We start from the raw sequence: 230,686 nt of genomic DNA on the forward strand, positions 1-230,686 counted from the left end.
CTTTGGCGACGCCGAGCAACAAAGGGCGATGCTTATCCCAGGGGACATCCAGCTCAGCGAAAACGGCTTTCGCCTGGGCGAGCTGCCCTTTTCCGCCGTCGATCAGAATAACGTCCGGAATCTTACTTTCTTCTATGGCCTTGCCATAACGCCGACGTAGCACCTGATTCATCGCCGCGTAGTCATCACCCGGCGTGATGCCCGCGATATTATAACGACGATACTCGGCGCGTAACGGCCCGTTAGCGTCAAATACCACACAGGATGCGACCGTTTGCTCCCCCATGGTATGGCTGATGTCAAAACACTCCATCCGCTTGATAGCAGGAAGTTTTAATACCGCCGCCAGCGCAGTCAAACGCTGCGTGATGGTGGACTGCTGCGAAAGTTTTGTAATTAAGGCCGTTGCCGCGTTGGTCCGCGCCAGCTTGAGATAACGGGCGCGATCGCCGCGCGGTTTTGTCTGGACATGAATACGCCGTCCGGCAAGCTCCGACAACGAGTCGGCGAGCAGCGTTTTATCGCTAAGATTAAAATCGAGCAGTATCTCGCCCGGTAGCGTGCGCATCTGGCTACCCTGCAGGTAAAACTGCCCGACAAAGGTTTCCACCACTTCGCCCAGTTCCGTACCGCCAGGCACTTTTGGAAAATAGCTGCGGCTGCCCAGCACCTTACCCTGGCGAATAAACAGCACATGCACACAGGCCATACCCGCATCGAAAGCCACGCCGATAACGTCGAGATCGTCGCCCGCATTGGAGACAAACTGTCTCTCCGTGACCCGGCGTACCGCCTGGATCTGATCGCGAATACGCGCCGCCTCTTCAAATGCCAAATCCTGGCTGGCCTTTTCCATCCGGGCAATCAGCTGTGTTAAGACCTGGTCGTCCTTGCCGGACAAAAACAACCGGACATACTCCACCTGTTGCGTGTACTCCTCCTCGCTGACCAGTCCTGCAACGCAGGGGCCTAAGCAGCGGCCAATCTGGTATTGCAGGCAAGGACGCGAGCGGTTGCGATACACGCTGTTTTCGCACTGGCGGATAGGGAAAATTTTCTGTAACAGCGCCAGCGTTTCCCGCACGGCATAGCCGTTAGGAAATGGGCCGAAGTACTCGCCTTTCGCATGTTTAGCGCCACGGTGCATCGCCAGACGCGGATGGGTATCGCCGCTCAGAAAAATAAAAGGATAGGATTTATCATCACGCAACAACACGTTGTAACGCGGTTGATACAACTTGATGTAATTATGCTCAAGCAGCAGCGCTTCCGTTTCGGTATGCGTTACCGTGACATCAATGTGTTGAATTTGCGCAACTAGCGCTTCGGTTTTACGCGAAGCCAGGTTGCTGCGAAAGTAGCTGGAAAGACGCTTTTTCAGGTCTTTTGCTTTACCAACATAGATAACCGTACCGCCGGCGTCATACATACGATAGACACCGGGTTGGCTGGTAACGGTTTTCAAAAACGCCTTTGCGTCAAATATTTCACTCACTGGCTTGTTAACGTCTCCGCATTACACAGGCCATGGCGGATTGCCAGGTGAGTCAGCTCAACATCACCATGAATGTTTAATTTACTGAACATACGATAGCGATAGCTGTTCACCGTTTTAGGACTGAGATTCAGCTGTTCTGAAATCTCATTGACCTTCTGACCCTTGGTGATCATCAGCATAATCTGCAACTCGCGTTCAGACAAACTGGCGAACGGCGTTTCCGTTTTTGCAGGCTCGATCTGACTGAGCGCCATCTGCTGAGCGATATCGGAGGCGATATAACGTTGTCCGGAATACACCGAACGAATAGCGCTCACCACCTCCTGAGGCGCAGCGCCTTTGCTGAGATAGCCAGCTGCGCCAGCCTGCATCACTTTGGCGGGCAACGGGTTCTCCGTATGGACGGTCAGCATGATCACTTTGATATCCGCTGTCGATCGGGCAATTTTACGCGTTGCCTCAAGGCCGCCAATACCGGGCATGTTCATATCCATCAGCACGACGTCAACGGCGTTAGTACGGCACCATTTTACCGCATCCTCTCCGCAGCACGCTTCACCGACAACTTTAATGCCCTTTATATCTTCAAGAATGCGTCGTATCCCTGCGCGCACCAGTTCGTGGTCATCAACAAGAAGAACGTTGATCAAAGGAATATCTCCAGAATAGGGATAACGCTACTGATAGTTAATCGTCCTTATATTAGCTGGTTTTATCTCAACTTTGAAACGTAAAAAAACACCGGGTATTCGATTTTGCTCTCGTTTTTGGAAATTATGTTGTACGTCATGTGGCAACTGCCAACGTTGTAGCCCCTTCTGGCGGCGCTGTCCCGCGCTGCTATTTCATAATGGTGACAAAAATTTCACGTTCCGCTGTCTAAACACTAATTAGAGAATCAACTTTGTAACAATAATTAACGAGTGAAATACGCGTAATAAACAAAGAATGAAGAAAATATATGCATCACGCGGCAACGTTTATTTTGTGGGTAAACCTTCCCCTTTTTGATCAAAAAACAACCACTGCTATTTTTAGCGTAGCTTATGGTATACTCCGCCGCCTTAACATCTGCTATCGCACATTTTCACTGAAACATAACGAGGAAAATAAATGAGTACGCCTGATTTTTCCACCGCTGAGAATAATCAAGAACTGGCTACTGAAGTCAACTGCCTGAAAGCCATGTTAACGCTGATGCTGCAGGCGATGGGCCAGGCCGATGCAGGGCGCGTGATTCTTAAAATGGAAAAACAGATCGCGCAGATGGATGATGAAGCACAAGCGGCGGTATTTTCCAGTACGGTTAAGCAAATTAAACAAGCTTACCGCCAGTAGTAAAAAACCGGCTGTTAGCATCGCTTTCAGCCGGTTTCGCGTCTGGCGCGAAGCATCGTCAGCACGTCATATCAGACCTGTCGCCGCAGCGTAGCAGGCAATCTGTGTTTTATTTGGCGCATTGAATTTCTTCTGCATGTTTTTCTGATGGAAGTTAACGGTATTTTCAGAAATCGACAGAATAATGGCGATCTCTGATGAGGTCTTCCCTTCCGCCGTCCACTTCAGAATCTCTTTCTCACGTTTACTGAAACACATCTCAGGCGCCATCACCATGTCGTCTTCAAATCTTGTCAGCGCCGAAAGACTCTCCCGCGCCAGCAGTTGCAACCTCAGCTCCACTTCATCGTAGGTAAACGAGGAGCAGCGTAAACTGCTACGGGAGACAGATAAAAAGCCCAGCGCCAGGTTCGGCAACATCACACACTGGGTTACGCCTCTGCGTAATCCGAAACGCTGGGCGGCATCCCACATCGCCTGCGCTTCATGAAATAGCACGTCATCCCAATGTAAATGACCCTGCCTGAAATTTTCCGGCTTTAATACCGGATCGATCGCAAAATAGTTTTCGGACTGATAATGCGTTACCCACGCCGGAGGATAAGTGGTACGAAGCGATATTTTAGGCCGGGTAAAGGGAACGGGATGACGAACACACAGGGCATAATAATCAAATTCCAGCCGCTGTGTCTGATATTGCAATTCAGTATAAACATCCTCTGCTGCCGCCATCTCCTGAAAGCGTAACAACATTGCGCGTCGCCAGGTGAAGAAATCATTTTCCTGCATATTTTATGGTCACGCCTTTGATATTGATAATCATTATTATGAATGACTTAAATTAACACATAAATAGTGTTTATATATAAGAAATATCGGACGAGTCGTAGAATACTTGAGCGGCATTACAGTTTTTTGGCTTCCGCCTGAGAGCGAGGTTAATAATCTGGCAGAATGACTTCATAATTATTCATTGCGCTCGCCCGAGGCGCGGCTAATTCGGGCGAGCGTTGAAAAGGTATTATTTCACTAAAAATTTCTCAAGGAACTGGCGGGTACGCGGATGCTGAGGATCGGCGAACAAGGTTTTCGCCGGCCCCTGCTCGACGATTTGCCCCTGATCCATAAATATTGCCCGGTCAGCCACGTCACGCGCAAAGCCCATTTCGTGAGTGACGATCACCATCGTGCGCTTTTCCTGCGCCAGCTGGCGAATTGTATTAAGCACCTCGCCGACTAATTCAGGATCAAGCGCCGACGTGGGCTCATCAAACAGAATCACTTCCGGGCGCATCGCCAGCGCACGCGCAATCGCCACGCGCTGCTGTTGCCCGCCCGACAGGCGGCGCGGATAACGGGTCTCTTTACCGGCCAACCCGACTTTGGCTAACAGTTCCCGCGCCAACGCCGTCGCCTCGGCTTTCGGCTCTCCCTTTACAATCACCGGACCTTCAATGATATTTTCCAGCACGGTACGATGCGGGAACAGATTAAAACTCTGAAAGACAAAGCCGACATGCTGGCGTAGCTGGCGAATCAACCCTTTTTGCTGGCTGAATGGGCGGGCGGTATCGATGATAATATCGCCCACTTTAATGGTGCCCGCTTCCGGTTGCTCCAGCAGGTTAATGCAGCGTAATAACGTTGTTTTCCCTGAGCCGCTCGGGCCGATAATGGCGACGACTTCTCCGGGCTTCACCTCAAGGTCGATACCGTGCAGCACCGTTTGACCATGAAATTTTTTGACCAGGTTAGTGACTTCGATCGCACTCATTTTGGCTCTCTCTCCTGGCGGTTAAGCTGGTTTTCAAAATAGTTTTGCAGTGCCGATAAGACGGTCGCCATTACCCAGTAGATTAACGACGCGGCCAGATACATGGTAAACACCTCCAGCGTTCGCGAGGTAATTAACTGCGCCTGGCGGAACAACTCCGGCACCTGAATCGTCGCGGCGAGCGACGTATCTTTCACCAGGCTGATAAAGCTGTTGCTCAACGGCGGAAGCGCGACACGAGCCGCCTGCGGCAAAATAGCGCGACGTAGCGTTTGCCACGGCGTCATGCCAATGCTCGCCGCCGCTTCCCATTGTCCCTTGTCGATAGCCGAGATCGCCGCGCGCAGCGTCTCGGACGTGTAAGCCGCGGTATTGAGCGATAAACCAATCATCGCCGCCGGGATAGGGTCCAGCTCAATACCAAATTGCGGCAGGCCGTAATAGATCATAAATAACTGGGCGATAAGCGGCGTACCGCGAAAAATCGAGATATAAAAGCGCGCCAGCCAGCGAACCGGCCATAGCGGAGACATCCGCATCAGCGCCAGCACAAATCCCAGCAGCAGACCAAAAAACATACCGCCAATACTCAGTTGCAGGGTAAAGACGGCGCCTTTAAGCAAATACGGCAGCGATTCAATAACCAGTTGGATACTTTCTTGCATTCGCGTTGATTACCTGGAGGTTATACATGAGGATGGTAGGCAAACAGCGCAGGCGCCCCACCGGTGTGAATAAAGAGAATCGGCCCGTCATCGTTAAAGCGTTTCTGGCTGATGCCGTCTATCAGACCCGCCATCGCTTTACCGGTATATACCGGATCCAGCAGCACTCCCTCCAGGCTCGCCAGCAGTTTCACCGCCTCCATCCCCGCGTCATTTGGCACGCCGTAACCCGGGGCAAAATAGTCATCCCATAAATGGATATCCGCCGTCGCCGTCAGCGCCAGCTGACCGGCAATAGCCTGCTGCAAGGCAATCACTTTGGGTCTCTGCTCGGCGACAGAACGTGAAACGGTCACGCCAATCAGTTCGACATCCGGCATCAGATGTTCCAGCCCGACAGCTAACCCGGCGTGCGTTCCGGCGCTGCCGGAGGCCACCACTACCGAAGAGAGCCCGACAACTTCTTCACACTGCTGGGCGATTTCCAGGGCGCTCTCTACGTATCCCATTGCGCCCAGCGCGCTGGAGCCGCCGACCGGAATCACATAGGGCCTGAACCCTTGCGCTTCAATGCGCGTCGCCAGCGTTTGCAACTGCGCATCCGGATCGGTTAGCGCATCGCACATCTCAATTTGTGTATTAAATAAATCCAGTAACAGGCGATTACCATTCGTCAGGTAATTTTCCGCGGTGGTACCGATTGGATTTTCCAGCAAAGCGACGCAATGCAGCCCCAATTTGGCCGCGACTGCCGCCGTCTGACGGACATGGTTCGACTGAATCGCCCCTGCGGTTATCAGCGTATCCGCCCCTTCTCGCAGCGCGTCGGCCACCAGAAACTCCAGCTTACGCAGTTTATTGCCGCCCATTGCAATGGGCGTAACGTCATCGCGCTTAATGTAAATCTCACGGCCAAGATAATCAGACAATCGCGGCAGGTATTCGAGCGGGGTCGGCGCGCCGATAAGCTCCAGGCGAGGGAAGCGCGTTAAGTGATGTAGTGGCATTGAGCCTCCAGTAACGTTGTGGTGTGTTCTATTTATTATGCACGTTGATCTAACGGAAATAAAAAAGGCGCCGATTCACGCGCCTCCGTTTGCTAACATAGTATGAGGTTGATATTGCCCGGCGGCGCACTGCCTGCCGGGCAACGTAGAACATTATTGGGTCACGTCAGCGCCAAACCATTTTTCAGAGAGCGCTTTTAAGGTGCCATCTTTTTGCATTTCCGCAATGGCGTTATCTACCGCCTTCAGCAAGTCTTCGTTGCCTTTACGTAACGCAACGCCGGACTCCTGACGCGAAAACGCATCACCGGTGACGGCCAGCGTACCTTTGGTTTTTTTCACCAGATCCAGCGCCGCCAGACGGTCGACTAAAATCGCGTCAATACGGCCTACGCGCAGATCCTGGTATTTTGTAGGATCATCGTCATAAGTACGGATATCCACACCCTGAACATGTTGACGTAGCCACTCTTCATAGTTAGTCCCCAGCCCAACGCCAACTTTTTTGCCCTGCAGATCGGCCGCCGTTTTGATCGTGCCTTCATTGCCTTTTTTCACCAGCGCCTGAACGCCGGAGACAGTGTAAGGCGTAGAGAAATCATATTTTTTCTTGCGGACGTCTGAAATCGTGACCTGGTTTATCACCACATCAATGCGTTTAGCGTCCAGCGACGCCAGTATTCCGTCCCATTTGGTCGGCTTCAGCGACGCTTTAACGCCCAGATGTTTTGCCAACGCCTCGGCGAAATCGACTTCAAAACCGGTTAATTTGCCGTCTTCACCCTGAAAACTAAACGGCGGATAGGTACCTTCCAGCCCTACCAGCAGCGTGCCGCGTTCTTTAACTTTGTTCAGCAAACCCTCATCGGCAAAGCTCTTCGCGCTCATTCCCGCCACCAGCGCTACAGCCATTACTCCCATCAGTGCCTGACGTCCCAGCAGTGCTAATTTCATAGTAACCCCGAATATTGCCGTTAATGACCATAGACTGTGTCCCGCCATGGCGCATCGTCACGTCTCGCGAACCTTTGGGGGACTCAGCCTAATGTAGAAGGTTTGCCACGTTTCACCAACACGACTCTGCTACATCTTATGCTTTTTTAATATATATCAGAACTGGCGGTAAAGGGGGATTTCTGTCTGGGCGCAATCTGCTGATGCGCTTTATATTGCTGGTATTTACGCAGTGCGATACGGTAATTATTGGTGCTGGTTTCCGGCAACCATGGCGCCAGGCTTTCATCGAGAAAACCGTCCTGCAGCAGATCGTGGGAAATGTTTTGCTCGCTGAGGTAATTGCCAAGACGTCGTAAACGCACGACATATTCCCGCACCGTGCCATGGCTCATCTCGGTTTGTTCAAACAAATACTGCTTGAAACCGATAATATCGAAAAAATCACTCTGCTTTTTGCAGTGCAAATCGCCGCAAAAGCGACACAGCGCCACCCACTCCTTCTGCTCCCGCTGCCAGGCAGCGTCGTCAAGTAGCATATCCAGCTGTGAAATAGCGATTTTATTAACGATCTTGCCACGGCGAACCAGCGTAATGCGGTCGAGCAGTTTGTGACAATGCGCGCAATGCGTCTGGCTGTGTTTAAAGTCTTTAAGATAGCGGCTCAAGGGCCGCCTTTTAGGTTGCTGCACCGTCATGAGAACTCCTGGTAGTCTATACGTTGTGCGGCACTTTTCGGGTGCGACCATGCGCGACCTATAACTTACCCAGTTTGGTGCGTAATCGTTTGATGGCCTGACTATGCAACTGGCTGACCCGCGATTCGCCGACTTCCAGTACTGCGCCAATCTCTTTGAGATTGAGCTCTTCCTGGTAATACAGCGTTAACACCAGTTGCTCGCGTTCCGGCAGCGATTCAATCGCATCCATTACCCGCTGTCGCAGGTCTCCCTCCAGCAGTTGATGTAACGGGTTTTCCTGTTGATGTTCTTCAGTCACCAGTTCGATGCTATCGCCATGCTCTTCCCGCCACTCATCGTAAGAGAAAAGTTGGCTGTTGTTGGTATCGAGCAACATCTGACGATACTCCGCAACAGGGATGCCAAGACGTTCCGCCACTTCGGTTTCCGTCGCATTACGCCCCAGTTCCTGCTCCAGTTGTCCCATCGCCTGCGCCACTTCGCGGGCATTACGCCGGACGCTACGCGGCACCCAATCGCGGCTGCGTAATTCATCCAGCATCGCCCCACGAATACGCTGCACTGCGTAAGTGGTAAATGCCGTTCCTTGCAAAGCGTCATATCGGTCGACCGCATTTAATAACCCGATGCCGCCCGCTTGTAGCAGATCGTCCAGTTCCACGCTCGCCGGCAATCGCACCTGCAGGCGCAATGCTTCGTGACGCACCAGCGGTACATAACGCTGCCACAGCGAGTGTTTATCCATTACACCTTCAGCGGTATACAGTGAATTCACGATAAACAGCCCTGCGTTAAATGAGTTATCGGCATGATTATCCGTTTCTACAGAGGGTTCTATCGAAGGAATAAGGCTATAAAAGAAGGGTTATTTCACTTATGTAACCTGTAGCGCCTTTTTTGCGGCTCAAAGAGCAGAATAAAATCAGCCAGATAGGATAAACGGGATGCGCAAAAGCCCACCCCGAACAAAACTATGTCAGAAGATGAATCATCGACAGATCGTCGCCAGTACGCACCGTTTCTATATGGCGATGAAAATTCGCCGCCACCTCGCTGTTATGCTGGCTGCGGGAGTGAAAACTATACACAATATTGGTAACGTCATCCCACTCAAGACGCCCGCGCTCATGCACGCTGGCTGCCGTTAATAGCTTAATAAACGCATATTCCGCCACGATAATATACAGCGCGCGTAACGGGTCGACATTCGGCTGGTTGGGGAAATTATTTTCCCAAATTTTATAGAGAATTAAATTTCTGAAAGCCCAGTTCTTCTGCTGCTCATCCGCCTGTAAACAGCGCGCTAATGAGGACTCAATATCGCTCACCTTCTGCTCCATTGAAACGCCCTCTTCCGCCGTCAGCACCCGCAGAAGGCACTGGATGTAGTGATCGAGGATAACACTGCCACGACTAAGCGGGAACGAGCGGAAATAGTCCTGCATCTGCAATACCAGCGAGGTTTTTACCTTGCTATCCGGCGCGATATTCATTAACTCCTGCGCCAGCACGCCGGTCTGCAACTGCTCAAGTAGCGCAGCATACACCTGTTCCAGTTCACCCAGCGCCGCATCATCAATTTTGGCAAATTTCTGCGTATACATGACAAATTTTATTAACGCATAGAGCGCGGCTTCCGTACTGCTGTTGGCATGGTTGATCAAACTCAGGCAAAACAGATTGAGTAACTTTTGCTGCGCTGGGAATAACGGCGCAGTATTGAATGTCTGCTGAATGATAGTTTTTTCGCCGAGCGCCATCGCGTCAGGATCGTTTAAAATGCGGGACGTCACCTCCGGGCAGGCAAGACTCAGGGAGTTACGTACCTCATTTTTATAGGTATGGTGCGCCCGCGGGAAAGAGGAACAGGTATGACTTAATGCCTTTGCGCCTAACGTTTTTTGTACCCGGCACAGACGGTCCTCATCCAGATAGGGACAATTCCCCAGCGCCGAAGGCAGCTTAATTTCGCCCCAGTGGCTGTTGTTCTTTTTCAGCAGAATAATATTATCTTGCGCGATGGTACGAATCGTCGCGTCTTTACTGGCGAGATACTTTTTAACCGTCGTCTTATCCAGCGTGATTTTCCAGCCCTTACAACAGTGGTCGCGGCAGGCCGAGCCAGAACAGGAAAAGCGGGTGACAAAGGCAGGTTCAGTGACGGTGATTTCTTTCATTACACAGGCTCCGGAATTAAAAAAGGCAGCTTTCGCTGCCTTGATTGTGTACCACGTGTCGGTGAATCAATCGCCGGATTAACGCAGTAAAGAGAGGACGTTTTGCGGAACCTGGTTCGCCTGCGCCAGAACGGAGGTACCGGCCTGCTGCAGGATCTGCGCGCGAGACATGTTGGAAACTTCGGTCGCGTAGTCGGAATCTTCGATACGGCTACGGGCAGAAGACAGGTTATTTACGGTATTGCCCAGGTTGGTGATAGCGGAGTTGAAACGGTTCTGTACCGCACCCAGGTCAGAACGCAGCGCATCAACCTGCGCCAGCGCGGCATCAATTTTAGCCAGTGGGTTTTCGGTGGTTGTAGCAGCCGCTTCAGCCAGCTCTGGCTGTGCTTTGAAGTTGTGACCAGCAGCTTTGCTGGCATTATAGGTTTTACCGTCGATAGAAACGACTTCAGTTTTACCGTCTGCGCCACCCAGTTGGTTCAGTGCAGTTTTAGTGTTGCCGCCTTTATCGGTATATTCAGTGGTGTTAATGCTGAACGATCCATCTTTATTTTTTGTTGCAGCATAAATATTAGCCCCAACTTTAACACCGAAACCGCCATCAATAGTCTTACCGTTTTTATCCGTATAAGACATCGTAACTAATTGGCCTTTTGCAGCATCAGCAGCACTAATACCACTGTCGGTCAACTGATCTTTAACTGCTGTACTGAGGGCTACAGGTTTTGGCTGCGTTTCGGTTACTGCCGTCGCCGTGGCTGGCATGCCTCCTGTCACTTTCGTGGTTGTCGGCATTGTAACAGTGCCATCATCTGCAACACTAACTTCATAAACACCATTTTTAGTAGCGTCGCCAGCGGTTAAACCTTCTACTTCAATAAAATATTTATTATCAGTTGCATCGAAGAAGACTTTACCATCCTTAATTGCAGCAGTACCGTTTGTTGCACCACCAACACCCGTTTTAAGAGCTGCATCATTAAGACCAGTGGTATTGAGTGTTGCCCCACCGCCGCTTTTAACTGCTTCGCTCTTCACATCATATTTTTTCTGCACATTCAGCGTATCCAGACCCAGGGTCTGAGAGTTGATCTGCTTCAGATCGATATCGATAGTTTCACCGTCGTTGGCACCAACCTGGATGGTCAGGGTGTTGTCCTGCGCCAGGACTTTCACGCCGTTGAACTGAGTCTGGCCGGATACACGGTCGATTTCGTTCAGGCGCTGGGTGATTTCTGCCTGGATGGAGTCGAGGTCAGACTGGGAGTTGGTGCTGTTAGCAGACTGAACCGCCAGTTCACGCACACGCTGCAGGTTGTTGTTGATTTCGTTCAGCGCGCCTTCAGTGGTCTGCGCAATAGAAATACCGTCGTTAGCGTTACGGGAAGCCTGAGTCAGACCTTTGATGTTCGCGGTAAAACGGTTAGCAATCGCCTGACCTGCCGCATCGTCTTTCGCGCTGTTGATACGCAGACCGGAAGACAGACGCTCGATAGCGGTGCCCAGAGCAGACTGGGATTTGTTCAGGTTATTCTGGGTCAACAGCGACAGGCTGTTTGTATTAATGACTTGTGCCATGATCTTTTCCTTATCAATTACAACTTGATGTTATTGGGCTGTTGCCCACGGTTTCTCACCGTAACCCTTGTATCGGCACCTGAATTTCGAACTTTAGAAAATTTTTCACTTCCCCCGATCTTTTTCTTAGGCGGCGAAATAGCCGCTTTATGCATCATTATTCCGCGCATTATTTTTGCAAAATTATCATTAAACTTTGCCTCCAGATTGCCGATAACGCGCTTAACTACTGTTTGCAATCAAAAAGGAAGAAGGCATGGCTTCAATTTCATCATTAGGTGTGGGATCAAACTTACCGTTAGACCAGTTGTTGACAGACCTGACAAAGAACGAAAAAGGACGCTTAACGCCAATTACCAAACAGCAGAGCGCGAATTCGGCAAAGCTAACCGCCTATGGCACATTGAAAAGCGCATTAGAAAAATTCCAGACGGCAAATACCGCGTTAAATAAAGCGGATTTATTTAAGTCTACCGTGGCGTCCAGCACCACTGAAGATCTCAAAGTCAGTACTACCGCTGGCGCTGCCGCAGGGACTTATAAGATTAACGTAACCCAGCTTGCCGCCGCACAGTCGCTGGCGACAAAAACCACCTTCGCGACCACCAAAGAGCAGTTGGGCGATACGTCGGTCACGTCCCGGACAATTAAAATTGAACAGCCGGGACGTAAAGAGCCGCTGGAAATTAAGCTGGATAAAGGCGACACCTCCATGGAGGCGATCCGTGACGCCATCAATGACGCCGACAGCGGTATCGCCGCCAGTATCGTTAAGGTCAAAGAGAACGAATTCCAGTTGGTGCTTACCGCCAATAGCGGTACTGACAATACGATGAAGATCACGGTGGAAGGCGATACAAAACTTAACGATCTACTCGCTTATGACAGCACCACCAATACCGGCAATATGCAAGAGCTGGTGAAAGCAGAAAACGCGAAGCTGAACGTAAACGGCATCGACATTGAGCGTCAGAGCAATACCGTAACCGACGCCCCTCAGGGAATTACACTCACCCTGACCAAGAAAGTGACCGACGCGACCGTGACGGTAACGAAAGATGATACCAAGGCGAAAGAGGCGATTAAATCCTGGGTGGATGCCTATAACTCGCTGGTGGATACCTTTAGCTCGTTAACCAAATATACCGCCGTTGAGCCGGGCGAAGAAGCCAGCGATAAAAACGGCGCGCTGTTAGGCGATAGTGTGGTTCGTACTATCCAGACCGGGATTCGGGCACAATTTGCCAATAGCGGCAGTAATTCTGCGTTCAAAACAATGGCGGAAATTGGCATCACCCAGGATGGGACTTCCGGCAAACTGAAGATTGATGATGATAAGCTGACCAAAGTATTGAAAGATAATACAGCCGCAGCGCGTGAGCTGCTGGTGGGCGATGGTAAAGAAACGGGGATCACCACCAAAATTGCCACCGAAGTGAAAAGTTATCTGGCGGATGACGGCATTATTGATAATGCGCAGGACAACGTTAACGCCACGCTGAAAAGCCTGACAAAACAGTACCTGTCCGTTAGCAATAGCATCGATGAAACCGTTGCCCGTTACAAGGCCCAGTTTACCCAACTGGATACCATGATGAGTAAACTGAATAACACCAGTAGTTATTTGACCCAGCAATTTACAGCTATGAACAAGTCCTGATAACAGAGGTCACCATGTACACCGCGAGCGGTATCAAAGCTTATGCGCAAGTCAGCGTGGAAAGCGCCGTGATGAGCGCCAGCCCGCATCAGTTGATTGAAATGTTGTTTGATGGCGCGAATAGCGCTCTGGTGCGCGCTCGCCTGTTTTTAGAACAAGGCGATGTTGTCGCGAAAGGTGAAGCGTTAAGCAAAGCCATCAATATTATCGATAACGGGCTGAAAGCCGGCCTCGATCAGGAAAAAGGCGGTGAGATTGCGACGAATCTTTCCGAGCTATACGACTATATGATTCGCCGTTTACTGCAGGCTAATTTGCGTAACGACGCTCAGGCCATCGAAGAAGTGGAAGGGTTACTCAGCAATATTGCAGAAGCCTGGAAACAGATTTCACCGAAAGCATCTTTCCAGGAGTCTCGTTAATGACCTCAACCGTGGAGTTTATCAACCGTTGGCAGCGTATTGCGCTGCTCAGTCAATCGCTGCTTGAACTTGCGCAGCGAGGTGAATGGGATCTCTTATTGCAACAAGAGGTCTCCTATCTGCAAAGTATTGAAACGGTGATGGAAAAGCAAACTCCACCGGGCATTACGCGAAGTATTCAGGATATGGTCGCCGGATACATCAAACAAACGCTGGATAATGAGCAGCTCCTGAAAGGGCTGCTGCAACAGCGACTGGATGAACTCAGTAGTTTGATCGGACAATCCACCCGCCAAAAATCACTCAACAACGCTTATGGGCGTCTTTCCGGTATGTTACTCGTGCCAGATGCGCCTGGCGCCTCATAATATTTTCCCGTCTCGTATGAAAATTCTTCCATACTCCAGAGGTCGGCTAAACGACTTCTGGAGCACGGAAGATGAAAAACCCCACGTTATTGCAGTACTTCCACTGGTATTATCCCGACGGCGGTAAACTCTGGCCTGAGCTGGCGGAACGTGCTGATGGGCTGAATGATATCGGTATCAATATGGTCTGGCTACCGCCCGCCTGTAAAGGCGCCTCCGGCGGCTATTCCGTAGGCTATGATACCTACGACCTGTTTGACCTCGGCGAATTTGACCAAAAAGGAACTATCGCGACAAAGTACGGCGATAAACGCCAGTTACTGACGGCGATAGACGCGCTCAAAAAAAATAATATTGCGGTGCTGCTCGACGTCGTCGTGAACCACAAAATGGGGGCAGACGAAAAAGAACGTATTCGCGTTCAGCGCGTGAATCAGGATGACCGCACGCAAATCGATGACAACATCATTGAATGCGAAGGCTGGACGCGCTACACCTTCCCTGCCCGCGCGGGCCAGTATTCCAACTTTATTTGGGACTATCACTGTTTTAGCGGCATTGATCACATCGAGAATCCCGACGAAGACGGCATTTTTAAGATCGTCAATGACTATACCGGCGATGGCTGGAACGATCAGGTTGATGATGAGATGGGTAATTTTGACTATCTGATGGGGGAAAATATCGATTTTCGCAATCACGCGGTTACGGAAGAGATTAAATATTGGGCTCGTTGGGTCATGGAACAAACCCATTGTGACGGCTTTCGCCTGGACGCGGTAAAACATATACCCGCCTGGTTTTATAAAGAATGGATTGAGCATGTACAGGCGGTTGCACCAAAACCGCTGTTTATTGTCGCAGAATACTGGTCGCATGAAGTGGATAAACTGCAAACGTACATCGATCAGGTCGACGGGAAAACCATGCTGTTCGACGCGCCGTTGCAGATGAAATTTCATGAAGCCTCGCGCCAGGGCGCGGAGTATGACATGCGCCACATATTCACCGGCACGCTGGTAGAAGCCGACCCTTTTCATGCGGTGACGCTGGTCGCTAACCACGATACACAACCGTTACAGGCGCTGGAAGCGCCGGTAGAACCCTGGTTCAAACCATTGGCCTATGCGCTGATCCTGCTTCGTGAAAACGGCGTACCGTCGGTGTTTTATCCCGATTTATACGGCGCCAGCTATGAGGATAGCGGCGAAAATGGCGAGACCTGTCGGGTCGACATGCCGGTGATTAACCAACTGGATCGGCTGATCCTTGCTCGTCAGCGTTTTGCGCACGGTATACAAACTCTCTTTTTCGATCATCCTAACTGTATCGCCTTTAGTCGCAGCGGTACTGAAGAGAATCCGGGCTGTGTGGTTGTACTTTCCAATGGCGACGACGGTGAAAAAACCCTCCTGCTCGGCGACAATTACGCTAACAAGACCTGGCGTGATTTTCTGGGAAACCGCAGTGAGCATGTTGTAACCAATGATCAAGGCGAAGCGACGTTCTTCTGCAACGCAGGCAGCGTCAGCGTGTGGGTCATTGAGGACGTGTGATGAGCGTTCCCGGCGGCAGAGCGCTGCCGGGAAGCGAAATTACGGCAGCGGCGTCGGCAGCGGCGTTTTTTCTAACGCGGCGGCGCACTCCGGCGTCGGACGAGCGACCCGTTGCAGCGTCATGCCATCATATTCCAGAGTATTCCCGTCGCGCTCAATTTCATAGAGCTCACGCTTAACCGTAACATTGGTTAAGTCATCGGAGAGCATGGTCAGCTTGCCCGGCAGAGCAATAACGCGCTGCCACTGGCGGCAGTCCAGCGTATCGCCTTCTTTAGTCACTACCAGGCTGGCGATAGCTTCAGGGCTCACCAGCTTACGTTGTGGGCCTTTTGACTGCCAGTACCCTTCCAGACCGGCCGGCGCGGGCGTTTTCACCACATCATTATAGTTTTCCACCTCGGCGCATCCGGCCAGAACCAGCAATGCTCCAACGATCGCTACTTTTTTCATCATTCATCCTGCATCAGAAGAAAGAGGAATTGTGGCATTAAAGCCCTGACGCCGCCAGCCTTTCCAGGCGCTGACCGCAATTTGATCCAGTCGGTATTACCGCTTATTAGGTGTAGGCAAATTCTGTGATCGGTGTAGTATGCGCACTTCTTGTTTCACACCTTCTGAGTTCAGAGGCTAAACACATGTCATGGCAACACTTCAAGCAAACCTGGTTAATTAAATTCTGGGCGCCGGCCCCTGCGGTGATCGCAGCCGGTATTCTCTCTACCTACTATTTTGGCATCACCGGCACGTTCTGGGCCGTGACGGGCGAATTTACCCGCTGGGGCGGGCAAATTTTGCAGCTTTTTGGCGTTCATGCCGAACAGTGGGGCTACTACAAGCTGATTCATCTGGAAGGTACGCCGCTGACGCGTATCGACGGCATGATGATCCTCGGCATGTTCGGCGGCTGTTTCGCCGCGGCGCTGTGGGCCAACAACGTAAAACTGCGTATGCCGCGCAGCCGAATCCGTATCGTACAGGCGGTGGTCGGAGGCATGATCGCTGGCTTCGGCGCGCGTCTGGCGATGGGGTGTAACCTGGCCGCCTTTTTTACCGGGATCCCGCAGTTCTCCCTACACGCGTGGTTCTTTGCGCTGGCGACCGCTATCGGCTCCTGGTTCGGCGCCCGCTTTACGTTGCTGCCGATATTTCGCATACCGGTGAAAATGCAAAAGGTCTCCGCGGCTTCGCCACTGACGCAGAAACCAGATCAGGCAAGACGGCGTTTCAGGCTCGGTATGCTGGTCTTTATCGGCATGATTGGCTGGGCGTTATTAACGGCAATGCATCAGCCGAAACTGGGGCTGGCGATGCTGTTCGGCGTCGGGTTTGGGCTGCTGATCGAGCGCGCGCAAATCTGCTTTACCTCGGCCTTTCGCGATCTGTGGATCTCCGGACGCGCCCATATGGCGAAAGCGATTATTTTCGGCATGGCGGTCAGCGCCATTGGTATTTTCAGCTACGTGCAGTTGGGCGTTGCACCTAAAATTATGTGGGCTGGCCCGAATGCGATCATTGGCGGACTGCTGTTCGGTTTTGGCATCGTGCTGGCGGGCGGCTGCGAAACCGGCTGGATGTACCGCGCAGTAGAAGGCCAGGTGCATTACTGGTGGGTGGGCCTCGGCAATGTCATCGGTTCAACCATCCTGGCTTACTACTGGGATGATTTCGCGCCCGCGCTGGCGACCAGTTGGGATAAAGTTAACCTGCTGAATACCTTTGGTCCGCTGGGCGGTCTGCTGGTCACCTACCTGTTATTATTTGCCGCGCTGATGTTAATTATCGGCTGGGAAAAACGTTTTTTCCGCCGTGCGGGGCTGACGCCTGCTAAGGAATCTGTATGAAAAATATCGTCCCTGATTACCGTCTGGATATGGTTGGCGAACCTTGCCCGTACCCGGCGGTCGCCACTCTGGAAGCGATGCCGCAGCTAAAAAAAGGGGAGATCCTGGAAGTGGTGAGCGACTGTCCGCAATCCATTAATAATATTCCACTGGATGCACGCAATCACGGCTATACGGTGCTGGATATCCAGCAGGATGGCCCGACAATTCGTTATCTGATTCAAAAATAAACGCATGCTCCCGCTGTACGTTACGGCGGGAGACCTTTTACGGCGTAACCGGCAAAAATCTAAAACGCATAAAAGAAATCAGACAAGGTCGTCTTGTGCGCCGTGGCATAAATCTATTATATAACGTATACCGTTTTAATTTTGTCTGAGTCGATGAAAAACCCATGACTATTTTAAGCAAAACATAAAATAATTATTATTTTCCCTCTACGTCATAAAAGACTATCAGGTATTTATATTTTTACTCACTGACATTATCAGGTGATGATTTATTTATGCACAGCAGAAGCCAAAAAAATGATAAAAATTATTTTCATCTCCATTATTGGAGTCGTCTGTCTTGCCGCTGCCCGTTACTCACCCGTCACAGTGGTCAATGCACATCCGAGCGCCATTGCCCGCTGTCTCGCTGATAATCTGTCCCCGTATGGGTATATACTGGATCTCCATGAAACAGATATTCCAGGCATTAATAAAGAATTTACCGTGTATTATCGCAACGGCGCATATATTGCAGGAACATTCTGGATTGCAAACTCAATGACAATAGCGTCAGAACGAATAGTAGGAATGAATGGCGTCAGTAAACAGGCGTACCCTATTTTTAATAAGTCCCTGCAACAATGTGCAACCCGCTTATCAATAAAATGAGCGCGCCTCGCAAAAAACAAGCCCACATAATCACGCACTGGTTGCATGGGCGTCGCGTCCCCGTCGCTGACTTAGGTAAGCGCCCGGGAGTTCGCTGCGGATGGGTTGTCAGCCCTGGCTTAAACCTGCATGGACATGACTTCCTGATACGCGGCGACCAGCTTGTTGCGCACCTGAATCCCCATTTGCATGGAGACGGACGCTTTTTGCATATCAGCCATCACGTCATTAAGCGCAATGCCCGGCTCACCCAGAGTGAATTTTTCCGCCTGAACGCGCGCCGCCGTCTGTCTGTCGCTAATACGATCCAGCGCAGCATGTAGCTGGCCGGCAAAACTCACCGTCGACTGCGAGTGCGTGTCTTGCCCGCGCGCGGCCATCGCCGTCGCCTGCAACTGGCTAATAACCCCTTCAATCCCCTGTATTGCTGCCATGCTATTCCCCTGGATGATTTTTTACGCAGCAGAGATTACCAGTTTGTCAATAAGATAAAGGCGTTAAATAACGATAAAAAACCTCGGTTTTTAGCGCATAGAAAAATTCGAAACCACAAATAATGAGACCGTCAATTTTTCGAGTTTGCTGACCCGGGAGTGAGTCTTGTTCCACTTTGCAAAAAACGCCGTCCACGATCAGTCACGAGGTGCGAGATGAGTGCGACTGCATCGACTGCAACCCAACCTAAACCTCTCGAGTGGCTTAATCGCCTACGCGCGAATCCCCGAATTCCGTTAATTGTGGCGGGTTCCGCTGCCGTGGCGATCGTCGTTGCGATGGTGCTGTGGGCCAAAACGCCCGATTACCGCACGCTATTTAGCAACCTTTCCGATCAGGACGGCGGCGCGATCGTCGCGCAGTTGACCCAGATGAATATCCCCTATCGCTTTGCCAATGGCAGCGGCGCGATTGAAGTGCCCGCCGACAAAGTGCATGAACTGCGTCTGCGTCTGGCGCAGCAGGGGCTGCCTAAAGGCGGCGCGGTAGGCTTTGAACTGCTTGATCAGGAAAAATTCGGTATCAGTCAGTTCAGCGAGCAGGTGAATTATCAGCGCGCGCTGGAAGGTGAACTGGCCCGGACGATCGAGACGCTGGGTCCGGTAAAAAGCGCCCGTGTTCACCTGGCGATGCCAAAGCCGTCGCTATTTGTGCGGGAACAAAAATCCCCTTCCGCCTCCGTCACCGTCACACTGGAACCGGGACGGGCGCTGGATGAAGGACAAATTAGCGCCGTGGTACATCTGGTTTCCAGCGCTGTCGCCGGTTTGCCGCCAGGAAACGTCACTCTGGTCGATCAATCCGGTCATCTGCTCACGCAATCCAATACCAGCGGTCGCGACCTTAATGACGCGCAATTAAAATTTGCTAATGATGTGGAAAGCCGCATCCAACGCCGTATCGAAGCCATTCTGTCGCCTATCGTCGGGAACGGTAATGTTCACGCTCAGGTAACCGCCCAGTTGGATTTTGCCAATAAAGAACAGACGGAAGAGCACTACAGCCCGAACGGCGATGCGTCGAAGGCCACCCTGCGTTCACGTCAGTTGAATATTAGCGAACAGGTAGGCGCGGGCTATCCCGGCGGCGTGCCTGGCGCGCTGTCGAACCAACCAGCGCCGCCTAACGAGGCGCCGATCGCCACGCCGCCGACCAATCAACAAAACGCGCAGAATACGCCACAAACCAGCACCAGTACTAACAGTAACAGCGCTGGCCCGCGCAATACACAGCGTAATGAAACCAGTAACTACGAAGTGGACCGCACCATTCGTCACACCAAAATGAATGTGGGCGATATTGAGCGTCTCTCCGTGGCCGTCGTGGTGAATTACAAAACGCTGGCGGACGGCAAACCGCTGCCATTGACCGCCGATCAGATGAAACAGATCGAGGATTTAACCCGTGAAGCGATGGGTTTTTCTGATAAACGCGGCGATACGCTAAACGTGGTGAATTCACCGTTTAGCGCAGTGGATAACACCGGCGGCGAACTGCCCTTCTGGCAACAGCAGTCCTTTATCGATCAGTTGCTCGCGGCAGGTCGCTGGTTGCTGGTACTGGTGGTGGCCTGGATTCTGTGGCGCAAAGCGGTACGTCCGCAGTTGACGCGCCGTGTTGAAGAAGCGAAAGCGGCGCAGGAACAGGCGCAGGTTCGTCAGGAAACCGAAGAAGCCGTGGAAGTACGCCTTAGCAAAGACGAGCAGCTCCAGCAACGCCGGGCTAACCAGCGTCTGGGCGCTGAGGTGATGAGCCAGCGTATTCGCGAAATGTCAGACAACGATCCGCGCGTGGTGGCGCTGGTCATTCGCCAGTGGATGAGTAACGATCATGAGTAATCTTAGCGGTACCGATAAAAGCGTCATTTTGTTGATGACCATTGGCGAAGACCGGGCGGCAGAGGTGTTTAAACACCTCTCCACCCGCGAAGTGCAGGCGTTAAGTACGGCGATGGCTAACGTGCGTCAGATCTCCAACAAACAACTGACGGACGTACTATCAGAGTTTGAACAAGAAGCGGAGCAGTTCGCCGCGCTGAATATTAACGCCAACGAATACCTGCGCTCCGTACTGGTTAAAGCGCTGGGCGAAGAACGCGCCTCCAGCCTGCTGGAAGATATTCTGGAAACGCGCGATACCACCAGCGGTATCGAAACGCTCAACTTTATGGAACCGCAGAGTGCCGCCGACCTGATCCGCGATGAACACCCGCAGATTATCGCCACCATTCTGGTCCACCTCAAACGCAGTCAGGCCGCCGATATTCTGGCGCTGTTTGACGAACGTCTGCGTCATGATGTGATGCTGCGTATCGCGACATTTGGCGGCGTACAGCCGGCGGCACTGGCGGAGTTGACCGAAGTGCTGAATGGCCTGCTCGACGGTCAGAACCTGAAACGCAGCAAAATGGGCGGCGTAAGAACCGCGGCGGAAATTATCAACCTGATGAAAACGCAGCAGGAAGAAGCGGTTATTACCGCTGTGCGCGAATTCGACGGCGAACTGGCGCAGAAAATCATCGACGAGATGTTCCTGTTCGAAAATCTGGTGGATGTGGACGATCGCAGTATCCAGCGTCTGTTGCAGGAAGTGGATTCCGAATCGCTGCTGATCGCTCTGAAAGGCGCCGAACCGCCATTACGCGAGAAGTTCCTGCGCAATATGTCCCAGCGCGCCGCCGATATCCTGCGCGACGACCTTGCCAACCGTGGCCCGGTTCGTCTGTCTCAGGTGGAAAACGAGCAGAAAGCGATTCTGCTTATTGTGCGTCGTCTGGCGGAAACCGGCGAAATGGTGATTGGCAGCGGCGAGGATACCTATGTCTAATGAATTGCCTTGGCAAGTCTGGACCCCCGACGATCTCGCCCCGCCGCCGGAGACGTTTGTGCCGGTTGAGGCTGATAACGTGACCTTGACAGACGATACGCCGGAGCCCGAACTCACTGCCGAACAGCAGCTGGAGCAGGAGCTGGCGCAGTTAAAAATACAGGCCCATGAACAAGGTTATAACGCCGGACTGGCGGAGGGACGGCAAAAAGGACACGCGCAGGGATACCAGGAAGGGTTAGCGCAGGGGCTGGAGCAAGGACAAGCTCAGGCGCAGACGCAGCAGGCGCCGATTCATGCCCGTATGCAGCAGTTAGTGAGCGAGTTTCAGAACACGCTTGACGCGCTCGATAGCGTTATCGCCTCACGGCTGATGCAAATGGCCCTGGAGGCCGCACGTCAGGTCATCGGCCAAACGCCGGCGGTGGACAATTCGGCGCTGATTAAACAGATCCAACAACTGTTGCAGCAAGAGCCGCTCTTTAGCGGCAAGCCGCAGTTGCGCGTGCATCCGGACGACTTACAGCGGGTGGAAGAGATGCTGGGCGCCACGCTCAGTCTTCACGGATGGCGGTTGCGCGGCGATCCAACGTTGCATCACGGCGGATGTAAAGTCTCCGCCGATGAGGGCGATCTGGACGCCAGCGTCGCTACTCGCTGGCAAGAGTTGTGTCGCCTGGCGGCGCCGGGAGTGCTCTGATGACCACGCGTCTGACCCGCTGGCTTACCGCGCTCGACAACTTTGAAGCAAAAATGGCGTTATTGCCGGCGGTGCGTCGTTATGGACGTTTAACCCGCGCCACTGGCCTGGTACTGGAGGCCACCGGTCTCCAGCTTCCGCTGGGCGCCACCTGCATTATTGAGCGCCAGGACGGCCCTGAAACCAAAGAGGTGGAATCGGAAGTCGTCGGTTTTAACGGCCAGCGTCTGTTTTTAATGCCGCTGGAAGAGGTCGAAGGCATTCTGCCCGGTGCCCGCGTTTACGCCCGTAACGGGCATGGCGACGGTCTGCAAAGCGGCAAACAGCTACCGCTCGGCCCGGCCTTGCTTGGTCGGGTGCTGGATGGCGGCGGTAAACCGCTCGACGGACTGCCTGCGCCGGATACGCTGGAAACTGGCGCGTTAATCACGCCGCCGTTTAACCCGCTACAGCGAACGCCAATCGAACATGTGTTGGATACCGGCGTACGCGCTATCAACGCGTTGTTAACCGTAGGGCGCGGTCAGCGTATGGGACTCTTTGCCGGTTCCGGCGTCGGTAAGTCGGTTCTGCTTGGCATGATGGCGCGCTACACGCGGGCGGACGTGATTGTCGTGGGACTTATCGGCGAACGTGGCCGCGAAGTTAAAGATTTTATCGAAAATATTCTCGGCCCCGACGGTCGCGCGCGTTCGGTGGTGATTGCCGCCCCGGCGGATGTCTCGCCGCTGCTGCGAATGCAGGGCGCCGCCTATGCCACCCGCATCGCCGAAGACTTTCGCGATCGCGGACAGCATGTGTTGCTGATTATGGATTCGCTGACGCGCTATGCGATGGCACAGCGTGAAATTGCGCTGGCAATCGGCGAACCACCAGCCACCAAAGGTTATCCGCCCTCGGTGTTCGCAAAGCTGCCGGCGCTGGTCGAGCGTGCCGGTAATGGTATCCATGGCGGCGGCTCTATCACCGCGTTTTATACCGTGTTGACCGAGGGGGACGACCAACAAGATCCCATTGCCGACTCGGCACGCGCAATCCTCGACGGGCACATTGTCTTGTCCCGCCGTCTGGCGGAGGCCGGGCACTATCCGGCCATTGATATCGAGGCGTCAATCAGCCGGGCGATGACCGCGCTCATTACCGAGCAGCACTATGCGCGGGTACGGCTATTTAAACAGTTGCTTTCCAGTTTCCAGCGTAACCGCGATCTGGTCAGCGTCGGCGCCTATGCCAAAGGCAGCGATCCGATGCTCGATAAAGCCATTACCTTATGGCCGCAACTGGAAGCGTTTTTACAGCAAGGCATTTTTGAACGGGCCGACTGGGAAGACTCTCTGCAGGCGCTCGATTTAATTTTCCCGACGGTGTGATAAAGCAGGAGGGCGACGATCATGGCACAACATGGCGCTCTGGAAACACTCAAAGATCTGGCCGAAAAAGAGGTAGATGACGCGGCGCGTTTACTGGGCGAAATGCGTCGCGGCTGCCAACAGGCGGAAGAACAGCTCAAAATGCTGATCGATTATCAGAATGAGTATCGCAGTAATTTGAACACCGATATGGGCAACGGCATCGCCAGTAATCGCTGGATCAACTATCAGCAGTTTATTCAGACACTGGAAAAGGCGATAGAGCAGCATCGCCTCCAGCTTACGCAGTGGACGCAAAAAGTCGACCTGGCGCTGAAGAGCTGGCGTGAGAAAAAGCAGCGACTTCAGGCCTGGCAAACCTTACAGGACCGACAAACCGCGGCAGCGCTGTTAGCTGAAAACCGCATGGATCAGAAAAAGATGGATGAATTTGCTCAGCGTGCAGCAATGAGGAAACCCGAATGATCACCCTGCCCCAACTGATCACCACCGATACCGACATGACCGCGGGTCTGACGTCAGGAAAAACCACCGGTTCAGCCGAGGACTTTCTGGCGCTCCTGGCGGGCGCGTTAGGCGCAGACGGCGCACAGGGCAAAGACGCCCGCATCACGCTGGCCGATTTACAGGCGGCAGGCGGCAAATTATCGAAAGAGTTACTGACCCAACATGGCGAGCCGGGCCAGGCGGTGAAGCTTGCCGACCTGCTGGCGCAAAAAGCGAATGCGACGGATGAAACGCTTACCGATCTGACACAAGCGCAGCATCTACTGTCTACGCTAACGCCATCGTTGAAAACCAGCGCTCTGGCCGCATTGAGTAAAACGGCGCAGCATGATGAGAAAACGCCCGCGCTGAGCGATGAGGATCTTGCCAGTCTGAGCGCCTTATTCGCCATGCTGCCCGGACAACCTGTCGCGACGCCTGTCGCCGGAGAGACGCCGGCTGAAAATCACATCGCCTTGCCGTCACTGTTGCGCGGCGACATGCCATCGGCGCCGCAGGAAGAGACACATACGCTCTCTTTTAGCGAGCATGAAAAAGGGAAAACCGAGGCGTCGCTTGCGCGCGCCAGCGACGATCGCGCCACGGGTCCAGCACTGACGCCGCTGGTGGTCGCTGCCGCCGCGACCAGCGCGAAAGTGGAGGTGGATAGCCCGTCCGCGCCAGTAACGCATGGCGCGGCAATGCCGACGCTCAGCAGCGCCACGGCGCAACCGCAACCGCTACCTGTCGCCTCAGCCCCGGTACTCAGCGCGCCGTTAGGCAGCCATGAATGGCAGCAAACGTTCAGTCAGCAGGTCATGTTATTTACGCGTCAGGGACAGCAAAGCGCGCAGCTTCGATTGCATCCGGAAGAGTTAGGTCAGGTGCATATTTCGCTCAAGCTGGATGACAATCAGGCGCAGCTCCAGATGGTATCGCCGCACAGCCATGTCCGCGCCGCGCTGGAAGCCGCCCTGCCCATGTTGCGCACTCAGTTGGCGGAAAGCGGCATTCAGTTGGGACAAAGCAGTATCAGTAGCGAAAGCTTTGCCGGACAGCAGCAGTCTTCGTCGCAACAGCAGTCTGCCCGCGCCCAACACCCGGACGCGTTTGGCGCTGAAGATGACATAGCGTTAGCGGCGCCGGCCTCGCTTCAGGCCGCCGCGCGCGGCAATGGCGCAGTGGATATCTTCGCCTAACGCCAGAGGTAGCATGATTATCCGCGTCTTTTCCACGCTTTGTCGTGGACAGGACACGGGATAATCAGCCAATAAGCAGTACCGAAACAGGAAGCCCGTATCAGATGACTGACTCCGCGATTAACAAAAAGAGCAAACGCTCGATTTGGATACCTTTGCTGGTGTTGATTACCCTCGCCGCCTGCGCGACCGCCGGTTATAGCTACTGGCGTATGCAGCAGCAACCGACCACGAACGCTAAAGCAGAACCGGCTCCGCCGCCTGCGCCGGTATTTTTTGCGCTGGATACGTTTACCGTCAATCTGGGCGATGCGGATCGCGTGTTGTATATCGGCGTGACCCTGCGTCTGAAAGACGAAGCGACGCGCGCGCGATTAAATGAATATCTGCCGGAAGTGCGCAGCCGTCTGCTGTTGTTGTTTTCCCGCCAGAATGCCGCCGAGCTCTCAACAGAAGCTGGCAAACAAAAACTGATTGCCGCCATTAAAGAGACGCTGGCCGCGCCGCTCGTTGCCGGACAACCAAAACAGGTCGTCACTGACGTGCTTTATACAGCTTTTATTCTGCGGTAACGATATGGGCGATAGTATTCTTTCTCAGGCTGAAATCGATGCGCTGTTGAACGGCGACAGCGACACCAAAGACGAACCCACTCCCGGTATCGCAAGCGATAGCGATATTCGCCCTTACGATCCCAATACCCAGCGTCGCGTCGTGCGTGAACGCTTGCAGGCGCTGGAGATTATTAACGAGCGTTTCGCACGCCAGTTCCGGATGGGATTATTTAACCTGCTGCGCCGCAGCCCGGATATTACCGTGGGCGCCATACGTATTCAGCCGTATCACGAATTTGCGCGTAACCTGCCGGTACCGACCAACCTGAACCTGATCCACCTGAAGCCGCTACGCGGCACCGGGCTGGTGGTGTTCTCGCCGAGTCTGGTGTTTATTGCCGTCGATAACCTGTTCGGCGGCGACGGCCGTTTTCCGACCAAAGTCGAGGGCCGCGAGTTTACCCATACGGAACAGCGTGTCATCAACCGTATGCTGAAACTGGCGCTGGAAGGCTATAGCGACGCATGGAAAGCCATTAATCCGCTGGAAGTGGAGTATGTACGTTCCGAAATGCAGGTGAAATTTACCAATATCACCACCTCGCCGAACGATATCGTCGTCAATACGCCGTTTCATGTGGAGATCGGCAATCTGACCGGTGAATTTAACATCTGTCTGCCATTTAGCATGATCGAGCCGCTGCGTGAGCTGCTGGTGAATCCGCCGCTGGAAAACTCGCGCCATGAAGATCAGAACTGGCGTGATAACCTGGTGCGCCAGGTTCAGCACTCTGAACTGGAGCTGGTGGCCAATTTTGCCGATATTCCGTTACGTCTTTCCCAGATTTTGAAGCTGAAACCCGGCGATGTACTGCCGATTGAAAAACCCGACCGCATTATTGCTCATGTGGACGGCGTTCCGGTACTCACCAGCCAATATGGCACCGTAAACGGACAGTATGCGCTACGCGTAGAACATTTGATCAACCCAATTTTGAATTCGCTGAATGAGGAACAGCCCAAATGAGTGACATGAATAATCCGTCCGATGAGAATACTGGCGCATTGGATGATCTGTGGGCTGACGCGTTAAACGAGCAAAAAGCGACCACCAATAAAAGCGCCGCCGACGCGGTTTTCCAACAGCTTGGCGGCGGCGATGTCAGCGGTGCTATGCAGGATATCGATCTGATTATGGATATCCCGGTCAAACTGACCGTAGAGCTGGGCCGCACGCGAATGACCATTAAAGAACTGTTGCGTCTGACGCAGGGGTCGGTCGTCGCGCTGGACGGGCTGGCGGGCGAGCCGCTGGATATCCTGATTAATGGCTACCTGATTGCCCAGGGTGAAGTGGTCGTCGTGGCGGATAAATACGGCGTACGTATCACCGATATTATTACGCCATCCGAGCGTATGCGTCGTTTGAGTCGTTAATGATGAAGACAGAGGCCACGGTTTCTCAGCCCACCGCGCCAGCCGGATCGCCGCTCATGCAGGTGAGCGGCGCATTAATTGGCATTATTGCGCTCATTCTGGCGGCGGCCTGGGTGATTAAGCGTATGGGATTCGCGCCCAAAGGAAATAGCGTCCGGGGGCTCAAGGTGTCAGCCAGCGCCTCGCTTGGCCCGCGCGAACGCGTGGTGATTGTCGAGGTCGAAAATGCGCGTCTGGTACTGGGCGTGACCGCCTCGCAGATCAACCTGCTGCACACCCTCCCGCCCGCGGAGAATGGCACGGAAGCACCCGTTGCCCCACCAGCGGATTTCCAGAACATGATGAAGAGCTTACTCAAGCGTTCCGGGAGATCCTGATGCGCCGTTTGTTATTCCTTTCTCTGGCGGGTCTGTGGCTTTTTAGTCCCGCCGCTGCTGCGCAACTGCCGGGGCTTATCAGCCAACCATTAGCGGGCGGAGGCCAAAGCTGGTCATTATCCGTCCAGACGCTGGTTTTCATCACCTCGCTGACGTTTCTGCCGGCGATTTTACTGATGATGACGAGCTTCACGCGTATCATCATTGTTTTTGGCCTGTTGCGTAACGCGCTGGGCACGCCCTCGGCACCGCCAAACCAGGTGTTACTCGGACTGGCGTTGTTTTTGACCTTTTTTATTATGTCGCCCGTCATTGACAAGATTTACGTGGATGCTTACCAGCCGTTTAGCGAGCAGAAAATTTCTATGCAGGAAGCGCTGGACAAAGGCGCGCAACCGTTACGCGCGTTCATGCTGCGCCAAACCCGCGAAGCCGATCTGGCGCTGTTTGCCCGTCTGGCCAATAGCGGTCCGTTACAGGGACCGGAAGCAGTACCGATGCGTATCCTCCTGCCCGCTTATGTCACCAGCGAATTAAAGACGGCGTTTCAGATCGGTTTTACGATTTTCATCCCTTTTTTGATTATCGACCTGGTGATCGCCAGCGTATTGATGGCGTTAGGGATGATGATGGTGCCGCCAGCGACAATCGCCCTGCCGTTTAAGCTGATGCTGTTTGTGCTGGTCGATGGTTGGCAATTGCTTGTGGGGTCGCTGGCCCAAAGCTTTTACAGTTAGAGGCGCAAAATGACTCCTGAATCCGTCATGATGATGGGCACCGAGGCGATGAAAGTCGCTCTCGCCCTGGCTGCGCCGCTGTTACTCGTCGCGCTGATTACCGGCCTCATTATCAGCATCTTGCAGGCCGCGACTCAGATTAATGAAATGACGCTGTCGTTTATCCCTAAAATCGTCGCGGTATTCATCGCAATTATCGTTGCCGGCCCGTGGATGCTCAACCTGCTGCTGGATTACGTGCGCACTCTGTTCAGCAATTTACCTTATATCATCGGATAAACAGAACGATGATACAGGTTACAAGCGAGCAATGGCTATACTGGCTGCATCTCTATTTCTGGCCTTTGCTGCGCGTACTGGCGCTGATTTCAACGGCGCCAATTCTCAGCGAGCGCGCTATTCCCAAGCGGGTAAAACTGGGGTTGGGAATAATGATTACCCTTGTTATCGCGCCGTCGCTACCGGCAAACGATACGCCGCTTTTTTCTATTGCCGCCTTATGGCTGGCGATGCAACAAATTCTGATCGGTATTGCGCTGGGATTTACCATGCAATTCGCCTTTGCGGCGGTGCGTACCGCAGGTGAGTTTATCGGTCTGCAAATGGGGCTTTCCTTTGCCACCTTCGTCGACCCGGGCAGCCACCTGAATATGCCGGTTCTGGCGCGTATTATGGATATGCTCGCCATGCTACTGTTTCTCACCTTTAATGGCCATTTGTGGCTTATTTCGCTGCTGGTCGATACCTTCCACACTCTGCCCATCGGTAGTAACCCGGTGAACAGTAATGCATTTATGGCGCTCGCCAGGGCCGGTGGGCTCATTTTCTTAAACGGACTGATGCTGGCATTGCCGGTCATTACCCTCCTGCTTACGCTCAACCTGGCGCTGGGGCTATTAAACCGCATGGCGCCGCAGCTCTCGATATTTGTTATCGGTTTCCCGCTTACCCTCACCGTCGGCATTATGCTGATGGCCGCGCTAATGCCATTAATTGCGCCGTTTTGCGAACATTTATTCAGCGAAATTTTCAATTTGCTTGCTGATATTGTTAGCGAGATGCCGATAAATAATAACCCATAATTTTTATCCTGTTTTACTAAGGTTTATCCGAAAATAAATTTTAAAAAACATTCACCAGGATATATCCGCTGCCCCTTATTTGTTTTTACTTCACTCACATAACGCAACATTCACTTTACTTTAAGATGATTCCTGGCAAATTATATGTAACTTTACGGGATAGTAAGTTCGCCTGAAAAACCGCGTAAGCGTTGTCTAAGGTGACTATTCGTGTTCCGTCTGATTATGGTGAGTTATTCAGGTAAGGGGAATTATCGTTACGCATTGAGTGAGGGTATGCCATGTCAACGATTATTATGGATTTATGCAGTTACACCCGGCTAGGGTTAAGCGGGTATCTGGTCAGCAGAGGGGTGAAAAAAAGGGAAATCAACGACATCGAAACCGTTGACGAACTCGCTATCGCTTGTGGCGCGCATCAGCCTTCGGTGGTGTTTATTAATGAGGACTGTTTCATTCATACGCCTTCAGACAGTCAACAAATAAAGCAAATCATTAATCAACATCCTGACACTTTATTTATTGTTTTTATGGCAATTGCTAATGTGCATTTTGATGAATATTTATTAGTAAGAAAAAACTTATTGATTAGCTCAAAATCGATTAAACCTGACTCGCTGGATACCATTCTTGGCGATATTCTGAAAAAAGAGTCGGGTATTTCAGGAACCATAAATTTACCAACATTATCGTTAAGTCGAACTGAATCCAGCATGTTGCGAATGTGGATGGAAGGTCAGGGAACCATTCAGATTTCTGACAGAATGAATATTAAAGCAAAAACAGTATCCTCCCATAAGGGGAATATAAAAAGAAAGATAAAAACGCATAATAAACAAGTGATCTATCATGTAGTACGGCTGACAGATAACGTCACTAACGGCATTTTTGTTAACATGCGCTGAGACATCCGGACTGGCAATGTACCTCCAGTCCGGCTCAATTAGTCCTGCTCCGCCTTCTCGACAAAAATACCATCCTGGTGACCTGACTCATTGAAGAACCAGATGCCGAGCGGGTAATCCTCCAGCGAAACCAGGTACATTGTGCCTTCACTAAATTCTTCCACTGCCAGTACCACGCCCGGTCGGCGGGGACCGCCGTCCGTTTTAACGGTTACCCGATCATTCACCTTCATCATTTTCCTCCTGTCGCTTTGTGCCAGTGTAGAACAATTTTCTGCGTCTGACAGCGCCTTGCCGGCGTGTTTGCTGGTTTTCTCAACGGTCTATACTTAGGCTGTCAGGAACCCGTGAGGTAGTGAAGATGAAAACGGCAAAAGAGTACAGTGATACGGCCAAGCGCGAAGTGAGCGTCGATGTAGATGCGCTACTGGCGGCCATCAATGAAATCAGCGAAAGCGAGGTTCACCGTAGCCAGGAAGATCCTGAGCGGGTGAGCGTAGACGGACGGGAATATCATACATGGCATGAATTAGCTGAAGCATTCGAGCTGGATATTCATGATTTTAGTGTAACAGAAGTAAACCGTTAAAAATGGCCGAAAAAAATCCCGGCCCTACGGGTCGGGATCAAACTTGCTTATGCAAGAAGCACTTGAAAATTCGTTACACCAGGAAATCTGATGTGAGATTTACCTTATCTGCAATTTTTTTGCATGACAAGTAAATATTTTTTACATGAATGATTAAGCACGCTAATAGTTCGGTAGCAAAAGTGTGACAACGCATGTGCTGCCTGGAAGCGACGGGATCGGTTCCAGTTAGCGTTCGACTTCTTTCGGGTGTGCTTTAGGACTTTTCCTGGAAATAAGCCCGCCGTTGTAACGGAAAATGAGGAAAAAATGCTCTCAATCCATGACCCCTTGCTGATTTTTACCGATCTGGACGGCACATTGCTGAACAGCCACACTTTTGAGTGGCAGCCCGCGGCCCCCTGGCTTACTCGCCTGCATGAAAGCGGCGTGCCCGTGATCCTCTGTAGCAGTAAAACCGCGGCTGAAATGCTCCAGCTCCAGACGACGTTAAATCTACAGGGACTGCCGCTGATTGCGGAAAACGGCGCGGTGATCCAACTGGACGTTCATTGGGAAGACCATCCCAACTATCCCCGTCTGATAGCCGGTATTTCTCACAACGAAATCCGCCTCGTCCTGCATAAGTTGTGTGAAAAGGAACAGTTTAAGTTCACCACGTTTGATGACGTTGACGATCAGGTGATAAGCGAATGGACGGGCCTAAACCGGGCACAGTCTGCCCTAACCCGTCTGCATGAAGCGTCGGTGTCGCTGATCTGGCGCGATAGCGATGAACGCATGGCGCAGTTTGTCGCCCGTTTAAATGACCTGGGACTGCAATTTGTCCATGGCGCCCGTTTCTGGCATGTGCTGGACGCCTCCGCCGGTAAAGATCAGGCTGCCAACTGGCTGATTGAAGCATATCGTCGGCAGTGGCGCACGCGCCCTCTGACGTTGGGGCTAGGAGACGGCCCCAATGATGCGCCCTTACTGGATGTGATGGATTATGCGGTTGTCGTTAAAGGGCTAAACCGGGAGGGCGTACATTTGCGTAACGACGATCCTCAGCGCGTCTACCGTAGCCAGAACGAAGGGCCGGATGGCTGGCGCGAAGGAATGGACTATTTCTTTTCCCGCTCCTGAGTCGCGTCGCTGGCGCAAATACGGTTACGTCCGGACTGTTTGGCGTAATAAAGCCGTTTGTCGGCCAGCGACTGCAACTGCTCAAAATCATAGCCGCCGTATTCCTCCGCGCTACTGATCCCCATTGACGCGCTGATACGAAGCGTCGTGCTTTTCGTCACCAGAATCTCTTTGTCATTAATGCGCTGGCGTATGCGTTCGGCAATCTGCAGCGCCTGCGCTTTCGTCGCGCCGGGCAGCACGATACAAAACTCTTCGCCCCCTACCCGTCCGGCGATGTCGTGCGCTCGAATGGTGCTGCCAATGAGCCCAGCGGCATGGGACAACACGCGATCGCCTGCCTGATGACCAAAGCGATCGTTAACGCTTTTAAAATAATCTAAATCCAGCTGTATCACAGAAAATGGCTGGCGGGCTTCCCGGTAGCGCTTTGCCAGCCTGGACGCTTTTTCAAACAGCGCGCCACGGTTATATAGCCGGGTCAGCGGATCGTGCCATGCCTGCCATTGCAGCGAATTTTGCAGAACAAACATGTTTTTGACCATATGTCGAATAACGCCCCAGGAGATCAACAGCATCGCCGTAAAAAGCACCCATAACAGCGTCAGCGCGATACTAATACTGCCAAAATTCCCTTGTATGCCTTCACGTAATGTATGCACGCGCAGCAGGACGCCATCAAAATGATCCAGCCGCTCCCAGCTTACATAATGCGTTCCTAAACGCAGCCCACCTAGGGTATCTTTTTCTATTTCACGCGCCAGTAAGGCGCGCTCACGGTCATTTAACGTATTCGCGGTTTGTTGTTCCGGCGCGGAGTCCGTCAACAAACGGAGATGGTTATCATATAGCTGATATTCCCCTTCAATATCCTTTTCAGCCGCATCGCGCAGGAACCGCTGTAATGACGCGACGGGAATATCCATTGCCAGTACGCCATACCAGTAATTATCGTGATCCAGCGGTAGACTGGCTGTCACTTTTTTCTGCTCGTCAGCAACATAGGGCTGTGCGGAGGTAAACCACCGCACGCCGCGCTGTGGGTTACGCCGTTGGCTTTGCTCGATAAACCAGGGCTGGGTCACGTACTGATAGTAACGGGAGACAATATCACTACCGTACGCCGTAGGGAGAGTTGAGAGGTAAAACCCTGAGCGAGAAACATACATCGTCTCCAGCGTCAGCATGGCGGATGAGCGCGCCAGACGCGCCAGATACCCTAACTCCAGCGTGGCGGTTAATTCATTTGCCAGGTCACGACTCTCCCGCGAAAGAAGCGTCGTCCGGGCGACAAATTGATCGGAAACGCCATATAACGGCAATGTCCGCCGCTTATCCAGCTCCAGTTGCCAGAAATGTCTGACGCGTCGTTGCTCAAACTGCGTCACCGCGCTTTGCAATGCGGAAAAAGCCAGCGGCGCCACCAGCGCTTCATGCATACCGTTGCGTAAAAAGATCAACCTGTCCATGTTGAATTGCAGTTGGCGGTCAAGGACATTCGCGACGCTCCCCAGATGATTGCGCTGACTGGCGACATACGCGTCTTTCAGTATCATCACTTCCCGCCAGGTAAGTAGCGTCGAGAACAGCATCACGATCAGAAAACAGGTGTTGACGACATGACCGGGACCAAAACGCCGCGCCAGCTTTTTAAACCAGCCTTGATTATCTAACAGTGTTTCGTGCGGCACCCTGGTAACTCCTGGTTATTGATACAACGCCCCCTGATGGCTTACGGTAGCCAGACCTCATCAAGGGATACCACTCAATCCTGGCATAACCAGGTAGCAGCATGTCGCAGCGCGACGACTCTTTTTCTCCACAGCAAAACGCCCGGCATTAACCGGGCGTTTTGTCATCGGGCTTCGTCCCGCACGCGCCTTTCCTTGCCTGGCACGAGCTCATTCTCATGGAATGCCTCCCGCTTTACGCCAAAACCATCATACCAGCGACACTCTACCATTCCGCTGGAATAACCGGTGACGATCATCCGGGGCCCACCCTCTTTCACGGTAACTTCCTCACTGACAGAAAAGACCATACCTGCCTCCTGTATCAGATGAAACGTTTTCACCTTAGACGAGGATGGGCAATTTTGCATAATTCATTGTAGAAAATCAGTGCGAAACACCGCGAATTTTCGCCACACCTTTCACCAGCGCCACCACAATGGCGCCGATAATAAAGCCGAGCACCAGATTCAGCCCCGCAGGGATCGTATGCGCCATGAAAGCCCCCTGCTGCTGCGCAAAATGTTCAATGGCATGGTGTAGCGGCGCAATACCGTGTACGACAATCCCGCCGCCGACCAGAAACATCGCCAGCGTACCGACAATGGATAATGCTTTCATTAACCAGGGCGCGATAATCAGCAATCCTTTACCGACGCCCTGCGCCAGCACGCTACGCTTTTCCGCCAGCCAGTACCCCATATCATCCAGTTTGACAATAATACCCACCAGACCATACACGCCAATGGTCACAATCAACGCAATCCCCGCCAGTACCAACACCTGATTAAGCAGCGGCGCCTGCGCGACAATCCCCAGGGTAATTGCCACAATTTCAGCGGACAGAATGAAATCGGTACGGACCGCCCCTTTTACTTTATCTTTTTCAAAGGCCAAAGGATCTTGCGCAGCCAGCGCCTCAAGACGTTTTTGCCGCTCCGCCGGGTCTTCTTTGTGTTTTCGCGCCTCAAAGGTATGCAGGACTTTTTCTACCCCTTCAAAGCAGAGAAACGCGCCGCCTAACATTAATAAAGGCGTAATGGCCCACGGGATAAATGCGCTTATCAGCAGCGCCAACGGCACCAGAATAACCTTGTTGATTAATGATCCTTTCGCCACGCTCCATACCACTGGCAGCTCGCGATTAGCGCGAACGCCGGTCACCTGCTGTGCATTGAGCGACAGGTCGTCCCCCAGTACGCCCGCGGTTTTTTTCGCGGCCAATTTGCCCATTACCGAAATATCGTCCAGCAGCGTGGCGATATCGTCGAGTAATGTCAGTAAGCTACTTCCTGCCAAAATGATTTCCTCGGTCTTTTCTTCTAAGACGTTAAGTATGTAGCAAAACGCGCAATGCCGAAACCAGCGGCGCGGGTCAACGCCTTTTTATTCCAAAAGGACAATTATAATGCTCGCCAGCATAATAATTTTGACGTTTACTATATTCACCCTTTTTATTTCACCGTGAGTGATTATGCGTTTCCGGCAGTTATTACCTCTTTTTGGCGCGCTTTTTGCCTTGTACATCATTTGGGGGTCTACCTATTTTGTTATCCGCATAGGCGTTGAAAGCTGGCCGCCGCTGATGATGGCAGGCGTACGTTTTCTCTCGGCGGGGATGTTGCTCATGGCGTTTTTGCTGCTGCGCGGCGAAAAACTTCCGCCGCTACGCCAGACCATCAACGCCGCGCTGATTGGTCTACTGCTGCTGGCGGTGGGTAACGGTCTGGTGACGGTGGCGGAGCATCAAAACGTGCCATCAGGCATTGCTGCCGTCGTGGTCGCCACTGTCCCGCTATTTACGCTGTGCTTTAGCTACTTTTTTGGTATTAAAACGCGCAAATTAGAATGGGTGGGGATTGCCATTGGACTTGCCGGGATTATTCTGCTGAACAGCGGCGGCAATTTAAGCGGCAATCCGTGGGGCGCGATTTTGATCCTGATAGGTTCGATGAGCTGGGCATTTGGTTCCGTTTACGGCTCGCGCATCGCCCTCCCTGTGGGCATGATGGCGGGCGCGATTGAAATGTTGGCGGCGGGCGTGGTATTGCTTTGCGCGGCGTTTCTTTCCGGCGAAAAGCTCGCCACGCTGCCGGGCTTATCGGGGTTTATGGCCGTCGGCTACCTGGCGTTGTTCGGTTCTATTATCGCCATTAATGCCTATATGTACCTGATTCGCAACGTCAGTCCGGCGCTGGCGACCAGCTACGCCTACGTGAATCCGGTTGTCGCCGTGTTGCTTGGCACCGGCCTGGGTGGCGAGAGGTTATCGCCCGTTGAATGGGCCGCGCTGGGTGTGATTGTGTTTGCCGTAGTGCTGGTGACTCTGGGTAAGTACCTGTTTCCTGTCAAGGCGGTGGTCACGCCGTGTAAAACGGAAGATTCACGCCAGTAGATGAATCCCCTGGGTGTCAATCTGCGCGCTGGCGCCGCCGCCGCAGATCCACTCTTCCAGGCGCTCCGCCAACGCCGCGTCGCTCAATTTCGCTCGCCCGCGCAAGGCGCACTCCCAGACGATCAGTACCCGCCAGCCAAGCGCCTGTAAACGCTGAATATCGCGCTCATCGCGCTCAACGTTCTTACCGATTTTTTCCAGCCAGAAAGCCGTTCGCGTGGCCGGTACTTTGAACAGATAACAGTGGTGATGATGCCAAAAGCAGCCGTGAGTAAAAATCACACAATCATAGTCATTCACCACAAAGTCCGGCTTGCCTGGTAATGTCGCGTCCTGAGTATGAAACGTAATCCCCTGCGCGCTTAGCAGGCCGGCAAGACGTTTTTCAATAGCCGTATCGCGGGTCGCTATCGCGCGCATATTTTTACTGCGCGTGGCTTTATCGTGAACGTCCGCCATCTACCGTCTCTCTCTGACGCAGCGTCACCGCCTGGTGAATTTTGGGTTCCAGCAGCTTTGCTACCGCGGCAAATACCGGCACCACCACGGAATTGCCAAACTGGCGATAGGCCTGCGTATCCGAGACAGGTATCCTGAACTGGTACGTTTGCGGCGCCTCAAATCCCATTAAACGCGCGCACTCTCTCGGCGTGAGTCGGCGGGGACGATGTTGTTGGTTGCCAGCATCGTCGAAATTCACTTCGCCTTTCGCCATATCCCAACCACGATCGATCAGAATTTCGGCACCATCTTTGTAGTAGCGAGCAGATAACGTGCGCGCCACACTTTCCGGATTGTCAGGATAAACCATGCCATAGCCAAAACCGTTTCCCCGCGCCTGGTGCTTTTTCGCGTAGCGATATAAATATTTCCACAGCACCGGCGTCAGGATATATTTGGCTTCGACGACGGGCTCCAGCAGTTCTGCCAGCGTCGGACGGCGCGGTGGATAACAGCGGGCGATATTGCGTAACGTAAAATCGGTTTTCAGGTTTAAATCGCGACGGAATCCCACTAACACAATACGTTCCCGATGCTGAGGAAGAAAGTGCTGCCCGTCGATAATTTTCGGATCGTCCGGGCCATTGTCAGCGGCATCCGCCACGTCATATCCCAGTTCATCGAGCGTTTGCATAATAATGCGGAAGGTGTTGCCCTGGTCGTGACTTTTAAGGTTTTTCACGTTTTCCAGCACAAACAGCGCGGGGCGGCGAGCGTCGATAATTCTTACGACATCAAAAAATAACGTCCCCTGAGTCTCGCAGGCAAAGCCGTGGGCGCGGCCCAGCGCATTTTTCTTGGAAACGCCCGCCAGAGAAAATGGCTGACAGGGAAAGCCCGCCAGCAGGACATCATGTTGCGGAATATACTGGCGAATGTGTTCCGCCGCCTCATCATCGCTGACCCCTTCCCGGTGGCTCAACGTGATATCGCGGATATCTTCATTAAAGCGATGTTGCAGCGGATCGCAAAAATAGTTCGCTTTATATGTCCGTACCGCGTGCTTATTCCATTCGCTGGTAAACACGCACTGTCCGCCTATCGCTTCAAATCCGCGGCGAATGCCGCCGATGCCCGCGAAGAGATCGATAAAACGAAAGGCGTAATGCGGATGATGCGCTGGCGGCGTCGGCAACCCTGTTTTAAGACAGGTGAGTTCATTGTCGCTCAAGCGATGCCATGCCCCGTTCATCATTACGCGCTTGAAGATGGCCGGGCTCCAGTGCTGCTCGCCCAGGCCGTTAAGGTGCGCCACCAGCGTTTTAACATCGTAGATTTCCAGCAATTGACTCAGCATCGCCTGGATCTCGCTTCCGGCGTCGTCGGCGATGAGGTTCCGGGCGTGTGTTACTGAAATATTTTCCTGCATACATTTAACCGGCCAAAAATAATTGCCGACAGACTAACATAAAATGACGCGGTTTACGTTTCAGCGACAGGGGTTACTGATGCGTAGCAAACATCTGGATGACCGCCTCATCCCGTGTTTCATAGTCGCCTTTCAGCTCAGCGCTCAGTTTCGCCATGTACGACACCAGAAAATCCGCATTACGCTGCGCCAGGTACTTGCCCCGTTCGGTCTGCATCGTCAGCGGCAGTTTCAGCAGCTTGGTTTGAAAATGGTCGAGCGCGAATTGCTTATCGTTAAGAGGCCGTCTGTCGGCAAAGGGATCGTCGGCATCAAACAGCGCGACGCCCAGCGCGCCGGAGACCGCGAAGACCCGCGCCAGACCAATGGCGCCCAACGCCTCCAGCCTGTCTGCATCCTGCACGATTTTTGCCTCTGGCGTGGTAGGCACAATTTTTGCGCTGAAGCTATGCGCTTCGATAGCATGACAAATGCCCGCCAGTTTTTCTGCCGGAAAGTCAGGAAAATCCCGCAGAAAAATACGCAGGGTTTCTGCCGCCGCCAGAATGGAAGAGCGATGCCGCTGCGGATGATTTTTCGCCAGGCTGACGATGTCATGGAAATAACATGCCGATAGCACCACCAGCCAGTCGACAGGACTGTTTTCCCCCAGCGTTTGCGCGGTTGCCCAAACACGACGAAAATGGAAGATGTCATGGGCGGCATCCTGTTCCTGGTGGTGGTGACGTAGCCAGTCTTCAAACTGCGATTGCCAGTATCCTGAGTCCATACGCCCTCTCTTTATAGCAGACCATTTTTATTACATGCCTGAGCACAGGGTTCGCTATCCTGACATATCCGCCACCACTTTACATCCCTGCGTGCTTGCGCGTTTCTGGCTGAGTGTTGGCGGGATACCCCCTGTTTTTGCGAGGCCGGGTGTACCAGGCAATACTCCCCAGAATAAGCCAGACGACGCCCAGCGAAAGCGCGTTCAGCCATTTTTCCGTTGTGCTGCCAGGAGTGCTGATTGGGCCGAGAACCGGCTCGGTTTGTATGGCGGACATCAGCCACACGCAACGCGCCATCGCCCAGATGAAGTAGCCGCAAAAGGTATAAAAAACCCATAACGCTAATTTGCCGCCCATGCTACGGGTGGCGTTGTCCTCCCTGGTACTCAAACTTTACTCCGCTTTTGTGATGTAAGTCATATGACATTAATTACATTATAATGTGACATTAGTCACATTTCGACCATAAAATACCTTATCCACCTGTTCTGGTTATTCATTCCACAAATAGTTTATTCTCAGATAATGTTACGCCTGGCGCTGAACCTGCTGTTAAATAAGGGAATGGTGATTGAATCGCACTCTGATGCAGAATAACCCATAACCAGAACAACTTATTTTTACGCACCGCGATAGCGTTTTATTTTATTAGCATTAAGTGTCAGAATGATTCGGTTATTAGCCTTTTATCATTTATTTTATCATTACCCACATTACCGGCATTTATGCCGGTTTTTTTTATGTTTTTTCATAATCAAAGCATCAAATACATATAAAAAACAAATCATATTCACACCAACAACCATCAAATCAAAACACATAACCCATTGATAAAAAATGATAATTATAGAATATATATTCTTAGTTACTTATATGGTCTTTATTATAAAAAACCAAATAGAAACAAATTGAAATATTTTAAATACCTTTGTTACATGTTATTTTTTAAATTCCATGAACTTCATAGAATAGTATCAATTTGTAGTTTTGTTGAAGTGGCTACATATTCATATAAATTATTATCATAAGGGAATACATAATGAACAGAAAAGTTCTGGCACTGCTTGTCCCGGCGTTATTAGTGGCAGGCGCAGCAAATGCGGCTGAAATTTATAATAAAAATGGCAACAAACTCGACCTGTACGGCAAAGTTGATGGTCTGCGTTACTTCTCTGACGACGCAGGCAGCGACGGCGACCAGTCCTACGCCCGTATTGGCTTTAAAGGCGAAACGCAAATCAACGATATGCTGACCGGCTATGGTCAGTGGGAATACAACATTAAGGTGAACACCACCGAAGGCGAAGGTGCAAACTCCTGGACTCGTCTGGGCTTTGCCGGTCTGAAATTCGGCGAGTACGGCTCTTTCGATTATGGCCGTAACTATGGTGTTATCTACGACATTGAAGCCTGGACCGATGCGCTGCCGGAATTCGGCGGTGATACTTATACCCAGACCGATGTCTATATGCTGGGCAGAACCAACGGCGTTGCTACCTACCGTAATACCGACTTCTTCGGTCTGGTGGAAGGCCTGAACTTCGCGTTGCAGTACCAGGGTAATAATGAAGATCCTGGCGCAGGCGAAGGAACAACCAACGGCAGCGATGCAGATAGTGGTACTCGCAAACTGGCCCGTGAAAACGGCGACGGTTTCGGTATGTCTACCTCCTACGACTTTGACTTCGGGTTAAGCCTGGGTGCGGCCTACTCTTCCTCTGACCGTACGGACAATCAGGTTGCTAGTGGGCGTGGTGATGGCCATCATTACTATGGCAATAGCTATGCCGGCGGTGAAACTGCCGAAGCCTGGACCGTAGGTGCCAAATATGACGCCTACAATGTTTACCTGGCGGCCATGTACGCTGAAACCCGCAACATGACCTATTATGGCGGTGGCGATGGCGGTGGCGGCGGTATCGCTAACAAAACCCAGAACTTTGAAGTGGTTGCGCAGTATCAGTTCGATTTCGGTCTGCGTCCGTCCATCGCCTACTTGCAGTCTAAGGGCAAAGATTTAGGCGGCCAGGATATAGATAGCCGTGGTAACTATCGTTACACCGACAAAGATCTGGTTAAATATGTTGACGTCGGTATGACTTACTACTTCAACAAAAATATGTCCACCTACGTTGATTATAAAATCAACCTGCTGGACGAAGATGATGACTTCTACGCAAACAACGGTATTGCAACCGATGATATCGTAGGTGTTGGTCTGGTCTACCAGTTCTAAGACGCTTTATATTATTCAAGCCCGTGCTTAGCGCGGGCTTGTTATTATAGGACAAGAATTAAATAACGGATAACGGCGCAAAGACAGGTGACCTGGCTTCATCGGATAGATGAAGACAACGTCGCTCTTTTCAGGCGCTGTCTGCAAGAGAAATAACACCTTTGGGGAAAGGTAAATGCCACTATAGATGATGGATGTCAGCGTCTATAGATGATAATCATCGGGCATAAAAAAGCTCCGATACGGAGCTAATATGAATTATTTTCTAAAATCTAGCGGAACCTGCCCTGAGCGAATGTATAATCCAACATTATCAAAAGTGATCATGGTTGACTTACAAAAAATACATTTCGCGCCAAATGGGTTTTGCTCAGTAACATCGAATGTCGATGTTCTGTATTGTGAACCATGGCAACATGGACACCGGAAGTGAATTTTATTAGTAATATCAGTTGCCTTAAAGCGCCACAACGTTGACCGCTGATGGACCTTTTGGTCCCTGCTCTACTGAAAACTCCACTTCCTGATTTTCATTCAGAGTGCGGAATTCATTACTTTGAATGGCGGAAAAATGCACAAACACATCTTTGCTGCCATCTTTAGGCGTAATGAAACCAAAGCCCTTTTCAGGGTTAAACCATTTTACTAAACCAGTGATTTTCGTCGTCATAATATTGTTACCTTTTGAATGAGCCCTTGGGCAAAATGGCCTGAAGAAAATTATCAGAGAGAAAAAAACCTAAAGGAGATCTCAAGAGGAACAAATGATGAGAAATATTACAATCACTACTTCAGATAAGTTTGTATCAAACCGCACAACCATTAACGCATGGTTAACTGCACATAGCAAGCTTTAGTTTTGTTAAAAAAATATTAATTGTTTTTTAGCATTATCACGCTGATTGCCATACTCTTTTTATCCATGCCCGTCGCTACGGCTGAAACCTGGCGTAAATAAGTTACGTCTCCCAACGCCTACCTGGCAATAAACGCGCCACATTTCCTGATGTCGTAAACCAGGATACATGCGCATCATCGTGAGAGGTTCCTGTGATCTCGTGCGACCAAAACCGGTTAGAGAACGGGGATGATTTGGCAACTATCTCATGCATTGATCGCACAAGTTACTTAACACGCAGTAGATCAGAGTATCTTGTGGTGTACCGAGGCGAAAGCATTTCTCGCTTCATAGCCCACTGTTGCGACATCCCCTGCCCGGCGAAGTACAGTGTCCCCTTCCCGTCTTTTGCGTTAAGATGGTCCAGTACTTCCATCAGCTTCTCACTACCGGCGCGCGGCGCGTTATCGTCGAAAAGGTTGAGTTGCGCTACGCCCTGACTGAAGAAGTCACCCAGCATCACCCCCGCTTTCTGGTAGCAATGGCCGTCGCGCCAGATTTTATCCAGGCATTTCACAGCCGCATTGATGATGTCGCGTGAATCCTGCGTGGGGGTGAGAAGCGTCACCGCGGCGCTGTTACCGTAGTAGGGCTCGTTCAGGGCAAAGGGGGATGTTTTGACGAATGTTGAGATGAAACGGCAGTACTGGTGCTCGCCGCGGAGTTTTTCTGCCGCGCGCGCAGCGTAGCTGTAAATAGCCTGGCGCATTTCCTCATAGTCTGTGACCCGCTCGCCGAAAGAGCGGCTACAAACGATTTCCTGCTTTGCCGGCGCAAACTCTTCAAGCTCCAGACATGGCTCTCCGCGAAGCTCTCTCACGGTACGCTCCAGCACGACATTGAAGTGTTTCCTGATGATCCAGGTACTTTGTTCAGAGAGATCGAGAGCAGTCTTGATGCCCAGGGCATTGAGCTTCTTACTGATGCGTCTGCCGACACCCCAGACATCCTCTACGGGTATCAGGGCCAGCAGCCGACGCTGGCGATCGATGTTCGACAGGTCAACCACCCCGCCGGTCTGGCGCTGCCACTTTTTCGCAGCATGGTTAGCCAGCTTGGCAAGGGTTTTCGTCTGGGCAATGCCTACACCGACAGTCAGGTGCGTGCGCTTCAGGACCGTCGCTCTTATCTCGCGCCCGAAATCTGTCAGATCCCGGCAGTTTCGTACTCCCGTCAGATCACAAAAAGCCTCATCAATGCTGTAAATTTCTACCCGCGGCGCCATCTCCTCGAGTGTGGTCATTACCCGGTTCGACATATCAGCGTAAAGCTCGTAATTACTGCTGAAGCAAACAACACCGGATCGCCGGAAGCGTTCTTTCTGTTTGAAGAATGGCTCACCTGGTGCGATACCAAGCTGTTTCGCCTCGGCGCTACACGCGATAACGCAGCCATCATTGTTTGATAACACCACCACCGGTCGGCCACATAAATCAGGACGAAAGACCGTTTCGCAGGAGGCGTAAAAGCTATTAACATCGCAGAGCGCGAACATAATCAACTGACCGCTTTAATGATAAAGGTCACCACCCCGAATATGTCGAGCGTGTCTTCACTGCCGACAGGTATAGGTCGATAGGCGCCGTTCATGGGGATTAGCTGCACTGTCGGGCGCAACTGCAACCGTTTTACGGTGAACTCTCCTTCAATTGCCGCAATTACAATGTCACCGTGGTCAGCGTTCCGTGAGCTATCCACCACCAGCAGGTCGCCGTCGCTGATGCCTGCTTCAATCATTGAATCACCCGTGGCTTTGACAAAATATGTTGAGCTGGGATGAGAAACGAGCAACTCATTAAGATCGATACGCTGCTCAATGTAGTCCGCTGCGGGGCTGGGGAATCCACACGGCACTAAGTAACTGAAAAATGGGAGAGGAATAATTTCGCGCAACTCTGTAGGTCTGAAAAATTCCATAATCCATACCTCGAATACTGTTTTTATATACAGTAGTATTATTTAAACATGCGCGCAAGATACCGGAGTCACTACGGCTGTTTAAATCTTCGTCGCTTCGTTTGTAAGTTTCTCTCTCAGTTCAAATTATGGGTTTTGTAAATTTTCCGGTTGTATTGTCATGTGTGCATATTTAAGCCAGTCTGGAGGCCACATTTTCTGTACAGCGTCGACAGCCCCGCAGCGTAAGTTATCGCCACGCGCCAGCGCGTTTCCCTGACAGCAATTAATCTTTCGCCCTGCGCCCATGTCTACAGGGGAACATTTCGGGCAACAGGCCGGGTGCGACGATTACCGAGGACGACGGCGTTAAATCGCCGCTAGTGACATCAATATTAATCCAGATGGGGTACGGCGAAAGAGCGGGGGCAGAAAACCAGGAGTTGACTTATGATCGAAAAGTAAAAATAACACTATCCCTGGCCCCCTCTTCTGGCAGAAAAAGCACAAGATGGCGATACGTTTTTCACGTAATATTCTAAGTGTATTCTAAGTGTGAGACTGATCGCTGAAAGAAGACGAGCTAAGTGTTTGAATTGTGGCGGAGAGAGGGGGATTTGAACCCCCGGTAGAGTTGCCCCTACTCCGGTTTTCGAGACCGGTCCGTTCAGCCGCTCCGGCATCTCTCCGTATATTGCAATGATGCCAGGTAATTTGGCATTTTAACAGACCCTATTCGGGTAATTTTGTTCAAGTGACGAGTTTACGAGCAAAACGATGATTAAGTGGCCCTGGAAAGCACAAGAAATAACCCAGAACGAAGACTGGCCGTGGGATGATGCGCTGGCTATACCTCTTCTGGTAAACCTCACCGCGCAAGAACAGGCTCGGCTTATTGCGCTAGCCGAACGTTTTTTGCAGCAGAAAAGACTGGTAGCGCTACAGGGATTTGAGCTCGACTCGTTAAAAAGTGCACGTATTGCGTTAATTTTTTGCTTACCGATCCTGGAGCTCGGTATTGAGTGGCTTGATGGTTTTCATGAAGTGCTCATTTATCCCGCGCCCTTTGTGGTAGATGATGAATGGGAAGATGACATAGGTCTGGTGCACAGCCAGCGTGTCGTACAGTCGGGGCAAAGCTGGCAACAAGGGCCCATCATTCTGAACTGGCTGGATATCCAGGACTCGTTCGATGCTTCAGGTTTCAACCTCATTATTCATGAAGTCGCGCACAAACTGGATATGCGTAATGGCGATCGCGCCAGCGGCATCCCTTTCATCCCGTTGCGCGATGTGGCTGGCTGGGAACACGATCTCCACGCGGCAATGAATAATATTCAGGATGAAATCGATCTTGTTGGCGAAAGCGCTGCCAGTATAGATGCCTATGCCGCCACCGACCCTGCAGAATGTTTTGCCGTGTTGTCAGAGTATTTTTTCAGCGCGCCAGAACTGTTTGCTCCACGTTTCCCGGCGCTATGGCAGCGTTTTTGCCAGTTCTATCGCCAGGATCCTTCTCAGCGCTTACGGGTAAACGCTGCCGAAGGCGACTACGGCGAGGAATCCGAACATTAATTCCTCACTTTGTGGGTTAATTAACCAATTGAATTGGCGCGTTAATTTTACTGTTGACACGTTATAGCGGGCCCAGTATTATGCGCCTCGTTGAAACAATTCCTCTGTAGTTCAGTCGGTAGAACGGCGGACTGTTAATCCGTATGTCACTGGTTCGAGTCCAGTCAGAGGAGCCAAATTTAGGGAAGCAGACGTTCACTGACGTCTGCTTTCTGCATTTATATCAACTGGTTATCTCCTTCTTCAGGTTCACCCTCGTTCACTAAAAATCATTCGAAGCCATACCCTTTTGCTGGTAAAGCTGGTTCGATTTGCGTTTTATCGGTACGCCGAGGGAACCGTCATGTCACTGACTGATACCAAAGTAAAAAATGCCAGACCAGCGGAAAAGGCTGTCAAGCTCACTGACGGGTTTGGCCTCTATCGGTTCGAAATACTGGCTGTTGGGCTACCGCTATTATGGCAATCAGGAGGTGTTTTCCATTGGGGTTTACCCTGCTGTATCGCTTGCCGATGCCAGATAACGCCGTGACGAGGCTAAAAGGTAGCTGGCTCAGGGGATTGACCCGAACGCAAAAACAGGCTGATGAAAAAGTCCGTCAGGAGAATTTGACTTGTGTAATTACAGACAAAGTTGCGCCATGCCGGGGCAAAGCAGGGATTAGATCAAAACTTCAACGCTTTGTTGTTTTTGTCAGCAAACAAACGCGCAATCTTATTTCCCCCTTTGACAAGCCGATCGCACATCGTTACTATGCGCCCCGTTCACACGATTCCTCTGTAGTTCAGTCGGTAGAACGGCGGACTGTTAATCCGTATGTCACTGGTTCGAGTCCAGTCAGAGGAGCCAAATTCCTGTTTTCAGGCGTGCTTATAAGCCCCTATTCAATTAGGTTTCAATAAGTTAGCGTGAAAATCTTTCCCGATGCGTATCTGGTTTTCCCTGCGCATCCGGCGAAATTGGTGGTCTGATTTGGGGTCATTTCAGTTCGATAATGGAGTGACCACCATATGTCCCTGTCCGACGCGAAAATCCGCAGTATCAAGCCGTCTGATAAACCCTTTAAACTGACTGATTCACACGGTCTGTATCTGCTTGTCAATCCGGGCGGTTCACGCCTCTGGTATCTCAAATATCGCTTCAACCGAAAAGAATCCCGCATCGCGTTAGGCGCATACCCGCAGGTCTCGCTTTCCGACGCCCGCCAGCAGCGCGACGGTATCCGTAAACTGCTGACGCAGAATATCAATCCCGCACAACAACGCATGACTGAAAAAGCCGCCGCATCACCGGAAAAATGCTTTGAGGCTGTTGCGGTGGCATGGCACAAAACCAACAAAAAGTGGTCGGCTGACTATGCAGAGCGCATCCTTGCCAGTATGAAAAACCATATTTTCCCGGCAATCGGTCATCTGCCCGTCACAATGTTGAAAACGCAGCATTTCACGGCGTTGCTGAAAGTTATCGAGGATAAAGGCTTTCTGGAAGTCGCGTCCCGTACCCGGCAGCAACTCTGCAACATCATGCGTTACGCCGTTCAGCAGGGACTGACTGAAAACAATCCGGCGCTGCATCTGGAAGGCGTCACCGCGCCGCCGGTAAAAAAGCACTATCCCGCCCTGCCGCTGGAGCGGTTGCCCGAATTGTTTGAGCGCATTGGCGACTATCAGCAGGGACGGCAATTAACAAGGCTGGCAGTGGTGTTGACTCTCCACCTGTTTATTCGTTCCAGCGAACTGCGCTTTGCCCGCTGGAGCGAGATAGATTTCAGACATAAAATCTGGACCATTCCCGCCACACGGGAAACAATTGAGAAAGTCCGCTTCTCTGGCCGTGGCGCAAAAATGCGTACCCCGCATATTGTCCCGCTATCTCATCAGGCGATCACCATTCTAAAGCAGATAAAGGAAATCTCCGGGCATCTGGAACTGGTGTTCCCCGGCGACCATAACCCGTATAAGCCGATGAGCGAAAATACCATCAACCGGGCGCTGCGTCTGATGGGCTACGATACCAAAACCGACGTCTGCGGGCATGGCTTCCGGGCAATGGCCTGTAGCGCACTGGTGGAATCTGAACTCTGGTCGCAGGATGCCGTGGAGCGACAGATGAGCCATCAGGAGCGTAACAGCGTGCGGGCGGCTTACATTCACCGCGCCGAGCACCTCGACGCCCGTAAAGCCATGATGCAGTGGTGGTCGGACTATCTTGACGTAAGCCGCGAGGGGTACGTTGCACCCTATATCTATGCGCGGCGGCATAAAGCGGCCTGAGCCGGAGACGGCATAATTTATTAAAAATGAAAAAGCAGATCCTGATTGAATCTGGATCTGCTTTTTGTATTGAAAGGATTTAACTTCAATTTTTGGGTTGTTAATAGGAAAGCCTACAAAATTATTCTACGTAGAATATTTTTGCACGAAAATCTATCAATACTCCGCGAATTAATAGGTAAATATTGAAATTATTTAAGGTGAACAATTTCCAGGCAATAGCTGCCAGACAATCTGCCCCAGAAACCGATTTACCGATATGACATAATTGCACCAGTTCACTATTACAGTCTATCTGCACCAGCCTGTCATCGCCTGTATACGGCAGGGCTGTACCAGATATCTCCGTATATATCGATCTGCGCCAGCTTTATCCTTTTAAGCCCTTTGGCCTTTTCCGGTCTGGCGCTGTTACCCTTAGTCGCCCTTTACCTTTATCGGGCCTTTTTCCTTTTGCTGGCGCAATCATCAGCAAAAAGACCGTAATGCTGTACCAGAATCCTGTTAATAGGCTACACCGTTCGTAAGCACCGTTATTAAGAGGAAACCGTACAAAAATTTTCTACGTAGAAATTTTTTCGGTGAATAACGATGAATAACGAGTATTTTATAATGTGTTGGCTATCAAAAATCGACCACTAAAACATAACAAATTGATTTATCATGAACAGTCATGAATTTAATAGCCGATAATTATTGTCCTTGTCAGTATTGATAGGAAATCGTACAAAAAATTTTGGGGACAAAATTTTTTGTACGAAAACCGATGGATAACGCGATCTTTTCAAGGCAACAGCTATCAGTCAGTATACCTTCGCCCGTAAACCTGCGCCACATACCGCCCGCGCCCGTCGCCGTGGCCCAAATCCATCGCCGTCATTGCCAGTGCTTCTTTCTCACAAAATCCCTGCACCAGATAATGACAAATAGCATCCTGCGCCCACGCATAGCGCAACGAGTGCGGGGAATATTCCCCTGTTAAACCGAGACGTGCCGCCTGACTGTGCCAGTATTTCATCGCGTTTTTCAGATCCGGCTTATCTATCAGCCTGCCGTGGCGATCTTCCGCCACAACCAGCGCATTATCCAGCGCTTTTCTGACAGCGACAGCATCAAGAATAATCGTCTCACGGGGTCGCCCGCCTTTGGTACCAAACACCACGGTTAAGCGGGTGTCACCGCGCTCCAGCGCCTGTCGCCACGTTTTCAGCGACTGTACGCTCTGCACCGCCTCCTGCGAACGTAATCCCATCAGCCTTGAGAGTTCCAGCGCAGCCGCCAGTCCCGGATCTTTTACGCGGGCGTTTTCCAGTACATACCGGTAATGATCCGGCGTGATCGCCAGCTTCGTACCGTTGCGGGATGCGCCGGACAGACCAAGAGAACGGTTGTTCAGTCGCTCACTCTGCGCCAGCCTGTCGCGCCCGGCCTGTTTCAGAATGCAGCGCACCGCCGCCATTTCGTTTTGCAGGGAACGTTTTGTAATGCCCTGCGCGAGTCGCTCGCGGATATACCCCTCGATATGCCGCGCCTTAATCTGCTCCACCCGGCGGATTTGTACATTCTGCGCCAGTACCAGACGTTCACAAAACCGCTGCGTCAGCTTAATGCGGTCGTGAACGGTTTTATGGCTGCCGCCCGCCTGTTGTGCAAGCCGCTTCATTTCCTGCTCCAGAATCCCCATATTCTCCCCCTTTCATGATTGCCGCAAATTCGTCACCCAAAAACTGATACAGCTTTCCCCGGCGCACTGGCCGATAGCCCCTGTTTTTTTGTCGGGGCTGCGAACGATACCTGAGCGCCGGGGCGGCAGCCGTTGAGGTGTGGTGGGGCTTCGGTTGTGCTCTCAGAGCAGCCGCCCGCTTGCGCGGGTTATCCCCCGGATCGTCCAGATCCGCCTCGGTATCGGTTCATGTTCTCCTTATGGTCAGATAGCCTGAAAAGGCGGTGTCAGAATCCAGCCGTGAACTGGCGCAGTTGAGTTGTCTGGTGCCGGTCGAAAGGGCTGCGTGCGTCACTTTCCCGCTCTGCGCGGTTAAAGTGACGCACTGGACTGGTGCAGTGTCTGAAAATTTATCGTTGGTGCAGATTCAGACCCGCAGGCTGGCGCAGTAAAGGACGTATCGTGTTAAAACTCAGACCTCCGTCGCGATGTTCTGCGACCCGGTGTTTGCAGAGGTCTGCACCGGTAAACGGCTCAACCGTCCTGATAACAGGCGCTTCTTTCAGGTTGCGAAGCGTTGGGCGCTGTCAACGACAGCATGGAGCAGGAGGGAGACTATGCCAGTACCGCTGGCGCAGAAAGGAAAAACTGTTTTTGCGTCAAAAAGGATTTTTGCGAACCTGCACTGTCGCGCTTCGCTTGCCTTCTCCCGATCTTCTGACAGCAAAGCCATCAGAAGATCGGGAGAGACGATTTAGCCATTTTCAGGCTTGCGGTAGCGGGAAGGCCAGATTTGCTCTGGTGCAATACCCAATGCTTCGGCGATCAGCCTTTCGCCTTTGGGCCAGTGCCTTATCAGCGCATTTGCCAGCGTTGAGGATGCCAGCCCTGAGTTACGGGAAACGGCAGAAAGAGACGTTCCCTGCTTTTTCAGCGCCGCGATAATGTCGGCGGAGTGCCAGTCTGGTTGCATCATGCCGCCACCCCATCAATAAACTTCACGCCGTCGGCGGTACGCAGCCAGCGCGGGGCCGTGATTTCATCAGAGAAATAGTGGATCAGGTCGTACAACAGGCAACCAAGGTAATTCCGGGTTTCTGGTAACAACCCCTGCCCCGTCAGCACCTGCGTCAGGGCAAGGCAGTAGTGGCAAAGTTCCGTACATTCGGGATCGAAACGCGGTGAGCGGGTGGGGAGCGTGTCAACGGTCAGGCTGTCCATCATATGATCCGGGATCGGATCGAGCAGCGAGGGCTGGAGCAGTTGCAGACAGGCGTTAAGCCTGCCGCAAAGCGCCATTTTCAGCGTGGGATCGTCGTGTTCAACCAGGATTTCGGCGAACTGTTTGCAGTGCCCGGCCAGTACGGTGAAATCCGTAGCGGCGTTAAAGGAAACGGAAAGTAACGGGTGTGTCTGGGTGAGGGTAGTAGCCATAGGGCATCCTCCGATGAGCAGTATTTATCACCACCACCGGAGAGGCTAATCTCATGGTGGTGGAACCGGACGGGGTTAGCCTTACCGGCCTCATCGACACCGGCGCGCTTTGCAGCGCCCCCGCCCGGCCCACCATTGAGATGTGGCAGAACGCACGACACAAAAAAAGCGCAGACGCGCCTTTGTGTCGTCGATGAAGTCAATCAGGAGGCTAATCCCGGCACCTGATTTTGCAGGTACAGGTAAGACGATACCGCGACCGGTTAATACTGGCAAGGGGAAGTCACGGTTTTTTTAGGCAAGAAACGGAGCTTTTACTTCCTGACTGTTATGGTGACAAAAGGTTCGCGGAGCGGTTTGCCAATGAAACAGGTTCGTCCCAGCTATATAAAAAACAGACTAATAATAAGTATTGGGTATATATTGCTTTTAAGTAGTTTGACGACTTTTAGCCATTTCCTCTCTGGAAAAATTGGTTTTGTGGTTGACTTTTCGGGTGCTTCTGGCTTGAGGGTTGTATGTGTTATTTATTTTGTAATTAGTTCAATAATAATAGGCTCCAGAGGTTTTTTGGGGCTTATTACATCTGCCTTTAGAAAAATAAAATAACACTTATAATTTCAGTGTATGTGTTTTTTTATGACACGCGCATCCGAGTGTTAGGCCACTGCGGTAAGCGGATAGATGATCATTTACGACTTGCAGGATGGTTTAGGGTGGGGTTTAACAAATTGTTTTACAGGGAACCGTACCTAGCGGTCAAACCCAGAATTTGTTAACCTCTACTCAGATAAATGCTATAAAAATAGCCTTACCATCATCAGGACACAGCAGCATTCAAAACAACTCATTAGCACAACAACCACAGCAACGTGTAGAAAATGGGGTTCCGAAAAGGTGGTCATTCTGGTGGTCTTGACAACCCAACCTTTTAGGTTTAGCTTACCAATCAGCCAGTTAATGGCAAAAGCGATCCCAGTCAGAGGAGCCAAATTTTAGTTTTGGGACATCCTGGTGAGTCCGGAGACGTTAAAAAAAACAAGAGCTTATCTTTACCCGGTTGACCTGATAAGGTTTGCCGGGTTTTTTGACATCCATAGTTTTTGGGGGCTTAATCGGGGGCCTCACGGTTCGTTGGAAAAATGGAGCCCCCACGTATGGCATTAACCGATACCGCTATCCGCAAGATCAAGCCCGTATCAGTATGCTGACATATAGATGTGTTCGGTTCAAACGGAGCGATCACACAAGCTTGCCAGGTGATGCCCCTAGTGGGAATCGCGACCGTCTCTTTCATCTGATTTCAGATATTTCCCGTGATCTTGATCCGTTCTTTCCCAAATGATTGATTTCTTTCATTCGAAACAAGGCTGTACAATAAGTAAACCAAAATGGCAACTATAGAGTTTCTAATGGATACAGTATAAGAACTAAATGGAACATACTTCTATGCAGGAAAATCCAATCTGACTGCTGCCGAACTTCTGTTTATGATTTTTTGTGAGAATACCGCAAGCCAGTTTGGGATTGGTGTTGCAGATTTCGGGGCCGTTGTTGCTCTGGTATCAGGTCGTAATAATCTCTGGACAAGGGCGAAACCCGCTGGAGCGACTAAAGGCACATCATACGCGTCCAGGACTGCACGTGCAGTGTTTAAAAAGTCAAAATTTCCCTTTGGAATATCCCTTCCGACATGGTTAGGCGGTTACACCCCATGGACAGCCAGACGTGTTATGGTTCGTAACATTGCGCCGTTTGTTGGACGTTCCATTCCTTTGATCGGGGAAATTATCCTTGCCGCAGATGTGTCACAAATAACATATCGCACTATACGCGACTACAATACCATTGCTCGGGGCAATGATAAGTTATGGTAGACAATATTGAACAGCAAGTTTACGAGCTTGTACGGCCTTATGCTGGCACATATCTGTTCAACATTAAGCAAGTGGAATTAACACCAGAGATTGACCTTGATACTGATCTGAGCATTGATGAACTTGAAGCCGAAGATCTCATGAATAAATTCTTCGAGAAACTCAATGTCGAGCGAGGTAACTTCAGAATAGAAACCTATTTTCCTAATCACCCTTTTTCATGGCATCCGTTCAAGAAAACGGAGCCTGTACCCGTCCCAGATTTCACTATCAGCATGCTGATCGAGTCAGCAAAAGCCGGGAAATGGTTATATGACTAATTGTAATGAACTTAACAAATGGCTGTACCAGTACCCTTCTTTTTGAGCGATGATGGTGGCGCTAAGATAGTTCTCTTTTCTTTTTAAAGGGTTCATGTTTACTGCCGCCGCCCTTACGCTAACCCTTTTAGTTTCTTCCTTTGCTGTCATACTATCGAATGACGTGCCTCACCTGTGAACGCTAAGGAGAATAATATGGAAAATAAAGGCACAAACCTGACGCCCGAGCAGGCGCTGGATCGCCTGGAGGAGCTGTACGAGCAGTCGGTTAACGCGCTCCGTGAAGCCATCGCTGAGTATGTTGATAACGGCACGCTGCCCGATCCCCATGCCAGGCTTAACGGACTGTTTGTTTATCCTTCGCTGTCTGTAAGCTGGGATGGCGCGACACCGAACCCGCCTAAAACACGCGCTTTTGGACGCTTTACTCATCCCGGCTGTTATACCACTACCGTTACGCGGCCTGCGCTATTTCGCGCTTATCTTCTGGAACAGCTTAACCTCGTTTATCATGATTATGGCGCGCATATTGCGGTGGAGGCCTCGCACCATGAGATCCCGTATCCTTACGTGATTGACGGCTCAGCTCTGACGCTGGATCGTTCTATGAGCGCCGGGCTAACGCGCCATTTTCCTACCACAGAACTGGCGCAGATTGGCGATGAGACGGCAGACGGTCTGTTCCACCCCGGCGAATTCTATCCGTTATCGCACTTCGACGCGCGTCGTGTTGACTTCTCGTTGGCCCGGTTACGGCACTATACCGGTACGCCGGTTGAACATTTTCAGCCCTTCGTTTTGTTTACCAACTACACCCGCTATGTCGATGAGTTTGTGCGCTGGGGATGCAGCCAAATTCTTGATCCTGACAGCCCCTATATCGCGCTTTCCTGTGCCGGCGGAATTTGGATCACGGCAGAAACGGAAGCGCCGGAAGAGGCTATTTCCGATCTGGCCTGGAAGAAGCATCAGATGCCCGCCTGGCACCTGGTAACGGCAGATGGGCAGGGGATTACGCTGGTAAATATTGGTGTCGGCCCTTCAAATGCTAAAACGATTTGCGACCATTTGGCCGTGTTGCGGCCTGACGTCTGGCTTATGATTGGGCACTGTGGAGGGTTACGAGAAAGTCAGGCGATTGGCGATTATGTGCTGGCCCATGCCTACTTACGCGATGATCATGTGCTGGATGCCGTTCTACCGCCTGATATTCCTATTCCAAGCATTGCGGAAGTACAGCGTGCACTGTACGACGCTACCAAAGCGGTTAGCGGAATGCCCGGCGAAGAGGTGAAACAGCGACTGCGCACGGGAACAGTCGTCACCACGGATGATCGTAACTGGGAGCTTCGTTATTCCGCATCGGCGCTGCGATTCAACCTTAGCCGCGCGGTTGCGATTGATATGGAGAGCGCGACGATTGCAGCCCAGGGCTATCGCTTTCGTGTGCCTTACGGCACGTTGCTTTGTGTTTCTGACAAACCTTTACACGGTGAAATTAAACTGCCCGGGCAGGCAAACCGGTTTTATGAGGGGGCTATTTCAGAACATTTGCAAATTGGTATTCGTGCTATTGATTTGCTACGCGCAGAAGGTGATCGTTTGCACTCACGTAAATTACGCACGTTTAATGAGCCACCGTTTCGCTAACGAAATGAGCTGTCGCCTGCTGTTGGACAGGAGCGGAAGAGGCGTATTTATATGATATGGAAAGTGGCTGAATGAAGCCTTAGCGGGAGGCGATTCCGCATCCCGCTAAGGCCTTATTGTGCCGCGAGCTTCATCACCATCGCCGGAGACCTGTCGCCGATAATCACGTCTACGCCAGGAAACGCGCCGGAAGGCGAAAACATTGCGCCACACTTCACGCTCCTTGAGCGCCTGACCCACAAGCCCGGATTGACAAGCAGATACAATCGTGTGAATCGATCAGTTTAAAGGGGTTATCAAAAGGCTTGATACTGCGGATTTTCGTGTCGGACAGGAATATAGGGTGGTCACGCCATTATCGAACTGAAATGGCCCCAAATCAGACCACTAATTTCGCCGGATACGCAGGAAAAACCAGACACACATCGGGAAAGATTTTCACGCTAACTTATTGGAACCTAACTGAATAGTGACTTATAAGTACGCCTGAAAACAGGAATTTGGCTCCTCTGACTGGACTCGAACCAGTGACATACGGATTAACAGTCCGCCGTTCTACCGACTGAACTACAGAGGAATCGTGTGAACGGGGCGAATATTAACGAGGTGCCCCTGGCTTGTCAAAGCCTGTTTTCACAAAAAAAGTTCGTTTGCTGTTTTATTCCACACTTCGGTTAAAATTCACCGTTTCCTGATGATTTTCACAGCAAAAAGCGCTTACTCCCTCTTTACGCGCGGGTATCTCCACAGCCAGCGCCCGCTTACCAGACGCCAGTAAAACAGTGCGCCGCGCACGGCCCAGTCAAGAAACATCCCCAGCCAAACCCCTACAACCCCCATACCCAGCACAATACCAAGCGTATACCCTGCCACAACGCGACAGCCCCACATCCCCAGCATCGATACCCACATCGCAAATCGCACATCGCGCGCGCCTTTAAAACCCGACGGCAACACCCACGCGGCCGCCCAAATTGGCATAAAGGCGGCATTAAGCCAGAGCAGAACTTTCACTACCTCTTTTACGTCCTGCTCCTGGGTATAAAATGAGGCAAACAGACCCGCGAACGGCGCTGTCCCCCAGGCAATTGCCGTAAGTACGATAGTTGACATCCAGAATACATGGCGCAGTTGACGCTCTGCCTGACCAATTTGCCCGGTACCAAGACGCTTACCAGTGATAATAGTCGACGCCGAACCAAGGGCGTTACCCGGCAGGTTGATAAGCGCCGCCACGGAAAAGGCAATAAAGTTACCCGCAATAACGTTAGTGCCCATTCCGGCGACAAACATTTGTGTCAGTAGCTTGCCACCGTTGAACAGCACTGACTCAATGCTCGCCGGAATACCGATACCCATCACTTCCCAGATAATGCCGAAATTCAGCGGCTTCAGATAGCTTTTCAGCGGAATGCGCAGCGCCGGATTAAAACCAATCATCAGCACCCAAATAATCGCTACCGCGCCGATGTAGCGCGAAATGGTTAATCCCAGCCCCGCGCCGGCAAAACCCAGCCCTTGCCAGGAGAAAGCCCCGTAAATCAGGATGCTGCTGATGATAATATTGAGAATGTTCATCCCGCCGTTAATCATCAACGGGATTTTCGTATTCCCTGCCCCACGCAGCGCGCCGCTACCGATTAGCGCAATTGCCGCAGCCGGATAACTCAGCACCGTCAGTTCAAGGTACGTTAACGCCAGCCCCTTTACTTCTGGCGTCGCCTCGCCTGCGACAATATTAATAATTTCACTGCCGAAATAATGAATGACCACTGCCAGCACAACGGCAAATAGCGTCATAATCACCAGCGACTGGCGCGCCGCCGCCCTTGCCCGTCGCCTGTCGCGCTTGCCGAGGCTAAAGGCGACCACCACCGTAGTACCAAGATCGATAGCCGCAAAAAAAGCCATAATTACCATATTAAAACTGTCGGCAAGCCCCACGCCCGCCATTGCTTCCTTGCCCAGCCAACTGACGAGAAAAGTACTGAGCACGCCCATTAGCAAAACACAGGTATTTTCCAGAAAAATGGGGATAGCAAGTGGGGTGATTTCACGCCAGAACAACACCTTGTAACTCTTGCGTTTGGCATACCAGGGCGTACGGACGACAACCTGGCGTAAGGCAGTGGAGACGTTCAAAATGGACCTTAAAGAAGAGAGTTGAAACCACATTTCAATAATGAGCGAGAAATCGTAAGGCTGCAAAGCTTTTTGCAGAAAAAATGTCTGCAAATGCAACAAAGTGATGAGATAACCCGCAATCGAATCTGTAAGGGGTTAAATGGGGTTTGACAAAAATTTTTCCGCCGCTAATATACGACCCCACACGATTCCTCTGTAGTTCAGTCGGTAGAACGGCGGACTGTTAATCCGTATGTCACTGGTTCGAGTCCAGTCAGAGGAGCCAGATTTTAGTTTCGGGACATCCTGGTGAGTCCGGAGACGTTTAAAAAACAAGAACTTATCTTTACCCGGTTGACCTGATAAGGTTTGCCGGGTTTTTTGACACCCATAGTTTTTGGGGACTTAATCGGGGGCCTCACGGTTCGTTGAGAAAATGAAGCCCCTGCCATGACACTCACTACTAATACAGATACTCCAGCCCATGAAAACCAGCAATGTGGCAGGATATTTAAAGGCCAGACCTGCCCGCGCTAATGTTGACCGGCATTCCGGAACGGCGCTCCAGCACCTCATTAACCCGCGAAGTATCAACGTCAGCCCCTTTGATAAACGTGCGCAGCACTGGCGTAACGGGCAATGGAACTTTTTTGTCTGACTCAAATTCAGCACGGTTGCGAGAAAGCGGTTCGTGTACCTCCAGCCAACGACTGCCATCCGGCTCTACCGAAAATTTAACGGGCCTGTCGATAATCTGAACGCGGGTTCCTACAGGAACATGGTCGAATAAATATTTAATATCGTCATTGCGTAAACGGATACAGCCCTGACTGACGCGAAGGCCAATGCCAAAGTTAGCGTTAGTGCCATGGATGGCATATAACCTGCCGATATATATTGCGTATAGCCCCATAGGGTTATCCGGCCCCGCAGGCACCATCGCGGGCAGCGTTTTTCCCTCTTTAGCATATTCCCGACGCGTATTAGCCGTTGGCACCCAAACCGGGCCATCTTGTTTGCGTTCAACCGCAGTTACCCAGTTGCGCGGCGTTTCACGGCCAGCCTGACCAATACCAATGGGTAGCACCTCAACCGTATTCGTGCCTGCGGGATAATAATAAAGGCGCATCTCGGCGACGTTTACCACAATACCTTCACGAACGGTGTCAGGCAGAATCAACTGCTGCGGCACTACCAGTGTGGAACCAGACTGAGGTAAAAACACATCCACGCCGGGATTCGCTTCAAGCATATTACTCAGTCCCTGACCGTAGCGGGCGGCAAATGACTCTAAGGGCTGAGTATTGTTCTGCGGTACAGCGATTGTGACAGGCTGTCCTACCAGACGACTGCCTTCGGGCGGCAACGGATAGCTTATAGCCAGCGAGAAATGGCTTACCAACAAGACGAAAAACGGAAAAAAAGGTGTGGTACGACGCATTATATCCCTTCCTTTGTCGCGGCAGGTGTGCGTTAAGTATAGCTTTTTTCTCACATGGCTGGTGTTGTGCGCCCGGGTTATGTTGCGTTTGCGTTCCCCTCCGGCAGGACAATATTACTGGCCGCTAACTCCCCCATATTGTGGAACATGGCGCACGCGGCTTCCACGATCGGCATCGCCAGCGCCGCGCCGCTTCCTTCACCTAACCGCATCGCCATATGCAAATAGGGTTCCATAGACAAATGCGCGAGCGCGATGCGGGCACCCTTTTCCGCCGAAAAGTGCGACGGGATCAGATAAGGTCTCACGGCAGGCGCAATCTGACAGGCCGCCAGCGCTGCCGAGTAGGAAAGAAAGCCATCCAGCAATACGGGTAAGCCACACCTTGCCGCACCAAGCATCACGCCGGTCATCCCGACCAGATCAAAACCACCCACCTTCGACAACACATCAATGCCGTCGCGCGGATTGGGCTGATTAATCGCAATCGCCCGCCGCACGACGTCCACTTTATTATCGATGCGGGAAGGCGGAAGATTCGCGCCAATCCCCACCACCTCTTTTGCATCACTTCCTGTAAAAACGCTGACCATCGCGGCGGCTGGCGTGGTGTTCGCCATTCCCAGCTCCCCTACGCCAAATAAGGTCACGCCGCGTTGCGCCAGGTCGCAGGTGTAGCGGGAAACCTCCAGCAAAAGCTCCTCAGCCTGCGAGCGACTCATCGCCGGGCCAACGGCAATATTTCCGCAGCCGCGCGCGACGCGCATATTAACTACGCCAGGAATAGGTTCAGCATCAATACCAACATCAATGACATGCACCTTCGCACCGGCCTGAGCGGCAAGCACGCATACGCCGGTTGTTCCCCGCGTCATATTCGCCGCCTGAATCGCCGTCACGATTTTGGGCGAAACCGCTACGCCTTCATCCCAGACGCCATGGTCGGCGCACATCACCAGCATCGCCTTTTCACCTACCTGCGGCGTACCGTTAAGCCCCGGCATTCCCGCGAGCTGAACGGCTAAGGCTTCCAGTCTGCCCAGGCTGCCCGGCGGTTTGAGCAGGCCGTCAATATGTTGCTGCGCACGCGCCATCGCCTCGGCGTCCGGCGCAGGAATGTCACGGAGTAAAGCGTGTAGTGTCTGCATAAGATGTCTCGTCCGTAATAATCGGCTCATAACAGAGCCAGCAGAAAGATCAGTTCGCCAAGTTCGATCGCCGCGCCCAGCGTATCGCCGGTTTGACCGCCAAGCGTACGTTTAAGCAACTGGCCAAGGATGAAAATCGCCGCGAGTGTGACCACCATTGCGGCCAGTCCTTGCATACCAGGCAGTAATACCGTGGCGACGATTACCGCCAATCCCAGAGTAATGCAGGTTTGCCGTCCGCTGACTTTACCGATAAATACATTGCCGAGCCCCTCGTCACGGGCGTAGCGATGACGGTACATCAATAAAACGGCGCTGCCACGCCCAGCCGCACAGGCCGCCGCCAGCGCCGCCAACATTGGCGTTCCACGTAACGCCAGTTCGCTGACCACCAGAATTTTTGCCAGTAGCACAAAAATAAGCGCCAGCCCGCCATGGGTTCCCAGACGACTATCGCGCATAATCTCCAGCATTCGCTCACGGCGGCGCGCGGAAAAAATGCCATCGCAGGTATCGGCCAGCCCATCCAGGTGAAAACCACCGGTCAGCAGCGCCAGCGCCAGAATACAGAACAACGCCGCTAGCGGAATACCGCACCAGGATTGCAGGAGGATGAAAATCAGGCCGCTTACGCCCCCCAGAATCAACCCGATAAAGGGAAACATCACGATCCCACGCGAATACTGCTCGAAATCCAGTCCCTGCGACCAGCGTGATGGCACGGGCAAGCGGCTAATAAAAGCGAGCATGGCCCAAAACAGCTTACTCATTTAATTTTGACTCCAATACCTGAGACCACCAGCCAGACCTCATCCGCCGCTGCCGCCAGTCGTTGGTTGACCCGACCGGCAATATCACGAAAATGGCGCGCCAAACGATTTTCCGGGACGATCCCCATTCCCACCTCATTTGTCACCAGTACCACTTTCGCCGGGCAGCGCTGGCAGGCTGCAATTAAAATCTGAATTTCATCGTCAATGGCGCGCTCCATCGCCGCGTAATCCCACTGTTCGGGATCGTTTTCTCCTCCCAGCGCAAACAGCAGATTCGTCACCATGGTGGTAATACATTCCAGTAAAATCGCGTCGTCAGGGGCAAGATCCGCGGTAATCAACGTATCAAGATGCCGCCAGCATTCTGCGGTCCGCCAGTGTGCCGGCCTGCCATCTTTATGATGCTGAATTCTCGCCGCCATCTCGTCATCAAGAATGTGCGAGGTGGCGATATACAGTACCTGCGGCGCATCGCCAATTAAGGTTTCAGCATGACGGCTTTTACCACTACGCGCCCCGCCCGTCACCAGAATCATCATACCGGCTCCTGATGTTGTTGCATGATGGTATAAATTTTATCAATATCAATATGTTGCCGCATCGCTTCCGCCAGCAGATCAAATTGCCGCGCTTTATGCTCCGCATAACAAAAAGTCGTTTCCCACGGCGCAAGCCCTTTTCGTGCCCGTAACCCATTGACCACCGCACGGGTAAACGCATCGCTGTCAAACAGGCCGTGAAGGTAAGTGCCAAACGCCAGTCCGTCGGCGGTGACCGCACCATCCGCCACAGAGCATCCATTTTTCTGTAACGTCATGGCCGTACAGCATCCTTCCTGCAGCACCGTTTCCCCCATGTGAATTTCATAACCGCGTACCGGTAGCCCCGCTGCGGCAGCCAGCCAGCCGGGCAGCTCGTCTGACATTGTCGCGTTAACCTGCGTCGTGGTTTTATCCTGTGCAAAGCGAGTGATCGTATTAAGCAGCCCCAGGCCCGGCTGCGTACCCAGCCCCGACTCCACCTCATCCACAATGGTGTCGCCCAGCATCTGGTAGCCGCCGCAAATTCCCATCACCGGCACGCCCTGCCGATGTGTCTGCAATACCGCATCCGCCATCCCGCTTTCGCGCAGCCAGGCGAGGTCGCTCAGCGTATTCTTACTGCCCGGCAGGATCACCAGATCAACGTCAGTCAATGCTTCCGGGCGGCGAATATAGCGTATGCGCACATCCGGCTGCGCCGCCAGAGCGTTAAAATCCGTAAAGTTAGAAATATGTGGCAGTTGCACAATGGCAATAGTGATATCACGGGGGGCGTTACCGCGATATTTATCGTTTTGCAGCGCGACGCCATCCTCATCTTCCAGATCCACATCCAGCCACGGCATCACGCCCAGGACCGGGACGCCGGTAAGCGATTCGATTTGTTCGATACCGGAATAGAGTAGTGCCACGTCGCCGCGGAATTTGTTGATAATGACGCCCTTTACTCTGTCACGCTCCTGTTTATGCAACAGCGCCAGCGTGCCATAAATAGCGGCGAATACGCCGCCCCGGTCGATATCCGCCACCAGAATAACCGGACACTGGGCCATTTCCGCCATTCCCATATTGACGATATCACGATCGCGCAGATTGATTTCCGCCGGGCTTCCGGCGCCTTCCAGCACAATAACGTCATATTCCTGCGCCAGGCTGTTATAGACCGCAAGGATTTGCTCACGCAAACGCGGTTTATAGTCATGGTAACTAACCGCATCCATATTGGTCGCCACTTTCCCCATCAGCACGACCTGCGCCTGGCGATCGCTGGTCGGTTTGAGCAGCACCGGATTCATACGCACATCTGGCGTGATCCCCGCGGCTTCCGCCTGAAAAATCTGCGCCCGCCCCATCTCTTTGCCATCCGGCGTAATACCAGAATTAAGCGCCATATTTTGCGATTTAAACGGCGCGGTACGCAGACCATCCTGATAAAAAATGCGGCATAAACCCGCCGCCAGCACACTTTTGCCGACGTCGGATGCCGTCCCCTGCAACATAACTGCCTGTGTCATGACGCCTCCCTGAATGCGCACTTTTGCATTCGATGAAAAAACTCCGTTTCTGTTTTACACAGCGGCAGTCCCAGTTGAGTATGAAGTTTGACCAGCCAGGGCTGGGTTAGCCCCGCTTGTTCCATCGCTTCCGTACACGCGAAAACCTCGCCAGGCGTGCCATGCGTCAGGACCTGGCCCTGACGTAACACGTATACGGCATCGCTAATTTCATAAATAAGATCGATATCATGGCTGGAGATAATGACATGATTGCCCTGCGCCACAATCCGCCTGATGATAGCAAGCATCTGAGTGCGCCCTGCGGGATCGAGACCAGCAGTGGGTTCATCCAGCAATAGATAGCGCGCCTGTAGCACCAGCGCTCCGGCGATAGCCACACGTTTTTTTTGCCCATGACTCAAACACTGAATGGGCTGATGGCGAAAATGTTGGGCGTCAACCAGCGTTAGCGCCTCGTCGACGCGGCGCGTGATTTCCGCTTCCGGCACCCCCAAATTACGTAAACTAAACGCAATATCGCTATCGATATCAGTATAAAAAATCTGCTGTTCAGGGTCCTGAAAAACCGTCGCAACTTGCTGGCGCAGCGCCAGTAGTCCGCGCTTGCTGTAATCCAGCGGTTTTCCCTGCCACAACACGGCCCCTTTTTGCGGACGCAACAGGCCGCTCAGGTTCATAAAAAGCGTAGACTTCCCACAGCCGTTCGCACCCACCAAACCGGTAACAGGCGAAAGCGAAAAATCCAGATTTAACCCTTTAAGTACCGGCTCATCCTGATAACGAAACCACAGGTCTGAAGTGGCAAGCATAATAGTCCTTACAGGTGAAAATCACCCTGATACAGTTTGATATCCAGCGTGGTGGTCATTTGCTGATAACGCATTAACACCCGCGTAAACAGGAGTCCAGTCAGCATTGCCAGAGATCGATAGCCGTTCGGCAGGCTGCAATAACCAAAACGCAGCGTTTGCGCGCGACGAATTGCCGCCGCCTCATCCAGAAGAATAAAGAGAAAGCGCCACGTTAACAGGATTTGCTCAGTAAGCAGGCGTGGAATATGCGCGCGCTTAAGCAAGCTAATTAACTGCGGAAACGGTAGGTTCATCACCAGCCACAACGTCGCGGACAGCGCCGTCAGGCTACGCCAGAACGTTTCATTCGCCGTAACCACGCCCGCACGGGTAATCCCGATCCAGTACGGCCCGACAGAGATGCCAGCCAGCAGCATTTGCGGCTCGCGGCTGATGCTGAAGATAATCGTTATCACGCCGACCAACAAAAATCCAAAAGGTATCGCCATCCATCGACACCAGCGCCAGAGGGATATGCGCAATAGCCAACAGCTCAATCCGGCAATGATCAGCAGCTCAATGCCCTGCCCTACAGGCGGCAGAACAAACGCCAGTATCATCATCGCCAGCCACAGCAAAAACTTGCGCTGCGGCGCAACGTGTGCCCAGCGGCTTTGATAGCTGAGTCGATCAAGCCCGGTCATCACGGCGTTGTTTACCTTTGCAATACCCCAGGATATAAAAAATCACCGCCGCGCCAAGAGAGCCCTGAAGGGTAAACAGCAGGCTTTCAATTTCACCGCTGGCGGGTTCATATAACGGCTGAAACCAGGGTTTATACTGCGGCGCAATAGCCTGAATCTGGCTTTCCGCTTCGCCGTCTGAACCGCCATATTCACCGCCGTGGTTAATAAAAAACGGCAGAATCACCAGCGCCACCACCATCGCTAACAACATCAACGTTTTTTTCATTTTAATGTCCTTGTACGGTAATCACTTGCCGTTTGGTTAACTGGTCATAAATCATGACGGTTAATAAACCTTCGGCAATGGCGACAGGAATCTGTGTGAGGCAGAAAATCCCCATAAACTTCACAACAGACCCTGTCGCTCCGGCATGGGGATCGGGAAACGCAACGCCAAGCTGGACTGAAGTCACAAAATAGGTCGCCAAATCCGCCAGCATCGCACACAGAAAAACGGCGACATCGCGGCGCAGTCCGGCACGGCAGGCCATTTTCCACACCAGATAACCGACAACCGGGCCAATCACCGCCATCGACATTCCATTTGCGCCAAGCGTCGTCAGGCCGCCGTGCGCCAGCAATAGCGCCTGAAACAACAGCACAACCGCGCCGAGAATCGCCACCACCCCGGGCCCGAACAAGATAACCGCCAGACCAACGCCGGTCGGATGTGAACAACTCCCCGTTACCGACGGAATTTTGAGCGCGGACAGGACAAAAATAAACGCGCCGCACAGCGCCAGCAGTACCTTCTGATGATTATCCTCCTGCACAATACGCCGTAAGCGCACCAGCCCATACCACAAGCAGGGTAAAAACAGTAACCACCAGGCCAGCGCCCACACTGGCGGTAAAAAGCCCTCCATGATATGCATCGCAAACGCCTGTTGCGGGACAACCATCAGCAATAGCGCTGCAGCCAGTCCACTGAAAGACAACTGTCTAAGCTGCTGTTCAAGTTTCATTCTGCATACTCCCACTGTTTATTGACCAGAATGGTCGAAAAATAGGGCAACGGTCGATCATCGTTGACCTCGTGGAGATGGCGCCAGCACTGCTCGCCGGGCAGCGTGGCCTCGGACATCATTAAGGCGCACTCCAGCAGGCCAGCCTGCGCCAGCAACGCTTTAATACGGGCGAATCGGCCATACACTTTCATCAACACCAGGCTATCATGCTGTTGTAGCGCCTGGGCTATTTCCGCTTCCGGCGCGGTACAAGAAATAACCGCCAGCGATTGCCGTTCTATGGCAAGCGGCATTTTCGCGCGGGCGGCTATCGCGGCGAAGGACGTGACGCCGGGGACAATCTCCAGCCACTCCGGGCAGCCGATTCGCTGGAGTAAAAAAATCCAGGTACTGAATAGCATCGCATCGCCCAGGGTAATAAAACCGACCTGTTTACCCGCTTCCACCTCTGCGGTAAGCGCGGCGGCAACCTCGTTCCAGACCGCTTCTTTCTCGGCGCCGTCAGCGCTCATAGGGAAATGGCAACAACGTACTTTCGTGTGCTCGCCGAGATAGTCGCGCACAATCGACAGCGCCAGACTATCGCCTCCCTTACGACCGGCGGGCGCATACAGAATGTCCAGCGAGCCAAGAATCCGCGCTGCGCGGACGGTTATCAGGTCGGGTGCGCCTGGCCCGGTACTTAATGCGTATAATTTACCGTTCATGCCGCCTCCTCTACCGCCATGTTCAGCGCCTGGTGCAAATGCGCGACAAACATCGCCCGGATAGCCGGGTTTTCTCCCAGCCCGCTCAGCCACGGCGTCGCCGGAATGCCCGCCGCGTTAAAGCGCATTTTCCATGAGTCGCCGTCGTCTGAAGCCATATCATTAATGGCGTGATCGCCCGCTACCAGCATTAATGGCATCAAATGTACGCCGGTGACGCCTTCGTCACGCAGGCTGTCGATCAGGATGTTGACCTCCGGGTAGCTTTCTACGGCGCCGACGCGCGCCGGAAAGCGCTGCGCGGTCATCATATGATCGAGGCAGGCATAAGCTGCGAATGCGTGATGGCTGGCGCCGTGGCCCATAAAAACGACTTTCTCCGTTTGTCTGAGCGATGGCATCTGTTGTCGCAACGCCTGCATTAGCTGCACATAATCGTTATGGCTGCTCAGCAGCGGCACGCCCAGCGTCAGGCGAGTGAATAACGGACGCAAGAGTTGTACTTCACGGACAATTTTTTCATATTCGTCGCCGTTAATAATGTGCAACGACTGAATCGCCACGTCCTGATATCCCTGTGCGGCAAGCTTTTGCAAAGCCTGTAATGGCGTATCGATGTCGATACCGTCACGCTGGCGAAGCTTGCGAATGATCATTCCGGAAGTGAAGGCGCGAAACAGGTCGCGATCGGGACAGGACGCCGCCAGATCACGTTCGCACGCCACAATGTTTTTTTCACAGGTGTCGTGATAGCTGGTGCCAAAACTGACCACCAGAAGCGCTTTTTTCATTTTTACTCCTTAGCTGCGGCCAGCCAGCGCGATAAACGCTGCGCAAAGGCGGCCTGGCCTTCCAGTAACTCATCACCCGTCACAAGCGGCGTCGGGCGCGCAATAACGATGCAGGGAATGCCCGCATCCAGACAGGGCTGAACTTTTTCCTGATATCCCCCCTCCGCGCCGGACGCTTTGGTAATGACCACGTCGGCCCGGCACTGGTGGTAAAACGCGGCGTTAAAATCAGCGCTGAACGGCCCACACAGTGCGAAAATTTCTCCAACGCCGAACCCCAGTTCGCTGCAGCGTTGAATCACCTCCGCCACGGGCAGTACACGCGCCAGCAACGTTTTTTCCGCCAGTCCGGCACGCCAGACGGCCAGATCTTTACTGCCGGTCGTCAGTAACACGCGCGGACCAAAACGCCTCGCTATCTCGCAGGCATCGGCAATACTGCGCGCCGTATAGAGAAGCGGATGCGTCAGATTGCTAAGCTGCTCCGGACGCTGATAACGACTTAACAACACGCCTGCCATTTCACAGGCGCGAAGGAGGTTATGGCTAACCATTTCTGCATAAGGATGCGATGCATCTATTACCCAGCGAGTACGTTTTTCTTTTAGCCAGGCGACCATCTGCCCGTACTCCAGACGACCACAGCGCACCTGTCCTTTAATGTCGCCAGCCAGCGCTTTTCCGGCTGGCGTCGCCACGGATAAGGTGTATGCGACGTTCGCTGCATCCAGTTGTCGGCATAACGCGCGCGCATCGCTGGTGCCGCCCACCACCAGCACATCCCCCTCATTCACAGCGTGTAACCTCGCGGCGTTATCATCAGCCCATCCTGAACATAGGTCGTTTTATTACCGACGATGACCAGACTGGTCATATCTACCGGTTCAAAATCCATATCGCCGAGCGTAGTCAGCCATTTTTCCTCTTTCTTACGTCCGGCGGATTTCACCACGCCAACCGGCGTTTGCGCGCTTTTACTGGCGGCAAGCAGGTCAAACGCGCGCGCCAGATGCCCTTCGCGCCCGCGGCTACGCGGGTTGTAAAAACAGATAACAAAGTCTGCCTCTCCGGCGGCAACGATGCGTTTTTCAATCACCGGCCACGGCGTCAGCAGGTCGCTGAGGCTGATATGACAGAAGTCGTGCATCAGCGGCGCACCCAGCAGCGAGGCGGCTGCGATACTGGCGGTCATCCCCGGAATAAGGCGAACCTCTACATCCAGCTTCTGCTTGCTCACCAGCTCCAGCACCAGTCCCGCCATGCCGTAAATACCGGCGTCGCCACTGCTGATGAGCGCTACGTTATGCCCGGCCTGCGCCAGTTCAATAGCCGCCTGGCAGCGTTCAATTTCCTTACACATGCCGGTCTTGATCACCTGTTTATCGCCGGTAAATGCTTTAACCAGATGGGTATAGGTTTTGTAGCCCACGACGATTTCCGCCGCTTGAAGCGCCTCAATCGCCTCCATCGTCATCATTGCCTGCGAACCGGGGCCAATACCAATTACGCTCAACATCAGTGTGCAACTCCTAAAGTAATAGTGACGCCCTGTTCTCGCAGGGTCTCGCCTAACAATTGTCCCTGGCTTAATAACCACGCAGCCGGGCCGGATACGCTGCCAACGCCCACCGTTTTTCTGACGAAGCCAGAACCGGGAAAATGGTGTTCGAATTCGCGCAACGCTTCGGCGGTAAAGGTTTTAAAAGGCACGCGGCAGCAGGAGGCGAGCTGAATAAGCCCCGGCTCCCCTTTTTTGAGCGTGACGCTGCCAATCGCTTTTAACGCCAGCGGATCGAGTTTCTGCGCTTCAAGCTGGCGCGCCAGTAATGTCGCTAACAGGGGAAATGGCGTATTGCGGCGACAGCCAATTCCCGCCACCACACGCTGGGGCACCAGTTTCCAGTGCAGTACGGGAAGCTCAGGGAGGTCATTACGCAAAGAGACGCAGATAAGCGCATCCAGCTCAGGCAACCGCTGCAAATCATCAACAGGGATAAAACCGCGAATATCGCACTGGCCGATCTCTTCCGTTAGTTCGGCATCCCACCATAACCCCACCCGTTGATGACTGACCAACATCTGGTTAACGGTTTTTACCGCCGTTCGAAGATCGGTCATACGGGCGTTAAGCTGGAAAGCTAAGGTGTCCAACGCGGACATCTCATTGACATCTGTTGCCGTGGTAATCACCGGATCGGCGCCTAACATTCCTGCCAGGTAGCGCGTCAAGGCATTGGCCCCTCCCGCATGACCGGAAAGCAGGCTAATGACATGCTGACCACGTTCATCAATGACGACCACCGCCGGATCGCTGAACTTGTCGTTCACTAACGGCGCCAGGACACGAACGGCAATGCCGGTCGCGCCAATAAAAATAAGCGCGGTATAAGTGGTAAAAGCCTGCCGGGCGGTATTAGCGAATCCGCCATCGAAGGGAATAAATCCCTCTTCCCGCAGTTTTTCACTGGTAAAGCAGGTTAACGGCAGCATCGCGGCGAGTCTCTTTGCCAGCGCCACGCCGCCGGGCGTCAGGCAAAACAACGCAATGGATTCAGGCTTTACGGTATTCATGGCTAAAGTCCGCTGCATAGAGTCTTGAGTAGTGATACTCCTTACCCAGAAAATTCCCGACCAGGATTAGCGCCGTCTTACGGATGCCAGCATCACGTACTTTGTCGCTAATATCCGCTAACGTGCCGCGAACGGTCTGGCTTTCCGGCCAGGTAGCCTTATAGATGACCACGACAGGCGTAGTTGCCGGATAACCGCCGGCAATGAGACGTTCCGCCACCCGGTGAATACGCTGAACGGAAAGATAAATCGCCATCGACGTCTGGTGACTGGCGAACGCCTCCAGTTGTTCGCGCGCCGGTACTGGCGTGCGCCCTTCCAGACGGGTAATAATGAGACTCTGCGATACCTCCGGTACGGTATATTCCACACCCAGCTCCGCCGCAGCGCCGAGAAACGCGCTGACGCCAGGCACTACCTGCCAGTCGATACCACGGCGGGTTAACTCTTCGCCTTGCTCACGCACGGAGCCGTACAGCGAGACATCGCCCGTTTGCAACCGCACCACCGTTTTTCCCGCTTTCACGCCCGCAGCCATCAGCTCGATAATCTGCTCAAGATGCAGTTCGGCGCTGTCGTAGCGTTCTGCCTGCGCGGAGCAGTAATCCAGCAGTTCGGTATTGATCAGCGAACCGGCATAGATAACTACCTGCGCCTGTTGCAGCAGGCGGTAGCCTTTAAGCGTGATCAGCTCGCGATCGCCCGGCCCGGCGCCGACGAACCATACACAGCGTGGATCAAATGTCTCTGACATGGTTTTCTTCCTTCTGACAGGCGATAACAAAAACAGGATTGTTCGGTTTGAAATAGTGTCCCGCCCCCAGCGGCGTTAACGATGAAAGCTGAAGCTGTACACAGTCCATTCGACATGCGCCGATGTGCGCAAGATGCGCCAGCGCGCTATGAAGGTTTTCCTGCAAGATAAAGGTCATCACCAGACGGCCACCGGGATGCAGATGGCCCATCGCCCAGTCAATCAGCGCCGTCAGATGACCGCCGCTGCCGCCCATAAACACCGCATCGGCTTTCCCGGTTATGGTCATTGGCGCTTCGCCGGGGAGAATATCGATATTGCCGCAGGCAAAGCGCTGACGATTCTCATCAAGCAGCCGTAGCGCGGCAGGATTACGCTCGATAGCCGTCACCTGCAACGAAGGAAACTGCAGCGCCGCTTCAATTGAGACGCTTCCCGTTCCCGCCCCGACGTCAATCAGGTGACTGGCGCGGTGGAGCTCAAGTTTCGACAGCGCCAGCGCCCGTACCGCCTCTTTGGTCATCGGTACGTTCTCGCCGCGCAGAAAAAGCTCATCTTTCATCCAGGATCACCACTGCATTCATTTCATAGTCGGCGTTGACCGCACTGACGGGTAGCCAGTGGATCCGCTCATTTTCCATCGCCAGATTTTCACCAATCACCATTAAGCGATGCCCTTTGCCTCGCGCGACCAGTTCCCGCGCGATTTCTCGCGGCCCGCAGCGGGCATCCGTGACCATCGCCACTTTGCGATGGTTCGCTAACTGATCGAAGCTGACGCAACGACCGTGGCTACTGGTCAACCACATGTCATTCATATCAATTCCAGCCTGTGCGCACAGATACTGTACGGCGCTGATGCCAGGGATAATGCGAACCTGTTCGATACCAAAATGCGCCACCAGGCGTGTACCGATGCCATAAAACAGCGGATCGCCGGAGGCCAGCACCACGATCCCTTTATCCCGACGGGCGGCAATCCATGACAACAACGCGCCAATATCCGCGCCCAGCGTAAATCGTTCGCCGCCAAACGCCGGAAACTGCGCCAAATGCCGTTTACCGCCTGCCAGCGCATCGGCGTGGTCTATCGCTTCCAGCGCCGCAGGCGTCATCAAATGCTGTCCGGCGGGCCCCATTCCCACGACCGTTAGCATTGCAGCTCCTTAGCAATCTCGTCGACGGGACGATTACTGCCGAGAATATGGTTATCAAAAGAAAACAGGATGGCGTCGCAGACAGGCGGCGTTTTGGTAAAACGCAGCATCTGCATGACTCGCAAACAAATACGCCTGGCAAGATGGTTATAGATATGCCCGAAGCCATATGCTTCAATGTGCTCCATTGCCGCTTCGGTGGTATCGCAATCGCTGACCAGGGTGAGTAACACCAGCGGCGCGCCCAGTAAAGCTAAATGCGCGACCAGCGTTTCCATGCGCGCATCAGCAATATGGCTATGGGTATGAAAGATCCCGGCGGCGATTTTGATCAATTTTCCAGGATGCCCCACCAGCACTATCTGGCAAAATCCCAGCCGTACCGCCTCTTCAATCATGTAGCCGACAAAATTGCTCATGGTGACGACCGTCTGTGTGTCGACGCCCATTTGTTCGCGAACAAACCGTTCGCCGTGGTTGCCCGGCACGAGTATCACCCGCGTTAATCCTGACGCCCGTTTGATCTCCAGTTCCAGCGATAGCGAGCGTTTCCAGCTTTCTTCCGACATCGGCGTCACAATGCCGGTAGTGCCAATAATGGAAATGCCGCCAAGAATGCCAAGCCGCGAGTTATATGTTTTTTGCGCCCGCGCTTCGCCTTCCGGGGCAAAAATCTCCACATCGGCCCCACGCGCCGGGCCTATCGCTTCGCGCACCGCTGACTCAATGGTATGGCGCGGCGTACGATTGATGGCGGCGCTCCCGAGCGGCAGCCCAACCCCTTTACGCGTTACCGTACCAATGCCATCACCGCCAGTGAGCGTAATCTCACCGCTGTCGTTGAGCGTAACACGGGCAAAAATCAGCATCCCGTGCGTGGCATCCACGTCATCGCCGCCATCTTTACGAATTGCGGCTATCGCCTGCTGGCCTTCAATGTGCGGCGACTCCACATTCAGGCATAGCGTGACGCCCGACGGCGTGACGATGGAGACCTGATGAATCAGATGTTGACGCAATACCATCAGCGCGGCGACTTTTGCCGCCGCCGTCGCGCAGGAACCGGTGGTATATCCTTTACGTAACGCTTTACCGTGGCGCCAGACCGGCGCGTCAAAAGAAAGCTCGCCCATCAGGCCTCCCGGAGGTGATAGAGCAGCGCATTGACGATAGCGGCAGCCACGTTACTGCCGCCTTTACGCCCTAACGCGGCAACCGCGGGAAAATGACTATGGGTGAGCGCCTCTTTGGACTCCGCCGCGCCGACAAAGCCTACCGGTACGCCCACCACGCCGCTCACCGTCACGTCATGTTCAAGCAAACGGAACAGGGCCGTCGGCGCATTACCGAAAACAAAGAGCTTGTTTTTCTCCTCCTCGGCGATAGCGATATCGACGGCGGCCATTGAACGGGTAATCCCCTGCGTTTTTGCGGCGCGCACCACGCGCGGATCGCTGATATAACAGCGACACTCGCCGCCAAACGTCGCCAGTAATCTTTTATTAATGCCGGACAGCGCCATCGTGGTATCGGTATAAATAATGCATGGTTGACGTAGCGCATCACAAAGCTGCTCCAGCGCATCGGCAGAGAACCACAAAATGTCCAGCCAGTCGAAATCGGCGGTGGTATGAATAACCCGCTTGATAATGGCCTCATGGAGCGGACTGACGAAACGGTAATCAGGACGCGTTTCGCGAATAATGTCGCTAATAATGGTGAAACTGTTGGCCTCAATGGTTTGGGGCTGCTGGATATAATGCATACTGTCGTCCTCAGGCCACACCAGATAACCCGCACCGCGCCGCAATAAACAGCGCCAGCGCCAGGGTTGAAGCGACCCACATTAATCGAATCGTTCGGGAAATATCGTCCACGGAAATATCGCGCTGCGCGTCGCCGATCCAGGGCTTGTCCACACGCTCGCCAAAGTAGTTATTTGGGCCGCCGAGCTGGATTCCTAAGGCGCCAGCCACACACGCTTCCGACCAGGCGCAATTTGGGCTACTGTGGTTATAACGGTCACGCCAGCCAATACGCAGCGCCCGCCAACCACTCAGGCGACATAGTCCTGCCGCAATCCCCAGCAACAGCCAGCTCAGTCGAGCAGGAAGATAGTTCGCTACGTCGTCCATACGGGCGCTGACCATACCAATCGCCCGGTATTTTTCATGTTTGTAGCCCACCATTGAATCCAGGGTATTGACGGCTTTGTAGGCCATCGCCAGCGGCGCGCCGCCGAGAAAGAGGAAAAAGAGCGGCGCGATAATGCCGTCAACGGTGTTTTCTGCAACCGTTTCCACCACGGCGCGATTGATCTGCGCTGGCTGAAGTTGCGACGTATCGCGCCCGACGATCCAGGAGAGTTTTATTCGGCTTTCCGCAAGGTCGTTCTCCCGCAACGGTCGCTCAACCTCCTGCGCGGCGCGGGCCAGAGAGCGTCCGGCCAGCGTGGTAAAGATCATCCAGACTTCGACGCTCCAGCCAAACCAGGGGTGAATCCGCTGCGCCAGCGCCAGTACGCCCCATGCCACGCCCCAGGTCGCCCCGACAACCACAACCCACATTACGACGCCGCCAATCCGCAGCGCTTTATCGCCGGGACAATAGCGACGCACAATACGCTGCACAAACGTGATTAAACGGCCTATCCAGCGTACCGGATGGGGCCAGTGTTGAGGGTCGCCGATGATAAAATCCAGCACCCAGGCGATACACCAGGCAAGGATCGTCATAATATGCGCCTCGCCGCCGCCAGCCAGTGCTGCAACATTTCCGGACGCTGGGCGAAATGGACGTGCAGATAGCTGGCAAACGTGTTGCCTGTCTGCCAGCCGCCGGTCCATTCCTGTAACACGCGACCATCGCGAACCTTACGACAGGCCATAACGGCGGGTGTTTCGGGGATAAAATCTGAGTAGTGAAATTCATGGCCGCGCACTATCTCACCAGGCACCGCCAATAGCGTTGGCTGCATAGCCTGCGCCTCACAGTAACCAAAGCGGGTAAGTCGCTTACCCATTTTGCTGTGACCGGGGATAATATTCGCCATCTGATGAATTTCCCCGCCGCTATCCTCCAGAGTGCTCCCCAAATACATCAGACCGCCACACTCCGCGTAAATCGCCACGCCGCGCTGATGCGCCGCCCGCAAATGTTTTAACATCGCCGTATTTGCCGCCAGCTCTGCGGCGTATAATTCGGGATATCCACCGCCCAGCCAGATCATCTGACAATCAGGCAATACGCGGTCATGCAGTGGGCTAAAACGCACAATGTTAACGCCGGCACGCTCCAGCAAATCGATGTTATCGGGGTAATAAAAGTTAAAGGCTTCATCATCCGCCAGAGCAAGCGTCAGCCCTGCCCCCGCTGTGTTATCGGGGCGTTCAGGCCACATTCCCGCCGGAAGCGCTGATAACACGCTCAGCGAGAGTAACGCATCCACATCCACTGTTTGTTCCAGCGTGGCGGCAAAATCATGCCATGATTGCTGATTGACGAGGGATTCTCTGGCGGTAATCAACCCCAGGTGGCGTTCAGGTAATGCGACGCCGTCGCAAGGAGGGACATACCCCAGTACCGGCAGTGAGCAATAATGTTCAATGGCATTTTTGAGGAGCTGATAGTGGGCGTCGCTAGTGACGCGATTCACAATCACGCCCGCGAGGTTGAGGGTCGGGTCGAAGTGCTGAAATCCCATAACGGTAGCCGCAAGCGACGTTGAAACAGCCTTGCCGTCCACCAGTAGGATGACCGGGCAACCAAGCTGTTTCGCCATTGCGGCTGTGCTGCAATAATTGGGGTCGACGCCATAGCCGTCATACAGCCCCATGACCCCTTCAATGACGGCGATATCCGCCTGCCGCATTTGTTCGCAAAATAAGGCGTTGAGAACAGGAGGAGGAAGCATGAAACTGTCAAGATTACGGGACGCCACGCCACAGATAGCGGTATGCCAGCCGGTATCAAGGTAATCTGGCCCAACTTTAAACGGCTGTACGCGCAGCGCGCGTTTTTGCAGCAGCCTCAACAAACCAAGCGTCACCGTGGTTTTGCCGCAACCGCTTCCTGTGCCTGCAAGAATAAATGCGTGATGCCTTGCCGCCATTACCCTGATCCTGTTCAGGGTGGTAGGGGTATACAGGTACGCGCATGTTCAGTCTTTCGACTGTACGCGTCTTCGCAACCCACTTCCCACCGAAGTTGTTGGTTATCACCGACAGGCAGGTCTTCTGGCTTAGCGTCCTCCTCGCCCGTCCTTCCCAATCTTGCGATCAGTGGTCTTTACGGGGTCGTCAGCATCACAGCAGCGGGGGCTGCGGGGGATTTTCACCCCCTTCCCTACCACAAATGTGGCAAACCTGTTGGTTTACGTTATGGCTGTACGGCACACCCATAACGGCAATTAATAATGTGCTACGTTTTACATTTCTGTGAGCAATAACCTGAGCGGTTGCTCATCTGACGTTAATCTACTCATCCTTACCGGTATATTGACGATAAAACGTATCGACAAAGCGTAATAAAACTTATCTTTCCTGACACTGTACTTCATCACAAAAATAAAAACTGGTGCAGTTTATGCCCTAAATTTTATTATTTTGTTGCGCTATGACAATTTATTGTTACACCAGATAAATTTTCTTTCTGAAATGATTAAGATACAAAACACTATCAAAAATCGGCAATAGCAAAATATTGCTATTCATAACGATGGAGGATGAGAATTCTCATTTATCTGCTGGCGATAAGCCTGCGGCGTAACCTGATAGGTCTGGCGGAAGACTTTACAAAAATAGCTGGTTTGCGAAAAGCCTAAATTACGCGCAATACTGGCAATACTCCAGTCACTATGGCAAAGCAATTCTCTGGCGCTAACCATTCTCTGGCGGTTCACCCACGCATTAAATCCGATTCCCTGATATTTCTTGAATAGCTTACTGAAGTAATAGGGGCTGAGATAGACATGTGAGGCGACATCCTCAAGACGAAGATCGTCGGACAAATGCGCATCAATATAGCGAAGCGCTTTTTTCATTTTACTGTCATGCGGAGTGGGACCACGAGCGGCTTTATTTGCCTCCGATTGCTGCGGATTGTCTTTGATAACCACGAAATTGAGCTGTTTTTTCAGGCAATTCTCAACAATCAGTTTAAGGAGATCGGCAGAAGCGATAACGCGTGAATAGTCCATCTCTGGCACATTCCGAAATTCATTCAAGAGCTCAGGGTCAGTCTGCCAGCGATCGTCGACATTAAGAATGTTTACCAGCTCCACGTCATTACTTAAACGAACCTGCCCGCATAAAACAAAGCCAACTAAATGCCCTGCGATTACCAGCGGAATAGAAAAATCCGTTAGACCGGCATGACAACGATAAATACAGGGTTGATCGGACTTCGATGCCTCCAGTCCCCCGCAGCGATCGCTCATACGACAACGTGTACTATGCTGGGGATGCTGCCGCATCAACTGACAAAACGGCGTGAAATTGAATAGCTCAGATATTTCATCACCATGAATATTGACAACCACAACCGCCAGACCGGTGGCTTGTGCAAAATCCTGTGCGATTTTATTAATGAGTTCTGAGTTCAGAGCGCTCGCAGAAATCATGATAAAACCCCTCAGTTAATTTATTGTTATAAACAAAACACATTATTTACATTCACTTTTTATTAGCATTATCCTGGCCCTGATAAAAAGTACAATGACAATATCAAAAGTCTCCCATTGCTGGGAGACGTTTTGATCAGTTCGTGAAAGCAGATCACGAAATTATCTCACCTGTTTTTACGATACATCATTGCTGTGAATCTGGTTCGCATTTTCTTACAGTTCACAGCGGTTACAAGGTAAATTCTTACCAATAAAATAGCGATATATGGCTGCTCCGGCACAGGCGCCGATAACAGGCGCGACAATCGGCACGATAAAATAAGGGATCTCTCGCCCACCGCTCATCGCCATGTTCCCCCACCCCGCTAACCATGTGAACAGTTTGGGACCGAAATCACGCGCCGGGTTCATTGCAAAACCGGTAAGGGGTCCAGTAGACGCGCCGATAACGGCAACCAATATCCCAATAAGCAAAGGCGCAAGCGGCCCTTTAGGAATGCCATTGCCATCATCCGTCAATGCCATGATCATGCCCATCAGAATCGACGTAATGACCACTTCCACCAACGCAGCCTGCCATACATTTAGCGCTGCGGCCGGATAGGTACTGAAAATGCTGGCTAATTGCAAACTTTCGACGCTACCGCGCACCATATGATGCGCAGTCTCAAATTCAGTAAAAAGGCTACTATAAAGCACATACGCCAGCAGAGCGCCGCCAAAAGCGCCGGCAAACTGGGCAATAATATAAGGCAATACTTTCTGTTTGGGAAAGCAGGCAAACAGCCACAGCGCAATCGTCACCGCAGGGTTAAGATGTCCGCCGGAGATTCCGGCCGTAAGGTAAACGGCCAGTGAAATTCCAAGCCCCCAAATAATGCAAATCTCCCATAATCCGAGGCTGGCGCCTGCGACTTTGAGCGCACTCAAACAACCGATACCAAAAAACAAAAAGAGTCCGGTGCCTAAAAATTCCGCACCACATTGCGCCTTTAGAGAATCATTCATGTGACACCTTCTGAGCAAAGTTCGTGTCCTGGCCAGCGCAAGTTTCGGCTGGCAGTAGAGTACAGCTAACCTCACTATAAAAAGTGCCGCCTGTAAATTGTTGGCAACCTGCGGACCTGTCTCCCGGAAAAATCGTGTTGCGATAGCAAAATTTTGCTTTTCCGATATTTTTATCAGCCCATCACACGGGAAATTTGAGCTATAAAATACGCCTGTGGAAATAATAAAATATTGCACAAGCCAACTTATCAATTTCGAATAAGCATCACATTTTGCGTCTTTCGCCATATCAAATAAAAATACTCTCGTCACTAACAAAAATGTAAAAATGAAATAATAAAAACAAAATAATCATATAGACAATAATAAATTAAATGTAATTTATCAATAAGTTATAAAAATAAAAGGCAATTTAATCATATTGCTTTCCCATTATTTTCTGATGTTCAATAGCAAGTCAGCCATTCTTTTTCCTCGCATCTTCTTATAGTCCCCACTATCGGAACACTCCATGCGAGGTCTTTATGCAACAAGAAGCACTAGGAATGGTAGAAACCAAAGGCTTAACCGCAGCCATAGAGGCCGCTGATGCAATGGTTAAGTCAGCCAATGTGATGTTAGTGGGCTATGAAAAGATTGGCTCCGGGCTGGTAACCGTCATCGTGCGCGGCGATGTTGGCGCGGTCAAAGCGGCCACCGATGCAGGTGCCGCAGCCGCACGCAACGTGGGTGAAGTGAAAGCCGTACACGTCATCCCACGCCCTCACACCGATGTAGAAAAAATCTTACCGAAGGGAATTAGCCAATGAGCAGCAATGAGCTGGTGGAACAGATCATGGCGCAGGTGATTGCCCGTGTGGCAACGCCGGAACAACAGGCCATCCCTGGTCAACCCCAACCTATACGAGAGACGGCTATGGCAGAAAAAAGCTGCAGTTTAACGGAATTTGTCGGGACCGCCATTGGCGATACCCTGGGCCTGGTTATCGCCAACGTCGATACCGCCCTGCTGGACGCGATGAAACTTGAGAAGCGCTATCGTTCCATCGGCATTCTCGGCGCCCGCACCGGCGCAGGCCCGCACATTATGGCGGCGGACGAAGCGGTGAAAGCCACCAACACCGAAGTGGTCAGCATTGAGCTGCCGCGCGATACCAAAGGCGGAGCGGGCCACGGTTCGCTGATTATTTTAGGCGGTAACGATGTATCCGACGTCAAGCGCGGTATCGAAGTCGCGCTGAAAGAGCTGGACCGCACCTTCGGTGATGTTTACGGCAACGAAGCCGGGCATATCGAGCTGCAGTACACCGCTCGCGCCAGCTACGCGCTGGAAAAAGCGTTCGGCGCGCCGATTGGCCGTGCCTGCGGCGTCATTGTCGGCGCTCCGGCTTCCGTCGGCGTACTGATGGCCGATACCGCCCTGAAGTCAGCCAACGTTGAAGTCGTGGCGTACAGCTCTCCGGCGCACGGCACCAGCTTTAGTAACGAAGCCATTCTGGTGATTTCCGGCGACTCCGGCGCGGTCCGTCAGGCGGTGACCTCCGCCCGCGAAATCGGCAAAACCGTCCTTGCGACCCTCGGTTCTGAACCGAAAAACGATCGCCCGTCCTACATCTGATACCCACGAGGCTGATTCATGAGATCGAAAAGATTTGAAGCACTGGCGAAACGCCCTGTGAATCAGGACGGCTTTGTTAAGGAGTGGATCGAAGAAGGCTTTATCGCAATGGAAAGCCCGAACGACCCGAAACCGTCGATTAAAATCGTTAACGGCGCGGTGACCGAGCTGGACGGAAAACCGGTTAGCGAATTCGACCTGATCGACCACTTTATCGCCCGCTACGGCATCAACCTGAACCGCGCCGAAGAAGTGATGGCGATGGATTCGGTCAAGCTTGCCAATATGCTGTGCGATCCTAACGTCAAGCGCAGCGAAATCGTTCCGCTGACCACCGCCATGACCCCGGCGAAAATTGTTGAAGTGGTTTCGCATATGAACGTGGTTGAGATGATGATGGCGATGCAGAAAATGCGCGCCCGCCGTACTCCATCTCAGCAGGCGCACGTCACCAACGTCAAGGATAACCCGGTGCAAATTGCCGCCGATGCCGCCGAAGGCGCATGGCGCGGGTTTGACGAACAAGAAACCACGGTTGCGGTAGCACGCTACGCGCCGTTCAACGCCATCGCGCTGTTGGTCGGTTCTCAGGTTGGTCGTCCGGGCGTACTGACGCAGTGCTCCCTGGAAGAAGCCACCGAGCTTAAGCTCGGCATGCTGGGCCACACCTGCTACGCCGAAACCATCTCCGTTTACGGCACCGAGCCGGTCTTCACCGACGGTGACGATACACCATGGTCGAAGGGCTTCTTAGCCTCTTCCTACGCCTCTCGCGGCCTGAAAATGCGCTTCACCTCCGGCTCCGGCTCAGAAGTGCAGATGGGCTACGCCGAAGGCAAATCCATGCTGTATCTGGAAGCGCGCTGCATCTATATCACCAAAGCGGCTGGCGTTCAGGGTCTGCAAAACGGCTCCGTAAGCTGCATCGGCGTACCGTCTGCCGTGCCGTCAGGCATTCGTGCCGTGCTGGCGGAAAACCTGATCTGCTCGTCGCTGGATCTGGAATGCGCCTCCAGTAACGACCAGACCTTCACCCACTCCGATATGCGTCGTACCGCGCGCCTGCTGATGCAGTTCCTGCCGGGTACCGACTTTATCTCCTCTGGTTATTCCGCGGTGCCGAACTACGACAACATGTTCGCCGGTTCCAACGAAGATGCGGAAGACTTTGACGACTACAACGTTATCCAGCGTGACCTGAAAGTGGACGGCGGTCTGCGCCCGGTTCGCGAAGAGGACGTTATCGCCATCCGTAACAAAGCCGCCCGCGCGCTGCAGACCGTGTTTGCCGGAATGGGACTACCGCCGATTACCGATGAAGAAGTTGAAGCCGCGACCTATGCCCACGGTTCGAAAGATATGCCGGAGCGTAACATCGTCGAAGACATCAAGTTCGCCCAGGAAATCATCAATAAAAACCGCAACGGTCTGGAAGTCGTTAAAGCGCTGGCGCAGGGCGGGTTTACCGACGTGGCCCAGGACATGCTCAACATCCAGAAAGCCAAGCTAACCGGCGACTATTTGCACACCTCCGCCATTATCGTCGGCGACGGACAAGTGCTCTCTGCGGTTAATGACGTCAATGACTATGCCGGTCCGGCAACAGGTTATCGCCTGCAGGGAGAACGCTGGGAAGAGATTAAAAACATCCCTGGCGCTCTTGATCCCAACGAGATTGATTAAGGGGTGAGAAATGGAAATTAATGAAAAATTGCTGCGCCAGATAATTGAAGACGTGCTCCGCGATATGAAGGGCAGCGATAAACCCGTCTCGTTTAATGCGCCTGCGGCATCCACAGCACCACAGACCGCTGCGCCTGCGGGCGACGGCTTTCTGACCGAAGTGGGCGAAGCGCGCCAGGGCACTCAGCAGGACGAAGTCATTATCGCCGTCGGCCCGGCATTTGGCCTGGCGCAAACCGTCAATATCGTGGGCTTACCACATAAGAGCATTCTGCGCGAAGTCATTGCCGGTATTGAAGAAGAAGGCATCAAGGCGCGCGTGATTCGCTGCTTTAAATCTTCCGACGTGGCGTTCGTCGCCGTGGAAGGTAACCGCCTGAGTGGCTCCGGCATCTCCATCGGCATCCAGTCGAAAGGTACTACGGTTATCCACCAGCAGGGGCTACCGCCGCTCTCTAACCTGGAGCTGTTCCCGCAGGCGCCGCTGCTGACGCTGGAAACCTACCGTCAGATTGGTAAAAACGCCGCCCGCTATGCGAAACGCGAATCACCGCAGCCGGTCCCTACGCTCAATGACCAGATGGCACGCCCGAAGTACCAGGCAAAGTCGGCCATTTTGCACATTAAAGAGACCAAGTACGTCGTGACGGGCAAAAACCCGCAGGAACTGCGCGTGGCGCTTTGATAAAGGATAACTCCATGAATACCGACGCAATTGAATCGATGGTCCGGGACGTATTGAGCCGCATGAACAGCCTGCAGGGCGATGCGCCAGCAGCGGCTCCTGCGGCAGGCGGCACGTCCCGCAGCGCAAAGGTCAGCGACTACCCGCTGGCGAACAAACACCCGGAATGGGTGAAAACCGCCACCAATAAAACGCTGGACGACTTTACGCTGGAAAACGTGCTGAGCAATAAAGTCACCGCTCAGGATATGCGTATTACCCCGGAAACCCTGCGCTTACAGGCGTCTATCGCCAAAGATGCGGGCCGCGACCGGCTGGCGATGAACTTCGAACGCGCCGCCGAACTGACCGCGGTACCGGACGATCGCATTCTTGAAATCTACAACGCCCTTCGTCCGTATCGTTCAACGAAAGAAGAGCTGCTCGCTATCGCCGACGATCTCGAAAACCGTTATCAGGCAAAGATTTGCGCAGCTTTCGTTCGTGAAGCGGCAGGGCTGTACGTTGAGCGTAAAAAACTCAAAGGCGACGATTAATTACAGGGGTATGTGATGCGATATATAGCTGGCATTGATATCGGCAACTCATCGACGGAAGTCGCCCTGGCGACTCTGAATGAGGCTGGCGCGCTGACAATCACCCACAGCGCGCTGGCGGAAACCACCGGGATCAAAGGCACGTTGCGTAACGTGTTCGGCATTCAGGAAGCACTTGCCCTCGTCGCAAAGCGCGCGGGGATCAATGTCAGCGATATTTCGCTCATCCGCATTAACGAAGCCACGCCGGTGATTGGCGATGTGGCGATGGAAACCATTACCGAAACCATCATCACCGAATCGACAATGATCGGCCATAACCCAAAAACGCCGGGGGGAGTAGGCCTTGGTGTGGGTATCACGATTACGCCGGAGGAGCTGTTAACCCGCCCTGCGGACTCGTCCTATATTCTGGTGGTATCGTCAGCCTTTGATTTTGCCGATATCGCCAATGTTATCAACGCCTCAATGCGCGCCGGATACCAGATTACCGGCGTCATTTTGCAGCGCGACGATGGCGTACTGGTCAGCAACCGGCTGGAAAAATCGCTGCCGATCGTTGACGAAGTTCTGTACATCGACCGCATTCCGCTGGGGATGCTGGCGGCGATTGAAGTCGCCGTGCCGGGGAAGGTTATCGAGACCCTCTCCAACCCTTACGGCATCGCCACCGTATTCAACCTCAACGCCGATGAGACGAAAAACATCGTCCCGATGGCGCGCGCGCTGATCGGCAACCGTTCCGCCGTGGTGGTTAAAACGCCATCCGGCGACGTCAAAGCTCGTGCGATACCCGCCGGTAACCTGGAGCTGCAGGCTCAGGGTCGTACCGTGCGCGTGGATGTCGCCGCCGGTGCCGAAGCTATCATGAAAGCGGTGGACGGCTGCGGCAAGCTCGACAACGTCACCGGCGAGGCCGGGACCAATATCGGCGGCATGCTGGAGCACGTGCGCCAGACCATGGCCGAGCTAACCAATAAACCCAGCAGCGAGATTTTCATTCAGGATCTTCTGGCCGTTGACACCTCGGTTCCGGTGAGCGTCACCGGCGGTCTGGCCGGGGAGTTCTCGCTGGAGCAGGCCGTCGGCATCGCCTCGATGGTGAAATCAGACCGTCTGCAGATGGCGATGATTGCCCGTGAAATTGAGCAGAAGCTTAATATCGACGTGCAGATCGGCGGCGCTGAGGCTGAAGCCGCCATTCTGGGCGCGCTGACCACACCGGGCACCACCCGACCGCTGGCGATCCTCGACCTCGGCGCGGGTTCCACCGATGCCTCCATCATCAACCCTAAAGGTGAAATCATCGCCACCCATCTCGCCGGGGCAGGCGACATGGTCACGATGATTATTGCCCGCGAACTGGGGCTGGAAGACCGCTATCTGGCGGAAGAGATCAAAAAATACCCGCTGGCTAAGGTCGAAAGCCTGTTCCACTTACGCCACGAGGACGGCAGCGTCCAGTTCTTCCCGACGCCGCTGCCTCCCGCCGTGTTCGCCCGCGTCTGCGTGGTGAAACCGGACGAACTGGTGCCGCTTCCCGGCGACTTAGCGCTGGAAAAAGTGCGCGCCATTCGCCGCAGCGCTAAAGAACGCGTCTTTGTCACCAACGCCCTGCGCGCGCTGCGCCAGGTCAGTCCAACCGGCAACATTCGCGATATTCCGTTCGTGGTGCTGGTCGGCGGCTCGTCGCTGGATTTCGAAGTTCCGCAGCTGGTCACCGATGCGCTGGCGCACTACCGCCTGGTCGCCGGGCGAGGAAATATTCGCGGCAGCGAAGGCCCAAGAAACGCGGTGGCCACCGGCCTGATTCTCTCCTGGCACAAGGAATTTGCATATGGACAGTAATCACAGCGCCCCGGCCATCGTCATTACCGTTATCAACGACTGCGCCAGCCTCTGGCACGAAGTGCTGCTGGGTATCGAAGAGGAAGGCATCCCTTTCCTGCTTCAGCGTCACCCGGCTGGAGATGTCGTTGACAGCGCCTGGCAGGCGGCGCGCAGCTCGCCGCTGCTGGTTGGCATAGCCTGCGATCGACACTCGCTGGTCGTGCATTACAAGAATTTACCCGCATCGGCACCGCTTTTTACGCTGATGCATCATCAGGACAGTCAGGCCCATCGCAATACCGGTAATAACGCGGCACGGCTGGTCAAAGGGATCCCTTTCCGGGATCTGAATAGCTAAGCAACAGGAGAACTGCAGTATGAATAACGCACTGGGACTGGTTGAAACAAAAGGGCTGGTCGGCGCCATTGAAGCCGCCGATGCAATGGTTAAATCCGCCAACGTACAGCTGGTGGGCTACGAAAAAATTGGTTCTGGCCTGGTTACCGTCATGGTTCGCGGCGATGTCGGCGCGGTTAAAGCAGCCGTAGATGCAGGCAGCGCGGCGGCAAGCGTCGTGGGTGAAGTGAAATCCTGCCACGTTATCCCGCGTCCGCACAGCGATGTTGAGGCCATTTTACCGAAATCAGCCTAATCGATGGCAAATAAGGAGCACCGCGTGAAGCAATCACTGGGATTACTTGAAGTTTGTGGTCTGGCACTGGCTATCAGCTGCGCCGATATCATGGCAAAATCCGCTTCTATCACGCTGCTCGCCCTCGAAAAGACCAATGGTTCAGGCTGGATGGTGATTAAAATTACCGGTGATGTGGCCTCCGTTCAGGCGGCTATCACCACCGGTGCGCATTTCGCCGAACAGCGGAATGGCCTGGTGGCCCACAAGGTTATCGCCAGGCCCGGAGAAGGGATCCTGCTCGCAGAGACACCCCCCCCTCCGTCATTGAACCTGAGCCTGAAGCGTCAGAGATGGCCGATGTCGTTTCTGAAGCGCCAGCAGAAGAGGCCCCGCAGGAATCAGAACTGGTCAGCTGCAATCTGTGTCTGGATCCAAAATGTCCGCGCCAGAAGGGCGAACCTCGTACGCTTTGCATCCATTCCGGCAAGCGAGGTGAAGCGTAATGGATAAAGAGCTTCTGCAATCAACGGTCAGTAAAGTTCTCGACGAGATGCGCCAGCGGCCTATTCCGCTGGGCGTCTCAAACCGTCATATCCACCTGTCCGCGCAGGATTATGAGCAGCTATTTCCTGGCCATCCCATCAGCGAAAAAAAAGCGCTGCTGCAGCCGGGACAATATGCTGCGGAACAAACCGTCACCCTGGTAGGGCCGAAAGGACAGCTAAAAAATGTGCGCCTGCTCGGCCCGCTGCGCTCGGTAAGCCAGGTGGAAATTTCGCGTACCGATGCCAGAACGCTGGGGATTACGGCGCCGTTAAGGATGTCCGGCAACCTGAAGGGCACACCTGGCATCCGCCTGGTCAGCCCCTTTGGCGAACTGGAGCTACCTTCCGGGGTTATCGTCGCGCAGCGGCATATTCATATGTCGCCGCTTGATGCGCTGATCCTGAAGGTCTCCCACGGCGATAGGGTTTCGGTGGCGATTGAAGGCGACGATCGCGGGCTGATTTTCAACAACGTGGCGATTCGCGTTTCACCGGACATGCGCCTCGAAATGCACATTGATACCGATGAAGCCAACGCCGCTGGTGCCGATAACCCGCAGGCCTTTGCCCGGCTGGTAGGCCCGCGATGAACGGCGAAATTCTGCAGCGCATTGTCGAGGAGATTGTCTCCCGACTGCAGCGCCGTGCCCAGAGCACGGCAACGCTGAGCGTTGCGCAGCTTCGCGATGCCGACTGTCCAGCGCTGTTCTGTCAGCACGCGTCGCTGCGCATCCTGCTCGTCGACCTGCCGCTGCTGGGTCAGCTTGCGGATGCGGAAACCGACGATGCCGCAGCACGGAAAATTCACGATGCTCTGGCGTTTGGCATCCGCGTACAGCTCAGCCTGCACAGCCAGCTGCTGCCGGTTATCCCGGTCAAAAAACTGGCTCGTCTGCCGCTGGTATTCACCGATGAGCACGGACTGCCGCTGGTTCTGCATGCGGGTTCGGTGCTGAGCTATCGCGATGTCGCGCTGCTAAGCCGGGGGCGTGTGGTTGTCCACCGCAAATGCATCGTGACCGCCATGGCGCGTGACGCGGCCAATGCGCGGAATATTCAATTAATTAAGCAGGAGTAAATCATGCATCTGGCACGAGTCACGGGCGCGGTTGTCTCCACGCAAAAATCACCTTCTTTGATTGGGAAAAAGCTGCTGCTGGTGCGTCGGGTCAGCGCCGATGGCGAACTCCCCGCCTCGCCTACCTCCGGCGATGAAGTGGCCGTGGACTCCGTCGGCGCGGGCGTCGGCGAACTGGTTTTGCTCAGCGGCGGCTCCAGCGCCAGGCACGTTTTTTCCGGGCCAAATGAGGCCATCGACCTCGCCGTTGTCGGCATTGTAGATACGCTTTCGCGTTAAGGGGCGGTTATGGCGATTTATACCCGAACAGGTGACGCTGGCACCACATCACTGTTTACCGGCCAGCGGGTGAGCAAAACCCACCCGCGGGTTGAAGCCTACGGCACGCTGGATGAGCTGAACGCCGCGCTGAGCCTGTGCGCCTGCGCCGCTGCGGATGAAAATCACCGCACCTTACTCGAGGCCATCCAGCAGCAACTTTTTTGGTTTAGCGCAGAGCTGGCCTGCGACAGCGAGCAGCCGTCGCCCAAACAGCGCTACATCAGCAGCGAAGAGATTTCGGCCCTGGAAGCCGCTATCGATCGGGCAATGGCCCGCGTCGAACCGCTGCACAGCTTTATTTTACCCGGACGCTGCGAAGCCGCGAGCCGCTTACATTTTGCCCGCACGCTGGCGCGCCGCGCCGAACGCCGTCTGGTTGAGCTGGCGGCGGAAGTCAACGTACGTCAGGTGCTGATGCGCTACATCAACCGCTTATCGGACTGCCTGTACGCCCTGGCCCGCGCGGAAGATAGCGATGCGCACCAGGCCAACATCATCCGTGAAGTTAGCAAGCGCTATCTGGCTGCCAGCCAGCCGACCCGCAGCAAGGAGACAACGCCCGTGGCTCTCTCATTCCACGATCTGCACCAGCTCACCCGCGCCGCCGTTGAACGCGCGCAGCAACTGCAGGTTCCGGTAGTCGTCAGCATCGTTGACGCGCACGGTACGGAAACTGTGACCTGGCGGATGCCGGACGCCCTGCTGGTCAGCAGCGAACTGGCGCCGAAAAAGGCATGGACCGCAGTGGCAATGAAAACGGCGACCCATGAGCTGAGCGATGTTGTTCAGCCAGGCGCGGCGCTTTATGGCCTGGAAAGTCATTTACAGGGAAAAGTGGTCACCTTTGGCGGCGGTTACGCCCTATGGCGCGACGGCATATTAATTGGGGGTCTTGGCATCAGCGGCGGCAGCGTTGAGCAGGACATGGACATAGCACAGACCGCCATCGCGGCTATTAACGTGGGAACTCATCAATGAATACTTCTGAACTCGAAACCCTGATTCGCACCATTCTTAGCGAGCAATTAACCACGCCGGCGCAAACTACGGCCCAGCCTCAGGGCAAAGGGATTTTCCAGTCCGTGAGCGAGGCCATCGATGCCGCGCACCAGGCGTTCTTACGTTATCAGCAGTGCCCGCTAAAAACCCGCAGCGCCATTATCAGCGCGATGCGTCAGGAGCTGACGCCGCTGCTGGCGACCCTGGCGGAAGAGAGCGCCAATGAAACGGGAATGGGCAACAAAGAAGATAAATTCCTCAAAAACAAGGCTGCGCTGGACAACACGCCGGGCGTAGAAGATCTCACCACCACCGCGCTGACCGGTGACGGCGGCATGGTACTCTTTGAATACTCGCCGTTTGGCGTCATCGGTTCAGTCGCCCCAAGCACCAACCCGACGGAAACCATCATCAACAACAGCATCAGCATGCTGGCGGCGGGCAACAGCGTCTACTTTAGCCCGCATCCGGGCGCGAAAAAGGTCTCTCTGAAGCTGATTAGCCTGATTGAAGAGATTGCCTTCCGCTGCTGCGGCATCCGCAATCTGGTGGTGACTGTAGCTGAACCCACCTTCGAAGCGACCCAGCAGATGATGGCCCACCCGCGAATCGCGGTACTGGCTATTACCGGCGGCCCCGGCATTGTGGCAATGGGCATGAAGAGCGGTAAGAAGGTGATTGGCGCTGGCGCGGGTAACCCGCCCTGCATCGTTGATGAAACGGCGGACCTGGTGAAAGCGGCGGAAGATATCATCAACGGCGCGTCATTCGATTACAACCTGCCCTGCATTGCCGAGAAGAGCCTGATCGTAGTGGAGAGCGTCGCCGAACGTCTGGTGCAGCAAATGCAAACCTTCGGCGCGCTGCTGCTAAGCCCGGCCGATACCGACAAACTCCGCGCCGTCTGCCTGCCTGAAGGTCAGGCCAATAAAAAACTGGTCGGCAAGAGCCCATCGGCCATGCTGGAAGCCGCCGGGATCGCTGTCCCTGCAAAAGCGCCGCGTCTGCTGATTGCGCTGGTTAGCGCTGACGATCCGTGGGTCACCAGCGAACAGCTGATGCCGATGCTGCCGGTGGTAAAAGTCAGCGATTTCGATAGCGCGCTGGCGCTGGCCCTGAAGGTTGAAGAGGGGCTGCATCATACCGCCATTATGCACTCGCAGAACGTGTCGCGCCTGAACCTCGCGGCCCGCACGCTGCAAACCTCGATATTCGTCAAAAACGGCCCCTCTTATGCCGGGATCGGCGTCGGCGGCGAAGGCTTTACCACCTTCACTATCGCCACGCCAACCGGTGAAGGGACCACGTCAGCGCGTACTTTTGCCCGCTCCCGGCGCTGCGTACTGACCAACGGCTTTTCTATTCGCTAACCGAGGTCGCGATGAATACCTTCTCACTACAAACGCGGTTGTACAGCGGTCAGGGCAGCCTGGCGGTGCTCAAGCGCTTTACCAATAAGCACATCTGGATAATCTGCGATGGTTTTCTGGCGCGCTCTCCGCTGCTGGATACGCTGCGTAACGCGCTGCCCGCAGATAACCGCATCAGCGTCTTTAGCGAGATAACGCCGGACCCCACCATCCATACCGTGGTGCAGGGCATTGCGCAAATGCAGGCCCTGCAACCGCAGGTGGTGATCGGTTTTGGCGGCGGCTCGGCAATGGACGCGGCAAAAGCGATTGTCTGGTTTAGCCAGCAAAGCGGCATCAATATCGAAACCTGCGTGGCGATCCCGACCACCAGCGGCACCGGCTCGGAAGTGACCAGCGCCTGCGTAATTAGCGACCCGGATAAAGGCATCAAGTATCCGCTGTTCAATAATGCGCTGTATCCGGATATGGCGATCCTCGACCCGGAGCTGGTGGTCAGCGTACCGCCGCAGATTACCGCCCACACCGGCATGGACGTGCTGACCCACGCCCTGGAAGCGTGGGTGTCACCGCACGCCAGCGACTTTACCGACGCGCTGGCGGAAAAAGCCGCCAAACTGGTGTTTCAGTACCTGCCCACGGCGGTGGAAAAAGGCGACTGCGTGGCGACGCGCGGGAAAATGCACAACGCTTCAACGCTCGCCGGGATGGCCTTCAGCCAGGCGGGGCTGGGGCTTAACCACGCTATCGCCCACCAGCTTGGTGGGCAGTTTCATCTTCCGCATGGCCTGGCCAACGCCCTGCTGTTAACCACGGTTATCCGTTTTAACGCCGGAGTTCCGCGCGCAGCCAAACGCTACGCGCGAATGGCCAAAGCCTGCGGCTTTTGCCCGGCAGAAGCCAATGACGTTGCGGCAATCAATGCGCTAATTCAGCAAATCGAACTGCTTAAGCAACGCTGTGCCCTTCCCTCACTGGCCGTTGCGCTTAAAGAAGGAAGATCCGACTTTTCCGCACGCATTCCGGCGATGGTGCAGGCTGCGCTGGCTGACGTTACGCTGCGCACCAACCCGCGCCCGGCCAGCGCCGAGGAAATTCGTGAACTGCTGGAGGAACTGCTATGAGTACCGCCGTCAACGCCGTTGAAATGCCCCATAGTGCCGATGAAATTCGCGAGCGCGTTCGCGCAGCGGGCGTTGTGGGTGCGGGCGGCGCAGGTTTTCCCGCTCACGTCAAACTACAGGCGCAGGTAGAGATTTTTCTGGTGAACGCCGCCGAGTGTGAACCGATGCTCAAAGTTGACCAGCAACTGATGTGGCAGCAGGCCGCGCGTCTTGTTCGCGGCGTGCAGTACGCGATGACGGCAACCGGCGCGCGCGAAGGGGTGATAGCCCTGAAAGAAAAATACCGCCGGGCCATCGACGCGCTCACCCCGCAGCTGCCAGCCGGTATCCGCCTGCATATCCTGCCGGATGTTTATCCTGCGGGCGATGAGGTGCTAACTATCTGGATGGCAACCGGCCGCCGGGTCGCCCCGGCTGCGCTACCGGCCAGCGTCGGCGTGGTCGTCAATAACGTGCAAACGGTGCTGAATATTGCCCGGGCGGTCGAGCAGCAGTTTCCGGTCACTCGTCGCACGTTGACCGTGAACGGCGCGGTCGCCAGACCGTTGACCGTTACCGTTCCTATCGGCATGTCACTGCATGAAGTGCTGGCGCTGGCGGGCGGCGCAACGGTCGACGACCCTGGTTTTATTAACGGCGGCCCGATGATGGGGGGCCTGATTACCTCTCTTGATAACCCGGTGACGAAAACTACCGGCGGCCTGCTGGTGCTCCCAAAAAGCCATCCGCTTATCCAGCGGAGAATGCAGGACGAGCGCACGGTGCTTTCCGTCGCGCGTACCGTCTGCGAACAGTGCCGACTGTGTACCGATCTCTGTCCGCGACACCTGATCGGCCACGAACTCTCCCCGCACCTGCTGGTGCGGGCGGTGAACTTTCACCAGGCTGCCACGCCGCAGCTGCTGCTGAGCGCCCTTACCTGCTCGGAATGCAACGTTTGCGAAAGCGTGGCCTGCCCGGTGGGGATCTCGCCGATGCGCATCAACCGCATGTTAAAACGCGAGCTGCGGGCGCAAAACCAGCGCTACGAAGGGCCGCTGAATTCGGCCGACGAAATGGCGAAATATCGCCTGGTGCCGGTGAAGCGGCTGATCGCCAAACTGGGACTAAGCCCCTGGTACCAGGAAGCGCCGCTAGTTGAAGAAGAGCCGTCAGTAGAAAAAGTCACTTTGCAGCTGCGCCAGCATATTGGTGCCAGCGCGGTAGCGAACGTTGCGGTGGGAGAACGCGTGACGCGCGGGCAATGCGTTGCCGATATCCCACCTGGCGCGCTCGGCGCACCCATTCACGCCAGCATCGACGGCGTTGTATCGGCCATCAGCGAACAGGCCATCACGGTTGTAAGAGGTTAACCATGTCTCAGGCTATAGGAATTTTAGAACTCACCAGCATCGCCAAAGGCATGGAGCTTGGTGATGCCATGCTGAAAAGCGCCAACGTTAATCTGCTGGTCAGCAAGACCATCTGCCCGGGGAAGTTTTTACTGATGCTTGGCGGCGATATTGGCGCTGTCCAGCAGGCTATTGAAACCGGTACGTCGCAGGCCGGCGAGATGCTCGTCGACAGCCTGGTGCTGGCGAATATTCATCCCAGCGTACTTCCGGCCATCAGCGGCCTGAACAGCGTCGATAAGCGCCAGGCGGTAGGTATCGTCGAAACCTGGAGCGTGGCGGCCTGCATTAGCGCCGCAGACCGGGCGGTGAAAGGCTCAAACGTCACCCTGGTGCGGGTGCATATGGCCTTCGGCATCGGCGGTAAATGCTACATGGTGGTGGCGGGCGACGTTTCTGACGTCAATAACGCCGTGACGGTTGCCAGCGAAAGCGCGGGCGAGAAAGGGTTGCTGGTTTACCGCTCGGTGATCCCGCGCCCGCATGAAGCCATGTGGCGACAGATGGTGGAGGGATAATGGAAAGACAGCCAACAACGGATCGCATGATTCAGGAGTACGTTCCCGGGAAACAGGTCACCCTCGCGCACCTGATTGCCAATCCGGGGAAAGATCTCTTTAAGAAGCTGGGCCTGCCGGATGCGGTTTCCGCGATTGGCATCCTTACCATCACGCCGAGCGAGGCGTCGATTATCGCCTGCGATATTGCTACCAAATCCGGCGCGGTGGAGATTGGTTTTCTTGACCGCTTTACCGGCGCGGTGGTGCTGACTGGCGATGTTTCCGCCGTGGAATATGCCCTTAAACAGGTGACGCGCACCCTGGGCGAGATGATGCAGTTCACCACTTGCTCGATCACCCGGACGTAACGTCATGAAGCGTTTGATGTTTATCGGCCCCAGCCAATGCGGGAAAACCTCGCTGACCCAAAGCCTGCGCGGCGAAGCGCTCCATTATAAGAAAACTCAGGCCATTGAATGGTCTCCGATGACTATCGATACGCCGGGCGAATATCTGGAGAACCGCTGCCTGTATAGCGCCCTGCTAACCAGCGCCTGCGAGGCCGACGTCATCGCGCTGGTGCTGAATGCCGACGCCCAGTGGTCGCCCTTTTCTCCGGGGTTTACCGCCCCGATGAACCGCCCGACGATTGGCCTGGTCACCAAGGCCGATCTCGCCGAGCCGCAGCGTATTTCGCTGGTTGCGGAATGGCTTACGCAGGCTGGCGCCCGGCAGATTTTTATTACCAGCGCGTTGAATAATTCGGGTCTCGACGCCGTGCTGGATTTTCTGAATTCGAAGGAACCTTTATGTCTTACAAAATAATGGCCATTAACGCCGGCAGCTCATCGTTAAAATTCCAGCTGCTGGAGATGCCGCAGGGCGACATGCTCTGTCAGGGGCTGATTGAACGTATCGGTATGGCGGATGCGCAGGTGACAATTAAGACGCACAGCCAAAAATGGCAGGAAACCGTCCCCGTTGCCGATCATCGCGATGCGGTAACGCTGCTTCTGGAAAAGCTGCTGGGTTATCAAATCATTAACAGTCTGCGGGACATTGACGGGGTGGGCCATCGTGTGGCGCACGGCGGTGAGTTTTTTAAAGACTCGACGCTGGTCACGGATGAAACGTTAGCGCAAATCGAACGTCTTGCCGAACTGGCTCCGCTTCACAACCCGGTAAACGCGTTGGGTATTCACGTTTTTCGTCAACTGTTGCCTGATGCCCCTTCCGTAGCCGTGTTTGATACGGCATTTCACCAGACGCTGGATGAACCCGCTTATATTTACCCGCTTCCCTGGCATTATTACGCTGAACTGGGGATTCGCCGTTATGGCTTTCATGGCACCAGCCATAAGTATGTCAGCGGCGTTCTGGCTGAAAAGCTGGGCGTACCACTCAGCGCATTACGGGTGATTTGTTGTCATCTTGGAAACGGTAGCAGCATTTGCGCTATCAAGAACGGGCGTTCGGTCAATACGTCGATGGGCTTTACGCCGCAGTCAGGCGTGATGATGGGCACTCGTAGCGGAGATATTGATCCCTCTATTCTGCCGTGGATAGCCCAGCGCGAAAACAAAACGCCGCAACAGTTGAATCAGTTATTAAATAATGAGTCAGGCTTGCTGGGCGTTTCTGGCGTGTCGTCTGATTACCGCGATGTCGAACAGGCAGCCAATACCGGTAACCGGCAGGCTAAACTCGCTCTCACTCTGTTTGCCGAACGCATTCGCGCCACCATCGGCAGCTATATTATGCAAATGGGAGGACTGGATGCGCTGGTATTCACTGGGGGCATTGGCGAGAACTCAGCGCGCGCCAGATCGGCGGTGTGCCATAATTTGCAATTTTTGGGCTTAGCCGTTGATGAAGAGAAAAATCAGCGTAATGCGACATTTATCCAGACGGAGAACGCCCTGGTGAAAGTCGCCGTCATCAACACCAACGAAGAGTTAATGATCGCACAAGACGTTATGCGCGTTGCGCTACCTGCCACGGAAGGGCTTTGTGTACCAGCCTGAGAGGGTTATACGACGCATTGCGGCAAGTCATGGTAATAACGCTTTTACCATGACACTATGCGCGCACACTATTTGTACCTGAAAGGTGATAACGTGGCTGTTGCTCAATGCCCCGCCTCATGCGGGGAACTTATCCAGGGATGGATTCTGGGCAGTGAGAAACTGGTCTCCTGCCCTGTTGACTGGTACAGCACCGTAGCAGTCACGGCTGCGCCGCCGCTGGTAAACGAGCGTCCATTGTCGCGGGCGATGGTGGAGCGCGTTCTGGCGCACTGGCAGTATCCTGCGCACTGGAGTAACGAGATTCGCGTCGATGTGCGTTCGTCAATTCCCGTTGCCAAAGGCATGGCCAGCAGCACCGCAGATATCGCCGCTACGGCGGTGGCAACGGCGCATCATCTTGGCCATTCGCTGGATGAAACCACCCTTGCACAGCTTTGCGTCTCAATCGAACCCACTGATAGCACCGTTTTTCATCAGTTAACGCTGTTTGATCATAATAATGCGGCCACGCAAATCGCCTGCGAGCCACCGCCGCCAATCGATTTGCTGGTACTGGAAAGCCCGGTCACACTGCGCACGCAAGATTACCACCGTCTCCCTCGCCAGCAGAAATTAATAGCAAGTTCAGCAACCTTGCAGCAGGCCTGGAATCTGGTGCAGGAAGCCTGTATAACGCAAAATCCGCTCCGACTGGGTGAGGCGGCTACGCTTAGCGCTATCGCCAGCCAGACGCTGTTACCTAAGCCGGGCTTTACCGCCCTGCTGTCGCTAGTCGAAGAGTGTGATTTATACGGATTGAACGTGGCGCATAGCGGTAGCGTGGTGGGTCTGATGCTGGACCGGAAACGTCATGATATTGCGCGTCTGAAAGGTAAGCTGGCAGAGAAAAAACTTACCCGACACTGGCCAAAACAACATTTACTCAAGATGGTCACAGGCGGGGTCAAACTGCAGTGAGAGCCTGATATACGCTCCCACTGCCGTAGCGCATTATTCGGCTTTTACATCGGCGTGTTTCATTTCGCCCATCGCTTTCAGCTTTTTGGAAATGTCGCGACGCTCTTTGGAGATTTCGGCATTTTTAATGATGTAGTCATCAACACGATCTTCATAGTCGCTTTTCATACTGGCGATGATACCCTGAATCGCCTCAACGCTCATACCTGGCTTGATGTAGTCGCTCAGGTTGTCCAGCAGCAGCACACGCTTCTGGTTGTCACGGATCTTCTTCTCAATGTCCTGAATTTCACGTTGCAGTTTATTTTTGCGACGGAACAGACGAACAAACTCCAGCACGTCCTGGAAAGAAGGCTTGGTTGTTTCCATTTTTACACCCCTGATAATGTGAGATTCGGATTCGTTAAGCAACTTGCTAGTGGATAAACATTACGTTTATCCCCGTCATACTTCAAGCCGCCAGAGGAAACACCGTTACGTCGCCGTCTGGGGAAACCTGAAGGTTCGGAGATAAAATCGTTGTCAGTAGCACTCATTTTATCCTTATATTAGTATCATACTCTTAATCTTTGCTGAATCGAAGCAGCAACAAATTCATTCACCCCATCTGCTTTTTATTTGCGCAAAGCCCGGCAGATCAAATGCGAAAGCAGTTCCAACTGTCGGGCCGTTTCCATACTTAGCCAAACATAGCCGTGGATGGGGGTTTCAGCCACCGCGTCGCCCTGCTGCTCGTTCATTAGCTGCCGCAACTCGGCAGCAATATCATTCAGTTTACCGGTGTTTGCCAGTACCGGCTGCGGGTTGCCTTCAAACAACGCGTGGGCGATCGTTAACAAGGTTTGCTGCGTCATCTGCTGGGTTTCACGCAATGTGTGCGCGTTAAGCATCACAAAATGGCTGGCGCGCGTCGCCCAGTGGGCGTTGATTTGTAATTCAAGCATACAAACCAGATTGCGGTTGATGGTCTGAATGGCCTCGAAAATAGATTTTTGTATCCGGGTTTCTTTACTGGCGGGCGTTATCAGCCCGCGCATTTTGACGACATCGTTCAGCAACCGTTGCAAATGTTTATCCAACCGGGGGCGCTCCAGCAAATTCGGCGACAGCGCTGCCTGATACACCCGATTATACGCCGTGACGCAATGCGCCAGTTGGATGCGCCAGTGCAAAAAGGCGCGCTGGGGCCAGATGCCGGTAAACAACATTGCCAGTAGCGACCCCAAAATCACATCCCCGCCACGCCATAATGCCGTATTCATATCACCAGCGGGAGCGCCGACAACAACGGCGAGCGTTATGCCTATCAGTAGCGCCTGATACGGTTTTTTCCCTAATGCCAGCCAGCCGCACAAAAACATCGCTATCGCACACCACACCAGCATCAGCGGTAAGGAAAAGAGCTCCAGGCGTAGCGCCACCAGCCCTAACGCCGCGCCCAGGATCGTACCGCCTATGCGCTCAAAAGCACGAGGCACTACATTTCCCCAGAATGAGATGGGCCCCATAATCACCACTAACGTGATTAGCGGCCATGTGCCCTCGGGAATAGAAAACAGACGAACCAGCAGAAAGGTAAGAATGAACGCCAGGGCGATACGTATGCCATGCACGATGCGATAATGACGGTACAACCGTATTTCAAAAGGGCTTAATGACTTATCGGCACGCACGCTTGCGCTCCTTACGGGAATGGCAAAAAATGCATTGTACCTGCTTTATAGCAAAAATAGCGCACTGGCGGACGGAACACATTATCCGTCCGCTCTTTTCAGCCAGGAAACCAGTCGATCACTTCCGCTGTACCGGAATATACATTTCAATATCCCAGTATCCATCTTCCATGCCGTTATTCAGATAGGTTTCAAAACAGGGCGCAGAGGCTATCTGATAAGCGCTATCCTGCTCGAGGACATCAAAAAACCGTTCCCACGGCTTCGCAAAGTCACGGTCTTCCACTCGCGCGACAGCAGTGGCATATTCGCCGCCTTCAATGGCGGTCACGATTACGCCTTCGCTATTGTCCGGCAGGATGAAATTCTCTGCCACGGACACCACGGTATCGCAGCGGAGTTTTTCCGCAGGTACGACATCTGGATTGTCGTAATAGACGGCAATCCATTCAACTGGCACGATCCGCTGTCGATCCACCCATGTCATCAGTTGTTCAAAACCCTGCTTCACGGTGTGTTCCCATGGACCGACCATGTGGAAACCGGCTATCTTGCGTTTTTGTTCCTGCCTGATTTCGTAATCCATGCTGCCTCCGTCACTTTACTATACTGTATGAATGTACAGTATAATTACAGCCTTTTACGGTCACAAGGACAGCGTGATCATTTTGTGAGCAACCTCGCAATCCCGCCCTTTTGACACCTCAGATGACGGTGAACTGTGTGTGACAACGGCTTACGCTTTATGCTGAAAATAGTCGCTCAGACGAGAGAACATACCGCCTTTACCCACCGATTCCAGAGTGACCAGCGGCCACTGAGCGATCAGTTTATCCCGATCGTAGAGCTCTATTTCACCTACCTGCTGATGAGCGGCGATTGGCGCCTCCAGCTCTTTTCTATCCAGCACATATTTTGCTTTGATATGCGGAATTTCCGCTTTAGGCAGCGCCATCCAGAAATCCTGTCCCGTACCCAGCGCAATCTTTTCTTTGTCTCCATACCAGATTCGCTCGCTGCCCACTTTTTTACCGCTGTGCAAAATCTGCACCGTCGCAAAGTTTTGCTGGCCCCACTGCAACAGTTTTCGCGCCTGTTCCTCACGACCTTTCGAACTTTTCGCTCCCATCACGACGGCGATAAGTCGACGCTGCCCGTCCACCGCCGATGCGATAAGATTAAATCCCGCCCCCGATGTGTGTCCGGTTTTAAGCCCATCGATATGCATGGTCTTATCCCATAACAAGCCGTTGCGGTTCTGCTGCGTGATGCCGTTCCAGGTCAGGCTTTTCTCGCTGTACATGTGATAAAATTCAGGTTCGCCGTGAATAATCGCCCGGGAGAGTACGGCCAGATCATACGCGGAGCTATGTTGTCCCGGCGCATCCAGACCGTGGACGGTTTCAAAATGGGTATCCTGCAAATTGAGTTTTTTCACATAGCTGTTCATCATCGCCACAAACTGCGGCTGCCCGCCCGCGATATAATCCGCCAGCGCCACACAGGCATCGTTACCGGAATCCACGATTAAGCCACGGCTTAAATCACGCACCGACACGCGATCCCCTTCTTTTAAAAACATCAACGAGGAGCCGACAAACACCGGATTATCCTTCGCCCAGGCGTCGCGCCCAACGGTGACGATATCGTCAGGGCTGATACGATGACTATCGATGGCGCGATCGACGACGTAGCCCGTCATTAGCTTGGTAAGGCTGGCGGGATTGCGTTGCTGGTGTTCATTACCGGCGGTAAGAACCTGTCCCGTAGTGTAATCCATCAACACCCAGGCGCCTGCATCAATGGCTGGCGGTTGGGGAGCAAAACTTACGGCATCGGCCGCAAGCGCAGGAGAAAGGTGCATCGCGAATAAAGAAGCGGCAATAAACAAACGGCGTTTCAACAGCATGTCCTCAGGATGGTCTCTATTTGCCGTTCTTTTTACGGAAGTTCAGTTAAACAAACATGGATAAATTGCAAGAAAATGTGACACAAGGCACATTTTCTTGCTGACTTTATTTTATGGATACGCTCAGACGGCGGACTTATCCCCGCGCGGCGCGGTACGATGACGATGATAGCCGTCAACCATGCTACGGAAAATTTGTCCCGGCGTGTCGCCAAGAGTACACAGATAGAGATGCGCGCAAATAAACAGTAAGCCGATGATAGCAAGCGCCATATGCAGCACCAGCATCACAGGGCCCAGACCCGCAACCTGCGGATAGAGACACAGCAAACCGGTGATGATTAACAGCGGTACCAGCGCGTACATAATCGCCAGATATGCCAGTTGTTGCAGTGGATTGAACTTATTCTGCTCTGTTGCCGCGAACGGATGCGCTTCCCCTTTCATGATGCCAAAAAGGTAAAAACGCGTCTGGCGTATGCAGCGCGTCACCAGTCCGGAAAAATTTACCCGATAGTGACGCCCGTTACCTGTGGTGAGGTTGATCAGCACAAACCCGACCCAGAAAGCCAGTAAGGCAAAACCACACCAGGTATGCACTTGTACCATTAGCGCTACAGGGCCGAGAGAAAAATGACCAAATAAACCGCTTAACAGTAATAAAACAAACAGTAACGCATTTCCCCAATGCCAACGGCGAATCGCCAGCGAGTAGAGATAGTCACGATGCTCTTCGCCGCCCGCCGTTTTTGGCGCCAGCATCCGGCGCAATAACGCATGGATAACCAGCCCAACAAGCATGAGCAGCACCACGACGCCTGCGTAAATTAACCACAGCGGCCAATAATCTGGCGCATAATGTAGTTCCGCTCCCCAGATAGTATTCATGCTTTACCCTCCTGATGGACTTCTTTACGACGGTACAGACTGACCGCGCCGCTACGCGCCTCCTGCTGGCGATAGACCTCTTTCTGACCGACCCAGCGCTGGATCTCGCTCTCATCCAGTCTGCCGAATTTCAGCGCGTCCGTTGGGCAAACGGATACGCACGCCGGAGACTGGCCAGCCGCCAACCGCGTGTCGGCACAGAAGTTACACTTGTCGGCGACGCCGGTTTGCGGATTCAAATAGCGCACATGGAAAGGACACGCGGCAACACAATAATAGCAGCCAATACAGCGCGATTTATCCACCTGCACGATCCCGTTTTCATCACGATATGACGCTCCGGTAGGACAAACGCTGACACATGGCGCATTTTCACAGTGCTGACAGGAGACGCGGACAAATTGAAAATGGGTTAGTGCGTTGGATGCCTGTTCAGGGGCGCGAATTTGTACCTGTACGCGGCTAAATCCCTCCGGTACGTCATTAAGCACTTTGCAGGCAACGGTACACGCCTGGCAGCCGATACAACGTTTTTCATCATGCAGCATGACGTACTGATTCGTTAAATGATTCATGGTTCCCTCCTCCCTCATGCCCGGCTCAGCGTCACGCCTGCGGTATGCACTACCGTACCGGATACCGGACTCGTCACGTGCGGCAGTAAATTTCCGCAGTGGATACCGTGTGTCGTCGCCGCCGTTTTGGCCCCAGCTTTAGCGCCAAATCCCATATAGACAAAAAGCGTGTCCGGGCGGATTCCGGGCGTCACCAGCGCCTTACCTTTCTCTTTACCCGTAGCATTTTCCAGCCAGATCTCATCGCCGGTCTTAATGCCTTTTTCTTGCGCCGTTTGCGGATGGACCCAGACCGCGTTATCCCACATTAGCTCGCTGAGTAAAGGTACGTACTGCGTCGCGCCATTGGTATGCACGGCCACTTTGCCCTGAATGAAGTAAAGCTCATTCTCTTTTTTAAGCGCAAAGTCACGAACGCGCGGAACGCCGTAGCCTGGGAGCAATTCCTCCAGGGTTGCGGAATAAAGTTCGATTTTGCCGGAGGGCGATTTGAAGCGAAGCTGTTCGCCATAGGTGTTGTCGCTGTCCGTCGCGATAGCGCCGGGGTAACGCGCCGTAAACTGGCGAACGGATTCTGGTTCGCGTAATAGCAGCGGAACGCCCCATTCGAGATACCCTTTCTGTCGCAGTTCCTTCGCTAAGGCATGGTCGCCGTTCAACTGATAGAGTTGGCGCGTCTGCATATCCTGCCACGGATAGTACTGCCCTAATCCCAACTGCTCGCCAAGTTCTTTCCAGATTTGCCAACTCGGACGCGCCTCGCCAATCGGCTCTACGACCTGTTGGCGCAGAGCGTAAGCCGGGTGTAGTCCCGACATATCCGATACCTCTTCGTCCCGTTCGAGATAGGTGCATTCCGGCAGCAGATAGTCGGCATATGCCGCGCTCTCGCTCAAATAGACATCGCAGCTGACCACCAGATCCAGTTGCTCAACGGTTTTTACCAGGTCCGAACGACAGGTGACGGTCTGGAAAGGATTATGCCGCGACATAATCCACGCCTTTATCGGGTAAGGCTTCTGGGTTAACACCGCGTCCATAATGCTTTGCACCACGCCGCCGCCAGCGGCGATATATTTAAACTGCGGTGCGACCAAATCGATTCGTTGCGCCGTCGGTTTCGGCATATTTTTAATGTTGAGTTTCGCCAGCGTTGGCGCGACCTTTTCTCCGGCCAGTTTGTTGTAAACCGACGCGTTTTTTTTCTGATATAGCCCGCCTTCGCGCTCAATATTACCGAGCAGTACATTAAGCGTAAAAATCATACGCCGCATATCGATCTCTTCCTGCGAGAACGTCGCGCGATGACCAGGACTGACAATAGCGTGAGGCGCGCAGGCGGCCAGTTCGCGTGTCACCCGGACAATAACGTCGGCTGGGACATCGGCCTGCGCGGCGGCCCATTCCGGCGTCGTCTCTTTTACCGCCTGTGCTAACTGTTCAAATCCGCTGGTATAACGCTCAACAAAAGACGCATCGTAGAGTTGTTCATCAATCATGACGTGGCACATCGCCAGCAGAACCGCTAAATCCCCCCCGGGACGAATAGCGTGCCACTCATCCGCCTTGCTGGAAAATATCGACAAACGCGGATCGAAGCTCACCATTTTGGCCCCCTTCTCCTGCGCGGTCATTAACTCATGGGTATCGGCAACTTCAATCCCTTCATACAAATTGTGGCCAAACGAAACCAGATAGCGCGTGTTAGCGATATCCATCGCCAGATCGCCGCCCATCATCACTTTTGCCGCAATGGCTTTCCCGGCAGGGCATGTTGAGGCGTGAGTAAAGGTATTAGGCGAACCAAAGGCCGTAGCCAGATGGAAAAGATGGCTGGAGAGCGAGCCCGATTTGGAAGAGAAAGCCACGCTCTCGGGGCCATGCTGCGCTTTGATGGCATTCATTTTCGCCGCGATTTCCTGGTAAGCCTGTTGCCAGCTAATCACCTGCCATTCACCGTCGCCGCGTGGCCCGGTGCGTTTCATAGGTTTTACAATCCGTTGCGGGTCATTGACCAGGCTGACGCCGCTCCCGCCCCTGGCGCATATGCGCGTCCCCTGCTGCGGCGCAGAAGGATTGCCCTGGATAAAAACGGTCTTGTTATTGACTACCTGCGCCTGAATAGGGCAACGAAAGGAACACATTTCGCACAAGCTTGGCGTTAGCGTGGTTTTACCGTTAATGCCGGCAATCGGGTTGCGCGCCAGCGCCCCGGGCGGAAAAGCGCCCAGCGCGCAGGCAGAGCAGCCGATGCCTACCCCCTGCAAAAAAGAACGACGACTAATGCTCATATAACCTCCTGTTATTAGATATAGCTGAAGATTATATTTAATTTGTATTATGAAATGTCGGCTTCAATCACAATTTGAAATAGTTGTTAAAATGAACACGCCAACACGATAAAACCTTTTGTTTTATAAAAATTTTATATTTTCTGAACACGCACATGGACTGTCATTGAATAATCAGCAGAATTATCAAACAACCCACTGTTAATTATAAAAATGATACAACTCCAATAACACGTAATAATATTTTAAAAAAAACGATTAGTTCCTGAAAAGCGATTTCGCGCGGCTTTTCGCAGTTCTTTCTCATACGCGCCGGACCGTCCGCCGACGATATCCCGAATGCCGGCGAAAAAACGCTGATTGAGCATCAAAGCGGGTTTACTTTTGCGCACTTATAGGCTTCATTACCCGACCCGCTCTCTTATGCATGGATTTTTCCGCAGATACGTCAGCATCCCACAATACGGTGACATGATGGCAGGATGGACACTTTCTGAAAGAAACCTGCCAGATAACATGGTGAATTGTGATCTCCATCGCCATACCGACATATGAAACTTACTTCTAAGGCGTTAAAAATCCAGACCGTTTTTCCATAATGATGTTGATAAGGAATTCTAATGAAAATATCATCAGGCACAATTAATTTTTCTACTATTCCTAACCAGGTTAAAAAATTAATTACCTCTATTCGTGAACATACGAAAAACGGGCTCGCCTCAAAAATAACCAGTGTTAAAAACACGCATACATCTTTAAATGAAAAATTTAAAACAGGAAAGGACTCACCGATTGAGTTCACGTTACCACAAAAAATAAAAGACTTCTTTCAGCGGAAAGATAAAAACACCTTAAACAAAACATTGATTACTGTTAAAAATATTAAAGATACAAATAATACAGGTAAGAAAAATATTTCAGAAGAAGATGCCTCAAAAATGACTGCAGCATTCATGCGCAAGCATATTGCAAATCAATCACGTGATTATAATTACAGAGTGACAGGTGCGGCCCCGCTCCCCGGTGGAGTCTCTGTATCAGCCAATAACAGGCCAACGGTTTCTGAAGGTAGAACACCACCAGTATCCCCCTCCCTCTCACTTCAGGCTACGTCTTCCCCGTCATCACCTGCCGACTGGGCTAAGAAACTCACGGATGCAGTTTTACGACAGCAAGCCGGAGAACCCCTTACGACCGCAGATCGCGATTTTTCAAACGCAGATTTCCGTAATATTAAATTCAGCAAAATATTGCCCCCCAACTTCATGAAGCGAGACGGCGATATTATCAAGGGGTTCAACTTTTCAAATTCAAAATTTACTTATTCTGATATATCTCATTTACATTTTGACGAATGCCGATTCACTTATTCGACACTGAATGATGTAGTCTGCAGTAATACGAAATTTAGTAATTCAGACATGAATGAAGTGTCTTTACTGTATTCAATTACTACACAACAACAGCCCTCTTTTATTAATACAACCTTAAAAAATACGCTTATACCTCACAAAGCCAACCTCTCCGACGTTATTTTAAATGAACCGGATAATTCATCACCTCCGTCAGTGTCAGGGGGCGGAAATTTTATTCGTCTAGGTGATATCTGGCTGCAAATGCCACTCCTTTGGACTGAGAACGCTGTGGATGGATTTTTAAATCATGAACATAATAATGGTAAAAGTATTCTGATGACCATTAACAACCTGCCCGATAAATACAGACAGGAAAAAGTCCGGGCAATGGAAGATCTGGTAAAGTCATTTCGGAGTGGCCGCTTAACAGAGGCACGTATCCGGCCAGTTGAAAGCTCGCTGGTGAGCGTACTGGCCCACCCCCCCTATACGCAAAGTGCGCTTATCAGCGAGTGGATCAGGCCTGTTCAGGAACGTTTTTTTGCCCACCAGTGCCAGACCTATAATGACGTTCCCCTGCCGGCTCCTGACACATATTATCAGCAGCGCATACTGCCTGTGTTGCTGGATTCGTTTGACAGGAACGCGCCGCCATGACCACTCACAGCGGACTCTTTAATCAGGTGATTTTACACTGTATGACAGGCGTGGACTGCACTGATGGCATCCGCCAGAAAGCTGCAGCGCTTTATGAACAGTATCTTGCTCACCCGGCGGTGTCTCCCCAGATCCATAATGGGCTCTTCGGCAATTATGACGGCAGCCCGGACTGGACAACCCGCGCTGCAGATAATTTCCTGCTGCTTTCCTCCCAGGATTCAGACACGGCGATGATGCTCTCCACTGACACGCTGTTAACAATGCTAAACCCTACTCCTGACACTGCATGGGACAACTTTTACCTGCTGCGAGCCGGAGAGAACGTTTCCACCGCGCAAATCTCTCCGGTAGAGTTATTCCGTCATGACTTTCCGATGTTTCTCGCCGCATTTAATCAGCAGGCCGTGCAGCGACGCTTTGGGGAACTGATTGATATCATCCTCAGCACTGAAGAGCACGGGGAGCTGAACCAGCAGTTTATTGCCGCCACGAACCAGAAACATTCCACCGTGAAGTTGATTGATGATGCCTCAGTGTCGCGTCTGAACACCATTTTTGACCCCCTGCTTCCTGAAGGCAAACTCAGCCCGGCACACTACCAGCACATCCTCAGTGCTTATCACCTGACTGACGCCACCCCACAGAAGCAGGCGGAAACCCTGTTCTGTCTCAGTACCGCATTCGCACGCTATTCCTCCAGCGCCATTTTCGGCACTGAGCATGACTCTCCGCCGGCCCTGAGAGGCTATGCGGAGGCGCTGATGCAGAAAGCCTGGGAGCTGTCTCCGGCGATCTTCCCGTCCAGCGAACAGTTTACCGACTGGTCCGACCGTTTTCACGGCCTCCATGGCGCCTTTACCTGTACCAGCGTTGTGGCGGATAGTATGCAACGTCATGCCAGAAAATATTTCCCGAGTGTTCTGTCATCCATCCTGCCACTGGCCTGGGCGTAGTCCAGCCTTAACCCGCATGGAATTAAGGGACACAGCGTTGTGTCCCTCTGTAAATAGACCCGTTTTAGTCCATGCATTTTTTGAGATCCCGGCCAGATTGACCCTGGCCTAAATTCCATACAGTACTAAATCGGAATCAGTAATTTCAGATGAACCGGAATATGGTTTACCATAGAGGGAGCGTAGCTTAGTGTCGCTGATGGTCATTTTAGTATTTTGTACTCACCATCGCATGTACGAACATTAGCAACAATATCAATTGGTGTACAAATACAATCCATCAACGACAAAATAAAAGAATAAAATATTTCATATACATATAACATCAGGCGTGTACATCAAGTGACAGTTAAAAACGACAGCATACAGAGCACATTCCTCTTCCATGATTACGAAACCTTCGGTACGCATCCGGCCCTCGACAGACCTGCGCAATTCGCCGCGCTCCGTACGGATAACGACTTCAACGTTATTGGCGAGCCGGAGGTGTTTTATTGCAAACCCGCCGATGATTATCTACCGCAGCCCGGCGCAGTGCTGATTACCGGCATCACGCCGCAGGAAGCGCGTGAGAAAGGAGAAAACGAAGCCGCTTTCGCCAGACGCATTCATGCGCTGTTTACCGTTCCTAAAACCTGCGTTGTGGGCTACAACAATGTGCGCTTTGATGATGAAGTCACGCGCAATATTTTTTATCGCAACTTTTACGATCCCTATGCCTGGAGCTGGCAGCATGATAATTCACGTTGGGATCTATTGGATGTCATGCGCGCCTGTTATGCGCTGCGCCCGGAGGGAATTAACTGGCCGGAAAACGACGACGGCCTGCCCAGCTTTCGTCTGGAACATTTAACCCAGGCGAACGGGATCGAACACAGCAACGCGCATGATGCGATGGCGGATGTCTACGCCACTATTGCGATGGCGCAACTGGTGAAAACACGCCAGCCGCGGCTGTTTGATTATCTTTATAGCCACCGCAGTAAACATAAACTGGCGGCGCTGATTGACGTTCCGCAAATGAAGCCGCTGGTACATGTCTCCGGCATGTTTGGTGCGTGGCGCGGTAATACAAGCTGGGTCGCGCCGCTGGCGTGGCATCCTGAAAACCGTAACGCGGTGATCATGGTCGATTTAGCAGGCGATATTTCTCCTCTTCTTGAGCTGGACAGCGACACCCTTCGCGAGCGGCTTTATACGGCCAAAGCCGATCTTGGCGATCACGCCGCAGTGCCGGTAAAGCTGGTGCATATCAATAAATGTCCGGTACTGGCGCAGGCGAATACCTTGCGCCCGGAGGATGCCGACCGGCTGGGAATTAACCGCCAGCACTGCCTGGATAACCTGAAAGTGTTGCGTGAAAACCCGCAGGTCCGCGACAAAGTGGTGGCGATTTTTGCCGAAGCCGAACCTTTTGCCGCCTCGGATAACGTTGATGCCCAGCTCTATGATGGTTTTTTCAGCGATGCCGATCGCGCAGCCATGAAAATCGTACTCGAAACCGAGCCGCGTAACCTGCCCGCGCTAGATATTACCTTTGTCGATAAGCGCATTGAGAAGCTACTGTTTAATTACCGCGCGCGCAATTTTCCCGGTACGCTGGATGACGCAGAGCAGCAGCGCTGGCTGGAGCATCGCCGTCAGGTGCTGACGCCGGAGTTTTTACAACAGTATGCCAACGAATTGCAGATGCTTTCTCAGCAGTATGCGGAAGATAAAACGAAGCTGGGGCTGCTGAAATCACTGTGGCAGTACGCAACTGAGATTGTGTAATTGACCAATGCCTGACGGGCATTGTTAATCCAGAGCGGATAAATAGTGACGCCGCCATCCGGTAAACATGCTGGATGACAAACAAAAAACCGGAGGCACTGCCTCCGGTTTTACTATTACCGATAATACGCGCGATTACGCGACGTCTTCGTACTGTGGAACCGGGTTGCGGAAGCTTTTAGTTACGCACGCCAGATAAATCAGCCCGATACCCGCCCAGATCAGGCCCAGTACCATTGAGCTCTCTTCCAGGTTAACCCACAACGCGCCAACCGTGAGCGCGCCGCACATGGGCAGGAACAGATACTGGAAGTGATCTTTCAACGTTTTATTACGCTTCTCACGGATCCAGAACTGCGAAATCACCGACAGGTTAACGAAGGTAAACGCGACCAGCGCACCAAAGTTAATCAGCGCCGTCGCCATCACCAGGTCAAAATTAATCGCCAGCAGCGCGATCGCCCCGACCAGGATGATGTTCATCGCTGGCGTACGCCATTTCGGATGAACGTAACCGAAGAAGCTTTTCGGGAATACGCCGTCACGCCCCATTACGTACATCAGGCGCGCTACGCCTGCATGCGCCGCCATACCGGAAGCCAGCACGGTGATAGTAGAGAAGATCAGCGCACCAACCTGGAAGGTTTTACCCGCCACGTACAGCATGATTTCCGGCTGAGACGCATCCGGATCTTTAAAGCGAGAGATATCCGGGAAGTACAATTGCAGGAAATAGGTTGCAAAGATGAAGATCAGGCCGCCAATCAGCGCGGTCAGGAAAATCGCACGCGGGATCACGCGTTCAGCATCTTTGGTCTCTTCCGACAGGTTACTGATGCCGTCAAAGCCGGTAAAGGAGAAGCACAGGATCGTCGCTCCCGTAATCATCGGGATAACGTGCGCATCGCCGGACCAGAACGGACGGGTGCTCGCCAGCGTACCGGCGCCTTCGCCTTCAAATACGCCATAAACCACCATGCCCAGAATGACCGCAATCAGCACCACCTGTAGCACTACAATCACGGTGTTGAAGTTAGCGACCGATTTGAGGCTGCGCAGGTTAAAGGCCGTCATAAAGGCCACCAGCGCCACGACAAACACCCATGACGGAATGGAGGGCACCAGCGCTTCAAAATAAATTTTCGCCAACAGAATGTTGATCATCGGCGCGAACAGATAATCGAGCAGAGAAGACCAACCCACCATAAAGCCAACAGTCGGGCTGATGGATTTCTGGGCGTAGGTGTACGCCGAACCCGCGGAAGGGTAGCGACGCACCAGTTTCCCGTAGCTCAACGCCGTAAACAGAATCGCGATTAACGCGAATGCATACGCCGTCGGTACGTGACCGTCAGTGAGGCCTGAAACGATACCAAATGTATCGAACAGCGTCATCGGCTGCATATAGGCAAGACCCATCATTACAACCGGAACTAACGTAAGCGTTTTACGTAATTCCACGCGAGAGGTGTTTGGAGTAACGTTATGCGACATGGTCATTCTCCTTTACGGCGAATGCCGTCGCGTAAGCAAAAAATTGCCCCATTTTCTGGATTCCTCAGCGACAACAACTGTCGATTTTTAAGTAAGTATCTATCCGGTACGAAGCCCGGCCTCTTGGTATTGAATGATGTGTTTGAAGCAAAAAAATAACCGACGCGTATTAAAACGTCGGTTAGTGTCATTTTTTGCAAGCGGCGTATTCTGCCCTAAATTGAAGTGAAATGACAAGAGAATGCGAGCGCGTTCAAAAAATTATTTTTCATAAGCGATTGATTTTTAAACCGGCGATTTTGCATACACCCCAGCAATAGCATTATTTGCTAAAATTTCATCCCGCCACCAGCCGCTGGCCAGCCCGGCGGTCTGTTCATTCCAGCCAACCCACACCGGTTCATAGACGGTTTGCGCCACAACTTTCTTCTCTATAAGCGCGCCGCTTTCCAAAAATCGCTGCGCCAGATAACGCGGTAAATAGCCGCATCCCAGGCCGCTAATTTGCAGCTCCAGCTTGGTTTTAAAATCAAACACGGTAATCGCTTCCTGAGCGTCGAGCAGTTCAGACCCTATTGATCGCGAGGAATGGACGCTATCGCCAACCACAATCGCGCGAAAACGTTTGATCGTCTGGCGGCTAAGCGGTTCCTCTTCATGAACCAGCGGATGATGCGGGGCGACAGCAAACACCAGTTCAAGATCGCCCAGTCTTGCAAAGCCAAAGCCGGTGTCAGGCGGCGGCGCGCGCATGGCGCCAACAATGATATCCGCCCTTCCCTGCGTCAGCGTCTCCCATGAACCGCCGAGAACGCCATTAACAAATTTAAGGCGCGTCACGCTGTGGCGTTGATAAAAAGCGTCGATAAGCGGGGCCAGAAGAGAAAAGGGAAAGGTATCATCCACACCGATGACCAGTTCGTTCTCCCAGCCTTCATGCAGTTTAATCGCCTGCTTTTCCAGCTCGCGAACGGTGTGCAGCACTTCACGGCCTTTTTCCAGTAGCATCTTACCGGTTCGCGTAAATCGCGCGCGATGCCCGCTACGGTCGAGCAGTTGGATATTAAGATCGTTTTCCAGCTTATGAACGGTATAACTGAGGGCGGACGGCGTTTTAAATAATTTTGCCGACGCCGCCGCGAAGCTGCCTTCTTTTTCTAACGCATCAAGAATAATCAGAACGTCCAGCAGTGGTTTCATACTCGTCCCCTTGCGCTATATGGCGACCACCTGCTGGACAGCGACTCACTCCATCGGCATCACCAGCGGATCGGGATATTGATATTCAAATCCCAGCTCATTACAAATCCGGCTACCGTCGATAATCTTCCCTTTGCCGTTGTCCGGTGCGTCACGAAAATGCGGCGGCGCCATTCCCAGCAAGCGCGTCATTTGCGGATAAAACACGTTGCGGGCTGGATGCGCCGGCGCACATATATTATAGATGTGCCCCCCTTTCGGCGCCTGTAGCAAGAGGGTAATTGCGCCAACCACGTCTTCAAGATGCACCAGATTGACCCCGTGTTGACCATCCGGCGCGGTTTTTCCAGCAAAGAAACGTCCGGGGTGGCGTCCAGGCCCGACCAACCCCGCCAGCCGCAGAATATCCACTGACGTGCCCGGCAGATTATGCAGCCAATCTTCCAGTTCCTTCAGGGTACGCCCGCTGGCCGTGACCGGATTACGCGGCGTATTCTCTTTCACCACGCCTTGCGCATCGCCGTAAACAGACGTCGAACTGGTAAAAATAATACGCGGGATACGATAAGCCAGCGCGCTGTCGACCAGTTCCTGCATCGCCTGCAGATAAAAATCCTCTCCCGGACCGCTACGGCGCGCGGGCAGTGTTATCACCAGCGCATCGACATCCAGCAGAGCGTCAAGATCGTCCGCCTCACAGACCAGCTCCGGCTCCAGACGCAGCGGATAGCTTTCAATTCCACTCATACGGGCCGCTTCCACCCCGTCAAGGGTGGTTTTGCTGCCGGTAACCTGCCAGCCTCTCGCTGCCAGCGACATTGCCAGCGGCATGCCTAACCAACCTAAACCGACAATTGCGACCTTTTTCATCCATTTTCTCCTGACTTTAACGCCTTATACATAAGGCTACGCCAGCCCGCCGTGACTGACAATTCATACTATAAATGCGAAATGAAAAAAGCGCTTGCTTTAAGGCGTAAAAGTGGTTTAGGTTAAAAGGTATCAAATGAATAAGCATTCATCGGAATTTTTATGACACGCGTTCAATTTAAACACCACCATCATCACCATCATCCTGACTAGTCTTTCAGGCGATGTGTGCTGGAAGACATTCAGATCTTCCAGTGGTGCATGAACGCATGAGAAAGCCCCCGGAAGATCATCTTCCGGGGGCTTTTTTTTTGGCGCGCGATACAGACCGGTTCAGACAGGATAAAGAGGAACGCAGAATGTTAGACAACACCCGCTTACGCATAGCTATTCAGAAATCAGGCCGTTTAAGCGATGATTCACGAGAATTGCTGGCCCGCTGCGGCATAAAAATTAATTTACACACTCAGCGCCTGATTGCGATGGCGGAAAACATGCCGATTGATATCCTGCGCGTGCGTGATGATGACATTCCGGGTCTGGTGATGGATGGCGTGGTCGATCTCGGCATTATCGGCGAGAACGTGCTGGAAGAAGAGCTACTCAACCGCCGCGCGCAGGGCGAAGATCCGCGCTATTTTACCCTGCGCCGTCTTGACTTCGGCGGCTGCCGTTTATCGCTGGCAACGCCGGTTGACGAAGCCTGGGACGGCCCGGCCGCGCTGGACGGTAAACGTATCGCTACCTCTTATCCGCACCTCCTCAAACGCTACCTCGACCAGAAAGGCGTCTCTTTTAAATCGTGTCTGTTAAATGGTTCTGTCGAAGTCGCGCCGCGCGCGGGGCTGGCCGACGCTATCTGCGATTTGGTCTCTACTGGCGCGACGCTTGAAGCTAACGGCCTGCGTGAAGTCGAAGTTATCTACCGCTCTAAAGCCTGTCTGATTCAGCGCGACGGTGAGATGGCACAGAGCAAGCAAGAGCTGATCGATAAATTGCTGACCCGTATTCAGGGCGTGATTCAGGCGCGCGAATCGAAATACATCATGATGCACGCGCCAAGTGAACGCCTGGAAGAGGTTATCGCCCTGCTGCCTGGCGCTGAAAGGCCGACAATCCTGCCGCTGGCGGGCGAGCAACAGCGCGTGGCGATGCACATGGTCAGCAGCGAAACGCTGTTCTGGGAAACCATGGAGAAACTGAAAGCGCTTGGCGCCAGCTCGATTCTGGTACTGCCGATCGAGAAGATGATGGAGTGATCTGACGCCTGATGGCGCTGCGCTTATCAGGCCTACGTAATGCGTTGATATTTTGGGTTCAGTAGGCCGGATAAGGCGGAACCCTGTGATGGAGTAAAGACCATGAGCTTCAATACCCTGATTGACTGGAACAGCTGTAGCCCTGAGCAGCAGCGTGCGCTGCTGACGCGTCCGGCGATTTCCGCCTCTGACAGTATTACCCGGACGGTCAGCGATATTCTGGATAATGTAAAAACGCGCGGTGACGATGCCCTGCGTGAATACAGCGCTAAATTTGATAAAACAGAAGTGACAGCGCTACGCATTACCCCTGAAGAGATCGCCGCCGCCGGCGCGCGTCTGAGCGACGAACTAAAACAGGCGATGGCCGCGGCCGTCAAAAATATTGAAACGTTCCATTCCGCGCAGACGCTACCGCCAGTAGATATAGAAACCCAGCCAGGCGTGCGTTGCCAGCAGGTTACGCGTCCCGTCGCGTCTGTCGGTCTGTATATTCCCGGCGGCTCGGCTCCGCTCTTCTCAACGGTGCTGATGCTGGCGACGCCGGCGCGCATTGCAGGATGTCAGAACGTGGTTCTGTGCTCGCCGCCGCCCATCGCTGATGAAATCCTCTATGCGGCGCAACTGTGTGGCGTACAGGAAATCTTTAACGTCGGCGGCGCGCAGGCGATTGCCGCTCTGGCCTTCGGCAGCGAGTCCGTACCGAAAGTGGATAAAATTTTTGGCCCCGGCAACGCCTTTGTAACCGAAGCCAAGCGTCAGGTCAGCCAGCGCCTCGACGGCGCGGCTATCGATATGCCAGCCGGGCCGTCTGAAGTACTGGTGATCGCCGACAGCGGCGCAACACCGGATTTCGTCGCTTCTGACCTGCTCTCCCAGGCTGAGCACGGTCCGGATTCGCAGGTGATCCTGCTGACGCCTGATGCTGACATTGCCCGCAAGGTGGCGGAGGCGGTAGAACGTCAACTGGCGGAGCTGCCGCGCGCGGACACCGCCCGGCAGGCCCTGAACGCCAGTCGTCTGATTGTGACCAAAGATTTAGCGCAGTGCGTCGCCATCTCTAATCAGTATGGGCCGGAACACTTAATTATCCAGACGCGCAATGCGCGCGATTTGGTGGATACGATTACCAGCGCAGGCTCGGTATTCCTCGGCGACTGGTCGCCGGAATCCGCCGGTGATTACGCTTCCGGAACCAACCATGTTTTACCGACCTATGGCTATACTGCTACCTGTTCCAGCCTTGGGTTAGCGGATTTCCAGAAACGGATGACCGTTCAGGAACTGTCGAAAGCGGGCTTTTCCGCTCTGGCATCAACCATTGAAACATTGGCGGCGGCAGAACGTCTGACCGCCCATAAAAATGCCGTGACCCTGCGCGTAAACGCCCTCAAGGAGCAAGCATGAGCACTGAAAACACTCTCAGCGTCGCTGACTTAGCCCGTGAAAATGTCCGCAACCTGGTACCGTATCAGTCCGCCCGCCGTCTGGGCGGTAACGGCGATGTCTGGCTGAACGCGAATGAATTCCCGACAGCGGTGGAGTTTCAGCTCACCCAACAAACGCTTAACCGCTACCCGGAATGCCAGCCAAAGGCCGTGATTGAAAACTACGCGCAATATGCTGGCGTAAAGCCGGAGCAGGTGCTGGTCAGCCGCGGCGCGGATGAAGGGATCGAGCTGGTGATCCGCGCCTTCTGCGAACCGGGGAAAGACGCCATTCTCTACTGTCCGCCCACTTACGGTATGTACAGCGTCAGCGCCGAAACTATTGGCGTAGAGCGCCGGACGGTTCCCGCGCTTGAAAACTGGCAGCTGGATCTACAGGGGATTTCCGACAACCTTGACGGCGCAAAAGTGGTGTTCGTTTGTAGCCCCAATAATCCTACCGGGCAACTTATCAACCCGCAGGATCTGCGCACGCTGCTGGAGTTGACACGCGGTAAAGCGATAGTCGTCGCCGACGAAGCTTATATTGAGTTTTGCCCACAGGCCACGCTGACAGGCTGGCTGGTTGAATATCCTCATCTGGTTATCCTACGCACATTGTCGAAAGCTTTTGCGCTGGCGGGTCTGCGCTGCGGCTTTACTCTGGCTAATGAAGAGGTGATCAACCTGCTGTTAAAAGTGATCGCCCCTTATCCGCTTTCTACGCCAGTGGCGGATATCGCCGCCCAGGCGCTGAGCCCGCAGGGAATAAACGCAATGCGCGATCGCGTGGCGCAGACAGTGCAGGAACGTCAGTATCTGGTGAATGCCCTGCAACAGACCGCCTGCGTAGAACACGTCTTTGACTCTGAAACCAACTATATTCTGGCGCGATTTACTGCCTCCAGCAGCGTGTTTAAATCCTTATGGGATCAGGGCATTATCTTACGCGATCAGAATAAACAACCTTCTTTAAGCGGCTGCCTGCGGATTACGGTCGGCACCCGCCAGGAAAACCAGCGCGTCATTGACGCCTTACGTGCGGAGCCAGTATGAGTCAGAAGTATCTTTTCATCGACCGGGACGGAACCTTAATTTCCGAACCGCCGAGCGATTTTCAGGTAGACCGCTTTGATAAACTGGCCTTTGAGCCAGAGGTGATTCCCGTATTGCTGAAACTGCAAAAAGCCGGTTTTAAGCTGGTGATGATCACTAACCAGGATGGACTTGGCACGAAAAGCTTCCCGCAGGCGGACTTCGACGGACCGCACAACCTGATGATGCAGATTTTCACTTCTCAGGGCGTATGCTTTGATGAGGTGCTGATCTGCCCTCATCTGCCCGCAGACGATTGCGACTGCCGCAAGCCCAAAGTGAAGCTGGTGGAGCGTTATCTTGCGGAACAAGCAATGGATAGCGCCAACAGCTATGTGATTGGCGATCGTGCAACCGATATCCAGCTCGCTGATAACATGGGCATTACTGGTTTACGCTATCACCGTGAAACGCTGAACTGGACGATGATTGGCGAACAGCTAACGAAACGCGATCGTTATGCGCATGTGGTCCGTAACACCAAAGAAACACAGATTGATGTCAGCGTCTGGCTGGATCGCGAAGGCAACAGCAAGATTAATACCGGCGTCGGCTTCTTTGACCATATGCTCGATCAAATCGCCACCCACGGCGGCTTTCGCATGGAGATTACCGTTAAGGGCGATCTCTATATCGACGATCACCACACGGTAGAAGATACCGGACTGGCGCTCGGTGAAGCATTAAAACTGGCACTCGGCGACAAGCGCGGTATCTGCCGTTTTGGCTTTGTACTGCCGATGGATGAATGTCTGGCGCGCTGCGCGCTGGATATTTCCGGTCGTCCGCATCTGGAATATAAAGCTGAATTTACCTACCAGCGTGTGGGCGATTTGAGCACAGAGATGATTGAACACTTTTTCCGCTCACTCTCTTACACGATGGGCGTCACTCTGCATCTCAAGACTAAGGGTAAGAACGATCACCACCGTGTCGAAAGTTTGTTTAAAGCCTTTGGTCGGACGCTACGCCAGGCTATTCGCGTGGAGGGCGATACATTACCGTCCTCGAAAGGAGTGCTGTGATGAACGTCGTCATCCTTGACACCGGCTGCGCCAATTTAAGCTCGGTAAAATCCGCCGTGGCGCGCCACGGTTACACCCCGGTGGTTAGCCGCGAAGCGGAAATCGTATTACGCGCTGACAAACTCTTTCTACCCGGCGTCGGCACGGCGCAGGCCGCTATGGATCAACTGCGCGAACGTGAACTGATCGACTTAATTAAAGCGTGTACTCAGCCGGTACTGGGTATCTGCTTAGGGATGCAACTGCTGGGTCGTCGCAGCGAAGAGACGCGCGGCGTGGATCTGCTGAACATTATCGAACAAGACGTGCCGAAAATGACCGACTTTGGTCTGCCGCTGCCGCACATGGGCTGGAATCGTGTGTATCCGCAGGCGGGCAATCGGCTGTTTCAGGGCATTGAAGATGGCGCCTATTTTTACTTTGTTCACAGCTACGCGATGCCGGTCAACCCGTGGACTATCGCCCAGTGCAATTACGGCGAGCCGTTTACCGCGGCGGTACAGAAAGATAATTTCTTCGGCGTACAGTTCCATCCGGAACGTTCGGGCGCGGCGGGCGCACAGTTGCTGAAAAACTTCCTGGAGATGTAATGATTATTCCGGCATTAGATTTAATTGACGGCACCGTGGTGCGTCTCCATCAGGGCGACTACGCCCGCCAGCGGGATTACGGTAACGATCCCCTACCCCGTTTGCAGGATTACGCCGCCCAGGGCGCCGGGGTGCTGCATCTGGTAGATCTGACCGGCGCTAAAGATCCGGCGAAGCGACAGATACCGCTGATTAAAACCCTGGTCGCGGGCGTGAACGTGCCTGTTCAGGTCGGCGGCGGCGTGCGTACCGAAGAAGACGTTGCGGCATTACTGAAAGCTGGCGTTGCCCGTGTGGTCATCGGTTCAACGGCGGTGAAATCCCCTGACGTGGTGAAAGGCTGGTTTGAACGTTTTGGTGCGCAGGCGCTGGTGCTGGCGCTGGACGTTCGCATAGACGAACACGGCACCAAGCAGGTGGCGGTTAGCGGCTGGCAGGAAAATTCCGGCGTCTCGCTGGAACAACTGGTGGAGACCTATCTCCCTGTCGGCCTGAAACATGTACTGTGTACCGATATTTCTCGCGACGGCACGCTGGCGGGCTCTAACGTGTCGCTGTACGAAGAAGTATGCGCCAGATATCCGCAGATCGCCTTTCAATCCTCCGGCGGTATTGGCGATATCGATGATATTGCCGCCCTGCGCGGCACCGGCGTGCGCGGCGTGATTGTCGGGCGCGCGCTGTTAGAAGGGAAATTTACCGTTAAGGAGGCCATTCAATGCTGGCAAAACGTATAATTCCGTGTCTGGATGTTCGTGATGGTCAGGTGGTGAAAGGCGTACAGTTTCGCAACCATGAGATCATTGGCGATATCGTTCCGCTGGCCAAACGCTATGCCGACGAAGGCGCGGACGAACTGGTGTTCTATGACATTACCGCCTCCAGCGATGGCCGCGTAGTCGATAAAAGCTGGGTGGCGCGCGTTGCCGAGGTGATCGACATTCCGTTTTGTGTAGCGGGTGGTATCCGGTCAATTGACGACGCCGCCAAAATTCTTTCTTTCGGGGCGGATAAGATCTCTATCAACTCCCCAGCGCTGGCTGACCCAACGCTGATTACCCGTCTGGCTGACCGTTTTGGCGTACAGTGCATTGTCGTCGGGATTGATACCTGGTTTGACGACGCCACGGGGAAATATCATGTTAACCAGTATACCGGCGATGAAAACCGTACCCGCGTGACGCAGTGGGAGACGCTGGATTGGGTGCAAGAGGTACAACAGCGCGGCGCGGGGGAAATCGTCCTGAATATGATGAACCAGGACGGCGTGCGTAACGGTTACGATCTGACGCAGTTGAAAAAAGTCCGTGACGTTTGCCGCGTGCCGCTGATCGCCTCCGGCGGCGCGGGCACGATGGAACACTTTCTTGAGGCATTCCGTGATGCCGATGTCGACGGCGCGCTTGCCGCCTCCGTTTTTCACAAGCAAATCATCAATATTGGCGAATTAAAAGCGTACCTGGCAGGCCAGGGCGTGGAGATCAGGATATGTTAACAGAGCAACAACGCCGCGAGCTGGACTGGGAAAAAACCGATGGCCTGATGCCAGCCATCGTGCAACATGCGGTATCCGGCGAAGTATTGATGCTGGGCTATATGACCCCACAAGCGCTGGACAAAACCATTGAATCCGGCCATGTCACGTTCTTCTCACGCACGAAACAGCGTTTATGGACCAAAGGCGAAACCTCAGGCCATGTGCTGAATGTCGTCAGCATTGCGCCGGATTGCGACAACGATACACTGCTGGTGCTGGCAAACCCTGTCGGGCCGACCTGCCACAAAGGTACCAGCAGCTGCTTTGGCGACGCCAGCCATCAATGGTTATTCCTGTATCAACTGGAGCAGCTACTGGCAGAGCGCAAAACCGCCGATCCGGCCAGCTCTTACACGGCGAAACTGTACGCCAGCGGTACTAAACGTATTGCGCAAAAAGTTGGCGAAGAAGGTGTAGAAACCGCGCTGGCGGCCACCGTCAATGATCGTTTTGAATTAACCAATGAAGCGTCTGATTTGATGTACCACCTGCTGGTGCTGTTGCAGGATCAGGATCTCAACCTCACCACCGTGATCGACAATCTTCGTAAGCGTCATCAATAAGCGTAAAAAACCGGGCAATGCCCGGTTTTTTAATGAGAAATTTTACCTTTCGAAGCCGACCACCATCCGGCAAAGAAGCTTACAAGGCTTTTGGCTTATAGCTACGTAGCGCATTACGCCCCAGCACAATCCCGGCGCCGATCATCCCGCCCAGCAACACAGCCAGCACGAGGGTAATGGCTTTTTTCGGGCTATCGCGACGGACCGGCAGCGTCGGCTTCATCACATAACGATAGACGTGCACCGTATCGGCAGTCACTTTCAGATTTTTAATGTCCAGCAGTGTCTGCTTCGTCTGGTAATAGGCCGGAGAAAAGACCAGTGGACGCGTCGCTTCGTTCTGTATCATCGATTTTAGCGCATCGCTCCCCAACAGGAACATCGTGTCCTGGGTAACATCCTGGGTTTGCTGAATCTGCGGCTGCGTGATTTTGGCCTCATCCGCATAGCGCAACGCTTCTTCGATTTGCTTAATACGCAGATCTTTTTGTTCCTGCGCCACAACTTCCTGCGTCTCAAGAGACTCCTGCAACGTTTTGGTTTGCAGCGTGATGTTATCTTTCAGGTCAACTTCCAGTTCCTTAGCGACCTCTTCATCCACCTGTTGGATATATTCCGCCAGCCGACGCTGCGCCCCTTCAGCGGTAGTACTCACATAAGAAACCGAGAGTGGCAGCGCCTGCCCCTTTACCGACTGTTCAATGGTGAGCTTTTCCCGCTCTTTCTGATTATCCAGCGCTTCCGATAATGCGGAAAACGCAGAGCTAAAGCGGCTTATAAAATTCGCCTGCACTTCAGAGATTTTGGGAGCATTCCCGCCATACAAGACGTTGAGCGCGTTGGTATAGGTGGCAACCTGCGCGGCATCAGGTTGGGTAATAATCGCCGTGGATGTCCATTTTTCTTTGGCTATCATCAGGTAGCCTACGGCCAGCAAAATGGCGATAACAACGGCTACAATAATGGTCATCTTCCCACGCCATAACTGTAGCAATAACTCAATCAAATCAATCTGTTCCGGATCGTTCCCACGCCCGGAAGACGTATTACTATCCACTGTCATAGATACCCTAACTAAAAAAAGGATGAAGCTGGAGACAGTGTAGTCATAAAGCAAATATATGCCATAGGATTAATGATAAAAATCAGACATTATTTCCATTTGGTCAATAAATCATCGGGACTCATCAGCCCCGATTGCCTTATTAATCACTACCGAAAAGATCGCGGGTATACACTTTTTCAGCGACATCCAAAAGCTCTGCCGCCATCCTGTTGGAAATAATGACATCCGCCTGCTGTTTAAAGCAGTGCAAATCACGCTCAAGGCGAGAGTTGAAAAAAGTATCTTCTTCCATTACCGGCTCATAGATAATGACCTCTACGCCTTTCGCTTTAATACGTTTCATAATCCCCTGAATCGATGAGGCGCGGAAGTTATCGGAGCCACTCTTCATAATCAGGCGATAAATGCCCACCACTTTAGGCTTTCTGGCGAGGATAGCGTCGGCAATAAAATCTTTACGCGTACGGTTTGCTTCAACGATAGCGGAGATAATATTATTAGGCACCGACTGATAATTAGCCAGCAACTGTTTGGTATCTTTTGGCAAACAATATCCGCCATAACCAAAAGAGGGATTATTATAATGATTGCCAATACGCGGGTCGAGGCATACCCCTTCAATAATTTGTCGGGTATTTAACCCTAACGTTTCAGCATAGCTGTCTAATTCATTAAAATAAGCGACTCGCATAGCGAGATAAGTATTGGCGAAAAGTTTAATGGCTTCCGCTTCAGTGGAGTCCGTAAACAGCGTCGGAATCTCCTGTTTAATAGCGCCTTCCTGGAGTAATGTGGCAAATTCTCTGGCGCGCTCAGACTGTTCCCCAATCACGATACGGGAAGGATAAAGGTTATCGTAAAGGGCCTTACCTTCACGTAAAAACTCCGGAGAGAAAATGATATTTTCTGTCGCAAACTTCTGCCGCATTGCTGCCGTGAAGCCAACCGGCACCGTAGACTTAATAATCATCACGGCTGCGGGGTTGAAGCTGATCACATCCTGAATGACCGATTCCACACTGGACGTATCAAAATAGTTGGTTTTGGGATCGTAATCCGTAGGCGTAGCAATGATGACGTAATCTGCATTCTGGTACGCATCAAACTTATCCAGCGTTGCCCTGAATCTGATGTTATCTTCCTTTAAAAATTGCTGAATTTCTTTATCAACAATCGGAGATATCCGATCATTTAACAGTTCAACACGGGAAGGAACAATGTCTAATGCCACCACATCATGATGTTGTGCAATAAGCAAACCATTAGACAAGCCAACATAACCCGTCCCGGATATCGTGATTTTCATTATTCGCTCTCAGAATTAACTTAATTATGAATCATGATGTATTTCGCATCCTGATAAGATATTAAAGTTTTAACGCCTGAGTATATAAAGTGCAACGCAGACGAAAACAATTCAGATTATCTTCATTACGATAAACACAGATTATTAAGTTAATATTAAGTAAAAGCGATAAATCAATAAGAATAGAGATAAAAAAAAGCCCGGTATTAAACCGGGCTTAAACATTTTTGCAGAAATTACTCCAACCATTCGGTATGGAAAATGCCTTCTTTATCAGTACGTTTATAGGTGTGCGCACCAAAGTAGTCACGCTGCGCCTGAATTAAGTTAGCTGGCAGTACTGCGGCGCGATAGCTGTCATAGTAGGCCACTGCCGCAGAGAATGTCGGCACCGGAATGCCGTTCTGCACCGCGTAAGCCACAACATCACGCAGCGCCTGCTGGTACTCATCAGCAATTTTCTTGAAGTAAGGCGCTAACAGCAAATTGGCAATACCAGCGTTTTCTGCGTAAGCATCGGTGATTTTCTGCAGGAACTGAGCGCGAATGATACAACCCGCACGGAAAATCTTAGCAATCTCGCCGTAGTTGAGATCCCAGTGATATTCATCAGACGCGGCGCGTAGCTGCGAGAAGCCCTGCGCATAGGAGACGATCTTGCCAAGATACAGCGCGCGACGCACTTTCTCGATAAATTCCGCTTTGTCGCCTGCCGGTTGCGCTTTCGGCCCGGAGAGCACTTTAGATGCGGCAACACGTTGCGCTTTCAACGAAGAGATGTAACGCGCAAAGACAGATTCGGTAATCAGCGACAGCGGTTCGCCCAGATCCAGCGCGCTCTGGCTGGTCCATTTACCGGTCCCTTTGTTGGCGGCTTCATCAAGAATGACATCCACCAGGTAATTACCGTCTTCATCTTTTTTAGTGAAGATGTCTTTAGTGATGTCGATCAGATAACTGCTCAGCTCGCCGTTATTCCACTCAGTAAAAGTGTTCGCCAACTCTTCATTGCTGAGGTTCAGGCCGCCTTTCAGCAGGGAGTAAGCTTCAGCGATAAGCTGCATATCGCCATATTCAATACCATTGTGGACCATCTTGACGTAGTGACCCGCACCATCGGCGCCGATATAGGTCACGCACGGTTCGCCATCTTCCGCCACAGCAGCAATCTTCGTCAGGATCGGCGCCACCAGTTCATAGGCATCTTTCTGACCGCCAGGCATGATAGATGGCCCTTTCAGCGCGCCCTCTTCACCACCGGAAACACCGGTACCGATAAAGTTAAAACCTTCCGCAGACAGCTCACGATTGCGACGGATTGTGTCCTGGAAGAAGGTGTTACCGCCATCAATAATGATATCGCCTTTTTCCAGATACGGTTTCAGCGAATCGATAGCTGCATCAGTACCTGCGCCCGCTTTCACCATTAACAGGATACGACGAGGCGTTTCGAGGGATTCAACAAACTCTTTCACCGTGTAATAAGGCACCAGCTTTTTGCCGGGATTCTCGGCAATCACTTCTTCGGTCTTTTCACGGGAGCGGTTGAAAACGGAGACGGTATAACCACGGCTTTCGATGTTGAGCGCGAGGTTGCGCCCCATCACTGCCATACCGACGACGCCGATCTGTTGCTTGGACATTACATACTCCTGTCAGGTGTGGAAACCCTGCCACAAACGGTCATGGCAGGTTAAAGGTGAATAGTATGTTAACTCAAAGGTATGATATTAAGGTAGCGATTGATGCGTTCAGATTTTACGCAGGCTATTTTATACAATTATTATTCAGTACTTCTCGGTAAGCTTAATACGCACCATCTCGCCGCAAAACAACTTTCGCTGTTTTAAACAGAATGGCAATATCATTCCAAAGCGTCCAGTTTTTAACATACCAGGAATCAAAATAAACACGAGTGTCATAATCAACATCATTACGCCCACTCACTTGCCATAGACCTGTCATGCCCGGCTTTGCCATCAAATAATAATCAACATCATCACAATAACGCTCCAGTTCATCCGAAACGATAGGTCGTGGTCCAACCAGGCTCATATCACCTTTTAGTACATTAAAAAGTTGTGGCAACTCATCAAGGCTAGTTTTACGTATAAATCGACCTACAGCTGTGATTCGAGGATCATTTTTCAGTTTAAAATCTTTTTCCCATTCAGCCCTGGCAATAGGATCGTTAGCCAAAAGTTCTTTTAGTACCTCTTGAGAATTCATAACCATAGAACGAAATTTATAGCATGGAAAAAGTTTTCCATGCCGACCTACTCGCTGATGACCATAAATAGCCGGACCACCATCTCGAGTAACTTTATACCACAGATAAATCATAAGTGGTGATGCAATTATAAGAATCATTATTGAACAAACAATATCAAATGTCCGTTTGAGAAAACGGGACGACCTTTTAGCCAAGTTATTTTGTATCCTTAATAACATAACTTCATGGCTAAAGATAAAAGACATATCAGTATTATATAATGGCAATCCTCTAAACGAGGGGACTACAGTAACAGAACGACAATGATGTTTTGAAAGTTCACGTAGCCAAAAATGTGTTTTCTCCAACTCGGTGTATTCATAAGCAAGGATATAATGGACATCACCTGTACGATTTAAATCCCAAATAATCTCAGTATCCTTTATCACCGGCAACATATTTATTTCAGCATCTGACGCATCCGTATCAAAAAAAGCGATAACATCAAACCCCATCATCTCCTCACTTTGCAGCGCAGAATATGCACCACGAGCATTCTGTCCGCTCCCCAGGATGATAGTTTTTTTCTTCCAGATACCTAGCTTGTTCAATAAATGCTTTGTAAGTGCGCGAAAAAAAGGCACCAGGATTATAGCAAAAGTCCAACAAAACACCCAGACATAGCGTGAAAACTGCCATTTTGTAAACGCTATCAGAGCCAAATCAAATATAGCAAAAATAACGATCGTACGAAAAATTTCTTTTAACTCATACCAAAATGGCTTGCGGTATGTATAATGTCGCAAACGAATCCAAAACCAACCGACACATACTACTGACAAAATAAAATGTGTAATAACTCTTGTATCTAATTGGTCTTGAGGAATAAATCGCTGTACTTGATCAAAAATAAAATAGACACATCCTAATGAAAACCATAAGGCTAAATTAAAAAAAATCAAATCCGATATAGCCAAAAAAATTTTACATAGCTGTGGATTATACTTATTATCAATATTATCCATTTAATCCTCACCCTCTGACCGTGCATAATGTAAATAAAATAGGCATATTAAGTAAATAACATTCAATTCTTTTACGGCAAGCATCGTTTTTTAATATTAGCAAGCGTTGTATTTACAAGTTCCTGAGCTCTATTTAATAAATTAGCTTCTGCATAGCAGCGTAACTCAGGTGCATTACCAGAAGCGCGCAAATGCACAATACATCCATCACGTAAGGTAATTCGCATACCATCTGTCATATCTGTAGAAATTGCACCTTCATTCTCCAAGCCAATATAGCTTAAGAGGTTGCTCAGATTTTCTCTGCCCATACTAATTAAGGATTGACTTTTATCAGTCGTAATCCCCTGCAATCTGTCAGAATGGGTGTAACGAGTTGGGAGTTCATTGACTAAAGCGCTAATGCTGGTATTCCTACTTTTGTAAAGCAACATTATTGCTGGTAATACAGCATCACGAGTTGGTAAGGCATGAAGATTCTGCTCGTTAATACAGATGTCGCTTCCTAATAAAAAACCGCCATTGGCTTCAAAGCCGACAATACGACTATAACTCCGCGATAATTCATTAAAAGCTTCGATAACATAAGGCGATCCAATTTTCGTAAGCTTAACATGTTTAAAAAAGCGGCCAGAAGAAATTATGCTATTACAACTAACAGGAATAGCGGCGGCTTCTGCATCCAATGCAAGTGAACATAATAGACCTAATACATCGCCTCTCAACCACTCGCCTGCCTCATCAGCAATAAGAGGGCGATCACCATCCCCATCTGTTGAGAATATGGCATCTAAATCGAACTCTTTAGCCCATGAGCGTGCTTTTTCCCGATCCTCTTTGCTTACAGCCTCTGTATCTATAGGTACAAAGTTATCGCTTCTACCCAAGCTAATAACTTCAGCCCCCAATGCAATAAATAAAGGCTTATAAAGATCACGCCCAGCGCTTGAATGTTCGTAAATACCAATACGCTTATTTTTCAGGAATGGAGTAGAAAATAAAGATGTATAACGAGATATATAATTAACAGCAGCCATTTCTGAAACTATGAGTTCTTTAAGCTCTAAATGGCTACACGTATCTTCAACACTAAGGATCGCAGCCTCATCATGTTTCGTGATTTCACCATCAGGACGATAAAACTTGAGGCCGTTCCGCTCGAAAGGAATATGACTTCCCGTAACCATTATCGCAGGCATATTGTCAGACATAGACTGAAAGGCCAAAGCTGGGGTTGGTACCACTCCATAAAAAATACAGTTAACGCCTTTATCCGCCAATGCAGCAGCACACACCTGAGCCATCCCATAACTACTTGGACGATTATCTATTGCCAATGCTACGGTATCAAAGGAAAAATGTTCCTGCATAACGGCAACAAATGAAACCGTAAAAGCAGCACATACCTGAGGTGTAAAATCTTTTACAAGACCGCGAGCCCCACTCGTTCCAAACACAATACCTGATGAATGAATAACATCACGGCTATTATTAACTACGTTCATTAGTCCACTCCTTCGAAAATCCAGAACGTTGTTCTAAACGAATAATATCATCCTCACCAAGATAGGTACCTGATTGAATCTCAATTAACTTCAGGGGGATCATTCCGGGATTTTCCAGCGCGTGAATAGTATCCGGAGGAATAAATGTTGATTCATTTTCAGAAACCATATAAATCTGCTCACCCTTTGTAACACGAGCAGTCCCGGATAATACTATCCAATGCTCAGCCCGGTGGTGATGCATCTGCGCCACAAATTTCTCACCCGGCTTAACAGTGATACATCTAACGAGGTAATTTTTGCCGCTATCAATCACATTATATTTTCCCCAGGGGCGGAAAACTTCTTGATGTTGTTTATATTCGTTCCTATCATTCCGTTTTAAATAATCGACAATTTTTTTAACATCTTGTACTGTATCTTTATTAGCCACCAGTAAAGCGTCTGTTGTTTGAACAATGACAAGATTGCTTACACCAATCGCACTTATAAACATATCTTCGGAATAAATGTAATTATCATTACAAGCATGTGCGAAGATATCTCCTTTTAAAACATTTCTCTGATGATCTTTATTCGATATATCCCAAAGTGAGGACCAGGATCCCACATCCGACCAGCCAGCGCTCATTGGTATCACCACGGCATGCTGTGTGTGCTCCATAACTGCATAATCGATAGAATCACTCGGGCATGACATAAACTCTTCTTTATCAATACGAATAAAATCAAGATCGGGATTTATATGACCTACCGCCTTTTCACAAGCTTTATAAATTTCAGGTGATAAATACTTTAATTCGTTTAAATAAGAGCTTGCACGAAATAAAAACATACCGCTATTCCAGTAATATTTCCCTGATTTGAAATAGTCACCGGCGGTATCGATATCCGGTTTCTCCACAAATTCAGCCACTGCATAAGCGTCATTTCCTATCAACTCACCCCGACGAATATATCCATAACCTGTTTCAGCATGCGTTGGAACAATACCAAAAGTTACAAGCTTACCATTTGCGGCGTATTCTTCAGCACGTCTGACAGCTTTCGTAAAAGCTATATCATCCTGGATCACATGATCTGCAGCAAGAACCAACAAAAGAGGATCAACATTATCAGCATTCTGGAGCGCACAAAACGCGGCAAGAGCGATCGCTGGTGCAGTATTACGGCCTACCGGCTCGAGAATAATATTATTTGCTAACTTGTCAATTTCACGGAGTTGTTCAGCGACTAAGAAACGGTGTCTGTCATTGCAAATGACAACGGGTTCTTCTGTAGAAAGTGAAGCTAATCGCTTTATAGTATTTTGCAGCATTGATAGTTTACCTTCAACGCTTAGAAACTGCTTCGGATGATATTCGCGTGAAAGCGGCCATAAACGGCTACCTGTGCCGCCAGCCATAATTACGGGAAGAACAGACATTTATTTTATCTCTTTTGACGAAGAATACTGGATATTATTCCAATAACTCTTGTACATGCTAAAATAGCGACATGTAGACAACGGTAAAGATTGCCAATGCTTGCCTAATTTGTAACCCAGGAATTTAGCAAAAGTTGTTAATAACGCTCTTGGAATCCAGAACGGTGCATTTTTAAGCAGGAATTGAATCTCTGATTTTACGAAGCGGAAACCCTCACCACCGGCTCCGCCAAAGTCACGCTGAATCCACGGAGAACAAGCATGAAATACACCAGTATCAAAATATCGTTGAAACTCTTCTCGCGGGGTATAATTATGGGAGTGTCTTACCACCGCTTCAGCGCAGTAGGCGACCTTATAACCCGCCTGAATCATCTTAGCCGCCATAAACATATCCTCGGCAAGAATTGTATGTTCAGGAAACCCACTTAACTCTTCAAAAACGGAACGGCGATAGGCAGCAAAAGAATTGGACATAAATACAGTTTTAATACCCAATTTTTCTATATCTGCCTTACTTTTAACAATAGATTTTGAACTATAATTAAATTTTCTGGCATGCACTGCAAGAGGATTAGCATCTTTATGAGGAAGTTGTCTACCACAAACCGCTGCTATCAATGGATCTGAAAAATAATAAACTAAATTTTTAATTGCATCCGAATCCGCAAGAATTGCATCTTGCGTTAGAAAAATTATAACATCAGCGTCCAGAGTTTTTGCAACTGCTAAATTCCTGGTTCCTCCATGATTAAAATCTTTAGAGTCAATATTAAATATTGATATATTTTTCAGGTCTGAGGCTAACGGAACCGTTTCATCTTTAGAACCTGAGTCTATAACAATCAATTTATCCGGATATATAGTTTGCTGCTTAATCGCATCCAGAACATTAGGCCAAAGCGACCCTGCATTATATGTGGGAATAATTAATGTTATTTTCATTTATTTTGATTCCGCCAACCAATTGCCAACCATCTGCTTCATATTATCAAAGTCATACCGTGCGACATAGTTGTTAAATCGAGAAATTGCATCAGGCAACTGCTCTATATTTTTAATTGCACTCTGCCAGCTTTTTTCATCATCCGGATTCACATATAATGCACCATTGGTTAACACTTCATGAAATACTGGTATATCGGACACTATAACTGGAGTATTTGATGCCATCGCTTCAATAGGAGGTATACCAAAACCCTCATCAATAGATGGATAAACAAGCGCGTAGGCTTTAGAATATAAAACTTTTAATTCATTAAATGAGACTTCATGTAAAAAAGTCACTTTATCTGTTAGTTTCAGATCAACGACCATTTGTTGGAGAGACATTGCATAGTCAGTACGACCACATACAATAATTAAATTATAAGAGTCAGACCAAACTTTTTTATTTTTTATGAATGAATGAATATTTTTATGTGGCCAACTTGCTCCAACAGCTAAAAAGTAATTCTCTTTTTCTTTTTTTTGTATAAAATCAGATTTATTAACGCTGTTATAAATTACTGATATTTTCTCACTATCTACATTATAAGTTTTAGCAATGCTATCTTTAACGGTATAAGATACCGTTAAAATATGCTTACATCGCTTAACGGACATTTTTAATAAAAAGCGAAAATACACTTTCTGAATAAAACTATCCGGATAATAAAAAGGTCTTATATCATGTACGGTTATCGTTTGGTTTCTCAGTAAGGGGATAGTGTGATGCGTAGTACACACCAATTTTTTATTACCAAACTTAATTAAAACCCTCAGCGCAAGCCAGTAACTATATACATACCATACCAATGGTCTAAGTCGCGATGTTTTTGATGTGTTGCTAACAATATTCGGAACAGTAACTACTGCATAACCGAGCTTTTCAAAATAATCAGCGTGTACCTTGCTACAGATTATTGCGTCAACATCAGCTATTTCTCGCAGAGCCGTTAAAAATTTAATCGAGTATTGCCACATTCCCGTACCGCTTTTACCTAAACGTGATAGGTTAACGATCATTGAATAGCTCTCCGTTTTTCCATTCATGCTTGTATAGCGATTATCACAAGGACGACCAATAGTTATTAGGAAACATTTTCATTAAAATGAACCACGGATCATAATTAAAAATGAATAAGGAATCATATCCAAATAAATATAAGCAAGCCTTGTAATTATTATAAAATCACCATTAAAATCAGTTCATAATACTAAGTCAAATATTATACCAAGTAAAAATGCCACAAAAAATAGCATCTGCCATAATATACTCACTCTATGGTAAACACTAAGATATGCAAGAGCATAGTGAGCAAAAGAAAGAAAACTAGGGTTTCCGACAATCTCTAATTGCCACAAGTCTTAATTTTGAAATTGATAAATAGTCAAAAACAACCCCGGCCATACATATTATAGATACATATATAGCATCTGTTACTGTATCCGAAAAAGCAAGAGTATTTAAAAGTTCTAATTAAGGAAATTGCAAATAAATCATCCTACAAAACACGTATAAACTATACACTAAATAGTCACGACAATAATAGCATAAGCATTTTTTATACTATAAACTCGATTTGTATTAATGTTGATACTATGAAAATATTTTTTTTATTACCATTTTTGCTAATTTTATTTTTTTAGTGTAGCTAGCCAGCCCTTTAAGACGAAATATTAAATTGGTGGCTATTTTAGGATAGCCCAACTTCTTATAAAATGATGCAAGTTCAGCTCTATCGGTGGAATCACCATAACATGCCATAGCTAAAGAAGTATAAAACCAAGGACGCTCTTTTGTAAGAACCCGTCCAAATGAGATATATATTTTTGTATCGTTATTATAAAAATCCTCCCTCAGTTTTAAATAACCGATGAAATCAATTTTTATTCGACGAGCCTTCCCATTACTTTCGAATGTATCGTTATCTCCTCTGCAATCAACCAGTGGCAGTGATATGTACTGCAGGGTCGAATTCATATTGTTAATTATTCTTAATAAAATATATACATGCGCATAAGCTGTACCAATGTATGACTCGTCAAATATGACGTCAGACCATTTATTCCTTTTCACTATAATAGAGCTTAAGTAGCTAAAAAGTCCGCCGACTGAGTTACATTTACTAAAGTACTCTATCAAATCAGCTTCATTGCTAAAAGAAAATAATCTACTGCCACCATTTAACCATCGCCGATGTGGATTAGATATTTTCGTCATTGAAATATCTAATTCTCGTCTGTCACATAAATAAATGTCACTTCCGGCAGCCAATTTATTTTCCATCAATGCAAGGGAATTTTTTGTAAGAATATCATCACTTCCGAAAATCCAACAATAATCTCCAGTCCCCATATTAACTGCAGATAAATAATTCCTATCTGGCCCAATATTTTCGTTATGCCTTTGATACAAAATTGGAAAATTAAATCTATCTCTCCAGATATTTATTGATTCTTCAGTTCCATCAGTTGATGCATTATCTGAAATACATACTTCTACAATTAAGGAGTGAGAAGATTGATTATTAATACTTTCAAGAAGGTCTTCAATGAATTTTACTCGATTATACGTTGGGATGCAAAATGATACCTTCATATTATGCTAGCCTTTTACTCTTATACATATAATACACTGGCAATACCCAAAAAACAGTTAGCGAGAATGATAAAATTAGTCCGTATAAAATACCAACTATTCCATAATGCTCTGCAAAATACCATTGAGTCACACCACCAATTAATGCCTGACACGGAACTATGAGCCAAAGAATTTTTAATTGGTTCATACTTTGAAGTAACATAGCAAATGTATCACACCAAACTCTTATACTAAAATACACAGCCAGTAAAACAAAAACAACCCCACTAATATTATAATCTATACCGTTAGCAATTATGCTATAGATATAATCCTTTAAAACATAAATGAATAACGTACCAAGACCAACAAAAAATACCCCACCAATAATATTTAGGAAAATGATTCTATGCAACTTTCTCCACTGCATTTTCACTCGTAATTCAGCACATACTGGCCATAATGCTTGTAATACCGCAGTATAAATAAAAAACATTAAACCAAATATTTTCATCGTTACAGTATATTTTATAATATCTGCAGCAGATAATTTCTGAGACATCACAATATAATCAGTTTGTAAAACTATTATCGATAAGGACGAAAAAATCAGAAACCCTGATGAACGTGATAGTAATAATTTATAGGTGTTAAAGTTTACTTTCGCTTTAAGAACATATATGTACCGAAACGATATATATATAATGGGCAGTATTGCTACCGGAGCATACAATGCTACTAAAGCGAAGGTAATACTCGAATCTGGCATTAAATAATGGATCGCAACCACATCTAAAAAACCTAAAAGATAAGATAATGCATTAATTATATTAGCTTTCCACCCTAACAGTTCCGCAAATAATATTTTATAGACCACACTCCCAACGCCGATGAATATAAATAATATACTTGCTATAAAAAAATAACTTCCTGAGTTGTTTTTCAATTCATCGCTAAATGAAGTAAGATATAGTGACGATAATTTATCTGATAAGAAGAATAATGTAGAGCTTAAAATGATTAAGGATGCGAATAGAATATGAATTGCGGCCTTGATATATGCATCATATGATTTTCTATCAGCTTTCAACTCAGATATATAATTTTGTAGACTACTACCAATCCCAACATCTGCAATGCTAAACCAGACCAATAATCCAGTTAAAAGAGTAAATACAGCGTATGATTCTTCGCCAAGAATTTCCAAAAGAAATTTAACACTTACTAACTGAACACCGGCAATTATTATCTTTGAAAGCCAAGAGGAAGCGGCAATAATAAGATGTCTTGGAATTCTAACCAACCTCAGTTTCCTCACGTCAGCTTCATCTTTTAATTATAAAAAATATTTCATTCTTTAATTATGCCCGCTTTCGCGGGCAGAAACATCATATAGAACTAGTCCAATCATACATTTTCTGGACACCATCTTTTGCCGAGACTTTTGGGCTCCAGTCAATTGCATTAGTGATTTTTTTAATATCTGCAACAAAAACACGCTGATCACTTTCCCTTACAGGTAAATTAGTGAACCTCATATCAATGTTGCAATAATCTTCAAGCAATTTGAATAATTCAAGTAATGACAGGCTGTTGACAATGGTACCACCAATATTAAAAGCGTTCCCCCTAATTTTTGATACATTTGCCAAGGCAGTGAAATATAACGAAATCATATCTTCAGCATGCAAAACATCCCTAACTTGCTTACCATTACCAGAAATAGTGAAGGGTTTGTTAATACCATTTTTAATTTCAACCGCTTTTTGACAAAACCAACCTACCCAGCCTTGATCATAAGTAGCAAACTGTCTCCCACCATACATTGATGAATGCCTGAACACCACTGTATTCAAACCAAAAATCCTTGCATAATCAAGCATGTATTGATCTGCAGCACCTTTTGAACAACCATATGGTGAGTGGAAATCTAATTGTGTGCTCTCATCATATCCATTAGGCTTATCTATACAAGTATATCTAGTTTCTGTTTCATTGTATTTATATTGCTCAAGATCGCCGTATACTTTATTTGTTGATGAATAAATTATATTACAATTTGAATTATACTGCCGTACTGCCTCAAGTAAATTTAAAGTTCCACCTACATTAATTTCAAAATCCATACAAGGATTGTCAATAGATGTAGTCATTGCCACTTGACCTGCAAGATGAAAACAGCTATCAGGCATATACTTAGTTATTAATCTTGTAACATCATTTTTGTTGCGAATATCACCATGTACAAACTCAAAGTTTCCTAAGGAGGATAACCAATGTAAATTATCTGTTGCACCTTTACGTGATAGATTATCGAATACAATTAAATCAATCCCTTGACTTAAAGCAAAGGAGGCAAGATTACTCCCAAGAAAGCCACATCCACCGGTAATTAAAAGCTTCATTTCCCTTCCTCTTCAATTATTTCAGTTAATGCATCAACAAGAGAGAACTCTCTTTTCCATCCTATTTTTTCAAGTTCTGCTATATCAGCACAACTATACATCAATTCATTGGCTCTTTCTTTGACCACACCAAATTCAATTATAGAATTGCTTTTTGTGATATTTTTAACAGTCTCTACATATTCACGAATTGATATAGCCTTTCCACTACCAACTTCAATACTATGAAATTTGGGAAAATTATTAACATTACTTATAATACAATCGAACGCTGTTAGTAGATCTTTTATATACAAGAAATCTCTCTGTTGCAAACCAGATGTTAACTTTACTGGCTGGTTACTTAAACAACGTCTAATAACCATACTGGTAAACTTATCGTCTCCATCAAAAGCTCCATAGAAATGCTCCAATTTTAACTCTATATATTTACCGCAAACTTTATCTATAATGGCGGCGGCGAGTTCATTTGCTTTTTGTTTAGTATATGCATATAAACTCGTATTTGGTGGCAGTGATGTTCCACAATTTATGAATACTGCATCAAGTGATGAGATAGATTCTAATACCCTGATAGGCATAAGAATATTGCTTTCTATTAAAGCTGTTGCAGGTTCGTTATGTCTTCCATAGCAAGCAATAGTGTTAATAATAATATTCGGTTTAAATTCTACTATTTTTTCGATCCAATTATTTTCTGTCGTGTAAATAATATTATTTATGGTAGCTTCATTGTTCCTCTTCCTTGCTAAGCCAATCACAGTATGTCGACTTTCGAAGTAGGATGTAAGTCGTGATCCAAGGAACCCAAACGCTCCCATTATTAGAATTTTCATGAAATCATAGAGGGGAATTCCCCCCCCCTCAAAAATTAGAAATTTAAACCAAAAAACTCTTCAAACTTGCTAACTACATAATCTAAATGTTCTGTAGTCAAGCCTGGATAAATACCAATCCAGAACGTTTGATTCATTATACGGTCGGTATTTGTCAACTCACCCACTACACGATATTTCACATTAGCAAAATACGGTTGGCGAATCAGATTTCCAGCAAACAGTAAACGTGTACCGATTTTTGCTTCATCAAGGAATTTCACCAGTTCGACACGGTTAACACCGCTAGTTTCTTTCAGGGTGATAGGGAAGCCAAACCAGGATGGGTCTGATTTCTCTGTTGCTTCTGGTAATTCGAGGAATTCAGTGCAAGATTGCAAGCCCTGTTTCAGATAGGAAAAGTTAGCTTTACGCTGCTCTACAAACTCTTCTACGCGCTCCAACTGAGCCAGACCACATGCTGCCTGCATGTCCGTGATTTTGAGATTATATCCGAGGTGGGAATAAGTATATTTGTGATCATAGCCTTGAGGAAGAGATCCCAATTGCTGACCAAAACGTTTACCGCAGGTGTTATCGCATCCTGGCGCACAATAACAATCCCGGCCCCAGTCACGGAACGACTCAATAATTTTCTTCAGTTCACCTGACTTGGTGAATACAGCACCGCCTTCACCCATTGTGATATGGTGAGCCGGATAAAAACTAACGGTTCCGATGTCACCAAAGGTACCTACCATCTGGCCTTCATAAGTCGTCCCAAGGGCATCACAGCAGTCTTCAATCAACCATAAGTTATATTTATCGGCAATCCGACGAACTTCACTCAGGTTAAATGCATTACCGAGTGTATGAGCGATCATTATCGCTTTTGATTTCTCAGTAACTGCAGCTTCAATGAGAGAGGCATCGATATTATATGTCGGGATATCAACATCCACGAATACCGGTATTAAACCATTCTGGATCGCCGGGTTAACTGTAGTCGGGAAGCCAGCAGCGACAGTAATAACCTCATCACCAGGTTTGAGAGCACGCTCGCCTAATTTTGGGGAAGTCAGCGCAGTCAGTGCCAGCAAGTTTGCCGAAGAGCCAGATGTAGTCGTTAAAACATGAGGAACCCCAATAAATTCCCCAAGTTTTTTCTCAAAGGCATCATTGAAACGACCAGTAGTTAGCCATCCATCAAGAGACGCCTCAACCATCAATTGTAACTCTTTGGCACCAATAACCTTCCCGGAAGGAGGCACAACGCTTGTACCTGCAACAAAAGGTTTCGGGCTCAATGCCTCATTCGCATACTGAGCGACAAGCTGAGAGATTTGCTCACGCAGGTTATTTGCTGTCATTACTTTGATTCCTTAAACTTATTTTCTTAACGAGTAGTTGCAGACATATAGTCGCTGATTTCACGCTTTGAACAAATCAACATATCTTCGCCGCGAATCCATGCTTTATGCCATTTTACGATGCGACCAAGTGTTTCAGTCAATCCCCAACGCGGATGCCATCCTAATTGCATATTTGCTTTAGAGCAATCCAGTTTCAGGTAATGTGCCTCATGAAGATGATTCTCACCATCCAGTAACCAGCTTGCATCATCACCCCAAAGCGTGACCATCTTGTCAACAATAAATTCGACCGTCTTCGCATCTTCATCACGCGGGCCGAAATTCCATCCTTCAGAAAACTTAGCACCTTCTGTATATAAGCGTTGCGCCACCACAATGTAACCAGAAAGAGGCTCCAGTACATGCTGCCAGGGACGGATAGAATATGGGTTTCGAATAATAACCTGCTGGTTATTTTCAAATGAGCGCAGAATATCGGGAATTAAACGGTCTTTAGCCCAATCGCCTCCGCCTATGACATTACCAGCCCTCACAGACGCCAAACCAACGCCATGTTGCTCATAATTTGCAGGATTGAAGAATGAGTTCCGGAATGCAGACGCGACTAATTCTGCACAACCTTTACTATTAGAGTATGGATCGTACCCTCCCATGGGTTCGTTCTCACGATAGCCCCACACCCACTCACGATTGTCGTAGCACTTATCACTGGTGATATTTACGACTGCCTTTATGTTACCTACTTGCTTAACTGCTTCAAGCAAATGGACAGTACCCATAACATTTGTTGAGTATGTTTCGATTGGCTGTTCATAAGATAGGCGCACTAAAGGCTGGGCTGCCATATGGAAAACAATTTCTGGCTTAAATTCTGCAATAGAATTGCGCAGCTTTTCAAAATCACGAATATCGCCAATATGAGATTCCATAAGATCATTAAGACGCACTATCTCAAATAAACTTGGAACAGTTGGCGCATCAAGTGCATAGCCTTTTACAATTGCACCCATTTCAGTCAGCCATAGCGAAAGCCAGCTTCCTTTAAAGCCAGTATGGCCGGTAACGAATACACGTTTACCTTGCCAAAAATTTTTATCAATCATCTACTTACTCCCAGGTTTTCCACGGAGCTTTACCTTTTTCCCACAGCCCTTCGAGGTAAACTTTATCACGTAGGGTATCCATCGGCTGCCAGAAACCTGGGTGTTCAAAAGCCATTAACTCCCCCTGTTGTGCCAATGTCATTAATGGCTCTTGTTCCCAGGTTGTTGCATCGTTATCGATGAGATCGATAACCGATGGATTCAACACAAAGAAACCACCATTGATCATTGCCCCATCGCCTTTCGGTTTTTCCTGGAATGACCGGACCTGACCAGCTTGGATATCTAATGCACCAAAGCGTCCAGGTGGAAAAGTAGCTGTTAAAGTCGCTTTCTTACCGTGAGACTTATGGAAATCGATAGTCGCTTTGATATCAAGGTCGGCAACGCCATCACCATAAGTAAACAGGAAAGCCTCGTCATCTTTTACGTATTCAGCAACACGTTTCAGACGACCACCAGTCATTGAAGAATCACCCGTATCAACCAATGTGACATTCCATGGTTCAACACGTTTATGGTGAACTTCCATACGGTTTTCAGCCATATGGAATGTTACATCTGACATGTGAAGGAAGTAGTTCGCAAAATATTCTTTAATCACATATCCTTTATAACCACAGCAGATAATAAAATCCTTGATACCATGCACAGAGTACATTTTCATAATGTGCCAAAGAATAGGCTTGCCACCAATTTCTACCATCGGTTTTGGTTTTACAATTGTTTCTTCACTTAGTCTGGTGCCAAGTCCACCAGCCAGGATGACCGCTTTCATAAATTATCCTCAATATTATTTAGATGCGGTAAATGCATCAGAATAGAAATGTTCTACAGAGAGATTTTTCATCATAAAGTCCTTTTTACTGGCATCGATCATCACAGGTGAACCACATGCATATATATCGAAGAACTCTAGAGAATCAAAATCATCCATCACGGCATGATGGACAAATCCCTTTCTTCCCACCCATTCGGCGTCATCACCAGAAACAACAGGGATATAATGAACGTTCTCATGCTGTTCACTCCACTGCTGCGGTAATGCAGAGTAAAAATCTTTACTATCTTGCATTCCCCAGTAAATGTAGATCTCACGACGACATTTTCCCTGAATGAGATGCTCAACCATTGATTTAACTGGAGCGAATCCAGTACCGCCTGCAAGGAAGATTATAGGTCTGTCACTTTCGCGAATAAAAAATGTTCCGCAAGGCCCTTCAATGCGCATAAGAGTATTTTCTTGTAACTCCCCAAAAATGAGCGAACTCATCTGACCATTGGGAACATTCCTTACATGCAACTCAATACCATTCGACTCATCACTATTAGCGATAGAATAACTGCGAGTTACACCTTTATAATGTAAATTGACATACTGCCCTGGAAGGAAGCCAATTTTTGCTGTTGGTGGTGTGCGTAACTTCAAAGTCATAACATCGCCTGAAACCAGTACAGCACTATTTACCTTGCATGGGACAATTTTTTTTGTCTGTCCAGCTAGTTCAGGAAAAAAATGCGCATTTAGCTCAAGGGCGGTTTTAGGTTTACAGCAGCAGGTTAGTATTTTATCACCCTGTCCAAAAATATTACCTTTGGAGTCAACAACTTCTCCCGCCAACAAATCGGACTCACAGATACCACAATCACCCGCTTTGCAGCTATGTTCAAGATGGATGCCAGCCGATAGCGCAGCATCGAGGATTGATTCATCCTCTCTACCGGAAAATTCAATATTTGATGGAAAAATCTTAATAATATGGGACACGATGCTTACTCTGTTAACAAGGCTTGATGCAGTAAAGGCGCTGCAGCATCTTTTGCTGAAAGCTCAGGCAGCTGAGAAAAAGGCCATTCAATACCTATTGTCTCATCATTCCATAAAATGCTACCTTCCGATGAAGGTGAGTAATAATTAGTTGCTTTGTACAGAAACTCTGCATACTCACTAAGAGTAACAAAACCATGAGCAAAACCTTCTGGAATCCAAAGCTGTCGCTTATTCTCAGCAGATAGATTTACGCCAACCCATTGACCAAAAGTAGGCGATTCTTTTCGGATATCGACCGCAACATCAAAAACCTCACCGACAGCACAACGAACTAACTTCCCCTGTGCATTTTCTCCTCTCTGAAAATGTAGCCCTCTGAGTACGTTCTTTTTGGATTTTGAATGATTATCTTGAACAAATGTAACTTTACGTCCAATCAACTCTTCAAAGGTCTGCTGGTTATAACTTTCAAAAAAGAATCCCCTCTCATCGCCAAAAACTTTAGGCTCTAAGATCAAGACATCTGGTATTGCTGTTTTAATCACAATCATCACTTATAAACCTTTCACCATCTTCAGCAAATATTTGCCATAATCATTTTTTGATAATGGCCCGGCCAGTTCTATAACCTGTTGTGCATTTATAAAATTTTTACGAAATGCGATCTCTTCCGGGCAAGACACTTTCAGACCCTGGCGTTCTTCGATGGTTGCAATAAAATTACTGGCCTCTATCAAACTCTGATGCGTCCCTGTATCCAGCCAGGCATAACCGCGCCCCATCATGGCGACAGACAATCTTCCCTGATCCATATAGATACGGTTAATATCCGTGATTTCTAACTCACCGCGAGCGGAAGGCTTAAGATGTTTCGCCATCTCCACCACGCTATTATCATAAAAATACAGCCCCGTTACCGCGTAATTACTCTTCGGTTGTAACGGTTTTTCCTCCAGACTAACGGCTGTGCCACTTTGGTCAAACTCAACCACACCGTAGCGCTCCGGATCGTTTACATGATAAGCAAAGACGGTAGCACCACTTTCTTTATTAACGGCAGCTTCCATTAACTTTGGTAAATCATGACCATAGAAGATATTGTCACCCAGTACTAATGCACAATCATCATTACCAATGAACTCTTCACCAATAATAAACGCCTGTGCTAAGCCATCCGGGCTTGGCTGTACTTTATATTGAAGATTCAGCCCCCACTGGCTGCCGTCTCCCAGCAGTTGTTGAAAACGCGGCGTGTCCTGTGGCGTACTGATGATCAGGATATCCCGAATGCCTGCCAGCATAAGCGTGGAAAGGGGATAGTAAATCATCGGTTTATCATAAATTGGTAGCAATTGCTTACTTACCGCCATGGTCACCGGATAAAGACGGGTGCCGGAGCCCCCCGCTAAAATAATGCCCTTACGCGTTTTCATTTCCATTTCTCATTCATAGAAAATGCCCTGATGGGCATTTAAATTTATCAGATGGTTGTCGTCGTAAACATTTCAGTCAGCATGCGCTTAACTCCTAATTCCCATTGCGGCAGAATAAGGCCAAAATTACGCTGAAACTTTTCAGTATTGAGACGCGAATTTCCAGGTCTGCTCGCCGGCGTCGGGTAGGCGCTGGTCGGCACAGCATTAAGCTCAGTCAGCGCAAGCGTTATCCCTGCTTTGCGCGCCTCGTCAAAGACTAAGGCCGCGTAGTCATGCCAGGTTGTGGTTCCCCCGGCAACCACATGGTAAAGACCTGCGACTTCTGGTTTTTTTAACGCCACACGGATCGCATGAGCCGTGCAGTCAGCCAGTAATTCCGCACCGGTTGGCGCACCGTACTGATCGTTGATGACTGAAAGTGTCTGACGCTCTTTCGCCAGACGAAGCATTGTCTTTGCGAAATTATTGCCCTTACCTGCATAAACCCAACTGGTGCGGAAGATAAGATGCTTAGGGCAGTTATCCTGCAGGGCCTTTTCTCCCGCCAGTTTGGTCTTGCCATAGACATTCAGCGGCGACGTAGCGTCCGTTTCCTGCCATGGGATATCGCCGGTACCAGGAAATACATAATCGGTTGAATAATGCACTACCCATGCGCCAGTTTCGTTGGCTGCTTTAGCGATGGCTTCCACACTGGTGGCGTTAAGTAACTGCGCCAGTTCTGGTTCAGACTCTGCTTTATCTACTGCAGTATGGGCTGCTGCGTTAACAATCACATCGGGACGAAGCTTACGAACGGTTTCGGCAACGCCTTTCGGATTGCTAAAATCACCGCAAAACTCTTTTGAATGGACATCCAAGGCAATCAGATTCCCCACTGGTGCCAGAGAACGTTGCAACTCCCAGCCTACTTGCCCTGTCTTACCAAAAAGTAAGATATTCATTACTGGCGTCCTTCATAGTTCTGTTCTATCCAACTCTGATACGCCCCACTTTTAACATTGTTTACCCATTGAGTATTTGCAAGGTACCATTCCACTGTTTTACGAATACCGCTTTCAAAGGTCTCCAGCGGTTTCCAGCCTAATTCGCGGCTAATTTTACCTGCATCAATGGCATAACGACGATCATGGCCCGGACGATCCGCGACATAAGTGATTTGTTCACGATAAGAAGTCGCTTTGGGTACAATCTCATCCAGCAGATCACAGATGGTAAATACCACATCGAGATTTTTCTTCTCATTGTGTCCACCAATGTTATAAGTCTCCCCTGCCTTGCCTTCAGTCACTACCATATGAAGCGCGCGAGCATGATCTTCTACATATAGCCAATCGCGAATCTGATCCCCTTTGCCATAAATTGGCAAAGGCTTTCCTTCCAGTGCGTTCAAAATGACCAACGGAATCAGTTTTTCAGGGAAGTGATAAGGGCCATAGTTATTAGAACAATTGGTAACGATCGTTGGTAGACCATAGGTACGCCGCCAGGCACGGACTAAATGATCGCTGGATGCTTTTGACGCAGAATAGGGGCTACTTGGCGCATATGCCGTCGTTTCAGTAAATAACGGCAGCGTAACGCTGTTTTCAACTTCATCAGGATGCGGTAAATCGCCGTAAACTTCATCAGTGGAAATATGATGAAAACGAAAATTATTTTTTTTATCTTCGCCAAGCGCAGACCAGTATTTACGCGCAACTTCAAGAAGTACATAGGTGCCGACGATATTGGTTTCAATAAATGCTGCTGGCCCGGTAATCGAACGGTCCACATGACTTTCCGCAGCCAAATGCATCACCGCGTCCGGCTGGTACTGCTCAAAAATACGCGTTATTTCAGCGGAATCACAAATATCCGCGTGTTCAAAATTGTAGCGATTACTTTCAGAAATATCAGAAAGGGATTCAAGATTACCGGCGTAGGTTAATTTATCAATATTAACTACAGTGTCCTGTGTATTCTTAATAATATGGCGGACAACAGCTGATCCAATAAAACCTGCCCCACCAGTAATAAGTATCTTCACTTTTCTATTCCATAAGGCGTATTTAATGTGGTATTTAATTTGCCAATAAAAATTAATTGCTCAAGTCGTTACACACGCTACCGCCCCTGGCTCATCAGCTACCAGTGCACTGCGTACATATCGACTTGTTACAAACCTCGCCCAGCAGAGCAAAGTTCACTAAAACTTAAACGCTAATTGTCTTATTAATTGCATCCGGAAACAAGGATTAATCTTATAAAATCAGCATTAAAATGCTCCAGATAACCCCTTGTTACTTAAGTCCTTTATACAAAACTAAAACGGCAGTCAACACTCGTTTCAGCCAACTTGCCGCTTCGAATGTTCACTGCCGTTATTATGTTTATCACCAACCATTTATCACGGTTGTTAATACTTATTCATGCAGAAGCTGCTCTATGCTCTTACGGAACTTCGCTCCTTCTTTCAGGTTGCGCAGCCCGTACTTCACAAATGCCTGCATGTAGCCCATTTTTTTACCGCAGTCATAGCTGTCACCCGTCATTAGTATCGCGTCAACCGACTGTTTTTTCGCCAGTTCAGCAATGGCATCGGTGAGCTGGATACGGCCCCAGGCGCCCGGTTCGGTTCTTTCCAGTTCCGCCCAGATGTCGGCTGAAAGCACATAACGGCCTACCGCCATCAAATCGGAATCCAGCGTCTGCGGCTGATCCGGTTTTTCGATAAACTCCACAATCCGGCTGACTTTGCCTTCATTATCCAGAGGTTCTTTCGTCTGGATAACGGAATACTCCGATAAATCACCTTTCATGCGTTTCGCCAGCACCTGGCTGCGACCCGTTTCATTGAAACGCGCCACCATCGCCGCAAGGTTATAGCGCAGCGGATCGGCGGTAGCATCATCAATAATAATATCCGGGAGTACCACAATGAAAGGGTTATCGCCCACAACCGGACGCGCGCACAGAATAGAGTGCCCCAGCCCTAACGGCTGCGCCTGGCGCACGTTCATAATCGTTACGCCCGGTGGGCAGATAGATTGCACTTCCGCCAAAAGCTGACGCTTAACGCGCTGCTCAAGAAGTGATTCAAGTTCATAAGAGGTGTCGAAGTGGTTCTCAACGGCGTTTTTAGACGCGTGAGTCACCAGTACGATTTCTTTGATCCCTGCAGCCACAATCTCATCGACAATGTACTGAATCATTGGCTTGTCGACGATCGGTAGCATCTCTTTTGGGATTGCCTTGGTGGCAGGCAACATATGCATACCCAAACCCGCTACCGGTATAACTGCTTTCAAATTCATCATTGTTTCTTCCACCTGTAAAATGGTTGCTGAATTATAGCTCTTTAGCTTGTTTTCGCCAGCATGAATTACTCTGCTGCCAGGGATAATGATGGCACGCTCTACATTACGTCTTAGTCGGCACCATAACATTAAGTATGAACAACTTTTTCCCAGGAATTTTCGTAAAAATAGTGGTACTTACCCTCCCCGCTTCGGCAGCGGAAAATTCACTGCTTCGACATTCACGGTTTGGTGATTAATCCTGTCGATATCCACGGAACTCTGCCCGTTTTCATTGATGGCATGAACATTAGCGAGGGAAAGCAGCGTGTCCTGGCGGGCCATAAATTGACCACGGACATCTTTACGCAAATCGAAGCGCATTTTTAACGCCGGGCCAATGACTGAAGTTTGCATCACGTCGATATTACGCAGAAAAAGATGCTGTGGTTGATTATGCAGTTCCAGCGTAGCACGCGTCATCCGTACGTTGGTGATGGCGACAAAAGAGGGGGTGTTACCGGAGGAAATTTGAATGCCGCGTAATTTATAAGCAACCTGGCGATTATCCAACCGAATAGCGTTTAATTTAAAGTTTTGCGGAATTGACAGGTATTTGCCTTTAACGACGCCATAGCCGATGAGCATCCCAGCACTATTCGTCATATCAATATTATCAATGACGAAATTATCACAGCCATAAATTGCGATCGTTGCGTTATCAATACCTGCATTTTTACTGAAATCGGGCGTGATGTTTTTGGCTTTTACATTGCGAATGACGAAATGTTTGCCATTTTCTACGTGCACCAGCTGTCGGCAATCAGATCCGGTAATATTGGCCACCACAAAGTTTTTTACTGCCTGGTCTTCAGGATAACTATTGTCATAGGTGCTACCCGCCAACCCGATGCCGATCCCCCAGTTGATTTTGCCATTGGTACAATCAATGCGTTCGATGACATGATCGGAAATCAGGATGTCGCGGTCGTGAATCGCGACATTCCACTCAATGGCGTCCCCCTGCAAATCGCTAAAGCGGCTATGCGTAATCCGCGCGCCGTCCATTTGGTTATGAAATCCCTGGCGGAGAATGGCGTAGTTGGCGTGGGTAACGGTGATGTCATCGATAATGAGATTACGCATCACCTGCGGTTCCTTACCGCCAATGAAAATTTGCGCGACGGGGCCAAAGCCGCTCATCGTCACGCCTTTAATCACACAGTCCGACCCGCGAACATCCAGCGTCACATTGTGCAGACTGCCGCCCTGCTCCCCCATCACCTGACACCCGTCCTGCAAAATAAACCTTCCCCGGCCATTCCCACGCACCGCGCCCTGTATCCGCAGCGTTTTTCCCGCCGGAATCGTTATCGCCGCATTGATATTTTCACACACCCATCCTGGCGGTACGACCACGGTCTGTCCGTCGGCGAAGGCCTGTTTGAACGAGGCGATACCGTCATCCGCCGGATAATCCTTAATATCGACGGTCTGGCGAGGTTCACGCGCCTGTACCGGCAAGGCGCGCAGAAAAGGAAGAACAGCAAGCGCGGAACCTGCCGTCAGGAGGGTACGTCGGGAGAACTTATTCACGGGCATACCACCTCGTTTATATTGTTTGTAGCAGGCTGGCTAACTGGCGATTAATCGCCTGCTGATTAAAATCTTGCGCCACTTTTTCACGGGCGCGCGTGATCACCGACTCCAGCGTGTCGTGGTCAATCCGGCTGAACTCAGCGAGTCGGGCCGCCAGCGCCTGCGCATCGTTTTCCGGCACCAGCCAGCCGGATTTGCCGGCCTCCACCAGTTCCGGAATGCCGCTATGCACGGTAGACACCACGGGAATCCCCACCGCCATCGCCTCCATCAGCGCTACCGGAATACCTTCCATATCGCCATCCGTACCGGTAATCGACGGCAGCAAAAAAACATCGGCGTCATCCAGCATCGCCTTCACTTCATGGCTCGGTTTAAACCCCGGCATCTCAATGACATCCTCTAGCTGATACTGCTCGATGAGCGTACGCAGCCGACGTTCCCACGGGCCAATCCCCAGAATGCGGTAGCGAAACGCCACGCCCTGCGCTTTCAGTTGCCGACAGGCTTCAATCGCCACATGCAGGCCTTTTTTCTCGGTCAGGCGCGCGACGGAAATCATCTCCAGCGGCATCCCTGGCGCTTTCACCGGACGATGGGTAAAACGCGTCATGTCGACGCCCATGCGCGAAACGGCAATCTTTTCCGGCGGACAGCCCATACTTTTCAGGCGACCGGCCCACAGTTCGCTGATGGGCAGCATCAGATCGCCACGACGAAACAACTGCTGATACTCCGGCGTGTAATGACTGAGCACTTCGCGGCTGGAAATATCAATCCCGTGGAAAATAGTCGCGATTTTGCCGCGAAGCACGCCCAGTTCGCGTAGTTTGGCCGCCGTCACGCCCGCCGGACCAAAGTGTGCGATAAACACATCCGCCACAAAAGGGTGGCTCACCTGCGCGCAAATCGCGGAAAGGATCAAATTGCGTGATTCATCGCCATAGCGGGTAAAATTGAGCGCTTTCCAGGTCGCCGCCCGATGCAGCCCCGGCAGCGTTTTACATGCCCGGTAGCGCAGTTTCGCCAGCCGTCCCTGGGGCTCATCCTGTAACCAGCGGGTTTTCGCCGCCAGGCCATACTTCTCCCAGGCGGCGTGAGTATGTTGGGTATCGCCTTTTTGTAACGCGACAATCTCCACCTCATGGCCCATATCAACAAACGCAGTAATCTGATTCAGCACAAAGGTTTCCGATGAGAGTGGAAATTTCAGCAGAAAAAAGCTGACTTTCATTGTTCCTCCCGAATTCTGTCGAGAACGGATTTGATCATCGTGAACCCTTTCGCCCGCTCCTCGGTGACGGCGTTAGCCACTTTTGCCTTTAGCGCAGGCAATTGATTGAGCGTATCGGCCACCACGCTTTGTAATGAACCGTTCAGCAAGTGACGGATATCGATAGCCAATTCCGCCAGGCCTAGCTGCTGCATAATCCCGGCGGATTTATGTTCATAATTAATGGCGATAGCGGGCGTGCCAAAATTCATGGAGATAATGGCGGAATGCAGGCGCGTCCCGATGGTCAGTACGCAGGATGCGAGGATCTTTCCGATTTCCACATCATTGAGTTCGTCCATCGCGATATGGAAATGCTCTGAGTCGTTTACATAATTCGCCATCCGTAACGCAACCATCCGGTCATCGCGGTTATAGCGATCGATACTGGTGCAGGTCGACAGCGCCAGTACCTGATAACCGTCCGCAATCAGGCGATTCACGACCTGGGCAAATGCCTGCTCATAGGCCTGCTGAGTGGTGCCCAGGCGTTTATCAAACGGCTCCAGATCGCGCAACGTAATCGCGACGGTTTTGCGGCGCGCGGTGACGTCCAGCCAGTGCTGCACAGCATAACTGGCGACAAACTCGTCGTGACGGCGTTCGACTAACCAGGCAGTATCCACCCCCTGCTCCACTTTCCGGGTATCGATCTGCGCGGCGGTCATCAGATCGCGGCTGACGGTTTCACGCAGGATCAGCGCACTGGTGCGTCCAAAAACATAATTGGCGAGCTGGTTAAAGTCAGGGTTCTGGAAAGGGCCGACGCTATGTCCCACCATATAAATTGGTTTGTTCGCCATAAACGCGCACAGCGGATATTCAAAGTGAGTCAAACCGTATAAGTCGACATAGTTTGAACCGCCCACCTGAATGACGGCGTCATACTGCGCAATAAATTGCGCGAATTCGGCAAATTCCGGCGCGATAGCAAAATTACGCAGCGAACCTTCCTGGGCGACTTTAGACAATAAAATTTTATGCTGAAAACGACGACGTAATACTTTTTTCACCCGACCGTTAAGCCCTGCCGCCGCCTGCTGTTTCTGGCTTAACTGATACAGCGGGTCGGCAATAATCGGGCGCCCCTGCAACCAGGCGGAACTCACCGGGAAACGGCTCATCACATCCATCTCCGCCTCTGGCGCCTGTTGACGGATGGCATCAAGCAAACCGCGCATAATGGCGCTATCACCACGGTTGCCGCATGTGTGGTTGCCTAAAATTAATAATTTCATAAATAGCCTCTTATATCCCCGTCATCCGACACGTAATAACTTTTTCATTTTTGCACTGCCAACAAGCTGATTTTTAATTTCCATCACCAGCGCATTGCGTGAAAAAATAATCATCAAAATAAAACTCAAAATACCGACCATAACCTGTAGCGCGAATACCCCTGACAACGGTAAATAGCCATCGACCAGCTTTCCTGCGCCGTAGCTGGTAATAAATGTTGGCAATGAGAGATAAAACGGTAGCCACAGGCTGAGAATATACTGACGATAGCTGGAGCCGAGTACCGGCTTAATCATCACGAAATAGCTCAGAATGGTGTTGATGATTTGCACCACCAGGAACCCCAGCGTCACGCCAATCGCCCCCGCCAGATGGCCGCCAATGAGAATTGCCGGGATAAACAGAAACGTTTTAAAAACGTTGAATTTAAAGCTGATATCCACGCGCGCTTTCGCCATCAGCAGCGAACCAATCGGGTTGCCGACTGAGCGCAGCAGCCCCACCACGCACAGCAATTGCAGGATCGGGATAATGCTGTTCCACTTCTCGCCAAACACTAACGGCACAAAATTGTTCGCCACTACCATCAGGCCCAGCAGCGCGGGAAAATTGATAATTCCCACCACGGAAAGCAACTTATAGAAGTTGACGCGCAGCTTCTCGGTATCGTCCTGGATTTTGGCGAATGCCGGAAATAGCACGCGAGTAATGATGGGGTTAAGCTTCGCCGGCGGCACAACCGCCACGTTGTACGCGAGGTTATATCCCCCGGCGACGCTTGCGCCGAGAATTCTCGCCAGTACCAGCGTCGATAAATTCGTGTTGATGTAATTGACGATACTGTCCGCCGTCAGCCACGCGCCAAAACGCAGGTTCGTGGACACCGATGCCAGCGAAAAATGCAGCCCCGGACGGTAAATCTTGCGGCCAAAGTAACCAAACAGCAGCGTTCGCACCGCGCTGTTCACCAGATAGCCGAGAATCGCGGTTAACGCCAGCGGCCAGTAATGGGCGCTAATCACCGTAAAGGTGAACCCCGCCAGCACGGAGGTCGTTTCGATCATGCCGATCTTATTGAACTCCAGCTCTTTTTGCATCAGCGCGCGGAACTGCTGCCCGTGAGGGATCACAATAAACGCCAGCGACAACGTTTTGATTAACGGCGCGAGATCCGGGTTATGCAAAACATGGGCAATCGCATCGCTCAGCCAAAAGACCACCGCAAATACCACAATCCCAAGCCCAACGTTTAGCCAGTAAAGCGTGGTCAGCTCCAGATGCCCAATCGTTTTACGCTGGATAATCGAGTTCGCGATGCCAAAGTCCGAGATCGTGTCGGCCAGCGCGATAATCACCAGCGAGACGGTCAACAGGCCAAACTGGTGGTTGTCGATGATCCGCGCCAGCACCGTCATCTGAATTAACCCCAGACCGATAATCACTATCGTGGCGATAGCCGACCATTTAGCGCCGCTGATCGTTTTTTGTCGTAAACTCATTCTTTTCTCCAGAACCTGTTCACAAGGCGTCATTGGCGCAGCCAGATTGAACACGGACAGCGCGGAAAAACCGGAGAGTACACGCTGGTTCAATATGGCAAGTAAAATAGCCTTGTGGGTCAGGTTCTTAATACGCCGCTTTATTAACAAACCCTTTAAAAATCGTCAGAAAAACGATTTTGATATCGAACCAAATACTCCATTCGCGGATGTATTCCAGGTCGAATTCCACGCGTTTTTCCATTTTCTCCAGCGTATCAGTCTCACCGCGCCAGCCATTAATTTGCGCCCAGCCGGTGATGCCCGGCTTCATCTTGTGGCGTAGCATGTAACCTTCAATCAACTGACGATACTGTTCGTTATGCGCCACCGCGTGAGGGCGTGGACCGACGATAGACATCCCGCCGGTTAACACATTGATAAACTGCGGCAATTCATCCAGCGAGGTACGACGCAAAAAGTTACCTACCCGGGTGACGCGCGGATCGTTTTGCGTCGCCTGGGTAACGACCTTATCGTTCTCCATCACCTTCATTGAGCGGAACTTCCAGACCTTGATCGGCTTGCCGTCCATCCCGTAGCGCGTCTGACGGAAAATCACCGGCCCGGGCGAGCTCAATTTGACCGCCAGCGCAATGCAGCACAGTACCGGTGAGATGAGCAGCAGAATCAGCGACGCCAGCACGATATCCTCTGCCCGTTTAAGCAGACGGTTAATCCCTGACAGCGGCGTGTCATACAGCGGAACGACCGGAACGCCGCTCATCTCCTCCACGCGCGAGTGGAGAATATTAAAGGTGAACACATCGGGAATAAGGATCACCGAGCAGGTGGTGTCGGCCAGCTCGCGCACCAGTTTTTTCACCATGGCGCCGTCGCTCATTGACATAGCGATATAAACATTGTGAATTCGCGAGGCTTTCGCATCGTCAATTAACTGCTCGAAGTTCCCGGCCCAGTCAGCAGAGACGCCGCCCGGTTTGGGATCGTGATAGACGCCCACCACCTCAAAACCCAGCCACGGCTCATTACGGAAGCTATCCAGCAACGCCTGGCCCGCAGGCAAATCTCCGGCGACGGCGACCCGGCGAGTGTTATAACCACGATTGCGTAGCCAGCCCGCGCCGAAACGAATAAATGAACGGCATAACACTAAGCCCAGGCTGGACAGCGCATACCAGGCCAGCCAGGTGGCAAGGCGGTTGTCAAAGTCATCATTAAACGCCACCAGACCGGCGCTGAAGATCAGGCTCAGCGTCCAGTTTTGCAGTAACAGCGTTAACTCTGTCGACATTTTGACGCCGCGCCAGGAGCGATAAAAATCGGTCATCCCGCCCAGCATTTGAAAAACAACCAGCGTAATCAGCGCCACCAACAGGTGCATGTACAGGAATGGCAGTCCACTGACTTCACAGATGAACCACAGCCCGCCAAACATGATGGTGATATCTGAAAAGCGTTGCACCATAGAGATTAACGATGCATTGGTTTTGGCTCGTTCGCGCTTTTTTAGATTTGTCATCGTTGTTCCTGTGATTGGCCCCTTACCCGCAGGCGGTAAGGGGAGATCTGACGTTACTGATTCAGCAGCGCCAGCAGAGTGCGTGTTCGCGCTTCCATCAGCGGAATATCGCCGCGTGACTCCACATTCAGGCGCACCACCGGTTCGGTGTTCGACGAGCGCAGGTTGAAACGCCAGTCGGCGAACGACATGCTGAGACCGTCCGTGCGGTCCACTGCCTGCGCCTCTTCCGCAAAGTGCGCTTCCACCCGCGCGATGGCCGCCGCTGGCTCCGCCAGCCTGCTGTTGATTTCCCCGCTCGCCGGGAACGCCGCCATCCGGTCGCGGACCAGTTCACCCAGCGACTGTCCCTTCAGGCACACCAGCTCCGCCACCAGCAGCCACGGGATCATTCCGCTGTCACAGTAGGCAAAATCACGAAAATAGTGATGCGCGCTCATTTCCCCGCCATAAATGGCATCCTCCGTACGCATCCGCTCCTTGATAAAGGCGTGCCCGGTTTTTGACATCACCGGCGTCCCGCCCGCCGCCGTCACCACTGCCTCCGTGTTCCAGGTCAGGCGCGGGTCGTGGATAATCTTCGCCCCCGGGTGTTTTTCCAGAAACGCTTCCGCCAGCAGCCCGACGATGTAGTACCCCTCGATAAACTGCCCTTTCTCATCGAACAGGAAGCAGCGGTCGAAGTCGCCGTCAAAGGCGATGCCCATGTCCGCCCCGTGTTCAATAACGGCCTTGCGGGTGTCGTCGCGACACTCCGGCAGCAACGGGTTGGGAATGCCGTTCGGGAAGGTGCCGTCCGGGGTGTTGTGGATTTTGATGAACTCCACCGGCGCGCCCAGCGCCTTCAGACGCGCTTCGATGGCGTCAATGACCGGCCCCGCCGCGCCGTTGCCGGAATTCACCACCAGCTTCAGCGGGGTGAGATTGTTAACACTGATGTAGGCGAGCAGGTGGTCGATGTAGGCGTCGCGCAGGCTGATTTGTCTGTAGCTGCCGCGCGCGGCGTCGTTCACCGGCGGGAAATCGCCCGCTTCCGCCAGACGCTGAACGTCGCGCAGACCGGTGTCGCCGCTTATCGGGCGGGCGCCCTCGCGCACCAGCTTCATACCGTTGTAGTCCATCGGGTTATGGCTGGCGGTCACTTCAATACCGCCGTCCACGCCGAGGTGGAAGGTGGCGAAGTAAATCTCTTCGGTGCCGGACATACCGATATCCAGCACGTCGACGCCCGCGTCCTGTAACCCTTTCGCCAGCGCCAGCTTCAGCGCCTCGCTGGTCAGGCGCACGTCGCCGCCCAGCACGATGGTTTTCGGTTTTAAATATTCGCCGTAAGCGCGGCCAATCCGCCACGCGATATCTTCATTGAGCTCTTCGCCCAGCCTGCCGCGAATGTCGTAGGCCTTGAAACAGGTTAATTTTGTCATGTTCTTACCCTTCTTCAGGCAACAGTTAGCCCTGACCGTAAATGGCCAACATCGTTATTGTTGTTCATTGCCGGATGGCGCGTTGCGCTTACCGGGCACCATTGCAGGCGTCAGACCCGCCCGTAACGGTCCTCGAACCGCACCACGTCGTCCTCTTCGAGATACGAGCCGGAACGCACTTCAATTAAATCGAGCGGTATTTTTCCCGGATTTTCCAGGCAGTGAGTCGCCCCCAGCGGAATATAGATGGACTCGTTTTCACCGAGCAGCTTAACCTCGCCGTTGATGGTGACTCTGGCGGTCCCCGCCACCACCACCCAGTGCTCGGCGCGGTGATGGTGCATCTGCACCGACAGTCCTTCCCCCGGCTTGACGGTAATGCGCTTCACCTGATAGCGCTCGCCCGCGTCGATGGAGTCGTATTTGCCCCACGGGCGGTAAACCTCGCGGTGCATGTGGTGCTCATGGCGTCCGTCGGCCTTGATCTTCTCCACCACCTTTTTCACGTCCTGCACCGCGTGGCGATCGGCAATCAGCACGGCGTCTTTGGTCTGCACCACCACCAGATCCTTCACGCCGACGGTGGTCACCAGGCCGGATTCGGCGTAAACGTAGCTGTTTTCCGTTTTATGGCTGATGACGTCGCCGTGGTGGACGTTTCCCTCCGGGGTGTGGGCGCTGATTTCCCACAGCGAGGACCACGAGCCGACATCGCTCCAGCCCGCGTCCATTGGCATCACCACCGCGTCCGCCGTCCGCTCCATCACCGCGTAGTCAATGGACTCTTCCGGACAGGCGAGGAAGGCCTCTTCATCCACACGAATGAAGTCAAGATCCGGATCGACGCCGCGCATCGCCTGTTCACAGGCGGCCAGAATATCGGGGCGGAACTTTTTCAGCTCTTCCAGATAGCGTCCGGCGCGGAACAGAAACATGCCGCTGTTCCAGTAGTAATCGCCGCTGGCGACGTAGGCCTGAGCGGTTTCCAGCCCCGGCTTCTCAACGAACTGCGCCACCTCAAAAGCCACCGCATCCGTCGCGCCCGGCACGACATCACCGCGCCGGATATAGCCATAGCCGGTTTCCGGCAGATCCGGCACGATACCGAAGGTCACCAGTTTGCCCGCGTCGGCATAGGGCATGGCGTCGCGCACCGCGTCGCGGAAGGCCTCTTCATTGGCGATCGCATGATCCGCCGCCAGTACCAGCATCAGCGGATCGCAGTCCGTATGCTGGCGCGTCGCCGCCAGCGCCGCCAGCGCAATCGCCGGCGCGGTATTGCGCCCGGCGGGCTCAAGAATAATGTTCTCCGTCAGCTTATTGAGCTGGCGGAGCTGTTCGGCAACGATAAAACGGTGCTGTTCGTTGCAGATAACCACCGGGCTTTCGCACTCCACGCCGTTCAGACGGCAAATGGTGGTTTGCAGCATGGTGAGATCGCCTTTCAGGCACAGAAACTGTTTTGGATAAAGCACGCGAGAAAGCGGCCACAATCGGCTACCGGAGCCACCGGCCATCACAACCGGGTAAAGTTTTGTCTGACGCATTATCATCCCCGAATATCTGCAATAAATTGGCGTAGCACGTTCTCTTTATTGAGCGTGCGTTCGGCGTATTCACGTGCCGTCGTGTTGTTTTTCGGCATGGCGAGCGCCTGGCTAATCCCGTTAACCAGCGCGTCGGTCGACTCCGGTTCCACGCAAACGGCGATGCCCGGATAGCGCGCGCAAAGTTGTCCTAATTCGGTGTGCGGCTCAGCGGTAATCACCGCATTACCGCCGACCGCCAGAATGTTAGTCAGCTTGGAGGGCAGTACCGCATCCGCCGCGCCGCGCTTTTGCACCACCAGATGGCAGTCGCCCATTTTCAGCAGCGCGGGTAAGGCGTCGTAAGGCTGCAGCGGGAGGAATTTAATATTTGGCAGGCCGCGTTCGCGGGCCATGTTCTCCAGCCGCGCCTTGCCGCCCCCCTGGCCGACAATCGCGAAAATCAGCGGTCGATCGCGTAATCGTTCCGCGGCGTCTATCACCTTTTCCAGCCCTTGCTTTTCGCCGATATTGCCGGAATAGAGCACGATTTTTTTACCCTCTGGCAAGCCAAGCTGCTGACGCAAAGCCGTCACGTCAGCGTCATTAACGTCCTGAAAGCGCGCCACTTCCGACCAGTTCGGAAAAAAGAGGATTTTTTCCGCCGCGACGCCCTTTTCCCGCGCTTTATTCATCATGGAGCGAGAGATGGTCGAAACATTATCAACGCTACGCAGCGCGCTACGTTCAAAGGCCGTTGCTAACCGCGCTACGCTGCCGCGCTTACCTTTTCCCGCCATTCCTAAGCCGAGCATGGCATCCACTTCGTAATCCTGAATATGCAGTACGGTACGCGCGCCGGAGAGTGTCGCCAGCAGACGCATTCCCGGCGTACAAAAGAGCGTCGGTACAACGCCGATAATCCGATCCGGCTTCCAGCGACGCTGCGCCATCAGTGGGAAAAAACTGCTCAATGCAAAGCTCCCCAGATGAAGCAACCGTTTTAAGGTGGAGGGCTGTTTCGGCACATACAGCGGGCAGCGCCAGACGGTAGCCTCGCCCTCTTCCCGGCGATAGCGCCAGGCGGAATAGCGCTCGCCGACCTTCCACTGCGGGTAGTACGGCGGCGCGGTAATGACTCGCACCTCATGGCCTTCCCGCGCCATCCACGCCACCATTTCGCCGGTATATTTGCCGATACCGGTCAGTTCCGGCGAATAGTTAATGCCATAGACCAGGATCTTCATAGGCCCACCGCCGGCGCGTCAGGAAGGAAGTAGGCCCGACTGTTCTCATGAACATTATCGCCTGCCAGAAGCTGTTCCGGCGTCAGCCAGCGGTAACTGCCATGCTGGGCGTCAGGCAGGCGTAAATCGCTCTCCGCCACGCGCAGACGAAATCCGAGCACGATGTAGTGAGTTGAAAAATCCTCACCGGAAAAGTTGTCGTCATAGAAGTGCTGCCAGACGCCATAAAACGTCCCTGCCGCCAGCGGCAGACGCACGCCCAGTTCCGCCTGCGTCAGGCGTGCAAAGGCGGCCTCCAGCGTTTCGTCTTTGCACACCCGCCCCCCCGGCACAAACCAGTAGCCCTGCGCCGGACGGTTGAGACGCTGGCCCAGTAAAATTTCCCCCTGGCCGTTTTCCACAATGAAATCGAGGGAGATGAGGGGCGTCGCCCGCACCACGGCGGCGAAATCTTCCTGACGTAAAAACATTGTCACCCCCGGAACCGTTGCTGATTCTCAAGGAACCACTGGTAAGTACCGGCAAGCCCTGCCTCCAGTGATATTTCGTGATACCAGCCAAGCTGATGCAGGCGCGTGACGTCGAGCAATTTACGCGGCGTGCCGTCCGGCTTCGTGGCGTCGAACACCACCCGGCCCTGGTAACCCACAACCTTTGCGATAGTCTGCGCCAGCTCGCGGATGGTGCAGTCCACGCCAGTGCCGACGTTAATGTGCGACAGCATCGGGGCGGTGTTCTCCTGCCACACTTCGCGCGCCAGCTCCATCACGTGAATACTGGCCGCCGCCATATCGTCAACATGCAGAAATTCGCGCATCGGCGTGCCGCTGCCCCACACCACCACCTCCGGCGCATGGCTCTGCGCAGCCTCATGAAAGCGGCGCAGCAGCGCCGGGATCACATGTGAATTGTCCGGATGGAAATTGTCATGCGGGCCGTACAGGTTGGTTGGCATCACCGAACGGTAGTCGCGACCGTACTGCCGGTTGTAGGACTCGCACAGTTTAATCCCGGCGATCTTGGCGATGGCATACGGCTCGTTAGTCGGCTCCAGCGTTCCCTGCAGCAGCTCGCTTTCCGCCATCGGCTGCCTTGCCAGTTTCGGATAGATACAGGACGAACCGAGAAACAGCAGTTTGTTCACGTTGTGCAGGTGCGCGGCGTGAATAATGTTGCTCTCTATCATCATGTTTTCATAGATAAAATCCGCCGGATACGTGTTGTTGGCGACAATGCCGCCCACTTTCGCCGCCGCCAGATAAACCTGGTCGATACCCGCCCCGGCAAAGAACGCCTGTACCGCGCGCCCGTCGAGCAGATCCAGCTCATCGCGGGTGCGCAGCACCAGTTCCACGTCGCCGCGCTGCGCAAGCTGCCGTACAATGGCGGAGCCCACCATCCCGCGATGGCCCGCCACAAAAATTCGTTGCTTATTCATTCTCAGGACTCCAGCGCGATGGCCACCTCGTAACCGTGAGATTTCAGCAGTGAGTGTTTTTTCGCGGCCTCCAGATCGTTCGCCACCATCTCGGAGACCATCTCCGACAGGGTGATTTCCGGTTTCCAGCCCAGTTTCTCATGCGCTTTGGACGGGTCGCCCAGCAGGGTTTCCACTTCCGCCGGACGGAAATAACGCGGATCAACGGCCACAATCACATCGCCCGGTTTCACGCCCGGCGCATCGTGTCCGGTAACGGATACCACGATCCCTTTTTCATTAATGCCTTCGCCTTCAAAGCGCAGTTTTATCCCCAGTTGCGCCGCCGCCAGCTCCACAAACTGGCGTACGGAATACTGCACGCCGGTGGCAATCACGAAATCTTCCGGCTGCTCCTGCTGTAACATCATCCACTGCATTCGCACGTAATCTTTCGCATGACCCCAGTCGCGCAGCGAGTCCATGTTGCCGAGATACAGGCAGGACTCCAGTCCCTGGGCGATATTGGCGATGGCGCGGGTGATCTTACGGGTGACGAAGGTTTCGCCGCGACGCGGGGACTCGTGGTTAAACAGAATGCCGTTACAGGCGTAAATACCGTAGGATTCACGGTAGTTGACGGTGATCCAGTAGGCGTACAGTTTCGCTACCGCATAGGGGGAACGCGGGTAGAACGGCGTGGTCTCTTTCTGCGGAATTTCCTGCACCAGACCGTACAGTTCAGAGGTGGAGGCCTGGTAGAACCGCGTTTTCTTTTCAAGACCGAGGAAGCGGATCGCCTCCAGCAGGCGCAGCGTGCCCATCGCATCCACATCGGCGGTATATTCCGGCGACTCAAACGACACCGCCACGTGGCTCATCGCGCCCAGGTTGTAGACCTCGTCCGGCTGCACTTCCTGTAAAATGCGGGTCAGGTTGGAGGCGTCGGTCAGGTCACCATAATGCAGATGAAATTTCGGGTTGCAGCTGTGCGGGTCCTGATAAATATGGTCCACGCGCTCGGTATTAAACGATGACGCGCGGCGCTTGATACCATGCACCTCATACCCTTTTTCCAGCAGAAATTCTGCCAGGTAAGACCCATCCTGTCCGGTTACGCCAGTAATGAGAGCGACTTTTGACATTTTCATTTCCTCAAATAGTCCCGTTAGGGAGTAACTTTCTGAACGCGCTGGCGCGTTACCACTGCGGGATTGCCCCGACAAATCGCATTTGCCGGTAATGATTTAAATACGCTGCTGCGCGCGCCGACGACGGTGCCATGACCTATCGTCACGCCGGGCGCGACAAAAACATCGGTTGCCAGCCAACATTTTTCGCCAATAACAATCGGCGCGGCGTTAATATCGAAATGGGCGCTGGTATAATCATGGCTACCGGTACACAAATACCCTTTTTGTGAAATGACCGCATGTGCGCCAATATTAATTTCACCCAACGTATATAACACAGCGTCGTCGCCTACCCAGGCATAATCGCCGACGGTTAATTTCCACGGATAGGTAATTTTTACTGACGGTCGGATAACCACATTCTTTCCAATTTTGGCGCCAAACAGACGTAGCAAAAAAGCTCGCCAGCGATACAATATTTGCGGCGACCCGGCGAATAATGTCGCCTGTACCGCCCACCATAATTGTACTTTTAGCGCATTAGCGCCGCGGAACCCTTTCGGCACCGTAAAGCCGCTAAGATCCTGCATAATAACTCCCGGTGATTAGACTTTGTTATACCGCGCTTTTGTTTTACCCGTCGTTTTCAGACGTAATAAATAGGATAATTGCGCCCAAAACCCTGGCACACGTAATATTTTTCGCTGTACATTTTTTGCATCCTGACATAATTCCAGATTATTCGAGGTTGACACGCCGCCCATCGAAAATTCAGATACCAGTCCGTTAATTCGCCGAAAAGGATAGCCTGCTTTATAGAGACGGGCCGCCAGCGCATAATCTGAAGAGACATGATATTGCAGATCATAAGGATACTTTTTTAACGCTACCGTCGGGAAAAATATCGCCTGATGGCTGGCTGGCAAACTATGGTAGATATAATACCCGGGTTTAGCCTTCCGGCGTATTTTATGCCCGCCGCCGAAATCCAGCAGCGCGTCGCCAATATACATCGCCTCGCCCTTTTGTCGCGCCAGTTGGCGGACAAACAGCGCGGCATCATCATGGAACGCATCACCGGAATTAAGAAACAGGGTATAGCGCCCCTGCGCCAGCGCAATGCCTTTGTTCATGGCATCATAAATACCGCGATCCTTTTCACTGATAAAACGCAGGTTAAACTCACCGTGACGTTTTTGCAGAAATTCGCGCGTGCCGTCCTCCGAACCGCCATCCACTACGATCCATTCAAATGACAGACCCGGATCGCGCGCCAGATTGCGCAGCGAGCGCCAGGTTTTTACCACCCCTTCGTAATTGCGAAAGGCGACGGTAACGACGCTTAAAAACATGCCACCACCCCGTTATGAAATTTTTAACGCCTTGCGCAAAATGAACGGACAGACGATTAAAAAAGCATATTCCGGGCTAAATATTGAACCGGTAAAAAACAGCGACACCGGCGTAAAAAGATAGAGCTGCACCCGAAAATTGCGATTATCGCCAAACGCATTTAGCGCCATTTTTAAAACTTTCCCCATATACCACAGCGTCATTAGCACTGCGAACCAGGAAAAATAAATAATCAGTAGATACAATCCATTGTCTATGGTTTTCCCGACATCCGCACCGTTAAAGATTCCGAATGATGCGACATATTCATAAAGTGAGCCAAATCTGACTACACCATCAATATGGGTCAAGGAATATCCGACCATGACTAAGGGGCCCACAATACGATAATAAGAAGATGAGCCTTCCGTCCCTAAATCGCCAAGTCGTGTCGCGATATAAGGAAATGCAATAATTACCCCAACCAAAAACAGGGTTAATGAGACCAGCGCCAGTGGAAGTTTTTTCTTTATCGCATCCTTATTCAAATATTGGAACGCCCACTCCAGAAGATAAAACAGGATAAAGGTCATTACCCCTGAAAATGATCCTGATAATATTATCCCTGCCAGAATCATAGCATCGCTTTTCGGTGTTTTGATACCAAACTGTTTGATGCTCAGCCAAATTGAGATTAGTGCCAAAGCGAAAAATGCCGGTTCAAAATAAAGCGCAGTGGTACGCTTACCGCCAAATTTTATGAAGTTCAGTACGTAGCTATTACTGTAAATGAGATATTTCGAAATTCCTTCCATAATACTGCTGCCGCCGGTAAGGATAATTTGCGCCATCTCAACCGCGGCGAGCGCGACCACTATACCCACCACCAGATAAAAAAAACGCAAAATCTTTCGGTGGTTATGCACGGAAATGGTTTTGAATCGGATACTCCAGACCATCCCGATAATGACCACAATATAGACAAACAGCATCGTGGACGTGACATATTTACCAGCATTCAGCGACTGGCCGAACAGGAAGTTAAATGCCGTAAGCCCCGCGCCGATGCCTAAGGCGATCATCAATTTTTTTACGCTAATGCGTTCCACAAATAACAGCAGCAACAGCGGTAAAAAAGTGACGATGGTAATGGGAAAGCTTTCCCCCAGTTGGGCAATCTTGACATTGACCAGTAGGTAGATCAGCGGCAGCAGCAGGTAGCTACAGATTCTGATAGAACGAGACATACTCCTCCAGCATCTGTTGACCGCTGTACGCGACGCGGCTACGCATACGAAAGGCGTCCAGTGTTGTGCCAAATACCGCCTGAGCAATCTCTGGCTTACGCCGCTGCGCCAGGCGCAGTACATCTGTAGCGGCAAAGGTCTGGCCGCCGGATTTCGCCAGCACCTCCTGCGCCGCCTCGCTGTGGGTGGCGATTACCGGTACGCCGATCGAGAGCGCTTCACACAAGATCAACGGATAGTTATCGACCCGCGAGCTAAAGACCAGCGCATCCATCTTATTGAGCGCGCTCATTAATTTGCGCTTATCGGTTTCAAAACCGTGATTAACAACGTTTTGGCCAGTAAAAGGCGAAAATTTACCAAAGGTATGCAGTTCAATTTTTTCGCCCAGCGCCATCATGTCGTGTACCAGACGCTGGTCAGTTTTGCCGTCGTAACGCAAGTCATGCGCCACAATGGCAATTCGCGGTTTGCCCGGATTCAGCGGCACAGGTGATAGCTGCGCGAGAATCGCCTCGGTCGCCAGATCGATACCGTTGTTAATAATCTGGCAGCGCCCCGCGCCATAAACGCTGTTAAAGGCCTCGGCCACGTGCTGGCTCGGCGAAATAAACCGGCAGCCCAGCCGCAGCATGTCCCGAAAGCGCTGACGTTTGCCGTCAATAAGCTGGTGCGCCCGATCCACCCTGACCGGCGGATAATTGCTTAGGGTCGGGCATTTTTGGCAGCCGCTTTTCCAGCCCTCGCAACCGTCGGTGAAGGCGCAGCGCCCGGTGACGCTCCAGTGATCGTGCAGCGTCCAGACCAGAGTGACGTCCGGTTTTTGCGCTTTGACTTTTTCGCAAAACGTCACGATGTCCGCCAGGTTTAGCCAGTAACTGTGGAGAACATGAAAATGCAGCACCAGCGGGCCGGATGTCTGGATAACCGTGCGGTAAAGATTGTCGAGATTGCCAAACAGATCGCGATTCAGGAAACGAAATAGCGCGATATTGGCGATTGCCGTGCCGCGCGGCGTCTGTTTTATCACCTGCGGATAGCGGTGGTGACTGACGCTTTTTTTTCCGCCTTTGCCATAACCATAGATAAAACGCGACGTCAGCCCTTTTTGCAGCGCCCGCAGATGGAGATCCAACGCCACTCCCGCCGCGCCGCCTTCCGCCAGCCGTACATTAAATTGCAGAATATTCATGTGCTGACCTTCACCCGTGCTTTTTCTCCCACCACCAGTGCATGGTCCGGAATACTGTCAAGCACCACGCTACCCGCGCCAATCGTGACGTGATTACCGATAGTAATATCGCCAAGCAGGATGACATTCGCCCCCAGCTCAACGCCGTGACCAATCACCGGACAAGCCAGGCTGTCCGCGCCGCGATTGCCAATGGTGACGCCGTGGCGAATGGTAAAATCGTCACCGGCGACGACATGTTTGTTGATCACTACCGCGTAACCATGATGGATAGTGAACCGCCGACCAATGGTCGCGGCGGCCTGGATTTCATACCCGAACAGGCATTCCGTGATCACGCGATACAGCACCAGCACCGGCGCGGCCCACAGATTATTCAGCACATTCTTTTTGCGCCAGACGGAACAAAAATGAGCGATACGGTAGGCCAGCACCATGCAACAAGGGCGTAAGCTCCAGCTATTCGCGCGTAAGTCTTCCAGCATCGTTATCGCCCCCGCAGCCCGGCCGCCAGGCGTTTGCTATTACGCACGGAGAGCAACGTCAGCAACGTGCGCCAGGTCATTCGCTTATTGCGAATTTGGTACAGGGTAAAAAGCTGGTATTTTTTACTGGCGCGATCAAATTTATCTTTGTGCTTACGATAAAAATGGAAATAGCCGGAGAACTTTTTCGGCGAAGAGGTAATCTGCATCTCGCCGTGGTTGATATGTAAAATTTGCGTCGCCTCTTCGACTTTCCACGGTTCGCCATACTCCACCACCATGCGCAGAAAAATGTCGTAGTCCTGCGCCGCCTTGAGTTCGGTATCGAACAAACACGCTTTAAAACGCCAGGCCCAGGTAAAAACCTGATTGCCAATAATATTGCGCTTGTAGAACAAGCGGCGCGAATAAGGGGATTTCGGATACAGCGGCAGGCTGGCAGGCTGAGAGTAGACCTCGCCCTCGCACACATAGTCGTTGGCATACAAAAAGGCGTGCGTAGTCAACTGGTGTTTATGGGCCAGAAACACGCTCAGACGGTTTGGCGTCCATTCATCGTCATCATCAATACCGGTAATGTAATGCCCTTGCGCCTGCATAATGGCCTGGTTGCGAACCGCGCAGGCGCCAGTATTCCTGGCGTTATGGGTATAACGGACGCGCGGGTCGTTCAGCTCCTCAACAAATTGTTGTAGCTGCTGATAAGACGAGGAGCAATCATCCACGATGATCATCTCCCAGTGACGGTAGTCCTGACGTAGTACTGATTTAATCGCCCGGATAGCCAACTGCTGCCTGTTCCAGGTTGGCATATAAATTGAGATCAGCGGATTGTCTGTTGTCATGCTTATTCCCCAGATAGTTTTGCCGCATGGCGCTACGCTTGTCCGGCCTACAGTCACAGGCCGCGCCATCCGGCACGCCTTATTTTTTATTTGGAATCTGACTGGTATTCATACTCGTAATAGCCATAATCCTGGTAGCCCGTCGCCCGGCGGAAAATGGAGTTGAGAATGACGCCTTTGACCTGAATGCCATTCTGGTCAAAACGGCTCAGACTGGTTTCCACCTCTTTTAAAGTGTTGACGGCATAACGCGCCACCATCAGCGTCGTCCCGACGTGGCGACCCACAATCGCGGCGTCCGTCACGGCCAGAATCGGCGGCGTGTCGATTAATACCAGGTCGTAGCGGCTGCTTGCCCAGGCGATCAGCTCGCCGAAGCGCTCGCTCATCAGCAGTTCTGATGGGTTAGGCGGTACCTGACCGCGCGGAATAAGATCAAAATTAGCGATCGCCGTGGGTTTCGCGCAGGAGGCTATCTCGCCTTTGCCCGCCAGAATGTCAGATAAGCCGTCCACGTTATTGGTGCCGAGCAGTTCATGGGTGTAGCCCTTGCGCATATCGCAGTCGATCAGTAATACCCGTTTATGCGTCTGGCTGATGACGGCCGCCAGGTTGGCGCAAACAAAGGTTTTGCCGATAGAGGGGCTGACGCCTGTGAGCATGAGTACATTATTTTGCGCCTGCATCATGGCGAAATGCAGGCTGGTGCGCAGGCTGCGAATCGCCTCAATCGCCAGATCGGTCGGATTGCCCACCGCCAGCAGTTGGCTCTGCTTGTAACGCTTAATTCCTTTAATGGTTTTGACGCTATCGCGCGCTTTTTGCCATTCCGACAGCGGAATACTGGCATAGACGCTGATCCCGTGCTCCTCCAGCGCCTGCGGGCTTTCAATACCGCGATTAAACAGCGAGCGCAGCAGCACGCCGACAATCGATAACATTAATCCCAGAATAATGCTGCCGAGAATAATCAACGCCTTTTTCGGCTTCAGCACGCCCGGCTGGGTAATCGCCGGGTCAACGATGCGCACGTCGCCAACGGTGCTGGCTTCGGTGATTTTCAGCTCCTGCTGTTTATTAAGCAGTTGCATATAAACCTGCTGGCCGGACTCCACATCACGGGTCAAACGCACAATCTCCTGCTGGGTTTTCGGCATTGCCGTCACCCGCCCGTTCAGTTTGGCTTTTTCATCTTCCAGCGCTTTACGTTTTTCCAGCAGGGTGCGGTAAGCCGGATGCGCTTTGGTAAAGAGCTTGGAAATTTCCGCCTCTTTAAACGTCAACTCATTCAACTGGGCGTCGATATTAACCATCGAATCGAGCACCGCCTTCGCCTCCAGCGGTAAATCCACCGAGTCTTTATCCTGGCGGAAAGCGTTTAGCTTGTTTTCCGCCACATCCAGACGGCTGCGGACTTCCGGCAGTTGTTTTGCCAGAAACGCCAGGCTCTTCCCCGCCTCTTCAGATTTCCGCGCAATATCCTGTTGCAGATAGTTACGGGTAATACTGTTGAGAATTTCGCGGATCTGGTCGCGATCCTCTCCCGTGAACGTCAGGCTCAGAACGCCGGTATCTTTGCCGGTTTCCGTTACGGTGAGGTTATTTTGCAGGTTATTAATCATGCCAAGCGTTGAGAATTTACTCACCGTAAATTCCGTATCAGGACGGGCGTCAATCGCTTCTACCCGCATCGTCACGCCGTCTTTATTGAGTGGCTGGCCCACAACGCCCTGCGCGCTAAATCCGCCGTCGCTAACCAACTGATAACGTTTGTCGCCCAGCACTTTGAGGGTGAAGATCTGTCCGCTCATCGTCTCTGGTCGGGTGAATGTCGTGACTTTCACCCTTTCATTGTGACGTCCCATCAGCCGCTCCCACCCGGCGCCGAACAGCGGAAAGGTGTTTTTGGTGACGGCAATATCCAGATCCAGATCGTCAACGGTCTTCCCCAGCACCAGGCGCGATCGAATGAGCTGAATTTCCGCATCGGAAGCCGGCGGCTTATTCGCTAATGCGCTATTGATATCCTGTACCAGCGAATTACCGGCGTTTTGTTCAATCTGTACCAGCGCATCGGCGCTATAGATGGGCGTGGCGAAGAACGTATAAATTACCGCGCACAGCGCAAAGATGGCCGTCGTCCCCAACACCCACCAACGCGCTTCAATCACCGTTCCGACCAGACGCCCGATATCGATTTCATCGCTACCCGTAACCGCCGCAGATTGTTTTACTTTTTCTGTCATGGTTTTCCCTGCTCTGCATTCAGTGCCTGCGCCCACTGGCGGGCAGACCTTTCCAGTAATGTGTACACCGCCTCAAACGCATCGCGGCTTTTGCGATACGGGTCCGGTATTTCACGCTCGCTGTCCCAGTGACCAAACAGCATTACCTTGCCGCGCATTTCCGGTGCAATGTCGCACAGGGCGGCGATGTGACGTTTCTCCATCGTCAGAATCAGGTCATATTCCCGGCACAGACGCGCGGAAATTTGCCTTGCGCAGTGATTTTCCAAAGACAGATCGTGGGCGCTCGCCACGCTCGCCGCCGCAGGATCGGCGCCTTTGCCGACCAGCGCGCCTAATCCGGCGGACGCAACCGTCAGCGAGGGATGAAAGCGCTTTAGCAAACGTTCCGCCGTCGGGGAACGGCAAACATTCCCCACACAGACCACTAAAATTTTGTTAAACATAACGATTACCAGGAATGAATGTCGCTGGCCGTATCCGTCATATAACGGACACCGCTAATGGTTGGCAGCAACTGATTGATCAGACGGTTCCAGCGAGCAACCGGCGCGGTCGTGACGTACACCACATCGTAAGGCTGAAGTCGGAATTCCGTCGCCATCACCAATGACGTAGCGTCAGACATATCAAGCTGGTAGATATTGGCGATCTTGCCGCCGCGTCCCCCCTCGCCTTTCAACGGACGAATCACAAAAATGCCGCTGGCGTTGGAGGTGGTCAGATCGATGCCTTCCGCATTGCCTAATGCTTCGGTGAGCGTCATACCGCTGAAATCCATTTTGAGGGTGCTCTGTTTTTTCACTTCGCCCATGACAAAGACTTTCAGATCGTCATTGCGCGGCACATACAGAATGTCGCCAGGGTAGAGCAAGCGGTTCTGGCTAAGATCGCCATTTTGCATCAGCGCCTGTAGCGAAATGCGCTGTTCTTTGCCGTTGTGCGTCAGCACGACGTTGCGCCAGTCCGCCATATCGGTCAGGCCGCCCGCAGCGTTAATCGCATCCAGGACGGTTAGCGGTACGTTAGTAATGGCCTGCTGACCGGATTTATTCACCTGGCCGGAGATATACGCTTTTTGCGAGCGGAAAGCGGCGATATTGACATCCACCTGTGGGTCCGCGATGTACTTCGCTAAACGCCCGGTAATATCGCTGCGAATCTCTGACAAAGTTTTACCGACGACGCTAACCTTGCCAATGTAGGGATAAAACATGGTGCCGTCCGGCTGTACCCAGTTGCCGGTATCGCTTGAGCTACGGTACTGGCCTGCTGGCGTGGTCAATTCCGGGTGATCCCAGACGGTGACATTCAGCACATCGCCAGGCCCGACGCGATACTGATAGCTGGCGATCTCCTGGTCCAGCGACATATTCGGTTGCGCGACATTGGGCCGCGGGCGTAATTGCTCAACCAACCGTGGCGTCAGCGGATACACATTGACCATCCGGTCGAGATCAAAGTCAGCGTCTTGCTGTTTGATCACATCTTTCCCCATCGTAGACATATTGCTGCCCGGAAGTACTGTGCAACCACTTATCAAGCTGAGCGACGCCAATAATGGCATCAATTTCATTTTGGATTTCATCATTGATTATTTATCACTTTGGCAGAGTCATTATCCTGTGCAATTTAAATAGCGGCTTCGTCCGTGCACATTTACCTTGCAGTTAATGGCAGAGAAAATTAACTGGCATCATTCTGAAAAAAAATCAATTCATCCGCAGGCTATTGACAGAATAATAAAGGCTTATATTCAGGCTTTCAGGCACGCTACCGCCCCTGGCTTCTTAGCTACCAATACACTGATTATTCTAAATTTTCGCATTCCCCTCCGATTTCATCCTCGTTCAGATAAAAATCTTCAGCGAAATAAAGGTTACGTATTAATAGTTTTCTCGATGTCGTGACAGGATATTTAAGAGCGCTATCTTAATCCTGCAAGAATTGTTGCAGCTAACCTAATGACAGGCAAGGTAACAAACCCGCCATTCTATATTTTTAAGATTAATATTAAATGAATTAACAGATGATTTTAGGATTTTATTGATGTTGACAATATTTATTTACTCCACTCCATCTGCGATATTTCCTAAATATATTCTTGACATTATTTAGTTTCCGACAGAAACATTACGGCTATTTTAAAGTTATTTTATAGCCGCGTAACAAAGATAAATTGCTCTGCGGCATTGCATTTTTCCGCCGTATTATCCATGATCGAATTGTGACAATTGTCATATTACAGAAGGTATTGCTCTTACTATGGAATGGATTGCCGATCCGTCAATCTGGGCCGGACTGGTAACGTTAATCGTTATCGAACTTGTTCTCGGCATTGATAACCTGGTCTTTATTGCCATCCTCGCTGAAAAACTACCGCCGGGGCAGCGCGACCGCGCGCGCATTACCGGCCTGATACTGGCGATGATCATGCGTCTGCTGCTGCTGGCGTCAATCTCGTGGCTGGTCACCTTGACTAAGCCGCTTTTTAGCGTACAGGCGTTAAGCTTCAGCGCCCGCGATCTGATTATGCTGTTCGGCGGCTTCTTCCTGCTCTTTAAAGCCACCATGGAGCTCAATGAACGGCTGGAAGGGAAAGATAGCGCCAACCCTACCCAGCGTAAGGGGGCGAAATTCTGGGCGGTGGTCGCGCAAATCGTGGTGCTGGACGCTATCTTTTCTCTCGACTCCGTGATTACCGCCGTGGGGATGGTCGATCACCTGGCGGTCATGATGGCGGCAGTGATAATCGCCATTAGCCTGATGCTGCTCGCCAGCAAGTCACTGACCCGATTTGTGAACAACCATCCCACCATTGTCATTTTGTGTCTTAGCTTCCTGCTAATGATCGGCTTTAGCCTGGTGGCGGAAGGGTTTGGTTTCCACATTCCGAAAGGGTATCTGTACGCGGCTATCGGCTTCTCGGTGATGATCGAGGCGCTCAACCAACTGGCTATTTTTAACCGCCGCCGTTTTCTTTCCGCTAACCATACGCTGCGCCAGCGCACAACGGAGGCCGTGATGCGGCTGATTAGCGGTAAAAAAGAGGATGCCGAACTGGATGCGGAAACCGCCGCGATGCTGGCAGACCATGACGACAGCCAGATTTTTAATCCGCAGGAGCGCAGGATGATTGAGCGGGTGCTGAATCTCAACCAGCGCACCGTAAGTAGCATCATGACGTCGCGTCATGATATCGAGCATATCGATCTCAACGCGCCGGAAGCGGAAATCCGCGCTCTGCTGGAAAAGAACCAGCATACGCGTCTGGTCGTGACGGGTGAAAATGAACAGGAAGATTTACTCGGCGTCGTCCACGTCATCGATCTGTTGCAACAATCGCTGCGCGGCGAACCGCTCAACCTGCGAGCGCTGATTCGCCAACCGCTGGTTTTCCCGGAAACATTGCCGCTGCTGCCTGCGCTGGAGCAGTTCCGTAACGCCAGAACCCATTTTGCCTTTGTCGTAGATGAGTTTGGCTCGGTTGAAGGCATTGTGACATTAAGCGATGTCATGGAGACTATTGCCGGAAATCTGCCGAATGAAGTCGAGGAAATTGACGCCCGCCACGATATTCAGAAGAACCCGGACGGTTCCTGGACAGCAAACGGCCATATGCCGCTGGAGGATTTGGTGCAGTACGTGCCGCTGCCGCTGGATGAAAAACGGGAATACCATACGATTGCCGGATTATTGATGGAATATTTGCAGCGCATACCGCAAACCGGTGAAGAGGTTCAGGTGGGTGATTATTTGCTGAAAACATTGCAGGTAGAAAGCCATCGAGTGCAGAAAGTGCAGTTAATTCCGCTCCATAACGGCGAGCCAGACCCGGAGATGTAACGTCTGTTCGCCTGCCCCGGCCTGCTTACCAGGCAGGCCGGAGGCGCGTTAGCCTCGCCATCCGGCACTCCTCTTTGGCCAAAAACTACAGCTTATCCAGCAGTTTCTTCACATCTTTACCGTTACGGGTATCTTTATTGCGATCCGCCCAGTCGTTGAGCCGACGCTTCGCCTCATCCTGTAAATGCTTGCGCAATAACTGATCCACTTGCAGGGTATAGTTCAGCTCCTGCCACTTGCCATAGACGCGCAGCGGCACCGGCGTCTCTTTCAGGAAGGTGATCAGGTTGCTATTGCCGTTCCATCCGCCCAGCACACGCAGATTAAATTGCGTATCACAGCTCTGCTTAACCAGATCCAGCGTTCCGCTGCCGGTTAACGCCAGCATAGAAGATTGCCCGACCATGTCGTCGAGCGTCAGCGTGCCCTTATTTAGCGTCAGATCGGTCGTGAAGCGATCCAGTCGGGTCGCGTTGTCCATATTTTCCTGCGACTGCTGCGCGTCGCCGCCGCTTCGCTCTACGGCCTGCTGCACCAGTTGTTGGAAATTCATTCCTTCGAGGCGCGTATTGCTCATGTCAACATGCGCTTTTCCTTTCCAGCTATGGCGAAATGCCTCTGCGTCAATATCCGCCCCGGAGAAATCGCCAACCAGCGACATCTTACCGGTCAGGCTAATCGGATAATTAAAGGCTTTCAGGATAGTCCCAATCTCAACATGGTTGAGGCGAGGGTGGAACTCGATGCGCGGACTGGCGGTGCGGGCGTCAAGCGTGCCGGGCAGCGACATCTCTCCGTCGGCCAGTTTCCCCTGCAACTCGGTGATATCCAGCAATCCGGCCTGATTAGACATCTTCGTCGAAACCTGGGTAAAGTCCATTCCCCGCCAGCGAACTGAATCCGCCTGTAAAGCAATCTCCGCCGTAAAGCTTTGCAGCCCCTGATAAGGCGGCGCACCAACACGCGACGCGATAACTGGCCTGGTCAGGGGGAGCGTATTTTGCCCCTGCGACACCGCGCCGCCCGTCTGAGCCTCGGTGCTATGATGCGGCAACAGGTTGTCCAGATTAAGCTTGCTGGACTGGAGGTCAATTTGCCATTCCGGCTGCTCCGCCAGCGTTACCTGAACATGCCCGGTCAGAGAACTGTCATTCGCCGTTAAATTTAAGTGGTTAAATGAAAGACGTTTTTGCGCCTCCTGCCACTGCGCCTGCAGTTGTCCCTGCCCCTCAATCCCCTGCGCCGGTAGATCCGCGCCCTGCAATTGCCAGCGCAGTTGCTCAATACCCGCGGTTAAATTATGCGGATAATCGGAAGCATCCACCGTTCCGCTGAACGATAAAGCAAGATCCCGCTGATCGCGGTTCACGCGTCCCGAAAAATCAAACGTGCCGCGATGCTCGGCATCTTGTTCCATATTCAGACGAATATCGCGCACCGTGACCTGATCATCATTTTCATGCTGGAAAACCAGCACGCTGTCGGCAACGCGCAGGCTACGAATATCAAACGACCAGCCGCGATCTTCCGCTACGTCCGGCAAGGTATTATCTTTCGGCGCGACCGGCGCATCATCACTGCGTACCGCTTCCGTTTGCGGCGTCAGTTGAATCACCCCGCCTTTCAGCATCACCTGCTTAACATGAAGCTGATGACTCAACAGCGGCCATAAAGCGACATCCAGGCGCATATTGTCAGCCCGCACCAGCGGTTCGCTGGCGCCTCGCGCCGTTAGCGTCATTCGCCCGGAAAGGATGCTGAGTTGCGGCCATACGTGCCAGCGCAGCGGCCCGTCCAGTTGCAACTGATATTCACTACGCGCGGCAACCTGCTGCACCATATAGGCGCGGAAATCATTCGGATTGACCAACAATACCAACGCAGAGAATCCGGCCACCAGCACGACCAGGAAAATCATCAGCGTCGTCAGAAATCGTCTCATGCTACCCTCAATGGACCGGCAGTATTGCGCCGAATGGCTCAGTCTTTATCAATCCGGCTGGCAACAGCGCCCTGCTGATCGCGATATTTGGCATCCTGACGGCGGTTATAAGGCCGCGCCGCCGGGCCGGACAGCGGCTCAAAGCTCAGCGCGCCGATGAGCATACCCGGACGCAACGCCAGCGGCAGCTTCCCGGAGTTGTAAAACTCAAGCACAATGCAGCCCGACCAGCCGGGATCGATACGGTGCGCCGTCACATGCACCATCAGTCCCAGACGCGCCAGCGAGGAACGGCCATCCAGCCAGCCCACTAAATCCGGCGGCAGGGTAACGGATTCAAAGGTGACGGCCAGCGCCAACTCGCCCGGGTGCAGATAAAATGCCTCGCCGTCCGGCAAAACGATTTCATCGCTCATCACGCGATCCAGCGCCGCGCTGACCTCATCTTTCGGCCCGCTCAGGTCGATAAACGCCGCCGTATGGCCACGGAAGGTTCGAAATTTATTGCCAAGACGTACATCGACCGTCGCGCCGTTAATGCGCTCTACGGGAGGTCGCGGGGTGATAGACAAACGGCCTTCATCCAGCCAGGCTTCAATATCTCGGTCGCATAAACGCATGGCACTTTCTCCTTTCGCGCATCAAGCCCTTAAATCAAGCACATCAAGGGCTAACCAGGTTATCACTGAACGGTACACAATTCGCCAGATTTATTCAAAGAACTGGCTGATTTTCGCTTTCAGAATATCAATAGCGATGCGGTTTTTACCGCCGCGCGGCACGATAATATCCGCATATTGTTTGGAAGGCTCAATAAATTGCAGGAACATCGGACGCACCGTTTTCTGATATTGCGCCATCACCGAATCCATTGAGCGACCACGCTCGTTCACATCGCGTTTGATACGGCGCATCAAACAGATATCCAGCGGCGTATCGACAAAAATAGAGAAGTTCATCTCTTCACGCAAACGCGCGTCGGTCAGTAACAGAATACCTTCAAGAATAATCACTTTCTTCGGTTCTACGCGAACCGTTTCCTGCATACGGGTATGCTCAACATAACTGTATACCGGTAATTCAATCGCCGAACCGCGCTTGAGCGCCTGAAGATGCTGAAATAGCAGGCTGTGATCCATCGCATTCGGATGGTCATAGTTGGTTTTTACGCGTTCTTCCATCGACAGATGGCTTTGATCTTTGTAATAACTGTCTTCGGGAATAACGCCAATATGTTCGTCACCCACTTGTTCACGCAATTCGCGGTAAAGGGTACTGGCAATAAGACTCTTGCCGGAAGCCGATGCGCCAGCGATACCGATAATGACGCACTGATGAGACTGATCAGTCATAAATTTAGCGACCTGATTAACCTGGATGTAAGGAAGGGGGGCGCCGAAACGCCAAACGCGGCAATTATAGGGATTTCAGCAGCGCGATACCAGTCCGGCGCTATGCCACGGTGAATTTGTTGGCGGCGCATTCGACGTCGCGACGTAAAAGCGTTCAGTTTTAACGCGGGCAGCGGATTTATCGACCCGTCTGGAGGAGGAATACGCCGGGAGCCACAATTTATATTCAGCCAGCGTATAAATCATTACGCGTTTATACTAGCATAATCACAGAGTAAACTGACGCGTCCGGTATTCCGTGACGTTACCGACGATTCGGATAGAGTGGTAATGAGTAAACCATCCCAACATGTTTTCGTTACCGTCCCCCACCCGCTATTGCGTCTGGTCAGTTTAGGCCTGGTCGCGTTTGTCTTTACGCTCTTTTCGCTCGAATTATCGCGTGTCGGCACCCAACTCGCGCCGCTGTGGTTCCCCACCTCCATTATGATGGTCGCGTTTTACCGCCATGCGGGCCGTCTGTGGCCTGGGATCGCGGTCGCCTGCTCGCTCGGCAGCATCGGCGCCTCACTGACTTTATTTCCTGCCGCCTCGCTTAACTTTAGCTGGACGGCAATAAATATTATCGAGGCGGCCACTGGCGCGATACTGCTGCGAAAACTGCTCCCCAGCTACAACCCCTTACAAAATTTGAATGACTGGTTTCGTCTGGCTATCGGCAGCGCCGTGATTCCGCCGCTACTCGGCGGCCTGTTATTTTGGCTGATAGCACCGGAAGCGGTCGCCTCGAAAGCGTTTCTGATTTGGGTATTATCGGAAGCCATCGGCGCGCTGACGCTGGTACCGTTAGGTTTACTGTTTAAACCACACTATCTGTTGCGTCATCGCGACCCGCATCTGTTGCTGGAAACGCTATTGACGCTGGTCATTACGCTGGCGCTAAGCTGGCTCGCTATGCGCTATATTCCGTGGCCGTTTACGTGCGTTATCGTCCTGTTGATGTGGAGTGCGGTGCGCCTGCCGCGAATGGAGGCGTTTTTAATTTTTTTAGCTACCGTTATCGTGGTCTCGCTCATGCTGGCCAATGACCCCACGCTGCTCGCCACGCCGAAAACCGACGTGATGGTCAATATGCCGTGGCTGCCTTTTTTAATGATCCTGCTGCCTGCCAATATGATGACGATGGTGATGTACGCGTTTCGCACGGAACGCAAACATATCACCGAGAGCGAATCCCGCTTTCGCAACGCGATGGAGTATTCCGCCATTGGTATGGCGCTGGTCGGTACGGAGGGTCAGTGGCTACAGGTCAATAAATCTCTGAGCCATTTTCTTGGCTATAGCCAGGATGAATTACGCACGATGACATTTCAGCAATTGACCTGGCCGGAAGACCTGAATAACGACCTTGAACAGCTAAACATGCTGGTGCGCGGCGACATCAATAGCTATTCCATGGAAAAACGCTACTACACCCGCAACGGCGATGTCGTCTGGGCGCTGCTGGCCGTCTCGCTGGTTCGGCATAAAGACAATAAGCCTCTCTATTTTATTGCTCAGATTGAAGATATTAACGATCTCAAGCAAAGCGAGCAGGAAAACCAGCGGTTGATGGAGCGTATTACACAGGCGAACGACGCGCTGTTTCAGGAAAAAGAACGGTTGCACATCACGCTTGACTCTATCGGAGAAGCGGTGGTGTGTATTGATGTCGCGATGAATATCACCTTTATGAACCCGATCGCCGAGAAGATGAGCGGCTGGCGGCAAGAGGATGCTTTAGGCGCGCCATTATTAACGGTTCTGCGCATTACGTCAGGTGATAAGGGGCCGCTGCTGGAGGATATTTATCGCGCCGACAGGTCGCGATCGGACATGGAACAGGAGATAGTGCTCCATTGTCATAACGGCGGCAGCTACGATATTCATTACAGTATCACGCCGCTCAGTACACTTGACGGCGATAAGATTGGTTCGGTTCTGGTTATCCAGGACGTTACCGAATCACGAAAAATGTTACGCCAGCTCAGCTACAGCGCAACGCATGACGCCCTCACCCATCTTGCCAACCGCGCCAGTTTTGAAAAGCAACTTCAACAGCGCCTGCAAACAATACAGGAATCGCCTCAACATCATGCGCTGGTGTTTATCGATCTGGACCGTTTTAAAGCGGTTAACGACAGCGCGGGACATGCCGCCGGCGATGCCTTATTGCGCGAACTCGCGTCACTGATGCTCAGTATGCTTCGCTCCAGCGATCTCCTGGCCCGTCTGGGTGGCGATGAGTTTGGCCTGTTGCTGCCGGATTGTAATAGTGACAGCGCGCGTTTTATCGTGACGCGGCTTATCAACGCCGTTAATGAATATCACTTTATGTGGGAAGGACGCCTGCATCGGATCGGCGCCAGCGCCGGGATCACAATGATAAATGAACATAACTGCCAGCTCACAGAGGTCGTGTCTCAGGCCGATATAGCCTGCTACGCCGCGAAAAATAGCGGTCGCGGCCGTCTGACCGTGTACGAACCGCAGCACGCATTAACCTCCTCAAAGGGAATGATGCCGCTGGAAGAACAGTGGCATATGATTAAAAATAACCACCTGCTAATGCTTGCCAGAAACGTCGCGCCGCCGCGTACGCCGGAGGCCACCAGCTTTTGGCTGGTCTCACTCAGGCTGTGGACCAGCGAAGGGGAAGTGATGGAAGAGCGCGCGTTCCGGGCAGGATTAGCCGACTCCGCGCTGCATCACGCGCTTGACCGACGGGTATTCCATGAGTTTTTCCACCATGCGGCGACCGCCGTCGCCAGCAAGGGATTAAGCGTTGCGCTGCCGCTGTCCGCCGCAGGATTATACAGCGCGACCCTTATTGATGAGCTGCTGGAACAACTGGAGCATAGCCCACTGCCGCCACGGTTATTACATCTGATTATCCCGGCTGACGTTATCGTTAAGCAGGCGCAGACCGCCGCTGCGACTCTGCGAAAACTGCGACAACGCGGCTGCCAGGTGATTCTCAGCCATGTCGGGCGCGATTTACAGCTGTTTAATTTACTGACCCCGCATATCGCTGATTATTTACTGCTGGATAGCGACCTTATCGCCAACGTTCATGAGAGTTTAATGGATGAAATGCTGACCTCGATCATCCAGGGACACGCCCAGCATCTGGACATCAAAACGCTCGCCGGGCCGGTACAAAACCCACAGGTGCTGGATACGCTCTCCCGTATTGGCGTGGATCTGATTTATGGCGACACTATCGCCGAAGCGCAACCGTTGGATTTGTTACTGAATACCAGCTATTTCGCTATCCATTGACGGTTGCCAGCCGTGGGTATACCAGATATGCAGTAGCGCGTAGGAACGCCACGGTTTCCAGCGCTCCGCGTAGCGACGGATCTGCGCGGCCGTCATCCCGGCGAAGCGCTGCTTAATTAAGTAATCGTCGGGCAAAAAGATATCTTTTGCCTGCCAACCGCGCAGGGCGAAATAGTTCGCCGTCCAGCGGCCAATTCCCGGAAACGTTTGTAAATTTTTAACGCTCTGCTCAATATCCGACGGCGCGGCGAGCGCCAGTTTTCCCGCCAGCGTCGCCTGCGCCAGATGAATCAGCGCTTCGGCGCGCCGCAGCGGCATCCCCAGAGCTTTAAGCGCCAGCGGATCGGCCAACGCCAGCGTTTCCGGACCGGGAAAACAGACATAATCGGGCGCATCCGGCAACGCCTCGCCATAGCGGCGCGCCACTTTCGCCGTCAACCTTGCCGCCATCGCGACACTCACCAGTTGCCCCAGTATCGCCCGCACGCCTTGTTCAAACGTATCAACCGATCCCGGTAAACGCAGCCCCGGTCTGTCCTCGCCCAGTGGCCCCAGCACGGCGGCAACCTGCGCGGGCTGGCAGTCAAGATCAAACAGACGCGAAACCTTCGCCAGACACGCCGGCGCGACGGGAAGTAATCCGGCGCTCACGCTAACCTGCACAGTGTGGGTGGGCAGATGGGGCCTCACGCTGACCAGTCCGCGATGCTCGCCCACCACCAGGCTACGCGCATAAAAGCCCTCTCCTACCGTTTCCACGCCGTCCACCGCACGCGCGGCAAGAAAGCCCAACATCCACGACCAGTCGTAAGGCGGCTGCCAGCTCAGGGTAAACATACTTTTCTCCTTTATTTGACCTTTCAGCATAAACGCTAATCGCACGTAACGCCTTGCTTTCATATTCCAGTTGTCGCCGCGACGACATTTCGCTAAAGTCACGCCCCTTCTTCACTGGCATGGGGATTTTAAGGTGTTTATAGGATTTGATTACGGTACGGCAAACTGCTCGGTCGCCATTATGCGCGACGGGCATCCACGGTTGCTGACAATGGAGAATAACAGCGCATTACTGCCGTCTATGCTGTGCGCGCCGACGCGCGAAGCGGTGAGCGAGTGGCTGTATCGCCATCATGATGTGCCGGCAACGGACGAAGAAACCCAGGCGCTGCTACGCCGCGCGATACGCTACAACCGCGAGGAAGATATTGAGGTTGGCGCGCAAAGCGTACAGTTTGGTCTGGCGTCGCTGGCGCACTATATTGACGATCCCCAGGAAGTCTGGTTTGTCAAATCGCCAAAATCCTTTTTAGGCGCCAGCGGCCTGAAACCGCAGCAGGTCGCGCTGTTTGAAGATTTGGTCTGCGCCATGATGGTACATATTCGTCATACGGCGCACAGCCAATTGCCGGAGGCCATTACCCAGGCGGTGATCGGTCGCCCGATCAACTTTCAGGGACTCGGCGGCGATGACGCGAACCGCCAGGCGCAGGGTATTCTGGAGCGGGCGGCAAAACGCGCCGGTTTTCAGGAGGTGGTATTCCAATACGAACCGGTCGCGGCGGGCCTGGACTACGAGGCTATGCTGCGGGAAGAGAAGCGTGTGCTGGTCGTGGATATTGGCGGCGGCACCACCGACTGCTCCATGCTACTAATGGGGCCACAGTGGCGTCAGCGCGCCGATCGTGAAAACAGCCTGTTGGGGCACAGCGGTTGCCGCGTGGGCGGAAACGATCTGGATATCGCGCTGGCCTTTAAAAATCTGATGCCTTTGCTGGGCATGGGCGGCGAAACCGAAAAAGGCATCGCCCTGCCGGTGCTGCCGTGGTGGAACGCCGTGGCGATTAACGACGTCCCGGCGCAAAGCGATTTTTACAGTAGCGCGAATGGTCGTCTGTTGAATGATTTGGTTCGCAACGCGCGTGAAGCAGACAAGGTCGCGTTGCTGCTCAAGGTCTGGCGCCAGCGGCTTAGTTACCGCCTGGTACGCTGCGCGGAAGAGAGCAAAATCGCCCTTTCCGGCCAGGCGGATATTACGGCGAGGCTGCCATTTATCAGCGACGACCTGGCGGTCGCTATCAGCCAGCAAGGACTGGAAGCGGCGCTGGATCAACCGCTGGCGCGTATTCTGGAACAGGTGCAACTAGCGCTGGACAGCGCGCAGGAAAAACCGGATGTCATCTATCTGACCGGCGGCAGCGCCCGTTCGCCATTGATTAAAAAAGCGCTTTCCGAACAGCTACCGGGCATACCCGTCGCTGGCGGCGATGATTTCGGCTCCGTCACCGCAGGACTGGCGCGCTGGGCGGAGGTCGTTTTCCGCTAAGCGCCTCGCAAGCCCAGCGCTGATGGATTGACATTATTCTTGATGTGGCTTAACGTCAGGAGTGAGGGTAAGGGAGGATTCCTCCTCCCCCTGGTGTCTTAGTAAGCCTGGAAGCTAATCACTAAGAGTATCACCAGTATGATGACTACCTTCATCATAACCCTTTCCTTATTTTGGCCCCTTCCTCGGGAGGGGCTTTCCCGTTTCAGCGTCCTGCTGAAATCGGTGGCTTACCTTCATTGCCGTGCCGCCACTTTACCGCACTCCGGCGCGTTAACGATTTTCACCGATGAGAGTTGCGTAGCGCCTCGCAAAGCGGGTCGCCATTCAGAATAATCCCGACCGTGTTCCATAATTCCTCCATTTTTCTCCCTTCCCTGCTGACTACAATAGAGGGAGCAACATTCCGCAAAACGTTTCTGGATGAGAAACTTATACCGATGAAAGGCAGTAATACTTTCCGCTGGGCAATAGCGATTGGGGTTGTAGTGGCCGCCGCCGCATTCTGGTTCTGGCATAGCCGTAGCGAAAGCCCGACCGCCGCGCCGGGCGTCGCCGCGCAAGCGCCGCATACCGCCGCCGCAGGTCGCCGCGGTATGCGCGACGCCCCTCTGGCGCCGGTACAGGCCGCGACCGCGACCACGCAAGCCGTACCGCGCTATCTGAGCGGGCTGGGTACCGTGACCGCAGCGAATACCGTTACGGTGCGTAGCCGCGTGGATGGTCAACTCATCGCCCTGCACTTTCAGGAAGGTCAGCAGGTCAACACAGGCGATCTGCTGGCGCAAATCGATCCCAGCCAGTTTAAGGTCGCCCTGGCGCAGGCGCAGGGACAGTTGGCGAAAGATAACGCTACGCTGGCGAATGCGCGTCGTGATCTGGCGCGCTATCAGCAACTGGCAAAAACCAATCTGGTTTCCCGTCAGGAACTGGATGCGCAACAGGCGCTGGTCAACGAAACCCAGGGAACCATTAAAGCGGATGAAGCCAATGTCGCCAGCGCGCAGTTACAGCTCGACTGGAGTCGTATCACGGCCCCGGTCTCGGGACGCGTGGGTCTGAAACAGGTGGATGTCGGCAACCAGATTTCCAGCAGCGATACCGCCGGTATTGTCGTCATTACGCAAACGCACCCGATTGATCTCATTTTTACTCTGCCGGAAAGCGATATCGCGACCGTAGTTCAGGCACAGAAAGCGGGGAAAGCGCTGGTCGTAGAAGCCTGGGATCGGACTAACTCGCACAAACTGAGCGAAGGTGTGTTGCTCAGTCTGGACAACCAGATTGATCCCACGACGGGAACGATCAAAATTAAAGCGCGCTTTACCAATCAGGACGATACGCTGTTCCCCAATCAATTTGTGAACGCCCGGATGCTGGTCGATACCGAACAAAATGCCGTTGTGGTGCCTGCCGCGGCGGTGCAAATGGGCAATGAGGGCCACTTTGTGTGGGTGCTGAACGACGAAAATAACGTCAGCAAGAAGCGGGTAAAAATCGGTATTCAGGATAACCAAAACGTGGTGATCAGCGCAGGCTTGTCGGCAGGCGATCGCGTCGTTACCGATGGTATTGATCGGCTGACGGAAGGCGCAAAAGTCGAGGTCGTTGAGCCGCAAACCACCGTGGCGGATGAAAAATCCCCTTCCCGCCATGAAGGTCAAAAAGGAGCGCGCGCCTGATGCAGGTATTACCTCCGGGCAGCACGGGCGGCCCTTCGCGTCTGTTTATTCTGCGCCCCGTGGCCACCACTCTGCTGATGGCGGCGATTTTACTCGCCGGGATTATCGGCTATCGCTTCCTGCCCGTCGCCGCTTTGCCGGAGGTCGACTACCCCACTATTCAGGTTGTTACGCTCTACCCTGGCGCCAGCCCGGATGTCATGACCTCCGCCGTCACCGCGCCGCTTGAGCGCCAGTTCGGCCAGATGTCGGGACTTAAGCAGATGTCGTCGCAAAGCTCCGGCGGCGCATCGGTGGTAACGCTACAGTTTCAATTGACGCTGCCGCTGGACGTTGCCGAGCAGGAAGTACAGGCGGCGATTAACGCAGCCACCAATTTATTGCCTTCCGACCTGCCGAATCCGCCGATTTATAGCAAAGTCAACCCGGCGGACCCGCCGATTATGACGCTTGCCGTCACCTCAAACGCGATGCCGATGACCCAGGTAGAGGACATGGTAGAAACCCGCGTGGCGCAGAAGATCTCGCAGGTCTCCGGCGTCGGGCTGGTGACGCTTGCCGGCGGGCAGCGCCCTGCGGTACGCGTAAAACTGAATGCTCAGGCTGTCGCCGCGCTCGGTCTGACCAGCGAAACGGTCCGTACCGCAATTACCGGCGCCAACGTCAACTCGGCGAAAGGCAGTCTGGATGGCCCCGAACGGGCGGTGACGCTTTCTGCTAACGATCAGATGCAGTCTGCCGACGAATACCGCAGGCTTATCATCGCGTATCAAAACGGCGCGCCGGTACGGTTGGGCGATGTCGCCACCGTCGAACAGGGGGCGGAAAATAGCTGGCTCGGTGCATGGGCGAATCAAGCGCCGGCTATCGTGATGAACGTTCAACGCCAGCCTGGCGCCAATATCATTGCGACAGCGGACAGCATTCGCCAGATGCTGCCCCAACTTACCGAAAGCCTGCCGAAATCGGTGAAGGTCACGGTCCTGTCCGATCGCACCACCAATATTCGCGCTTCCGTGCGCGATACCCAGTTTGAACTGATGCTGGCGATCGCGCTGGTCGTCATGATTATCTATCTGTTTTTACGTAACATTCCCGCCACAATTATTCCCGGCGTCGCCGTACCGCTGTCGCTTATCGGCACCTTTGCGGTGATGGTATTTTTGGATTTTTCCATTAATAACCTGACGCTGATGGCGCTCACTATCGCCACGGGTTTCGTGGTCGACGATGCGATTGTGGTGATCGAGAACATCTCGCGCTACATCGAAAAAGGAGAAAAACCGCTGGCGGCGGCGCTCAAAGGTGCGGGCGAAATCGGCTTTACCATTATTTCCCTCACCTTTTCACTGATTGCGGTGCTGATCCCGTTGCTCTTTATGGGCGATATTGTTGGTCGACTGTTCCGCGAATTTGCGGTGACGTTGGCGGTAGCGATTTTAATCTCCGCCGTCGTCTCTTTGACGCTCACGCCCATGATGTGCGCGCGTATGCTCAGCCAGCAATCTCTGCGTAAACAAAACCGCTTTTCCCGCGCCTGCGAGCGGATGTTTGACCGCGTGATCGCCAGCTACGGACGCGGATTAGCGAAAGTGCTCAACCATCCGTGGCTTACATTGAGCGTGGCATTCGCCACGCTCCTGCTCAGCGTTATGCTGTGGATAGTCATCCCGAAAGGGTTCTTTCCGGTACAGGATAACGGCATTATCCAGGGGACGCTGCAGGCGCCGCAATCGTCATCGTATGCCAGTATGGCGCAACGTCAGCGCCAGGTGGCGGAGCGGATATTACAGGACCCGGCGGTGCAAAGTCTGACGACTTTTGTTGGCGTAGACGGCGCTAACCCCACGCTGAATAGCGCGCGCCTGCAAATTAACCTCAAGCCGCTGGATGCGCGTGATGACCGCGTGCAGCAGGTGATCTCCCGGCTGCAAACCGCCGTGGCGACGATTCCCGGCGTGGCGCTGTATCTCCAGCCGACGCAGGATTTAACCATCGACACGCAGGTCAGCCGCACGCAGTATCAGTTTACCCTGCAGGCCACGACGCTCGATGCGCTCAGCCACTGGGTGCCAAAACTGCAGAACGCGCTACAGTCGTTACCACAGCTCTCTGAGGTAAGCAGCGACTGGCAAGATCGGGGATTAGCGGCCTGGGTGAATGTCGACCGCGACAGCGCCAGCCGTCTGGGTATCAGCATGGCGGATGTGGATAACGCGCTCTACAACGCGTTCGGACAACGCCTGATTTCAACGATTTATACCCAGGCGAACCAGTACCGCGTCGTGCTGGAACATAATACCGCCAGCACGCCGGGCCTGGCGGCGCTGCAGACGATTCGCCTGACGAGCCGCGACGGCGGCACCGTACCGCTCAGCGCGATTGCCCGCATTGAGCAGCGCTTCGCCCCGCTCTCCATCAATCATTTAGATCAGTTCCCGGTCACGACATTTTCGTTTAACGTGCCGGAGGGCTATTCGCTCGGCGATGCGGTGCAGGCGATTCTCGGTACGGAAAAAACGCTCGCCCTGCCAGCGGATATTACAACGCAGTTTCAGGGCAGTACGCTCGCCTTCCAGGCGGCGCTGGGCAGCACCGTCTGGCTTATTGTCGCCGCCGTGGTAGCGATGTATATCGTGCTCGGCGTGCTGTATGAGAGTTTTATCCATCCGATCACGATTCTCTCAACGCTGCCTACGGCGGGCGTCGGCGCGCTGCTGGCGCTGATCATCGCCGGTAGCGAGCTCGATATTATCGCCATTATCGGCATTATTTTGCTGATCGGCATCGTGAAGAAAAACGCCATCATGATGATTGACTTCGCCCTCGCCGCCGAACGCGAACAGGGGATGAGTCCGCGCGACGCTATCTTCCAGGCCTGTCTGCTGCGTTTTCGACCGATTCTGATGACCACGCTGGCGGCGTTGCTCGGGGCATTGCCATTAATGTTGAGTACCGGCGTTGGCGCGGAATTACGTCGCCCGTTGGGGATCGCGATGGTGGGCGGCCTACTGGTCAGCCAGGTATTAACTCTGTTTACCACACCGGTGATTTATCTCCTGTTTGACCGCCTGTCGCTGTACGTGAAAAGTCGCTTTCCGCGCCATAAAGAGGAGGCGTAGATGCGCTTTTTCGCCCTTTTCATCTACCGCCCGGTCGCCACCATTTTGATTGCCGCCGCCATTACGTTGTGCGGCATTCTGGGCTTTCGTCTGTTGCCGGTCGCCCCGCTGCCGCAGGTCGATTTCCCGGTGATTATGGTTAGCGCCTCGCTGCCGGGCGCCTCGCCGGAAACCATGGCTTCGTCGGTGGCGACGCCGTTGGAACGTTCTTTGGGACGCATTGCAGGCGTCAATGAAATGACTTCCAGCAGCTCGCTCGGCAGTACGCGCATTATTCTCGAATTTAATTTCGATCGTGATATTAACGGCGCGGCGCGCGACGTGCAGGCCGCCATCAACGCCGCGCAAAGCTTGTTGCCAGGCGGAATGCCCAGCCGCCCGACTTATCGCAAGGCCAATCCATCCGACGCGCCGATTATGATTTTAACGCTCACCTCGGAGAGCTGGTCACAGGGCAAACTGTATGATTTCGCCTCTACCCAACTGGCGCAAACCATCGCGCAAATTGACGGCGTCGGCGATGTTGACGTCGGCGGCAGCTCCCTGCCCGCAGTACGTGTAGGCTTAAACCCGCAGGCGCTCTTTAACCAGGGCGTCTCGCTGGATGAGGTCCGCGAAGCGATCGACAGCGCCAACGTACGCCGACCGCAAGGCGCAATTGAAGATAGCGTCCACCGCTGGCAAATCCAGACCAACGACGAACTGAAAACCGCCGCCGAATACCAGCCGCTGATTATTCACTATAACAACGGCGCGGCGGTACGCCTGGGCGACGTCGCCAGCGTCACCGACTCGGTGCAGGATGTCCGTAACGCCGGGATGACGAACGCTAAACCCGCTATTTTGTTGATGATCCGCAAGCTGCCGGAGGCCAACATTATTCAGACGGTCGACGGCATCCGGGCAAAACTGCCGGAACTGCGGGCAATGATCCCCGCCGCTATCGATTTACAAATCGCCCAGGATCGTTCGCCGACGATTCGCGCGTCGCTGCAAGAGGTAGAAGAGACGCTGGCTATCTCTGTCGCGCTGGTGATCCTGGTGGTGTTTTTATTCCTGCGTTCCGGGCGCGCCACGCTAATCCCCGCCGTCGCCGTTCCCGTTTCGCTCATCGGCACCTTCGCCGCCATGTATCTGTGCGGCTTCAGCCTCAACAATCTGTCGCTGATGGCGCTGACTATCGCAACCGGATTTGTCGTTGATGATGCCATTGTGGTGCTGGAAAATATCGCCCGCCATCTGGAGGCGGGAATGAAACCTTTGCAGGCGGCATTACAGGGTACGCGGGAAGTCGGGTTTACGGTCATCTCCATGAGTCTGTCGCTGGTGGCGGTATTTCTGCCGCTGCTGTTAATGGGCGGCCTGCCAGGGCGATTATTACGGGAATTCGCCGTTACCCTCTCGGTGGCGATTGGCATTTCGCTGGTGGTCTCGCTCACACTGACGCCGATGATGTGCGGCTGGATGCTTAAATCAAGCAAACCGCGCACCCAACCGCGTAAACGGGGCGTTGGCCGTTTGCTGGTCGCCTTGCAACAGGGTTACGGCACGTCATTAAAATGGGTGCTTAACCATACGCGTCTTGTCGGTGTGGTTTTTCTTGGCACCGTTGCGCTGAACATCTGGCTTTATATCGCCATCCCTAAAACATTCTTTCCGGAGCAGGACACCGGCGTGTTGATAGGCGGTATTCAGGCTGACCAGAGCATCTCTTTCCAGGCCATGCGCGGCAAGCTGCAGGATTTTATGAAAATTATTCGCGACGATCCGGCGGTGAATAATGTCACTGGTTTTACCGGCGGCTCGCGGGTGAATAGCGGCATGATGTTTATTACGCTGAAGCCGCGCGGCGAACGCAAAGAGACGGCGCAGCAAATCATTGATCGACTGCGGGTCAAACTGGCAAAAGAACCCGGCGCCAGGCTGTTTCTGATGGCGGTACAGGATATTCGCGTCGGTGGGCGGCAGGCTAACGCCAGTTACCAATATACGTTGCTGTCTGACTCCCTGGCGGCGCTGCGCGAGTGGGAGCCGAAAATACGCAAAGCGCTCTCGGCCCTGCCGCAACTGGCGGACGTAAACTCCGACCAGCAGGATAATGGCGCGGAGATGAACCTTATCTACGACCGCGACACCATGTCACGGCTGGGTATTGATGTTCAGGCCGCAAACAGTCTGTTAAATAATGCTTTCGGCCAGCGGCAAATTTCCACCATTTATCAGCCGATGAACCAGTATAAAGTGGTGATGGAAGTCGATCCGCGCTATAGCCAGGATATCAGCGCGCTGGAGAAAATGTTCGTTATCAACCGTGACGGAAAAGCGATTCCCCTCTCTTATTTCGCCCAATGGCGGCCCGCCAATGCGCCGCTGTCGGTGAACCATCAGGGATTGTCCGCGGCGTCCACGATTGCCTTTAACCTGCCGACCGGCACATCGTTATCGCAGGCGACGGAGGCCATTAATCGCACAATGACGCAGCTTGGCGTCCCCCCGACGGTACGCGGCAGTTTTTCCGGAACGGCGCAAGTCTTCCAGCAGACCATGAATTCACAGCTTATTTTGATAGTGGCGGCGATCGCTACCGTCTACATTGTGCTGGGGATACTGTACGAAAGCTACGTCCATCCGCTGACCATTCTCTCTACTCTGCCATCGGCGGGCGTTGGGGCGCTTCTGGCGCTGGAACTCTTCAATGCCCCTTTCAGCCTAATCGCCCTGATAGGGATCATGCTATTAATTGGCATTGTGAAGAAAAACGCCATTATGATGGTCGATTTTGCGCTTGAAGCGCAACGAAGCGGCGGCCTGACGCCGGAACAAGCCATTTTCCAGGCCTGCTTGTTACGCTTCCGTCCAATAATGATGACCACGCTGGCGGCGCTGTTCGGCGCACTGCCATTGGTGTTATCTGGCGGAGACGGTTCGGAATTACGGCAGCCGTTGGGGATAACCATTGTCGGCGGTTTGGTCATGAGCCAGCTTCTGACGCTCTATACCACGCCAGTGGTGTACCTCTTTTTCGACCGTCTGCGGCTGCGTTTTTCGCGTAAAAATAGCAAACCGGTAGTAGAGATATGACAGAACTTCCTGACAACACCCGCTGGCAACTCTGGATTGTGGCATTCGGCTTTTTTATGCAGTCGCTGGATACCACCATCGTCAACACTGCGCTGCCCTCCATGGCGAAAAGCCTGGGGGAAAGCCCGCTGCATATGCACATGGTAGTGGTGTCATATGTTCTTACCGTCGCCGTGATGCTCCCCGCCAGCGGCTGGCTGGCAGATAAAATCGGCGTGCGTAATATCTTCTTTGCCGCCATTGTGCTGTTCACGCTGGGTTCGCTGTTTTGCGCCCTTTCCGGCACGCTTAATCAACTGGTATTAGCGCGGGTTTTACAAGGCGTAGGCGGCGCGATGATGGTGCCGGTCGGACGCCTGACGGTCATGAAAATCGTGCCGCGCGCGCAATATATGGCGGCGATGACCTTCGTCACCCTACCGGGACAGATCGGGCCGTTACTCGGCCCCGCGCTGGGCGGGGTGCTGGTGGAATATGCTTCATGGCACTGGATCTTTCTGATCAATATCCCGGTAGGAATTGTCGGCGCTATGGCGACCTTTATGCTGATGCCAAACTACACCATAGAGACCCGGCGCTTTGATCTGCCGGGGTTCCTGCTGTTAGCTATCGGCATGGCGGTACTCACGCTGGCGCTGGACGGTAGTAAAAGCATGGGGATTTCGCCCTGGACATTAGCCGGACTTGCTGCGGGCGGCGCGGCAGCCATTCTGCTCTATCTCCTCCATGCCAAAAAAAACTCAGGCGCGTTATTCAGCCTGCGATTGTTCCGCACGCCCACGTTTTCACTGGGGTTGCTGGGCAGTTTTGCCGGGCGTATCGGCAGCGGTATGCTGCCGTTTATGACGCCGGTCTTTTTGCAAATTGGTCTTGGTTTTTCACCGTTTCATGCCGGTTTGATGATGATCCCCATGGTGCTGGGCAGCATGGGAATGAAGCGGATTGTGGTGCAGATAGTTAACCGTTTTGGCTATCGTCGGGTTCTGGTAGCGACCACGCTCGGACTGGCATTGGTTAGCCTGTTGTTTATGTCGGTCGCGCTGCTCGGCTGGTATTATCTCTTGCCGCTGGTACTGCTTTTGCAGGGAATGGTGAACTCGGCGCGCTTTTCTTCCATGAACACCTTAACGCTAAAAGACCTTCCCGATACGCTGGCCAGCAGCGGCAATAGCTTATTATCGATGATTATGCAGCTCTCGATGAGTATCGGCGTCACTATTGCCGGAATGCTGCTGGGTATGTTTGGCCAACAGCATATCGGGATAGACAGTAGCGCCACACATCACGTCTTTATGTACACCTGGTTATGTATGGCGGTTATTATCGCGCTACCGGCGATAATTTTTGCCCGCGTGCCGAACGATACACAGCAAAACATGGTCATTTCACGGCGTAAAAGGAGCCTGTAATGAAAGTCTGGCGGCCCGGAATCACCGGCAAGCTGTTTCTGGCGATTTTCGCCACCTGCATCGTGCTGCTGATCAGTATGCATTGGGCCGTGCGCGTCAGTTTTGAACGCGGATTTATTGACTATATCAAACACGGCAACGAGCAGCGGCTACAAATGCTGGGCGATGCGCTGGGCGACCAGTACCAGCAACACGGCAACTGGCGTTTTTTACGCAACAACGATCGCTTCGTTTTCCAGATTCTGCGTTCATTTGAGCATGACAACGACCGGGATAAACCCGGCCCCGGTATGCCGCCGCACGGTTGGCGCACCCAGTTCTGGGTCGTCGATCAAAATGGCCAGGTGCTGGTCGGCCCACGCGGTCCGGTGCCGCATGACGGTACTCGCCGCCCCATTCTGGTCAATGGCGCCGAAGTCGGCGCGATTATCGCCTCTCCTGTCGAGCGGCTGACGCGTAATACGGATATTAATTTTGATATGCAGCAGCGGCGCGCCAGTTGGATGATCGTGGCGTTATCAACGTTGCTGGCCGCGCTGGCGACGTTTTTGCTGGCGCGTGGCCTGCTCGCCCCGGTCAAACGGTTGGTCGAGGGTACGCACAGACTGGCGGCGGGGGATTTTACCACGCGCGTGACCCCAACCAGCGCTGATGAACTGGGAAAACTGGCGCAGGACTTTAACCAGCTTGCCAGCACGCTGGAAAGAAACCAGCAGATGCGCCGCGACTTTATGGCGGATATTTCCCACGAACTGCGCACGCCGCTGGCGGTATTGCGCGGCGAACTGGAAGCCATTCAGGATGGAGTTCGCCAGTTCACGCCAGAATCGGTTACCTCCCTACAGGCGGAAGTCGGTACGCTTACCAAACTGGTTGACGACCTGCATCAGCTTTCGTTGTCTGACGAGGGCGCGCTGGCTTACCAAAAAACGACCGTCGATCTTGTTCCCCTGTTGGAAGTCGCTGGCGGCGCGTTCAGAGAACGCTTTACCAGCCGGGGGCTAACGCTACATTACGCGTTGCCGGATAGCATGACCGTCTTCGGCGACCCGGATCGCCTGATGCAACTGTTTAATAATCTGCTGGAAAACAGTCTGCGCTACACCGACAGCGGCGGCGGCCTGCATATTTCCGCCGAACAACGCGATAAATCATTATTCCTGACCTTTGCCGATTCTGCACCGGGCGTCAGCGATGAACAGTTACAAAAACTTTTTGACCGTTTTTACCGCACGGAAGTGTCCCGTAACCGCGCCAGCGGCGGTTCTGGACTGGGGCTGGCGATATGCGTCAATATTGTACACGCGCATAACGGTCATCTTCACGCCGCTCATTCGCCTTTTGGCGGGGTTAGCATTACAGTAGAGTTACCGCTGGATCGCGATTTACAGAGAGAAGTATGACTGAATTACCCATTGATGAAAACACGCCGCGCATTTTGATTGTTGAAGATGAACCCAAGCTGGGACAGCTGCTTATTGACTACTTACGCGCGGCGAGTTACGCCCCCACGCTCATCAATCATGGCGACAAGGTACTGCCGTATGTGCGTCAAACGCCGCCGGATCTGATTCTGCTGGATCTGATGCTGCCGGGTACCGATGGTCTGACGCTATGCCGGGAAATTCGCCGTTTTTCCGACATCCCCATTGTGATGGTCACGGCCAAAATCGAAGAGATCGACCGGCTGCTTGGGCTGGAAATCGGCGCCGATGATTATATCTGTAAGCCTTACAGCCCGCGCGAAGTCGTGGCCCGCGTGAAAACCATTTTGCGCCGCTGCAAACCGCAGCGCGAACTCCAGCAGCAGGATGCCGAAAGCCCGTTAATGATTGATGAAAGCCGCTTTCAGGCCTCCTGGTGTGGTAAAGCGCTGGATTTAACCCCCGCTGAATTCCGCCTGCTAAAAACCTTATCGCTTGAACCGGGTAAAGTTTTTTCCCGCGAGCAGTTGTTAAACCACCTCTACGACGACTACCGTGTGGTGACCGATCGTACTATCGACAGCCACATTAAAAACCTGCGCCGTAAACTGGAATCGCTGGATGCCGAACAGTCATTTATACGCGCGGTCTACGGGGTGGGATATCGTTGGGAAGCGGATGCGTGTCGCCTGGTATAATGATTATTGGCATAACAATAACAAGGTCGTAAGACGATATTTTTCGCCAACGCTATTCTGGCGGAATTAACACACTGTCCTCTTTCCTTTGGCCGAGCTGTATCCCGAAAACCATGACGAACGCGATCGGGGACAATAAATTATTTGGCCGCTCTTTTTAGTTTACCGATATACTGTGAGTAGTTTTTTAAACTTATTGCGCATTAATTCATTAAGTGAATCTAAAAATACATAAACATAATACCAGCTTAATTATACATGGATTTTTATGACAGAAACGTCATCTCACCGCTATAAACCACGCAATATAATAAATGCGCCAAATGTAAAATCGTCTATTTTTTCCCGGAGCCAACAACGCGGCGACAGCGAAATTATCCAGCGCTGGTTAAGCAACCATTTTTATCGTTGGATCATTGGTGACTTTCCTCATGTTTATCCTGTGCGCTCCGTCGCCGATTATGCCGTTTATTTTAGCGCTGATACAGAAATCCCCGCCTGGCTGGCGCCAAAGCTGGGTGGCGATGAGCGCTTTTACTACCTTAACGTTCAGCACCCGCAACTTGTGGCAATGGAAAGAGATTTAGTGGAATTTCTTTCGCGTCAGGAAGGAACGCGGCTGGAAACTAAACTACAGCGCATCAACTGCTTTACCGTGCTGGCAATGCGCGAAGCGGAGCATCAAAAAATGCAGCGCCTGCGTGAACAAGGTTGGTATCCCTCCAACAGCGAGGCGCTAAAACCGGTGATGGCGGTGAATAACGGCGTGCTGGTTGAGTTTGATGCAACAAACCCCGGCCTGCGCAGTGAGATGGCGTATGAATCCTGGCATATGCAACACTGCGTCGGAGATTTTGATAATAAAGGCGCGCTTTCCGGCGGCTACGGCGATTACTACGCCCGGCAAATTGAACAACAGAAACTTCGCCTGTTCAGCCTGCGCGACGGCAATAATATTCCCCACGTCACAATAAGCCTGGTGGTCGGTAATAACGGCCTGAGCATTGATCAGATTAAAGGTAAGCAAAATCGCCATCCTATTAAGAAATATGCTAACGATGTTTTATCTCTGTTACGCCATCTGCAACCACTTCCTGAGCGCCACGCCGATTGTGAAGGGATGGGAATAGTTTATGAATCGACGCCGGAATATTCAGGTTGGAAATTTATTACTCATATTCATTACCTCAATTTTCTGCTCAATGTGCTGCATGACAATTTTCATTTAATGGAGCACTTCCCTACGCCTCCGGTAGCTTTACAGTGGCTGCTGTTGCACAGCGCCCCGGAGGCACTGCGCTACCTTCAGGTTGTTGATCCTAACGTGGCGACGGCTGCGGAAATGCTGTTTCCACGACATGAATGGCACCCTACGCTTGCCGGGAAAAACACCAGTAGCGAACCTTTCGAAATTGAAAGCCTGACGCTACAAACCACGCGCTATCTTTCTGCAACCAGGGAGGAGCGCTAATGTTCTGGATTGTTCTTATTATTGCCGCCCTATTTTTTAGCTGGCGCAACTACAAAAAAAACAAACCGCTGATTGCGTCCCGTATCGCCGAGGAGAAAGAAAAAGATCGCCTGAAGGATCTGCGTCGCGATACCCGGCGGCGTCAATGGGCGCTGGCGCTAGCTGATATCCTTGCCCGGCGCAACGGGCTACCGATCAAAGGCGTTGAGCTGGTCTTCAAACTTGACGATGACAAACGCCGCTATCTGGCGCAGCAGGTAAAAAAAGAGCTGGGCTTGAGCGAAAACCTCGACGGCGCGGCGTTACGCCACAAGGTTGAGGGTATCTTACGCCGCTGGCCTGCGGGCATCGGCAGCTCGCCGCGCACGTTTTATCATCATCTGGCGGCCCAGGGCCAGGTCCGCGACGCGCTGGCCTTCGACTGCATGCGCACCGCCTTTCTGACCCGCTGTATCGCCGGGCTCGGCTGGTGCGACGTACATCAGGCCTGGCTGGTGTTGTTACTTAACGCCCAGCGCGCTCAGGACTGTTTTGATTCCTGGGAGGATTACGCCACCGCCTACGTTCGCGCCCGCCGGGTATGGCTCACGCTACGTGACACGCCAACAGCGCCTGCCGGACGGGATTTACAGGAAGCCACCCATTATCTGCAAGACCCTGTCAGCCGCTGGCGACAACTGCCGTGGAATGAATTCAAAATTTTCGAGCCGATTTAAAGGACGCTTTATGGAACAGGATGATCGTCTGCTCAACGCTATGTTTGAGATGTGCAACCACAAAAATCCCCTCAATGACGGGCAACGAGAGTGGCATATCGCCGATATTTCCGGCCTGCTGCGCGAAGAACGCTATGACGAACTGGACGAACGCTACAACCAGGCGCTGACGGAGAGCTTTACCAGCCGCGAAGCGGAAAAGCGCTATTTCTTCGCCTGGAATCAAATGGACAACCCTTTTTACGATATGGACACGCTGGTTGAGGCCGGGCCGCAAGGATTAGCACTGATCAAAAACTGGCAGCGCGCCCGCCCCCGCTCTACTCACGCCTGGCTTGCCGAGGCGCAATACTGGAATCACCGTGCGTGGCTGTATCGCAGCTATGGCTGGGCGAGAGAAACCACCCGAGCGATGTGGATCTGCGCTGCCGCCTGCAACGAACGGATGGTCATCGCCGTGCTCAATGCTATCGACTGTGAACCGCGCCAGTGGATGGCCGCGGCCCTGACCAGCACCAACTCAAAAGTCTTCGACCAGCCCGGCTGGCTGGTTGAGTTCCTTGTGGGCGCGAATGTTGCCGGGCAGCCATTAATGGAAGATCTGGCTGAATATCATCGCCATTCACCGCAGGAGGTGGACGCGCTGATGGCCCATTCCGGGCTGTCGTTTGCCGACGCGGTTTGCCCAAATTTGCCGCGCCCGTCCGTATTGCCGGAGTGCGATGACGATGCCGGGCAAAAATACTGGCTCGCCGTCTGCCTGGCTATTTTCCCGACGGCATTTTACGTGCTGGATGAATATATCCCGTTTCGTATGCCGCGCTGGGGAGGGTCTCACGAGGAAATCCGCGAATTTCTGGAATCAAGCGTATGCGATCACCTTTCTGCCGCAGAAGGTGAACATCTGGAGCTATTAATCTGGTGGGACGATCACCGCGATCTGCGCATTAAAGAGGTTGACTCCCCGGCAGAACAGGAACGCATTATCGCCAAAGCCGAAGAGATTAGCCTGCGAGCGCATATCCAGGAATCCCGCCACAACGCGCTGAAGTGGCTGCGGGTCTGCTGTAGCGATCTGGACGATAATGACGCGCTCTGGCGAACCCTTCAGCGTTCGATCATGGAAAAAGTTAAGCTCAACAATTATTTCTCTGATGACACGATAAAGTTCGCCCTGCGTGATTTTCCTGACACCTGGTGGATGTATAATTTTCTCTGTCAGAATGCGCAGCAAACGCAATTCGCAGTGCCGAAAATCCGTCGTGGCTACGTTCAGTACGCCGGGCTATTGGGTTTCGAAAAGGATGAGGCGCAAGGCCTCGCCTGGCTCGATAGCGTCGCCGACATTAAATATAACCATCACTGGCGGGCGGCGATTAAAAATTTCAACTGGTTCGGGCTCCCGGAACATTTCGTGCCGCTGGCAGAGCTGGGCGCGCAAAGAAATATCCCCGCCGCGCTAAACCTGCTGGGCCTTGAACACAATAATAAAGAGAACAACGGCCTACTACCTTACGATCCTGCCATCGCGTTAGGGTATTTTCAGCGCGCGGCGGAGATTTTGCACCGGCAGTTAGCGCTGCGCGAGAGCACCCCGTACAAATTAATAGATAACGGAGGCTATACCGACTATGAAAATGACCTGCAAAATATTCATTTCAGCATCGGCGTCTGCAACCAGCGTCTGAGTAAACAAGAATTTGATACCGAAAAACGTTCCGCTTATGAAAAAGAACTACTCGATAATCTCTGGCTGGCGCATCAGTTCGGGCATAAAGAGGCCTGGGGCTTGTTCCTGCTGAATATTTTTGAAGTGAAGGATATTACGCTGGCGCATAAGCATCTGGAACTGGTGCAACAAGAGGCCAACAAAGTCACGCTACACGCTATGGTGACCCTATCGCGCCTGCACGGTAATAAACACGATCGAACGCTGTTTAATATGAAGCTAAGCGCACGCTGGGCGCATTTTGCCTTCACGCTTTACCCGGATAATGAAATCGTTATGGACTGCCTGGACCACCTGCATTTCGATTCTTTCTGGAAACGCTTTCGTTTCGCCTGGTATACCGTCCGCATCCCGAACTCAGAGCTGCCGGGACAGGTCAACTCAATGGTGTAAGGTGGTTTACTCCCCTCTCCCACGGCGCTACAATGCCCGCCCTTAAAGTGAGGACTCTCCTCCAGCCGCCTCATCAGGTGAGGCGGATCTGACCTGTCATCAGAACGAGAAAATGATGTTTAAACCAGAACTCCTTTCGCCGGCGGGAACGCTGAAAAATATGCGTTACGCTTTCGCTTACGGTGCCGATGCCGTCTATGCGGGCCAACCGCGCTACTCTTTACGCGTGCGTAATAACGAATTCAATCACGAAAATTTGCAGCTTGGCATCAACGAAGCCCACGCGCTCGGAAAAAAATTCTACGTGGTGGTGAACATCGCCCCGCATAACGCCAAGCTCAAAACCTTTATCCGTGACCTGAAACCCGTCGTCGAGATGGGCCCGGATGCGCTGATCATGTCCGATCCAGGGTTGATTATGCTGGTACGCGAGCACTTCCCGGCAATGCCGATTCACCTGTCGGTACAGGCTAATGCCGTAAACTGGGCGACGGTAAAATTCTGGCAGCAGATGGGGCTGACCCGTGTGATTCTCTCCCGCGAGCTGTCGCTGGAAGAGATTGAGGAAATTCGCCAGCAGGTGCCGGATATGGAAATAGAAATTTTCGTCCACGGCGCGCTATGCATGGCCTATTCCGGCCGCTGCCTGCTTTCCGGCTACATCAATAAACGCGATCCGAACCAGGGCACCTGCACCAATGCCTGCCGTTGGGAATATAACGTGCAGGAAGGAAAAGAAGACGTTGTCGGCAACATCGTGCATAAGCACGAACCGATTCCGGTACAGAACGTTGAGCCGACGCTCGGTATCGGTGCGCCGACGGATAAAGTGTTTATGATAGAAGAGGCCCAAAGACCGGGCGAATACATGACCGCGTTCGAAGACGAGCATGGCACCTATATCATGAACTCAAAAGATTTGCGCGCTATCGCCCACGTGGAGCGCCTGACGAAAATGGGCGTCCACTCGCTGAAAATCGAAGGCCGCACCAAATCCTTTTATTACTGCGCCCGTACCGCGCAGGTCTACCGTAAGGCCATCGACGACGCCGCCGCGGGTAAACCCTTCGACCCTACGCTGCTGGAAACGCTGGAAGGTCTGGCTCATCGCGGCTATACCGAAGGTTTCCTGCGTCGCCATACGCACGACGATTACCAGAATTACGAGTACGGTTACTCCGTTTCCGAACGCCAGCAATTTGTCGGCGAGTTCACCGGCGAGCGTAAAGGCCAACTGGCGGCCGTGGCGGTGAAGAATAAATTCTCCGTTGGCGATAGTCTGGAGCTGATGACACCGCAGGGAAATATCAATTTCACCCTGGAACAGATGGAGAACGCCAAAGGAGACGCTATGCCGGTGGCACCTGGCGATGGCTATACCGTCTGGATGCCCGTCCCGCAGGACGTTACGCTGGATTACGCACTATTGATGCGTAATTTCTCAGGCGAATCAACGCGTAACCCCCATGCTAAGTAGTTAATTGCGGTTATTTTTTCATGGCGGGAAGATTCTTAGAAATTGATCACATACCGCTTCGCTCAATGCGGGTATTATTCAACGCGCTGAAAAACATAACCCATAAATGCTAGCTGTACCAGGAACCACCTCCTTGGCCTGCGTAATCTCCCTTACGCAGGCTTATTTTTTGCATATAATCAATAAAAAAGTGGTACTTCCCGCCATATCCAAAAATTGACCACACTAACCAAAGCGCAAATGGGCGCTTTGGTTTAGAGACCTCCCCTATCCATTGCCAGCCAGCAAGTCACAATCCTCCCGCATCCGGTCAGACTCAGGACTTAGCATTCTGACATTTACGTTTAAAATCAGTGAATTAAATCAAGAACTGCTTTGTGAGAACTTACACAAAAAGTTTCCAAGTTATTAAATTAAGGTTAAAAACCGATAATTTAAGCGTGTAAAGTTATGGCACGTTTTAATGCCGCTTTTACAAGGATTAAAATAATGTTTTCCCGGATTAGAGGTTTGATTTCATGTCAAAGTAATACTCAAACCATCGCACCTACGCTCAGTCCACCTTCATCAGGCCATGTAAGTTTTGCTGGGATTGATTATCCTCTATTACCACCAGATCACCAAACACCCTTCCCACCGTCACGTATAATCGGTATCCAGAGTTATTCCTTTATCCTGTAAAATGTGATACAGATTCTCCATTGATCTAATAACTACCTCAATTTCACATTCAAGTTTCTCTACAGAACTTTCATTGAGTGAGAAATTGAGAGCCAGTAATAATGATTGTGAGTTATTATCATAACACAAATGTGGTCCATTATTCTCTGCAAACCATAAATTAGCATTGAGAAATTCAAAAGCAAGATTATTATTATCCGGAGGTCTTCCGCAAAAACCGTATATCATTATATACTCGCTATTAGTGCTTGTTAGTAAGATACGGTAACGGTTATCTATAATAAATGAGCATAATCTGTTTTCGTCAAAGGCAATTGAATCGGAATTTAATTTTAGTGAAAACTGTCTTAATAAGCGATCGGCTCTTGAATACATAACACCCCATACTCTATTTAAAGAGTTTCTATATAAGTCATAAGCCTCTTGTCTGGACGCTTAACACCCCGTGTCATCGTCGGAATTCATCTTTTCCCTATGACTTGCTGTGTTTGCTCATTTATGGCCAGGCTGGCCGGGTTCTGATGCCATTTGCGCTAAGATATAGTCCGGCGCATATTCCCATCATACCAATTCCCCCCATGCCAAGCGATGCGCCTAAAACCGTCAGAGCGGTAGTATATGCAGCACCACTACTGACACTGGCGACAGCCCCTGAGCATACCCCACTGAAAACACTTGTAAACAATGCCGAGGTTCCCAGACACATTAAACATCTGGGTTTATTGCCGTAAGCGTTAAACTCAACGATTTCAGCTACTGGTTTTTCGTCATTACCCCGTTCAGAAGGAGGGAGCAATGGCGTTTGCGCATTCACGCCTGAAGTGACATTCATATAAACCTCTTCATGCACATGCCTGTTTATGTTTATGAGAAAAGCGGTACCTCAGGCACGACTATAAGACACCGCGCTAAGTCATCATCTAAATAGGTTTTATTTGATAACAAGAATAGTGTACTGCTAATAGTGCGTCTTGTTCCTGCCAAAGCAGTCTAAAGAACATTTCGATTTTATGCTATTAAAAAGTATGTTTGGTAATAAATATCAGGTTTTTATCTGATATTATGGTGTTTGAAATTAATACTGATAACTGACGTATGTTCGTCTTGTTAATTCTCCGTTTCGTTATCAAAGGCGCTATATCGGAAAGCGTCTGACTCCCCCTTGTGGTTTCCCTGCACCCTCACAAGCGCTACTCAATGCGCATACCGGCATCTCTCTTGTCGCCATTTGCCTTAAACCATGCTTCACTTACCGCTGCGTACAGCAGGAAGAAAAACGGTAAAGCAATAAGTGCGCAACATTTCAATTTTCATCCTGTTCTGACCTCGCTTTTTCATTTCTACTATACACTTTCTGGAGATTGTTGTTCAACCTATTAAGGCATAACGGATGGCTAACTTTCCCGCCAGCTTACTGATCCTCAATGGCAAAAGCGCTGATAACCAGCCGCTACGTGAGGCCATTACTCTCCTTCGCGACGAAGGTATACAGATTCACGTTCGGGTAACCTGGGAAAAAGGCGACGCGCAGCGTTACGTTGATGAAGCCCGTAGACTGGGCGTTGAAACGGTGATTGCCGGCGGCGGAGACGGTACCATTAATGAAGTGTCGACCGCGCTCATCCAGATCCGCGACGGCGTAGCCCCTGCACTGGGCCTTTTGCCGCTCGGCACTGCCAACGATTTTGCCACCAGCGCCGGTATTCCTGAAGCGCTGGACAAAGCGCTGAAACTGGCGATTGCCGGAAACGCGATGGAAATTGATATGGCCAGGGTCAATGATAAAACCTGTTTTATCAATATGGCGACGGGCGGTTTTGGCACCCGCATTACCACCGAAACGCCGGAAAAACTCAAGGCCGCGTTGGGCGGCGTCTCCTATCTTATCCACGGTCTGATGAGAATGGATACGCTGACCCCTGACCGCTGCGAAATACGTGGCGAAAACTTTCACTGGCAGGGAGATGCGCTGGTGATCGGCATCGGCAACGGTCGTCAGGCCGGCGGCGGGCAGCAATTATGTCCCACCGCGCTGATTAACGACGGACTGTTACAGCTACGGATTTTTACTGGCGAAGAGCTGCTGCCGGCGCTGTTTTCCACGCTCACGCAGTCAGATGACAATCCGAATATTATTGACGGCGCCTCGGCGTGGTTTGATATTCATGCGCCGCATGAAATCACGTTTAATCTGGATGGCGAACCACTCAGCGGACAAGAATTTCATATTGAGGTGCTACCTGGCGCATTACGCTGTCGGCTGCCGCCAGACTGCCCGTTGCTACGTTAATAACACCTGTCGCTGGCCGGATGCGCTCACATCCGGCTTTTCTTCGTTAAACTCAGGCGATGGTGACTTTGCTATCCAGATAGACATCCTGTACGGCGTTAATCAACTTCACGCCATCAGCCATCGATTTCTTAAAGGCTTTACGTCCCAGAATTAGCCCCATTCCACCAGCTCGTTTGTTGATCACCGCGGTACGAACCGCGTCGCCGAGATCAGTGTCGCCGCCGTCCGCGCCGCCGGAGTTGATAAGCCCGGCGCGTCCCATATAGCAGTTCGCCAACTGGTAACGTACCAAATCAATCGGGTTATCGCTGGTCAGTTTGCTGTACACGCGATCGTCGGTATAGCCGAAGTTGACCGCTTTATAACCGCCATTATTCTCGGCCATTTTCTGTTTCACAATATCCGCGCCAATCGTAGCGGCCAGATGGTTGGCTTGCCCCGTCAGGTCAGCGGATACATGGTAATCGACGCCGTCTTTTTTAAAGGAAGAATTACGCAGGTAAGCCCACAATACGGTCACCATACCCAGCTCATGCGCACGCTCAAAAGCGGCGGAGATCTCTTCAATCTGGCGACGAGACTGTTCCGAACCGAAATAGATCGTCGCGCCTACCGCCACGGCGCCCATATTGAACGCCTGCTCAACGCTGGCGTACAGGGTCTGATCGTACTCTGTCGGATAGCTCAATGTTTCGTTGTGATTCAGTTTGACCAAAAACGGAATACGGTGCGCATAACGCCGTGAAACCGAGGCCAGTACGCCGTAGGTAGAGGCCACGCAGTTACAGCCGGCCTCAATCGCCAATTCAACAATGTTTTTTGGGTCAAAGTAGCGCGGGTTGGCCGCAAAAGAAGCGCCGGCGGAGTGCTCCACCCCCTGATCGACGGGCAGTATCGAAAGGTATCCTGTTCCCGCCAGGCGACCAGTATTATAGAGCGTCTGCATATTACGCAGAACGGCTGGTGGACGATTATTGTCAATCATCACCCGGTCAACGTAATCCTTGCCGGGTAGATAAAGCTGATCGGACGGAATGGTCATACAACGATGCTGTAAAAGGCTGTCGGCGTCTTTGCCAAGCAACTGCGCAATATCAGTCATAGCTATGCTCCCGTAAGTTCCGATAGGGTATCGGAAGGTGAATAGTCCTGTCCCGCAGATTGCGGGTCGCAATAAGCCTGGTACTGACCGACCATTTTTGCCAACTTTAGCGCATTTTTTCGGCGCTATCTGCTGACTCGATTCACGTCCGAAAAAGTGTTAGATCGGTCAAAATTAATGCTCATTGGTATTTAAAAGGTATTATTAAATGGTATTGTCATGGCGTACCTTACCTGTCATGAAGGATTCAAAAATGAAAACGACCTTTAAACTGTCGTTCATGATGTTCGTGGAGTGGTTTATCTGGGGCGCCTGGTTCGTCCCCCTGTGGCTATGGCTAAATAAAAGCGGGTTTTCCGCCGGTGAAATAGGCTGGTCTTATTCCTGTACCGCCATTGCGGCGATCCTGTCGCCGATTCTGGTCGGCTCCGTTACCGACCGTTTTTTCTCAGCGCAAAAAGTTCTGGCGGTACTGATGTTTGCAGGCGCCGTGCTGATGTATTTCGCGGCGCAGCAAACCACCTTTGTCGGATTCTTTCCGCTGCTTCTGGCCTATTCATTGACCTATATGCCGACCATCGCGCTGACAAACAGCATTGCCTTCGCTAACGTACCGGATGTTGAACGCGATTTTCCACGCATTCGCGTTATGGGAACCATTGGGTGGATTGCCTCCGGCCTCGCCTGTGGATTCCTGCCGCAAATGTTAGGCTATAACGATATTTCCCCCACCAACATTCCACTGCTCATAACCGCCGCAAGTTCAGCGTTGCTGGGCGTATTTGCGTTCTGTCTGCCAGACACGCCGCCAAAAAGCACCGGCAAGATGGATATTAAAGTGATGCTGGGGCTGGATGCGCTGGTCCTGCTGCGCGATAAAAACTTTCTCGTTTTCTTCTTCTGTTCCTTCCTGTTTGCGATGCCGCTGGCCTTCTACTACATCTTCGCTAACGGCTATCTGACAGAAGTGGGAATGAAAAACGCCACCGGCTGGATGACGCTCGGCCAGTTCTCTGAAATCTTCTTTATGCTGGCTCTGCCCTTTTTCACTAAGCGCTTTGGTATTAAAAAGGTATTATTGCTTGGTCTTATTACCGCCGCGATCCGCTACGGCTTTTTTGTCTATGGCGGCGCGGAGACGTACTTCATTTACGCCCTGCTGTTCCTCGGTATTTTGCTGCACGGCGTAAGTTACGATTTCTACTACGTCACCGCCTACATTTATGTCGATAAAAAAGCGCCGGTTCATATGCGTACCGCTGCGCAAGGGCTTATCACCCTCTGCTGTCAGGGATTCGGCAGCCTGCTGGGCTATCGCCTCGGCGGCGTGATGATGGAAAAAATGTTTGCTTATCCGCAACCGGTTAACGGTCTGACATTCAACTGGGCGGGCATGTGGACGTTTGGCGCAGTGATGATTGCCGTCATCGCGCTACTGTTTATGATTTTCTTTCGCGAATCGAACAAAGAGATCACTGCTATTGACGATCGCGATATTGCGTTGACACAAGGGGAAGTAAAATGAAAGCAGAACGTATTCTCGGTGCTCTTTACGGGCAAGCGTTAGGGGATGCGATGGGAATGCCCTCTGAGCTGTGGCCGAGAACGCGCGTCAAAGCGCATTTCGGCTGGATTGACCGCTTTCTGCCCGGGCCAAAAGAGAATAATGCCGCCTGCTATTTTAACCGCGCGGAGTTTACGGATGATACCGCAATGGCGCTCTGCCTGGCCGACGCGCTACTCGAATGCGAAGGCAACATTGATCCCGAGATTATTGGACGTAACATCCTCGCCTGGGCGGAACGCTTTGATGCGTTCAATAAAAATGTACTCGGCCCGACGTCAAAAATTGCGCTGAATGCGATTCGCGACGGCAAACCCATCGCGGCGCTGGAAAACAACGGCGTGACTAACGGCGCGGCCATGCGCGTTTCGCCGTTGGGCTGCCTGTTGCCACCAACTAACCTGACAGCCTTTATAGCAGAAGTAGCGTTAGCCTCCAGCCCGACGCATAAATCCGATCTGGCGGTGGCTGGCGCCGTGGTTGTCGCCTGGGCCGTCTCGCGAGCGGTTAACGGCGACACGTGGCAAAGTATTGCCGACTCGCTCCCCGCCGTCGCCCATCAGGCGCAGACAGCGCGTATTACCACGTTTAGCGCCTCGCTATCGGCACGTCTGGAACTGGCGCTAAACATTGTCCGCCACGCCGACGGCGTCGAATCTGCCAGCGAACAGCTCTATCAGATCATCGGCGCGGGAACCAGCACCATTGAATCGGTTCCCTGCGCTATCGCCATGGTGGAACTGGCGAATACCGATCCTAACCGCTGTGCCGTGCTGTGCGCTAACCTCGGCGGCGATACCGACACTATCGGCGCGATGGCTACCGCCATTTGCGGCGCGTTGCACGGGGTAAGCGCCATTAACCCCCAGTTAAAGCAAACGCTGGACGATGTTAATCAGCTGGATTTTGCGCGCTATGCCGTTGCGCTGGCGAGTTATCGTCAACGGCGGGAGGCACTATGAACGGCGCACGGTTGCAGACATTATTACCGACCCTGCATACCCGGCGTCCGCTCACCGTTATCGGCGCGGCAGTGATCGATATCATTGCCGACGCCTGGACGTTGCCGCGTCGCGGAGGCGATATTGAACTGCAACAACAGAGCGTCAATGTCGGCGGCTGTGCGCTGAATATTGCCGTGGCGTTGAAACGACTGGGGATTGACGCCAGCAATGCGCTGCCGCTGGGCCAGGGCGTGTGGTCGGAGAGGATTCGCCGCCGTCTGGCAAAAGAGGGATTATCCAGCGTGATTGACGCGGTTGAAGGGGATAACGGCTGGTGTATGGCGTTAGTCGAACCGGATGGCGAACGCACGTTTATGTCTTTTAGCGGCGTGGAAAACCAGTGGAATGCGGACTGGCTGTCGCAGCTCAGGACACCGCGGGGCAGTCTTGTCTACCTGTCCGGCTATCAACTGGCCTCGTCCTGTGGCGAACCACTGATCCAGTGGCTGGAAACCGTCGACGATGTAACGCCTTTTATCGATTTTGGCCCACGAATCGGTGATATTACAGACGATACAATGGCGCGCATTATGGCCTGCCGGCCCATCGTCTCCCTCAACCGCCAGGAAGCCATCATCGCTGCGGAACGCACCGGGCTTGCGACCGATACGCGCACTTTCGGCGAAGCATGGGTAAAACGCTTTTCCGCGCCGCTGGTAGTGCGCCACGATAAAGACGGAGCGTGGTATTTTAGCGCGCAATCTTCCGGCGTTGTGCCAGCGTTTCCGGCAACCGTGGTGGATACCATCGGCGCGGGCGACAGCCATGCTGGCGGCGTGCTGGCAGGACTGGCGTCAGGCTGGTCGCTCGCGGATGCCGTACTGCTGGGAAATGCGGTGGCGAGCTGGGTGGTCGGGCATCGCGGCGGCGACTGCGCGCCCACACGCGAAGCGCTACTCCTCGCACACAAAAACGTATAGGTCGCTACGACAATAACTGATGCTGTATTCAATAGGCCGCTGCTGCTGATCGAGCGCCACCTGCTTAATCACCAGCACCGGCACTTTACCATCCATTTGAATATGCGACTGAAACTCATCATCCGGCATCCGGGCGCTGACGCGAGATCGGGTACGCTGAGGGTAAATGTGCTGGCGACGAAAATAGTCATACAGCGAAATGCCAATCGCGTCGACATCATGAATCAGATGCGCGGGCACCCAGGACTCTTCAATCGATACCGCGTCCTCATCAACATAACGAATGCGTTTGAGTAAAAAGACGTCGCTGCCTGCGGGGATCGCCAGGTGTTGCGCGATCTCATCCGGACAACTTACCACGCGTTTGTTAACCCATAGCGTATCCGGTTTTTTGCCGCGCAAGACAACCTGCTGAGAAAATCCCCGCGCCTCTTTCAGAGAATATTCAAAGATATTATTGATTTGCGTACCGTAGCCACGGGCGCGCGTGACGACACCCTCTTCTTCCAGCGCCTGCATCGCTTTCCGTACCGTGATGCGCGAGACGCCGGTAAGCTGGCTGAGATCGCGTTCGCCAGGCAAAATATTACCGTGCTCAAGAATACCGCTGCGCACGGCATCCTTTACCGTCTGGGCGAATTTCATGTATAGCGGCGTATTATCCGCCGCTGAAATTCGTTCATTCAGTTGCGCGATGAGCCGGGTATGCGCTTGTTCCATTTATCATTTCCTGACGACGGGTCTGTAGGCAGTATACTACCACCACGCGTGGAAATGATGTACCGGACCAATGCCCTTCCCCACTTCCAGCGTGTCCGCCTGCGCCAGCGCCGCCGAAAGCCATGCCTTCGCCTCGTTTACCGTCTCTCCCCAACAGCGATGCCGGGGCCGTAACGCCGCCAGCGCCGCCGACAACGTACAGCCCGTCCCATGCGTATTTTTGGTGTTCACACGCGGCGCGCTAAAACGCTGCTCGCCCTCACGGGTAAAGAGCCAGTCCGGGCTTTGCGCATCCTCTAAATGCCCGCCTTTCATCAATACCGCTTCACACCCCATCGCCAGTAACGCCCGCCCCTGCGCCAGCATCTCCTGTTCCGTACGCGCATGGGGCGCATCCAGCAACGCTGCGGCTTCCGGCAAATTAGGCGTAATCAGCGATACCTGCGGCAACAGCCGGACGCGTAATGTTTCTATCGCAGAGGGCGAGAGCAACGGATCGCCGCTTTTCGCCAGCATCACCGTATCCAGCACCACATTACGTACATGATGGCGCTGTAGTCGTTCCGCCACGGCCTCGACAATATCGGTTTCCGCCAGCATCCCGATTTTCGTGGTATCAATGCGCACATCGCTGAGCACGGAATCAAGTTGAGCGGCGACAAAGTCCGGCTCTATCCGGTACACCGACTGTACGCCACAGGTATTTTGCGCCACCAGCGCGGTGATGACCGAACAGCCATATGCGCCCAGCGCGGAAAAGGTCTTGAGATCCGCCTGGATACCGGCCCCGCCGCTGGGATCGGTACCGGCAATCGTTAGCGCGTTAATTCTCTTCATTGGCCGCCTCCACATCCAGATGATAGAGCGCATCAAGAAAAGCCGGGATGAAGCTACCCGGTCCTTCGCTACGCTCTGCCGCGGTCTGTCCAGCCAGTTTCATCCAGCAGCAGGCCGACGCGACATTGTCCAGCGCGGCGCCCGGTAACGCGCAACTGGCGGCGACGACCGCCGACAACGCGCAGCCGGTGCCTACAATGCGAGTCATTAACGGATCGCCGCCGGGAATGCTCAGCGTGCGCTGGCCATTAGTGACGTAATCTATCTCTCCGGTAACCACAACGATGCAGTCTATCTGACGCGCCAGCGCCTGCGCCGCAGGCAGTGCGGCCAACGCCGCCTCGGTGGTATCTACGCCGCGTCCGCCCAGCGCCATGCCGGCTAACGCCAGGATTTCCGAGGCGTTGCCGCGTATTGCCGCCGGGCGCAGGGACAAGAGATCCAGGCAAAATCGCCGACGAAATTCCAGCGCGCCTACTGCGACAGGATCAAGCGTCCACGGCGTTTTGGCATCATAAGCGCTTTCTACCGCCGCACGCATCGCTTCAGCGCGTGAGGCGGTTAATGTTCCGACATTAACCAGCAAGGCGTTGGCGATGGCGGCAAACGGTCTGGCCTCGACAGGATCAATCACCATGGCGGGTGAAGCGCCCAGCGCCAGCAACGTATTGGCGGTAAACGTTTGTACGACGTCATTCGTCATACAGTGCGTAAGCGGGGAGAGCGCGCGAAAGTGTTTTAACGTATGCGCCGCAAGCGTGCGGCAGTGCAGGTCAGGCTGCATGGTTCAGCTCCTGCCCGCGTGAAGAAGGGACACGAGCAGTGTCAGACTTCCCTACGCTGGCATTATCCAGATCAGGTGGTACGGGTATTTCTCAGCCTTCACAAAGAAGGGCACCCCGAGTCGTCAAGCCCCACCGTGTTAAGCGGGGTTTCGCTATTAAGCATACTGTCTGCGCCAGACAATGTAAATTTACAGCCAACGGCGGACGATAATTTCAGCGTTACCAGATAGTTCTCAAAACCTATTCGGTTCTGGCAAACTTGCTGGCGGATATGTTGCTGCACGACGCTTTCGTTTACACTTTTTACGAAAAGGGGCGTGAGATAACAAAATAGCGCTTGTCAGATACGCCACCAGCAGAAATGATACACACGATGTTAACTGACCCGCATATGTGGAGGGTAAAAGTATGAAAAGTAAGTTGCTGCCTTGCGCGCTGTTGCTTGCAACCAGTTTTGCATGGGCCGCCCCCGCGACAACGGGCATTGATCAATATGAGTTAAAAAGCTTTATCGCCGACTTCACCCACTTCAAGCCCGGTGATACCGTTCCGCAAATGTACCGCACCGATGAGTATAATATTAAACAGTGGAAATTACGTAATCTGCCCGCGCCAGATGCCGGTACTCACTGGACCTATATGGGCGGCGCGTATGTACTGATTAACGATACCGATGGAAAAATCATCAAAGCCTATGATGGCGAGATTTTTTATCATCGATAAAAAAGCACACTCTCCGTTAAGGAGAGTGTGCTTAGCATTGATTACTGATAACTTGTAATAATATAAACACTACTTTTTACATTGCCCGGTTGGACGTTACCATATTTATAGTATTGTACACCCAGCTTCAGTTCTGAAGCTTCAGTCATTTCTTTATTATACCCTAACAGTTGCCTTTTCTCATCAGAGTTTACATGAATAAGGTTATCATTAAGGAAAATTTTAAACCCAACATTTTTTGCACTATCGGCGCTTGTTAATTCATTTGCCAAATAATCTCCATTGGTTGCTGAAACGGCAGAAAAATGATAATTTACAATACTTGTCGTCATTCCCAGCCCTCCATCACATGTAAATTTCAGTGCATCAGGAAAGTATTCGACCTGAGCATTACCAGCCAACAGATCACTTAATGAAATAGGAGGCAATGTAATCTCATTATTAGACAAAGAACATGTTGTCTTAGTAAAAAATATTTTTATCGGCACTTTAAAACTATATTCATGATTGGTGTTATCATGAGCACAAATAACTGCACCATGACAATCCAATGGTTTAACTTTGATATAATTTCCTAACAAAAAAGCTTCACCTGCAGATTTGGCTTCAATACTATTATCATCTGCCTCCACTTTTACCACCTTAGCCAACACCTTGTATTTTAAGTTATTGTTTAGTTTACTGGCTTGAGAAGTCTCATTGGCTTTTTGTTTTCCTGTTTGGCTACCGTCAACAAACAATGTCACATCAACATACAACCTATGTCCGCTACCATCATTTATTTTATATCTTACAGTCTCCCCATTACCACTTGAATACGTTGTCTTAAAGCGGTTTTCTACAGCAGTCCCTCCCATACAATGGAATCCAGAGAAAGAATCTGGAAATACCATTGATACTTCTTTTTCAAAAACATTCTTGCTATCTAATTTAATTTCAATTACATCCTCTATTTTTGTATTGCTAGCAGATTCCGGATTTATAATATAACAATACGCTTGCAAATTTGAAGATATAAAAATCATAAACAACATCAATAAATATCTCATGACATTCCTCACCGACAAATATAAACTTTACTTTCATCAATCGTTTTGCCGAAAGTGATTGAGCATGAAAGTCCCTGTTGTTTATCAATCGCCACATTTATTTCCGGCGGTACTTCATTGGTGCGAATAAAGAGCTGGCTTCCCTGGCCTACCACGCCAATATTATGTCCATGAATATCCTCTACTTCGTAACCAAAGGTCAGCGGTGAACCATCGGGACGCTGCGCCCGGATATACCAAGGTTTACGTTGGTCGGTATCAAACGTCGCCAGAACGACTGCCCCCCGATATGGGGCTGTATTACGCCGATTCCCTTGCAGATCGGTTTCACTATTAGTGTTGGAGACATCCAGCATCAAGTGGTTTTCACGATACGGCGTTAAACCATCGTAGACCACCACGCCATTACGGTTGGTGGTGCGGTATTTCTGCCCATTAACATACGCTCCTTCCAGGCCCGGCGCATGCATCACGGCAAACGTTTCCGACAGTCGGTTGGCTAAATTCACGCCCCCAGACCAAGCCACCAGCCCCCCGGAAATACTGCCGCCAGTTTGTGTATATTTAGACGACTGACTATAGCTGCCGTTAAGCGTCGCAACTGGCGCATTCCACGTCAGATTACCGCCAGCCGTTGTCTCGCTGTCCTGCCGTTGATGGCTGAGATTCACCCCATAGTTAAACTGATCGCGACTGCCTGCGGTGCCGGAAAGCCCGGTATTATTTGACGCAAAACCGTCATCATCAAAGGTCGTTGAGTTAGACACATACAAATGCCTGCGCGGAGCGCTAATATCATCTCCCCAATCGAACGGAATAGAGATAAAGACGTTAAAACGCTTATCTTCGTGATGATCTTCATCGTAAGTCTGGCTGGCGGAAAAGGTATAGCTAATCCGTTGCCAGCTATTGGAATAGCTCAGCTGATAATCTTTACTGTTACCGCTACGCCCCCAATAATCACGCCACAGCGTGCTCAAAGATACAGAGCCCCAGCCCTGCGGCAAAGATTGGCTGACGTTCGCCGAAAAACTGTTCTTACGACCAAAATCGTTCTGATAATAATCCGCAATGTCGTACACATCATTTTCATCACGATCATAGCTGTCTTTGTTATTGGCCCAAACGTGATCGTTAAACGTTCGGTAATCTCGTGACGAGTAACGATAGGCAGCAAGCCCAAAACGGGTGGCGGTTTGCGTCAAATACTTGTTATAGGCAATCTGGTAACTTTGCCCGTCAAACACATCACCATTGTCTTGCTTGCTATGCGATTGTGTCATATCGACGGAAATCGCGCCGATACGCGTATTCCAGCCAGTACCCAACGTAAATGCATTGTAGTTATCCGCCAGCATGGTGCCGCCGTACAGCGTTAAGAGATTATTCAGCCCGTATTGGTAGCTCATCTGCGCAAAATCGGTCTGGTTGCTGGCGCCTTCGATATGGCTACGCCCTGCCGCAAAATCATATTTTGAAACACCCGGCTGCAACATATTGGGCACCGCAGCATAGGGCACCAGATAGGTTGTTACCGATCCGTCAGCCTCTTTGATGCTAACATCAAGATCCGCACCGCCGCCTGCCAACTGTAAATCCGCAATAGAGAACGGGCCTGGCGGAACCTCTTTCTGGTAAACCACAAAACCGTTCTGTTCGATGGTGACCAGCGCGTTACTTTGCGCAATCCCCTGCACCAGCGGCGTAAAATTCTGTTTTGAGTTCGGCAGCATCTGCATATCGCGATACAGCCGTACGCCACGAAAACGCACCGCATCAAAAATATCTGATGAGGTATACATATCCCCGGCACGCAGAGTGCCCAGAATTTGTGGGATGCCACGCTCCAAATACAGGGTGTTGCTTTTCCACTCCCCGCTGCTGTCATCGGTTTTGTTATAGCTGGCATCGGAATGCAGCTGCCAGCCCAGCAGGTTTAACCCGCTGGTGAAACGCGCGTAGGTACTTTTACTGTTGCCAGAATCCTTATAGTCGCTGTAATACTGGCTGGCATAGTACGAGGTATAGAAGGCATTAATGCCACGATCCCAGTTTTCCGGAGGAACATACCCTTGCTCAAGTTCATCGACAAACGCCTGTGGAACGCTAAGATCCAGACGAAACGTGCCAATATTCCAGGCATAACTGCCCCCTTGTACCGCCTGCTTCAAGGTTGGGCATTCATTCTGCTTGTCCAACGCTTGTATATTTATCCCCAGACGCGTTAATGCATCGCGGGATAAACAGGTGTCATCCGGATTATCCTTAACAGTAATATCATACTTACCACGCCACTGCTTATTGACGTAGATGTCAATATCATATTGGCCTGGCAGGGGTTGGTTATCATCGAGGCGAAAATCAGAAACCCTCTCACCTTTCATTCCACCCATCATAAAATTTGTATCAAACGTTTCTTCTGCGGCATGGGCATCAATGCCGAGTAGCAACAGTAATACCGCCGAAGCAATCGGAGTCATCCTTAACATAACCAGCTCCTGTTATTTTAAGCTGACGTTATCGCTAATATAATTACCGTGATCGTCAATAATGGTCATTTTATACTGATTGGCATTAGCACTTTTTAATGCCACATCTGCACTGGAGAGCGGTGCAAGCATAATACTTTCGTTATTTATTTTAACATTATTAGCTTTTACTTCCGTCACTGTGATCCAGTTAGCGGCATCATTCTTAATGGAATAAATACTGCCGTTACGTTTCATAGACAGTTTTTGAAACGTATGCATATTAACTGGCGAAATCCCTTTCGGCCGATAAAATAGTTTAATTCGATTCTGCATCGCGAACTTGAGCACATTCTTTCCTACATTATCTGGATTGTTCGGTGGAATATCCAGTACATTGAGGAAAAATAAACTTTCTTTGTTGTTAGGCAGCATATGTGCCATTTTTTTAATTTTCAACTGCTGGCCTGAGTTTCCAGCCACCTTTGCAACCGGAGGTGTAATCATAAATGGCACATGAATTTTTTCCGGCGGTAAAGAACTGTCGCCGTCATCAATCCATGACTGAACCAGTGAAGATCGGTTCCCTTGGTTCATCAACTGGACTAATACTTCCTTTTTATCTGCTGGGTAGATAACGCGAGTACCGTAGATCACAATTCCCGCATGGGCGGGCATAATGATTGATGATATAATTAATGCGTAAAATCCTTTCATTCATTATCCCTTCAGATTAACTACCGGCAGTACAATACTGCCGGTTATAATTTATTCCTGAACAACTTTCAGAGTCACAGTGGCATTTACATCACCAGGGGTTACAGCCATTGTCCTTTTAGCGTAACGAGCTGCAAGATCGAGTTTATATACACCATCGTCTGCTGCTGGAAAGTCACTTAAAGGAATACCTTCGCTTCCAGATTTAGCAATCGATTTATTGTTATGGAACAGTTTAAAACCTACTCCAGTATCCAAGCCAATAGTAGGTATAATAATATCGTTATTGTCAACGTCATTAGCAGAAATGAAAACCTTAACATTTGAAGCGTTTGCACATTTAATTTGCAATGGTGAACTGGCACGCCCCTCTCCATACGTAACATCATTCCCGACATCAACCTCATTGAATAAAGAATCCGGAATGCTAGACAATGTAATTGTAGCCTCTGTCGCGCCATCAACAAACTGACATGAAGTTCCGGTTACCTTACCATTAATATTCAATATGCCAGAATCCGTATCAACAGCAAACGCCCCAGCACTCATAAATACAGCAGACAGTACAGCAGCAGAAATAATTGAACGTTTCATAGTATCTTCCTTAATAAAATAATTTCTATTTGTTAAGAGGGTTAACTCTTGGATTTAAATTCGCACACCAAAAACGTTACTGCAATGTAAACGTGTTGTTTTATTGATTTAAAACAAGTTACAAATATCAATATAGTTGTAGCAAATAAGTGAAGGTGAGTACTATTTTAAAATTTAATAAATTAGCGTAATTAATTGACAATAATTATTTGTACCGCAAATAAAAAAGCCTCTATCATTCATTGAAATGATAGAGGCTTAATAAACAATATATTTTCTTAGTCGTAGCGATTTAACACTATCTGTCGTGTGGAATCCCCAGGAACAGCGACAATTTCAGTAACAATGCCTTGTGCAGGAGTGGGGGTAACATTGTTAATATCTGTATGATGAAGAGTCTGACCACATCGCTGCTGCACCGTATTATTCACAACATCAGTACTGCATGTTGGTTCAACAACCCTCCCGGTAATGGTTAAGGTTGCCGTATCAGAAGCCAAAGCCTGTAAACTCATTCCATAAGCCAGAGTTATAAATCCCAAGAATAAACTTTTCTTCATTGCGTTCATTATTCCTGTTTTAAGTGGAAAACAGCGTACAAGCCATTTTTCCGTTGAATTATGTATTAACGTCCCTGCTAAAACCAATTGGAATGGTAGATTAATGAGATAGGTTTGATCAATTCAAATGATGCATTGAGGCAAATTATTCAGAAAAAGACATGGATTATACAGGCAGGATAAACAATATTACGCAGCTTTTCCATTCCATATATTCACCGCATCAATATATCATTGATGCGATGAATAAGATTTAACGCCAGAAATTACACCGCGCGGAAGGCGATTTCACCCGGAATCACTTCACCCTGCCAGTAAAGCTGTGCCGCAACGCGATCGGCCAGTTCGCGATAGATCGCGGTAAATTCGCTCTCCGGACGGCTAACCACCGTCGGCGTACCGCGATCGAGATCTTCGCGCAGACTAATATGCAGCGGCATCTGACCCAGAAGCTGAGTATGATATTTTTCCGCCAGCTTCTGCGCGCCGCCCGTGCCGAAGATCGGTTCGTGATGGCCACAGTTGCTACAAATATGCATACTCATATTTTCCACAATGCCGAGCACCGGCACTTCCACCTTCTCGAACATCACGATACCTTTTTTGGCGTCGATTAGCGCGATATCCTGCGGCGTAGTCACCACCACCGCGCCGGTAACAGGAATGTTCTGCGCCAGCGTTAGCTGAATATCCCCGGTTCCCGGCGGCATATCCAGTACCAGATAATCCAGATCCGGCCACAGAGTCTCCTGTAACATCTGCATCAGCGCCTTACTGGCCATTGGGCCGCGCCATACCATCGCGTTATCGTCAGTCACCAGATAGCCGATCGAGTTGGTCGCCAGGCCGTGAGACATAATCGGCGCCATATGCGTACCGTCTGGCGATGTCGGGCGCTGATCTTCTGCGCCAAGCATGGTTGGGATCGACGGACCGTAAATATCGGCATCGAGAACCCCGACCTTTGCGCCTTCAGCCGCTAACGCCAGCGCCAGGTTTACCGCCGTGGACGATTTACCCACCCCGCCTTTACCGGAGCTCACGGCAATGATGTTTTTCACGCCATTAATGCCAGGCTGATTTTTGACGCGTTTCAGCGTCGCAATGTTGTACGACAGTTTCCAGTCGATCGCTTTTGCGCCTGTAATACGTAACAGATCGGCGCTGCATTGCTCTTTTAAGACCTCAAACGCGCTGTTCCAGACGAACGGCATGACCAGCTCAACGTGCAGCGTATCATCCATCCAGGCGACGTGGTGCAACGCCTTAAGCGTGGTGAGGTTATGCTTCAGGGTTGGGTGCTGAAAATTCGCCAGCGTCCCGGCGACCATCGCTCGCAGGGTATCTGGTGATTTGGCCTGGGATTGTTCGTTCATCCCGACTCCTTTTGTAGTTCTGAAAAGTACGATTGTAACTTTGTAGTTTACTCCAGCGGTAACAATTATTCATTTACGGATAAATGCCCTTATCGCTTGGCGCAGTAATTACCATTTTGGTACTATCAAAGCCCTTTTTTACAACAGAAGAAGTAATACCCACTATGACTCAAGTCGCGAAGAAAATTCTGGTAACGTGCGCGCTGCCGTACGCCAACGGCTCTATCCACCTCGGCCATATGCTGGAGCACATCCAGGCTGATGTCTGGGTCCGTTACCAGCGAATGCGCGGCCATGAGGTTAACTTCATCTGTGCCGATGACGCTCATGGCACGCCGATCATGCTGAAAGCGCAGCAGCTTGGTATTACGCCGGAGCAAATGATCGGTGAAATGAGCCAGGAGCACCAGACCGATTTCGCCGGTTTTAATATTAGCTACGACAACTACCACTCAACGCACAGCGACGAGAATCGCGAGCTGTCCGAGCTGATTTATACGCGCCTGAAAGAGAACGGTTTTATTAAGAACCGCACCATCTCTCAACTCTACGATCCGGAAAAAGGCATGTTCCTGCCGGACCGATTTGTGAAAGGCACCTGCCCGAAATGTAAATCCGCGGACCAGTACGGCGATAACTGTGAAGTCTGCGGCGCAACTTACAGCCCGACCGAACTTATCGAGCCGAAATCCGTGGTGTCCGGCGCGACGCCGGTAATGCGTGACTCCGAGCACTTTTTCTTTGACCTGCCGTCATTTAGCGAAATGCTGCAGGCGTGGACCCGCAGCGGCGCGCTGCAGGAGCAGGTGGCGAATAAAATGCAGGAGTGGTTTGAATCCGGCCTGCAGCAGTGGGACATTTCCCGCGACGCGCCATATTTTGGTTTCGAAATCCCGAACGCACCGGGCAAATATTTCTACGTCTGGCTGGACGCGCCGATTGGCTATATGGGCTCCTTCAAAAATCTGTGCGATAAGCGCGGTGACACGACCAGTTTTGATGAGTACTGGAAAAAAGACTCCGACGCCGAGCTGTACCACTTCATCGGCAAAGACATCGTCTATTTCCACAGTCTGTTCTGGCCGGCCATGCTGGAAGGCAGCCACTTCCGTAAGCCGACCAACCTGTTCGTTCACGGTTACGTGACGGTGAACGGCGCGAAGATGTCTAAGTCTCGCGGCACCTTCATTAAGGCCAGCACCTGGCTGAAACACTTTGACGCCGACAGCCTGCGCTACTACTACACCGCGAAGCTTTCTTCACGCATTGATGACATCGACCTGAACCTGGAAGACTTTGTCCAGCGCGTCAATGCCGATATCGTCAATAAAGTAGTCAACCTGGCCTCGCGTAACGCCGGTTTTATCAATAAGCGTTTCGACGGCGTGCTGGCGGCTGAACTGGCCGATCCGCAATTGTACAAAACCTTTACTGACGCCGCTGCGGTGATTGGCGAAGCATGGGAAAGCCGTGAATTCGGTAAAGCTATCCGTGATATTATGGCGCTGGCCGACGTCGCTAACCGTTATGTTGACGAGCAAGCGCCGTGGGTGGTGGCTAAACAGGAAGGCCGCGACGCTGACCTGCAGGCCATTTGCTCGATGGGCATCAACCTGTTCCGCGTGCTGATGACGTATCTGAAACCGGTACTGCCGACGCTTTCTGAACGCGTTGAAGCCTTCCTGAACAGCGAACTGAACTGGGATGCTATTGAAGAGCCGTTGCTCGGTCACAAGGTCAACACCTTTAAGGCGCTCTACAATCGCATCGACATGAAGCAAGTTGAAGCGCTGGTTGAAGCGTCTAAAGAAGAGGTGAAAGCCGCAGCCACGCCGGTTACCGGCCCGTTAGCCGACTTCCCGATTCAGGAAACCATCACCTTTGACGATTTTGCGAAAGTCGATCTGCGCGTGGCGCTGATTGAAAATGCCGAGTTTGTGGAAGGCTCTGACAAATTGCTGCGTCTGACGCTGGATCTGGGCGGCGAGAAGCGTAACGTCTTCTCCGGCATTCGTTCCGCCTACCCGGACCCGCAGGCGCTGATTGGCCGCCAGACGGTAATGGTCGCCAACCTCGCGCCGCGCAAAATGCGCTTTGGCGTCTCCGAGGGAATGGTGATGGCCGCAGGACCTGGCGGGAAAGATATCTTCCTGTTAAGCCCTGATGAGGGCGCGAAGCCTGGCCAGCAGGTGAAATAAGCAACAAGCCGGAGCATGCTCCGGCTTTTTTAACCGCTTAATCCTGAGTGGCATATCGCCCCATCCGCGCGTTTTAACTTTTTCCTTAATAAGCAATAGCGCTAAGACTCCATATCCGGACTGCTAAATAACGGCTAAAAGTCATATTCTATCCCTCCCTGATACATTGCTATTACTGGGTTAAATTAATTCATTGAAATTATTTTAAAAACCCAATCATTATATAAAATGGAGTTTTAGATGAAAATTTCTGGCAAGTTATTGTCCGCGGCTTTGGCTTCCGTACTGGTATTCTCTCTTGCTGGCTGTGGCGATAAAGAAGAATCAAAGACCTTTAACGCAAACCTGGCGGGGACAGAAATTTCAATTACTTACACCTATAAAGGTGACAAAATCATTAAGCAGACGTCTGAAAGTAAAATCAGCTATGCCACTGTAGGCGCTAAAACGAAAGAAGATGCCGCCAAAATTCTCGATCCGCTGAGCGCGAAATATAAAAATATCGCCGGAGTAGAAGAAAAATTAACCTATGAAGATACCTATGCCCAGGAAAACGTCTCTGTGGATATGGAAAAAGTGGACTTTAAAGCGTTACAGGGAATCTCTGGGACAATGGTGTCCGGCGATACCAGCAAAGGTATCAGCATGAAACAAACCCAGACGCTGCTGGAAGCTGCTGGTTTTAAAGAAGCGAAATAACTGGCAGGCATAATGTATTGCATCGACTGGTAAAGTCGCTCAGGGCGCTGCTTCGGCAGCGTCTTTTCTTTATGAATTCCGAAAAAAGACAGCCTCGCTGTAAGTCCCCTCGCCAAAGCCTATAATCCCTGAATTCCTGGCTACACCAATACTTAACGACAAGGAATTGTTATGCGGATTCTACGCCTTATGGCGCTGCCACTATTCGCGCTCTCTCTATCGGTTAGCATAACTGGCTGCGATCAGAAAAACGATACTCTCCAGGGAAAGCAAAATAACATGACAGCGTTTATCAAAAAGATAGCCGCTAACAAAGAGTCAGAGGAAACACAACGCTATGTAGGTAATCTCAACGGTATTGAAATCAAGTTAACCTATTACTACAAAGGGGATATCGTTTTACGTCAAGCATCTGAAAATAAAATACTTTATAAAACCCTGAAAGCCAATAATAAAGAAGAAGCACAAAAAATGCTGAGTCAAGTCAGCGAAGCTTATCAGGGTATGCCGGGTTTGACTGAACGAATCGACTATTATGATAGCTATGCTACGGAATATGTGAATATTGATTTTACCCAGGCAAAAATGAGCGACCTCTGTAAATTGCCAGGATCATCAATTGACAACTGTTCCGCGCACTATCTGTCAATGATTCGCTCGCAGAAACTGTTGGAAGAGAGCGGGTATCATAGAATCAATTAGTATAATAATGCGTTTTCCCGGTCAGACAGGACGCTGCCGGGAACAATACCGCAGAATTACTTCGCCGCGTGTTCACGGGCCGCCAGACCGCGCAGAAAATAACGCATAAACTGATCGCCGCATTCGCGGAAGTTCTTATGATCCGGCGCGCGCATCATCGCGGTGATCTCTGGCATTGAGACACGAAACAACTGACCGGTAAGTATCGCCAGGATATCATCTGTTTTTAGCGAAAAGGCGATACGCAGCTTTTTCAGCACAATATTGTTGTTGATACGACGTTCCGCCGTCAATGCAGGCGCCGCCTCATCTTTGCCGCGTTTTTCATAAATGAGGCCATTGAGAAATGAGGACAACACGATATCCGGGCAACGCTGAAACCCCTCTTCCTCTTCTTTGCGCAACCAGATTGCAATCTGCTCCGGCGTAGCATCAACGTTACCCAGCGCCAGGATGCGCGCCAGATCGGTATTATTAGCTTTTAAAATGTAGCGCACGCTACGCAGAATATCGTTACTCAGCATGAGGCCTTCGGTCGTTTCTATGGCAAAACGATATTCTAACAGTCTTTTACAGGCCAATCGCCTCTTTTAAACTTTTCAGATAGCGACGGCTTACCGGCACCGTCAGGCCGTTGCGTAAAATCAGCTCTGCCTGCCCATTATCCTCCAGCCGAATTTCCTGCAAATGGGCCATATTCACCAGAAACTGACGATGACAACGCAGTAGCGGCGTCCGGCTTTCCAGCGTGCGCAGCGTCAGCTCGGTAAACCCCTCTTTACCTTCACTGCTGGTCACATAAACGCCGCTCATACGGCTACTGACAAAGGCGACATCATCCATTTGCAACAAATAGATCCGGCTGTGTCCGGTACAGGGAATGAATTTAAGCGCCTGCTGGTTTTCCGGCAACAACGAAACATCCTGTTTACTGCGCTCCTGACGCAGACGATGTAACGTTTTCTCCAGCCGTTTCTCCTCTATCGGCTTGAGCAGATAATCAAAAGCGTGTTCTTCAAAGGCTTTGATGGCGTATTCGTCAAACGCGGTTAAAAAAACGATATACGGGCGGTGTTCCGGGTCAAGCATTCCTACCATCTCCAGTCCACTGATACGCGGCATCTGAATATCCAGAAACAGCACATCAGGTCGCAGCTTATGTACCGCGCCAATCGCTTCTACCGCGTTCGCGCACTCTCCCACAATCTCAATGTCATCCTGCCCCTGGAGCAAAATCCGCAGATTTTCCCGCGCTAACGGCTCATCATCCACAATCAGCACTTTAATCATGCGTCCTCCTCCAGTGGAAGTCGTAATGTAATTCGGGTAAAACAGTCCGGCTCGCAGGCCACGCTAATACCATAATCATCGCCAAAGTGTTCGCGCAGACGTTTATCCACCAGACTCATCCCCAGCCCGCTACTGCCGGCGGAAGGCTGATACAGTCCCGCATTATCTTCAATATCTAACATCAAATGCTGCCCTTCGCGCCGGGCGCGAATAGCGACGTTGCCGGTATCAAGCAGTTGCGACGTGCCATGTTTAATGGCGTTCTCAACAATCGGCTGTAATGTAAACGCAGGCAATTTCTGACGTGAAAGCGTCGATGGAACATCAAGCTGTACCTGCAGACGCGACTGAAAACGCGCTTTTTCAATTTGCAGATAAGCGTTCACGTGTTCAATTTCATCCGCCAGCGTGACAATTTCCGACGGGCGTTTTAAATTTTTGCGAAAAAAGGTCGACAAGTACTGCACCAGTTGGCTGGCCTGTTCGCTGTCGCGGCGAATCACCGCTTTAATGGTATTGAGCGCGTTAAACAGAAAATGCGGATTCACCTGCGCGTGCAACAGCTTGATCTCTGACTGCGTCAGCAACGCCTTCTGCCGTTCATACTGCCCGGCCAGGATCTGCGCGGATAAAAGCTGCGCAATACCCTCTCCCAGGGTACGGTTAATTGAGCTGAACAGCCGGTTTTTCGCTTCGTACAATTTAATGGTGCCCATGACTCGCTGATTTTCGCCACGCAGCGGGATCACCAGCGTCGAGCCGAGTTTACACTGCGGGTGTAGCGAACAGCGATACGGCACTTCGTTGCCATCGGCATAAACCACCTCTCCGGTTTCAATCGCTTTCAGCGTATAACCTGATGAAATGGGTTTGCCCGGTAGATGGTGATCGTCGCCAATACCGGTAAAAGCCAGCAGTTTTTCGCGATCGGTGATGGCGACGGCGCCGATATCCAACTCCTGATATAACACCTGCGCCACCTTCATACTGTTCACTTCGTTAAATCCCTGACGCAGAATCCCCTCCGTTGACGCGGCGACCTTCAGCGCGGTAGCAGAAAATGCCGAAGTATATTTTTCGAACATGGCGCGCTTATCGAGCAAAATACGCATGAACAGCGCGGCGCCAACGGTATTCGTCACCATCATCGGCGCGGCAATATTACTGACCAGATGCAGGGCATCGTCAAACGGCCTGGCTATCAATAAAATAATCAGCATCTGCACCAGTTCGGCAACACACGTAATTGCTCCCGCCGTCAGCGGGCTAAACACTTTGTCCGGGCGTCCGCGACGTATGAGAACGCTGTGTACCAACCCGCCCAGCAGCCCTTCGACGATGGTGGAAATCATACAGCTCAGCGCCGTCATGCCGCCCATAGAATACCGATGTAACCCACCGGTCAGGCCGACCAGCCCGCCGACGACCGGCCCGCCGAGTAGGCCGCCCATCACCGCGCCAATCGCGCGGGTATTGGCAATCGAATCTTCGATATGCAGCCCAAAATAAGTGCCCATAATGCAGAAGATAGAAAACGTGACGTAACACAGAAGCTTGTGCGGCAGACGAACCGTGACCTGCATAAGCGGGATGAACAGGCGCGTTTTACTCATTAGCCACGCAATGACCAGAAACACGCACATCTGCTGAAGCAGCAGCAACACCAGATTAAACTCGTACATACCCGCAAACCACACTTCAATTAAAAGCGCGTAACATACATTGAGTACGATTAACTTTCTTTGAACTGTTGCATAAAAATATGAATTCGTGAATACGATCACTTAAACGCCGCGCCGCAACCCGCTACTTCGCGTTTTAATGCATAAAAAACAGGCAAAACTTCCTGGTTAGTAAAAGAGCGTCTAAAGTTAAACCGGGACCTCGCGAGCAAGGGTGAAACGATGGCGCTTTACACAATTGGTGAAGTGGCTTTGCTTTGTGATATCAATCCTGTCACGTTGCGCGCGTGGCAGAGACGTTATGGACTTTTAAAACCACAGCGAACGGATGGCGGTCATCGTCTGTTTAACGATGCCGATATCGACAGAATCCGCGAAATCAAGCGCTGGATAGATAACGGCGTCCAGGTCAGCAAAGTCAAAGTGCTGCTCAGTAGCGACAGTAGCGAACAACCTAACGGCTGGCGCGAACAGCAGGAGATCCTGCTGCACTACCTGCAAAGCAGTAATCTGCACAGTTTACGGCTATGGGTCAAAGAACGCGGTCAGGATTATCCAGCCCAGACATTGACCACTAACCTGTTCGTCCCCCTGCGGCGACGATTACAGTGCCAACAACCCGCCCTTCAGGCGCTGCTCGGCATTCTTGACGGTATCCTGATCAACTATATTGCGCTCTGCCTGGCGTCTGCGCGTAAGAAACAGGGAAAAGATGCGTTGGTGATCGGCTGGAATATCCATGATACCACCCGCCTGTGGCTGGAAGGTTGGGTCGCCAGCCAACAGGGATGGCGAATCGACGTGCTGGCGCACTCGCTTAGCCAGTTCCGCCCGGAACTGTTTGACGGCAAGACGTTACTGGTATGGTGCGGAGAAAACCAGACGCTGGCGCAGCAGCAGCAACTTTTGGCCTGGCGCGCCCAGGGATGCGACATTCATCCCCTTGGCGTTTAAACAGCAGCTAACAAATTCGCTTTAATGTATACTCCTTTTATTAACATAAGGAGTACATAATGCGCGTAGCGAAAATCGGGGTGATCGCCCTTTTCCTGCTGATGGCTATTGGCGGTATCGGCGGCGTGATGCTGGCAGGTTACAGTTTTATTTTGCGTGCCGGGTAAGCGCGCGCGTCAGCCTTTCAAACAGGCGATCGATAATGATCGCCGCCAGCGCCACCAGCAGCGCCCCCTGGATAACATAGGCCGTATTAAAGCCGCTAAGCCCGATAATGATCGGCGTGCCTAACGTACTGGCTCCCACCGTTGAAGCGATGGTCGCCGTACCAATATTGATAATCACCGAGGTTCGGATGCCCGCCAGAATCACCGGCGCGGCCAGCGGCAGCTCAACCTGATACAACTGTTGGCGACGGCTCATTCCCATACCGCTGGCAACGCTCATCACGCTGGCAGGCACCGCGCCCAGCCCGGCCAGGGTCGCCTGCAGGATGGGCAACACCCCATACAGGATCAAGGCGATAATGGCCGGTTGCTGACCAAAACCCATGACGGGTACCGCGATCGCCAGTACCGCGACCGGCGGAAAGGTCTGCCCGACGGCGGCGATAGTCTCCACCAGGGGACGAAACTCTTTCCCACTTTCTCGCGTGACCGCAATCCCTGCGCCGACGCCCACCACGACGGCAAACAAACTTGAGATGCCCACCAACCAGAAATGGGCGAGCGCGAGGGCGGCAAAACTCTCCTGTTGGTAGACCGGGCGCGGTAAATCGGGAAACAGCGCGGCGAAGAACGGCTGGCTATAAGGCAATCCAAACAGCAGAAGCAAGAACAGAACAATAAGCCAGAGAAGTGGATCACACAGTCGTTTCACGGGGGGACGTCTCCGAAAGCAGATCGCGGAAATGGAGCGTACCGCAGGGCTCGCCCTGCTGATTCGCCACCGGCAGGACGTCGCACCGGCGGGCGACAAACATCGATAGCGCATCGCGTAACGTCATCTCTTCCACCAGCGCGTCGCCGCTGAGCTGTTCATGCCGACGTACATAATCGCCTACGCTACGTAACGAAAGCAGCCTTACGCCCAGCTCGCTGCGGCCAAAAAACGCCTGCACGAAATCATTTTCCGGCGAGGTCAGCATAGAAAGCGGCGATCCCTGTTGGATAACGTGGCCCCCGTCCATCAGCACCAGATGGTCGGCGAGGCGTAGCGCCTCGTCGATGTCGTGCGTCACCAGTACGATGGTGCGTCCCAGTAGCTGATGAATGCGGGTCATCTCCTGCTGCAATGCGCCGCGCGTTACCGGATCAAGCGCGCCGAAAGGCTCGTCCATCAGCAATACCTGCGGATCGGCAGCCAGCGCCCGCGCAACGCCGACCCGCTGCTGTTGCCCGCCGGAAAGCTGATGCGGATAACGATCGCGCAGCGCGCTTTCCAGACCCAATAATGCCATCAGTTCATCAATACGATCGTTAATCCGCGCACGCGACCACTTTTGTAGTTGCGGTACGGTGGCGATATTTTGCGCCACCGTCCAGTGGGGAAAAAGACCGATAGACTGAATGGCATAGCCCATGCGACGGCGCAGTTCAAGCACCGGCAGGCTGCGGATCTCTTCCCCGGCAAAACGGATCGTTCCGCTATCATGCTCTACCAACCGGTTAATCATCTTCAGAGTGGTCGATTTTCCCGAGCCGGAGGTGCCAATTAACACCGAAAAGCTGCCTTCGCTAAAATGCAAATTGAGGTCGCTAACAGCCTGTTGATCGCCGAAGGTTTTACTGACATGGTTAAATTCAATCATCGGTTGCTCCCTTCAAAAACGCGATCCATAAATCAAACAGCGCGTCGATCACTACCGCCAGCGCAATCACCGGAATGACGCCCAACAGGACTAAATCAATGGCGCTGCTCAATAGCCCCTGAAACACCAGCGCGCCGAAACCTCCCGCGCCAATCAGCGCGGCGACGACGGCCATTCCTACTGTCTGGACCATTACTACCCGCAGGCTACGTAAAAAGACCGGCAGCGCCAGCGGCAGTTGCACATGCCTGAAGCGCTGGCCGCTACTCATTCCCATTGCTTTTGCGCTCTCCAGCACATCGCGCGGCACCTGATTGAGCCCGGCGACCACGCCGCGCACCAGCGGCAATAGCGCATAGAGCACCAGAGCTATCAGCGCAGGCGTCATGCCGGTTCCCGCGACGCCGAATGCGGCAAGCCACGGAAACTGTTTCACCAGCCCGGCCAACGGCGCAATCAGCAGGCCAAACAGCGCGACGGAAGGAATAGTCTGGATCACATTCAGCACGGTAAACACCGGCCCCTGGCGTGAGGCGGAAAAATAACACCAGACGCCCAACGGTAGTCCGATCGCCAGCGCCGGCAGCACCGTGCCCGCCAGTAACATCAAATGTTGCACCAGCGCGGCATCGAAAACATCCTGGCGATTGGTATACTCTTTCAGAAGCGAGAGGTTGTCGAACGTGCCTGAAAACAGCAGCGCCAGCGGGACAATGACAATTTGCGCGTGCAGCAACCAGCGCCACAGCGGCCCAGTGGTAATACGGCGGATCGCATCGCTACAGGCCAGCAGCATCAGACCGAGGCCCAGCCACAATCCACTTCCCAGACTGGTACGCGCCAGCGGACTGCCCTCCTGCGCCAACTGGGTCGCCGCCCTGCCGACTCCCCACAGCATGACAATAAAAAGCGTCTGCGCCATCATCAGCGTCAGTACGCTACCGCGTTTACCGGGTATAAAGCACAGCGTAAACAGCGCGCATCCCGCGCCAGTCAGCATCCAGATGGTCGCCGGCCAGATCTCCCATAACTGGCGCCCCTCGCCGCTCACCAGACGATTCGGGGCGTAATTAATGAAAGGCAGCGCGACAGCAAGCAGGGTCAGAACAACCAACAGCAACAGCACACGATTAACCGTAATTTTTTTGGCAGCGTCACTCACAGATTACTTCACCCACCCTTTTTGTCGGAGGTAATCTGCGGCGACTTTTTTCGCATCCAGCCCTTCTACGGCGATTCTGGCGTTCAACTGTTGCAGCGTTTTCTCATCAAGGCTGGCGAAAACGGGTTGCAGCCAGTCGGCTATCTGAGGATAGGCCTGTAACACCGATTCACGTACTACCGGCGCGGGGGCATAGATAGGCTGGACGCCTTTCGGGTCGCTCAGGGTTTGCAGACCCAGCGCGGCGACCGGGCCGTCGGTACCATACGCCATCGCGGCGTTAACGCCGGATGTTTGTTGCGCGGCGGCTTTGATCGTGACCGCCGTATCGCCGCCCGCCAGCGACAAGAGCTGGTTCTGATTCAAGGTAAAATCATAGGCTTTTTCAAATGCCGGCAGCGCATCCGCCCGTTCGATAAATTCCGCAGACGCCGCCAGTTTAAAAGTGCCGCCCTCTTTCAGATAACGGCTGAGATCGGCAAGCGAGGAGAGTTTATTTTTTTCCGCGATGTCCTGGCGTACCGCGATGGTCCAGGTGTTATTTGCCGGCGCAGGCATCAACCAGACCAGCTTATTCTGCTCCGCATCCAGTTTTTTGACTTTCTCAAAGCCTTGCTTTGCATTCTTCCATGCCGGATCGTTTTCATCTTTAAAAAAGAACGCCCCGTTACCGGTGTATTCCGGATAGATATCCAGCTCTCCGGCGGTAATCGCGCCACGAACGACTGGCGTGGTCCCGAGCTGAATTTTATTGACCGTTTTAACGCCGTGGCTTTCCAGTACCTGCAAAATCATGTTGCCGAGCAGCGCGCCTTCGGTATCAATCTTTGACCCGACCGTCACGGGCGATGCCGCCTGTAGAGGTAAACTCACCGTCGCCAGCAACGCCAGCGAACTTACCCATAGCTTTGAGATCGTCATGATGCTTTCCTCATCCTTTTACGGCCTTTTTCAGAGACTTGAGAAAAAAGCATAGTTGAAAAGTCTGCGTTTAACCTGGGATTTTCCGCCAGTGTAAGTGACGTGACTGGTAATAAAAGGGGGGACAGGAAAAGTCATTGCCAGACAGGGCGCAGCTATCGCGCCCTGTTGACGGCAGGCTTACAGTAGTTCGAACGATCCTTGTTTAACGCGAGCGGAATCCACGCCGATAAAGACGTTGAACTTGCCGGGTTCCGCGTCATATTTCATCTGCTGGTTCCAGAACTTCAACGCCTCGATGTCAATCGGGAAACTCACGGTTTTACGTTCGCCAGGCTTGAGGGTGATTTTTTCAAAACCTTTTAATTGCTTCACCGGGCGGCTCATTGACGCCGTGACATCCTGTAAGTACATCTGGATGACCGTTGCCCCTTCGCGTTTACCGGTGTTCGTGACCTCTACGCTGGCCGTGACTTTGCCGTCGCGTTGCATTGTCGGTGAGGAGAGCGTGACGTCAGACACCGTAAATGTGGTGTAGCTCAGACCGTAACCAAACGGATAGAGCGGGCCATTCGCTTCGTCAAAATAACGTGAGGTGTATTTGTTTGGCTTTTCAGGATTATACGGGCGTCCCGTATTGAGATGGCTGTAATAGACCGGAATTTGTCCCACCGAACGCGGGAAGGATATCGGAAGTTTGCCTGACGGGTTGTAATCGCCAAACAGCACATCGGCAATGGCGTTGCCGCCTTCCGTCCCGGCAAACCAGGTCTCCAGAATCGCATCGGCCTGTTGATCTTCTTTTACCAGCGCCAGCGGTCTGCCGTTCATTAATACCAGTACGAGCGGCTTACCGGTGGCTTTCAGAGCGGTGATTAAGTCGCGCTGACTCTGCGGAATGGTGATATTGGTACGACTGGAGGCTTCATGCGCCATCCCCTGCGACTCGCCTACCACTGCGACCACCACATCGGCCTGTTTCGCCGCCTGCACCGCCTCATCAATCATCGCCTGCGGTGAGCGCGGATCGATTTTCACCGCCTCTTCATACAGGTTTAAGAAATCGACGATGTCTTTATCGTTAGTGATATTCGCCCCTTTGGCATAGAGGATCTTCGCCCCGTCGCCGACGGCATTTTGAATACCCGCCAGCACCGTCACCGACTGATTCGCGACCCCAGCAGCAGACCAGCTCCCCATTACATCACGTTGACTGTCGGCCAGCGGCCCAACAACGGCAATGGTGCCCGATTTTTTCAGCGGCAACGTTTCCAGCCGGTTTTTCAGCAGTACCACACTTTCCCGCGCCACTTCCCGCGCCTCTTTACGATGCAGGCGGCTTTCGGCATTGGTGTCCACCGGGTCGCTCTCTTTCGGCCCCAGATGGCTATAGGGGTCGTTAAACAATCCCATGTCATATTTTACGTTGAGCACATGGCGCGTCGCGTCGTCCAGTTCCGCCATCGTCACTTTGCCCGACTTAATCAGGCCCGGCAGATATTTGCTGTAATACTCATCCGCCATGCTCATATCCACCCCTGCCTTTAGCGCCACGCGCACCGCATCTTCCGGGTCGGCCGCCGTGCCGTGTTTAATCAGTTCTTTAATAGCGCCGTGGTCGGAAACGGTAATTCCCTTAAAGCCCCACTCATCGCGCAGGACATCTTTCAATAGCCAGGAATCTGACGTCGCAGGCGTGCCGTTCAGCGAGTTCAGCGCCACCATCACCGCGCCGCTCCCCGCATCCAGCCCCGCTTTGTAAGGCGGCATATAGTCATTAAACAGACGCTGGGAACTCATATCCACGGTGTTGTATTCTTTACCGCCTTCAACGGCGCCATAGGCGGCAAAATGTTTCACGCTGGTCATCACCGAATAGCGATCCGCCGGACTTTTGCCCTGCATCGCTTTCACCATGGTTTCGCCCATGATGGAGGTTAAATATGTATCTTCGCCAAAGCCTTCGGAGGCGCGTCCCCAACGCGGATCGCGGGAGACATCCACCATCGGCGCCCAGGTCATATTCAGACCGTCGTCCGCCGCTTCATACGCCGATACGCGTCCTACGGTTCTTACCGCATCCAGATTAAAAGAAGAAGCCAGACCGAGGCTTATCGGGAAGACGGTTCGCTGGCCGTGTACCACGTCATAGGCAAAAAAGAGAGGAATTTTCAGGCGGCTCAATGCCATCACCTGATCCTGCATTTGACGGATATCCTGGCGGGTGACGGTATTGAAAATCGCCCCTACCTGCCCGTCTTTGATCATCTCGCGAATCGCTTCTTTCGGGTTATCAGGGCCGACGCTGATCAGACGTAACTGACCAATTTTTTCATCGACAGTCATTTTCTTGAGTAAATCGGTGACGAACGCGTCGCGCGCTTCGGGCGTCAGCGGGTGATTGCCAAACAGGTTTTCCGCCAATGCTGGCTGCATCGCCAGACTCACAGCAACACCTACTGAACATAACCATTTCATGTTGAGTCTCTCTTTATCTTTATCCCGACGAGGCGGTAAAAACAGAATAAAAACCGCAGTTTGCCATAAGCCTAAACGCGAGAGGAGAAGAAAGCGAAGGTTATTCTCCTAATTTTCCGCACAGTCGAATACGCAACCGCCAGCAAATGGTATCAAGGCGGCAAATGAATACTACCAACACAGAGACAATTTGAATGAGAAAGCGTATTGTCATACAAAGCGCTATGCTTAACGCTGATATTTTGTCCCACCACAAGGAGTGGAGAATGTCTTCCATAACAATGACTGATAATAAAACGTTCCTGAATGAGCTGGCCCGCCTGGTAGGCCATTCTCACCTGCTGACAGACCCCGCCAAAACCGCCCGCTATCGCAAGGGTTTCCGTTCCGGTCAGGGCGACGCGCTGGCCGTTGTTTTCCCGGGTTCGTTACTGGAACTGTGGCGTGTGCTCAACGCCTGCGTTAACGCTGACAAAATTATTCTGATGCAGGCCGCCAACACCGGTCTGACGGAAGGCTCCACGCCGAACGGCAACGACTACGATCGCGATATTGTGATTATCAGCACCCAGCGGCTGGATAAGCTGCACTTACTGGATAACGGCCAACAGGTTCTGGCCTGGCCCGGTACGACGCTCTATGCGCTGGAAAAAGCGCTTAAACCGCTGGGCCGTGAACCGCACTCGGTGATTGGTTCGTCGTGTATCGGCGCGTCGGTCATCGGCGGCATCTGTAATAACTCCGGCGGCTCGCTGGTGCAGCGCGGCCCGGCCTATACCGAGATGTCGCTCTTTGCCCGTATTGACGAGCAAGGCAAACTGCAACTGGTCAATCATCTGGGTATCGATCTTGGGCATACGCCGGAGCAGATCCTGAGCAAGCTGGATGACGAACGGATTAAAGATGAGGATGTGCGTCACGATGGTCGTCATGCGCACGATCACGACTATGTGACGCGGGTACGAGATATCAACGCCGATACGCCCGCCCGCTATAACGCCGACCCGGACCGTTTGTTTGAATCTTCCGGCTGCGCCGGAAAACTGGCGGTTTTTGCCGTTCGCCTTGATACCTTTGCAGCGGAAAAAAATCAGCAGGTTTTTTATATCGGCACCAATCAGCCCGCGGTACTGACTGAAATCCGTCGGCATATTCTGGCGAACTTCGACAATCTGCCAGTGGCGGGAGAATATATGCATCGCGATATCTACGATATTGCGGAGCAGTACGGTAAAGATACCTTTCTGATGATCGATAAACTCGGCACCGACAAGATGCCATTCTTTTTCACGCTAAAAGGCCGAACCGATGCGATGCTGGAAAAAGTAAAATTTTTCCGACCGCATTTCACCGACCGCGCGATGCAGAAATTCGGCCACCTGTTTCCCAGCCATCTGCCGCCGCGAATGAAAAACTGGCGCGATAAATATGAGCATCATCTGCTATTAAAAATGGCGGGAGACGGCGTCGCAGAAGCGCAACGCTGGCTGAATGAATTTTTTAAATCCGCTGAGGGCGGTTTCTTCACCTGTACGCCGGAAGAAGGCAGCAAAGCCTTCCTGCACCGCTTCGCCGCTGCTGGCGCGGCGATTCGTTATCAGGCCGTACACGCTGATGAAGTGGAAGATATCCTGGCGCTGGATATCGCTCTGCGCCGCAACGATACCGACTGGTTCGAGCATCTGCCGCCGGAAATCGACAGCCAACTGGTACATAAACTCTATTACGGCCACTTTATGTGCCACGTTTTTCATCAGGACTATATCGTGAAGAAAGGCGTCGACGTTCATGCGCTGAAAGCGCAAATGCTGGAGCTGTTGCAGGCGCGCGGGGCACAATACCCGGCGGAGCACAACGTTGGACATCTGTATAAAGCGCCGGAAACGCTGACGCGTTTTTATCGGCAAAATGACCCAACCAACAGTATGAACCCCGGTATCGGCAAAACGAGTAAGCGGAAGTTCTGGCAGGAAAATACGCCCGACGAGACGCATTAACACCGTGCGGTTTACCGTGAAGCCCGGCGGCGCGATGCCTGCCGGGCCTGCGGCGACTTAATCGTTCTGTGCGGTTTGCGCCCCGGCACTGGCGCTGGCTGCCGCCATTTGCGCGGCTTTTTGCTTTTTATAGCTCAGCGCGGCAGCCGGAACGGGCATGACTTTACCGGTTTCAATCCATGTACGCAGGCGACTGGCGTCCGCAAAGTGGGTATATTTGCCGAACGCATCCATGACCACCAGCGCGACCGGTTTGTTATTGATCACGGTACGCATCACCAGGCAATGCCCCGCCGCATTGGTAAAGCCGGTTTTCGTTAACTGGATATTCCAGTTATCACGGTAGACCAAATGGTTGGTATTGCGAAACGGCAGCGTATACGCCGGATGCGAGAATGTCGCCATGTCTTCGCGCGTGGTGCTTAGCTGGCCAATCAGCGGGTATTGCTTCGTGGCAATCAGCAGTTTTGTTAAATCCCGCGCGGTCGAGACGTTATGAATCGACAGCCCCGTCGGCTCAACGAAGCGGGTATGCGTCATGCCCAGCGCTTTCGCCTTCGCATTCATCGCTTTAATAAACGCGTTATAACCGCCGGGATAATAGTGCGCCAGGCTTGCCGCCGCGCGGTTTTCGGATGACATCAACGCCAGCAGCAACATATTTTTGCGGCTAATTTCGCTGTTCAGGCGCACGCGGGAGTAAACCCCTTTCATTTCCGGCGTCTGGCTGATATCGACCTTCAGTATTTCATCCAGCGGCAATCGCGCGTCGAGCACGACCATTGCCGTCATTAATTTGGTTATCGAGGCAATCGGACGCACCAGATCCGGGTGGTTCGAATAGATCACTTTATTGGTGTTGAGATCAACAATCATTGCGCTACCGGAGGCAATCTCAGGTTGAGACGCCGCGGTTGTCGCTGCCGTTTTCGCCACGGCCTGCGGGGCAAAAGGTACGGCCAACATCAGAGCAAGGCTCAGGAATGAAGCTCGGAATTTCAGCATGATGAGATTTCTGATAATGATTCACGCGCGTCGTAACGCACACCGCCTGAGCTAAGATTATACTCAAGCTAGCAGTGGCATCATAGCGGCACGCCAGCGTTGCCGCTACAGAAGAATCGTCAGCAAATGCTGCATTGCTGGCTTTTGCGCCAGCCCTTTTTCGCATCAGAACAGGCGGTAGCCGTATCCCCACAGGATCACGGTGATCGCCAGTAGCACCTCCAGGACCAGCACGCCGATAGCGAGCGTCGAACTGGAGAAGCTTAATCCTTCCTCTCTATTAATGTTAAGGAAAGTCGGAATACCCAAATACAGCAAATAGCCGGTGTAAAAGAGCGCGACAGCGCCGACCAAAGCGCATAGCCATACCAGGGGATAGAGCGCCACCAGACCACTTAAAAACAGCGGCGTCGCGACATAGCCGGCAAAAACCATACAGCGCGCAAGCGATGGCCGTTGCGGATAGTTTCGCGCCATCCACCAGATGACGCGTCCCATCACCGCGACGCCCGCCAGCATCACGCCGTAGAACAAGACCGCCAGCGCAAAAGCGGTAAACAGCGAGAGTTGTAACACGTTGCCGTCGCCAAAATTCCAGCCGATTTGCGTCGTGCCGATAAAGGCGCAGACGACGGGAATCGCCGCCATCAGCAAAACATGGTGCGTATAGTGATGCGAAACGGTTTCGTTTTCGCTTTTGATCACCTGCATTTCCCGATCTGGATGGGAAAAAAGCCCCCATACATGGTTCATACTGCCCCCTTCTGCTGCCTCAGATGCCAGTATGTTCAAGTATAATTCAGTTTCTGGTTATTTTATGAACAACAGCGAAATAGTCTCCGGCAAAACGTCGGCTTTGCCACGCACGCCTCTTGCCAGGGTGTATGCTTAATGCCGGAGGTGGTTTACGCATGGATATCAACACGCTTATTACGCATTATGGCTATGCGGCGCTGGTTATCGGCAGTATGGCCGAAGGTGAAACCGTTACCCTGTTGGGGGGCGTCGCGGCGCATCAGGGATTGCTCAAGTTTCCGCTGGTGGCGGCGGCCGTCGCGCTGGGAGGGATGATGGGCGATCAGCTACTTTACCTGTTAGGACGATGCTATGGCGGGAAGATCCTGCGTCGTTTCCCGCGTTATCATACGAAGATTCGTCGCGCGCAGAAAATGATCCAACGCCATCCGTATCTGTTTGTGATCGGCACGCGTTTTATGTACGGCTTCCGGGTGGTTGGCCCGTTGCTGATTGGCGCCAGCCGCCTGCCGCCTAAAATTTTTCTGCCGCTGAATATTGTAGGCGCGCTGATCTGGGCGCTGCTGTTTACCACGCTGGGATATCTTGGCGGCGAGGTGATCGCGCCATGGCTGCACGACCTCGATCAGCATCTCAGGCATGGGGTCTGGCTGATTCTGGCCATCGTCCTGGTGGTGGGCGTGCGCTGGTGGCTGAAAAGACGCGGCAAAGCGGAGGCCCGTTAAACCCGATGGTATCCGGATGGCATAACGCCGCCATCCGGCACCCGGCGTTTATTTTGCGTTGAATTGCGGATTTGCCAGCATAAACCCGCCGTCGACAATCAGCGACTGACCGGTGGTATAGCTTGCTCCTTCCGAACACAGCCAGGCGACGAGGCTGGCTATTTCATGCGTAGAACCCGGTCGGGCGATAGGGATCGAGGGTTCTGATCCCGGCTCAATGTCGCTGTCATCCATATCATTCATCGGCGTGGCGATAGCGCCTGGCGCGACGGCGTTGACCAAAATATGATGCTCAATCAGTTCCAGCGCCATGGATTTAGTCAATCCGCCCAGCGCATGTTTCGCCGCGGTATAGGCGCTGGCTTGCGGAAGCGGCGTATGCTCATGGACGGAGGTGATGTTGATAATGCGCCCTCCCTCTCCTTGTTTAATCATATGCCGGGCGGCGATCTGCGCGCAGAGAAACGCGCCGTCGACATCCACAGTAAAAATTTGCCGCCACTGCGTAAACGGCATATCAATAAACGCGGATTTGGTCATCGCCCCGGCATTATTGACCAGCACGTCAACGCGCCCCAGGCGCTGGATAAGATGTTCAATGGCCTGCGCGCCCTCGGGTAACTGGCTCAGGTCAAGATGAATGGTCTCTACCCGCACACCAAATTGCGCCGCTTTTTTCGCCGTCTCCTGCGCGCCGCGTTCATCGGAATGCCAGGTGATACCAATATCAAAACCGTTTTGTGCTAATAACAACGCACACGCTTTGCCAATTCCCGAATCTGATGCCGTTACAATTGCAACTTTGGTCATATTCCTCTCCGGATGATTCATACACAGCCTAAGTATAGGAACCCTGTCTGAATCATCCGGAAAAATCAGGAATGATAACCGCCGCCCAGCGCGCTGGTAAGCTGAATGGAGGCATCCAGCCACTGGCCCTGCAACAGCAAGCCGTTACACTGCTCGCGCAGTGCCGGGATTTTGGCCTCGCTCACGCGGGAACCCGCAATAATGCCGGCATTAAAGCGCGCTTGCGCCAGACCGACCACACGCTGCGCGTCATGCTCAATCTGCTGCTGATGCTGATTTTTCTGCGCCAGCGTCTCTACCTGACTGGCGGCGCGCGCCACATCATTAACCGCATCTACCACCGCTTTGTTGTAGTTGGCGATAGAAAGGTTGCTTTGCGCTTTGGCGATATCGAGGTTGGCATTCAGCCTGCCGCTGTCGAAAATCGGCAGCGTCAGCCCGCCGGTAATGCCATATTGCTGTGCGGAATGGCGGAACAGATCGCTCAGATGTAACGCATCCTGCTGTAAAAAAGCCATCAGATTGATATCGGGATAAAACGCAGCCTTCGCGGCGTCAATGCTGCTCAACGAGGATTCAATGTACCAGTGCGCGGCCTGTAGATCCGCCCGGC

Annotated in this window: 221 protein-coding genes, 5 tRNA genes, 8 pseudogenes, 2 riboswitches and 1 other annotated feature (2 of these 237 only partly in view); of the genes and pseudogenes, 96 read left to right on the top strand and 138 right to left on the bottom strand. The window is 52.0% G+C overall.

Annotation, left to right across the window (positions count from 1 at the left end; translation table 11 throughout):
- Both uvrC and uvrY read right to left on the bottom strand, forming a co-directional pair.
- A protein-coding gene (gene uvrC, locus ACLJRE_RS08380; protein ID WP_001289475.1) for an excinuclease ABC subunit UvrC crosses the window boundary here: on the bottom strand, nt 1-1,495 show its 5' portion. It extends 338 nt beyond the left edge of the window; only the first 1,495 of its 1,833 coding nucleotides appear in the window; the start codon lies at nt 1,493-1,495; its stop codon lies beyond the left edge, outside the window.
- On the bottom strand, nt 1,492-2,148 hold the full coding sequence (gene uvrY, locus ACLJRE_RS08385; protein ID WP_000611323.1) for a UvrY/SirA/GacA family response regulator transcription factor: 657 nt from the start codon (nt 2,146-2,148) through the stop codon (nt 1,492-1,494). The genes uvrC and uvrY overlap by 4 nt, the downstream gene beginning before the upstream one ends.
- 311 nt (nt 2,149-2,459) lie before the next feature.
- Between uvrY and ACLJRE_RS08390 the strand changes: the two genes are divergently transcribed.
- Both ACLJRE_RS08390 and ACLJRE_RS08395 read left to right on the top strand, forming a co-directional pair.
- On the top strand, nt 2,460-2,615 hold the full coding sequence (locus ACLJRE_RS08390) for a hypothetical protein (protein WP_000546183.1): 156 nt from the start codon (nt 2,460-2,462) through the stop codon (nt 2,613-2,615).
- Complete coding sequence (locus tag ACLJRE_RS08395; protein WP_000106483.1) at nt 2,612-2,836, top strand: DUF2594 family protein; 225 nt, start codon at nt 2,612-2,614, stop codon at nt 2,834-2,836. Before ACLJRE_RS08390 ends, ACLJRE_RS08395 begins: the two co-directional genes overlap by 4 nt.
- A 66-nt stretch (nt 2,837-2,902) precedes the next feature.
- Here ACLJRE_RS08395 and sdiA read toward each other — a convergent pair whose 3' ends face one another.
- The 9 genes from sdiA to ACLJRE_RS08440 form a co-directional block, all read right to left on the bottom strand.
- On the bottom strand, nt 2,903-3,625 hold the full coding sequence (gene sdiA / locus ACLJRE_RS08400) for a transcriptional regulator SdiA (RefSeq protein ID WP_023212504.1): 723 nt from the start codon (nt 3,623-3,625) through the stop codon (nt 2,903-2,905).
- 232 nt (nt 3,626-3,857) lie between these two features.
- Nucleotides 3,858-4,610, bottom strand: coding sequence for an L-cystine ABC transporter ATP-binding protein TcyN (gene tcyN / locus ACLJRE_RS08405; protein ID WP_001273033.1), 753 nt, complete (start codon nt 4,608-4,610; stop codon nt 3,858-3,860).
- Nucleotides 4,607-5,275 (bottom strand): cystine ABC transporter permease, encoded by a 669-nt coding sequence (gene tcyL, locus ACLJRE_RS08410; RefSeq protein ID WP_001158238.1) that lies wholly within the window; start codon nt 5,273-5,275, stop codon nt 4,607-4,609. The genes tcyN and tcyL overlap by 4 nt, the downstream gene beginning before the upstream one ends.
- Nucleotides 5,276-5,295: 20 nt before the next feature.
- Complete coding sequence (gene dcyD / locus ACLJRE_RS08415; RefSeq protein WP_023217305.1) at nt 5,296-6,282, bottom strand: D-cysteine desulfhydrase; 987 nt, start codon at nt 6,280-6,282, stop codon at nt 5,296-5,298.
- A gap of 153 nt (nt 6,283-6,435) precedes the next feature.
- Nucleotides 6,436-7,236: a cystine ABC transporter substrate-binding protein gene (gene tcyJ, locus ACLJRE_RS08420; protein ID WP_000761634.1), complete on the bottom strand. Its 801-nt coding sequence runs from the start codon at nt 7,234-7,236 to the stop codon at nt 6,436-6,438.
- 146 nt (nt 7,237-7,382) lie between these two features.
- Nucleotides 7,383-7,934 carry a flagella biosynthesis regulatory protein FliZ gene (fliZ, locus tag ACLJRE_RS08425; protein WP_000218080.1) on the bottom strand — a complete coding sequence of 184 codons (552 nt, stop codon included), beginning with the start codon at nt 7,932-7,934 and terminating at the stop codon, nt 7,383-7,385.
- Nucleotides 7,935-7,992: 58 nt separating this feature from the next.
- Nucleotides 7,993-8,712: an RNA polymerase sigma factor FliA gene (locus ACLJRE_RS08430; RefSeq protein ID WP_001087453.1), complete on the bottom strand. Its 720-nt coding sequence runs from the start codon at nt 8,710-8,712 to the stop codon at nt 7,993-7,995.
- 196 nt (nt 8,713-8,908) lie between these two features.
- Nucleotides 8,909-10,114 (bottom strand): flagellin lysine-N-methylase, encoded by a 1,206-nt coding sequence (gene fliB / locus ACLJRE_RS08435; protein ID WP_023212506.1) that lies wholly within the window; start codon nt 10,112-10,114, stop codon nt 8,909-8,911.
- A 78-nt stretch (nt 10,115-10,192) separates the two neighbouring features.
- The gene (locus ACLJRE_RS08440; RefSeq protein ID WP_023212507.1) at nt 10,193-11,695 is read right to left on the bottom strand and encodes a FliC/FljB family flagellin; all 1,503 of its coding nucleotides are present in this window, start codon (nt 11,693-11,695) and stop codon (nt 10,193-10,195) included.
- A gap of 256 nt (nt 11,696-11,951) precedes the next feature.
- Here ACLJRE_RS08440 and fliD point away from each other — a divergent pair, with 256 nt between their 5' ends.
- The 4 genes from fliD to amyA all read left to right on the top strand — a co-directional run bounded on the left by fliD (nt 11,952) and on the right by amyA (nt 15,701).
- Nucleotides 11,952-13,355 carry a flagellar filament capping protein FliD gene (gene fliD / locus ACLJRE_RS08445; RefSeq protein ID WP_000146802.1) on the top strand — a complete coding sequence of 468 codons (1,404 nt, stop codon included), beginning with the start codon at nt 11,952-11,954 and terminating at the stop codon, nt 13,353-13,355.
- Between the two features lie 14 nt (nt 13,356-13,369).
- Nucleotides 13,370-13,777 carry a flagellar export chaperone FliS gene (gene fliS / locus ACLJRE_RS08450; RefSeq protein ID WP_000287764.1) on the top strand — a complete coding sequence of 136 codons (408 nt, stop codon included), beginning with the start codon at nt 13,370-13,372 and terminating at the stop codon, nt 13,775-13,777.
- Entirely contained in the window at nt 13,777-14,145 is a 369-nt protein-coding gene (fliT, locus tag ACLJRE_RS08455) for a flagella biosynthesis regulatory protein FliT (protein ID WP_000204899.1), read from the top strand. Before fliS ends, fliT begins: the two co-directional genes overlap by 1 nt.
- 71 nt (nt 14,146-14,216) lie before the next feature.
- Complete coding sequence (gene amyA / locus ACLJRE_RS08460) at nt 14,217-15,701, top strand: alpha-amylase (protein ID WP_023212508.1); 1,485 nt, start codon at nt 14,217-14,219, stop codon at nt 15,699-15,701.
- A 39-nt stretch (nt 15,702-15,740) separates the two neighbouring features.
- Here amyA and yedD read toward each other — a convergent pair whose 3' ends face one another.
- Nucleotides 15,741-16,154 (bottom strand): lipoprotein YedD, encoded by a 414-nt coding sequence (gene yedD / locus ACLJRE_RS08465; RefSeq protein ID WP_000754694.1) that lies wholly within the window; start codon nt 16,152-16,154, stop codon nt 15,741-15,743.
- 185 nt (nt 16,155-16,339) lie between these two features.
- Here yedD and yedE point away from each other — a divergent pair, with 185 nt between their 5' ends.
- The 3 genes from yedE to ACLJRE_RS08480 all read left to right on the top strand — a co-directional run bounded on the left by yedE (nt 16,340) and on the right by ACLJRE_RS08480 (nt 18,426).
- The gene (gene yedE, locus ACLJRE_RS08470; protein ID WP_023212509.1) at nt 16,340-17,545 is read left to right on the top strand and encodes a selenium metabolism membrane protein YedE/FdhT; all 1,206 of its coding nucleotides are present in this window, start codon (nt 16,340-16,342) and stop codon (nt 17,543-17,545) included.
- Entirely contained in the window at nt 17,542-17,775 is a 234-nt protein-coding gene (gene yedF / locus ACLJRE_RS08475; protein ID WP_000790504.1) for a sulfurtransferase-like selenium metabolism protein YedF, read from the top strand. The genes yedE and yedF overlap by 4 nt, the downstream gene beginning before the upstream one ends.
- Nucleotides 17,776-18,039: 264 nt before the next feature.
- Nucleotides 18,040-18,426, top strand: coding sequence for a hypothetical protein (locus ACLJRE_RS08480; protein ID WP_000639596.1), 387 nt, complete (start codon nt 18,040-18,042; stop codon nt 18,424-18,426).
- Between the two features lie 119 nt (nt 18,427-18,545).
- Here the strand turns inward: ACLJRE_RS08480 and fliE are convergent, their stop codons facing one another.
- Nucleotides 18,546-18,860, bottom strand: a complete 315-nt coding sequence (gene fliE, locus ACLJRE_RS08485) for a flagellar hook-basal body complex protein FliE (protein ID WP_000719037.1) — start codon at nt 18,858-18,860, stop codon at nt 18,546-18,548.
- 216 nt (nt 18,861-19,076) lie between these two features.
- Between fliE and fliF the strand changes: the two genes are divergently transcribed.
- The 14 genes from fliF (at nt 19,077) to rcsA (ending at nt 30,594) form a co-directional block, all read left to right on the top strand.
- On the top strand, nt 19,077-20,759 hold the full coding sequence (fliF, locus tag ACLJRE_RS08490; RefSeq protein ID WP_001276832.1) for a flagellar basal-body MS-ring/collar protein FliF: 1,683 nt from the start codon (nt 19,077-19,079) through the stop codon (nt 20,757-20,759).
- A complete protein-coding gene (gene fliG / locus ACLJRE_RS08495) occupies nt 20,752-21,747 on the top strand; it encodes a flagellar motor switch protein FliG (RefSeq protein WP_000067735.1) in 996 nt (331 codons plus the stop codon). The genes fliF and fliG overlap by 8 nt, the downstream gene beginning before the upstream one ends.
- The gene (gene fliH, locus ACLJRE_RS08500; RefSeq protein WP_000064158.1) at nt 21,740-22,447 is read left to right on the top strand and encodes a flagellar assembly protein FliH; all 708 of its coding nucleotides are present in this window, start codon (nt 21,740-21,742) and stop codon (nt 22,445-22,447) included. The genes fliG and fliH overlap by 8 nt, the downstream gene beginning before the upstream one ends.
- Complete coding sequence (gene fliI / locus ACLJRE_RS08505; protein WP_000213257.1) at nt 22,447-23,817, top strand: flagellar protein export ATPase FliI; 1,371 nt, start codon at nt 22,447-22,449, stop codon at nt 23,815-23,817. The genes fliH and fliI overlap by 1 nt, the downstream gene beginning before the upstream one ends.
- A gap of 21 nt (nt 23,818-23,838) precedes the next feature.
- The gene (fliJ, locus tag ACLJRE_RS08510) at nt 23,839-24,282 is read left to right on the top strand and encodes a flagellar export protein FliJ (RefSeq protein ID WP_000046981.1); all 444 of its coding nucleotides are present in this window, start codon (nt 23,839-23,841) and stop codon (nt 24,280-24,282) included.
- Entirely contained in the window at nt 24,279-25,502 is a 1,224-nt protein-coding gene (fliK, locus tag ACLJRE_RS08515; protein WP_000631670.1) for a flagellar hook length control protein FliK, read from the top strand. The genes fliJ and fliK overlap by 4 nt, the downstream gene beginning before the upstream one ends.
- Nucleotides 25,503-25,606: 104 nt before the next feature.
- A complete protein-coding gene (gene fliL, locus ACLJRE_RS08520; RefSeq protein ID WP_000132169.1) occupies nt 25,607-26,074 on the top strand; it encodes a flagellar basal body-associated protein FliL in 468 nt (155 codons plus the stop codon).
- A 4-nt stretch (nt 26,075-26,078) separates the two neighbouring features.
- Nucleotides 26,079-27,083 carry a flagellar motor switch protein FliM gene (gene fliM / locus ACLJRE_RS08525; RefSeq protein ID WP_000502811.1) on the top strand — a complete coding sequence of 335 codons (1,005 nt, stop codon included), beginning with the start codon at nt 26,079-26,081 and terminating at the stop codon, nt 27,081-27,083.
- The gene (gene fliN / locus ACLJRE_RS08530; RefSeq protein ID WP_001282111.1) at nt 27,080-27,493 is read left to right on the top strand and encodes a flagellar motor switch protein FliN; all 414 of its coding nucleotides are present in this window, start codon (nt 27,080-27,082) and stop codon (nt 27,491-27,493) included. Before fliM ends, fliN begins: the two co-directional genes overlap by 4 nt.
- Nucleotides 27,493-27,870 (top strand): flagellar biosynthetic protein FliO, encoded by a 378-nt coding sequence (gene fliO / locus ACLJRE_RS08535; protein WP_001826368.1) that lies wholly within the window; start codon nt 27,493-27,495, stop codon nt 27,868-27,870. The genes fliN and fliO overlap by 1 nt, the downstream gene beginning before the upstream one ends.
- Nucleotides 27,870-28,607 (top strand): flagellar type III secretion system pore protein FliP, encoded by a 738-nt coding sequence (gene fliP, locus ACLJRE_RS08540; protein ID WP_001253411.1) that lies wholly within the window; start codon nt 27,870-27,872, stop codon nt 28,605-28,607. The genes fliO and fliP overlap by 1 nt, the downstream gene beginning before the upstream one ends.
- 9 nt (nt 28,608-28,616) lie before the next feature.
- On the top strand, nt 28,617-28,886 hold the full coding sequence (gene fliQ, locus ACLJRE_RS08545) for a flagellar biosynthesis protein FliQ (protein ID WP_000187355.1): 270 nt from the start codon (nt 28,617-28,619) through the stop codon (nt 28,884-28,886).
- Between the two features lie 8 nt (nt 28,887-28,894).
- Nucleotides 28,895-29,689, top strand: a complete 795-nt coding sequence (fliR, locus tag ACLJRE_RS08550) for a flagellar biosynthetic protein FliR (RefSeq protein ID WP_000616953.1) — start codon at nt 28,895-28,897, stop codon at nt 29,687-29,689.
- Between the two features lie 281 nt (nt 29,690-29,970).
- Nucleotides 29,971-30,594: a transcriptional regulator RcsA gene (gene rcsA, locus ACLJRE_RS08555; RefSeq protein ID WP_000103971.1), complete on the top strand. Its 624-nt coding sequence runs from the start codon at nt 29,971-29,973 to the stop codon at nt 30,592-30,594.
- Nucleotides 30,595-30,632: 38 nt separating this feature from the next.
- Here the strand turns inward: rcsA and dsrB are convergent, their stop codons facing one another.
- Entirely contained in the window at nt 30,633-30,827 is a 195-nt protein-coding gene (gene dsrB, locus ACLJRE_RS08560) for a protein DsrB (RefSeq protein ID WP_000867218.1), read from the bottom strand.
- A gap of 128 nt (nt 30,828-30,955) precedes the next feature.
- Between dsrB and yodD the strand changes: the two genes are divergently transcribed.
- Entirely contained in the window at nt 30,956-31,183 is a 228-nt protein-coding gene (yodD, locus tag ACLJRE_RS08565; RefSeq protein ID WP_000844798.1) for a YodD family peroxide/acid resistance protein, read from the top strand.
- Between the two features lie 309 nt (nt 31,184-31,492).
- Complete coding sequence (locus ACLJRE_RS08570) at nt 31,493-32,308, top strand: mannosyl-3-phosphoglycerate phosphatase-related protein (RefSeq protein ID WP_058109044.1); 816 nt, start codon at nt 31,493-31,495, stop codon at nt 32,306-32,308.
- Here the strand turns inward: ACLJRE_RS08570 and dgcQ are convergent.
- The 3 genes from dgcQ to ACLJRE_RS08585 form a co-directional block, all read right to left on the bottom strand.
- Complete coding sequence (gene dgcQ, locus ACLJRE_RS08575) at nt 32,287-33,999, bottom strand: cellulose biosynthesis regulator diguanylate cyclase DgcQ (RefSeq protein ID WP_053296628.1); 1,713 nt, start codon at nt 33,997-33,999, stop codon at nt 32,287-32,289. The two genes, ACLJRE_RS08570 and dgcQ, sit on opposite strands and share 22 nt — an antisense overlap.
- Before the next feature lie 164 nt (nt 34,000-34,163).
- The gene (locus ACLJRE_RS08580; RefSeq protein ID WP_000232161.1) at nt 34,164-34,349 is read right to left on the bottom strand and encodes a YodC family protein; all 186 of its coding nucleotides are present in this window, start codon (nt 34,347-34,349) and stop codon (nt 34,164-34,166) included.
- Between the two features lie 76 nt (nt 34,350-34,425).
- Entirely contained in the window at nt 34,426-35,343 is a 918-nt protein-coding gene (locus ACLJRE_RS08585) for a DUF808 domain-containing protein (protein WP_086013476.1), read from the bottom strand.
- Between the two features lie 169 nt (nt 35,344-35,512).
- Here ACLJRE_RS08585 and yedA point away from each other — a divergent pair, with 169 nt between their 5' ends.
- Entirely contained in the window at nt 35,513-36,433 is a 921-nt protein-coding gene (gene yedA, locus ACLJRE_RS08590; RefSeq protein WP_001212264.1) for a drug/metabolite exporter YedA, read from the top strand.
- Here yedA and ACLJRE_RS08595 read toward each other — a convergent pair.
- The 4 genes from ACLJRE_RS08595 to drpB form a co-directional block, all read right to left on the bottom strand.
- Nucleotides 36,422-36,892 (bottom strand): very short patch repair endonuclease, encoded by a 471-nt coding sequence (locus ACLJRE_RS08595; RefSeq protein WP_000785978.1) that lies wholly within the window; start codon nt 36,890-36,892, stop codon nt 36,422-36,424. The genes yedA and ACLJRE_RS08595 overlap by 12 nt on opposite strands.
- The gene (locus tag ACLJRE_RS08600) at nt 36,873-38,303 is read right to left on the bottom strand and encodes a DNA cytosine methyltransferase (protein ID WP_023212512.1); all 1,431 of its coding nucleotides are present in this window, start codon (nt 38,301-38,303) and stop codon (nt 36,873-36,875) included. The genes ACLJRE_RS08595 and ACLJRE_RS08600 overlap by 20 nt, the downstream gene beginning before the upstream one ends.
- Nucleotides 38,304-38,376: 73 nt before the next feature.
- Nucleotides 38,377-39,072 carry a phosphohydrolase gene (locus tag ACLJRE_RS08605; protein WP_023212513.1) on the bottom strand — a complete coding sequence of 232 codons (696 nt, stop codon included), beginning with the start codon at nt 39,070-39,072 and terminating at the stop codon, nt 38,377-38,379.
- Between the two features lie 79 nt (nt 39,073-39,151).
- The gene (drpB, locus tag ACLJRE_RS08610; protein ID WP_023212514.1) at nt 39,152-39,463 is read right to left on the bottom strand and encodes a cell division protein DrpB; all 312 of its coding nucleotides are present in this window, start codon (nt 39,461-39,463) and stop codon (nt 39,152-39,154) included.
- 649 nt (nt 39,464-40,112) lie between these two features.
- Between drpB and ompS1 the strand changes: the two genes are divergently transcribed.
- On the top strand, nt 40,113-41,309 hold the full coding sequence (ompS1, locus tag ACLJRE_RS08615) for a porin OmpS1 (protein WP_023212515.1): 1,197 nt from the start codon (nt 40,113-40,115) through the stop codon (nt 41,307-41,309).
- Between the two features lie 258 nt (nt 41,310-41,567).
- On the opposite strand, the gene ACLJRE_RS08620 is transcribed toward ompS1, so the two are convergent.
- The 5 genes from ACLJRE_RS08620 to ACLJRE_RS08640 form a co-directional block, all read right to left on the bottom strand.
- Nucleotides 41,568-41,756: a hypothetical protein gene (locus tag ACLJRE_RS08620; protein WP_024131163.1), complete on the bottom strand. Its 189-nt coding sequence runs from the start codon at nt 41,754-41,756 to the stop codon at nt 41,568-41,570.
- A gap of 10 nt (nt 41,757-41,766) precedes the next feature.
- Nucleotides 41,767-41,979, bottom strand: a complete 213-nt coding sequence (locus tag ACLJRE_RS08625; protein WP_000208509.1) for a cold shock domain-containing protein — start codon at nt 41,977-41,979, stop codon at nt 41,767-41,769.
- A gap of 454 nt (nt 41,980-42,433) precedes the next feature.
- Entirely contained in the window at nt 42,434-43,702 is a 1,269-nt protein-coding gene (locus ACLJRE_RS08630) for a Y-family DNA polymerase (RefSeq protein ID WP_023212516.1), read from the bottom strand.
- 2 nt (nt 43,703-43,704) lie between these two features.
- Nucleotides 43,705-44,124 carry a translesion error-prone DNA polymerase V autoproteolytic subunit gene (locus tag ACLJRE_RS08635; protein WP_000394197.1) on the bottom strand — a complete coding sequence of 140 codons (420 nt, stop codon included), beginning with the start codon at nt 44,122-44,124 and terminating at the stop codon, nt 43,705-43,707.
- Nucleotides 44,125-44,702: 578 nt separating this feature from the next.
- A tRNA-Ser gene (locus ACLJRE_RS08640) sits at nt 44,703-44,792 on the bottom strand.
- A gap of 88 nt (nt 44,793-44,880) precedes the next feature.
- Between ACLJRE_RS08640 and mtfA the strand changes: the two genes are divergently transcribed.
- The 5 genes and pseudogenes from mtfA to ACLJRE_RS08665 all read left to right on the top strand — a co-directional run bounded on the left by mtfA (nt 44,881) and on the right by ACLJRE_RS08665 (nt 47,952).
- Nucleotides 44,881-45,678, top strand: coding sequence for a DgsA anti-repressor MtfA (gene mtfA, locus ACLJRE_RS08645; protein ID WP_000598918.1), 798 nt, complete (start codon nt 44,881-44,883; stop codon nt 45,676-45,678).
- Nucleotides 45,679-45,778: 100 nt separating this feature from the next.
- A tRNA-Asn gene (locus tag ACLJRE_RS08650) sits at nt 45,779-45,854 on the top strand.
- Nucleotides 45,855-46,021: 167 nt separating this feature from the next.
- Nucleotides 46,022-46,284 (top strand): annotated as a pseudogene (locus tag ACLJRE_RS08655) (Arm DNA-binding domain-containing protein); the annotation flags it as partial.
- Nucleotides 46,285-46,452: 168 nt separating this feature from the next.
- A tRNA-Asn gene (locus ACLJRE_RS08660) sits at nt 46,453-46,528 on the top strand.
- 161 nt (nt 46,529-46,689) lie between these two features.
- Nucleotides 46,690-47,952: a tyrosine-type recombinase/integrase gene (locus ACLJRE_RS08665; RefSeq protein ID WP_023212518.1), complete on the top strand. Its 1,263-nt coding sequence runs from the start codon at nt 46,690-46,692 to the stop codon at nt 47,950-47,952.
- A 799-nt stretch (nt 47,953-48,751) separates the two neighbouring features.
- Here ACLJRE_RS08665 and ACLJRE_RS08670 read toward each other — a convergent pair.
- Nucleotides 48,752-49,636 (bottom strand): integrase domain-containing protein, encoded by an 885-nt coding sequence (locus ACLJRE_RS08670; RefSeq protein ID WP_023212519.1) that lies wholly within the window; start codon nt 49,634-49,636, stop codon nt 48,752-48,754.
- Between the two features lie 263 nt (nt 49,637-49,899).
- Between ACLJRE_RS08670 and ACLJRE_RS08675 the strand changes: the two genes are divergently transcribed.
- Nucleotides 49,900-50,067, top strand: coding sequence for a hypothetical protein (locus ACLJRE_RS08675; protein ID WP_223202021.1), 168 nt, complete (start codon nt 49,900-49,902; stop codon nt 50,065-50,067).
- A 302-nt stretch (nt 50,068-50,369) separates the two neighbouring features.
- On the opposite strand, the gene ACLJRE_RS08680 is transcribed toward ACLJRE_RS08675, so the two are convergent.
- A complete protein-coding gene (locus tag ACLJRE_RS08680) occupies nt 50,370-50,591 on the bottom strand; it encodes a helix-turn-helix domain-containing protein (RefSeq protein ID WP_023212520.1) in 222 nt (73 codons plus the stop codon).
- A complete protein-coding gene (locus tag ACLJRE_RS08685; protein WP_023212521.1) occupies nt 50,588-51,049 on the bottom strand; it encodes a hypothetical protein in 462 nt (153 codons plus the stop codon). The genes ACLJRE_RS08680 and ACLJRE_RS08685 overlap by 4 nt, the downstream gene beginning before the upstream one ends.
- 363 nt (nt 51,050-51,412) lie before the next feature.
- Here ACLJRE_RS08685 and ACLJRE_RS08690 point away from each other — a divergent pair, with 363 nt between their 5' ends.
- From ACLJRE_RS08690 to ACLJRE_RS08700, 3 genes and pseudogenes are all read left to right on the top strand, one after another.
- A complete protein-coding gene (locus tag ACLJRE_RS08690) occupies nt 51,413-51,658 on the top strand; it encodes a hypothetical protein (RefSeq protein ID WP_129462556.1) in 246 nt (81 codons plus the stop codon).
- Nucleotides 51,659-52,461: 803 nt separating this feature from the next.
- Nucleotides 52,462-52,926: pseudogene (locus tag ACLJRE_RS08695) on the top strand (STM2901 family protein).
- Nucleotides 52,920-53,246: a DUF1493 family protein gene (locus tag ACLJRE_RS08700; RefSeq protein ID WP_000228159.1), complete on the top strand. Its 327-nt coding sequence runs from the start codon at nt 52,920-52,922 to the stop codon at nt 53,244-53,246. The pseudogene ACLJRE_RS08695 and the gene ACLJRE_RS08700 overlap by 7 nt, the downstream one beginning before the upstream one ends.
- Here the strand turns inward: ACLJRE_RS08700 and ACLJRE_RS08705 are convergent.
- Nucleotides 53,235-53,396 carry a hypothetical protein gene (locus tag ACLJRE_RS08705; protein ID WP_001531298.1) on the bottom strand — a complete coding sequence of 54 codons (162 nt, stop codon included), beginning with the start codon at nt 53,394-53,396 and terminating at the stop codon, nt 53,235-53,237. The genes ACLJRE_RS08700 and ACLJRE_RS08705 overlap by 12 nt on opposite strands.
- Nucleotides 53,397-53,441: 45 nt before the next feature.
- Here ACLJRE_RS08705 and ACLJRE_RS08710 point away from each other — a divergent pair, with 45 nt between their 5' ends.
- Entirely contained in the window at nt 53,442-54,896 is a 1,455-nt protein-coding gene (locus ACLJRE_RS08710) for an AMP nucleosidase (RefSeq protein WP_023212523.1), read from the top strand.
- 501 nt (nt 54,897-55,397) lie between these two features.
- Here the strand turns inward: ACLJRE_RS08710 and ACLJRE_RS08715 are convergent.
- A tRNA-Asn gene (locus ACLJRE_RS08715) sits at nt 55,398-55,473 on the bottom strand.
- Nucleotides 55,474-55,613: 140 nt separating this feature from the next.
- The gene (locus ACLJRE_RS08720; protein WP_001542574.1) at nt 55,614-57,071 is read right to left on the bottom strand and encodes an EmmdR/YeeO family multidrug/toxin efflux MATE transporter; all 1,458 of its coding nucleotides are present in this window, start codon (nt 57,069-57,071) and stop codon (nt 55,614-55,616) included.
- Between the two features lie 159 nt (nt 57,072-57,230).
- On the opposite strand from ACLJRE_RS08720, the gene ACLJRE_RS08725 reads away from it, so the two are divergent.
- Nucleotides 57,231-57,306: transfer RNA gene (locus ACLJRE_RS08725), tRNA-Asn, on the top strand.
- Nucleotides 57,307-57,531: 225 nt separating this feature from the next.
- Here ACLJRE_RS08725 and ldtA read toward each other — a convergent pair.
- The 23 genes from ldtA to pduF form a co-directional block, all read right to left on the bottom strand.
- A complete protein-coding gene (ldtA, locus tag ACLJRE_RS08730) occupies nt 57,532-58,461 on the bottom strand; it encodes a L,D-transpeptidase (protein ID WP_001255047.1) in 930 nt (309 codons plus the stop codon).
- A gap of 77 nt (nt 58,462-58,538) precedes the next feature.
- Nucleotides 58,539-59,609: a nicotinate-nucleotide--dimethylbenzimidazole phosphoribosyltransferase gene (cobT, locus tag ACLJRE_RS08735; RefSeq protein ID WP_001193969.1), complete on the bottom strand. Its 1,071-nt coding sequence runs from the start codon at nt 59,607-59,609 to the stop codon at nt 58,539-58,541.
- A 26-nt stretch (nt 59,610-59,635) separates the two neighbouring features.
- Nucleotides 59,636-60,379, bottom strand: a complete 744-nt coding sequence (gene cobS, locus ACLJRE_RS08740; RefSeq protein WP_000040002.1) for an adenosylcobinamide-GDP ribazoletransferase — start codon at nt 60,377-60,379, stop codon at nt 59,636-59,638.
- The gene (gene cobU / locus ACLJRE_RS08745) at nt 60,376-60,921 is read right to left on the bottom strand and encodes a bifunctional adenosylcobinamide kinase/adenosylcobinamide-phosphate guanylyltransferase (RefSeq protein WP_000973189.1); all 546 of its coding nucleotides are present in this window, start codon (nt 60,919-60,921) and stop codon (nt 60,376-60,378) included. Before cobU ends, cobS begins: the two co-directional genes overlap by 4 nt.
- Nucleotides 60,918-62,438 carry a cobyric acid synthase gene (locus ACLJRE_RS08750; protein ID WP_000189660.1) on the bottom strand — a complete coding sequence of 507 codons (1,521 nt, stop codon included), beginning with the start codon at nt 62,436-62,438 and terminating at the stop codon, nt 60,918-60,920. The genes cobU and ACLJRE_RS08750 overlap by 4 nt, the downstream gene beginning before the upstream one ends.
- Nucleotides 62,435-63,250 carry an energy-coupling factor ABC transporter ATP-binding protein gene (locus ACLJRE_RS08755; protein WP_023196897.1) on the bottom strand — a complete coding sequence of 272 codons (816 nt, stop codon included), beginning with the start codon at nt 63,248-63,250 and terminating at the stop codon, nt 62,435-62,437. Before ACLJRE_RS08755 ends, ACLJRE_RS08750 begins: the two co-directional genes overlap by 4 nt.
- An 8-nt stretch (nt 63,251-63,258) precedes the next feature.
- Nucleotides 63,259-63,936, bottom strand: a complete 678-nt coding sequence (locus ACLJRE_RS08760) for an energy-coupling factor ABC transporter transmembrane protein (protein WP_000147135.1) — start codon at nt 63,934-63,936, stop codon at nt 63,259-63,261.
- Complete coding sequence (locus tag ACLJRE_RS08765; RefSeq protein WP_000753212.1) at nt 63,923-64,204, bottom strand: energy-coupling factor ABC transporter substrate-binding protein; 282 nt, start codon at nt 64,202-64,204, stop codon at nt 63,923-63,925. Before ACLJRE_RS08765 ends, ACLJRE_RS08760 begins: the two co-directional genes overlap by 14 nt.
- A 1-nt stretch (nt 64,205) precedes the next feature.
- A complete protein-coding gene (cbiM, locus tag ACLJRE_RS08770; protein ID WP_000764336.1) occupies nt 64,206-64,943 on the bottom strand; it encodes a cobalt ECF transporter S component CbiM in 738 nt (245 codons plus the stop codon).
- Nucleotides 64,940-65,653: a cobalt-factor II C(20)-methyltransferase gene (locus ACLJRE_RS08775; RefSeq protein WP_023212524.1), complete on the bottom strand. Its 714-nt coding sequence runs from the start codon at nt 65,651-65,653 to the stop codon at nt 64,940-64,942. The genes cbiM and ACLJRE_RS08775 overlap by 4 nt, the downstream gene beginning before the upstream one ends.
- Entirely contained in the window at nt 65,650-66,444 is a 795-nt protein-coding gene (gene cbiK / locus ACLJRE_RS08780) for a sirohydrochlorin cobaltochelatase (protein WP_023212525.1), read from the bottom strand. The genes ACLJRE_RS08775 and cbiK overlap by 4 nt, the downstream gene beginning before the upstream one ends.
- 2 nt (nt 66,445-66,446) lie before the next feature.
- Entirely contained in the window at nt 66,447-67,238 is a 792-nt protein-coding gene (locus ACLJRE_RS08785; RefSeq protein WP_023197388.1) for a cobalt-precorrin-6A reductase, read from the bottom strand.
- Complete coding sequence (locus tag ACLJRE_RS08790) at nt 67,235-67,960, bottom strand: precorrin-3B C(17)-methyltransferase (protein ID WP_000953643.1); 726 nt, start codon at nt 67,958-67,960, stop codon at nt 67,235-67,237. The genes ACLJRE_RS08785 and ACLJRE_RS08790 overlap by 4 nt, the downstream gene beginning before the upstream one ends.
- A complete protein-coding gene (cbiG, locus tag ACLJRE_RS08795) occupies nt 67,960-69,015 on the bottom strand; it encodes a cobalt-precorrin 5A hydrolase (RefSeq protein ID WP_001098922.1) in 1,056 nt (351 codons plus the stop codon). The genes ACLJRE_RS08790 and cbiG overlap by 1 nt, the downstream gene beginning before the upstream one ends.
- On the bottom strand, nt 68,996-69,769 hold the full coding sequence (locus ACLJRE_RS08800) for a cobalt-precorrin-4 methyltransferase (RefSeq protein WP_000004875.1): 774 nt from the start codon (nt 69,767-69,769) through the stop codon (nt 68,996-68,998). Before ACLJRE_RS08800 ends, cbiG begins: the two co-directional genes overlap by 20 nt.
- Nucleotides 69,753-70,331, bottom strand: a complete 579-nt coding sequence (locus ACLJRE_RS08805; RefSeq protein WP_000650985.1) for a decarboxylating cobalt-precorrin-6B (C(15))-methyltransferase — start codon at nt 70,329-70,331, stop codon at nt 69,753-69,755. The genes ACLJRE_RS08800 and ACLJRE_RS08805 overlap by 17 nt, the downstream gene beginning before the upstream one ends.
- Entirely contained in the window at nt 70,321-70,926 is a 606-nt protein-coding gene (locus ACLJRE_RS08810; protein ID WP_000958829.1) for a cobalt-precorrin-7 (C(5))-methyltransferase, read from the bottom strand. Before ACLJRE_RS08810 ends, ACLJRE_RS08805 begins: the two co-directional genes overlap by 11 nt.
- Nucleotides 70,920-72,059 carry a cobalt-precorrin-5B (C(1))-methyltransferase CbiD gene (gene cbiD, locus ACLJRE_RS08815; RefSeq protein ID WP_023197390.1) on the bottom strand — a complete coding sequence of 380 codons (1,140 nt, stop codon included), beginning with the start codon at nt 72,057-72,059 and terminating at the stop codon, nt 70,920-70,922. The genes ACLJRE_RS08810 and cbiD overlap by 7 nt, the downstream gene beginning before the upstream one ends.
- The gene (locus tag ACLJRE_RS08820; RefSeq protein WP_001629724.1) at nt 72,059-72,691 is read right to left on the bottom strand and encodes a cobalt-precorrin-8 methylmutase; all 633 of its coding nucleotides are present in this window, start codon (nt 72,689-72,691) and stop codon (nt 72,059-72,061) included. The genes cbiD and ACLJRE_RS08820 overlap by 1 nt, the downstream gene beginning before the upstream one ends.
- Nucleotides 72,692-72,701: 10 nt before the next feature.
- Nucleotides 72,702-73,661: an adenosylcobinamide-phosphate synthase CbiB gene (gene cbiB, locus ACLJRE_RS08825; protein WP_023197391.1), complete on the bottom strand. Its 960-nt coding sequence runs from the start codon at nt 73,659-73,661 to the stop codon at nt 72,702-72,704.
- Entirely contained in the window at nt 73,658-75,037 is a 1,380-nt protein-coding gene (locus tag ACLJRE_RS08830) for a cobyrinate a,c-diamide synthase (RefSeq protein WP_000741260.1), read from the bottom strand. The genes cbiB and ACLJRE_RS08830 overlap by 4 nt, the downstream gene beginning before the upstream one ends.
- Before the next feature lie 96 nt (nt 75,038-75,133).
- A riboswitch (cobalamin riboswitch) is annotated at nt 75,134-75,309 on the bottom strand.
- A 325-nt stretch (nt 75,310-75,634) separates the two neighbouring features.
- Nucleotides 75,635-76,546: a transcriptional regulator PocR gene (gene pocR / locus ACLJRE_RS08835; protein WP_023212526.1), complete on the bottom strand. Its 912-nt coding sequence runs from the start codon at nt 76,544-76,546 to the stop codon at nt 75,635-75,637.
- Nucleotides 76,547-76,762: 216 nt separating this feature from the next.
- Nucleotides 76,763-77,557, bottom strand: a complete 795-nt coding sequence (gene pduF, locus ACLJRE_RS08840) for a propanediol diffusion facilitator PduF (RefSeq protein ID WP_001000023.1) — start codon at nt 77,555-77,557, stop codon at nt 76,763-76,765.
- Between the two features lie 524 nt (nt 77,558-78,081).
- On the opposite strand from pduF, the gene pduA reads away from it, so the two are divergent.
- The 21 genes and pseudogenes from pduA to pduX all read left to right on the top strand — a co-directional run bounded on the left by pduA (nt 78,082) and on the right by pduX (nt 94,856).
- Nucleotides 78,082-78,366, top strand: coding sequence for a propanediol utilization microcompartment protein PduA (gene pduA, locus ACLJRE_RS08845; RefSeq protein WP_001183618.1), 285 nt, complete (start codon nt 78,082-78,084; stop codon nt 78,364-78,366).
- Nucleotides 78,363-79,175 (top strand): propanediol utilization microcompartment protein PduB, encoded by an 813-nt coding sequence (gene pduB, locus ACLJRE_RS08850; protein ID WP_000097500.1) that lies wholly within the window; start codon nt 78,363-78,365, stop codon nt 79,173-79,175. The genes pduA and pduB overlap by 4 nt, the downstream gene beginning before the upstream one ends.
- Nucleotides 79,176-79,193: 18 nt before the next feature.
- Nucleotides 79,194-80,858, top strand: coding sequence for a propanediol dehydratase large subunit PduC (pduC, locus tag ACLJRE_RS08855; protein WP_410957371.1), 1,665 nt, complete (start codon nt 79,194-79,196; stop codon nt 80,856-80,858).
- Nucleotides 80,859-80,868: 10 nt separating this feature from the next.
- The gene (pduD, locus tag ACLJRE_RS08860; protein ID WP_000405048.1) at nt 80,869-81,543 is read left to right on the top strand and encodes a propanediol dehydratase medium subunit PduD; all 675 of its coding nucleotides are present in this window, start codon (nt 80,869-80,871) and stop codon (nt 81,541-81,543) included.
- Between the two features lie 14 nt (nt 81,544-81,557).
- Nucleotides 81,558-82,079, top strand: a complete 522-nt coding sequence (gene pduE, locus ACLJRE_RS08865) for a propanediol dehydratase small subunit PduE (protein ID WP_001090597.1) — start codon at nt 81,558-81,560, stop codon at nt 82,077-82,079.
- Between the two features lie 15 nt (nt 82,080-82,094).
- Nucleotides 82,095-83,927: a propanediol dehydratase reactivase alpha subunit PduG gene (pduG, locus tag ACLJRE_RS08870; protein WP_001268899.1), complete on the top strand. Its 1,833-nt coding sequence runs from the start codon at nt 82,095-82,097 to the stop codon at nt 83,925-83,927.
- Complete coding sequence (pduH, locus tag ACLJRE_RS08875) at nt 83,917-84,267, top strand: propanediol dehydratase reactivase beta subunit PduH (RefSeq protein ID WP_023212527.1); 351 nt, start codon at nt 83,917-83,919, stop codon at nt 84,265-84,267. The genes pduG and pduH overlap by 11 nt, the downstream gene beginning before the upstream one ends.
- Nucleotides 84,268-84,286: 19 nt before the next feature.
- The gene (gene pduJ, locus ACLJRE_RS08880) at nt 84,287-84,562 is read left to right on the top strand and encodes a propanediol utilization microcompartment protein PduJ (protein WP_001057755.1); all 276 of its coding nucleotides are present in this window, start codon (nt 84,287-84,289) and stop codon (nt 84,560-84,562) included.
- Nucleotides 84,563-84,565: 3 nt separating this feature from the next.
- A pseudogene (gene pduK, locus ACLJRE_RS08885) lies at nt 84,566-85,047 on the top strand (propanediol utilization microcompartment protein PduK).
- The gene (locus ACLJRE_RS08890) at nt 85,047-85,679 is read left to right on the top strand and encodes a phosphate propanoyltransferase (protein WP_023212528.1); all 633 of its coding nucleotides are present in this window, start codon (nt 85,047-85,049) and stop codon (nt 85,677-85,679) included. The pseudogene pduK and the gene ACLJRE_RS08890 overlap by 1 nt, the downstream one beginning before the upstream one ends.
- The gene (gene pduM, locus ACLJRE_RS08895; RefSeq protein ID WP_001645044.1) at nt 85,676-86,167 is read left to right on the top strand and encodes a propanediol utilization microcompartment protein PduM; all 492 of its coding nucleotides are present in this window, start codon (nt 85,676-85,678) and stop codon (nt 86,165-86,167) included. The genes ACLJRE_RS08890 and pduM overlap by 4 nt, the downstream gene beginning before the upstream one ends.
- Nucleotides 86,168-86,170: 3 nt before the next feature.
- A complete protein-coding gene (gene pduN, locus ACLJRE_RS08900) occupies nt 86,171-86,446 on the top strand; it encodes a propanediol utilization microcompartment protein PduN (RefSeq protein WP_000549825.1) in 276 nt (91 codons plus the stop codon).
- A 9-nt stretch (nt 86,447-86,455) separates the two neighbouring features.
- Entirely contained in the window at nt 86,456-87,466 is a 1,011-nt protein-coding gene (gene pduO, locus ACLJRE_RS08905) for a two-domain cob(I)yrinic acid a,c-diamide adenosyltransferase PduO (protein WP_001029478.1), read from the top strand.
- Complete coding sequence (gene pduP / locus ACLJRE_RS08910) at nt 87,463-88,857, top strand: CoA-acylating propionaldehyde dehydrogenase PduP (RefSeq protein WP_023212530.1); 1,395 nt, start codon at nt 87,463-87,465, stop codon at nt 88,855-88,857. Before pduO ends, pduP begins: the two co-directional genes overlap by 4 nt.
- An 11-nt stretch (nt 88,858-88,868) precedes the next feature.
- Nucleotides 88,869-89,981 (top strand): 1-propanol dehydrogenase PduQ, encoded by a 1,113-nt coding sequence (gene pduQ / locus ACLJRE_RS08915; protein ID WP_023212531.1) that lies wholly within the window; start codon nt 88,869-88,871, stop codon nt 89,979-89,981.
- On the top strand, nt 89,978-91,333 hold the full coding sequence (gene pduS, locus ACLJRE_RS08920) for a cobalamin reductase PduS (RefSeq protein WP_023212532.1): 1,356 nt from the start codon (nt 89,978-89,980) through the stop codon (nt 91,331-91,333). Before pduQ ends, pduS begins: the two co-directional genes overlap by 4 nt.
- Nucleotides 91,334-91,335: 2 nt before the next feature.
- Complete coding sequence (gene pduT / locus ACLJRE_RS08925) at nt 91,336-91,890, top strand: propanediol utilization microcompartment protein PduT (protein WP_000075778.1); 555 nt, start codon at nt 91,336-91,338, stop codon at nt 91,888-91,890.
- Nucleotides 91,890-92,240, top strand: coding sequence for a propanediol utilization microcompartment protein PduU (pduU, locus tag ACLJRE_RS08930; protein ID WP_000441100.1), 351 nt, complete (start codon nt 91,890-91,892; stop codon nt 92,238-92,240). Before pduT ends, pduU begins: the two co-directional genes overlap by 1 nt.
- A 4-nt stretch (nt 92,241-92,244) precedes the next feature.
- The gene (pduV, locus tag ACLJRE_RS08935) at nt 92,245-92,697 is read left to right on the top strand and encodes a propanediol utilization protein PduV (protein ID WP_000826283.1); all 453 of its coding nucleotides are present in this window, start codon (nt 92,245-92,247) and stop codon (nt 92,695-92,697) included.
- Complete coding sequence (gene pduW / locus ACLJRE_RS08940) at nt 92,682-93,896, top strand: propanediol utilization propionate kinase PduW (RefSeq protein ID WP_000120646.1); 1,215 nt, start codon at nt 92,682-92,684, stop codon at nt 93,894-93,896. Before pduV ends, pduW begins: the two co-directional genes overlap by 16 nt.
- 93 nt (nt 93,897-93,989) lie before the next feature.
- Nucleotides 93,990-94,856, top strand: a complete 867-nt coding sequence (gene pduX, locus ACLJRE_RS08945) for an L-threonine kinase PduX (RefSeq protein WP_001518728.1) — start codon at nt 93,990-93,992, stop codon at nt 94,854-94,856.
- 33 nt (nt 94,857-94,889) lie between these two features.
- Here the strand turns inward: pduX and ACLJRE_RS08950 are convergent, their stop codons facing one another.
- The 8 genes and pseudogenes from ACLJRE_RS08950 to ACLJRE_RS08985 form a co-directional block, all read right to left on the bottom strand.
- Nucleotides 94,890-95,225 (bottom strand): DUF496 family protein, encoded by a 336-nt coding sequence (locus tag ACLJRE_RS08950; RefSeq protein WP_000450405.1) that lies wholly within the window; start codon nt 95,223-95,225, stop codon nt 94,890-94,892.
- Nucleotides 95,226-95,470: 245 nt separating this feature from the next.
- Complete coding sequence (locus ACLJRE_RS08955) at nt 95,471-96,529, bottom strand: FUSC family protein (protein ID WP_001200858.1); 1,059 nt, start codon at nt 96,527-96,529, stop codon at nt 95,471-95,473.
- A gap of 118 nt (nt 96,530-96,647) precedes the next feature.
- On the bottom strand, nt 96,648-97,115 hold the full coding sequence (gene sbmC, locus ACLJRE_RS08960; protein WP_000384326.1) for a DNA gyrase inhibitor SbmC: 468 nt from the start codon (nt 97,113-97,115) through the stop codon (nt 96,648-96,650).
- A 150-nt stretch (nt 97,116-97,265) separates the two neighbouring features.
- A complete protein-coding gene (gene dacD, locus ACLJRE_RS08965; RefSeq protein WP_031610656.1) occupies nt 97,266-98,438 on the bottom strand; it encodes a serine-type D-Ala-D-Ala carboxypeptidase DacD in 1,173 nt (390 codons plus the stop codon).
- A gap of 123 nt (nt 98,439-98,561) precedes the next feature.
- Nucleotides 98,562-99,326, bottom strand: a complete 765-nt coding sequence (gene phsC, locus ACLJRE_RS08970; protein ID WP_001092553.1) for a thiosulfate reductase cytochrome B subunit — start codon at nt 99,324-99,326, stop codon at nt 98,562-98,564.
- The gene (gene phsB, locus ACLJRE_RS08975) at nt 99,323-99,901 is read right to left on the bottom strand and encodes a thiosulfate reductase electron transport protein PhsB (RefSeq protein ID WP_023212533.1); all 579 of its coding nucleotides are present in this window, start codon (nt 99,899-99,901) and stop codon (nt 99,323-99,325) included. The genes phsC and phsB overlap by 4 nt, the downstream gene beginning before the upstream one ends.
- A gap of 14 nt (nt 99,902-99,915) precedes the next feature.
- Nucleotides 99,916-102,192, bottom strand: coding sequence for a thiosulfate reductase PhsA (phsA, locus tag ACLJRE_RS08980; protein ID WP_023212534.1), 2,277 nt, complete (start codon nt 102,190-102,192; stop codon nt 99,916-99,918).
- A gap of 259 nt (nt 102,193-102,451) precedes the next feature.
- A pseudogene (locus tag ACLJRE_RS08985) lies at nt 102,452-102,545 on the bottom strand (heavy metal-binding domain-containing protein); the annotation flags it as partial.
- A gap of 267 nt (nt 102,546-102,812) precedes the next feature.
- Between ACLJRE_RS08985 and sopA the strand changes: the two are divergent.
- Nucleotides 102,813-105,160, top strand: a pseudogene (gene sopA, locus ACLJRE_RS08990) (SPI-1 type III secretion system effector HECT-type E3 ubiquitin transferase SopA).
- Nucleotides 105,161-105,289: 129 nt separating this feature from the next.
- Here sopA and ACLJRE_RS08995 read toward each other — a convergent pair.
- Nucleotides 105,290-105,367, bottom strand: a pseudogene (locus ACLJRE_RS08995) (hypothetical protein); the annotation flags it as partial.
- Between the two features lie 135 nt (nt 105,368-105,502).
- On the opposite strand from ACLJRE_RS08995, the gene sbcB reads away from it, so the two are divergent.
- On the top strand, nt 105,503-106,933 hold the full coding sequence (gene sbcB, locus ACLJRE_RS09000; protein WP_000216699.1) for an exodeoxyribonuclease I: 1,431 nt from the start codon (nt 105,503-105,505) through the stop codon (nt 106,931-106,933).
- A 135-nt stretch (nt 106,934-107,068) separates the two neighbouring features.
- Here the strand turns inward: sbcB and plaP are convergent, their stop codons facing one another.
- The 4 genes from plaP to ACLJRE_RS09020 all read right to left on the bottom strand — a co-directional run bounded on the left by plaP (nt 107,069) and on the right by ACLJRE_RS09020 (nt 110,497).
- The gene (gene plaP, locus ACLJRE_RS09005) at nt 107,069-108,427 is read right to left on the bottom strand and encodes a putrescine/proton symporter PlaP (RefSeq protein ID WP_001519005.1); all 1,359 of its coding nucleotides are present in this window, start codon (nt 108,425-108,427) and stop codon (nt 107,069-107,071) included.
- A complete protein-coding gene (gene yoeI / locus ACLJRE_RS09010; protein ID WP_096335044.1) occupies nt 108,417-108,479 on the bottom strand; it encodes a membrane protein YoeI in 63 nt (20 codons plus the stop codon). Before yoeI ends, plaP begins: the two co-directional genes overlap by 11 nt.
- Nucleotides 108,480-108,712: 233 nt before the next feature.
- Nucleotides 108,713-109,627, bottom strand: coding sequence for a LysR family transcriptional regulator (locus ACLJRE_RS09015; RefSeq protein WP_023212535.1), 915 nt, complete (start codon nt 109,625-109,627; stop codon nt 108,713-108,715).
- Between the two features lie 45 nt (nt 109,628-109,672).
- Entirely contained in the window at nt 109,673-110,497 is an 825-nt protein-coding gene (locus ACLJRE_RS09020) for an SDR family oxidoreductase (protein ID WP_000754712.1), read from the bottom strand.
- 162 nt (nt 110,498-110,659) lie between these two features.
- Here ACLJRE_RS09020 and hisL point away from each other — a divergent pair, with 162 nt between their 5' ends.
- From hisL to hisIE, 9 genes are all read left to right on the top strand, one after another.
- Entirely contained in the window at nt 110,660-110,710 is a 51-nt protein-coding gene (hisL, locus tag ACLJRE_RS09025; protein WP_001364200.1) for a his operon leader peptide, read from the top strand.
- Nucleotides 110,686-110,809, top strand: a sequence feature (His leader region). Its footprint overlaps the gene before it by 25 nt.
- 47 nt (nt 110,810-110,856) lie before the next feature.
- Nucleotides 110,857-111,756, top strand: coding sequence for an ATP phosphoribosyltransferase (hisG, locus tag ACLJRE_RS09030; protein ID WP_000886599.1), 900 nt, complete (start codon nt 110,857-110,859; stop codon nt 111,754-111,756).
- 102 nt (nt 111,757-111,858) lie between these two features.
- Nucleotides 111,859-113,163: a histidinol dehydrogenase gene (gene hisD / locus ACLJRE_RS09035; protein ID WP_023212536.1), complete on the top strand. Its 1,305-nt coding sequence runs from the start codon at nt 111,859-111,861 to the stop codon at nt 113,161-113,163.
- A complete protein-coding gene (gene hisC / locus ACLJRE_RS09040) occupies nt 113,160-114,239 on the top strand; it encodes a histidinol-phosphate transaminase (protein WP_000102710.1) in 1,080 nt (359 codons plus the stop codon). The genes hisD and hisC overlap by 4 nt, the downstream gene beginning before the upstream one ends.
- A complete protein-coding gene (hisB, locus tag ACLJRE_RS09045; protein WP_023212537.1) occupies nt 114,236-115,303 on the top strand; it encodes a bifunctional histidinol-phosphatase/imidazoleglycerol-phosphate dehydratase HisB in 1,068 nt (355 codons plus the stop codon). The genes hisC and hisB overlap by 4 nt, the downstream gene beginning before the upstream one ends.
- A complete protein-coding gene (gene hisH / locus ACLJRE_RS09050) occupies nt 115,303-115,893 on the top strand; it encodes an imidazole glycerol phosphate synthase subunit HisH (protein WP_001103591.1) in 591 nt (196 codons plus the stop codon). Before hisB ends, hisH begins: the two co-directional genes overlap by 1 nt.
- Complete coding sequence (gene hisA, locus ACLJRE_RS09055) at nt 115,893-116,630, top strand: 1-(5-phosphoribosyl)-5-[(5-phosphoribosylamino)methylideneamino]imidazole-4-carboxamide isomerase (protein ID WP_000586409.1); 738 nt, start codon at nt 115,893-115,895, stop codon at nt 116,628-116,630. Before hisH ends, hisA begins: the two co-directional genes overlap by 1 nt.
- Nucleotides 116,612-117,388, top strand: a complete 777-nt coding sequence (gene hisF / locus ACLJRE_RS09060) for an imidazole glycerol phosphate synthase subunit HisF (RefSeq protein WP_000880125.1) — start codon at nt 116,612-116,614, stop codon at nt 117,386-117,388. The genes hisA and hisF overlap by 19 nt, the downstream gene beginning before the upstream one ends.
- Nucleotides 117,382-117,993, top strand: a complete 612-nt coding sequence (gene hisIE / locus ACLJRE_RS09065) for a bifunctional phosphoribosyl-AMP cyclohydrolase/phosphoribosyl-ATP diphosphatase HisIE (RefSeq protein ID WP_023212538.1) — start codon at nt 117,382-117,384, stop codon at nt 117,991-117,993. Before hisF ends, hisIE begins: the two co-directional genes overlap by 7 nt.
- A gap of 79 nt (nt 117,994-118,072) precedes the next feature.
- On the opposite strand, the gene wzzB is transcribed toward hisIE, so the two are convergent.
- The 41 genes and pseudogenes from wzzB to ACLJRE_RS09270 form a co-directional block, all read right to left on the bottom strand.
- The gene (wzzB, locus tag ACLJRE_RS09070) at nt 118,073-119,056 is read right to left on the bottom strand and encodes an LPS O-antigen chain length determinant protein WzzB (RefSeq protein ID WP_000215265.1); all 984 of its coding nucleotides are present in this window, start codon (nt 119,054-119,056) and stop codon (nt 118,073-118,075) included.
- Nucleotides 119,057-119,198: 142 nt separating this feature from the next.
- Nucleotides 119,199-120,365, bottom strand: coding sequence for a UDP-glucose 6-dehydrogenase (gene ugd / locus ACLJRE_RS09075; protein ID WP_023212539.1), 1,167 nt, complete (start codon nt 120,363-120,365; stop codon nt 119,199-119,201).
- A 236-nt stretch (nt 120,366-120,601) separates the two neighbouring features.
- Complete coding sequence (gene gndA, locus ACLJRE_RS09080) at nt 120,602-122,008, bottom strand: NADP-dependent phosphogluconate dehydrogenase (RefSeq protein ID WP_000043532.1); 1,407 nt, start codon at nt 122,006-122,008, stop codon at nt 120,602-120,604.
- A 163-nt stretch (nt 122,009-122,171) separates the two neighbouring features.
- Nucleotides 122,172-123,602, bottom strand: a complete 1,431-nt coding sequence (locus ACLJRE_RS09085) for an undecaprenyl-phosphate galactose phosphotransferase (protein WP_000368703.1) — start codon at nt 123,600-123,602, stop codon at nt 122,172-122,174.
- Nucleotides 123,603-123,673: 71 nt separating this feature from the next.
- Complete coding sequence (rfbK, locus tag ACLJRE_RS09090) at nt 123,674-125,107, bottom strand: O-antigen biosynthesis phosphomannomutase RfbK (protein ID WP_023212540.1); 1,434 nt, start codon at nt 125,105-125,107, stop codon at nt 123,674-123,676.
- Nucleotides 125,094-126,533, bottom strand: a complete 1,440-nt coding sequence (locus ACLJRE_RS09095) for a mannose-1-phosphate guanylyltransferase/mannose-6-phosphate isomerase (protein WP_001528486.1) — start codon at nt 126,531-126,533, stop codon at nt 125,094-125,096. The genes rfbK and ACLJRE_RS09095 overlap by 14 nt, the downstream gene beginning before the upstream one ends.
- Nucleotides 126,534-127,478: an O antigen biosynthesis rhamnosyltransferase RfbN gene (rfbN, locus tag ACLJRE_RS09100; RefSeq protein ID WP_000705150.1), complete on the bottom strand. Its 945-nt coding sequence runs from the start codon at nt 127,476-127,478 to the stop codon at nt 126,534-126,536. It lies immediately after the preceding gene.
- Complete coding sequence (locus tag ACLJRE_RS09105; protein ID WP_001528395.1) at nt 127,479-128,540, bottom strand: glycosyltransferase family 4 protein; 1,062 nt, start codon at nt 128,538-128,540, stop codon at nt 127,479-127,481.
- A gap of 574 nt (nt 128,541-129,114) precedes the next feature.
- The gene (locus ACLJRE_RS09110) at nt 129,115-130,116 is read right to left on the bottom strand and encodes a glycosyltransferase family 2 protein (RefSeq protein ID WP_023212541.1); all 1,002 of its coding nucleotides are present in this window, start codon (nt 130,114-130,116) and stop codon (nt 129,115-129,117) included.
- A gap of 1 nt (nt 130,117) precedes the next feature.
- The gene (locus tag ACLJRE_RS09115; RefSeq protein ID WP_015405860.1) at nt 130,118-131,416 is read right to left on the bottom strand and encodes an MATE family efflux transporter; all 1,299 of its coding nucleotides are present in this window, start codon (nt 131,414-131,416) and stop codon (nt 130,118-130,120) included.
- Between the two features lie 70 nt (nt 131,417-131,486).
- Nucleotides 131,487-132,503, bottom strand: a complete 1,017-nt coding sequence (gene rfbE / locus ACLJRE_RS09120) for a CDP-paratose 2-epimerase (RefSeq protein WP_000770933.1) — start codon at nt 132,501-132,503, stop codon at nt 131,487-131,489.
- Nucleotides 132,500-133,339 (bottom strand): CDP-paratose synthase, encoded by an 840-nt coding sequence (rfbS, locus tag ACLJRE_RS09125; RefSeq protein ID WP_001528480.1) that lies wholly within the window; start codon nt 133,337-133,339, stop codon nt 132,500-132,502. Before rfbS ends, rfbE begins: the two co-directional genes overlap by 4 nt.
- Nucleotides 133,340-133,374: 35 nt before the next feature.
- A complete protein-coding gene (gene rfbH, locus ACLJRE_RS09130; RefSeq protein ID WP_000126349.1) occupies nt 133,375-134,688 on the bottom strand; it encodes a lipopolysaccharide biosynthesis protein RfbH in 1,314 nt (437 codons plus the stop codon).
- Nucleotides 134,689-134,714: 26 nt separating this feature from the next.
- Nucleotides 134,715-135,794: a CDP-glucose 4,6-dehydratase gene (gene rfbG / locus ACLJRE_RS09135; protein ID WP_001528452.1), complete on the bottom strand. Its 1,080-nt coding sequence runs from the start codon at nt 135,792-135,794 to the stop codon at nt 134,715-134,717.
- A gap of 4 nt (nt 135,795-135,798) precedes the next feature.
- Complete coding sequence (gene rfbF, locus ACLJRE_RS09140; RefSeq protein WP_000648785.1) at nt 135,799-136,572, bottom strand: glucose-1-phosphate cytidylyltransferase; 774 nt, start codon at nt 136,570-136,572, stop codon at nt 135,799-135,801.
- Nucleotides 136,569-137,562 (bottom strand): annotated as a pseudogene (locus tag ACLJRE_RS09145) (CDP-6-deoxy-delta-3,4-glucoseen reductase). The gene rfbF and the pseudogene ACLJRE_RS09145 overlap by 4 nt, the downstream one beginning before the upstream one ends.
- A gap of 5 nt (nt 137,563-137,567) precedes the next feature.
- A complete protein-coding gene (rfbC, locus tag ACLJRE_RS09150) occupies nt 137,568-138,119 on the bottom strand; it encodes a dTDP-4-dehydrorhamnose 3,5-epimerase (RefSeq protein ID WP_000973709.1) in 552 nt (183 codons plus the stop codon).
- Nucleotides 138,120-138,998 carry a glucose-1-phosphate thymidylyltransferase RfbA gene (gene rfbA, locus ACLJRE_RS09155; RefSeq protein ID WP_015405859.1) on the bottom strand — a complete coding sequence of 293 codons (879 nt, stop codon included), beginning with the start codon at nt 138,996-138,998 and terminating at the stop codon, nt 138,120-138,122.
- Between the two features lie 47 nt (nt 138,999-139,045).
- Nucleotides 139,046-139,945, bottom strand: a complete 900-nt coding sequence (gene rfbD, locus ACLJRE_RS09160) for a dTDP-4-dehydrorhamnose reductase (protein WP_015405858.1) — start codon at nt 139,943-139,945, stop codon at nt 139,046-139,048.
- A complete protein-coding gene (gene rfbB, locus ACLJRE_RS09165; protein WP_000697846.1) occupies nt 139,945-141,030 on the bottom strand; it encodes a dTDP-glucose 4,6-dehydratase in 1,086 nt (361 codons plus the stop codon). The genes rfbD and rfbB overlap by 1 nt, the downstream gene beginning before the upstream one ends.
- 376 nt (nt 141,031-141,406) lie before the next feature.
- Entirely contained in the window at nt 141,407-142,300 is an 894-nt protein-coding gene (gene galF / locus ACLJRE_RS09170; RefSeq protein WP_023212543.1) for a GalU regulator GalF, read from the bottom strand.
- A gap of 177 nt (nt 142,301-142,477) precedes the next feature.
- A complete protein-coding gene (wcaM, locus tag ACLJRE_RS09175) occupies nt 142,478-143,881 on the bottom strand; it encodes a colanic acid biosynthesis protein WcaM (RefSeq protein WP_001144954.1) in 1,404 nt (467 codons plus the stop codon).
- 10 nt (nt 143,882-143,891) lie between these two features.
- Complete coding sequence (gene wcaL / locus ACLJRE_RS09180) at nt 143,892-145,112, bottom strand: colanic acid biosynthesis glycosyltransferase WcaL (RefSeq protein WP_000868528.1); 1,221 nt, start codon at nt 145,110-145,112, stop codon at nt 143,892-143,894.
- Nucleotides 145,109-146,389, bottom strand: a complete 1,281-nt coding sequence (gene wcaK / locus ACLJRE_RS09185) for a colanic acid biosynthesis pyruvyl transferase WcaK (RefSeq protein WP_023212544.1) — start codon at nt 146,387-146,389, stop codon at nt 145,109-145,111. Before wcaK ends, wcaL begins: the two co-directional genes overlap by 4 nt.
- A 21-nt stretch (nt 146,390-146,410) precedes the next feature.
- A complete protein-coding gene (gene wzxC / locus ACLJRE_RS09190; protein WP_000058682.1) occupies nt 146,411-147,889 on the bottom strand; it encodes a colanic acid undecaprenyl disphosphate flippase WzxC in 1,479 nt (492 codons plus the stop codon).
- A 127-nt stretch (nt 147,890-148,016) separates the two neighbouring features.
- Nucleotides 148,017-149,411: an undecaprenyl-phosphate glucose phosphotransferase gene (wcaJ, locus tag ACLJRE_RS09195; RefSeq protein WP_000183163.1), complete on the bottom strand. Its 1,395-nt coding sequence runs from the start codon at nt 149,409-149,411 to the stop codon at nt 148,017-148,019.
- A 53-nt stretch (nt 149,412-149,464) separates the two neighbouring features.
- Nucleotides 149,465-150,835: a colanic acid biosynthesis phosphomannomutase CpsG gene (gene cpsG, locus ACLJRE_RS09200; RefSeq protein ID WP_000164185.1), complete on the bottom strand. Its 1,371-nt coding sequence runs from the start codon at nt 150,833-150,835 to the stop codon at nt 149,465-149,467.
- Between the two features lie 110 nt (nt 150,836-150,945).
- Entirely contained in the window at nt 150,946-152,388 is a 1,443-nt protein-coding gene (gene cpsB, locus ACLJRE_RS09205) for a mannose-1-phosphate guanyltransferase (protein ID WP_000605943.1), read from the bottom strand.
- Nucleotides 152,385-153,608, bottom strand: a complete 1,224-nt coding sequence (gene wcaI, locus ACLJRE_RS09210) for a colanic acid biosynthesis fucosyltransferase WcaI (protein WP_023252071.1) — start codon at nt 153,606-153,608, stop codon at nt 152,385-152,387. Before wcaI ends, cpsB begins: the two co-directional genes overlap by 4 nt.
- A complete protein-coding gene (locus ACLJRE_RS09215; protein WP_023212545.1) occupies nt 153,605-154,078 on the bottom strand; it encodes a GDP-mannose mannosyl hydrolase in 474 nt (157 codons plus the stop codon). The genes wcaI and ACLJRE_RS09215 overlap by 4 nt, the downstream gene beginning before the upstream one ends.
- 2 nt (nt 154,079-154,080) lie before the next feature.
- Nucleotides 154,081-155,046 carry a GDP-L-fucose synthase family protein gene (locus tag ACLJRE_RS09220; protein ID WP_001041702.1) on the bottom strand — a complete coding sequence of 322 codons (966 nt, stop codon included), beginning with the start codon at nt 155,044-155,046 and terminating at the stop codon, nt 154,081-154,083.
- A gap of 2 nt (nt 155,047-155,048) precedes the next feature.
- A complete protein-coding gene (gmd, locus tag ACLJRE_RS09225; protein ID WP_000048160.1) occupies nt 155,049-156,170 on the bottom strand; it encodes a GDP-mannose 4,6-dehydratase in 1,122 nt (373 codons plus the stop codon).
- 23 nt (nt 156,171-156,193) lie between these two features.
- Nucleotides 156,194-156,748 (bottom strand): colanic acid biosynthesis acetyltransferase WcaF, encoded by a 555-nt coding sequence (gene wcaF / locus ACLJRE_RS09230; RefSeq protein ID WP_001153603.1) that lies wholly within the window; start codon nt 156,746-156,748, stop codon nt 156,194-156,196.
- Nucleotides 156,749-156,763: 15 nt separating this feature from the next.
- The gene (wcaE, locus tag ACLJRE_RS09235; RefSeq protein ID WP_000480134.1) at nt 156,764-157,510 is read right to left on the bottom strand and encodes a colanic acid biosynthesis glycosyltransferase WcaE; all 747 of its coding nucleotides are present in this window, start codon (nt 157,508-157,510) and stop codon (nt 156,764-156,766) included.
- A 12-nt stretch (nt 157,511-157,522) separates the two neighbouring features.
- Complete coding sequence (gene wcaD / locus ACLJRE_RS09240) at nt 157,523-158,737, bottom strand: colanic acid polymerase WcaD (protein WP_000091402.1); 1,215 nt, start codon at nt 158,735-158,737, stop codon at nt 157,523-157,525.
- A complete protein-coding gene (wcaC, locus tag ACLJRE_RS09245; protein WP_023212546.1) occupies nt 158,712-159,929 on the bottom strand; it encodes a colanic acid biosynthesis glycosyltransferase WcaC in 1,218 nt (405 codons plus the stop codon). The genes wcaD and wcaC overlap by 26 nt, the downstream gene beginning before the upstream one ends.
- Entirely contained in the window at nt 159,926-160,414 is a 489-nt protein-coding gene (gene wcaB / locus ACLJRE_RS09250; protein ID WP_000888724.1) for a colanic acid biosynthesis acetyltransferase WcaB, read from the bottom strand. The genes wcaC and wcaB overlap by 4 nt, the downstream gene beginning before the upstream one ends.
- 2 nt (nt 160,415-160,416) lie before the next feature.
- Nucleotides 160,417-161,259, bottom strand: coding sequence for a colanic acid biosynthesis glycosyltransferase WcaA (gene wcaA / locus ACLJRE_RS09255; protein ID WP_000205695.1), 843 nt, complete (start codon nt 161,257-161,259; stop codon nt 160,417-160,419).
- 86 nt (nt 161,260-161,345) lie between these two features.
- A complete protein-coding gene (gene wzc, locus ACLJRE_RS09260) occupies nt 161,346-163,505 on the bottom strand; it encodes a tyrosine-protein kinase Wzc (protein WP_023202786.1) in 2,160 nt (719 codons plus the stop codon).
- On the bottom strand, nt 163,502-163,951 hold the full coding sequence (gene wzb, locus ACLJRE_RS09265) for a low molecular weight protein-tyrosine-phosphatase Wzb (protein ID WP_000482224.1): 450 nt from the start codon (nt 163,949-163,951) through the stop codon (nt 163,502-163,504). Before wzb ends, wzc begins: the two co-directional genes overlap by 4 nt.
- Nucleotides 163,952-163,956: 5 nt before the next feature.
- The gene (locus ACLJRE_RS09270; protein WP_000978077.1) at nt 163,957-165,096 is read right to left on the bottom strand and encodes a polysaccharide export protein; all 1,140 of its coding nucleotides are present in this window, start codon (nt 165,094-165,096) and stop codon (nt 163,957-163,959) included.
- 674 nt (nt 165,097-165,770) lie between these two features.
- Here ACLJRE_RS09270 and ACLJRE_RS09275 point away from each other — a divergent pair.
- Nucleotides 165,771-167,351 (top strand): TerC family protein, encoded by a 1,581-nt coding sequence (locus tag ACLJRE_RS09275; RefSeq protein WP_000454712.1) that lies wholly within the window; start codon nt 165,771-165,773, stop codon nt 167,349-167,351.
- An 85-nt stretch (nt 167,352-167,436) separates the two neighbouring features.
- On the opposite strand, the gene asmA is transcribed toward ACLJRE_RS09275, so the two are convergent.
- The 3 genes from asmA to udk form a co-directional block, all read right to left on the bottom strand.
- On the bottom strand, nt 167,437-169,293 hold the full coding sequence (asmA, locus tag ACLJRE_RS09280; protein ID WP_023212547.1) for an outer membrane assembly protein AsmA: 1,857 nt from the start codon (nt 169,291-169,293) through the stop codon (nt 167,437-167,439).
- A gap of 38 nt (nt 169,294-169,331) precedes the next feature.
- Nucleotides 169,332-169,913, bottom strand: coding sequence for a dCTP deaminase (dcd, locus tag ACLJRE_RS09285; protein WP_001234783.1), 582 nt, complete (start codon nt 169,911-169,913; stop codon nt 169,332-169,334).
- Nucleotides 169,914-170,003: 90 nt separating this feature from the next.
- The gene (gene udk / locus ACLJRE_RS09290) at nt 170,004-170,645 is read right to left on the bottom strand and encodes a uridine kinase (RefSeq protein WP_000132082.1); all 642 of its coding nucleotides are present in this window, start codon (nt 170,643-170,645) and stop codon (nt 170,004-170,006) included.
- A gap of 330 nt (nt 170,646-170,975) precedes the next feature.
- On the opposite strand from udk, the gene ACLJRE_RS09295 reads away from it, so the two are divergent.
- Entirely contained in the window at nt 170,976-173,966 is a 2,991-nt protein-coding gene (locus tag ACLJRE_RS09295; protein WP_053296627.1) for an MASE1 domain-containing protein, read from the top strand.
- Here ACLJRE_RS09295 and alkA read toward each other — a convergent pair.
- Nucleotides 173,934-174,803, bottom strand: a complete 870-nt coding sequence (gene alkA, locus ACLJRE_RS09300) for a DNA-3-methyladenine glycosylase 2 (protein ID WP_000494715.1) — start codon at nt 174,801-174,803, stop codon at nt 173,934-173,936. The two genes, ACLJRE_RS09295 and alkA, sit on opposite strands and share 33 nt — an antisense overlap.
- A gap of 133 nt (nt 174,804-174,936) precedes the next feature.
- On the opposite strand from alkA, the gene yegD reads away from it, so the two are divergent.
- Nucleotides 174,937-176,289, top strand: coding sequence for a molecular chaperone (yegD, locus tag ACLJRE_RS09305; RefSeq protein ID WP_000469638.1), 1,353 nt, complete (start codon nt 174,937-174,939; stop codon nt 176,287-176,289).
- 98 nt (nt 176,290-176,387) lie between these two features.
- Here the strand turns inward: yegD and ibsA are convergent, their stop codons facing one another.
- On the bottom strand, nt 176,388-176,447 hold the full coding sequence (gene ibsA / locus ACLJRE_RS09310) for a type I toxin-antitoxin system Ibs family toxin (protein ID WP_001805500.1): 60 nt from the start codon (nt 176,445-176,447) through the stop codon (nt 176,388-176,390).
- Nucleotides 176,448-176,729: 282 nt separating this feature from the next.
- Between ibsA and mdtA the strand changes: the two genes are divergently transcribed.
- The 11 genes and pseudogenes from mdtA to ACLJRE_RS09365 form a co-directional block, all read left to right on the top strand.
- Nucleotides 176,730-177,971, top strand: a complete 1,242-nt coding sequence (gene mdtA / locus ACLJRE_RS09315) for a multidrug efflux RND transporter subunit MdtA (protein WP_000678809.1) — start codon at nt 176,730-176,732, stop codon at nt 177,969-177,971.
- Complete coding sequence (gene mdtB / locus ACLJRE_RS09320; protein WP_023137012.1) at nt 177,971-181,093, top strand: multidrug efflux RND transporter permease subunit MdtB; 3,123 nt, start codon at nt 177,971-177,973, stop codon at nt 181,091-181,093. The genes mdtA and mdtB overlap by 1 nt, the downstream gene beginning before the upstream one ends.
- Nucleotides 181,094-184,174, top strand: coding sequence for a multidrug efflux RND transporter permease subunit MdtC (gene mdtC / locus ACLJRE_RS09325; protein WP_023212550.1), 3,081 nt, complete (start codon nt 181,094-181,096; stop codon nt 184,172-184,174).
- On the top strand, nt 184,171-185,583 hold the full coding sequence (locus tag ACLJRE_RS09330) for an MFS transporter (protein WP_000137821.1): 1,413 nt from the start codon (nt 184,171-184,173) through the stop codon (nt 185,581-185,583). Before mdtC ends, ACLJRE_RS09330 begins: the two co-directional genes overlap by 4 nt.
- On the top strand, nt 185,583-186,986 hold the full coding sequence (baeS, locus tag ACLJRE_RS09335) for a two-component system sensor histidine kinase BaeS (protein ID WP_001606207.1): 1,404 nt from the start codon (nt 185,583-185,585) through the stop codon (nt 186,984-186,986). The genes ACLJRE_RS09330 and baeS overlap by 1 nt, the downstream gene beginning before the upstream one ends.
- Nucleotides 186,983-187,705, top strand: a complete 723-nt coding sequence (gene baeR, locus ACLJRE_RS09340; protein WP_000137854.1) for a two-component system response regulator BaeR — start codon at nt 186,983-186,985, stop codon at nt 187,703-187,705. Before baeS ends, baeR begins: the two co-directional genes overlap by 4 nt.
- A gap of 268 nt (nt 187,706-187,973) precedes the next feature.
- On the top strand, nt 187,974-189,176 hold the full coding sequence (locus ACLJRE_RS09345) for a hypothetical protein (protein WP_023212551.1): 1,203 nt from the start codon (nt 187,974-187,976) through the stop codon (nt 189,174-189,176).
- A complete protein-coding gene (locus tag ACLJRE_RS09350) occupies nt 189,176-189,892 on the top strand; it encodes a DUF1266 domain-containing protein (protein ID WP_023212552.1) in 717 nt (238 codons plus the stop codon). Before ACLJRE_RS09345 ends, ACLJRE_RS09350 begins: the two co-directional genes overlap by 1 nt.
- Before the next feature lie 10 nt (nt 189,893-189,902).
- Entirely contained in the window at nt 189,903-192,014 is a 2,112-nt protein-coding gene (locus ACLJRE_RS09355) for a DUF4034 domain-containing protein (RefSeq protein ID WP_023212553.1), read from the top strand.
- Nucleotides 192,015-192,129: 115 nt separating this feature from the next.
- Nucleotides 192,130-193,491, top strand: coding sequence for a tRNA 5-hydroxyuridine modification protein YegQ (yegQ, locus tag ACLJRE_RS09360; protein ID WP_001517981.1), 1,362 nt, complete (start codon nt 192,130-192,132; stop codon nt 193,489-193,491).
- A 450-nt stretch (nt 193,492-193,941) separates the two neighbouring features.
- Nucleotides 193,942-194,121, top strand: a pseudogene (locus ACLJRE_RS09365) (non-LEE encoded effector protein NleB); the annotation flags it as partial.
- Nucleotides 194,122-194,130: 9 nt separating this feature from the next.
- On the opposite strand, the gene ACLJRE_RS09370 reads toward ACLJRE_RS09365, so the two are convergent.
- Together ACLJRE_RS09370 and steD are read right to left on the bottom strand one after the other, a co-directional pair.
- A complete protein-coding gene (locus tag ACLJRE_RS09370) occupies nt 194,131-194,547 on the bottom strand; it encodes a CesT family type III secretion system chaperone (protein ID WP_001543023.1) in 417 nt (138 codons plus the stop codon).
- A gap of 121 nt (nt 194,548-194,668) precedes the next feature.
- The gene (steD, locus tag ACLJRE_RS09375) at nt 194,669-195,004 is read right to left on the bottom strand and encodes a type III secretion system effector SteD (RefSeq protein WP_001612048.1); all 336 of its coding nucleotides are present in this window, start codon (nt 195,002-195,004) and stop codon (nt 194,669-194,671) included.
- Between the two features lie 558 nt (nt 195,005-195,562).
- Here steD and yegS point away from each other — a divergent pair.
- Nucleotides 195,563-196,462, top strand: a complete 900-nt coding sequence (yegS, locus tag ACLJRE_RS09380; protein WP_001273393.1) for a lipid kinase YegS — start codon at nt 195,563-195,565, stop codon at nt 196,460-196,462.
- Between the two features lie 52 nt (nt 196,463-196,514).
- Here the strand turns inward: yegS and fbaB are convergent, their stop codons facing one another.
- Complete coding sequence (gene fbaB, locus ACLJRE_RS09385; protein WP_000129590.1) at nt 196,515-197,567, bottom strand: class I fructose-bisphosphate aldolase; 1,053 nt, start codon at nt 197,565-197,567, stop codon at nt 196,515-196,517.
- Nucleotides 197,568-197,820: 253 nt separating this feature from the next.
- Between fbaB and ACLJRE_RS09390 the strand changes: the two genes are divergently transcribed.
- From ACLJRE_RS09390 to ACLJRE_RS09400, 3 genes are read left to right on the top strand one after another with little or no spacing between them, the layout of a single operon-like run.
- On the top strand, nt 197,821-199,092 hold the full coding sequence (locus ACLJRE_RS09390; protein ID WP_410957376.1) for a nucleoside permease: 1,272 nt from the start codon (nt 197,821-197,823) through the stop codon (nt 199,090-199,092).
- On the top strand, nt 199,089-200,093 hold the full coding sequence (locus tag ACLJRE_RS09395) for an ADP-ribosylglycohydrolase family protein (protein WP_023212555.1): 1,005 nt from the start codon (nt 199,089-199,091) through the stop codon (nt 200,091-200,093). Before ACLJRE_RS09390 ends, ACLJRE_RS09395 begins: the two co-directional genes overlap by 4 nt.
- Complete coding sequence (locus ACLJRE_RS09400; protein WP_023212556.1) at nt 200,090-201,055, top strand: PfkB family carbohydrate kinase; 966 nt, start codon at nt 200,090-200,092, stop codon at nt 201,053-201,055. Before ACLJRE_RS09395 ends, ACLJRE_RS09400 begins: the two co-directional genes overlap by 4 nt.
- Here the strand turns inward: ACLJRE_RS09400 and ACLJRE_RS09405 are convergent.
- Genes ACLJRE_RS09405 through thiM form a run of 3 tightly spaced genes read right to left on the bottom strand, consistent with a single transcriptional unit; the run spans nt 201,029 to nt 203,396 of the window.
- On the bottom strand, nt 201,029-201,775 hold the full coding sequence (locus ACLJRE_RS09405; protein WP_000434059.1) for a GntR family transcriptional regulator: 747 nt from the start codon (nt 201,773-201,775) through the stop codon (nt 201,029-201,031). The two genes, ACLJRE_RS09400 and ACLJRE_RS09405, sit on opposite strands and share 27 nt — an antisense overlap.
- A gap of 36 nt (nt 201,776-201,811) precedes the next feature.
- Nucleotides 201,812-202,612, bottom strand: a complete 801-nt coding sequence (thiD, locus tag ACLJRE_RS09410; RefSeq protein WP_000822248.1) for a bifunctional hydroxymethylpyrimidine kinase/phosphomethylpyrimidine kinase — start codon at nt 202,610-202,612, stop codon at nt 201,812-201,814.
- Nucleotides 202,599-203,396 (bottom strand): hydroxyethylthiazole kinase, encoded by a 798-nt coding sequence (thiM, locus tag ACLJRE_RS09415; protein WP_001182169.1) that lies wholly within the window; start codon nt 203,394-203,396, stop codon nt 202,599-202,601. The genes thiD and thiM overlap by 14 nt, the downstream gene beginning before the upstream one ends.
- Nucleotides 203,397-203,427: 31 nt before the next feature.
- A riboswitch (TPP riboswitch) is annotated at nt 203,428-203,524 on the bottom strand.
- A 281-nt stretch (nt 203,525-203,805) separates the two neighbouring features.
- Between thiM and rcnB the strand changes: the two genes are divergently transcribed.
- On the top strand, nt 203,806-204,120 hold the full coding sequence (gene rcnB / locus ACLJRE_RS09420; RefSeq protein ID WP_000837534.1) for a Ni(II)/Co(II) efflux transporter accessory subunit RcnB: 315 nt from the start codon (nt 203,806-203,808) through the stop codon (nt 204,118-204,120).
- Nucleotides 204,121-204,161: 41 nt separating this feature from the next.
- Here rcnB and ACLJRE_RS09425 read toward each other — a convergent pair whose 3' ends face one another.
- The 6 genes from ACLJRE_RS09425 to apbC form a co-directional block, all read right to left on the bottom strand.
- Nucleotides 204,162-205,169, bottom strand: a complete 1,008-nt coding sequence (locus ACLJRE_RS09425) for a fimbrial protein (protein ID WP_001269810.1) — start codon at nt 205,167-205,169, stop codon at nt 204,162-204,164.
- Nucleotides 205,170-205,177: 8 nt separating this feature from the next.
- Nucleotides 205,178-207,658, bottom strand: coding sequence for a fimbrial biogenesis outer membrane usher protein (locus ACLJRE_RS09430; protein ID WP_000945356.1), 2,481 nt, complete (start codon nt 207,656-207,658; stop codon nt 205,178-205,180).
- Nucleotides 207,659-207,670: 12 nt separating this feature from the next.
- A complete protein-coding gene (locus ACLJRE_RS09435) occupies nt 207,671-208,354 on the bottom strand; it encodes a fimbria/pilus periplasmic chaperone (RefSeq protein ID WP_000675776.1) in 684 nt (227 codons plus the stop codon).
- Nucleotides 208,355-208,405: 51 nt separating this feature from the next.
- Nucleotides 208,406-208,948 (bottom strand): fimbrial protein YehD, encoded by a 543-nt coding sequence (gene yehD, locus ACLJRE_RS09440; RefSeq protein WP_000830496.1) that lies wholly within the window; start codon nt 208,946-208,948, stop codon nt 208,406-208,408.
- Between the two features lie 278 nt (nt 208,949-209,226).
- Nucleotides 209,227-209,508 carry a DUF2574 family protein gene (locus ACLJRE_RS09445; protein WP_001543027.1) on the bottom strand — a complete coding sequence of 94 codons (282 nt, stop codon included), beginning with the start codon at nt 209,506-209,508 and terminating at the stop codon, nt 209,227-209,229.
- Nucleotides 209,509-209,774: 266 nt separating this feature from the next.
- Nucleotides 209,775-210,884 carry an iron-sulfur cluster carrier protein ApbC gene (gene apbC / locus ACLJRE_RS09450; protein ID WP_001005424.1) on the bottom strand — a complete coding sequence of 370 codons (1,110 nt, stop codon included), beginning with the start codon at nt 210,882-210,884 and terminating at the stop codon, nt 209,775-209,777.
- A 164-nt stretch (nt 210,885-211,048) separates the two neighbouring features.
- Between apbC and metG the strand changes: the two genes are divergently transcribed.
- From metG to ACLJRE_RS09465, 3 genes are all read left to right on the top strand, one after another.
- Nucleotides 211,049-213,082, top strand: coding sequence for a methionine--tRNA ligase (metG, locus tag ACLJRE_RS09455; RefSeq protein WP_410957377.1), 2,034 nt, complete (start codon nt 211,049-211,051; stop codon nt 213,080-213,082).
- Between the two features lie 240 nt (nt 213,083-213,322).
- A complete protein-coding gene (locus ACLJRE_RS09460) occupies nt 213,323-213,781 on the top strand; it encodes a YehR family lipoprotein (RefSeq protein WP_000703136.1) in 459 nt (152 codons plus the stop codon).
- A gap of 171 nt (nt 213,782-213,952) precedes the next feature.
- The gene (locus ACLJRE_RS09465; protein WP_023137005.1) at nt 213,953-214,483 is read left to right on the top strand and encodes a YehR family lipoprotein; all 531 of its coding nucleotides are present in this window, start codon (nt 213,953-213,955) and stop codon (nt 214,481-214,483) included.
- Between the two features lie 56 nt (nt 214,484-214,539).
- On the opposite strand, the gene ACLJRE_RS09470 is transcribed toward ACLJRE_RS09465, so the two are convergent.
- Genes ACLJRE_RS09470 through ACLJRE_RS09480 form a run of 3 tightly spaced genes read right to left on the bottom strand, consistent with a single transcriptional unit; the run spans nt 214,540 to nt 217,455 of the window.
- Nucleotides 214,540-215,007, bottom strand: a complete 468-nt coding sequence (locus ACLJRE_RS09470; RefSeq protein WP_000950413.1) for a DUF1456 family protein — start codon at nt 215,005-215,007, stop codon at nt 214,540-214,542.
- A gap of 46 nt (nt 215,008-215,053) precedes the next feature.
- Nucleotides 215,054-215,773 carry a two-component system response regulator BtsR gene (btsR, locus tag ACLJRE_RS09475; RefSeq protein WP_000598637.1) on the bottom strand — a complete coding sequence of 240 codons (720 nt, stop codon included), beginning with the start codon at nt 215,771-215,773 and terminating at the stop codon, nt 215,054-215,056.
- Nucleotides 215,770-217,455 (bottom strand): sensor histidine kinase, encoded by a 1,686-nt coding sequence (locus tag ACLJRE_RS09480; RefSeq protein ID WP_000272850.1) that lies wholly within the window; start codon nt 217,453-217,455, stop codon nt 215,770-215,772. The genes btsR and ACLJRE_RS09480 overlap by 4 nt, the downstream gene beginning before the upstream one ends.
- 222 nt (nt 217,456-217,677) lie before the next feature.
- Here ACLJRE_RS09480 and mlrA point away from each other — a divergent pair, with 222 nt between their 5' ends.
- The gene (gene mlrA / locus ACLJRE_RS09485; RefSeq protein ID WP_001240416.1) at nt 217,678-218,409 is read left to right on the top strand and encodes an HTH-type transcriptional regulator MlrA; all 732 of its coding nucleotides are present in this window, start codon (nt 217,678-217,680) and stop codon (nt 218,407-218,409) included.
- A gap of 59 nt (nt 218,410-218,468) precedes the next feature.
- On the top strand, nt 218,469-218,576 hold the full coding sequence (locus tag ACLJRE_RS09490; protein WP_001261696.1) for a protein YohO: 108 nt from the start codon (nt 218,469-218,471) through the stop codon (nt 218,574-218,576).
- Here the strand turns inward: ACLJRE_RS09490 and ACLJRE_RS09495 are convergent.
- The 5 genes from ACLJRE_RS09495 to bglX all read right to left on the bottom strand — a co-directional run bounded on the left by ACLJRE_RS09495 (nt 218,557) and on the right by bglX (nt 224,780).
- Entirely contained in the window at nt 218,557-219,288 is a 732-nt protein-coding gene (locus tag ACLJRE_RS09495) for an ABC transporter permease (protein WP_000824854.1), read from the bottom strand. The genes ACLJRE_RS09490 and ACLJRE_RS09495 overlap by 20 nt on opposite strands.
- A complete protein-coding gene (locus tag ACLJRE_RS09500; protein ID WP_000569166.1) occupies nt 219,272-220,219 on the bottom strand; it encodes an ABC transporter ATP-binding protein in 948 nt (315 codons plus the stop codon). Before ACLJRE_RS09500 ends, ACLJRE_RS09495 begins: the two co-directional genes overlap by 17 nt.
- Complete coding sequence (locus tag ACLJRE_RS09505) at nt 220,212-221,381, bottom strand: ABC transporter permease (RefSeq protein WP_023137004.1); 1,170 nt, start codon at nt 221,379-221,381, stop codon at nt 220,212-220,214. Before ACLJRE_RS09505 ends, ACLJRE_RS09500 begins: the two co-directional genes overlap by 8 nt.
- 3 nt (nt 221,382-221,384) lie before the next feature.
- A complete protein-coding gene (locus tag ACLJRE_RS09510) occupies nt 221,385-222,302 on the bottom strand; it encodes an ABC transporter substrate-binding protein (RefSeq protein WP_000155868.1) in 918 nt (305 codons plus the stop codon).
- 180 nt (nt 222,303-222,482) lie between these two features.
- A complete protein-coding gene (gene bglX / locus ACLJRE_RS09515; protein ID WP_000871554.1) occupies nt 222,483-224,780 on the bottom strand; it encodes a beta-glucosidase BglX in 2,298 nt (765 codons plus the stop codon).
- A 266-nt stretch (nt 224,781-225,046) separates the two neighbouring features.
- On the opposite strand from bglX, the gene dld reads away from it, so the two are divergent.
- Nucleotides 225,047-226,777: a D-lactate dehydrogenase gene (dld, locus tag ACLJRE_RS09520; RefSeq protein WP_000095234.1), complete on the top strand. Its 1,731-nt coding sequence runs from the start codon at nt 225,047-225,049 to the stop codon at nt 226,775-226,777.
- Between the two features lie 57 nt (nt 226,778-226,834).
- On the opposite strand, the gene pbpG is transcribed toward dld, so the two are convergent.
- Together pbpG and ACLJRE_RS09530 are read right to left on the bottom strand one after the other, a co-directional pair.
- Entirely contained in the window at nt 226,835-227,782 is a 948-nt protein-coding gene (pbpG, locus tag ACLJRE_RS09525) for a D-alanyl-D-alanine endopeptidase (RefSeq protein ID WP_000911555.1), read from the bottom strand.
- A gap of 165 nt (nt 227,783-227,947) precedes the next feature.
- Complete coding sequence (locus ACLJRE_RS09530; protein ID WP_001017057.1) at nt 227,948-228,535, bottom strand: Yip1 family protein; 588 nt, start codon at nt 228,533-228,535, stop codon at nt 227,948-227,950.
- A gap of 158 nt (nt 228,536-228,693) precedes the next feature.
- Here ACLJRE_RS09530 and ACLJRE_RS09535 point away from each other — a divergent pair, with 158 nt between their 5' ends.
- Entirely contained in the window at nt 228,694-229,263 is a 570-nt protein-coding gene (locus ACLJRE_RS09535) for a DedA family protein (protein ID WP_001523476.1), read from the top strand.
- A gap of 48 nt (nt 229,264-229,311) precedes the next feature.
- On the opposite strand, the gene ACLJRE_RS09540 is transcribed toward ACLJRE_RS09535, so the two are convergent.
- A complete protein-coding gene (locus ACLJRE_RS09540; protein ID WP_000169617.1) occupies nt 229,312-230,073 on the bottom strand; it encodes an SDR family oxidoreductase in 762 nt (253 codons plus the stop codon).
- Nucleotides 230,074-230,138: 65 nt separating this feature from the next.
- On the bottom strand, nt 230,139-230,686 hold the 3' end of the coding sequence (gene mdtQ, locus ACLJRE_RS09545; RefSeq protein ID WP_001081457.1) for a multidrug resistance outer membrane protein MdtQ. 889 nt of this gene lie beyond the right edge of the window; 548 of the gene's 1,437 nt are visible here — the last part of the coding sequence; its start codon lies beyond the right edge, outside the window; the stop codon is at nt 230,139-230,141.

The sequence above is a fragment of the Salmonella sp. SAL04157 genome, assembly GCF_046551635.1.
Lineage (GTDB): Bacteria > Pseudomonadota > Gammaproteobacteria > Enterobacterales > Enterobacteriaceae > Salmonella > Salmonella enterica.

Bases quoted from the DNA above. Each gene is read 5' to 3' on its own strand.
- ACLJRE_RS08390 (WP_000546183.1), top strand. From the start codon at position 2,460: ATGCATCACGCGGCAACGTTTATTTTGTGGGTAAACCTTCCCCTTTTT.
- ACLJRE_RS08395 (WP_000106483.1), top strand. From the start codon at position 2,612: ATGAGTACGCCTGATTTTTCCACCGCTGAGAATAATCAAGAACTGGCT.
- sdiA (WP_023212504.1), bottom strand. From the start codon at position 3,625: ATGCAGGAAAATGATTTCTTCACCTGGCGACGCGCAATGTTGTTACGC.
- tcyN (WP_001273033.1), bottom strand. From the start codon at position 4,610: ATGAGTGCGATCGAAGTCACTAACCTGGTCAAAAAATTTCATGGTCAA.
- tcyL (WP_001158238.1), bottom strand. From the start codon at position 5,275: ATGCAAGAAAGTATCCAACTGGTTATTGAATCGCTGCCGTATTTGCTT.
- dcyD (WP_023217305.1), bottom strand. From the start codon at position 6,282: ATGCCACTACATCACTTAACGCGCTTCCCTCGCCTGGAGCTTATCGGC.
- tcyJ (WP_000761634.1), bottom strand. From the start codon at position 7,236: ATGAAATTAGCACTGCTGGGACGTCAGGCACTGATGGGAGTAATGGCT.
- fliZ (WP_000218080.1), bottom strand. From the start codon at position 7,934: ATGACGGTGCAGCAACCTAAAAGGCGGCCCTTGAGCCGCTATCTTAAA.
- fliB (WP_023212506.1), bottom strand. From the start codon at position 10,114: ATGAAAGAAATCACCGTCACTGAACCTGCCTTTGTCACCCGCTTTTCC.
- ACLJRE_RS08440 (WP_023212507.1), bottom strand. From the start codon at position 11,695: ATGGCACAAGTCATTAATACAAACAGCCTGTCGCTGTTGACCCAGAAT.
- fliD (WP_000146802.1), top strand. From the start codon at position 11,952: ATGGCTTCAATTTCATCATTAGGTGTGGGATCAAACTTACCGTTAGAC.
- fliS (WP_000287764.1), top strand. From the start codon at position 13,370: ATGTACACCGCGAGCGGTATCAAAGCTTATGCGCAAGTCAGCGTGGAA.
- fliT (WP_000204899.1), top strand. From the start codon at position 13,777: ATGACCTCAACCGTGGAGTTTATCAACCGTTGGCAGCGTATTGCGCTG.
- amyA (WP_023212508.1), top strand. From the start codon at position 14,217: ATGAAAAACCCCACGTTATTGCAGTACTTCCACTGGTATTATCCCGAC.
- yedD (WP_000754694.1), bottom strand. From the start codon at position 16,154: ATGAAAAAAGTAGCGATCGTTGGAGCATTGCTGGTTCTGGCCGGATGC.
- yedE (WP_023212509.1), top strand. From the start codon at position 16,340: ATGTCATGGCAACACTTCAAGCAAACCTGGTTAATTAAATTCTGGGCG.
- yedF (WP_000790504.1), top strand. From the start codon at position 17,542: ATGAAAAATATCGTCCCTGATTACCGTCTGGATATGGTTGGCGAACCT.
- ACLJRE_RS08480 (WP_000639596.1), top strand. From the start codon at position 18,040: ATGATTTATTTATGCACAGCAGAAGCCAAAAAAATGATAAAAATTATT.
- fliE (WP_000719037.1), bottom strand. From the start codon at position 18,860: ATGGCAGCAATACAGGGGATTGAAGGGGTTATTAGCCAGTTGCAGGCG.
- fliF (WP_001276832.1), top strand. From the start codon at position 19,077: ATGAGTGCGACTGCATCGACTGCAACCCAACCTAAACCTCTCGAGTGG.
- fliG (WP_000067735.1), top strand. From the start codon at position 20,752: ATGAGTAATCTTAGCGGTACCGATAAAAGCGTCATTTTGTTGATGACC.
- fliH (WP_000064158.1), top strand. From the start codon at position 21,740: ATGTCTAATGAATTGCCTTGGCAAGTCTGGACCCCCGACGATCTCGCC.
- fliI (WP_000213257.1), top strand. From the start codon at position 22,447: ATGACCACGCGTCTGACCCGCTGGCTTACCGCGCTCGACAACTTTGAA.
- fliJ (WP_000046981.1), top strand. From the start codon at position 23,839: ATGGCACAACATGGCGCTCTGGAAACACTCAAAGATCTGGCCGAAAAA.
- fliK (WP_000631670.1), top strand. From the start codon at position 24,279: ATGATCACCCTGCCCCAACTGATCACCACCGATACCGACATGACCGCG.
- fliL (WP_000132169.1), top strand. From the start codon at position 25,607: ATGACTGACTCCGCGATTAACAAAAAGAGCAAACGCTCGATTTGGATA.
- fliM (WP_000502811.1), top strand. From the start codon at position 26,079: ATGGGCGATAGTATTCTTTCTCAGGCTGAAATCGATGCGCTGTTGAAC.
- fliN (WP_001282111.1), top strand. From the start codon at position 27,080: ATGAGTGACATGAATAATCCGTCCGATGAGAATACTGGCGCATTGGAT.
- fliO (WP_001826368.1), top strand. From the start codon at position 27,493: ATGATGAAGACAGAGGCCACGGTTTCTCAGCCCACCGCGCCAGCCGGA.
- fliP (WP_001253411.1), top strand. From the start codon at position 27,870: ATGCGCCGTTTGTTATTCCTTTCTCTGGCGGGTCTGTGGCTTTTTAGT.
- fliQ (WP_000187355.1), top strand. From the start codon at position 28,617: ATGACTCCTGAATCCGTCATGATGATGGGCACCGAGGCGATGAAAGTC.
- fliR (WP_000616953.1), top strand. From the start codon at position 28,895: ATGATACAGGTTACAAGCGAGCAATGGCTATACTGGCTGCATCTCTAT.
- rcsA (WP_000103971.1), top strand. From the start codon at position 29,971: ATGTCAACGATTATTATGGATTTATGCAGTTACACCCGGCTAGGGTTA.
- dsrB (WP_000867218.1), bottom strand. From the start codon at position 30,827: ATGAAGGTGAATGATCGGGTAACCGTTAAAACGGACGGCGGTCCCCGC.
- yodD (WP_000844798.1), top strand. From the start codon at position 30,956: ATGAAAACGGCAAAAGAGTACAGTGATACGGCCAAGCGCGAAGTGAGC.
- ACLJRE_RS08570 (WP_058109044.1), top strand. From the start codon at position 31,493: ATGCTCTCAATCCATGACCCCTTGCTGATTTTTACCGATCTGGACGGC.
- ACLJRE_RS08580 (WP_000232161.1), bottom strand. From the start codon at position 34,349: ATGGTCTTTTCTGTCAGTGAGGAAGTTACCGTGAAAGAGGGTGGGCCC.
- yedA (WP_001212264.1), top strand. From the start codon at position 35,513: ATGCGTTTCCGGCAGTTATTACCTCTTTTTGGCGCGCTTTTTGCCTTG.
- ACLJRE_RS08595 (WP_000785978.1), bottom strand. From the start codon at position 36,892: ATGGCGGACGTTCACGATAAAGCCACGCGCAGTAAAAATATGCGCGCG.
- ACLJRE_RS08600 (WP_023212512.1), bottom strand. From the start codon at position 38,303: ATGCAGGAAAATATTTCAGTAACACACGCCCGGAACCTCATCGCCGAC.
- ACLJRE_RS08605 (WP_023212513.1), bottom strand. From the start codon at position 39,072: ATGGACTCAGGATACTGGCAATCGCAGTTTGAAGACTGGCTACGTCAC.
- ompS1 (WP_023212515.1), top strand. From the start codon at position 40,113: ATGAACAGAAAAGTTCTGGCACTGCTTGTCCCGGCGTTATTAGTGGCA.
- ACLJRE_RS08625 (WP_000208509.1), bottom strand. From the start codon at position 41,979: ATGACGACGAAAATCACTGGTTTAGTAAAATGGTTTAACCCTGAAAAG.
- ACLJRE_RS08630 (WP_023212516.1), bottom strand. From the start codon at position 43,702: ATGTTCGCGCTCTGCGATGTTAATAGCTTTTACGCCTCCTGCGAAACG.
- ACLJRE_RS08635 (WP_000394197.1), bottom strand. From the start codon at position 44,124: ATGGAATTTTTCAGACCTACAGAGTTGCGCGAAATTATTCCTCTCCCA.
- mtfA (WP_000598918.1), top strand. From the start codon at position 44,881: ATGATTAAGTGGCCCTGGAAAGCACAAGAAATAACCCAGAACGAAGAC.
- ACLJRE_RS08665 (WP_023212518.1), top strand. From the start codon at position 46,690: ATGTCCCTGTCCGACGCGAAAATCCGCAGTATCAAGCCGTCTGATAAA.
- ACLJRE_RS08670 (WP_023212519.1), bottom strand. From the start codon at position 49,636: ATGGGGATTCTGGAGCAGGAAATGAAGCGGCTTGCACAACAGGCGGGC.
- ACLJRE_RS08680 (WP_023212520.1), bottom strand. From the start codon at position 50,591: ATGATGCAACCAGACTGGCACTCCGCCGACATTATCGCGGCGCTGAAA.
- ACLJRE_RS08685 (WP_023212521.1), bottom strand. From the start codon at position 51,049: ATGGCTACTACCCTCACCCAGACACACCCGTTACTTTCCGTTTCCTTT.
- ACLJRE_RS08690 (WP_129462556.1), top strand. From the start codon at position 51,413: ATGAAACAGGTTCGTCCCAGCTATATAAAAAACAGACTAATAATAAGT.
- ACLJRE_RS08700 (WP_000228159.1), top strand. From the start codon at position 52,920: ATGGTAGACAATATTGAACAGCAAGTTTACGAGCTTGTACGGCCTTAT.
- ACLJRE_RS08705 (WP_001531298.1), bottom strand. From the start codon at position 53,396: ATGACAGCAAAGGAAGAAACTAAAAGGGTTAGCGTAAGGGCGGCGGCA.
- ACLJRE_RS08710 (WP_023212523.1), top strand. From the start codon at position 53,442: ATGGAAAATAAAGGCACAAACCTGACGCCCGAGCAGGCGCTGGATCGC.
- ACLJRE_RS08720 (WP_001542574.1), bottom strand. From the start codon at position 57,071: ATGTGGTTTCAACTCTCTTCTTTAAGGTCCATTTTGAACGTCTCCACT.
- ldtA (WP_001255047.1), bottom strand. From the start codon at position 58,461: ATGCGTCGTACCACACCTTTTTTTCCGTTTTTCGTCTTGTTGGTAAGC.
- cobT (WP_001193969.1), bottom strand. From the start codon at position 59,609: ATGCAGACACTACACGCTTTACTCCGTGACATTCCTGCGCCGGACGCC.
- cobS (WP_000040002.1), bottom strand. From the start codon at position 60,379: ATGAGTAAGCTGTTTTGGGCCATGCTCGCTTTTATTAGCCGCTTGCCC.
- cobU (WP_000973189.1), bottom strand. From the start codon at position 60,921: ATGATGATTCTGGTGACGGGCGGGGCGCGTAGTGGTAAAAGCCGTCAT.
- ACLJRE_RS08750 (WP_000189660.1), bottom strand. From the start codon at position 62,438: ATGACACAGGCAGTTATGTTGCAGGGGACGGCATCCGACGTCGGCAAA.
- ACLJRE_RS08755 (WP_023196897.1), bottom strand. From the start codon at position 63,250: ATGCTTGCCACTTCAGACCTGTGGTTTCGTTATCAGGATGAGCCGGTA.
- ACLJRE_RS08760 (WP_000147135.1), bottom strand. From the start codon at position 63,936: ATGACCGGGCTTGATCGACTCAGCTATCAAAGCCGCTGGGCACACGTT.
- ACLJRE_RS08765 (WP_000753212.1), bottom strand. From the start codon at position 64,204: ATGAAAAAAACGTTGATGTTGTTAGCGATGGTGGTGGCGCTGGTGATT.
- cbiM (WP_000764336.1), bottom strand. From the start codon at position 64,943: ATGAAACTTGAACAGCAGCTTAGACAGTTGTCTTTCAGTGGACTGGCT.
- ACLJRE_RS08775 (WP_023212524.1), bottom strand. From the start codon at position 65,653: ATGAACGGTAAATTATACGCATTAAGTACCGGGCCAGGCGCACCCGAC.
- cbiK (WP_023212525.1), bottom strand. From the start codon at position 66,444: ATGAAAAAAGCGCTTCTGGTGGTCAGTTTTGGCACCAGCTATCACGAC.
- ACLJRE_RS08790 (WP_000953643.1), bottom strand. From the start codon at position 67,960: ATGTTGAGCGTAATTGGTATTGGCCCCGGTTCGCAGGCAATGATGACG.
- cbiG (WP_001098922.1), bottom strand. From the start codon at position 69,015: ATGAATACCGTAAAGCCTGAATCCATTGCGTTGTTTTGCCTGACGCCC.
- ACLJRE_RS08800 (WP_000004875.1), bottom strand. From the start codon at position 69,769: ATGTCAGAGACATTTGATCCACGCTGTGTATGGTTCGTCGGCGCCGGG.
- ACLJRE_RS08805 (WP_000650985.1), bottom strand. From the start codon at position 70,331: ATGAAAGATGAGCTTTTTCTGCGCGGCGAGAACGTACCGATGACCAAA.
- ACLJRE_RS08810 (WP_000958829.1), bottom strand. From the start codon at position 70,926: ATGCTAACGGTCGTGGGAATGGGGCCCGCCGGACAGCATTTGATGACG.
- cbiD (WP_023197390.1), bottom strand. From the start codon at position 72,059: ATGGGCGAGCTTTCTTTTGACGCGCCGGTCTGGCGCCACGGTAAAGCG.
- ACLJRE_RS08820 (WP_001629724.1), bottom strand. From the start codon at position 72,691: ATGCATTATATCCAGCAGCCCCAAACCATTGAGGCCAACAGTTTCACC.
- cbiB (WP_023197391.1), bottom strand. From the start codon at position 73,661: ATGACGATCCTTGCCTGGTGTATCGCCTGGGTGCTGGATTTTATCATC.
- ACLJRE_RS08830 (WP_000741260.1), bottom strand. From the start codon at position 75,037: ATGGCGGCAAGGCATCACGCATTTATTCTTGCAGGCACAGGAAGCGGT.
- pocR (WP_023212526.1), bottom strand. From the start codon at position 76,546: ATGATTTCTGCGAGCGCTCTGAACTCAGAACTCATTAATAAAATCGCA.
- pduF (WP_001000023.1), bottom strand. From the start codon at position 77,557: ATGAATGATTCTCTAAAGGCGCAATGTGGTGCGGAATTTTTAGGCACC.
- pduA (WP_001183618.1), top strand. From the start codon at position 78,082: ATGCAACAAGAAGCACTAGGAATGGTAGAAACCAAAGGCTTAACCGCA.
- pduB (WP_000097500.1), top strand. From the start codon at position 78,363: ATGAGCAGCAATGAGCTGGTGGAACAGATCATGGCGCAGGTGATTGCC.
- pduC (WP_410957371.1), top strand. From the start codon at position 79,194: ATGAGATCGAAAAGATTTGAAGCACTGGCGAAACGCCCTGTGAATCAG.
- pduD (WP_000405048.1), top strand. From the start codon at position 80,869: ATGGAAATTAATGAAAAATTGCTGCGCCAGATAATTGAAGACGTGCTC.
- pduE (WP_001090597.1), top strand. From the start codon at position 81,558: ATGAATACCGACGCAATTGAATCGATGGTCCGGGACGTATTGAGCCGC.
- pduG (WP_001268899.1), top strand. From the start codon at position 82,095: ATGCGATATATAGCTGGCATTGATATCGGCAACTCATCGACGGAAGTC.
- pduH (WP_023212527.1), top strand. From the start codon at position 83,917: ATGGACAGTAATCACAGCGCCCCGGCCATCGTCATTACCGTTATCAAC.
- pduJ (WP_001057755.1), top strand. From the start codon at position 84,287: ATGAATAACGCACTGGGACTGGTTGAAACAAAAGGGCTGGTCGGCGCC.
- ACLJRE_RS08890 (WP_023212528.1), top strand. From the start codon at position 85,047: ATGGATAAAGAGCTTCTGCAATCAACGGTCAGTAAAGTTCTCGACGAG.
- pduM (WP_001645044.1), top strand. From the start codon at position 85,676: ATGAACGGCGAAATTCTGCAGCGCATTGTCGAGGAGATTGTCTCCCGA.
- pduN (WP_000549825.1), top strand. From the start codon at position 86,171: ATGCATCTGGCACGAGTCACGGGCGCGGTTGTCTCCACGCAAAAATCA.
- pduO (WP_001029478.1), top strand. From the start codon at position 86,456: ATGGCGATTTATACCCGAACAGGTGACGCTGGCACCACATCACTGTTT.
- pduP (WP_023212530.1), top strand. From the start codon at position 87,463: ATGAATACTTCTGAACTCGAAACCCTGATTCGCACCATTCTTAGCGAG.
- pduQ (WP_023212531.1), top strand. From the start codon at position 88,869: ATGAATACCTTCTCACTACAAACGCGGTTGTACAGCGGTCAGGGCAGC.
- pduS (WP_023212532.1), top strand. From the start codon at position 89,978: ATGAGTACCGCCGTCAACGCCGTTGAAATGCCCCATAGTGCCGATGAA.
- pduT (WP_000075778.1), top strand. From the start codon at position 91,336: ATGTCTCAGGCTATAGGAATTTTAGAACTCACCAGCATCGCCAAAGGC.
- pduU (WP_000441100.1), top strand. From the start codon at position 91,890: ATGGAAAGACAGCCAACAACGGATCGCATGATTCAGGAGTACGTTCCC.
- pduV (WP_000826283.1), top strand. From the start codon at position 92,245: ATGAAGCGTTTGATGTTTATCGGCCCCAGCCAATGCGGGAAAACCTCG.
- pduW (WP_000120646.1), top strand. From the start codon at position 92,682: ATGTCTTACAAAATAATGGCCATTAACGCCGGCAGCTCATCGTTAAAA.
- ACLJRE_RS08950 (WP_000450405.1), bottom strand. From the start codon at position 95,225: ATGGAAACAACCAAGCCTTCTTTCCAGGACGTGCTGGAGTTTGTTCGT.
- sbmC (WP_000384326.1), bottom strand. From the start codon at position 97,115: ATGGATTACGAAATCAGGCAGGAACAAAAACGCAAGATAGCCGGTTTC.
- dacD (WP_031610656.1), bottom strand. From the start codon at position 98,438: ATGCTGTTGAAACGCCGTTTGTTTATTGCCGCTTCTTTATTCGCGATG.
- phsC (WP_001092553.1), bottom strand. From the start codon at position 99,326: ATGAATACTATCTGGGGAGCGGAACTACATTATGCGCCAGATTATTGG.
- phsB (WP_023212533.1), bottom strand. From the start codon at position 99,901: ATGAATCATTTAACGAATCAGTACGTCATGCTGCATGATGAAAAACGT.
- phsA (WP_023212534.1), bottom strand. From the start codon at position 102,192: ATGAGCATTAGTCGTCGTTCTTTTTTGCAGGGGGTAGGCATCGGCTGC.
- plaP (WP_001519005.1), bottom strand. From the start codon at position 108,427: ATGTCGCATAACGTTACTCCAAACACCTCTCGCGTGGAATTACGTAAA.
- ACLJRE_RS09015 (WP_023212535.1), bottom strand. From the start codon at position 109,627: ATGAAACCACTGCTGGACGTTCTGATTATTCTTGATGCGTTAGAAAAA.
- ACLJRE_RS09020 (WP_000754712.1), bottom strand. From the start codon at position 110,497: ATGAAAAAGGTCGCAATTGTCGGTTTAGGTTGGTTAGGCATGCCGCTG.
- hisG (WP_000886599.1), top strand. From the start codon at position 110,857: ATGTTAGACAACACCCGCTTACGCATAGCTATTCAGAAATCAGGCCGT.
- hisD (WP_023212536.1), top strand. From the start codon at position 111,859: ATGAGCTTCAATACCCTGATTGACTGGAACAGCTGTAGCCCTGAGCAG.
- hisC (WP_000102710.1), top strand. From the start codon at position 113,160: ATGAGCACTGAAAACACTCTCAGCGTCGCTGACTTAGCCCGTGAAAAT.
- hisB (WP_023212537.1), top strand. From the start codon at position 114,236: ATGAGTCAGAAGTATCTTTTCATCGACCGGGACGGAACCTTAATTTCC.
- hisH (WP_001103591.1), top strand. From the start codon at position 115,303: ATGAACGTCGTCATCCTTGACACCGGCTGCGCCAATTTAAGCTCGGTA.
- hisA (WP_000586409.1), top strand. From the start codon at position 115,893: ATGATTATTCCGGCATTAGATTTAATTGACGGCACCGTGGTGCGTCTC.
- hisF (WP_000880125.1), top strand. From the start codon at position 116,612: ATGCTGGCAAAACGTATAATTCCGTGTCTGGATGTTCGTGATGGTCAG.
- hisIE (WP_023212538.1), top strand. From the start codon at position 117,382: ATGTTAACAGAGCAACAACGCCGCGAGCTGGACTGGGAAAAAACCGAT.
- wzzB (WP_000215265.1), bottom strand. From the start codon at position 119,056: ATGACAGTGGATAGTAATACGTCTTCCGGGCGTGGGAACGATCCGGAA.
- ugd (WP_023212539.1), bottom strand. From the start codon at position 120,365: ATGAAAATCACGATATCCGGGACGGGTTATGTTGGCTTGTCTAATGGT.
- gndA (WP_000043532.1), bottom strand. From the start codon at position 122,008: ATGTCCAAGCAACAGATCGGCGTCGTCGGTATGGCAGTGATGGGGCGC.
- ACLJRE_RS09085 (WP_000368703.1), bottom strand. From the start codon at position 123,602: ATGGATAATATTGATAATAAGTATAATCCACAGCTATGTAAAATTTTT.
- rfbK (WP_023212540.1), bottom strand. From the start codon at position 125,107: ATGAACGTAGTTAATAATAGCCGTGATGTTATTCATTCATCAGGTATT.
- ACLJRE_RS09095 (WP_001528486.1), bottom strand. From the start codon at position 126,533: ATGTCTGTTCTTCCCGTAATTATGGCTGGCGGCACAGGTAGCCGTTTA.
- rfbN (WP_000705150.1), bottom strand. From the start codon at position 127,478: ATGAAAATAACATTAATTATTCCCACATATAATGCAGGGTCGCTTTGG.
- ACLJRE_RS09105 (WP_001528395.1), bottom strand. From the start codon at position 128,540: ATGATCGTTAACCTATCACGTTTAGGTAAAAGCGGTACGGGAATGTGG.
- ACLJRE_RS09110 (WP_023212541.1), bottom strand. From the start codon at position 130,116: ATGAAGGTATCATTTTGCATCCCAACGTATAATCGAGTAAAATTCATT.
- rfbE (WP_000770933.1), bottom strand. From the start codon at position 132,503: ATGAAGCTTTTAATTACCGGTGGATGTGGCTTTCTTGGGAGTAATCTT.
- rfbS (WP_001528480.1), bottom strand. From the start codon at position 133,339: ATGAAAATTCTAATAATGGGAGCGTTTGGGTTCCTTGGATCACGACTT.
- rfbH (WP_000126349.1), bottom strand. From the start codon at position 134,688: ATGACAGCAAATAACCTGCGTGAGCAAATCTCTCAGCTTGTCGCTCAG.
- rfbG (WP_001528452.1), bottom strand. From the start codon at position 135,794: ATGATTGATAAAAATTTTTGGCAAGGTAAACGTGTATTCGTTACCGGC.
- rfbF (WP_000648785.1), bottom strand. From the start codon at position 136,572: ATGAAAGCGGTCATCCTGGCTGGTGGACTTGGCACCAGACTAAGTGAA.
- rfbA (WP_015405859.1), bottom strand. From the start codon at position 138,998: ATGAAAACGCGTAAGGGCATTATTTTAGCGGGGGGCTCCGGCACCCGT.
- rfbD (WP_015405858.1), bottom strand. From the start codon at position 139,945: ATGAATATCTTACTTTTTGGTAAGACAGGGCAAGTAGGCTGGGAGTTG.
- galF (WP_023212543.1), bottom strand. From the start codon at position 142,300: ATGATGAATTTGAAAGCAGTTATACCGGTAGCGGGTTTGGGTATGCAT.
- wcaM (WP_001144954.1), bottom strand. From the start codon at position 143,881: ATGCCCGTGAATAAGTTCTCCCGACGTACCCTCCTGACGGCAGGTTCC.
- wcaL (WP_000868528.1), bottom strand. From the start codon at position 145,112: ATGAAAGTCAGCTTTTTTCTGCTGAAATTTCCACTCTCATCGGAAACC.
- wcaK (WP_023212544.1), bottom strand. From the start codon at position 146,389: ATGAAATTATTAATTTTAGGCAACCACACATGCGGCAACCGTGGTGAT.
- wzxC (WP_000058682.1), bottom strand. From the start codon at position 147,889: ATGAGTTTACGACAAAAAACGATCAGCGGCGCTAAATGGTCGGCTATC.
- wcaJ (WP_000183163.1), bottom strand. From the start codon at position 149,411: ATGACAAATCTAAAAAAGCGCGAACGAGCCAAAACCAATGCATCGTTA.
- cpsG (WP_000164185.1), bottom strand. From the start codon at position 150,835: ATGACAAAATTAACCTGTTTCAAGGCCTACGACATTCGCGGCAGGCTG.
- cpsB (WP_000605943.1), bottom strand. From the start codon at position 152,388: ATGATAATGCGTCAGACAAAACTTTACCCGGTTGTGATGGCCGGTGGC.
- wcaI (WP_023252071.1), bottom strand. From the start codon at position 153,608: ATGAAGATCCTGGTCTATGGCATTAACTATTCGCCGGAACTGACCGGT.
- ACLJRE_RS09215 (WP_023212545.1), bottom strand. From the start codon at position 154,078: ATGTTTTTACGTCAGGAAGATTTCGCCGCCGTGGTGCGGGCGACGCCC.
- ACLJRE_RS09220 (WP_001041702.1), bottom strand. From the start codon at position 155,046: ATGAATAAGCAACGAATTTTTGTGGCGGGCCATCGCGGGATGGTGGGC.
- gmd (WP_000048160.1), bottom strand. From the start codon at position 156,170: ATGTCAAAAGTCGCTCTCATTACTGGCGTAACCGGACAGGATGGGTCT.
- wcaF (WP_001153603.1), bottom strand. From the start codon at position 156,748: ATGCAGGATCTTAGCGGCTTTACGGTGCCGAAAGGGTTCCGCGGCGCT.
- wcaE (WP_000480134.1), bottom strand. From the start codon at position 157,510: ATGTTTTTAAGCGTCGTTACCGTCGCCTTTCGCAATTACGAAGGGGTG.
- wcaD (WP_000091402.1), bottom strand. From the start codon at position 158,737: ATGTCTCGTTCTATCAGAATCTGTAGCTACCTGCTGCTGCCGCTGATC.
- wcaC (WP_023212546.1), bottom strand. From the start codon at position 159,929: ATGAATATTCTGCAATTTAATGTACGGCTGGCGGAAGGCGGCGCGGCG.
- wcaB (WP_000888724.1), bottom strand. From the start codon at position 160,414: ATGCTGGAAGACTTACGCGCGAATAGCTGGAGCTTACGCCCTTGTTGC.
- wcaA (WP_000205695.1), bottom strand. From the start codon at position 161,259: ATGACAACAGACAATCCGCTGATCTCAATTTATATGCCAACCTGGAAC.
- wzc (WP_023202786.1), bottom strand. From the start codon at position 163,505: ATGACAGAAAAAGTAAAACAATCTGCGGCGGTTACGGGTAGCGATGAA.
- wzb (WP_000482224.1), bottom strand. From the start codon at position 163,951: ATGTTTAACAAAATTTTAGTGGTCTGTGTGGGGAATGTTTGCCGTTCC.
- ACLJRE_RS09270 (WP_000978077.1), bottom strand. From the start codon at position 165,096: ATGATGAAATCCAAAATGAAATTGATGCCATTATTGGCGTCGCTCAGC.
- ACLJRE_RS09275 (WP_000454712.1), top strand. From the start codon at position 165,771: ATGGAATGGATTGCCGATCCGTCAATCTGGGCCGGACTGGTAACGTTA.
- asmA (WP_023212547.1), bottom strand. From the start codon at position 169,293: ATGAGACGATTTCTGACGACGCTGATGATTTTCCTGGTCGTGCTGGTG.
- dcd (WP_001234783.1), bottom strand. From the start codon at position 169,913: ATGCGTTTATGCGACCGAGATATTGAAGCCTGGCTGGATGAAGGCCGT.
- udk (WP_000132082.1), bottom strand. From the start codon at position 170,645: ATGACTGATCAGTCTCATCAGTGCGTCATTATCGGTATCGCTGGCGCA.
- ACLJRE_RS09295 (WP_053296627.1), top strand. From the start codon at position 170,976: ATGAGTAAACCATCCCAACATGTTTTCGTTACCGTCCCCCACCCGCTA.
- alkA (WP_000494715.1), bottom strand. From the start codon at position 174,803: ATGTTTACCCTGAGCTGGCAGCCGCCTTACGACTGGTCGTGGATGTTG.
- mdtA (WP_000678809.1), top strand. From the start codon at position 176,730: ATGAAAGGCAGTAATACTTTCCGCTGGGCAATAGCGATTGGGGTTGTA.
- mdtB (WP_023137012.1), top strand. From the start codon at position 177,971: ATGCAGGTATTACCTCCGGGCAGCACGGGCGGCCCTTCGCGTCTGTTT.
- mdtC (WP_023212550.1), top strand. From the start codon at position 181,094: ATGCGCTTTTTCGCCCTTTTCATCTACCGCCCGGTCGCCACCATTTTG.
- ACLJRE_RS09330 (WP_000137821.1), top strand. From the start codon at position 184,171: ATGACAGAACTTCCTGACAACACCCGCTGGCAACTCTGGATTGTGGCA.
- baeS (WP_001606207.1), top strand. From the start codon at position 185,583: ATGAAAGTCTGGCGGCCCGGAATCACCGGCAAGCTGTTTCTGGCGATT.
- baeR (WP_000137854.1), top strand. From the start codon at position 186,983: ATGACTGAATTACCCATTGATGAAAACACGCCGCGCATTTTGATTGTT.
- ACLJRE_RS09345 (WP_023212551.1), top strand. From the start codon at position 187,974: ATGACAGAAACGTCATCTCACCGCTATAAACCACGCAATATAATAAAT.
- ACLJRE_RS09350 (WP_023212552.1), top strand. From the start codon at position 189,176: ATGTTCTGGATTGTTCTTATTATTGCCGCCCTATTTTTTAGCTGGCGC.
- ACLJRE_RS09355 (WP_023212553.1), top strand. From the start codon at position 189,903: ATGGAACAGGATGATCGTCTGCTCAACGCTATGTTTGAGATGTGCAAC.
- yegQ (WP_001517981.1), top strand. From the start codon at position 192,130: ATGTTTAAACCAGAACTCCTTTCGCCGGCGGGAACGCTGAAAAATATG.
- ACLJRE_RS09370 (WP_001543023.1), bottom strand. From the start codon at position 194,547: ATGTATTCAAGAGCCGATCGCTTATTAAGACAGTTTTCACTAAAATTA.
- steD (WP_001612048.1), bottom strand. From the start codon at position 195,004: ATGAATGTCACTTCAGGCGTGAATGCGCAAACGCCATTGCTCCCTCCT.
- yegS (WP_001273393.1), top strand. From the start codon at position 195,563: ATGGCTAACTTTCCCGCCAGCTTACTGATCCTCAATGGCAAAAGCGCT.
- fbaB (WP_000129590.1), bottom strand. From the start codon at position 197,567: ATGACTGATATTGCGCAGTTGCTTGGCAAAGACGCCGACAGCCTTTTA.
- ACLJRE_RS09390 (WP_410957376.1), top strand. From the start codon at position 197,821: ATGAAAACGACCTTTAAACTGTCGTTCATGATGTTCGTGGAGTGGTTT.
- ACLJRE_RS09395 (WP_023212555.1), top strand. From the start codon at position 199,089: ATGAAAGCAGAACGTATTCTCGGTGCTCTTTACGGGCAAGCGTTAGGG.
- ACLJRE_RS09400 (WP_023212556.1), top strand. From the start codon at position 200,090: ATGAACGGCGCACGGTTGCAGACATTATTACCGACCCTGCATACCCGG.
- ACLJRE_RS09405 (WP_000434059.1), bottom strand. From the start codon at position 201,775: ATGGAACAAGCGCATACCCGGCTCATCGCGCAACTGAATGAACGAATT.
- thiD (WP_000822248.1), bottom strand. From the start codon at position 202,612: ATGAAGAGAATTAACGCGCTAACGATTGCCGGTACCGATCCCAGCGGC.
- thiM (WP_001182169.1), bottom strand. From the start codon at position 203,396: ATGCAGCCTGACCTGCACTGCCGCACGCTTGCGGCGCATACGTTAAAA.
- rcnB (WP_000837534.1), top strand. From the start codon at position 203,806: ATGAAAAGTAAGTTGCTGCCTTGCGCGCTGTTGCTTGCAACCAGTTTT.
- ACLJRE_RS09425 (WP_001269810.1), bottom strand. From the start codon at position 205,169: ATGAGATATTTATTGATGTTGTTTATGATTTTTATATCTTCAAATTTG.
- ACLJRE_RS09430 (WP_000945356.1), bottom strand. From the start codon at position 207,658: ATGTTAAGGATGACTCCGATTGCTTCGGCGGTATTACTGTTGCTACTC.
- ACLJRE_RS09435 (WP_000675776.1), bottom strand. From the start codon at position 208,354: ATGAAAGGATTTTACGCATTAATTATATCATCAATCATTATGCCCGCC.
- yehD (WP_000830496.1), bottom strand. From the start codon at position 208,948: ATGAAACGTTCAATTATTTCTGCTGCTGTACTGTCTGCTGTATTTATG.
- ACLJRE_RS09445 (WP_001543027.1), bottom strand. From the start codon at position 209,508: ATGAAGAAAAGTTTATTCTTGGGATTTATAACTCTGGCTTATGGAATG.
- apbC (WP_001005424.1), bottom strand. From the start codon at position 210,884: ATGAACGAACAATCCCAGGCCAAATCACCAGATACCCTGCGAGCGATG.
- metG (WP_410957377.1), top strand. From the start codon at position 211,049: ATGACTCAAGTCGCGAAGAAAATTCTGGTAACGTGCGCGCTGCCGTAC.
- ACLJRE_RS09460 (WP_000703136.1), top strand. From the start codon at position 213,323: ATGAAAATTTCTGGCAAGTTATTGTCCGCGGCTTTGGCTTCCGTACTG.
- ACLJRE_RS09465 (WP_023137005.1), top strand. From the start codon at position 213,953: ATGCGGATTCTACGCCTTATGGCGCTGCCACTATTCGCGCTCTCTCTA.
- ACLJRE_RS09470 (WP_000950413.1), bottom strand. From the start codon at position 215,007: ATGCTGAGTAACGATATTCTGCGTAGCGTGCGCTACATTTTAAAAGCT.
- btsR (WP_000598637.1), bottom strand. From the start codon at position 215,773: ATGATTAAAGTGCTGATTGTGGATGATGAGCCGTTAGCGCGGGAAAAT.
- ACLJRE_RS09480 (WP_000272850.1), bottom strand. From the start codon at position 217,455: ATGTACGAGTTTAATCTGGTGTTGCTGCTGCTTCAGCAGATGTGCGTG.
- mlrA (WP_001240416.1), top strand. From the start codon at position 217,678: ATGGCGCTTTACACAATTGGTGAAGTGGCTTTGCTTTGTGATATCAAT.
- ACLJRE_RS09490 (WP_001261696.1), top strand. From the start codon at position 218,469: ATGCGCGTAGCGAAAATCGGGGTGATCGCCCTTTTCCTGCTGATGGCT.
- ACLJRE_RS09500 (WP_000569166.1), bottom strand. From the start codon at position 220,219: ATGATTGAATTTAACCATGTCAGTAAAACCTTCGGCGATCAACAGGCT.
- ACLJRE_RS09510 (WP_000155868.1), bottom strand. From the start codon at position 222,302: ATGACGATCTCAAAGCTATGGGTAAGTTCGCTGGCGTTGCTGGCGACG.
- bglX (WP_000871554.1), bottom strand. From the start codon at position 224,780: ATGAAATGGTTATGTTCAGTAGGTGTTGCTGTGAGTCTGGCGATGCAG.
- dld (WP_000095234.1), top strand. From the start codon at position 225,047: ATGTCTTCCATAACAATGACTGATAATAAAACGTTCCTGAATGAGCTG.
- pbpG (WP_000911555.1), bottom strand. From the start codon at position 227,782: ATGCTGAAATTCCGAGCTTCATTCCTGAGCCTTGCTCTGATGTTGGCC.
- ACLJRE_RS09530 (WP_001017057.1), bottom strand. From the start codon at position 228,535: ATGAACCATGTATGGGGGCTTTTTTCCCATCCAGATCGGGAAATGCAG.
- ACLJRE_RS09535 (WP_001523476.1), top strand. From the start codon at position 228,694: ATGGATATCAACACGCTTATTACGCATTATGGCTATGCGGCGCTGGTT.
- ACLJRE_RS09540 (WP_000169617.1), bottom strand. From the start codon at position 230,073: ATGACCAAAGTTGCAATTGTAACGGCATCAGATTCGGGAATTGGCAAA.